At 63.3% G+C, this 227,171-nt stretch carries 209 protein-coding genes, 2 tRNA genes, 3 rRNA genes and 2 pseudogenes (2 of these 216 running past the window's edge); 107 read left to right on the forward strand and 109 right to left on the reverse strand.

The window, feature by feature from the left end:
- The 5 genes from AAGS40_RS21020 to hutC (AAGS40_RS21040) all read left to right on the forward strand — a co-directional run.
- Positions 1-314 carry the 3' end of a transporter substrate-binding domain-containing protein gene (locus AAGS40_RS21020; RefSeq protein WP_345814723.1) on the forward strand. 514 nt of this gene lie to the left of the window's left edge, so 314 of the gene's 828 nt are visible here — the last part of the coding sequence; its start codon lies off the left edge, out of view; its stop codon occupies positions 312-314.
- A 99-nt stretch (positions 315-413) separates the two neighbouring features.
- Positions 414-1,064, forward strand: a complete 651-nt coding sequence (locus tag AAGS40_RS21025; protein ID WP_345814724.1) for an amino acid ABC transporter permease — start codon at positions 414-416, stop codon at positions 1,062-1,064.
- 30 nt (positions 1,065-1,094) lie between these two features.
- Positions 1,095-1,757 (forward strand): amino acid ABC transporter permease, encoded by a 663-nt coding sequence (locus AAGS40_RS21030; protein WP_345814726.1) that lies wholly within the window; start codon positions 1,095-1,097, stop codon positions 1,755-1,757.
- 19 nt (positions 1,758-1,776) lie between these two features.
- Positions 1,777-2,646, forward strand: a complete 870-nt coding sequence (locus AAGS40_RS21035) for an amino acid ABC transporter ATP-binding protein (protein ID WP_345814727.1) — start codon at positions 1,777-1,779, stop codon at positions 2,644-2,646.
- A gap of 53 nt (positions 2,647-2,699) precedes the next feature.
- A complete protein-coding gene (gene hutC / locus AAGS40_RS21040; protein ID WP_345814729.1) occupies positions 2,700-3,533 on the forward strand; it encodes a histidine utilization repressor in 834 nt (277 codons plus the stop codon).
- A 17-nt stretch (positions 3,534-3,550) separates the two neighbouring features.
- Here hutC (AAGS40_RS21040) and hutC (AAGS40_RS21045) read toward each other — a convergent pair whose 3' ends face one another.
- The 6 genes and pseudogenes from hutC (AAGS40_RS21045) to AAGS40_RS21070 form a co-directional block, all read right to left on the reverse strand.
- On the reverse strand, positions 3,551-4,315 hold the full coding sequence (gene hutC, locus AAGS40_RS21045) for a histidine utilization repressor (protein WP_345816531.1): 765 nt from the start codon (positions 4,313-4,315) through the stop codon (positions 3,551-3,553).
- Positions 4,316-4,434: 119 nt separating this feature from the next.
- The gene (gene hutH / locus AAGS40_RS21050; protein WP_345814730.1) at positions 4,435-6,105 is read right to left on the reverse strand and encodes a histidine ammonia-lyase; all 1,671 of its coding nucleotides are present in this window, start codon (positions 6,103-6,105) and stop codon (positions 4,435-4,437) included.
- A 49-nt stretch (positions 6,106-6,154) separates the two neighbouring features.
- The gene (locus AAGS40_RS21055) at positions 6,155-6,946 is read right to left on the reverse strand and encodes an ATP-binding cassette domain-containing protein (RefSeq protein WP_345814731.1); all 792 of its coding nucleotides are present in this window, start codon (positions 6,944-6,946) and stop codon (positions 6,155-6,157) included.
- Positions 6,947-7,142: 196 nt separating this feature from the next.
- Positions 7,143-7,838 (reverse strand): annotated as a pseudogene (locus AAGS40_RS21060) (ABC transporter permease subunit); the annotation flags it as partial.
- A gap of 14 nt (positions 7,839-7,852) precedes the next feature.
- Positions 7,853-8,575, reverse strand: a complete 723-nt coding sequence (locus AAGS40_RS21065; RefSeq protein ID WP_345814733.1) for an ABC transporter permease subunit — start codon at positions 8,573-8,575, stop codon at positions 7,853-7,855.
- 93 nt (positions 8,576-8,668) lie between these two features.
- Positions 8,669-9,529, reverse strand: a complete 861-nt coding sequence (locus AAGS40_RS21070; protein ID WP_345814734.1) for a transporter substrate-binding domain-containing protein — start codon at positions 9,527-9,529, stop codon at positions 8,669-8,671.
- A gap of 844 nt (positions 9,530-10,373) precedes the next feature.
- Here AAGS40_RS21070 and AAGS40_RS21075 point away from each other — a divergent pair.
- Positions 10,374-11,084 carry a Crp/Fnr family transcriptional regulator gene (locus tag AAGS40_RS21075; RefSeq protein WP_345814736.1) on the forward strand — a complete coding sequence of 237 codons (711 nt, stop codon included), beginning with the start codon at positions 10,374-10,376 and terminating at the stop codon, positions 11,082-11,084.
- Here the strand turns inward: AAGS40_RS21075 and AAGS40_RS21080 are convergent.
- From AAGS40_RS21080 to AAGS40_RS21095, 4 genes are read right to left on the reverse strand one after another with little or no spacing between them, the layout of a single operon-like run.
- Entirely contained in the window at positions 11,081-11,740 is a 660-nt protein-coding gene (locus AAGS40_RS21080) for an aspartate/glutamate racemase family protein (RefSeq protein WP_345814737.1), read from the reverse strand. The genes AAGS40_RS21075 and AAGS40_RS21080 overlap by 4 nt on opposite strands.
- A gap of 28 nt (positions 11,741-11,768) precedes the next feature.
- The gene (locus AAGS40_RS21085) at positions 11,769-13,292 is read right to left on the reverse strand and encodes a sugar ABC transporter ATP-binding protein (RefSeq protein WP_345814738.1); all 1,524 of its coding nucleotides are present in this window, start codon (positions 13,290-13,292) and stop codon (positions 11,769-11,771) included.
- Positions 13,289-14,230: a sugar-binding protein gene (locus AAGS40_RS21090; protein ID WP_345814739.1), complete on the reverse strand. Its 942-nt coding sequence runs from the start codon at positions 14,228-14,230 to the stop codon at positions 13,289-13,291. Before AAGS40_RS21090 ends, AAGS40_RS21085 begins: the two co-directional genes overlap by 4 nt.
- 40 nt (positions 14,231-14,270) lie before the next feature.
- Entirely contained in the window at positions 14,271-15,239 is a 969-nt protein-coding gene (locus tag AAGS40_RS21095; RefSeq protein WP_345816533.1) for an ABC transporter permease, read from the reverse strand.
- Between the two features lie 250 nt (positions 15,240-15,489).
- Here AAGS40_RS21095 and AAGS40_RS21100 point away from each other — a divergent pair, with 250 nt between their 5' ends.
- A complete protein-coding gene (locus tag AAGS40_RS21100; protein ID WP_345814740.1) occupies positions 15,490-16,383 on the forward strand; it encodes an NAD(P)-dependent oxidoreductase in 894 nt (297 codons plus the stop codon).
- A 295-nt stretch (positions 16,384-16,678) separates the two neighbouring features.
- Here the strand turns inward: AAGS40_RS21100 and AAGS40_RS21105 are convergent, their stop codons facing one another.
- Entirely contained in the window at positions 16,679-17,515 is an 837-nt protein-coding gene (locus AAGS40_RS21105) for an arylamine N-acetyltransferase (RefSeq protein WP_345814741.1), read from the reverse strand.
- A gap of 312 nt (positions 17,516-17,827) precedes the next feature.
- Positions 17,828-18,514: a hypothetical protein gene (locus tag AAGS40_RS21110; protein WP_345814742.1), complete on the reverse strand. Its 687-nt coding sequence runs from the start codon at positions 18,512-18,514 to the stop codon at positions 17,828-17,830.
- A gap of 326 nt (positions 18,515-18,840) precedes the next feature.
- Here AAGS40_RS21110 and AAGS40_RS21115 point away from each other — a divergent pair, with 326 nt between their 5' ends.
- From AAGS40_RS21115 to AAGS40_RS21140, 6 genes are all read left to right on the forward strand, one after another.
- The gene (locus tag AAGS40_RS21115; protein WP_345814743.1) at positions 18,841-20,358 is read left to right on the forward strand and encodes a carbohydrate porin; all 1,518 of its coding nucleotides are present in this window, start codon (positions 18,841-18,843) and stop codon (positions 20,356-20,358) included.
- 148 nt (positions 20,359-20,506) lie between these two features.
- Complete coding sequence (locus tag AAGS40_RS21120; protein ID WP_345816534.1) at positions 20,507-21,610, forward strand: hypothetical protein; 1,104 nt, start codon at positions 20,507-20,509, stop codon at positions 21,608-21,610.
- Positions 21,611-21,645: 35 nt separating this feature from the next.
- A complete protein-coding gene (gene efeB, locus AAGS40_RS21125) occupies positions 21,646-22,959 on the forward strand; it encodes an iron uptake transporter deferrochelatase/peroxidase subunit (protein ID WP_345814745.1) in 1,314 nt (437 codons plus the stop codon).
- Positions 22,960-23,033: 74 nt separating this feature from the next.
- Positions 23,034-24,065: an iron ABC transporter substrate-binding protein gene (locus AAGS40_RS21130; protein WP_345814746.1), complete on the forward strand. Its 1,032-nt coding sequence runs from the start codon at positions 23,034-23,036 to the stop codon at positions 24,063-24,065.
- The gene (locus tag AAGS40_RS21135; protein ID WP_345814748.1) at positions 24,066-25,673 is read left to right on the forward strand and encodes an iron ABC transporter permease; all 1,608 of its coding nucleotides are present in this window, start codon (positions 24,066-24,068) and stop codon (positions 25,671-25,673) included.
- A 49-nt stretch (positions 25,674-25,722) separates the two neighbouring features.
- Positions 25,723-26,790 (forward strand): ABC transporter ATP-binding protein, encoded by a 1,068-nt coding sequence (locus AAGS40_RS21140; RefSeq protein WP_345814749.1) that lies wholly within the window; start codon positions 25,723-25,725, stop codon positions 26,788-26,790.
- 166 nt (positions 26,791-26,956) lie between these two features.
- Here the strand turns inward: AAGS40_RS21140 and AAGS40_RS21145 are convergent, their stop codons facing one another.
- On the reverse strand, positions 26,957-27,838 hold the full coding sequence (locus AAGS40_RS21145) for a LysR family transcriptional regulator (protein ID WP_345814751.1): 882 nt from the start codon (positions 27,836-27,838) through the stop codon (positions 26,957-26,959).
- A 101-nt stretch (positions 27,839-27,939) separates the two neighbouring features.
- Between AAGS40_RS21145 and AAGS40_RS21150 the strand changes: the two genes are divergently transcribed.
- Positions 27,940-28,866: a DMT family transporter gene (locus AAGS40_RS21150; protein ID WP_345814752.1), complete on the forward strand. Its 927-nt coding sequence runs from the start codon at positions 27,940-27,942 to the stop codon at positions 28,864-28,866.
- 97 nt (positions 28,867-28,963) lie between these two features.
- Here the strand turns inward: AAGS40_RS21150 and AAGS40_RS21155 are convergent, their stop codons facing one another.
- From AAGS40_RS21155 to AAGS40_RS21165, 3 genes are all read right to left on the reverse strand, one after another.
- Complete coding sequence (locus AAGS40_RS21155; RefSeq protein ID WP_345814754.1) at positions 28,964-29,215, reverse strand: Txe/YoeB family addiction module toxin; 252 nt, start codon at positions 29,213-29,215, stop codon at positions 28,964-28,966.
- Positions 29,216-29,225: 10 nt separating this feature from the next.
- Positions 29,226-29,519, reverse strand: a complete 294-nt coding sequence (locus AAGS40_RS21160) for a type II toxin-antitoxin system prevent-host-death family antitoxin (RefSeq protein WP_345814755.1) — start codon at positions 29,517-29,519, stop codon at positions 29,226-29,228.
- Between the two features lie 289 nt (positions 29,520-29,808).
- Complete coding sequence (locus AAGS40_RS21165) at positions 29,809-31,107, reverse strand: MFS transporter (RefSeq protein WP_345816535.1); 1,299 nt, start codon at positions 31,105-31,107, stop codon at positions 29,809-29,811.
- A gap of 199 nt (positions 31,108-31,306) precedes the next feature.
- Here AAGS40_RS21165 and AAGS40_RS21170 point away from each other — a divergent pair, with 199 nt between their 5' ends.
- From AAGS40_RS21170 to mdcH, 8 genes are read left to right on the forward strand one after another with little or no spacing between them, the layout of a single operon-like run.
- The gene (locus tag AAGS40_RS21170; RefSeq protein ID WP_345814756.1) at positions 31,307-32,080 is read left to right on the forward strand and encodes a GntR family transcriptional regulator; all 774 of its coding nucleotides are present in this window, start codon (positions 31,307-31,309) and stop codon (positions 32,078-32,080) included.
- 8 nt (positions 32,081-32,088) lie between these two features.
- The gene (mdcA, locus tag AAGS40_RS21175) at positions 32,089-33,750 is read left to right on the forward strand and encodes a malonate decarboxylase subunit alpha (RefSeq protein WP_345814757.1); all 1,662 of its coding nucleotides are present in this window, start codon (positions 32,089-32,091) and stop codon (positions 33,748-33,750) included.
- On the forward strand, positions 33,751-34,740 hold the full coding sequence (locus AAGS40_RS21180) for a triphosphoribosyl-dephospho-CoA synthase (RefSeq protein WP_345814758.1): 990 nt from the start codon (positions 33,751-33,753) through the stop codon (positions 34,738-34,740).
- A 5-nt stretch (positions 34,741-34,745) separates the two neighbouring features.
- Positions 34,746-35,060, forward strand: a complete 315-nt coding sequence (locus AAGS40_RS21185; RefSeq protein ID WP_345814759.1) for a malonate decarboxylase subunit delta — start codon at positions 34,746-34,748, stop codon at positions 35,058-35,060.
- On the forward strand, positions 35,057-35,923 hold the full coding sequence (locus tag AAGS40_RS21190; RefSeq protein WP_345814760.1) for a biotin-independent malonate decarboxylase subunit beta: 867 nt from the start codon (positions 35,057-35,059) through the stop codon (positions 35,921-35,923). The genes AAGS40_RS21185 and AAGS40_RS21190 overlap by 4 nt, the downstream gene beginning before the upstream one ends.
- On the forward strand, positions 35,920-36,771 hold the full coding sequence (gene mdcE, locus AAGS40_RS21195; protein ID WP_345814761.1) for a biotin-independent malonate decarboxylase subunit gamma: 852 nt from the start codon (positions 35,920-35,922) through the stop codon (positions 36,769-36,771). The genes AAGS40_RS21190 and mdcE overlap by 4 nt, the downstream gene beginning before the upstream one ends.
- Positions 36,771-37,508: a malonate decarboxylase holo-ACP synthase gene (locus tag AAGS40_RS21200; RefSeq protein ID WP_345816536.1), complete on the forward strand. Its 738-nt coding sequence runs from the start codon at positions 36,771-36,773 to the stop codon at positions 37,506-37,508. The genes mdcE and AAGS40_RS21200 overlap by 1 nt, the downstream gene beginning before the upstream one ends.
- The gene (gene mdcH, locus AAGS40_RS21205; RefSeq protein ID WP_345816537.1) at positions 37,508-38,440 is read left to right on the forward strand and encodes a malonate decarboxylase subunit epsilon; all 933 of its coding nucleotides are present in this window, start codon (positions 37,508-37,510) and stop codon (positions 38,438-38,440) included. The genes AAGS40_RS21200 and mdcH overlap by 1 nt, the downstream gene beginning before the upstream one ends.
- Positions 38,441-38,455: 15 nt before the next feature.
- Here the strand turns inward: mdcH and AAGS40_RS21210 are convergent, their stop codons facing one another.
- On the reverse strand, positions 38,456-39,055 hold the full coding sequence (locus AAGS40_RS21210) for an alpha-ketoglutarate-dependent dioxygenase AlkB (protein ID WP_345814762.1): 600 nt from the start codon (positions 39,053-39,055) through the stop codon (positions 38,456-38,458).
- Positions 39,056-39,260: 205 nt separating this feature from the next.
- Between AAGS40_RS21210 and AAGS40_RS21215 the strand changes: the two genes are divergently transcribed.
- Positions 39,261-39,845 (forward strand): malonic semialdehyde reductase, encoded by a 585-nt coding sequence (locus AAGS40_RS21215; protein WP_345814763.1) that lies wholly within the window; start codon positions 39,261-39,263, stop codon positions 39,843-39,845.
- 41 nt (positions 39,846-39,886) lie between these two features.
- Here the strand turns inward: AAGS40_RS21215 and AAGS40_RS21220 are convergent, their stop codons facing one another.
- Complete coding sequence (locus tag AAGS40_RS21220; protein ID WP_345814764.1) at positions 39,887-40,216, reverse strand: hypothetical protein; 330 nt, start codon at positions 40,214-40,216, stop codon at positions 39,887-39,889.
- A 439-nt stretch (positions 40,217-40,655) separates the two neighbouring features.
- On the opposite strand from AAGS40_RS21220, the gene AAGS40_RS21225 reads away from it, so the two are divergent.
- Positions 40,656-41,819 (forward strand): metallophosphoesterase, encoded by a 1,164-nt coding sequence (locus AAGS40_RS21225; protein WP_345814765.1) that lies wholly within the window; start codon positions 40,656-40,658, stop codon positions 41,817-41,819.
- A gap of 143 nt (positions 41,820-41,962) precedes the next feature.
- Here AAGS40_RS21225 and AAGS40_RS21230 read toward each other — a convergent pair whose 3' ends face one another.
- Positions 41,963-42,487, reverse strand: a complete 525-nt coding sequence (locus AAGS40_RS21230) for a hypothetical protein (RefSeq protein WP_345814766.1) — start codon at positions 42,485-42,487, stop codon at positions 41,963-41,965.
- The gene (locus AAGS40_RS21235; RefSeq protein WP_345816635.1) at positions 42,484-42,708 is read right to left on the reverse strand and encodes a hypothetical protein; all 225 of its coding nucleotides are present in this window, start codon (positions 42,706-42,708) and stop codon (positions 42,484-42,486) included. The genes AAGS40_RS21230 and AAGS40_RS21235 overlap by 4 nt, the downstream gene beginning before the upstream one ends.
- Positions 42,709-43,247: 539 nt before the next feature.
- Here AAGS40_RS21235 and AAGS40_RS21240 point away from each other — a divergent pair.
- Positions 43,248-43,502, forward strand: a complete 255-nt coding sequence (locus AAGS40_RS21240) for a GlsB/YeaQ/YmgE family stress response membrane protein (RefSeq protein ID WP_345814767.1) — start codon at positions 43,248-43,250, stop codon at positions 43,500-43,502.
- Positions 43,503-43,567: 65 nt separating this feature from the next.
- On the opposite strand, the gene AAGS40_RS21245 is transcribed toward AAGS40_RS21240, so the two are convergent.
- The 3 genes from AAGS40_RS21245 to AAGS40_RS21255 all read right to left on the reverse strand — a co-directional run bounded on the left by AAGS40_RS21245 (position 43,568) and on the right by AAGS40_RS21255 (position 47,991).
- The gene (locus tag AAGS40_RS21245; RefSeq protein ID WP_345814768.1) at positions 43,568-45,103 is read right to left on the reverse strand and encodes an acetyl-CoA hydrolase/transferase family protein; all 1,536 of its coding nucleotides are present in this window, start codon (positions 45,101-45,103) and stop codon (positions 43,568-43,570) included.
- Between the two features lie 243 nt (positions 45,104-45,346).
- Positions 45,347-45,580, reverse strand: coding sequence for a hypothetical protein (locus AAGS40_RS21250; protein ID WP_345814769.1), 234 nt, complete (start codon positions 45,578-45,580; stop codon positions 45,347-45,349).
- 206 nt (positions 45,581-45,786) lie between these two features.
- Positions 45,787-47,991 (reverse strand): FUSC family protein, encoded by a 2,205-nt coding sequence (locus tag AAGS40_RS21255; RefSeq protein WP_345814770.1) that lies wholly within the window; start codon positions 47,989-47,991, stop codon positions 45,787-45,789.
- A 198-nt stretch (positions 47,992-48,189) separates the two neighbouring features.
- On the opposite strand from AAGS40_RS21255, the gene AAGS40_RS21260 reads away from it, so the two are divergent.
- Positions 48,190-49,182: a LysR family transcriptional regulator gene (locus AAGS40_RS21260; RefSeq protein WP_345814771.1), complete on the forward strand. Its 993-nt coding sequence runs from the start codon at positions 48,190-48,192 to the stop codon at positions 49,180-49,182.
- A gap of 213 nt (positions 49,183-49,395) precedes the next feature.
- On the opposite strand, the gene rrf is transcribed toward AAGS40_RS21260, so the two are convergent.
- From rrf to AAGS40_RS21320, 12 genes are all read right to left on the reverse strand, one after another.
- Positions 49,396-49,509, reverse strand: a 5S ribosomal RNA gene (rrf, locus tag AAGS40_RS21265).
- A gap of 217 nt (positions 49,510-49,726) precedes the next feature.
- Positions 49,727-52,610, reverse strand: a 23S ribosomal RNA gene (locus AAGS40_RS21270).
- 291 nt (positions 52,611-52,901) lie between these two features.
- Positions 52,902-52,977 (reverse strand) — tRNA-Ala (locus AAGS40_RS21275).
- 69 nt (positions 52,978-53,046) lie between these two features.
- Positions 53,047-53,123: transfer RNA gene (locus tag AAGS40_RS21280), tRNA-Ile, on the reverse strand.
- Positions 53,124-53,218: 95 nt separating this feature from the next.
- Positions 53,219-54,751, reverse strand: a 16S ribosomal RNA gene (locus AAGS40_RS21285).
- Together the 16S, 23S and 5S rRNA genes with 2 tRNA genes alongside form the textbook arrangement of a ribosomal RNA operon.
- Positions 54,752-55,353: 602 nt before the next feature.
- On the reverse strand, positions 55,354-55,923 hold the full coding sequence (locus AAGS40_RS21290) for a phosphonate degradation HD-domain oxygenase (RefSeq protein WP_345814772.1): 570 nt from the start codon (positions 55,921-55,923) through the stop codon (positions 55,354-55,356).
- Between the two features lie 727 nt (positions 55,924-56,650).
- Complete coding sequence (locus AAGS40_RS21295; RefSeq protein WP_345814773.1) at positions 56,651-57,352, reverse strand: phosphonate utilization associated transcriptional regulator; 702 nt, start codon at positions 57,350-57,352, stop codon at positions 56,651-56,653.
- Positions 57,353-57,442: 90 nt separating this feature from the next.
- Complete coding sequence (gene phnV, locus AAGS40_RS21300; RefSeq protein WP_345814774.1) at positions 57,443-58,306, reverse strand: 2-aminoethylphosphonate ABC transport system, membrane component PhnV; 864 nt, start codon at positions 58,304-58,306, stop codon at positions 57,443-57,445.
- The gene (locus AAGS40_RS21305; RefSeq protein ID WP_345814775.1) at positions 58,296-59,246 is read right to left on the reverse strand and encodes a 2-aminoethylphosphonate ABC transporter permease subunit; all 951 of its coding nucleotides are present in this window, start codon (positions 59,244-59,246) and stop codon (positions 58,296-58,298) included. The genes phnV and AAGS40_RS21305 overlap by 11 nt, the downstream gene beginning before the upstream one ends.
- Positions 59,224-60,324, reverse strand: a complete 1,101-nt coding sequence (gene phnT / locus AAGS40_RS21310; protein ID WP_345814776.1) for a 2-aminoethylphosphonate ABC transport system ATP-binding subunit PhnT — start codon at positions 60,322-60,324, stop codon at positions 59,224-59,226. The genes AAGS40_RS21305 and phnT overlap by 23 nt, the downstream gene beginning before the upstream one ends.
- Before the next feature lie 131 nt (positions 60,325-60,455).
- Positions 60,456-61,547, reverse strand: a complete 1,092-nt coding sequence (gene phnS, locus AAGS40_RS21315; RefSeq protein WP_345814777.1) for a 2-aminoethylphosphonate ABC transporter substrate-binding protein — start codon at positions 61,545-61,547, stop codon at positions 60,456-60,458.
- 378 nt (positions 61,548-61,925) lie between these two features.
- A complete protein-coding gene (locus tag AAGS40_RS21320; RefSeq protein ID WP_345814779.1) occupies positions 61,926-62,681 on the reverse strand; it encodes a DeoR/GlpR family DNA-binding transcription regulator in 756 nt (251 codons plus the stop codon).
- Between the two features lie 175 nt (positions 62,682-62,856).
- Here AAGS40_RS21320 and AAGS40_RS21325 point away from each other — a divergent pair, with 175 nt between their 5' ends.
- From AAGS40_RS21325 to nadE, 3 genes are all read left to right on the forward strand, one after another.
- Positions 62,857-64,416, forward strand: a complete 1,560-nt coding sequence (locus tag AAGS40_RS21325) for an AarF/UbiB family protein (protein ID WP_345814780.1) — start codon at positions 62,857-62,859, stop codon at positions 64,414-64,416.
- A 132-nt stretch (positions 64,417-64,548) separates the two neighbouring features.
- Positions 64,549-65,427, forward strand: a complete 879-nt coding sequence (locus AAGS40_RS21330; protein WP_345814781.1) for a DMT family transporter — start codon at positions 64,549-64,551, stop codon at positions 65,425-65,427.
- 81 nt (positions 65,428-65,508) lie between these two features.
- Positions 65,509-66,366 carry an ammonia-dependent NAD(+) synthetase gene (gene nadE, locus AAGS40_RS21335; RefSeq protein WP_345814783.1) on the forward strand — a complete coding sequence of 286 codons (858 nt, stop codon included), beginning with the start codon at positions 65,509-65,511 and terminating at the stop codon, positions 66,364-66,366.
- A 6-nt stretch (positions 66,367-66,372) separates the two neighbouring features.
- On the opposite strand, the gene AAGS40_RS21340 is transcribed toward nadE, so the two are convergent.
- The 4 genes from AAGS40_RS21340 to AAGS40_RS21355 all read right to left on the reverse strand — a co-directional run bounded on the left by AAGS40_RS21340 (position 66,373) and on the right by AAGS40_RS21355 (position 71,271).
- Entirely contained in the window at positions 66,373-66,639 is a 267-nt protein-coding gene (locus tag AAGS40_RS21340; protein ID WP_345814784.1) for an RNA-binding protein, read from the reverse strand.
- A 368-nt stretch (positions 66,640-67,007) separates the two neighbouring features.
- Entirely contained in the window at positions 67,008-67,670 is a 663-nt protein-coding gene (locus AAGS40_RS21345; protein ID WP_345814785.1) for a hypothetical protein, read from the reverse strand.
- 267 nt (positions 67,671-67,937) lie between these two features.
- Complete coding sequence (locus AAGS40_RS21350) at positions 67,938-69,599, reverse strand: peptidase S1 (RefSeq protein ID WP_345814786.1); 1,662 nt, start codon at positions 69,597-69,599, stop codon at positions 67,938-67,940.
- A 115-nt stretch (positions 69,600-69,714) separates the two neighbouring features.
- Positions 69,715-71,271 carry a S53 family peptidase gene (locus tag AAGS40_RS21355; RefSeq protein WP_345814788.1) on the reverse strand — a complete coding sequence of 519 codons (1,557 nt, stop codon included), beginning with the start codon at positions 71,269-71,271 and terminating at the stop codon, positions 69,715-69,717.
- Positions 71,272-71,575: 304 nt separating this feature from the next.
- Between AAGS40_RS21355 and AAGS40_RS21360 the strand changes: the two genes are divergently transcribed.
- Positions 71,576-72,085, forward strand: a complete 510-nt coding sequence (locus tag AAGS40_RS21360) for a DUF1993 domain-containing protein (protein WP_345814790.1) — start codon at positions 71,576-71,578, stop codon at positions 72,083-72,085.
- A gap of 9 nt (positions 72,086-72,094) precedes the next feature.
- Here AAGS40_RS21360 and AAGS40_RS21365 read toward each other — a convergent pair whose 3' ends face one another.
- Positions 72,095-72,415 (reverse strand): YnfA family protein, encoded by a 321-nt coding sequence (locus AAGS40_RS21365; protein WP_345814792.1) that lies wholly within the window; start codon positions 72,413-72,415, stop codon positions 72,095-72,097.
- 135 nt (positions 72,416-72,550) lie between these two features.
- On the opposite strand from AAGS40_RS21365, the gene AAGS40_RS21370 reads away from it, so the two are divergent.
- Positions 72,551-72,724, forward strand: coding sequence for a DUF1289 domain-containing protein (locus AAGS40_RS21370; RefSeq protein WP_345814793.1), 174 nt, complete (start codon positions 72,551-72,553; stop codon positions 72,722-72,724).
- A 32-nt stretch (positions 72,725-72,756) separates the two neighbouring features.
- On the opposite strand, the gene AAGS40_RS21375 is transcribed toward AAGS40_RS21370, so the two are convergent.
- Positions 72,757-73,410: a LysE family translocator gene (locus AAGS40_RS21375; protein WP_345814794.1), complete on the reverse strand. Its 654-nt coding sequence runs from the start codon at positions 73,408-73,410 to the stop codon at positions 72,757-72,759.
- 152 nt (positions 73,411-73,562) lie between these two features.
- Between AAGS40_RS21375 and AAGS40_RS21380 the strand changes: the two genes are divergently transcribed.
- Both AAGS40_RS21380 and AAGS40_RS21385 read left to right on the forward strand, forming a co-directional pair.
- A complete protein-coding gene (locus AAGS40_RS21380) occupies positions 73,563-74,030 on the forward strand; it encodes an Lrp/AsnC family transcriptional regulator (RefSeq protein WP_345814795.1) in 468 nt (155 codons plus the stop codon).
- Between the two features lie 72 nt (positions 74,031-74,102).
- Positions 74,103-74,336 carry a hypothetical protein gene (locus tag AAGS40_RS21385; RefSeq protein WP_345816538.1) on the forward strand — a complete coding sequence of 78 codons (234 nt, stop codon included), beginning with the start codon at positions 74,103-74,105 and terminating at the stop codon, positions 74,334-74,336.
- A 266-nt stretch (positions 74,337-74,602) separates the two neighbouring features.
- Here the strand turns inward: AAGS40_RS21385 and AAGS40_RS21390 are convergent, their stop codons facing one another.
- On the reverse strand, positions 74,603-74,977 hold the full coding sequence (locus AAGS40_RS21390; protein ID WP_345814797.1) for a hypothetical protein: 375 nt from the start codon (positions 74,975-74,977) through the stop codon (positions 74,603-74,605).
- Between the two features lie 239 nt (positions 74,978-75,216).
- Between AAGS40_RS21390 and AAGS40_RS21395 the strand changes: the two genes are divergently transcribed.
- On the forward strand, positions 75,217-77,223 hold the full coding sequence (locus AAGS40_RS21395) for a VTT domain-containing protein (RefSeq protein ID WP_345814799.1): 2,007 nt from the start codon (positions 75,217-75,219) through the stop codon (positions 77,221-77,223).
- A gap of 316 nt (positions 77,224-77,539) precedes the next feature.
- Here AAGS40_RS21395 and AAGS40_RS21400 read toward each other — a convergent pair whose 3' ends face one another.
- Both AAGS40_RS21400 and AAGS40_RS21405 read right to left on the reverse strand, forming a co-directional pair.
- Positions 77,540-77,899, reverse strand: coding sequence for a hypothetical protein (locus tag AAGS40_RS21400; protein ID WP_345814801.1), 360 nt, complete (start codon positions 77,897-77,899; stop codon positions 77,540-77,542).
- Positions 77,900-78,013: 114 nt separating this feature from the next.
- Positions 78,014-78,346 (reverse strand): YbjQ family protein, encoded by a 333-nt coding sequence (locus tag AAGS40_RS21405; protein WP_345814802.1) that lies wholly within the window; start codon positions 78,344-78,346, stop codon positions 78,014-78,016.
- 441 nt (positions 78,347-78,787) lie between these two features.
- On the opposite strand from AAGS40_RS21405, the gene AAGS40_RS21410 reads away from it, so the two are divergent.
- Both AAGS40_RS21410 and AAGS40_RS21415 read left to right on the forward strand, forming a co-directional pair.
- Positions 78,788-79,021 (forward strand): hypothetical protein, encoded by a 234-nt coding sequence (locus AAGS40_RS21410; RefSeq protein WP_345814805.1) that lies wholly within the window; start codon positions 78,788-78,790, stop codon positions 79,019-79,021.
- Between the two features lie 108 nt (positions 79,022-79,129).
- Positions 79,130-80,119: a zinc-dependent alcohol dehydrogenase family protein gene (locus tag AAGS40_RS21415; protein ID WP_345814807.1), complete on the forward strand. Its 990-nt coding sequence runs from the start codon at positions 79,130-79,132 to the stop codon at positions 80,117-80,119.
- A gap of 31 nt (positions 80,120-80,150) precedes the next feature.
- On the opposite strand, the gene AAGS40_RS21420 is transcribed toward AAGS40_RS21415, so the two are convergent.
- Entirely contained in the window at positions 80,151-80,804 is a 654-nt protein-coding gene (locus AAGS40_RS21420; protein ID WP_345814809.1) for an FMN-binding negative transcriptional regulator, read from the reverse strand.
- A 337-nt stretch (positions 80,805-81,141) separates the two neighbouring features.
- On the opposite strand from AAGS40_RS21420, the gene AAGS40_RS21425 reads away from it, so the two are divergent.
- Positions 81,142-82,035: an NUDIX domain-containing protein gene (locus AAGS40_RS21425; protein ID WP_345814811.1), complete on the forward strand. Its 894-nt coding sequence runs from the start codon at positions 81,142-81,144 to the stop codon at positions 82,033-82,035.
- Positions 82,036-82,085: 50 nt separating this feature from the next.
- Here AAGS40_RS21425 and ptsP read toward each other — a convergent pair whose 3' ends face one another.
- The 10 genes from ptsP to AAGS40_RS21475 form a co-directional block, all read right to left on the reverse strand.
- A complete protein-coding gene (ptsP, locus tag AAGS40_RS21430) occupies positions 82,086-84,035 on the reverse strand; it encodes a phosphoenolpyruvate--protein phosphotransferase (RefSeq protein ID WP_345814813.1) in 1,950 nt (649 codons plus the stop codon).
- An 88-nt stretch (positions 84,036-84,123) separates the two neighbouring features.
- Positions 84,124-84,501 (reverse strand): PTS glucitol/sorbitol transporter subunit IIA, encoded by a 378-nt coding sequence (locus tag AAGS40_RS21435; protein WP_345814815.1) that lies wholly within the window; start codon positions 84,499-84,501, stop codon positions 84,124-84,126.
- A gap of 61 nt (positions 84,502-84,562) precedes the next feature.
- Positions 84,563-85,579, reverse strand: coding sequence for a PTS glucitol/sorbitol transporter subunit IIB (locus AAGS40_RS21440; RefSeq protein WP_345814817.1), 1,017 nt, complete (start codon positions 85,577-85,579; stop codon positions 84,563-84,565).
- Positions 85,580-85,625: 46 nt separating this feature from the next.
- On the reverse strand, positions 85,626-86,180 hold the full coding sequence (locus tag AAGS40_RS21445) for a PTS glucitol/sorbitol transporter subunit IIC (protein WP_345814819.1): 555 nt from the start codon (positions 86,178-86,180) through the stop codon (positions 85,626-85,628).
- A 114-nt stretch (positions 86,181-86,294) separates the two neighbouring features.
- On the reverse strand, positions 86,295-86,690 hold the full coding sequence (locus AAGS40_RS21450) for a transcriptional regulator GutM (protein ID WP_345814820.1): 396 nt from the start codon (positions 86,688-86,690) through the stop codon (positions 86,295-86,297).
- Positions 86,691-86,903: 213 nt separating this feature from the next.
- Complete coding sequence (locus tag AAGS40_RS21455; RefSeq protein WP_345814822.1) at positions 86,904-88,289, reverse strand: acetoin dehydrogenase dihydrolipoyllysine-residue acetyltransferase subunit; 1,386 nt, start codon at positions 88,287-88,289, stop codon at positions 86,904-86,906.
- 1 nt (position 88,290) lies between these two features.
- Positions 88,291-89,238, reverse strand: coding sequence for an alpha-ketoacid dehydrogenase subunit beta (locus AAGS40_RS21460; protein WP_345816539.1), 948 nt, complete (start codon positions 89,236-89,238; stop codon positions 88,291-88,293).
- A gap of 113 nt (positions 89,239-89,351) precedes the next feature.
- Positions 89,352-90,407, reverse strand: coding sequence for a thiamine pyrophosphate-dependent dehydrogenase E1 component subunit alpha (locus AAGS40_RS21465; protein ID WP_345814823.1), 1,056 nt, complete (start codon positions 90,405-90,407; stop codon positions 89,352-89,354).
- Positions 90,408-90,438: 31 nt separating this feature from the next.
- Entirely contained in the window at positions 90,439-91,770 is a 1,332-nt protein-coding gene (locus AAGS40_RS21470; protein ID WP_345814825.1) for an NAD(P)H-dependent oxidoreductase, read from the reverse strand.
- Between the two features lie 454 nt (positions 91,771-92,224).
- Positions 92,225-93,223: a sugar-binding transcriptional regulator gene (locus AAGS40_RS21475; protein WP_345814826.1), complete on the reverse strand. Its 999-nt coding sequence runs from the start codon at positions 93,221-93,223 to the stop codon at positions 92,225-92,227.
- 95 nt (positions 93,224-93,318) lie between these two features.
- Between AAGS40_RS21475 and AAGS40_RS21480 the strand changes: the two genes are divergently transcribed.
- From AAGS40_RS21480 to AAGS40_RS21495, 4 genes are all read left to right on the forward strand, one after another.
- Positions 93,319-94,179: a hypothetical protein gene (locus AAGS40_RS21480; RefSeq protein ID WP_345814828.1), complete on the forward strand. Its 861-nt coding sequence runs from the start codon at positions 93,319-93,321 to the stop codon at positions 94,177-94,179.
- A gap of 24 nt (positions 94,180-94,203) precedes the next feature.
- Entirely contained in the window at positions 94,204-94,836 is a 633-nt protein-coding gene (locus AAGS40_RS21485) for a hypothetical protein (RefSeq protein WP_345814830.1), read from the forward strand.
- 402 nt (positions 94,837-95,238) lie between these two features.
- A complete protein-coding gene (locus AAGS40_RS21490) occupies positions 95,239-96,180 on the forward strand; it encodes a LysR family transcriptional regulator (protein ID WP_345814832.1) in 942 nt (313 codons plus the stop codon).
- Positions 96,181-96,514: 334 nt separating this feature from the next.
- A complete protein-coding gene (locus tag AAGS40_RS21495) occupies positions 96,515-97,633 on the forward strand; it encodes a porin (RefSeq protein WP_345814834.1) in 1,119 nt (372 codons plus the stop codon).
- A gap of 107 nt (positions 97,634-97,740) precedes the next feature.
- Here AAGS40_RS21495 and gcvA read toward each other — a convergent pair whose 3' ends face one another.
- Positions 97,741-98,748 (reverse strand): transcriptional regulator GcvA, encoded by a 1,008-nt coding sequence (gcvA, locus tag AAGS40_RS21500; protein ID WP_345814836.1) that lies wholly within the window; start codon positions 98,746-98,748, stop codon positions 97,741-97,743.
- Positions 98,749-99,512: 764 nt separating this feature from the next.
- Between gcvA and AAGS40_RS21505 the strand changes: the two genes are divergently transcribed.
- On the forward strand, positions 99,513-100,685 hold the full coding sequence (locus AAGS40_RS21505) for a neprosin family prolyl endopeptidase (RefSeq protein ID WP_345814837.1): 1,173 nt from the start codon (positions 99,513-99,515) through the stop codon (positions 100,683-100,685).
- A 507-nt stretch (positions 100,686-101,192) separates the two neighbouring features.
- Complete coding sequence (locus AAGS40_RS21510) at positions 101,193-101,822, forward strand: carboxymuconolactone decarboxylase family protein (protein ID WP_345814838.1); 630 nt, start codon at positions 101,193-101,195, stop codon at positions 101,820-101,822.
- Positions 101,823-101,859: 37 nt separating this feature from the next.
- Here AAGS40_RS21510 and AAGS40_RS21515 read toward each other — a convergent pair whose 3' ends face one another.
- On the reverse strand, positions 101,860-102,339 hold the full coding sequence (locus tag AAGS40_RS21515) for a ribonuclease (RefSeq protein ID WP_345814839.1): 480 nt from the start codon (positions 102,337-102,339) through the stop codon (positions 101,860-101,862).
- A 356-nt stretch (positions 102,340-102,695) separates the two neighbouring features.
- On the opposite strand from AAGS40_RS21515, the gene AAGS40_RS21520 reads away from it, so the two are divergent.
- Positions 102,696-103,562, forward strand: coding sequence for a PilZ domain-containing protein (locus AAGS40_RS21520; protein ID WP_345814840.1), 867 nt, complete (start codon positions 102,696-102,698; stop codon positions 103,560-103,562).
- Between the two features lie 46 nt (positions 103,563-103,608).
- Here AAGS40_RS21520 and AAGS40_RS21525 read toward each other — a convergent pair whose 3' ends face one another.
- From AAGS40_RS21525 to AAGS40_RS21535, 3 genes are all read right to left on the reverse strand, one after another.
- The gene (locus AAGS40_RS21525) at positions 103,609-104,871 is read right to left on the reverse strand and encodes a sensor domain-containing diguanylate cyclase (protein ID WP_345814842.1); all 1,263 of its coding nucleotides are present in this window, start codon (positions 104,869-104,871) and stop codon (positions 103,609-103,611) included.
- 14 nt (positions 104,872-104,885) lie between these two features.
- The gene (locus AAGS40_RS21530) at positions 104,886-105,275 is read right to left on the reverse strand and encodes a phosphonate transporter (protein ID WP_345814843.1); all 390 of its coding nucleotides are present in this window, start codon (positions 105,273-105,275) and stop codon (positions 104,886-104,888) included.
- Between the two features lie 145 nt (positions 105,276-105,420).
- On the reverse strand, positions 105,421-107,211 hold the full coding sequence (locus AAGS40_RS21535) for a bifunctional diguanylate cyclase/phosphodiesterase (RefSeq protein ID WP_345814844.1): 1,791 nt from the start codon (positions 107,209-107,211) through the stop codon (positions 105,421-105,423).
- Positions 107,212-107,714: 503 nt separating this feature from the next.
- Between AAGS40_RS21535 and AAGS40_RS21540 the strand changes: the two genes are divergently transcribed.
- Both AAGS40_RS21540 and AAGS40_RS21545 read left to right on the forward strand, forming a co-directional pair.
- Positions 107,715-108,032: a helix-turn-helix transcriptional regulator gene (locus AAGS40_RS21540; RefSeq protein WP_345814847.1), complete on the forward strand. Its 318-nt coding sequence runs from the start codon at positions 107,715-107,717 to the stop codon at positions 108,030-108,032.
- Between the two features lie 88 nt (positions 108,033-108,120).
- Positions 108,121-109,182 (forward strand): alkene reductase, encoded by a 1,062-nt coding sequence (locus AAGS40_RS21545; protein WP_345814848.1) that lies wholly within the window; start codon positions 108,121-108,123, stop codon positions 109,180-109,182.
- Between the two features lie 145 nt (positions 109,183-109,327).
- Here the strand turns inward: AAGS40_RS21545 and AAGS40_RS21550 are convergent, their stop codons facing one another.
- Genes AAGS40_RS21550 through AAGS40_RS21560 form a run of 3 tightly spaced genes read right to left on the reverse strand, consistent with a single transcriptional unit; the run spans position 109,328 to position 110,701 of the window.
- Entirely contained in the window at positions 109,328-109,900 is a 573-nt protein-coding gene (locus AAGS40_RS21550) for a GNAT family N-acetyltransferase (protein ID WP_345814850.1), read from the reverse strand.
- On the reverse strand, positions 109,897-110,235 hold the full coding sequence (locus AAGS40_RS21555) for a winged helix-turn-helix domain-containing protein (protein WP_345814851.1): 339 nt from the start codon (positions 110,233-110,235) through the stop codon (positions 109,897-109,899). The genes AAGS40_RS21550 and AAGS40_RS21555 overlap by 4 nt, the downstream gene beginning before the upstream one ends.
- Positions 110,236-110,239: 4 nt before the next feature.
- Positions 110,240-110,701: a VOC family protein gene (locus tag AAGS40_RS21560; RefSeq protein WP_345814852.1), complete on the reverse strand. Its 462-nt coding sequence runs from the start codon at positions 110,699-110,701 to the stop codon at positions 110,240-110,242.
- 205 nt (positions 110,702-110,906) lie between these two features.
- On the opposite strand from AAGS40_RS21560, the gene AAGS40_RS21565 reads away from it, so the two are divergent.
- From AAGS40_RS21565 to AAGS40_RS21575, 3 genes are all read left to right on the forward strand, one after another.
- A complete protein-coding gene (locus AAGS40_RS21565; protein WP_345814853.1) occupies positions 110,907-111,359 on the forward strand; it encodes a MarR family transcriptional regulator in 453 nt (150 codons plus the stop codon).
- 84 nt (positions 111,360-111,443) lie between these two features.
- Entirely contained in the window at positions 111,444-112,004 is a 561-nt protein-coding gene (locus AAGS40_RS21570; protein WP_345814855.1) for an isochorismatase family protein, read from the forward strand.
- 50 nt (positions 112,005-112,054) lie between these two features.
- Positions 112,055-113,398: an MFS transporter gene (locus AAGS40_RS21575; RefSeq protein WP_345814856.1), complete on the forward strand. Its 1,344-nt coding sequence runs from the start codon at positions 112,055-112,057 to the stop codon at positions 113,396-113,398.
- 1 nt (position 113,399) lies between these two features.
- Here the strand turns inward: AAGS40_RS21575 and AAGS40_RS21580 are convergent, their stop codons facing one another.
- Together AAGS40_RS21580 and AAGS40_RS21585 are read right to left on the reverse strand one after the other, a co-directional pair.
- The gene (locus AAGS40_RS21580; RefSeq protein ID WP_345814857.1) at positions 113,400-114,923 is read right to left on the reverse strand and encodes a CoA-acylating methylmalonate-semialdehyde dehydrogenase; all 1,524 of its coding nucleotides are present in this window, start codon (positions 114,921-114,923) and stop codon (positions 113,400-113,402) included.
- 139 nt (positions 114,924-115,062) lie between these two features.
- Positions 115,063-116,160: a hypothetical protein gene (locus tag AAGS40_RS21585; RefSeq protein ID WP_345814859.1), complete on the reverse strand. Its 1,098-nt coding sequence runs from the start codon at positions 116,158-116,160 to the stop codon at positions 115,063-115,065.
- 204 nt (positions 116,161-116,364) lie between these two features.
- Here AAGS40_RS21585 and AAGS40_RS21590 point away from each other — a divergent pair, with 204 nt between their 5' ends.
- The 3 genes from AAGS40_RS21590 (at position 116,365) to AAGS40_RS21600 (ending at position 119,218) form a co-directional block, all read left to right on the forward strand.
- Positions 116,365-117,270, forward strand: coding sequence for a LysR family transcriptional regulator (locus tag AAGS40_RS21590; protein ID WP_345814860.1), 906 nt, complete (start codon positions 116,365-116,367; stop codon positions 117,268-117,270).
- A 129-nt stretch (positions 117,271-117,399) separates the two neighbouring features.
- Complete coding sequence (locus AAGS40_RS21595; RefSeq protein ID WP_345814862.1) at positions 117,400-118,077, forward strand: HAD-IA family hydrolase; 678 nt, start codon at positions 117,400-117,402, stop codon at positions 118,075-118,077.
- A gap of 4 nt (positions 118,078-118,081) precedes the next feature.
- Positions 118,082-119,218 carry a DSD1 family PLP-dependent enzyme gene (locus AAGS40_RS21600; RefSeq protein ID WP_345814863.1) on the forward strand — a complete coding sequence of 379 codons (1,137 nt, stop codon included), beginning with the start codon at positions 118,082-118,084 and terminating at the stop codon, positions 119,216-119,218.
- Positions 119,219-119,260: 42 nt separating this feature from the next.
- On the opposite strand, the gene hpaR is transcribed toward AAGS40_RS21600, so the two are convergent.
- A complete protein-coding gene (hpaR, locus tag AAGS40_RS21605; protein ID WP_345814866.1) occupies positions 119,261-119,668 on the reverse strand; it encodes a homoprotocatechuate degradation operon regulator HpaR in 408 nt (135 codons plus the stop codon).
- Positions 119,669-119,848: 180 nt separating this feature from the next.
- Between hpaR and AAGS40_RS21610 the strand changes: the two genes are divergently transcribed.
- From AAGS40_RS21610 to hpaI, 7 genes are read left to right on the forward strand one after another with little or no spacing between them, the layout of a single operon-like run.
- On the forward strand, positions 119,849-120,622 hold the full coding sequence (locus AAGS40_RS21610; protein ID WP_345814868.1) for a fumarylacetoacetate hydrolase family protein: 774 nt from the start codon (positions 119,849-119,851) through the stop codon (positions 120,620-120,622).
- Entirely contained in the window at positions 120,619-121,377 is a 759-nt protein-coding gene (locus AAGS40_RS21615; RefSeq protein ID WP_345814869.1) for a fumarylacetoacetate hydrolase family protein, read from the forward strand. Before AAGS40_RS21610 ends, AAGS40_RS21615 begins: the two co-directional genes overlap by 4 nt.
- Positions 121,378-121,407: 30 nt before the next feature.
- Positions 121,408-122,865 carry a 5-carboxymethyl-2-hydroxymuconate semialdehyde dehydrogenase gene (gene hpaE / locus AAGS40_RS21620; protein WP_345814871.1) on the forward strand — a complete coding sequence of 486 codons (1,458 nt, stop codon included), beginning with the start codon at positions 121,408-121,410 and terminating at the stop codon, positions 122,863-122,865.
- A gap of 48 nt (positions 122,866-122,913) precedes the next feature.
- A complete protein-coding gene (hpaD, locus tag AAGS40_RS21625) occupies positions 122,914-123,777 on the forward strand; it encodes a 3,4-dihydroxyphenylacetate 2,3-dioxygenase (protein WP_345816540.1) in 864 nt (287 codons plus the stop codon).
- Positions 123,778-123,800: 23 nt separating this feature from the next.
- The gene (locus tag AAGS40_RS21630) at positions 123,801-124,199 is read left to right on the forward strand and encodes a 5-carboxymethyl-2-hydroxymuconate Delta-isomerase (RefSeq protein ID WP_345814873.1); all 399 of its coding nucleotides are present in this window, start codon (positions 123,801-123,803) and stop codon (positions 124,197-124,199) included.
- 37 nt (positions 124,200-124,236) lie between these two features.
- On the forward strand, positions 124,237-125,040 hold the full coding sequence (gene hpaH, locus AAGS40_RS21635) for a 2-oxo-hept-4-ene-1,7-dioate hydratase (RefSeq protein ID WP_345814876.1): 804 nt from the start codon (positions 124,237-124,239) through the stop codon (positions 125,038-125,040).
- Between the two features lie 10 nt (positions 125,041-125,050).
- Positions 125,051-125,863, forward strand: coding sequence for a 4-hydroxy-2-oxoheptanedioate aldolase (hpaI, locus tag AAGS40_RS21640; RefSeq protein ID WP_345814879.1), 813 nt, complete (start codon positions 125,051-125,053; stop codon positions 125,861-125,863).
- Between the two features lie 35 nt (positions 125,864-125,898).
- On the opposite strand, the gene AAGS40_RS21645 is transcribed toward hpaI, so the two are convergent.
- Positions 125,899-128,229: a bifunctional diguanylate cyclase/phosphodiesterase gene (locus AAGS40_RS21645; protein ID WP_345814880.1), complete on the reverse strand. Its 2,331-nt coding sequence runs from the start codon at positions 128,227-128,229 to the stop codon at positions 125,899-125,901.
- A 656-nt stretch (positions 128,230-128,885) separates the two neighbouring features.
- Here AAGS40_RS21645 and bcsD point away from each other — a divergent pair.
- From bcsD to AAGS40_RS21680, 7 genes are all read left to right on the forward strand, one after another.
- The gene (bcsD, locus tag AAGS40_RS21650; RefSeq protein WP_345814882.1) at positions 128,886-129,341 is read left to right on the forward strand and encodes a cellulose biosynthesis protein BcsD; all 456 of its coding nucleotides are present in this window, start codon (positions 128,886-128,888) and stop codon (positions 129,339-129,341) included.
- Between the two features lie 189 nt (positions 129,342-129,530).
- The gene (bcsP, locus tag AAGS40_RS21655) at positions 129,531-130,451 is read left to right on the forward strand and encodes a cellulose biosynthesis protein BcsP (RefSeq protein ID WP_345814884.1); all 921 of its coding nucleotides are present in this window, start codon (positions 129,531-129,533) and stop codon (positions 130,449-130,451) included.
- A complete protein-coding gene (bcsQ, locus tag AAGS40_RS21660) occupies positions 130,448-131,236 on the forward strand; it encodes a cellulose biosynthesis protein BcsQ (protein ID WP_345814886.1) in 789 nt (262 codons plus the stop codon). Before bcsP ends, bcsQ begins: the two co-directional genes overlap by 4 nt.
- Complete coding sequence (bcsA, locus tag AAGS40_RS21665; RefSeq protein ID WP_345814888.1) at positions 131,233-133,434, forward strand: UDP-forming cellulose synthase catalytic subunit; 2,202 nt, start codon at positions 131,233-131,235, stop codon at positions 133,432-133,434. The genes bcsQ and bcsA overlap by 4 nt, the downstream gene beginning before the upstream one ends.
- A gap of 3 nt (positions 133,435-133,437) precedes the next feature.
- Positions 133,438-136,047, forward strand: coding sequence for a cellulose biosynthesis cyclic di-GMP-binding regulatory protein BcsB (bcsB, locus tag AAGS40_RS21670; protein WP_345814889.1), 2,610 nt, complete (start codon positions 133,438-133,440; stop codon positions 136,045-136,047).
- A gap of 10 nt (positions 136,048-136,057) precedes the next feature.
- Positions 136,058-137,251, forward strand: a complete 1,194-nt coding sequence (gene bcsZ / locus AAGS40_RS21675) for a cellulose synthase complex periplasmic endoglucanase BcsZ (RefSeq protein WP_345814891.1) — start codon at positions 136,058-136,060, stop codon at positions 137,249-137,251.
- Positions 137,242-141,990, forward strand: a complete 4,749-nt coding sequence (locus AAGS40_RS21680; RefSeq protein ID WP_345814892.1) for a cellulose synthase subunit BcsC-related outer membrane protein — start codon at positions 137,242-137,244, stop codon at positions 141,988-141,990. The genes bcsZ and AAGS40_RS21680 overlap by 10 nt, the downstream gene beginning before the upstream one ends.
- A gap of 62 nt (positions 141,991-142,052) precedes the next feature.
- On the opposite strand, the gene AAGS40_RS21685 is transcribed toward AAGS40_RS21680, so the two are convergent.
- A complete protein-coding gene (locus AAGS40_RS21685) occupies positions 142,053-143,282 on the reverse strand; it encodes a DUF2252 domain-containing protein (protein WP_345814893.1) in 1,230 nt (409 codons plus the stop codon).
- 314 nt (positions 143,283-143,596) lie between these two features.
- Here AAGS40_RS21685 and AAGS40_RS21690 point away from each other — a divergent pair, with 314 nt between their 5' ends.
- From AAGS40_RS21690 to AAGS40_RS21710, 5 genes are all read left to right on the forward strand, one after another.
- The gene (locus tag AAGS40_RS21690) at positions 143,597-146,137 is read left to right on the forward strand and encodes a response regulator (RefSeq protein WP_345814894.1); all 2,541 of its coding nucleotides are present in this window, start codon (positions 143,597-143,599) and stop codon (positions 146,135-146,137) included.
- 33 nt (positions 146,138-146,170) lie between these two features.
- On the forward strand, positions 146,171-147,097 hold the full coding sequence (locus tag AAGS40_RS21695; protein WP_345814895.1) for a DUF72 domain-containing protein: 927 nt from the start codon (positions 146,171-146,173) through the stop codon (positions 147,095-147,097).
- Between the two features lie 198 nt (positions 147,098-147,295).
- Entirely contained in the window at positions 147,296-147,571 is a 276-nt protein-coding gene (locus tag AAGS40_RS21700) for a hypothetical protein (RefSeq protein ID WP_345814896.1), read from the forward strand.
- Between the two features lie 479 nt (positions 147,572-148,050).
- Entirely contained in the window at positions 148,051-148,287 is a 237-nt protein-coding gene (locus tag AAGS40_RS21705; protein WP_345814897.1) for a DUF2934 domain-containing protein, read from the forward strand.
- A gap of 131 nt (positions 148,288-148,418) precedes the next feature.
- Entirely contained in the window at positions 148,419-148,667 is a 249-nt protein-coding gene (locus AAGS40_RS21710; RefSeq protein ID WP_345814898.1) for a hypothetical protein, read from the forward strand.
- 70 nt (positions 148,668-148,737) lie between these two features.
- On the opposite strand, the gene AAGS40_RS21715 is transcribed toward AAGS40_RS21710, so the two are convergent.
- Positions 148,738-149,988 carry an arsenic transporter gene (locus AAGS40_RS21715; protein WP_345814899.1) on the reverse strand — a complete coding sequence of 417 codons (1,251 nt, stop codon included), beginning with the start codon at positions 149,986-149,988 and terminating at the stop codon, positions 148,738-148,740.
- Positions 149,989-150,351: 363 nt separating this feature from the next.
- On the opposite strand from AAGS40_RS21715, the gene AAGS40_RS21720 reads away from it, so the two are divergent.
- From AAGS40_RS21720 to AAGS40_RS21730, 3 genes are all read left to right on the forward strand, one after another.
- Positions 150,352-150,906, forward strand: coding sequence for a cytochrome b (locus AAGS40_RS21720; protein WP_345814901.1), 555 nt, complete (start codon positions 150,352-150,354; stop codon positions 150,904-150,906).
- A gap of 91 nt (positions 150,907-150,997) precedes the next feature.
- Positions 150,998-151,591 (forward strand): YceI family protein, encoded by a 594-nt coding sequence (locus AAGS40_RS21725; protein ID WP_345814903.1) that lies wholly within the window; start codon positions 150,998-151,000, stop codon positions 151,589-151,591.
- A gap of 60 nt (positions 151,592-151,651) precedes the next feature.
- Positions 151,652-152,230 carry a YceI family protein gene (locus tag AAGS40_RS21730; RefSeq protein WP_345814904.1) on the forward strand — a complete coding sequence of 193 codons (579 nt, stop codon included), beginning with the start codon at positions 151,652-151,654 and terminating at the stop codon, positions 152,228-152,230.
- A 76-nt stretch (positions 152,231-152,306) separates the two neighbouring features.
- Here the strand turns inward: AAGS40_RS21730 and AAGS40_RS21735 are convergent, their stop codons facing one another.
- Positions 152,307-153,293 carry a hypothetical protein gene (locus AAGS40_RS21735; RefSeq protein ID WP_345814905.1) on the reverse strand — a complete coding sequence of 329 codons (987 nt, stop codon included), beginning with the start codon at positions 153,291-153,293 and terminating at the stop codon, positions 152,307-152,309.
- 384 nt (positions 153,294-153,677) lie between these two features.
- Between AAGS40_RS21735 and AAGS40_RS21740 the strand changes: the two genes are divergently transcribed.
- Positions 153,678-154,328 carry a hypothetical protein gene (locus tag AAGS40_RS21740; RefSeq protein WP_345814906.1) on the forward strand — a complete coding sequence of 217 codons (651 nt, stop codon included), beginning with the start codon at positions 153,678-153,680 and terminating at the stop codon, positions 154,326-154,328.
- A 75-nt stretch (positions 154,329-154,403) separates the two neighbouring features.
- Positions 154,404-154,880 carry a PRC-barrel domain-containing protein gene (locus tag AAGS40_RS21745; protein ID WP_345814907.1) on the forward strand — a complete coding sequence of 159 codons (477 nt, stop codon included), beginning with the start codon at positions 154,404-154,406 and terminating at the stop codon, positions 154,878-154,880.
- Between the two features lie 117 nt (positions 154,881-154,997).
- On the opposite strand, the gene AAGS40_RS21750 is transcribed toward AAGS40_RS21745, so the two are convergent.
- The 3 genes from AAGS40_RS21750 to AAGS40_RS21760 all read right to left on the reverse strand — a co-directional run bounded on the left by AAGS40_RS21750 (position 154,998) and on the right by AAGS40_RS21760 (position 157,229).
- The gene (locus tag AAGS40_RS21750; RefSeq protein WP_345814908.1) at positions 154,998-155,516 is read right to left on the reverse strand and encodes a phasin family protein; all 519 of its coding nucleotides are present in this window, start codon (positions 155,514-155,516) and stop codon (positions 154,998-155,000) included.
- Positions 155,517-155,629: 113 nt separating this feature from the next.
- On the reverse strand, positions 155,630-156,514 hold the full coding sequence (locus tag AAGS40_RS21755; RefSeq protein WP_345814909.1) for a manganese catalase family protein: 885 nt from the start codon (positions 156,512-156,514) through the stop codon (positions 155,630-155,632).
- Positions 156,515-156,797: 283 nt separating this feature from the next.
- Positions 156,798-157,229 carry a DUF1810 domain-containing protein gene (locus AAGS40_RS21760; protein ID WP_345814910.1) on the reverse strand — a complete coding sequence of 144 codons (432 nt, stop codon included), beginning with the start codon at positions 157,227-157,229 and terminating at the stop codon, positions 156,798-156,800.
- A 123-nt stretch (positions 157,230-157,352) separates the two neighbouring features.
- Here AAGS40_RS21760 and AAGS40_RS21765 point away from each other — a divergent pair, with 123 nt between their 5' ends.
- Together AAGS40_RS21765 and AAGS40_RS21770 are read left to right on the forward strand one after the other, a co-directional pair.
- Positions 157,353-158,270, forward strand: coding sequence for a YihY/virulence factor BrkB family protein (locus AAGS40_RS21765; RefSeq protein ID WP_345814911.1), 918 nt, complete (start codon positions 157,353-157,355; stop codon positions 158,268-158,270).
- Positions 158,271-158,427: 157 nt separating this feature from the next.
- A complete protein-coding gene (locus AAGS40_RS21770; RefSeq protein ID WP_345814912.1) occupies positions 158,428-158,982 on the forward strand; it encodes a phosphoglycerate mutase family protein in 555 nt (184 codons plus the stop codon).
- Positions 158,983-159,057: 75 nt separating this feature from the next.
- Here AAGS40_RS21770 and AAGS40_RS21775 read toward each other — a convergent pair whose 3' ends face one another.
- Complete coding sequence (locus AAGS40_RS21775; protein ID WP_345814913.1) at positions 159,058-159,762, reverse strand: SDR family NAD(P)-dependent oxidoreductase; 705 nt, start codon at positions 159,760-159,762, stop codon at positions 159,058-159,060.
- 166 nt (positions 159,763-159,928) lie between these two features.
- Between AAGS40_RS21775 and AAGS40_RS21780 the strand changes: the two genes are divergently transcribed.
- Both AAGS40_RS21780 and dinB read left to right on the forward strand, forming a co-directional pair.
- A complete protein-coding gene (locus AAGS40_RS21780; RefSeq protein ID WP_345814914.1) occupies positions 159,929-160,840 on the forward strand; it encodes a LysR family transcriptional regulator in 912 nt (303 codons plus the stop codon).
- A gap of 165 nt (positions 160,841-161,005) precedes the next feature.
- The gene (gene dinB, locus AAGS40_RS21785; RefSeq protein WP_345814915.1) at positions 161,006-162,172 is read left to right on the forward strand and encodes a DNA polymerase IV; all 1,167 of its coding nucleotides are present in this window, start codon (positions 161,006-161,008) and stop codon (positions 162,170-162,172) included.
- Here the strand turns inward: dinB and AAGS40_RS21790 are convergent.
- The 6 genes from AAGS40_RS21790 to AAGS40_RS21815 all read right to left on the reverse strand — a co-directional run bounded on the left by AAGS40_RS21790 (position 162,139) and on the right by AAGS40_RS21815 (position 171,479).
- On the reverse strand, positions 162,139-163,593 hold the full coding sequence (locus tag AAGS40_RS21790) for a heavy metal sensor histidine kinase (protein ID WP_345814916.1): 1,455 nt from the start codon (positions 163,591-163,593) through the stop codon (positions 162,139-162,141). The two genes, dinB and AAGS40_RS21790, sit on opposite strands and share 34 nt — an antisense overlap.
- Entirely contained in the window at positions 163,590-164,276 is a 687-nt protein-coding gene (locus tag AAGS40_RS21795) for a heavy metal response regulator transcription factor (protein WP_345814918.1), read from the reverse strand. Before AAGS40_RS21795 ends, AAGS40_RS21790 begins: the two co-directional genes overlap by 4 nt.
- Positions 164,277-164,369: 93 nt before the next feature.
- On the reverse strand, positions 164,370-166,076 hold the full coding sequence (locus AAGS40_RS21800; protein WP_345814919.1) for an efflux transporter outer membrane subunit: 1,707 nt from the start codon (positions 166,074-166,076) through the stop codon (positions 164,370-164,372).
- Positions 166,077-166,078: 2 nt separating this feature from the next.
- Positions 166,079-167,302: an efflux RND transporter periplasmic adaptor subunit gene (locus AAGS40_RS21805; RefSeq protein ID WP_345814920.1), complete on the reverse strand. Its 1,224-nt coding sequence runs from the start codon at positions 167,300-167,302 to the stop codon at positions 166,079-166,081.
- 69 nt (positions 167,303-167,371) lie between these two features.
- Positions 167,372-170,746, reverse strand: a complete 3,375-nt coding sequence (locus AAGS40_RS21810) for an efflux RND transporter permease subunit (protein ID WP_345814921.1) — start codon at positions 170,744-170,746, stop codon at positions 167,372-167,374.
- Positions 170,747-171,032: 286 nt separating this feature from the next.
- Positions 171,033-171,479 carry a VOC family protein gene (locus AAGS40_RS21815; RefSeq protein ID WP_345814922.1) on the reverse strand — a complete coding sequence of 149 codons (447 nt, stop codon included), beginning with the start codon at positions 171,477-171,479 and terminating at the stop codon, positions 171,033-171,035.
- 112 nt (positions 171,480-171,591) lie between these two features.
- Here AAGS40_RS21815 and AAGS40_RS21820 point away from each other — a divergent pair, with 112 nt between their 5' ends.
- The 3 genes from AAGS40_RS21820 to AAGS40_RS21830 all read left to right on the forward strand — a co-directional run bounded on the left by AAGS40_RS21820 (position 171,592) and on the right by AAGS40_RS21830 (position 173,748).
- Positions 171,592-172,500, forward strand: a complete 909-nt coding sequence (locus AAGS40_RS21820) for a LysR substrate-binding domain-containing protein (RefSeq protein ID WP_345814923.1) — start codon at positions 171,592-171,594, stop codon at positions 172,498-172,500.
- Positions 172,501-172,635: 135 nt separating this feature from the next.
- Positions 172,636-173,274: a LysE family translocator gene (locus AAGS40_RS21825; RefSeq protein ID WP_345814924.1), complete on the forward strand. Its 639-nt coding sequence runs from the start codon at positions 172,636-172,638 to the stop codon at positions 173,272-173,274.
- Between the two features lie 69 nt (positions 173,275-173,343).
- On the forward strand, positions 173,344-173,748 hold the full coding sequence (locus tag AAGS40_RS21830; RefSeq protein WP_345814925.1) for a hypothetical protein: 405 nt from the start codon (positions 173,344-173,346) through the stop codon (positions 173,746-173,748).
- 9 nt (positions 173,749-173,757) lie between these two features.
- Here AAGS40_RS21830 and AAGS40_RS21835 read toward each other — a convergent pair whose 3' ends face one another.
- A complete protein-coding gene (locus AAGS40_RS21835; protein WP_345814927.1) occupies positions 173,758-175,494 on the reverse strand; it encodes a SulP family inorganic anion transporter in 1,737 nt (578 codons plus the stop codon).
- A gap of 740 nt (positions 175,495-176,234) precedes the next feature.
- Between AAGS40_RS21835 and AAGS40_RS21840 the strand changes: the two genes are divergently transcribed.
- Positions 176,235-177,092, forward strand: coding sequence for a PA4780 family RIO1-like protein kinase (locus AAGS40_RS21840; RefSeq protein WP_345814928.1), 858 nt, complete (start codon positions 176,235-176,237; stop codon positions 177,090-177,092).
- Positions 177,093-177,191: 99 nt separating this feature from the next.
- Here AAGS40_RS21840 and AAGS40_RS21845 read toward each other — a convergent pair whose 3' ends face one another.
- The 9 genes from AAGS40_RS21845 to ftrA all read right to left on the reverse strand — a co-directional run bounded on the left by AAGS40_RS21845 (position 177,192) and on the right by ftrA (position 187,775).
- Complete coding sequence (locus AAGS40_RS21845) at positions 177,192-178,235, reverse strand: substrate-binding domain-containing protein (RefSeq protein WP_345814929.1); 1,044 nt, start codon at positions 178,233-178,235, stop codon at positions 177,192-177,194.
- Positions 178,236-178,277: 42 nt separating this feature from the next.
- Positions 178,278-179,456 (reverse strand): ABC transporter ATP-binding protein, encoded by a 1,179-nt coding sequence (locus AAGS40_RS21850; protein ID WP_345814930.1) that lies wholly within the window; start codon positions 179,454-179,456, stop codon positions 178,278-178,280.
- 4 nt (positions 179,457-179,460) lie between these two features.
- Positions 179,461-180,372 (reverse strand): carbohydrate ABC transporter permease, encoded by a 912-nt coding sequence (locus AAGS40_RS21855; RefSeq protein WP_345814931.1) that lies wholly within the window; start codon positions 180,370-180,372, stop codon positions 179,461-179,463.
- Entirely contained in the window at positions 180,372-181,313 is a 942-nt protein-coding gene (locus AAGS40_RS21860; RefSeq protein WP_345814932.1) for a sugar ABC transporter permease, read from the reverse strand. The genes AAGS40_RS21855 and AAGS40_RS21860 overlap by 1 nt, the downstream gene beginning before the upstream one ends.
- Positions 181,314-181,322: 9 nt before the next feature.
- Complete coding sequence (locus AAGS40_RS21865) at positions 181,323-182,561, reverse strand: ABC transporter substrate-binding protein (protein ID WP_345814933.1); 1,239 nt, start codon at positions 182,559-182,561, stop codon at positions 181,323-181,325.
- A complete protein-coding gene (locus AAGS40_RS21870; RefSeq protein WP_345814934.1) occupies positions 182,558-183,970 on the reverse strand; it encodes a GH1 family beta-glucosidase in 1,413 nt (470 codons plus the stop codon). Before AAGS40_RS21870 ends, AAGS40_RS21865 begins: the two co-directional genes overlap by 4 nt.
- Before the next feature lie 149 nt (positions 183,971-184,119).
- On the reverse strand, positions 184,120-185,349 hold the full coding sequence (locus AAGS40_RS21875; RefSeq protein ID WP_345814935.1) for a DUF2252 domain-containing protein: 1,230 nt from the start codon (positions 185,347-185,349) through the stop codon (positions 184,120-184,122).
- A 226-nt stretch (positions 185,350-185,575) separates the two neighbouring features.
- On the reverse strand, positions 185,576-186,565 hold the full coding sequence (locus AAGS40_RS21880; protein WP_345814937.1) for a hypothetical protein: 990 nt from the start codon (positions 186,563-186,565) through the stop codon (positions 185,576-185,578).
- A gap of 244 nt (positions 186,566-186,809) precedes the next feature.
- On the reverse strand, positions 186,810-187,775 hold the full coding sequence (ftrA, locus tag AAGS40_RS21885; protein ID WP_345814938.1) for a transcriptional regulator FtrA: 966 nt from the start codon (positions 187,773-187,775) through the stop codon (positions 186,810-186,812).
- A gap of 135 nt (positions 187,776-187,910) precedes the next feature.
- Between ftrA and AAGS40_RS21890 the strand changes: the two genes are divergently transcribed.
- Positions 187,911-188,327, forward strand: a complete 417-nt coding sequence (locus AAGS40_RS21890) for a rhodanese-like domain-containing protein (RefSeq protein ID WP_345814939.1) — start codon at positions 187,911-187,913, stop codon at positions 188,325-188,327.
- A 100-nt stretch (positions 188,328-188,427) separates the two neighbouring features.
- Entirely contained in the window at positions 188,428-190,497 is a 2,070-nt protein-coding gene (locus AAGS40_RS21895) for an EAL domain-containing protein (protein ID WP_345814940.1), read from the forward strand.
- A gap of 67 nt (positions 190,498-190,564) precedes the next feature.
- On the opposite strand, the gene AAGS40_RS21900 is transcribed toward AAGS40_RS21895, so the two are convergent.
- From AAGS40_RS21900 to AAGS40_RS21910, 3 genes are all read right to left on the reverse strand, one after another.
- A complete protein-coding gene (locus AAGS40_RS21900) occupies positions 190,565-190,999 on the reverse strand; it encodes a polymer-forming cytoskeletal protein (protein WP_345814942.1) in 435 nt (144 codons plus the stop codon).
- A gap of 113 nt (positions 191,000-191,112) precedes the next feature.
- Positions 191,113-191,490: a hypothetical protein gene (locus tag AAGS40_RS21905; protein WP_345814943.1), complete on the reverse strand. Its 378-nt coding sequence runs from the start codon at positions 191,488-191,490 to the stop codon at positions 191,113-191,115.
- The gene (locus AAGS40_RS21910; RefSeq protein WP_345814944.1) at positions 191,483-192,454 is read right to left on the reverse strand and encodes a peptidoglycan DD-metalloendopeptidase family protein; all 972 of its coding nucleotides are present in this window, start codon (positions 192,452-192,454) and stop codon (positions 191,483-191,485) included. Before AAGS40_RS21910 ends, AAGS40_RS21905 begins: the two co-directional genes overlap by 8 nt.
- A gap of 446 nt (positions 192,455-192,900) precedes the next feature.
- Between AAGS40_RS21910 and AAGS40_RS21915 the strand changes: the two genes are divergently transcribed.
- On the forward strand, positions 192,901-194,193 hold the full coding sequence (locus AAGS40_RS21915) for an aspartate carbamoyltransferase (RefSeq protein WP_345814945.1): 1,293 nt from the start codon (positions 192,901-192,903) through the stop codon (positions 194,191-194,193).
- Positions 194,194-194,220: 27 nt separating this feature from the next.
- Here the strand turns inward: AAGS40_RS21915 and AAGS40_RS21920 are convergent, their stop codons facing one another.
- On the reverse strand, positions 194,221-195,084 hold the full coding sequence (locus AAGS40_RS21920; RefSeq protein WP_345814946.1) for an alpha/beta hydrolase family protein: 864 nt from the start codon (positions 195,082-195,084) through the stop codon (positions 194,221-194,223).
- A 194-nt stretch (positions 195,085-195,278) separates the two neighbouring features.
- Positions 195,279-196,160, reverse strand: a complete 882-nt coding sequence (locus tag AAGS40_RS21925) for an aldo/keto reductase family oxidoreductase (RefSeq protein ID WP_345814947.1) — start codon at positions 196,158-196,160, stop codon at positions 195,279-195,281.
- Positions 196,161-196,266: 106 nt separating this feature from the next.
- Between AAGS40_RS21925 and AAGS40_RS21930 the strand changes: the two genes are divergently transcribed.
- The 14 genes from AAGS40_RS21930 to AAGS40_RS21995 all read left to right on the forward strand — a co-directional run bounded on the left by AAGS40_RS21930 (position 196,267) and on the right by AAGS40_RS21995 (position 210,264).
- Positions 196,267-197,193: a LysR family transcriptional regulator gene (locus tag AAGS40_RS21930; protein ID WP_345814948.1), complete on the forward strand. Its 927-nt coding sequence runs from the start codon at positions 196,267-196,269 to the stop codon at positions 197,191-197,193.
- A gap of 500 nt (positions 197,194-197,693) precedes the next feature.
- Positions 197,694-197,870: a Flp family type IVb pilin gene (locus AAGS40_RS21935; RefSeq protein WP_345814949.1), complete on the forward strand. Its 177-nt coding sequence runs from the start codon at positions 197,694-197,696 to the stop codon at positions 197,868-197,870.
- A gap of 53 nt (positions 197,871-197,923) precedes the next feature.
- Positions 197,924-198,502: a prepilin peptidase gene (locus tag AAGS40_RS21940; protein ID WP_345814950.1), complete on the forward strand. Its 579-nt coding sequence runs from the start codon at positions 197,924-197,926 to the stop codon at positions 198,500-198,502.
- Positions 198,503-198,524: 22 nt separating this feature from the next.
- Positions 198,525-199,598 carry a Flp pilus assembly protein CpaB gene (gene cpaB, locus AAGS40_RS21945; protein WP_345814952.1) on the forward strand — a complete coding sequence of 358 codons (1,074 nt, stop codon included), beginning with the start codon at positions 198,525-198,527 and terminating at the stop codon, positions 199,596-199,598.
- 56 nt (positions 199,599-199,654) lie between these two features.
- Positions 199,655-201,118 (forward strand): type II and III secretion system protein family protein, encoded by a 1,464-nt coding sequence (locus AAGS40_RS21950; protein ID WP_345814953.1) that lies wholly within the window; start codon positions 199,655-199,657, stop codon positions 201,116-201,118.
- Between the two features lie 9 nt (positions 201,119-201,127).
- Positions 201,128-201,514 carry a CpaD family pilus assembly lipoprotein gene (locus AAGS40_RS21955; RefSeq protein WP_345814954.1) on the forward strand — a complete coding sequence of 129 codons (387 nt, stop codon included), beginning with the start codon at positions 201,128-201,130 and terminating at the stop codon, positions 201,512-201,514.
- Positions 201,515-201,542: 28 nt separating this feature from the next.
- On the forward strand, positions 201,543-202,760 hold the full coding sequence (locus AAGS40_RS21960) for an AAA family ATPase (protein ID WP_345814955.1): 1,218 nt from the start codon (positions 201,543-201,545) through the stop codon (positions 202,758-202,760).
- Positions 202,757-204,280 (forward strand): ATPase, T2SS/T4P/T4SS family, encoded by a 1,524-nt coding sequence (locus tag AAGS40_RS21965; protein WP_345814956.1) that lies wholly within the window; start codon positions 202,757-202,759, stop codon positions 204,278-204,280. Before AAGS40_RS21960 ends, AAGS40_RS21965 begins: the two co-directional genes overlap by 4 nt.
- Positions 204,277-205,251, forward strand: a complete 975-nt coding sequence (locus AAGS40_RS21970; RefSeq protein ID WP_345814957.1) for a type II secretion system F family protein — start codon at positions 204,277-204,279, stop codon at positions 205,249-205,251. Before AAGS40_RS21965 ends, AAGS40_RS21970 begins: the two co-directional genes overlap by 4 nt.
- A 16-nt stretch (positions 205,252-205,267) precedes the next feature.
- The gene (locus tag AAGS40_RS21975; RefSeq protein WP_345814958.1) at positions 205,268-206,224 is read left to right on the forward strand and encodes a type II secretion system F family protein; all 957 of its coding nucleotides are present in this window, start codon (positions 205,268-205,270) and stop codon (positions 206,222-206,224) included.
- A complete protein-coding gene (locus tag AAGS40_RS21980) occupies positions 206,221-207,084 on the forward strand; it encodes a tetratricopeptide repeat protein (RefSeq protein WP_345814959.1) in 864 nt (287 codons plus the stop codon). Before AAGS40_RS21975 ends, AAGS40_RS21980 begins: the two co-directional genes overlap by 4 nt.
- 17 nt (positions 207,085-207,101) lie before the next feature.
- Positions 207,102-207,722 carry a TadE/TadG family type IV pilus assembly protein gene (locus tag AAGS40_RS21985; protein ID WP_345814960.1) on the forward strand — a complete coding sequence of 207 codons (621 nt, stop codon included), beginning with the start codon at positions 207,102-207,104 and terminating at the stop codon, positions 207,720-207,722.
- A complete protein-coding gene (locus AAGS40_RS21990; RefSeq protein ID WP_345814961.1) occupies positions 207,719-208,393 on the forward strand; it encodes a pilus assembly protein in 675 nt (224 codons plus the stop codon). Before AAGS40_RS21985 ends, AAGS40_RS21990 begins: the two co-directional genes overlap by 4 nt.
- 98 nt (positions 208,394-208,491) lie before the next feature.
- Positions 208,492-210,264, forward strand: coding sequence for a pilus assembly protein TadG-related protein (locus tag AAGS40_RS21995; RefSeq protein WP_345814962.1), 1,773 nt, complete (start codon positions 208,492-208,494; stop codon positions 210,262-210,264).
- A gap of 134 nt (positions 210,265-210,398) precedes the next feature.
- Here the strand turns inward: AAGS40_RS21995 and AAGS40_RS22000 are convergent, their stop codons facing one another.
- Entirely contained in the window at positions 210,399-210,869 is a 471-nt protein-coding gene (locus tag AAGS40_RS22000) for a response regulator (protein ID WP_345816541.1), read from the reverse strand.
- A gap of 228 nt (positions 210,870-211,097) precedes the next feature.
- On the opposite strand from AAGS40_RS22000, the pseudogene AAGS40_RS22005 reads away from it, so the two are divergent.
- Positions 211,098-211,601: pseudogene (locus AAGS40_RS22005) on the forward strand (GNAT family N-acetyltransferase).
- On the opposite strand, the gene AAGS40_RS22010 reads toward AAGS40_RS22005, so the two are convergent.
- The 9 genes from AAGS40_RS22010 to AAGS40_RS22050 form a co-directional block, all read right to left on the reverse strand.
- Positions 211,598-212,053: a lysozyme inhibitor LprI family protein gene (locus AAGS40_RS22010; protein WP_345814963.1), complete on the reverse strand. Its 456-nt coding sequence runs from the start codon at positions 212,051-212,053 to the stop codon at positions 211,598-211,600. The pseudogene AAGS40_RS22005 and the gene AAGS40_RS22010 sit on opposite strands and share 4 nt — an antisense overlap.
- A gap of 25 nt (positions 212,054-212,078) precedes the next feature.
- Entirely contained in the window at positions 212,079-212,663 is a 585-nt protein-coding gene (locus AAGS40_RS22015) for a hypothetical protein (RefSeq protein WP_345816542.1), read from the reverse strand.
- Positions 212,664-212,920: 257 nt separating this feature from the next.
- Positions 212,921-214,123: a 3-oxoadipyl-CoA thiolase gene (gene pcaF / locus AAGS40_RS22020; protein ID WP_345814965.1), complete on the reverse strand. Its 1,203-nt coding sequence runs from the start codon at positions 214,121-214,123 to the stop codon at positions 212,921-212,923.
- Positions 214,124-214,462: 339 nt separating this feature from the next.
- Complete coding sequence (gene denD / locus AAGS40_RS22025; RefSeq protein ID WP_345814967.1) at positions 214,463-215,443, reverse strand: D-erythronate dehydrogenase; 981 nt, start codon at positions 215,441-215,443, stop codon at positions 214,463-214,465.
- A gap of 14 nt (positions 215,444-215,457) precedes the next feature.
- Entirely contained in the window at positions 215,458-216,282 is an 825-nt protein-coding gene (gene otnI, locus AAGS40_RS22030) for a 2-oxo-tetronate isomerase (RefSeq protein ID WP_345814969.1), read from the reverse strand.
- 34 nt (positions 216,283-216,316) lie between these two features.
- On the reverse strand, positions 216,317-216,979 hold the full coding sequence (locus tag AAGS40_RS22035) for an aldolase (RefSeq protein WP_345814970.1): 663 nt from the start codon (positions 216,977-216,979) through the stop codon (positions 216,317-216,319).
- Positions 216,976-218,289: a 3-oxo-tetronate kinase gene (otnK, locus tag AAGS40_RS22040; protein WP_345814971.1), complete on the reverse strand. Its 1,314-nt coding sequence runs from the start codon at positions 218,287-218,289 to the stop codon at positions 216,976-216,978. Before otnK ends, AAGS40_RS22035 begins: the two co-directional genes overlap by 4 nt.
- Complete coding sequence (gene ltnD, locus AAGS40_RS22045) at positions 218,286-219,194, reverse strand: L-threonate dehydrogenase (RefSeq protein ID WP_345814972.1); 909 nt, start codon at positions 219,192-219,194, stop codon at positions 218,286-218,288. Before ltnD ends, otnK begins: the two co-directional genes overlap by 4 nt.
- A 60-nt stretch (positions 219,195-219,254) precedes the next feature.
- Positions 219,255-219,959: a FadR/GntR family transcriptional regulator gene (locus tag AAGS40_RS22050; RefSeq protein ID WP_345814974.1), complete on the reverse strand. Its 705-nt coding sequence runs from the start codon at positions 219,957-219,959 to the stop codon at positions 219,255-219,257.
- Between the two features lie 232 nt (positions 219,960-220,191).
- Here AAGS40_RS22050 and AAGS40_RS22055 point away from each other — a divergent pair, with 232 nt between their 5' ends.
- Positions 220,192-221,013 carry an IclR family transcriptional regulator gene (locus AAGS40_RS22055; RefSeq protein ID WP_345814975.1) on the forward strand — a complete coding sequence of 274 codons (822 nt, stop codon included), beginning with the start codon at positions 220,192-220,194 and terminating at the stop codon, positions 221,011-221,013.
- 174 nt (positions 221,014-221,187) lie between these two features.
- Here the strand turns inward: AAGS40_RS22055 and AAGS40_RS22060 are convergent, their stop codons facing one another.
- The 4 genes from AAGS40_RS22060 to phnF all read right to left on the reverse strand — a co-directional run bounded on the left by AAGS40_RS22060 (position 221,188) and on the right by phnF (position 224,608).
- Entirely contained in the window at positions 221,188-222,378 is a 1,191-nt protein-coding gene (locus tag AAGS40_RS22060; protein ID WP_345814977.1) for a M20 aminoacylase family protein, read from the reverse strand.
- Between the two features lie 159 nt (positions 222,379-222,537).
- Positions 222,538-223,128 carry a phosphonate metabolism protein/1,5-bisphosphokinase (PRPP-forming) PhnN gene (gene phnN / locus AAGS40_RS22065; RefSeq protein WP_345814979.1) on the reverse strand — a complete coding sequence of 197 codons (591 nt, stop codon included), beginning with the start codon at positions 223,126-223,128 and terminating at the stop codon, positions 222,538-222,540.
- 2 nt (positions 223,129-223,130) lie between these two features.
- A complete protein-coding gene (locus AAGS40_RS22070) occupies positions 223,131-223,853 on the reverse strand; it encodes a DUF1045 domain-containing protein (RefSeq protein ID WP_345814980.1) in 723 nt (240 codons plus the stop codon).
- Entirely contained in the window at positions 223,850-224,608 is a 759-nt protein-coding gene (gene phnF, locus AAGS40_RS22075; RefSeq protein WP_345814981.1) for a phosphonate metabolism transcriptional regulator PhnF, read from the reverse strand. The genes AAGS40_RS22070 and phnF overlap by 4 nt, the downstream gene beginning before the upstream one ends.
- Before the next feature lie 181 nt (positions 224,609-224,789).
- On the opposite strand from phnF, the gene phnG reads away from it, so the two are divergent.
- The 4 genes in view from phnG to AAGS40_RS22095 are tightly spaced (each overlapping or abutting the next) and all read left to right on the forward strand, a layout consistent with a single transcriptional unit that may run on beyond the window.
- On the forward strand, positions 224,790-225,287 hold the full coding sequence (gene phnG / locus AAGS40_RS22080) for a phosphonate C-P lyase system protein PhnG (RefSeq protein ID WP_345814982.1): 498 nt from the start codon (positions 224,790-224,792) through the stop codon (positions 225,285-225,287).
- Positions 225,287-225,898 (forward strand): phosphonate C-P lyase system protein PhnH, encoded by a 612-nt coding sequence (gene phnH, locus AAGS40_RS22085; protein ID WP_345814984.1) that lies wholly within the window; start codon positions 225,287-225,289, stop codon positions 225,896-225,898. The genes phnG and phnH overlap by 1 nt, the downstream gene beginning before the upstream one ends.
- The gene (locus AAGS40_RS22090) at positions 225,898-227,046 is read left to right on the forward strand and encodes a carbon-phosphorus lyase complex subunit PhnI (RefSeq protein WP_345814985.1); all 1,149 of its coding nucleotides are present in this window, start codon (positions 225,898-225,900) and stop codon (positions 227,044-227,046) included. Before phnH ends, AAGS40_RS22090 begins: the two co-directional genes overlap by 1 nt.
- Positions 227,043-227,171, forward strand: the 5' portion of a protein-coding gene (locus tag AAGS40_RS22095; protein WP_345814986.1) for an alpha-D-ribose 1-methylphosphonate 5-phosphate C-P-lyase PhnJ. It continues 816 nt past the right edge of the window; 129 of the gene's 945 nt are visible here — the first part of the coding sequence; its start codon is at positions 227,043-227,045; its stop codon lies beyond the right edge, outside the window. Before AAGS40_RS22090 ends, AAGS40_RS22095 begins: the two co-directional genes overlap by 4 nt.

Genomic DNA, 227,171 nt, shown 5'->3' on the forward strand with positions numbered 1-227,171 from the left:
AATACGTCGACAACAATCAGGCCTACGCCGACCTCGCCGCCGGTCGCATCGCAGCAGTGGCGAATTCGATGACCAATATCGCGTACGTCGCCAAGCAGCGCCCGGAAACCTTTGCGGTCGTGCAGCCGCCGTTCGGCGCGAAAGTGTATTTCGCTTACTGTCTGCGTAAGGACGCCGACAGCAAGCCGCTCGCCGACGCATTCGACGCCGCGCTCGTGAAGATGCACAACGACGGGCGTCTGGCCGCGCTGCAAAAGAAATGGTTCGGCGTCGTCATGGACGCACCGAGCACGATGCCCACTCCGAACTATTGATGAGCGACGCACTCACGCAGTTGTCCTGATGAATGCGATGCGGCGCCGTGTGATGTCACGCGCTGCATCGCCCTCCCCGTTCCACCGGGTGTGACGTTTATGTTCAGCACGACAGTCTTCGTTCAGGGTTTACCGCTTCTGCTGCACGCGGCGCTCGCCACCATCGGCATTTCGCTGGCAGGTCTCGTGATCGGCTTCTTCGTCGCGATCGGTGTGTGTTCGGCGCGGCTGTCGGCAAACCGCGCGGCGCGCATGGCCGGCGGCGCCTACGTATTCTTCTTCCGCGGCGTGCCGATGCTCGTGCAACTGCTGCTGGTGTATTACCTGCTGCCGTTCGCCGGCATCAACGTATCGCCGGTGGTGGCCGCCATCAGCGCCGTGTCGCTGTGTTCCGCCTCATACATCGCCGAGATTCTGCGCGGCGGCTTTCTCAGCATTCCTCCGGGCCACATCGAAGCCGCGCGCATGCTCGGCCTCTCGCCATTCGACATGCTGCGGCGCATTCTCGTGCCGCAAGCGTTTCGTCTGACGCTGCCCTCGCTCGTGAACGAGATGGTGCTGCTCATCAAGGCTTCGTCGCTGATCTCGGTAGTGGGCGTTGCGGAGCTGACGCGTACCGCGCAGAACATTGCCGCGAGCACATACCGTCCGCTCGAAGCCTATCTCGCGGCGGGACTGATCTATTTCGTGATCTGCGGCACGCTGGCGCTCGTCGCGCATGCTGCGGAGTACCGGCTACAGCACGCCTGATCCGTCAAAGGCAACGCACGATACTGCGCCATGCAAAAGCTCGATCCCACCGTCATCACGCACAACATCCAGCCGATCGCCGCGGGTCTCGCGACCACGCTCGGCACGTGGGCCGCGGGCGTCGCGATCGGCCTTCTGATCGGCTTTCTGATCGCCGTGCTGCAACTCTTTTGCGGACGCTGGGTGCGCGGCGCGCTGCGCGTGTATATCGAACTGTTTCGCGGCACGCCTTTTCTGGTGCAGCTGTTTCTGCTTTACTACGGCGGCCCTTCGTTCGGCATCACGCTCGAACCCATGACAGCCGGCGTGCTGGGCCTCGGGTTCTATGGCAGCGCGTATTTCGCCGAAGCGTTCCGCTCGGGTTTCCAGTCGGTGCCCGCGGGCCATCTCGAAGCCGCGTCATGTCTCGGTCTCACGCGCTGGCAGGCGGTGCTGCGCATTCAGGTGCCGCAAATGCTGGTGCTGATCGTGCCTGCGCTCACCAACCTCATCATCGTGTTGAGCAAGGAAACGGCGGTGCTCTCGATTGTCACGGTGCCTGAGTTGACGTTCGTGCTGACCGGCATCGGCTCGGCTACGTTTGCTTTCGTCGAAACACTGCTCATGCTTTGCGTGTGCTATCTCGCGCTGGTCGAGCTGACTTCGCGCGCCGGCATGTGGGCCGAAACGCGCATCGCCCGTTTCATGGCATGACCGCCACCCGGACCTTTCTATGAACGCCATCGCCGACATGCCCTCTTCCGCGTCCACCGCCGCCACCGGAACGCCGCCCGGGCCGCCGCTCATCGAAGTGCGTGATCTGCGCAAGCGCTTCGGCGACGTGGAAGTCCTGCGCGGTGTCGATCTGGACATCGCACGCTCCGAGGTGGTGTGCATCATCGGGCCATCAGGCTCGGGCAAGAGCACGCTGCTGCGCTGCCTCGCCGCGCTCGAAACTTACGATCAGGGCGACGTGCGCATCGAAGGCGAACTCCTCGGTTATAGCGAACGCAACGGCAAGCGCGTGCGCGCGTCGCAGGGCGAGATCAACCGCGTGCGGCGCAACGTCGGCATGGTGTTCCAGCAGTTCAATCTGTGGCCGCATATGACAGCGCTTGGCAACGTCATGGAAGCGCTGCTGCGCGTTCGCCACCTGTCGCGCGACGAAGCGCGCCGCCGCGCGAATGCGATGCTCGACACGGTCGGACTCGCGCACAAGGGCGACGCGTACCCCGCGAAACTGTCGGGCGGCCAGCAGCAGCGCGTAGCCATCGCGCGGGCGCTTGCGATGGAGCCGCACATCATGCTGTTCGACGAGCCCACGTCGGCGCTCGATCCCGAACTGGTCGGCGAAGTGCTGCAGGTGATGAAACAGCTCGCTCGCGACGGCATGACGATGGCCGTCGTCACCCATGAGATGGGCTTTGCCGCGCAGGTGGCGGACAAGGTGATGTTCATCGATCAGGGCCGCATCGCCGTGCAAGGCAAACCGCACGATGTGTTTCACGACGCGGGCCAGCCTCGCTTGCGCCAGTTCCTGCAGAACTATTTCGACCGCAACGCGTTCTGGGCGCGCGGCCCCGACGATACGGAGACGCGATGAACCCGCCGCGCCCCCTCCCCGCCGCCCACGGACTGTAACCGCAAGGGCTGCCGATGTCCGCCACGGTCCGCAGCAAATCGCACGACCATGCGTCGCCCGGCGCGGCGCAGAAGCCCGCGCGCACGGCTGCTGGTGCGCCCATTGCGCCGACTGCCGGCGAAGTCGCACCGGCTGCGCGTTATGAGCAGGTCAAGCAGCACATCCGCGAGATCATCGGATCGGGCGCGCGCCAGGCGGGTGACCGTCTGCCTTCGGAGCTCGATCTCGTCGCGACGCTCGGCGTGTCGCGCATGACAGTCAATCGCGCGCTGCGCGAACTCGCCGACGAAGGACTCGTCACGCGCGTGTCCGGTGTTGGTACCTTCGTTGCCCAGACCAAACCGCAATCCACGTTGCTGATGATCGCGCACATCGGCGATGAAATCCGCTCGCGCGGTCACGAATACAGTTGCGACACCGTGCTGTCTCAACGCGAAACCGCGTCGGTCATCGTCTCCAACGCGTTGGGGCTTGCGCCCGGCGCTTCGGTATTTCATGTGATCTGCGTGCACCGTGAGAATGGCGTGCCGGTGCAACTGGAGGACCGCTACGTGAATCCGTCGATCGCGCCGGACTTTCTGCAGCAGGATTTTTCTGCATTGAGGCCGTCGGAATATCTGTTCGAGATCGTACCCGCACATGACGTCGAACACGTGGTCGATGCGGGTCTGCCAACCCGCGCCGAAGCTGAATTGCTGGACATACGCGCCGAAGAACCGTGTTTGACACTGGTGCGCCGCACGTGGACGAGCGGCGTTGCGGTAACGTTCGCGCGTTTCGTGCATCCCGGCTCGCGCTACCGGCTCGGTTGCCGCTTTTCACCGGACACGTCGCAACGGCAGGGCTGACCGCGACGCGAAAAGCTCTACACGTTCCCGGCCAGATGAAAGCGCGTTGCCGGATGCCACAATTGCACCGAGGTCGCGACATCGTCGCCCACCCAGGTGCGACGCCATAACTGCAGGCACGGCTCACCGATATCCATCAGCAGATGCCGCCGCACGTAAGCGTCGGGCTTTTGCGCGTAGATGCGAAATTCCGCGCGCTGGATCGGCGCGAGCCGCACCATGTAGTGATTCGGCGTCTCGACCGTGAAGTCCTGATCGAGATAGTCCGGAAACACTTTCGGATTCACGTAGCGGTCTTCGTACTGGATCGGCTCGCCCTCTTCGCTGTGCACGATGCACGAATGAAAAGCGGGTCCACTCGCGAGGCCAAGTGCTTCGAGCGCGTGCGGGTCGTCGCTCGGTTCGAGCGAAAGCACGCGCGCCGAATGCCGATGACCGCGCGCGGCGATTTCGTCGGCGATATTGCGGATTTCCAGCACCGTCGACTCATAGCGCTGCGGCGCGACGAACGTGCCCGAGCCTTGCACCCTGGTGAGCACACGCTCGGTCGTGAGTTCACGCAGCGCGCGCGACACGGTCATGCGCGCGACGCCGAATTCCTTCACCAGTTCCGTTTCGGATGGAATGAGCCCGCCTGGCTTCCAGTCGCCGGCGCTGATGCGCTGGATCACATAGCGCTTGATCTGTTCATACGCGGGCATCGCTTTGACAGGTGTTTCCTGCTGCCGCGCGAGGCGGTGCTGCGTGTCGGCGTTTTGCGCTGCAGCGCGCGTTTTTGTCATAGCGTTCACGTCGACCTCGTGGGTGGTGCGCGGAAAGGCAAGATGGCTACCGGTGGTGCGCCGGCATGCCCGGGTGGCCGGTGCGCTGACGGATAGACCGCTCACGGCCGTGTCGTCCATCATGCCTGGTGAGCCGCGGCCAGACCGTCGTTCGCGGCGTCGTTGGCGTCGTTGGCGGCGTCGTTGGCGGCGTTGCCCGACGGGCCGGCTGCGGCAACGCTCGCGAGACTCGCGATCGTGGTCAGCCCGATGCCGGCCTCGCGCACCGGCGCGCGGGGCCCGATATTGCCGGGGTTCGGCAGCGGCGGCGGGCTCTGGTCAGCGATCATGCGAAAGGCGACGCTCATGTCATCGGCGAGCGGCCGGTCGTCGCGGAACGTGGGCACGAGTTGCCGCACGCGATGCCAGAGCGCATCCGTGTGCGGCGCGCGCGGCGCGTCGACGTTTTGCAGATCATAGGCCTGCGCCGCGGCCAGCAGTTCGATCGCGACGATTCGCCCGGCGTTGTCGATGATCTCCAGCGCCTTCAGCGCGGCCGGCGTCGCGTGGCACAGGTGATCTTCCTGCAACCCCGACGTAATGCCGCCGTCCAGACTTGCAGGCAGCGCGAGCCGCCGGTTCTGCGCGACGAGCGAAGCCGCCGTGTATTGCGCGATCATGAAGCCGGAACAGGTGCCGCCCGGTTCGGCAAGAAACGCGGGCAAACCGCTGACGAGCGGATTGACGAGGCGGTCGAGCCGACGCTCCGCCATTGCCGCGACCTGCGCGATCGCGGTGGCGAGGCTGTCCATTGCGAGCGCGATCGAAGCCCCCACGGCGTGCGCCTGCGAATACACGCGCGGCTCTTCCGGCGTGCCGGCGACACTCGGGTTATCGGTGATCGACGCAAGTTCGCGGTCGACCACGTCGGCGGTCGCAGCAAGCACGTCGCGGGCGGCGCCATGCACATGCGGAATGGTCCGCATGCTCAGCGGGTCCTGCGTGCGATGCCCGACCACGGCGGCAAGAATGCCGCTGTCGGCAAGCGCAATGCGCATACGTCGGCCGACATGGTTCAATCCGGGTGAGATACGTAGCGCGAGCGAATCTTCGTCGAATGCGGCGAGCTGGCCGCGCAGATTCTCGAAACTCATTGCTGCGACGATATCGGTCCAGTCGAGCAGGCGCTCCGCACGCGCGAGCGCCAGCGCGGCGAGTCCCGTCACGCACGGCGTGCCGTTGATCAGGCTCAAACCTTCTTTCGCTTCCAGCACGAGCGGTTTCAGCCCGAGCCGCTGCAACGCGTCGCGTCCTTTCAGACGCTCGCCACGGTAACGCGCATACCCTTCGCCAATGCACACCAGCGCAATATGCGCCATATGACTCAGATAACCGACCGAACCGAACGCCGGCACTTCAGGCAGGCAATCGGCATTGAGCAGCGCAACCAGTTGATCGACCACTTCGACACGCACGCCGGAATGTCCATGCGCGAAGTTGTTGACGGCCGCCGTCATGATTGCGCGCGTCTCCGCGACATCGAGCGGCGCGCCCACGCCCACCGCGTGACTCATCAGGATATTGCGCGACAGCGTGCGTTGCTCGGCGGGCGACACGATCACGTCGCACAGCGCGCCAACGCCCGTGTTGACACCGTAGGCGCGAATGCCGCGCTCCACGATCTGTTCGACGAGCACGCGCGCCGCCGCGATGCGCGCGCGTGCGCCGGAGGAAAGTTCGAGCGGCTCACCGGCGGCGACGGCGGCCACCTGAACCCAGTCGAGAGAACGATCGGAACGGATCACGGCCATGATGGTGCTTTGCCCGGAAAGAGTGTGCGAGGGTGGCTGCGCGTGCGGCTCAGTTGGCGGTGCGGTCCTGGTGGCTCGACACGAACTGGCGGAAGCGGTCCGACGTGCTGTCGACGAATACTTCGTCTGGCGTGCCGTCCGCTTCCACCTGGCCCTGATGCAGGAACATCACGCGATTCGACACGTGCCGCGCGAAACCCATTTCGTGCGTAACGACCAGCATGGTGCGGCCCTCCTCGGCGAGCGAGCGCATGACGCGCAGTACTTCGCCGACCAGTTCGGGATCGAGCGCGGACGTGGGCTCGTCGAACAGCATCACTTCCGGATGCATGGCCAGCGCGCGCGCAATCGCCACGCGCTGCTGCTGACCGCCTGAAAGATGCGCCGGATAATGCCCGCGCTTTTCCGCGAGCCCCACCTTTGCGAGCAACGCCTCGGCTTCTTCCACCGATTCGGCGCGGCTGCGCTTCTGTACCCGCATCGGTCCTTCGATCAGGTTTTCGAGCACCGTCATGTGCGACCACAGATTGAAGTTCTGAAACACCATGCCGAGTTGCGAACGTATGCGGTCTACCTGACGCCGGTCGCTGGGTTGCAGCTTGCCGTCGCCGCGGCGCTTCATCTTCAGTTCTTCGCCGGCGAGCGCGACCGAGCCGTCGTCCGGTGTTTCGAGCAGATTCAGGCAGCGCAAAAACGTGCTCTTGCCGGAGCCGCTCGCACCGAGAATCGAGATCACGTCGCCCTGATGAGCGTCGAGCGAAATGCCCTTGAGTACGTGATGGTCGCCAAACGACTTGTGGATGTTCTTGACCGACAGTGCGACCGGTGCGTTTGCGTTCATGAGGTTCTCCATGTTCTGCGGGTTCGGCTGGTCAGCGGACGTGTCACGGTGCGGCGCGCGGAGCTTCCGCGTGGGCTTTCGTAACAGTGGACGCCGCGCGTTGCGATGCGGTTGAGGTGGGCGCTGAGGTCGGCCCTGAAGTGGGCGCCGAGGTTGGCACTGACATGGGCGCGGCGGGCGCTGACGCGGGCAGTGAGGTTGGCGCAGCGCGCAAATGACGAGACAGCCGCCACTCGAGCAAACCGAGCATGCGAACGATCACAAAATTGAGGAACAGGTAGATCAACGCGGCGCAGATAAACACTTCAGTCGTGCGATACGTTTGCTGAATGATCTGCTGCGCGACGCCCGTCACTTCCCACACGGTGACGAGACTCGCCAGCGCGGTGGATTTGACGAGCAGCACCGCTTCGGTCGAATAGGCAGGCAAGCACTGGCGCAACGCGATCGGGCCGATTACGCGGCGCAACAACGCGAAGCCCGACAGGCCGATCGAATAGCCTGCCTCGATCTGACCGGCCGGCACCGCCATCAAGCCACCGCGAATGATCTCGGCGGTATAGCCCGCCGTGCACAGCGCGAGCGATAACACCGCGCACAGGTAGGGTTCGCGCAGCACCGGCCACAGGAAGCTCTCGCGAATCACGCCGAACTGACCCATTCCGTAGTACACGAGGAACATCTGGATCAGCAGCGGCGAGCCGCGGAATACGAGGATATAAGCTCGCGCAAAGCGGTTCGGCAGCCAGTGCGGCGACACGCGCATCGTGACGATTACGAGCGAGAGCAGACCGCCCAGAATCAGCGAACAGAAGAATAGCCCGAGCGTGGTTGGCACTGCCGCGAGCAGTTGCCTGAGCGTGTCGAGCAGGAAGTCGAAATCGATAGGCATGGCGGCCGCCCTCGTCAGTTGCGCGCGAAATTGCGCTTGAAGGACCGGCCTACGCGTGCTTCGGCGCGGTTGAACACGCGGTTCGAAATGCTGGTCATGACGAGGTACAGCGCGCCGCCCACCACGAAGAACGTGAAATATTGATGGGTGGAGCCTGCCGCCACCTGGCTCGTGCGCAGCAGTTCGGCGAGCCCGGTAACGGAGATCAGCGCCGAATCCTTCAGGCTCAGTTGCCACACATTGCCGATGCCAGGCAGAGCGAACCGCAGCACTTGCGGAATCAGGATGCGGCGCGCCATGGTAAGCGTAGGCATGCCGATCGAGCGCGCGGCTTCCAGTTCGCCGGGCGACACCGCGAGCACGGCGGCACGGTAGACCTCGGCCTGGTACGCACCGGAAATCATGCCGACTGCAAGTGCACCGATCACGAACGGCGGCACGCCGACGAATCCTTCCGCGCCGAACCATTGGCCGACCGTGGTGACGAGCGTCGAGCCGCCAAAATAGAACAGGTAAATGACCAGCAGCTCAGGCACGCCGCGAAACACGGTGGTGTACACGTCGCCGATCACACGCAGCGTCCGGAAGCGCGACAGCTTGGCCGCCGCGATCAGGCCGCCGAACACTGCACCCACCGCGAGCGCCGCGAGCGTCAGCGCGACCGTCATCAACGCCGCGAGCAACAGTACGCCGCCCCAGCCTTCCGGCCCGAAGCCGAGCATCGTTATCCGAGCCATTCCCTACCCCTCGTTCATGAAGGCGGTTCAAACCGGCAAGCGGGCGGCGATGGAATCGCGCCCGCCGCCGCTGCTACTGAACGTCTGGCGTCATTAAGGCGTGACGTCGGTCTTGAACCACTTGTTCGAGATCTTCTTCACGGTGCCGTCGGCGAGCGCCGCGCCGATCGCCGTGTCGAACTTCGTTTTCAGGTCGGCGTCCTGTTTGCGAAAGGCCAGCCCTTCGCCCGGCCCCCAGATCGGGCCACCGATCTTCGGACCCGCCATGACGATCGACGCCGTTTCCTTCTTGTCGATGTTCGCGGCGTAGTAGGTCACGTCGTCAAACGATGCGTCGATGCGGCCGTTCGCCAGATCGAGGTCACGCTCCGGCGAGGTCTTGTACACGCGGATCGTGGCGATGTCCTTGAAGCCGTCGTTGATGAATTTGGTGTAGACCGTGCCGGACTGGATGCCGATGGTTCTGCCCTTGAGCTGCTTGCGCAATGCGTCGACGGTCGGCTGATCGGATTTCGGATCGCCCGACAGCTTCACGACGCCGGAATTCGGCGCGGCTTTCGGCAGCACCTTGGTGTCGGCGACGGCGAACGTGGCTGGAGTTGCTGCATACGGCCGCGAGAACGCGATGATTTTTTCACGCTCCGGTGTGATGGAGATCGCATCCATCAGGACATCGAACTTTCCTGCCTGCAGACCAGGAATCATGCCGTCCCAATCCTGCGCGACGAGGTTGCATTGCAGCTTGATACGCTCGCACAGGTTGGCGACGAGCTCGGGCTCGAAGCCGCCGAGCTTGCCGCCGGGCAACGTCAGATTCCACGGCGCATAGCCGCCTTCCAGCGCAATCGTGACTGTCTTCCAGTCTTTGGCCTCGACCGGCGCGGCAACAACGGTTGCCGCGCCGAGAATGGCACCCATCAATGCTTTTGCTAACGTCGTCCGCTTCACTTTCACGTTGAAACTCCTGAGATTGAAGAAACCAAGGGGCGTCGTGCCGCGTTACCCGTAACCGGTTGCCGATGCTGCCGCGCGTTCAATTTGTATAGACAAGTCTGCACGAGACAAAAATGCGTCGCAAGTACAAACGTGAAAAATCGGGAGAATCATCGGGTAAGCCCTTAGATGAGCCCGCCTGATAAGGCTTTTCAGGCACTGATGAAGTTTTCAACGCGTAAGGAGAGACACGCGATGGATCGAAAATGAAGGAACTTTGTCTAGACAGGTTGAATGCGTGTGACGTTGCAAGCAGTTGCACCGAACTGCTGTTGACCCGACGGCGGGAGGTGGTCACGACAACCGTCGAGCTGCCGCTGCCGAGATTAACTTAACTCTGAAATCTAGCATCGGCGCGCGCTGTACTTTCCAACGTCCGCGCTCATTCAAGTCTGATCTGCCGGTTCACTTCAGTTTGAACTATACGAGTTTGGGTTTTCTTGTTCGGCGTCGCGACAGAGATGCCATCAGTGGACGATCGCATGGCTACGAGCTACGCGGCGACGCGGCAGACCGCATCGTCCAGGGCTTTCCCGGAGGTGCCTACGTTCTTACCAGTAAGTTTTTCTTACGCGTGCGCAGCAATCTCGTGCATGAATCAGCGCCCATGCCTGCCCGTACGGCGGCCGCAATGCAACAAAGCGGGCGTTTATCGCTCGGGACAACGTGCGGTAAAAGACACTCGCCGTCCATACGCGAAAGAACGTTCGGTGGGTAGAATGAGCGGGTCTTTCGGCAAGGCTCTCCGTGCAATCGGCTGAACCCATGCAAAGAGAGTCGATGAAAAAAATTCAAGGAGACGGCAATGTGGTTTGTCGGCAAGAGCGAACTGCTTTCTCTCATTCAGCGACATTGCCTCGACGAGGTCATGCCCGTCTTCAGCGACCATCGCACGCTGCGCAAGAACAGCATCGTTTATCGTCCGGACGAATCGAGCGAGCATGTCTATCTGCTCAAGAGCGGCAGCGTCAGGCTGTATCGGCTGACCGAGGACGGGCAGGAAATCACCCTCGCTTTCGTCAAGGCAGGCATGATCTTTGGCGATGGCGACGTGCTCAATGAGGCCAATTACTCACATCACGCCCAGACGCTCGCGCCGAGCATGGTCTGCTATATTCGCAAGCAGGACTTCAAGGATCTTCTCAAGCGCTATGAGGTGATCAACCAGTTCGTACTGCGCAACCACTATCTTCGCTGGCAGGAAGCGCAGCAGCTGATCGAGAACCTTTCGCTGCACGACGTGCGCAAGAGGCTCACGAACATCCTCGTCATGTTGTCGGGACAGGTCGGCACCGCGTGCGATTACGCAGAGCATGGCGATGCGATCCTCATCGACTTGCCGATCGCCCAAGACAAGCTCGCGGAATTCATCGGCACGTCGCGCGAATCGGTGAACCGGCATTTCAGCGAGCTTCGGGGCGAGGGTCTCGTCGATATGCGAGAACGCAGGATCGTGCTGACGCCCGCATTCGTCTCGCGTTTCATCGGCAGGATGCAGGCGCTCGCGACCGTTTAGGCGGCGCCCGTCAGCGCACGTCTGACTGCGGCAACGCCGCTCTGCGGACTCGACAAGACCGGGACCGGCAGCGAGCCGAGCGCGGCCACGAGCCGCGCCATCGACACTTGGGCGAGCACGATTACATCGACATGACCGGCGAGTTCGATGATGGCGCGCGTCAGGATGTCGTCGTGCCGAGCCGCGTCGCCTGCGAGCAGCGCGTCAAAGGCGCCCTGCGCGATGCATTCGGTGACGTCGACTTCGCGCCCCTTCTCCGCCGCCTTTCTGCGAATGAGACGAACCGTCGGTTCGAGCGTCGTCGATACCGTCGCCACCACGCCGATACGTGCGCCGAGCGCGCTCGCCGCTTCGGCCATGGCTTCGTCGACCTTCACGATAGGCGTGCCAATGAGTCCGCGTAGAACATCCGTCGCCTCGCCGACGGACGAGCACGCGTTCAGAATGATGTCAGCGCCCATGTCATGCGCGCTCGACATATAGGCATAGAGACGCCGTGTCACTTCGGGCGTCAGGCGTCCGGCAGCGCGCACGTCGGCGAGCAGGCTGTCATCGACGATGTTCACCACACGCGCATCGGGCATCTGCTCCGCGAATTGAGCCTTGAGGGGCTCGACAGTCACGGGCCCGGTATGCACTACGACGATCTTGGTCATGTTTCGCTCGAATGGTCTTCGGTTGGAATCAGGCCGTGGCAAGCGCCATCACTCTCTCTTGCGAGGCTTCCGCGCGGCGCAGCTCGCCGCTGATGCGTCCCTCGCGCACAGTCAAAATACGATCACTGACCGCGAGCACTTCGAGAAGATCGGACGAAATCACGATCACGCCGATGCCCTGCGCCGCCAGTCGCGCGATGAGCGCGTGCACTTCCGCTTTTGCGCCCACGTCGATGCCGCGCGTGGGTTCGTCGACGATCAGCACCTTGGGATGGCGCGCAACCCATTTGGCGATGACGATTTTCTGCTGATTGCCGCCGCTCAGATTCACGACCTTCTGTTCGAGACTGGGCGTCTTGATACCGAGCATGCGCACATATTCCATGCAGCTCGAACGCTCGCGCGCGTGTTGGACGAACTGGAAAGGCGAATAGCGCGAAAGATGCGTGAGGCTGAAGTTCTCGCGCACGCTCATGCCGAGCACGAGGCCCTGTGCTTTGCGATCCTCTGTGACGAAGCCGATGCCAACGCGAATCGCATCGTGCGGGTTGCGAATGGAGACCGGCTTTCCTTCGATCAGGATCGAACCCGTCGATGGACGCATGCCGAAGATCATTTCCATGATCTCGGTGCGCCCCGAGCCCACCAGTCCCGCAATGCCCAGCACTTCGCCGCGATGCAGCGTGAAGCTGATGTCGCAAAGGCGCGCATCGGCCGGCTTCCGTGCCCTGAGCGACAGATTGCGCACGTCGAGCACCGGCTCATCGCTCGCATGCGATTGCGGTTCGCCGTATAGCTCGCTCAGTTCGCGGTCCACCATCTGGCGCACGAGCGTTTCCCGCGTAACCTGTGCAATGGGCATGGTGCTGACGGTGCGGCCATCGCGCAGCACGGTCACGCGGTCCGCCAGCTCGAAAATCTCTTCGAGGCGATGCGAGATGTACACGACCGCGATGCCTCTTTCGCGCAGGCGTTTCACGAGGCTGAGCAGCACGCTCGTCTCGTGATGACTGAGCGATGCGGTCGGCTCGTCCATGACGATGACCTTCGACTGCGCGGACAGCGCCTTGGCGATCTCCATCATCTGCCGCTGGCCGACGCTCAAGTCGCTCACGCGCATCGCAGGATCGACGTCCATGTCGATCATGTGCAGGACGGCCCGTGCTTCGCGGTACATGCGTGCACGATCGATGAGGCCGAAGCGCGAACGCGGCTCTTTCGAGAGGAAGATGTTCTCGCCGACGGTCAGATTTTCGACGACCGCCAGCTCCTGGTAGATGATGTTGATGCCCAGCGCGCGCGCATGATTGCTGTCCGCGATCTCCACTTCGCGGCCTTCGACGATGATGATGCCACCGGGATCCGGCGCATGGACGCCCGTCAGCACCTTCATGAGCGTGCTCTTGCCCGCGCCGTTCTCGCCCGCGAGCGCCAGCACTTCGCCCGGGTAGATGTCGAGGTCGACGCGGTCGAGCGCCTTCACGCCGGGGAACGTCCTCGAGATGCCGCGCATCGTCAGGAAAGGCGTCGCACGATCGGGGGAGGCCGTCATTTCGTGTAGCTGCCGATGTTGTCCTTCGTCACCACCGTCACGCCCGTGTCGATGTCCTTCGGCTGCGTCTCCGTGCCCTGGATTTGCGCGACGAGATGCTGAACCGCAAGCGAGCCCATCGTCACCGGCCGCTGCACCATGATGCCCTGGATATAACCTTCCCTCAGACCTTTCAGCGTATCGGGCAAGTCGTCAAAGGCCAGCACTTCGAGCTTGCCTTTCATCGCGCCGAATTCCTTCGTGTTGAGCACCTTCGCCACCGCCGGCCCGCCTACCTGGCTCACGCCGAAGATGCCGTTGAGATCAGGATGCGCGCGCAGCGTCGTTTCCACGACCGACACGCCTCGCGCCAGGTCGTCATCCGTGCCCTGCGTCTCGACGATCTTGATGCCCGGATACTTCGCGAGGCCCTTCTTGATGCCTGTGATGCGCTCGTTCAGATTAACCGCGCCGAGCTGTCCGGTGATGATCGCCACCTCGCCCTTGCCGTTCAGGGCATGGCCCATCGTGTCGGCCATCGTCTCGCCGGCCTGCACGTTGTTCGTCCCGATGTACATGGAGCGGCCGCTGTTGGGCGAATCGGAGTCATACGTCAGTACCTTCACGCCGCTCTGGGCGGCGCGCTTAATCACGCTTTCGACCGACTTCGGCTCGTTTACCGAAATGGCGATCCCATCCACGTGGCGCGATATCAGATCCTCGATGATCTGTACCTGTGTCGAGCCCTGCGTGTTCTGCGGTACGACCCACTGATACTTGACGCCGGCCTTGTCCGCAGCCGATTGCGCACCCTTGTTGCAGTCGTCGAAGAACGGTACGGCCACCTTGGGTATGACGGCCACCGAGATGTCCTTGACTTCCTTCGCGTTCGCAGCGCTGCCGAGTGCGGCGAATAGCGAAAGCGCTATGCTGGCGATGATTTTCGGTGTGGTTTTCATGCTTCGTCTCCTCGTTGGAATAAACCGGAATGGACGGGAATCAACGTCCCTTACGGCGCACGCGCCAGATGTCGATGCTGACTGCGATCAGAATCACACAGCCGGTGATGGCTTGCTGCGCATAGGTATCGATGTTGAGCAGCACCACGCCGTTCGTGATGATGCCGGCGAGCGCTGCACCGATGATCGCGCCTTCGACGCTGCCCGCGCCGCCCGACAGGCTCGCGCCGCCAATGGCCGCCGCCGCGATCACGTCCAGTTCCGCGCCGAAGCCCGAAGCCGGCTCGGCCGACACGAAGCGCGAGAACGCGATGACGCCCGCCATCGACGCAATGAATCCCGACAGCACGTAGACCGCGAATTTCACACGCGCGGTACGTACGCCCGATAGCCGCGCGGCCACTTCATTGCCGCCCGTCGCGTAGACATGGCGGCCGAAGCGCGTGTGACGCATGACGACGGAGAACACAATGGTCATCGCAAGCAGGATGACGACCGGGAACGGCACGAAACCGATGTAGCCTTGACCGATGAAGGTGAACGCATCGGGCACATCCGGCGTAACCGGCACGCCTTTGGTCATGATGTACATCAGCCCGCGCCCGATGGACAGCGTGCCGAGGGTCGCAATGAAAGGCGGCAATTGAATCCACGTGATCATGAGCGCGTTGAAAGCGCCGGCGGTCACGCCCACCGCGAGCCCCGCCGGAACCGCGACGAGTGCGGACATGCCGTGCTGGAACGCGAGCGCCGTGACGAGCGAAGACAGTCCCATGACGGAGCCGACCGAAAGATCGATGCCGCCCGTGATGATCACGAGCATCATGCCAATGGACATCAGCGCCACGAGCGAGAACGAGCGGAACACGCCCATCAGGTTGTTCGTGGTGAGGAAATACGGCGAGAAGAAGCTGATCATCAGACCGACCAGAATCAGCACCGACAGCACGTTCAGTTCACGGATGCGCAGGCAGGCGCGCAAGAATCTGAAGCCGTGCGACGGCTGCACTGGGGGCTCGCCCGCCCCTTTGTTTGACGCTTTGTTCGACGATAGTGCGCTCACCGTTCCGTCCTCCTGTTCAGGCTGGAACCGATGATAGGCGCGGGGTAAAAGCGAAATCTGTGACGCACGTCATAGTCGGACATCGGGGTTGACCCGCAGTCGAACCCGCACGCCGCTATGACGCGCGTCACAGAAATCGGATGCGAAGCGAGGCTACGATGCGCTCACACACTGTCGAACTTCAAGGAGCCACAGCATGACGAAGCGAGTGATTGTGACCGGCGGCAGCGGGCTGGCCGGTAAATGGGTGGTGGAGGATCTGGTCGCGCACGGCTACGAAGTGCTGAACGTGGACCGCGTGCCGATGGCGAAAGGCACCGCGAGAACGCTGATTACCGACATCACCGATGCAGGGCAGGTCTTCAACGCGCTGGCCTCGAGCACGACGCCCCGCGAGTTCGACGACGACATCGAGCCAAAGCAAATCGATGCCGTCGTGCATTTCGCGGCCATTCCGCGCATTCTCATCACGACGGACAACGAGGTGTTCCGCATCAACGTGATGGGCACCTACAACATACTCGATGCGGCGTCGAAGCTCGGCATACGCAAGGTGATCGTCGCGTCGAGCGAGACGACGTATGGCGTGGTGTTCGCACACCGCCATCGCGATCCGGTGTACTTTCCGCTCGATGAAGAGTACCCCGTCGATCCGATGGACAGCTATGCCACGTCCAAGGTCATCAACGAAGTCACGGCCAAGGCGTTTCATGCGCGCACGGGCGCGGACATCTACTGTTTCCGCATCGGCAACGTGCTCGATCCCGCGGATTATCAGAAATTCTCGACGTGGCTTGCCGACCCCGCTTTGAGAAAACGCATCGCGTGGAGCTATATCGACGGACGCGATCTCGCGACGGCGGCGCGCCTCGCCATCGAGAAGGACGGTCTCGGCTTTCAGGTGATGAACGTCGCGGCCGATGACGTGTCGTCCGATCTGCCCACGGCCGAGCTGCTGCAGCGGTTCTATCCGGATGTGCCGGTCAGGAAACAGTTGGGCGAATTTGAAACGCTGCTCAGCAACGAGAAGCTCAAGCGTTCGCTAGGCTGGCAGCAGGCGTACAGGTGGCGGGAACAAGTGGCGAAGTAGCGCTCGCGCCTCCTTGATAATGCGGCCACGTTCAGCCGCGATCGACGCCACGTCGAGATACGCGGCGAGATCAAAGGCGACGAAGTGGTGATGGCAGTAAGAGCCGAGCGGTCGCCAGATCGCTCGCTCGGGGGTTTAGGGCTTTAATCGCCGCTATTTCAAATGGCGGCTCCCCACTCGTCAGCAGTCGGTCGAGGACCCAGTGCGAAGGGCCGCTTATGGCCGGCGACAGCCTCGTGCGGTCCGCATGCCATGCCGACGCCCATCCAACGCCGCCCCACGCCGCCATACCGTGCTACATGATCGGCGCCGAAGTGCGCACGCGCTCGAAAACGGCAGCGATATCGAGGTCGCCCACCTCCAGTCCGAACTGCTCGCGCAGACAGGCCGCGAGTTCGCCCGCGCTCGCCAGTTGCCGCGTGCGAATCACGTCGCCGTTCGCCGCGCGCACGCTCAGTCGATCGTTGAGCAGCGTGAGCCGTGCGTCGTCCAGAACGCGGCAGACGATCAGGTTGTCGGCAAAAATCGAATCGGGCGACGTGGATGTGTACCAGTTCGAGGTCTCGTAGTCGATCCACTCGACCGGATGCAGATCGAACCGGTAGACGCGCGCCCAGGTGTCGTCGCGCATCTGCACTTCGAGGTGAAGCGCGTCATGGGACGCATCGGCGAGGCGGAACGTGCCGAGTTGCGTCGGTTGCGCAATGCCGGCCGTGATACGCAGCGGTTCGGTCAGCGTCACGCTGCCGAAGCCGACGTCGGCGATCCACGCTTCGCCATCCAGATCGATGCGCAGAACCATGTGCGTACGCGGCGGAACCTCGGTGGACTCGCGGCCCCAGAGCACTCTCGCGAGCAGCGGCGTAACCTGAAAGCCAAGCTGCTCCAGCACGTTGGCGAACAACGCATTCTGCTCGAAGCAATAGCCGCCGCGATGGTGAGTCACGAGCTTCGTCTCGACCGTCTGCAGATCCAGTCTGACCGCGCGACGGGTAAGCGGATCAAGGTTCTCGAACGGTATCGCGCGCGGATGCAAACGGTGAATGGCCCGCAGCACATCGAGCGTAGCCTCGCGCGGGCCTTCGTAACTGATCCGGGCAAAGTAGTCAGGCAGATTCACTGTATGCAGCATTGGCGGATTCCATCAGGTGTCGGGAGCTGAGGCGCTTGCGGCGCTCGACGTGCCACTGCGGCCACGCTGGCCGCGCAAGGAATCATAGCTGCTTTCTTGCGTTCGTCACGCACGCGGCGTTTTGCGCGTTCTGTGCTTTTGCGCGCGCATGAAACCGCATCATGGAGCACGTGACGGCGCGGGTTCGGACGCACGCAACGCTTGCGTAACGGCAGTCTTGGCAACCGCTTCGACGGCCATTCCTCGCGATGACTGTGACCGCTCCAACGGCTGATCAGGCGAGCTTCTAACAGCCGCTTCGACGGCGGACGCCTACTGGCCGCCCTTCAATACGGACGTCGCGATGGACGGCACGCTGATCCCGTGGCTCGACGCGAACTGCACCGCCGAACTGAGCGTCGACATCAGCGATTGCAACTGGCCCGGCGCCGACTGCGCGATATACGACGCGCTTTGCGCTGTCTGCGGGTTCAACCCGGATTGCAGCAGCGACGAGGGGTTCATCTGCCCAACGCTGCCCAGCCCCGATTGCAGGCTCGAGTATTGACTGACGCCCTTTCCCAGTGATGACAGGCCATCGGTAAAGGCCTGCTTGTTCACCGGTGCGGTCGACGCACTGCCGCTCGCGCGATTCGCGAAAGCCTGCGTCAGTGATTGTGAAAGCGATTGCTGCGTGCTGCCGACCTGCGTGAGCTGACTCACAGATGGCGTTCCGCCGCTCAGCAGACCGGCCGCCTGTTGCGCCTGACCCGCGGCGCCCGTCATGCCCATGGCCGACGCCAGACTGGACTGCCCGCTCAATACCTGCTGATTCGCACCCACGTAGGTTTGCAACAACTGCGAGACGCCACCCGACGACGACGCGCCGCCGGCGTTTGCGGAACTATCGCCCCCGCCGCCTATGCCGAACTGCTTCAGATTCAACTGCGCGCTTGCGGTGCCGCCGGCAAGCATGCCGGCGCTCACGAGCAACGAAGTCAGAAGAATACGTTTATTCATATCAACCTCCTCAATGAAGCTTACGGGGTCATGCGTGCCGTTCGACAATCGCTGCGCACCCGCGTTCGCACCGCCAACAGCCTACCGAACCATTACGTTTGCCTTTTGTTTAATTTACGCGCCGGTGTGGGCCCACCGCAATCGCTAACAAGATTAATTACATTTCCGTAATCTTGATGCGAATCGTTCTCATTTAGTTGACGCACTCATCCTGCATGGGTAGCATCTGGCCATCTGTTGCCCCGGTGTCGCGAACCGGAGCAGACATCACAGCCTGTCGGCGGCCGCGATGGTTATCAGTCGATACAACACAAACAAGGATTTCGATGAAGTTCGCCCAAACCAGCGGAACCGCTGTCGCTGCACCTCCGCTTCGCGATATTGCAACCTGCACCGCTCACCGTACGCGTCTGCCGTCAGTGCGACGCGTCGCGCTTTACACGGCGTTCGCGTGGGCTTCGCTCACCACGGGCGTGGCAATGGCCGAAGCCAATCCGGATGCGGCCCCCGAGGCACCTGAAGCCGATCTGAAAATTCAGGCTTCGCCGACCAGTCAATGGACCGGTTTCTGGAACCGTCAGCAGATGCTGGGCGACATCGGCGGATTGCGCCCATGGCTTGGCAAATACGGCGTGACGTTCCAGCTGACGGAAACCAGCGAAGTGCTCGCCAACCTGCGAGGCGGCCTCTCGCGTGGCGCGGACTATGACGGCCTGACGACCGCGACCGTGCAGATGGACACGCAAAAGGCGTTCGGGCTGCCGGGCGGCCTCTTCAACGTCAGCGCGTTGCAGATCCACGGCGCCAACCTGAGCGCGAACAAGCTCGGCACACTGAACACCGCAAGCGGCATCGAAGCGGAAGACACCACGCGCCTGTGGGAGTTGTGGTATCAGCAGTCGTTCCTGAACAAGCGCATCGACGTGAAGATCGGTCAGCAAAGTATCGATCAGGAATTCATCACGAGCACGTACTCGGCGCTTTTCGTGAACACGATGTTCGGCTGGCCGGCGCTGCCTTCATACGACATGCCGAGCGGCGGCCCTGCCTATCCGCTGGCCGATCTCGGCGTGCGTGTGCGCGGCCAGATCACGCCTTCGCTGACCGCGCTGGCCGGCGTGTTCGACGGCGATCCGCTGGGCAACAATCCGAACAACCTCAGCGGCACGAATTTCAACCTGCATAACGGCACGCTTTTCATCGGCGAGTTGCAGTATGCGATCAATCAGCCGGCCGACGGCCAGATGGTCGGCATGGGCAGCAATGGTTTGCCGGGCACATACAAACTCGGTGTCTGGTACAACAACGGCAGCTTTGCCGATCAGCGCACCGACGTGAACGGCCTGTCGCTCGCGAACCCGATCAGCAACGGCACCGCTCAGAATCATCACGGCGACTACAGCTTCTACGCGGTGGCCGATCAGATGATCTGGCGACCGGACCCGGATGAACCGCGCAGCATCGGCGTATTCGCACGCGTGATGGGCGCGCCTGGCGACCGCAATCTGGTGAGCCTCGCGGCGAACCTGGGCATCGTGATGAAAGCGCCGTTCGCCGGCCGCGACAACGACAGCATTGGTCTGGCGGCCACCTATATCAAGGTCGGCAACCACGTGCACGACCTCGATCAGGACAACCTCGCTTTCAGCGGCGGCCCGTACGGCGTGCGCACCAGCGAAACCACGCTCGAAGCAACCTACCAGTACCAGGTCAATCCGTGGTGGCAGCTGCAGGCGGACGCGCAATACACGTTCAATGCCGGGGCCGGTCAGAACCCGAACGATCCGACGCAGCCGCTGCGTAATACGTTCGTTATCGGCCTGCGGACCAACATCACGTTCTGATGGTCCCCGCGCTCATTACCCACGCTCCGGATATGTCGAATTCCATGCTTCCGATCTTCACCGCAACCATCGCATCGTGCGCAGGCAACGAGGCTCAATCATGAACCAACCCACGCGCAGTTTTCCGGCGCGCGCCGCGCGGGCCCTGATGACCACGGCAGCCGGCGCTGCCGCGCTCGTCGCCGCATGCGTCGCGCAGGCCGAGCCGCAAGGTTTTCTCGAAACCATCCGGCACCACACCACGCTGATCAATACCGTGCCGGAAAACGGCGACCAGAACCCCTACGCAGTGGTGGTCGCGCCGGTCACGGCCGGCACGGTCAAGCAAGGCGACGTACTGGTCGGCAACTTCAATAACTCGACGAATCTGCAAGGCACCGGCAGCACGATCATCAACTATCATCCGGACACCAGACAGATGACGGTGTTCGCGACCGTGCCGCGCGACCTGAAGGAATGCCCCGGCGGCATTGGCCTTTCGACCGCAATGACAATGCTGAAGTCCGGCTATGTGATCGTGGGCAGCACGCCGAGCAACGACGGCACCACCGGCACCAAAGGCGCGGGCTGCCTGATCGTGATCGACCCGAATGGCAAGGTCGCGTCGACCATCAGCAGTCCGAACATCAACGACCCGTGGGGCAACATGGCGGTCGTCGACAACGGCACCAGCGCCACGCTGTTCGTCAGCAACGCCGGCTTCGGCGTGGGCGGCGCGGACGGCAATCCGCCGGTTTTCAAGCAGGCCACCGTGCTGCGTCTCGATCTGGACGTGCCGGCCGGCAAGCCGCCGGTCGTGAAGAAAGAAACGGTGATCGGCAGCGGCTTTGGCGCGCAGGCCGACAAGGGCGTATTCCTCGTCGGCCCGACCGGCCTCGCGCTGTCGGGCGATCAGAAACTGCTCTATGTGTCCGACGCGATCGGCAACCGCATCACCGAGATCGACGAACCGATGACGCGCGACACCAGCGCCGGCGTGGGCCGTCAGCTCACCGCCGACGGGCTGCTGCACCGCCCGCTCGCGATGGTCACCGCGCCCAATGGACACCTGCTCGTGACGAATGCGCTGAACGGCCAGATCGTCGAAATCGACCCCGCCAGCGGCAAGCAGATCTACGCGCGCTGGATCGACACGGATAAAGCTCAATCGCCTCCGGGCAACGGCGATCTTTTCGGCCTCGCATTGACGCCCGAAGGCGACGGTTTCTACTACGTGCAGGACGACGTGAACACACTGGTGCTCGCGAAGTAACGCGCGACTCCCTGCCGAATGAAGGTGAAGTAACCATGGCAAAAGAGCAACCCCCGCGGCCCTCACGGCGTGGTTTTCTGAAGAAGGGCGGCGCGGCCGTCGCGGCTGGAGCCAGCCTCGGCGCGGGCCTCGCGAGTTCTCAGGCCGCGCTTGCGAAAGCGCCGTCGCACAGCGTCGCGATTCAGGATCCGACGCTGATGGTCGAGCCGTTCTACGCACCGCACCAGGCCGGCATCGTCACGCCACAGCAAAGCCACACGTATGTCGCCGCACTCGATCTCACCACCGAAAAACGCGACGACGTGATCGCGCTGCTGCGCACGTGGACCGAAACCGCCGCGCGTCTTACGCAGGGCGGCACCGCCGCACCCCTGCCGCAAGGCGACGCGGGCGACAGCAAGCCCGCGCCTGATTCCGGCGACGTGTTGGGCCTCGGTCCATGCGGTCTGACGATCACGTTCGGCTTCGGTCCCGGCCTCTTCACGAAAGACGGCAAGGACCGCTACGGTCTCGCGTCGCGCCGCCCCGCCGCGCTCGTCGATCTGCCGCGCTTTAACGGCGATCAGCTAATTCCGGAAAAAACCGGCGGCGACCTGTTCATACAGGCCTGCGCGAACGACCAGCAGGTGGCGTTTCACGCGGTGCGGCAACTGTCGCGCAACGCGTATGGCGTCGCGACGATGCGCTGGGGCCAGTCCGGTTTCCTGTCGGGGCCGCGCGGTCAGACACCGCGCAATCTGATGGGCTTCAAGGACGGCACCAACAATCCGTCGATCGCGAAGCAGGACCTGATGAAGGAATTCGTGTGGGCTGGCGCAAGCGCCGACGCACCGTGGATGGAAGGCGGCACCTACACCGTGGTGCGGCGAATCCGCATCACGCTGGAGCACTGGGACAACACCGAACTCGGCTTCCAGGAGCAGGTGTTCGGCCGTCACAAGTACAGCGGCGCACCGATCGGCAAGAAGAACGAGTTCGATCCCGTCGACCTGACGGAAGAAGACAAGGACGGCAATCCGGTGATTCCGGAGAACTCGCACGTGCGTCTGTCGAATCAGGCGAGCAACAACGGGGCGCAGATTCTGCGCCGCTCGTACTCGTATAACGACGGCACGAACTTCTACATCGAACGCTGGCCGCCATGGCGCCAGGAAACCGAGTACGACGCGGGACTCATTTTCGTCGCGCATCAGAGCGACCCGCGCACGGGCTTCATTCCGATCAATGACAGGCTTGCGAAGTTCGACATGATGAACCAGTTCACGACGCACGTGGGCAGCGCGATTTTCGCTGTGCCGCCAGGCGCGAAACCGGGTTCGTACATCGGTGCGGGGCTGTTCGAGACCTGAGCGCATTCGGCGCAGCACGCAGGCAGCACGTTAAAGATCAACGACCACATCACTATCAACGGGATTTTTGGATCATGGCTCATTCCTGGTTTGGCACCCGCCTGCGCCTCGTCAGCAGCGCAGCAGCGCTCACGCTCGCGGCATTCGCGACGGTGCCTTCGGCCGCGCACGCGGAGTCGATTACGCTGTATAACGCGCAGCACGAACAGGTCGTCAATGTGCTGGCCAGGGACTTCGAGAAACAGTCCGGCATTTCGGTCAGGATCCGTAACGGCGAAGGCCCGGCAATGGCCGCGCAGATCGTCACGGAAAGCGCGGCGTCCCCGGCGGACGTCTATTTCACGGAGAACTCGCCCGAGCTGATGCTGCTCGAAGAAAAGGGGCTGCTGGCCAAAGTCGACGCGTCGACGCTCGCCGCGGTGCCGGCCCGTTACAGTTCTCCCACCGGCAACTGGGTCGCCGTGACCGCGCGTGAAAACGTGCTGGCCTACAACACCACGAAGGTGCAGGCGTCGCAATTGCCGCAGTCGCTGTTCGATCTCGCGAAGCCCGAGTGGAAAGGCAAGGTCGGCATTGCACCGAGCGACGGCGACTTCCTGCCGCTCGTGTCCGCCGTACTCGCGCTCAAGGGCGAAGCGCAAACGGTGCAGTGGCTCAAGGGCCTGAAAACCAACGCGCAGATTTTCGACGACGACGAAGGGGTGGTCGCGGCAGTCAATCGCGGCGGCGTCGCGACGGGTCTGATCAACAACTACTACTGGGCGCGGTTGCATGCGGAAATTGGCGATTCGAAAACCCGCAGCGCGATTTATCACTTCGGCAACGGCGACGCCGGCGCGCTGGTGAACGTGTCGGGCGCGGCGGTGCTGAAGTCGGCGCACAACGCGAGCGGCGGCCAGAAGTTCCTCGCCTATCTGGTGAGCGAACGCGCGCAGCAGTTGATGGCGAACAGCCACGTGGAGTTCGAATATCCGCTGCACGCGGGTGTTGCACCGGACCCGATTCTCAAACCTTTCGCTGAACTGAGCCCGCCTGCGCTGACCATCGAGCAGCTCGGCGACGACAGCCAGGCCGGCAAGCTGCTGCGTCAGGCAGGTCTGCTGTAAATGAGCGACGCGCTATCAGCGGGAGCGCCGGCTGTCACGGCGACCGCGGCGGTGCGCGCGCGGGCGCGTGCACCGCGCGGCCTCTTCGCGGCAGCAGCAGTCAGCGCTTTGCTGGTGTTGCTGCCGATTGCGTTGACGTTCTGGCGCGCCGCGAGCTTCGGTGTCAACGAGGCGGTCGATCTGATCTTCCGCCCGCTGGTGGGTGAACTGCTCGTCAATACGGTGATGATCACCGTGTCCACCACGCTGGCATCGGCGGTGATCGGCACGGCGGCTGCGTGGTTCGTCGAACGCACGCATCTGCCCGGACGCCGCTGGTGGGCTGTACTGAGCGCCGCACCGCTCGCCATGCCCGCCTTCATTTCGAGCTATGCGTGGGTATCGCTGAGCCTGGATTTGCAGGACTTCGAAGGCGCGCTGCTGGTGCTCACCTGCGGCTATTTCCCGCTTGTCTATCTGCCAGTGGCGGCCGCGCTGCGCAACATGGACCCGGCGCTCGAAGAAAGCGCGCGCGCACTCGGTTGCAACCGCTGGACCTCGTTCATCCGGGTCGTGTTGCCGCAATTGCGGCCGGCGTTGCTCGGCGGCATGCTACTGGTCGCGCTCGGCGTGCTCTCCGAGTTCGGCGCCTTCACGCTGCTGCGCTTTCGCACGTTCACCACGCAGATCTATGCGGAGTTCCGCACGAGTTTCGATGACGGCGGCGCTTCGCTGCTCGCGTGTCTGCTGATCGTGATCTGCCTCGTCGTGCTCGCATTCGAGTTTCGCGTGCGCGGCGCGGCGCGTTATGAGCGCATCGATCGCGGCACACGGCGCGCGGTGCTGCGTTACGATCTCGGCGCGTGGCGCTGGATCGTGGCGGCCGGCTTCGCCGCACTGACGATCACCACGCTCGGCGTGCCGCTCGGCATGATCGGCTACTGGCTCACGCAACCGGGCGCGGCGGCTGTCACGCCGGCCGATGTGTCGCCGGAACTGTTGTTCAACGCTACGCTGTCGTCAGTCGGTTTCGGACTCGCTGCCGCCGCGCTGACCACCCTGCTGGTCGTGCCGCTCGCCTTCCTGCTCGCGCGCTATCCCACGCGATTCGCCACGCTCTTCGAGCGCAGCGTGTTTCTCGCGCAAGGCGTGCCGGGGCTCGTGATTGCGCTCGCGATCGTCTCGCTCGCGGTGCATGCGCTTCAGCCGCTCTATCAGAGCGCGACGCTGCTCGTGGTCGCCTACGCGATACTCTTCATGCCGGTCGCACTGGTGAGCGTGCGCGCCGCATTCGTGCAGGCGCAGCCGCGCCTCGAAGAAACCGCGCGGGCGCTCGGGCTCACGTGGTCACAGACACTCTTCCGTGTCGTGCTGCCGCTTGCAGCTCCGGGCCTTGGCGCTGCCGCGGCGATGGTCTTCATTTCGGTCGTCACCGAACTGAACGCCACGCTGCTGCTTTCTCCAATCGACACACAAACGCTCGCGACCCAGGTCTGGGCCGACACGTCGACCATGGCGTTCGCCGCGGCGGCGCCCTATGCGGCGCTGCTCACCGGTATTTCGCTGTGCGCGTCCGGCCTGCTGTTCGCGCTGCTCGGCAGATCGGCGCTGCGTCGCGAGCGCGGCTGACGCCGCCTCTGACCTACCCCGTTCTGCGCGTCATTACATCCGGATTTTCATGAGCGAACTTCGTATCCGTGGACTGCAAAAAGCGTTCGATGGACAACCCGTGCTGCACGGCATCGATCTTTCCGTCGAGCGTGGCACGCTACTCGCGCTGCTCGGTCCGTCGGGCAGCGGCAAGACCACGTTGCTGCGTCTGCTGTGCGGCTTCGAGCGCGCGGACGGCGGCAGCGTCGACATCGACGGGCGCCGCGTGGTCGGCGAAAACCTCCATGTGCGCACCGAACAGCGCCGCATTGGTTACGTGCCGCAGGAAGGCGCGCTGTTTCCGCATCTATGCGTGGCAGACAACATCGTGTTCGGCCTGCCGCGCACGCAGCGCCGCGCGCGGCATCGCGTTTCGGAATTGCTGGAACTCGTCGGCTTGCCGGCGAGTTATGCCGCGCGCGCGCCGCAGCAACTGTCGGGCGGACAGCAGCAACGTGTCGCGCTGGCGCGCGCGCTGGCGCCGTCGCCGACACTCGTCATGCTCGACGAACCGTTCTCGTCGCTCGACGCCGCGTTGCGCCTTGAAACGCGGCAAGCCGTCGCAAGCGCGCTGGCCGCCGCAGGCGCGACAGCGGTGCTGGTGACGCACGACCAGTCGGAAGCGTTGTCGCTCGGTCACGAAGTGGCGGTACTGTGGAATGGCCGGCTGATCCAGACGGCCACGCCGGAAACGTTGTACCGCAGGCCGGTCACGCGCGAGCTGGCGTCGTTCGTCGGCGAGGCGGTGCTGGTGCCTGGCACGGTCAGCGAGGACCGCGTGCGTTGCGAACTCGGCGACCTGCCTTTGTGCGCGCCCATGGCCCATGCAGGCAATGGCGCCGTCGATGTGATGGTGCGCCCCGAGCAGATCCGTTTGTTGCGCGCCACGGAAACGGTCGGCTCCGGCATGACGGCCTACGACGCCGTGGTCACGGACGTCGTCTTTCAAGGTCAGGATGCGGGCGTCGCGCTGCAATTGCGCTCGGACTCGGGAACGCGCGTGCGTGCACGTGTGCCGGGCTATCTGTCGCCGCGTCCGGGCGATCATGTCCGGCTCGCTGTCGATGGCGAGGTGACGGCGTTTCCGCGCGGCTGAGCGCACCCGGCGGTTGCTGCGGCGTGACTCTGAAGCGAGTGGAAAAGAAGAGTGCGAAAGAAACGCGGAAACAAGCGGACGACTGCCTCAGCGGGCAGGTGCCCCAAGCGCGTGACCCTCCGCGCAAGCACGGAAAGCACGCCACGCTGCACGGCAACGTGACACCCTATCCGCGCGCCGCCGGTGCTGGCGCGCGAAGCGACAGGTCCTGCACCATCTGCGCGGCCAGGTAGTCGCAGGTCGGCCGGTCTGACTTGGCGCTGCGCGCCACGACGATCTCCAGCGGCTCGATCTTCGGCAGACCTTGCGCCTCGCCGAGAATGGCAAGCCGCGACGGCACACTGCAACGCGTGAGCGCGACCACCGACAAGCCCGCATCCACCGTTGCCACCAGACCCATCAGGCTCGCGCTGCTGAACGCGGCGCGATAACGCAGGCGCGCGCCGTCGAGCGCGGCCAGCGTGTGCTGCCGTGCGACGCAACCCGGCTCGTACAGTCCCACCGGCAATGGCGAGGCCGCCAGCACCGGCGTATCCGTCGACGCGCCAACCCACACCATCGGCTCGCTGCGTACGAACTCGCCGCGCAGCTTGCGGTCGCGCGTGACGAAAGCGAGATCGATCCTGTTATCCGCGAGCATTGGCGCGAGCGACGTGCTCTGCGCGCAGACGATCTCGATCTCCACATGCGGGTACAGGTGCGAAAAGCGCCTCAACACGGGCGACAACAACGACGACACGTAATCGTCCGGCGCGCCGAGCACGACTCGCCCGCTCACCTCCGGGCGCACGATCGCCGACCACGCCTCCTCGTGCAGCGCAATCACGCGCCGCGCGTATTCGAGCAGCGTATTGCCCGGCCGCGTTAGCGACAGACTGCGCGTGGTGCGGGTGAAGAGCGTGGCGCCGAGCATGGTTTCGAGCCGCTTGATCTGCATGCTGACCGCCGCCTGTGAGCGGTGCACGGCGGTCGAAGCCTTGGTGAAGCTGCCCGTCTCGACCACGGCGACAAACGTGCGCAGCAAATCGACGTCGAACTCCGGGTGCATGATTTATCAATCCGGCTGATGGAATTGCTCAATTTAATTCGTTTGCCGATGCCGTGCAAGCCGCGCAATACTGCGCCGGTTACGTTCCGGAGCTTGTTCGCATGTCCCCTCTTTCCCTCTCGCAGCGTCAACAGGGCGCGATAACGCTGGCCTGCGGCGGGCTGTTGATGGGCACCATGGGCATCTTCGTGGAAGAAGCACGGCTCGGCGCGCTGACGATGGTGTTTTTCCGCTGCCTGTTCGGCTTTCTGTCGCTCGCGGCGTATTGCTGGTGGAAAGGGTTTTTCACCCGCACGCATTTCACGCGACGCACCGTCGCGCTGGCGCTGGTGTCGGGCGTGCTGATGGTCACGCAGTGGGTCGGCTTCTTCGACGCGATTCACCGCACCAGCATTGCGGTGGCGACCGTGGTGTTTCACGTGCAGCCGTTCTGGGTCGTGCTGATCGGCGCGGCGCTCTTTAACGAACGGCTCGGCGCGGACCGGCTCGGCTGGATCGCGACGGCGTTCGTCGGACTCGTGCTCGCGTCGGGCATCGCGGCGACGGCGAATCTGCAAGGTCACACGAGCTACCTGATCGGAATTGGCGAAGCATTGGCGGGTTCGGTGCTCTATGCGAGCGTGACGTTGATTGCCAAAGGCCTCGGCAGCTTACGTCCCCATCTGCTGACGCTCGTGCAATGCGCAGTCGGCGTGGTATGCCTGCCGTTCATCGCGCCGCTTACCGCTGTGCATATCGGACCGATGCAGTGGTTCTGGCTCATCGGCATGGGGGTGTTCCACACGGGGCTCTCCTACGTGCTGATTTATGGCGCGCTGCCCAGGTTGACGACGCCGATCATCGCCGTGCTGCTGTTCGTTTATCCGCTGACTGCGATCGCGGTGGACGCGATCGTGTATGGACGGGCGCTGTCGGTGTCCCAGCTTGCGGGAATGGCGCTGATCGTTGCCGCGAGTCTTGGCGTAAATCTCGGCTGGCCGCTCTTTTCGTTGTTGCGGCGAGGCGTGCGGAGAAGGCAAGCCGAGTGAAGTTTTTTCGCCTTCGCGTAAGCCGCAATGGTTTTGAACGCGCAACGCGCAACGCACAACAGGCAACAGGCAACAGGCAACAGGCAATAGCTGGCAGCTAGTCGCCGTAATGAAAACGGCAGGCCACCACAAAGACCTTGCCGTCTCGCGGCAGATACACGAGCCGGTCCGCATGTGTGAGTCGGCGCGACCAGAAGCCGCTCAGACTGCCGACCAGCGGCTCCGGTTTCCCCGTACCTCGAAAAGGATCTCGCCGACACTCGTCGAGCAACGCATTGATCTTGCGGACGACCTTGCGATCACTGGCTTGCCAGTACAGATAGTCGTCCCACGCTTCGTCGGTGAACATAAAAATGCTGTCAGCCTTTGCGGCCTCCTCGTTGCGGCTTCTTTGTCGGTTCATCGGTCAGCAGTTCGCGCGCGGTCGCACCGCCGGCATTCAACTGCGCGATGGAACGGGCGAGTCGCTGGGCATTCTTCGATGAACTCAGCAGATACAAGGTCTCCTGCATCGCGTTGAAGTCTTCGAGAGACACCATCACTACGTTCTCGCCACCTTGCCTCGTGATCAGCATGGGAGTGTGATCGCGGCAGACGTCGTCCATCGCTTGCTTAAAGCCGGCACGCGCCTCGCTGTAAGTAAGGACGTTCATTCGTTATCCCGACATGAAGGTTGCCCTCCAGTCGCTCCTGTAAAAATTGGGGGTGATTCGTCGCCACGCAGGTGCCTTGCGCCCGAGTCGCCAACGCGACCGCTACGGCGATCGGCTGACTCGAACTCAGCACATTCAGACACAGGCAGGCACACGCGGGGGCCGGCAATCATTGTACCGATAGCTGTACAAATACGCCAACCCCGTCTGTCGACAGAATTCGCCGCCCAATTCAACGAAAGCATGCGCGTTCGGGAAGCCGCGTGCCACTCGTCCGAACGGCCAACGTTCACTGCGGCAATACTTCGCCCTTCGTCTCTGGCGCAAAAGGAATCACGAACAGGCCGACCACGAACGCGAGCGCCGTCAGCGCAACGGGTATGCCGAGCGTATGCATGTGCAGCACCGCCGCGCCCAGCAGGAAGTTCACGCCCGCGCCGACGAAGCGCCCGAACGACGTGCAGAATGCAAACGCCGTCGCCCTCACACGCGTCTCGAATTGCTCCGGCAGCCACAAGCTGAAGAGTGCGAAATTTCCGCCGAAAAAGCCGAGCACGAAAAGCCATGCGATGAACGGCCCAAGTCCATTCGGCAAATAGAACGCCCAGCCAAAACTGCCGACGATCGCGATGGCCATGCCAAGGAAATAAATCGCCAGCGTTTTCTTCCGGCCGATTTTTTCAGCGAGCGGCGGCAACGCGAGACAGCCGAGAATCGTCGCGATTGACAGCAGCCCGGTCGCGAGCGAAGCCGTTCTGATCGCGTCGTTCTTCGCCATGCCCGCCTTGGTCGCAAGCTGGATCACGGCGCTCGGTTCGTAGACCGCGCCGGCCCACAACCCAATGATCGCGATCGTGAGCAGAATGCACGCAACCCACGTGCGCTGCCGATACGCCGGCCCCATGATTTCGCGCAGCGGTTTGGCGCGCACGGCGCGCGCCTCCGCCTTCTCCCACTTTTCGGACTCCTTCACACGCAGCAGCACGAGGATCGCGACCACCACCGGCACCGCGCCGGTGAGGAACATGGCGCGCCAGCCGTAATGCACGCCGATCGTGTAATTCAGCGCAGCGGCGAGGAAAAATCCCGCGTAGTAACCCGTCTGCAGATAACCCGCTCCCATCTTGCGACGATCTTCCGGCCACGCTTCCGCGACGTAGGTGCCGGCGAGCGCCCACTCGCCGCCAATGCCGACGCCGGCAATGAAGCGATAGATGGCCAGCTCCCACACGTTATGCGAGGTTGCCGAAAGACCCGTGAAGATCGCGAACGTGAAGATGGTGGCGGCCAGCACTTTGGTGCGCCCGAAACGGTCCGCAAGCGGTCCCCAGATGAACGACAATCCCCAGCCCACCAGAAACAGCGCGAACAGGATCGAGCCGGCGAGGCCGACGTTGGCCGGCGTCGCGGCATAGCCCGAGCGCGGCAGCAGTTCGGTGAGGGCCGGCGTCAGCACGAGCGCGTAGATGAACGAGTCCATCCCGTCGAGCGTCCACCCTGCCCATGCGCCCCAGAAACCTGCAATTTGCGAACGATTGAGCGGCGTGCGATGCCGCGCGACCGGCGTGCGGTCTGTGAGTGAATCCATCATGCTCCTCCGACCCTACGGTTGGCGTACGGGTGTACGCATGGATATTCTTGAACGGACGCCGAATCAGCGCGTGCATCCGCCTGTTGTTCTTGACGCGCTCACCGCGCGCATGCGGTGCAACCCTGAAGTGACGCTATGAAAAATTCCGGCGCCGCGGGTTTTAATATGCATCGTTTTATATATAATATTTGAACTTATGAGCGATGCAATAGATGGTTTTCCCCTGGACGCCCCGGCCCGCAACGCGCTGCTGCCCGCTGCCGCGCCGCGTGAGAGCACGTCCCGCGTGATCGCGGAGGCGCTGCGCGAGGCGATTGTGGACGGCACCCTGGCGCCGGGTGCGCCGTTGCGTCAGGACGCCATTGCGCGGCATTTCTCGGTGAGCGCCATTCCCGTGCGCGAAGCGCTGCGCCAGCTTGAAACCGAAGGCTGGGCAAAAGCCGCCGTGCATAAAGGCGCGACGGTCGCGCCGCTGTCGGCGGATGAAGCGCGCGAAATCTACGAGATCCGCTCCGCGCTCGAAAGTCTCGCCATTGGCCTCGCCATTCCGAATCACACCACCGCCACGCTGCGCGAGTCCGCGCGCTTGTGCCGCGCGGCCGAGAAGGAGTCGGACCCGTCGCTGTATGTTGCGCGCAATGTCGCATTTCATATGAGTCTGTATGCGCCCGCGGCCCGCGCACAACTCGAAGACATGATCGGCACGCTGCATTTGCGCGGGGAACGCTATTTACGGTTGAAGTTCGGCTTGCCGTCGTACAAGGGCGCGTCCGACAATGAACATAGCGCGCTGCTCGATGCCGTCGAGCGCCGCGATATTCCCGCCGCGCAGGCGCTCGTCGTCGCGCATCTGCTCGGCACGGGCGACCTGCTGCACCGTTTCCTCACCGAGCGCGCGCAGGCCGAAGCCGCGCTCGCGAATCAACCGAAACCGCGCGGCCGACGCCGGCGCGCCATCACCGGGAGCTGATTGAGCCGATGAACCGACCTGCCGAAACGTCACCGATCGCCCGCTCATGGACCACGCGTCGCGACGAGAAAAACCGTCGCCTCGCGGCCATCGCCCCGTGGCTCGAAGACGGCGTGCTGCCGTCCAACCGTATCGTCGACGCGCTCGAAGCACTCATTTGTCCCGGCGACCGCGTCGCCCTCGAAGGCGACAACCAGAAGCAGGCGGACTTCCTGTCGCGCTCGTTCGCCAAGGTCGATCCGCAGAAGATTCACGACGTGCATCTGCTCATTTCGAGCATTGGGCGTCCTGAACATCTGACGCTGTTCGAGCGCGGCATCGCGCACAAGGTGGACTTTTCATTTGCCGGTCCGCAAAGTTTACGGGTCGCGCAACTGCTCGAAGACGGCCAGCTCGAAATCGGCGCGATCTATACGTATGTCGAGCTGTATGCGCGCATGTTCGTGGACCTCACGCCCCACGTCGCGCTGCTGTGCGCGGACAAGGCCGACCGCCACGGCAACCTGTACACCGGGCCGAATACCGAGGACACGCCCACCATCGCCGAAGCCGCGGCGTTCCGGCATGGCATCGTGATCGTGCAGGTCAACGAGATCGTGGACGAACTGCCCCGCGTGGATATTCCCGGCTCGTGGGTCGATGTCGTCGTGCAGGCGGACCGGCCGTTTGCAGTCGAGCCGCTCTTCACCCGCGATCCGCGCCATATCGGCGATCTGCAGGTGCTGACCGCGATGATGGTGATTCGCGGCATCTACGAGCCGTATGGCGTGACGTCGCTCAATCACGGGATCGGGTTCGACACCGCCGCGATCGAACTGCTGCTGCCCACCTATGGCGAATCGCTCGGGCTGAAGGGCAAGATCTGCCGCAACTGGACGCTCAATCCGCATCCCACGATGATTCCCGCGATCGAGTCCGGCTGGGTCGACAGCATTCATTGCTTCGGCAGCGAGGTCGGCATGGAGCCGTATATCGAAGCGCGTCCCGACGTGTTCTTCACCGGCAACGACGGCACCCTGCGCTCGAATCGTGTGCTGTGCCAGCTGGCCGGGCAATATGGCGTGGATCTGTTCATCGGTTCCACCTTGCAGATCGACGCGGACGCGAACTCCTCCACTGTCACACGCGGGCGTCTTGCCGGTTTCGGCGGTGCGCCGAACATGGGCCACGACCCGCGCGGCCGGCGTCATTCGAGCGAAGCCTGGCTCAAGCTGCTGAAGGACACCGGTCCGGTTTCGCGCGGCCACAAGCTGGTCGTGCAGATGGCGGAAACCTACAAGAAAGGCGGCGAGCCCACTTTCGTCGACGAACTCGACGCGGTCGCCGTCGGCGCGAAGAGCGGCATGCCGATCGCGCCGGTGATGATTTACGGCGATGACGTGAGCCACGTGGTCACCGAAGAAGGCATTGCTTATCTGCACAAGGCAGAAGGCATCGACGAGCGCCGCGCCGCGCTCGCCGCCGTGGCCGGCGTCACGCCGATCGGGTTGCGCGCGAAGCCGGCAAAAACGGACGAATTGCGCCGGCGCGGCATCGTCGCGTATCCGGAAGATCTCGGCATCCGGCGCGGCGAAGCAAAGCGCTCGCTGCTGGCCGCACGCAGCATCGACGACCTGGTCACGTGGTCGGGCGGCCTGTACGCACCGCCGGCCCGCTTCAGGAGCTGGTGAATGGTGGCCGCCGCCTCGCTTGCGCGTGAGGAAGCGTCGCACCCTTACGTCGCGCCCTCGTTCTCCGACTCGCAGCTCGCCAATCTGGCAATCACCGCACTGATCGAGGAAGCCCAGCTCACGCCGAAGCCCGCGCTGGTCGACCGGCGCGGCAGCGGCGCGCATCGCGACCTCGATCTCGCCATCATGCTGCGCTCGGCCCGCTCGCTCGAACCGACCTTCGCGGCGCTTGCGCGTACCGCGCGCCGGCACGACGAACCGTCCGCGTTGCTGCGAACCGAACTGGCGCAGATCGGCCGCGCCGGCGAACTCGACATGCTGGCCGCCACCGGCGGCAGCAATGCACATCGCGGCGCAATCTGGATCGTCGGCTTGCTGGTGGCGAGCGCCGCGATGCCGAACGCGCTCGAGGCCACCGATGCATCACGAGGCGGCCCATTATTCGATCCTCCGTGCGCGTCGGCACTCTGCGCGCGTGCCGCACGGATCGCCTGCTTCCCCGATCGCTTCGCTGCGCCGTCCGACAGCCACGGCGAGCGCGCCCGCCGGCGTTACCAGGTCGGCGGCGCAAGACAGGAAGCGCAGGATGGTTTTCCACACGTGATCGACGTGGGCCTGCCGGCGTTGCGCGCGGCGCGCCGGCGCGGCGTCGGCGAAGATGCGGCGCGCGTCGACGCGCTGCTCGCCATCATGGCGTCGCTGGAGGACACCTGCCTGCTGCACCGCGCCGGCTTGCCCGGCCTGCATGCGGGGCAGCACGGCGCTCAACGCGTGCTCGACGCAGGCGGCAGTTCGACGCCAGAAGGATGCCGCGCGCTGGCCAAACTCGAACATGCGCTGATGACGCTCAACGCATCGCCCGGCGGCGCTGCGGATCTGCTCGCTGCCACCCTCTTTCTCGACAAGCTGGCGAGTCACGACGCCGGCCACCCCTTTCTCGCACGGAACCGGAGTCGCTGCGCGGCGGCCACTCCGGTCGACAGGAGCTGAGCGACATGGAAAATCTGACCTTCGATTACCCGGCGCAACGCGCCGTCACGACCCGCGCGCACGTCGGCGTAGTGGGCTCCGGCGATCTGGAAGTGCTGCTGTCTCCCGCTGACGACACCCACGCGCGCACCGCACACGTGGTGGTGCGCACGAGCGTCGATGGCTACGGGCACATCTGGAAGAGCGTGCTCGACCGCTTCTTCACGCGCTACGACGGCGCCGCGCAGATCGAAATCAACGACTTCGGCGCGACGCCCGGCGTGGTCGCGTTGCGTCTCGCGGAAGCCGTCGAGGCCGCCGAACAGGGAGACGCCGCATGAATACGGTTGCGAGCACACGTCCCGCGCCCATGTTGCGCGAGAGCTTCATCGAGTTGCCCGCGCGTGAGCGCGCCCGCTCGCTGCTGGACCGAGGCACGTTCCGCGAGCTGCTCGGCCCGTTCGACAAGATCGAATCGCCGTGGCTGCCGCTGCAAGGGGTCGTCTGCCAGGCGGACGACGGCTGTGTGATCGCGCGCGGCACGATCGGCGGCGAACCGGCTGTGGTCGCCGCCATCGAGTCCGCGTTTCAGGGCGGCAGCATCGGCGAAGTGTCGGGCAGCAAGATCGCCGCCACGCTGGACCTGGCGTTGCGCGACTGTGAACGCGGCAGGATCGTGCGCCCCGTGGTGCTGTTCGAAACCGGCGGCGTGCGGCTTCAGGAAGCGAATCTCGGCCTCGCGGTGATCGCCGAAATACAGGCCGCGATCGTCGCCCTGCGCCGGTACGTGCCGGTGGTCGGCGTGATTGCCGGAATGGTCGGCTGCTTTGGCGGCATGTCGCTCGCGGCCGCGCTCTGTTCGTATCTGGTCGTGACGAAACAGGGGCGCCTCGGCATGAACGGTCCCGAAGTGATCGAACAGGAAGCCGGCATCGAAGAGCTCGACGCAAGCGACCGCCGCCGCGTCTGGCAACTGATCGGCGGCGAACAGCGCGCGGCCACGTCGCTTGCCGATCAGCTGGTCGAAGACGACGCCGCATCGGTGCGCGACGCCGTGCACGCCGCCTTCGCGCGCGGCGTGCCGGCCGCGCATCGCAGCGAGCAGGTCGACTTGTTCCTCGACCGCCTCGCGCGGATCGATCCCGCCAGCGTCACGCCAGAAAGCATGCGCGACGTGTTCAACGTGTCCGGGGAAAAAGCATGAGCGACGCCCAGCACAACGCTTCGAACGACACTTCGGATATGGGCGCGCTCAGCCGCGGCGCCCGGTGGTTTCACGCGCTCGCCGGCCAGTCGTCGAGCCCCGCGCCGGTGTTCAGCGGCGACGCGCCGCTCGATGGCGAGACCGCGCATTTCATCGCGGTCGTGCCCGATCCGCAGAACCGCTTTCCACGTGCGACCGATAACGTCGTCGGCCTTGAACAGGGGTGGCGGCTGGCGCGCGCGGTGCGCGACGTGATCGGCGAGGACCGGGAGCGAAGCACGCGCCGTCCGATCGTGGCGATCGTCGACGTGAAAAGCCAGGCTTACGGTTACCGCGAGGAGATGCTCGGCATTCACCTCGCCTGCGCGGCGGCAGTCGATGCGTATGCGACAGCGCGCGACGCCGAGCATCCGGTCGTCGCGCTGATCGTGGGTCCGGCCATGTCCGGCGCGTTTCTCGCGCACGGCTACCAGGCCAACCGCATTGTCGCGCTCGACGCGCCCGGCACCATGGTCCATGCCATGGGCAAGGAAGCCGCGGCGCGCGTCACGCGCCGTACCGTGGAGGCGCTCGATCAACTCGGCGAAACCATTGTCCCGATGTCTTACACGATGGCGTCTTTCGCCAAGCTCGGGCTGCTCGATCAACTGATCGAAAGCGTCGACGCCGACGCGCCGGATGCCGCGCAAGTGGAGCGCGTGCGCGCGGTGCTCGCTGAACAGATTCGCAGCGCGCGTGAAGGCAAGCGCGACCTGTCGCATCGACTGGAATCGGAGTCGGCAAAAAAGAATCGTGCGGCGTCGATCGAGGTGCGGCGGCGTCTCGCCGAACAATGGGATGCCGTGTGATGCGCGTGTGCGCGACCGCGCCGTTTGCCGCTGAAGATGTGCTGTTGGAGGCGTCGGCGGCGTTGGAGGCGTCATCGGCGCGCTGGCGGCCGCATGATTTGCTGCGTCTGCGCGAACTGGCTGTATTCGACGGCGAACCGGCGTGGGTACGCAGCGCTTTCGAGCGTGCGCCCTATGCGGTCGTGCGCCGCGCGCTCAGCGCCGATGGCTTCGTCGCGATCGGCGTGCGCGGTGAGCTTCGCTCGCAACGTTACGGCACGTGGTCACGGATCGCCGATATCGACGAGGCGGTGCCGCCCGAAGCGCTTGCGCATCGCGCACCACGGGACGATCGCGGCGCACTGCCGGCTTTCGTGGCGCTCGCCGCGCTTGCCGAACTGGCTGCCGCAGGTAGCCACACCCCCGACTTGCTACGCGGGCTCGCATGGGGACCCGCTGGCAGCGCCGGTTTCGAACTGGCCACGGGAGTGGCGACAGCGACGGCATCGAGCGACCTCGATCTGCTGATTCGCGCACCTCGTACGCTCACGCACGACTTGGCGCGCGCGTTGCTCGACCAGCTGGAGGCCGTTGCCGGACGAGCCGGCGTTCGCATCGACGCCCAGCTCGAAACGCCCGCAGGCGGCGTCGCGCTTGCCGAATGGGCCGCGGCGAGGCCGCGCGTACTGGCGCGGCACGCAAGCGGTCCCCAGCTCGTCGCCGATCCGTGGGCGAGCGCCGCACCAGCGACCCAATGATGCTGGCGCTTATCTTCCCCGGCCAGGGCGCGCAGAGCGACGGCTTTCTGCATCGCCTCGCGGAACACCGAGCCGTGCGCGAAACGCTCGCGCAAGCGTCCTCGGTGCTCGATACCGATGTCCTCTCGCTCGACACAGCCGACGCGCTGCGCTCCACCGTCGCGGTGCAGATCGGCTTGACGGTGGCGGGCGTCGCGACTGCGCGCGCGCTCGCCGCGGAGGGACTCACGCCGGCAATGAGCGCGGGACTTTCGGTCGGCGCTTATCCGGCGGCGGTAAGCAGCGGCGCGATTGCTTTCGACGACGCGTTGAAGATGGTTCGCAAGCGCGCCGAATTGATGGAGTCCGCGTACCCGTCGGGCTACGGCCTCGCGGCGGTGTCGGGGCTGACGGAGCATGAACTCGACACGCTCGCGGCACGGCATGCGCGTGATAGTGGGCAACGGGTCTACATCGGCAATGTGAATGCGCCGCGTCAGATCGTGATGGCCGGTGCGAGCGCCGCGCTCGACACATTCATCGAGCGGGCGCTTGCCGGCGGCGCGCGCAAAGCGACACGCCTCGCGGTCAGCGTGCCGTCGCACTGCGAATTACTCGCGCGGGCCACGGATGAACTGCTCGCGTACGCGCGGCACGTGCCGTTTCACGCGCCGCACAGCACCTACGTCGGCAATCGCGGCGGACGGCCGCTTTACACCGCTGATGCGATCCGCGACGACCTCGCCACCAACATGCGCCACACGGTGCGCTGGTTCGACGCGCTCACCGTCATGCAGGAGATGGGCGCGCGCCTGCTGATCGAAGCGCCGCCCGGCCAGGTGCTCACGGACATCGCGCGCGAGTATTTCCCCGACACGGCCGCGCTGCCTGCGAGCGCGTTGTCGTTCGAACGGCTCGTGGCGACGGCACGCCGACGGCTCGAAGCGGTCTGAGCGAAGCCCGATGAGTTAGCGTCCCGCCGGGCGCGGCGTAATCCAGCGAAACGTCAGGTTGATCCGCTCGCCCGACACGCGCGGCTCCTTCGGCACGCGATGACGCCACTCGGCCTGCGTGTCGCCCTTCATCACGAGCAGGCTGCCGCCTTTCAGCGAATAAGACTGCACGACGCCTGTCCGGTTGTGCCGCAGATCGAAAGTACGCGCGACACCCAGGCTGACTGACGCAATCACCGGCTCTTTGCCGAGTTCGGGTTCGCGATCGGCGTGCCAGCCCATGCTGTCCGTGCCGCTGCGATATCGGTTGATCAGCACGCTGTTAAAGCGCGCGCCCGACGTGGCTTCCGCCGCCGCCTTCAGTTCGGCGACGGCCGGCGTCCACGGCTGCGGCACGTTGCGAATGCCCGAATAGACGTACACCGCGTCCGGCTCACCCTGCCAGGCGGTCAGGCGCGGCAATGGCACGCGGCCGGCGGGCGTGCCCATCACGTCCTGACGCCAGGCGACTTCGTCCGTCAGCCGGGCTAGCGCTTGCGCCGACTGCGCGCGTGAAAGCCATTCGGGATACCAGTCGACGTCGGGCGTCGGCGGGTTATCGAAAAGATCCGTCATGAGAATGCCTGTTGCGAGATGTCCGCACTGCCCGGCAGGAGCCTGGCCGTTGTTACGATCGAGCACGCAAAACGCGGCGCGCCGAGCTACTCTGGCTATTATGGCGGCAAGCGCGACGACGCTCCTTTGCCTGGCTGCGCTTTCATCGTCCGCGCCCGCTGCCGTCGTTTCCCAAACCACTCGATGACCTTCAACGGACCTCATCATGATTCTTTCCGATCAGGCACTCGCCCAACTTTTCCACGACGCACGCACGCACAATGGCTGGCTACCCAAACCGGTCGATGACGCCGTCCTCGAACAACTGACCACGCTGACCCTGCTCGGCCCGACCTCCGCCAATTCGAGCCCGGCACGCTTCGTGTTCATCAAGTCGCCGGAAGCGAGGGAAAAGCTGCGGCCGGCGCTGTCGGCGGGTAATCTGGACAAGACAATGGCTGCGCCGGTTACGGTGATCGTCGGGATGGATATGGCGTTCTACGAACATTTGCCAAAGCTGTTCCCGCATGCCGACGCGCGCAGCTGGTTCGCGGGCAACGACCGCGCGATCGCGGACACGGCGTTTCGCAACTCGACGCTGCAAGGCGGTTATCTGATTCTCGCGGCGCGCGCCCTTGGGCTCGACACGGGGCCGATGTCCGGCTTCGACGCTGCAAAAATCGACGAAGCATTTTTCGCCGGCACCACGGTCAAGACGAACTTTCTGGTCAATCTCGGATATGGCGATGCCACGAAGCTGTTCGAACGCAGCCCGCGCTTTTCGTTCGACGAAGCTGCGCGGATTGTCTGATGCGCGGCGCGCCCGGCTGTGCGGCCTCGCTTGCCGGTCTTTTAACTGAAGACTGCAATGTAGAAGACCACTGCGCCGATCAATGCGCCGACGAAGCAGAAGCCTTCGCCGGCGTCGTCCGTGCTCGAGCGCACCCACCCTCCGACGACGCCAAACAGCCCCGCTATGCCAAGCGCGACACACACCATGACGACATCGAACAGCGCGTCTTTACCCAGTTCCGAGAAGTCGATATCGCGCACGCCGAAGTACAGGCAAAGCGCCATCAACGAAATGACGACTAGCGGCAGCATCACATGACTGCCCTCGTGTCCGACGTGATGCGCATGATGCGCGTGACGTAGCTGATGGCCCGATCTGAGCAGCTTCATGATGTGCCTCCTGCCTCGCCCTCTGCTGGCGATTTGACGAACCGGTGCTGAGCCGTCACCGCTCTGTTGCAAGCCGGTTCATCTTCAGAATAGTTCACTGTGAGAGCAATTCAAAGGCCGTTTAATATCGGGTGCCTGCCGCCGAGGGAAGGTGCTGCTGGCGACGCTGCCTGCCTCGCTGCGTGTGCCGTTGTGGCGTTCTGTAGGCTGCGCGCCGTCCGCTCGGACACAGCGCGATCCGTCTCAATGCTGCTTCGCAATATGGGCGGCTCAGGCCGTGTGACAGACGCGGGCGCGACGTGGCCTACGTAAATTTGACGCCACCGGCACGGCCCCGAACATGCCGGTAGAATGAGGCGCTGCCTGCGTGACCCTGTACTGACCGCCGCCTCTGCCGGACTGTCAGTCGTCCGGCCCCCTTCCCGCCACTATCCTGCCTATGCGCCGCTCATCGTTTCTTACCCGCATCATCCTGATTGGCATTCTGTTGCATATCTATGTCGGCCTGCGGCTGATTCCCGACATGCCAGTCAACGCCACCAGCCGATGGCTGTGCGCACTGTGGCTCGTGTTATCGATTTTCGTCATTCCGCTCGGCATGCTGGCGCGGCAGATCAAAAAGCAACCGCTCGGTGACCGGCTCGCGTGGGTCGGCCTGCTGGCGATGGGTTTCTTTTCGTCGCTGCTCGTCCTCACCTTTGCGCGCGATCTCATTCTTGCGTCGCTTCTCACCGTGGATGCCATCTGGCCGAACACGATCTCCATCGCGCAGTGGCGGACCGGTACCGCTGCGGCCGTGCCTTTGCTTGCGTTGCTGTCGACGCTTGTCGGCCTGTTCAATGCGCGACGCCGGGCGCGCGTTCGGACCATCGAAGTACCCATCGACGATCTGCCCGAAGCGCTCGACGGCTTCACGATCGTTCAGATCAGCGATATTCATGTTGGACCGACCATCAAGCGCCGTTATGTCGACGCGATCGTGGATGCGGTAAACCGTTTAGAGCCCGATCTGATCGCAGTCACCGGCGACGTGGTGGACGGCAGCGTGCCGCAACTGACGAAACACACGCAACCGCTGTCGCGTCTGAGCGCACGCCATGGCGCGTTCCTCGTGACAGGCAACCATGAGTATTACGCCGGCGCCAACGCGTGGATCGATGAATTCCGGCGCCTCGGTCTGAACGTGCTGCTCAACGAGCACGTAATCGTCGACCATGATGGCGCGCGCGCCGTGATTGCCGGCGTGACCGATTACTCGGCGGGCCATCACGACCCGCTGCATCGCAGCGACCCGGCGGCGGCCATTGCCGGCGCACCCGGCGACGTGCTCATCAAGGTGCTGCTCGCCCACCAGCCGCGCTCGGCTGAGGCTGCTGCCGCGGCCGGCTTTACTTTGCAACTTTCAGGTCACACGCACGGCGGCCAGTTTTTCCCGTGGAACTTCTTCGTGCGGTTCCAGCAACCGTTCACAGCGGGCCTCGCGCGTCTGAACGGCCTGTGGGTCTATACGAGTCGCGGCACCGGCTATTGGGGACCGCCCAAGCGTCTTGGCGCGCCCTCGGAAATTACACGTTTGCGACTCGTTCCCGGCGAATCGGATTGACGCCGCGACATGCAGGCGCTTGTGGCACCTGAAAACAGGTTTCAGATGCGCACTCGTCGCAAACGCGCAAAGCGAAGGCCCAAAGCGAAGGCCCAAGACGAAGGCCTCAGACGAAGACCCGAGTGCAACAAGCCATCAGCAAACTATTGTGCCGGTGCAACCGCGACATTAACTTGCGGTGCGAACGCCACCATGACCTGCATTCCGGGCACCACGTTCACGACGCGGACAGGGTCACGGCTCTGAATATGGAACACCGAGCCGTCCGGCCCTTTCAAAGCGATGACACCGGAAGCATGGTCGACCGCTTCGACCACCGCGTTGACGTTCTGAACCGTATTGGCCGGCGCCGCCTGAACCGGCGAGCCCTGTCCGTCTGCGCCGCGCGTGACGCTGATTATCGCGGAGCGCATCATGCGAACGTGGACCTTCCCACCTTGATGGATCTGCGCCAGGTTATGGGGATCCGTAATCGTGAACGACGCCACGCCGCCTTGCGCGTCGAGCACGGTCACCGAATGATTTGCGGGATCGACGGCTTTCACGACACCGTCGGCCTGCAGCGTCGTGCTGGCCTCGAATGGGGCGGGCAAGCCAGCAGCAGCCGACACCAGCGGAGCAGCGGCGATCAATGCGCCAGCAAAGAGGCCAAGAGCTTTAGCTTTCATACATTCCTTGATTGATTGAGCAGCGGCAGACCGGTCGTTCCGGAGAGCCGACCACAGGCGAGCAGGCAAATCACCGACGCAAAAACTGGCGCGATGCAAGGCAGAACGCGCAAGCGGCCTCTGGCAACGAGCGCCGACCGGCCAAAGTGAGCGGTCCATCCCTGCTCATGCGCTGTCAGGTACTCAGACAGTGTGATTTCGGAGATGAGCACGGTCAACATTCGGAGTCCGTATCGATTGGTGGAATATTCCGAGCGCGCGCCTGCCTATTCTTACTGCCCTGGCATGTCGCTCGCGGCGTACGGCCGACGCAGTCAAGCACCGGGCTTAAACTGTCCAACCACACGCCTCCTGTCACGAGACTCTGGTTCCAACGCCGGTATTTCGCGCCGCTCTTTTTCCAGAGTACGACAAGCGAAAATGCAGATGGCGATTCTTGCGACTTTCGCGTGACGGCAACACTGCGATTGCACCCGAAGAATCAGGCGAAGGTCGAACGCATGGCCAGTTAGGCCAAGGTAAGTGAGCTGGGAAAAGCGCGTGTCCAGCGTCAGTTGGACAACGACAGAAGCGAACTAACACGCGAAAAATGCAGCACATGTAACGTGAGACTCGCCCCGTGCGCACGCCTGTGGTCTACACTTGATCTGCAATAGATGCAGACAATGTTAATTCCCTGTCCTGAATATGGACTGTGCCATCACCTTCGACTAAGCTCTGTCACCGTGAATTTTTCACGTCCAACTATGGAGTCTCGAATATGGAACACGGCATCATTGCATGGCTCATCATCGGCGCGGTCGCGGGCTGGCTGGCCGGCGTGCTGGTCAAGGGCGGCGGCTTCGGGCTGATCGTCGACATCATCGTCGGGATCGTCGGTGCGTTCATCGGCGGCTGGCTCGCCGGCGTACTGCATATCTCGCTGGGTGGCGGCTGGATCGGTTCGATCATCACCGCGGTGATCGGCGCGGTCATTCTGCTTTTTCTTGTCCGGCTCGTTCGACGAGGTGTGTGAGCGTCGTACGTGATCTGTCCGGCGCCGGTGGCATAGCCGTCGGCGCCGTTTTCCCCATTACGTTTTCAACATGTTGCGGTTCCGGCAGGCACCAGCTCGTCTACAGACGGCAACATCGAACCCGTGTCGCGCAGGCGCGAATGCCACGCGAAAGCCTGCTCCAGCCGGTGCGGCGTTTGTCCGCCGCCCTTCAATGCGTCCCGATAGTAGTCACGAAGCAGATCGCGATACAACGGATGTGCACAGTGTTCGATGATCAACATCGCGCGCTCTCTCGGCGCGAGTCCGCGCAGATCGGCAAGACCCTGCTCGGTGACCACAACGTCCACGTCGTGTTCGTTGTGATCGCAGTGCGGCACCATCGGCACGACGCTCGAAATGCGTCCATCCTTCGCGATCGATTTGGTTGCAAAGACCGCGCACGACGCGTTGCGCGCGAAGTCGCCCGATCCGCCTATGCCGTTCATCATATGCGTGCCGCCCACGTGTGTTGAGTTGACGTTGCCGTAAATGTCAAACTCGAGCGCGGTGTTCAGCGCAATCAGACCCAGCCGCCGAATGACTTCCGGGTGGTTGCTCACTTCCTGCGGACGCAGCACGAGTCGATCCCGATAGCGTTCGAGTTCACCGAACACCTGCGCCTGGCGCGCGGCTGACAGCGTAATCGACGCGCCGGACGCGAACGTCACCTTGCCGGCATCCAGCAGATCGAAGGTGGAATCCTGCAGCACTTCCGAATAGATCTCGAAAGCCTCGAACGGCGAATCGACGAAGCCCGCGAGGACCGCGTTCGCAATCGTGCCGATGCCGGCCTGCAACGGCGGCAGGCGCTTCGGCATACGCCCGCGCGAAACTTCGTGCTGGAAAAACTCGATCAGATGACCGGCGATCTGCTGCGTGTGCTCATCGGCGGCCAGGACCGTGGATGGGCTGTCGGGCGTGTTCGTGATCACGATCGCCGCAATCTTTTCCGGGGGAATCATGATGGCCGGCGTGCCGACACGGTCCTGCGCACGCACGATCGGCAGCGGTTCGCGGTTCGGCCGGCGCCCCGGAATCCAGATGTCGTGCAGACCTTCGAGCGCCAGTGGCTGTGCCAGATTGATTTCGACGATGACCTTCGCTGCAAGAATCGCAAAGCTCGCCGAATTGCCGACGGACGTGGTCGGCACGATGCCGCCAGTCTCGGTGATCGCGACGGCTTCGATAATCGCGATGTCGAGTTCGCCGAGCTGATTCGCCCGAAGCATTTCGACCGTCTCCGACAGGTGTTGGTCGACGAACATCACCTCACCGCGATTGATGGCGTCGCGCAAGGTCTTGTCGACCTGGAACGGCAAGCGGCGCGCCAATACGTGTGCCTCGGTCAGCACGCGGTCCACGTCGTGACCGAGCGATGCGCCTGTCATCAGCGTGATTTGCAGTGGCTTGCGCTGCTGACGCACCCGTTCCGCGAGCGCGACGGGAACCGCTTTCGCATCGCCCGCGCGTGTGAAGCCGCTGGCGCCGACGCGCATGCCGTCCTCAATCAGAAGCGCCGCGTCAGCGGCCGATGTGATCTTGCCGCGCAGCGCGGCACAACGAATGCGATCTGCGTACATGAACGGGGTCTCTCCATGATTCACTGGCCCGGCTTGCGGGTATTCACGTGTGCCGTGTGTGCTTCGCCCGCTACGGACTGTCGGATCAGCCGTAGCGTCCTGATCATGCAGCGCCTCGGCCAAAAGTGTTCACCACGCCAGAAACGGCACAACCATGTTGCGGAAGTTCATGGCGTCGGCTTCGCGACGTGTGGCTTAGTGGGTGTTGTCCCTCGCGCTACGTCGCTCGAACAACTACGGCAATCAGCTGCCAAAGTAGATGTTGCAGAAGCTCACCGGACCCACGCACTCTTCTGTCTTGTTAGCCGATGCATTCGCGGCGCGGCCCTGGCGGGCGACGTTGTTCGAGCTCGCGGTGTTTGCTTGCGCCACCTGATTGTCCGAGGTCGCGGACGGCGCAGATTGCGCATAGGCAACGGGCGCGGCAATGGCGGCAGACAATGCGCAGCCAAGCAAGGCAATTTTCAACACTTTCATTTTGTTCTCCAGCACTTTCAGTTTTGCCCCGAAGGAATGTCTTGTGGGGCATGCTCGCAGAGCGTTCCATTGAGGATTTGCGAAGCAGTGATCAAACTATATGACTCGCTTTGACGCGGATAAACGTGCTGGCGCGGAAGTGATTCTTCCAGATGACGGAAGGATCGTTTTACTGAACTCGCCAAGGCACTCGCGATAGTTCGCACTCAGCGCGATTTGAATGGCGCATCTTTATCGAGCAAGGCCGTGCGGATAAAGTGCAGGCAACTGAGAATGCGCTGCAGATCGTGACGCCGCTCGCGATCGGCGTGAACAATGTCGAGTAGCTCCTGCGCGGTCCGGCTGGCCGATTGCACCGATATCAGCGCGCGTTCCAGCGTGCGCTTATCCGACCGCGCAAAGAGTTGAGCGAGATCGTCGAGGGTGCATTGCAGAACGCTGCGCCAGTGTGGATGAAGCGCCATCGCATAACTGGCACGCGCCGTTTCGTTGCGTAGATCGATCACCGCGTGCCCGACTTCGATCGTCACCAGCATCCACCGCAACGCATGCCGTCGACGGTGCGAGCGGCGCGTCAATAGCGTGCGCAACTGTGAAGTCAGATCGTGTGTGCTCGACTGGAAGCGCTGATTAAGGCCAGGCAATCCGTCTTTGCATGCCGACACGACCTGTGCTCGCAAATCGTCCATGATCCTGTTCACGAGCCACGGCATGTCGGCCGGAAACAACACAGTGAAGACAAGTGCGGCCAGCAGCATGGAGGCCGTCAGCGCAATGCCATTGTTGATCAGCAGATCAGGCGTGTAGACCACGACGTTGTCCGGGCCGGCCAGCAAACAGAAGAACACGGAAAAGCCTATGCCGTAACCGGCCGCCTTTTTGCGAGTCGCGATGAACGCGCCCAGTGCGAGCACGGGCGCAAGCGTCGTGCAAAGCAAGGGAAATCCGTCGATGTTGGGGTAGACGTAGCACGTGAACAGATAGCCGGTCATCGTGGCGAGTACGGCGCCCACGGCCATCTGCGCCGCCATCTTCGATGGATTCGGCGCGGTGGATGTGAGTGCGCACGCGAGGGCCGCGCCGATCACCGCAAGACCGCCACTCGGCCAGTCGGTTTCAATCCAGAACCAGGCGGCGATTGCCATGACCGCAGCGGAACGGATGAAAGTGAACGCGACGACGAAACCGTTCGTCCTGCTAACGTATCGGCTCGCTTCGCGTGCAGGGTGTGCGTCGGGGACCGGTTTGCGGCGCGTCTGAGGAGTGTGCGGAGTGAGTGAAGCATAGCTCTCCGAGTAGCGGATCCATTCATCCATGAAGCGATACAGCAACTCGGCAGCCGTGTCGAAATCGGCGAGCGCTTCAGCAGGCAATTGCGACGACGCGCTTGCCAACGCTCGCCTCGTCTCGCGTATACGTCCAGGCAATCTGGTCTTTTCGTGGTGCAGAAGCGCAGCCATTCGAAGCGCGTCCACGTTCTGACTCGGGTGCGAAGACAGCAGCGTCGACAGTTCGTCTAAATACGGCTGGATTGCGCTTAGCACAGGCGTGCAACCGTTCGCTCGCAGACGTTTAAGCAGCTGGTGCAAAGCATGCAGACGAGCGCACGCATCCATGAACTCGCCGTTCAGGCGGCCGAGGTGGCGGCTCTGCGAACGCATTGCCGGGTCCTCGAAGGCCGCGAAAGTGCGCGTCGCCTCGAAACCGACAATCTCATCGACGAGGTCCGCAAAACGTCGTTCGAACTGCCCTCGTTCGATGCCCCGGCTCAACACGTCCGCGGCGAACGCAGTAAAATTCATGAACCTGACTTGCAGCACGCGACGCAGTGCGAGGCTGGAACGCTGCGGAATGATCAGCGCGCTGACAGCGCTCGAACAGACGATACCCACCGCCACTTCCGCCGCGCGCGTGAGCGCCGCGAGAAACAGGTCGTGCGGCGTCGTCACGTTTGGGATGCCGATCAGCGCGGCGGTGTAACCCGCCAGCACGAACCCGTACCATCTGAAATGCCGGTAGCGAACCGCCGCACCGATACAGGTGCTGACCCACACGACCAGCCCGAGCATGTACAGCTCGGGCTGCTGGGGAAAAACCGCGCCGAGCGCCAGCGCGGCGACCATGCCGATTGCAGTGCCCAGAATCCGGTAGAAACTTTTCGCGAGTACCATCCCGCTGAACGGCTGCATCAGCACGAACACGGTAGTCATGGCAACGCGCGGTTGCGGCAAGTCCAGCAGCATTGCAATACCGAGCGCGAGCAGACCGGCGGTCACGGTTTTCAGCAGATGCAGCCACGTCAGGCCGTCGGTATTGGCCCAATCACGCAGCACCTGACCGAGCGACTGCAACATGACACTCCACGGGCGGCGGAATGCCGCCGTGGGGTTGATTGCATGTCGGCGTTTCATCGAAAAGCCTGGCGCTCCAGTTGGTCGCGAGGGATTTGCAGGCACGCGCTGAGCATGCCGGCAAGCTAGGCGCCGATTGTAGGAGCCGGCAATGCACGTATTAAGAGGGCGGCTTCGGAACGTCCCTTTCAGAACGAACAACAATAGGCTCACGGGACAGGCGGACAATATGGCTTCTGCCGTGAAATAGAAGGTTCGATGGATACGTTACAAAATATGCGAGTGTTCGTGCGCGTGGTGGAAGCGGGCAGCTTCACAGCCGCAGCGCAGTCGCTTAATTCGACGACTGGCGCGATGTCGCGCGCAGTCTCGGAACTCGAAGCTCATCTGCGCACGCGTCTGCTGAACCGGTCGACGCGGCGCCTTGCCCTGACCACCGCCGGCGAACGTTACCTGAAGCGATGTCAGCAGATACTTGCCGACGTCGATACCGCAGAAGAGGAAGCCAGTTGCGCGCACGAACGGCCGAGCGGCGCACTGCGGATGCACAGCTTCGCGAGCATCGGCCAGCACTACGTGTTGCCGGCGATTTCGCGGTATCGCGCGCTGTATCCCGAGGTGACGGTTGAGCTGACGTTGTCGCAACGCATGCCCGATCTGTTCGAGGGCAGCGCGGACGTTGCCGTGATCAGTGCGTCGACGTTGCCTAACTCGGATCTTGTGTCACTGCCGCTGGGGACCACTTTTAGCATTCTGTGTGCGTCACCGGCCTATGTACGCGCGCACGGCGCACCGCAACGACCCGCAGACCTCGCACATCACGAGTGCCTGATTCTGCACACGCCGGCGTTTCCGCCGCACGAGTGGGTGCTCGAAGGCCCGAACGGCAGCGAAATGATGGAAGTTAATGGGCCCGTGCAGGTGAACATCGCGGAATCATTGATCGTTGCGATTCGCGAAGGCATGGGCGTCGGCATGGTGCCGCTTTACGCTGCGATTTCAGGTTTGCGTGACGGAACGCTGGTGCGGGTGTTGCCGGAATATACGCTGCAGAGGACGAATGTTTATGCGCTGTATCCGTCGCGTAAGTTCATCGATGCAAAGACTCGTACTTGGGTCGAGTTTCTGCGCACGCATCTGCCAAAGGTGATTGCTCGCGATGAAGCGCTGCTTGCTGAAGTCGCGCAACTGGATGGGGTGGGTTCTGGGTTGCCTGTCGATGAGACGGGGAACCGGAGTAGCGATTTGTAAAGTCTGCAGCGGGGAAGGCGTTACCGGCCGTGTGCCTGCGGTCATGTGCCGGTGTGACGGCGGATGGTCTGGCGCGTCGGATTCAGGACCGATGACGCTCTTTTGCGCCTGTGCCCGGGCCTGTTGTACTGCCGTTGTCGGGCGCGGGTTGGTGCGCGCCGTAAACGCAGAAACCCCACCTTTTGGGGGTGGGGTTTCTGACACTGCTGGGGAGCCTGACGATGACCTACTTTCACACGGGTAATCCGCACTATCATCGGCGTGGCGTCGTTTCACGGTCCTGTTCGGGATGGGAAGGGGTGGGACCGACGCACTATGGTCATCAGGCATGACTTGTTGCTGCGCTGTCCTGTGGGGGACAGCCCAACCAATCGGGGAAGAAGTAGTGTCTGGTGAGGCTCACCAGAGAAGTTTTGGGTTGTGCTGTTTCTGGCACAACACTGATCTCAACCGTGTGTGGTCTGCACAAGACCCTGCGCGTGGCGCAGGGTGGGCCTGCCATGAGTGCTTGCGCACTGACGGCTGGCCGTCACACACCTGTTATAGGATCAAGCCTTACGGGCAATTAGTATCAGTTAGCTTAACGCATTACTGCGCTTCCACACCTGACCTATCAACGTCCTGGTCTTGAACGACCCTTCAAGGGGCTCGAAGCCCCGGGGATATCTCATCTTAAGGCGAGTTTCCCGCTTAGATGCTTTCAGCGGTTATCTCTTCCGAACATAGCTACCCGGCGATGCCACTGGCGTGACAACCGGTACACCAGAGGTTCGTCCACTCCGGTCCTCTCGTACTAGGAGCAGCCCCCTTCAAATATCCAGCGCCCACGGCAGATAGGGACCAAACTGTCTCACGACGTTTTAAACCCAGCTCACGTACCTCTTTAAATGGCGAACAGCCATACCCTTGGGACCGGCTACAGCCCCAGGATGAGATGAGCCGACATCGAGGTGCCAAACACCGCCGTCGATATGAACTCTTGGGCGGTATCAGCCTGTTATCCCCAGAGTACCTTTTATCCGTTGAGCGATGGCCCTTCCATACAGAACCACCGGATCACTATGACCTGCTTTCGCACCTGTTCGACTTGTCAGTCTCACAGTCAAGCACGCTTATGCCATTGCACTATCAGCACGATTTCCGACCGTACCTAGCGTACCTTCGTACTCCTCCGTTACACTTTGGGAGGAGACCGCCCCAGTCAAACTGCCTACCATGCACTGTCCCCGGTCCGGATAACGGACCCAGGTTAGAACCTCAAACAGATCAGGGTGGTATTTCAAGGTTGGCTCCACGCAAACTGGCGTTCACGCTTCAAAGCCTCCCACCTATCCTACACAGACCGGTTCAAAGTCCAATGCAAAGCTACAGTAAAGGTTCATGGGGTCTTTCCGTCTAGCCGCGGGGAGATTGCATCATCACAAACACTTCAACTTCGCTGAGTCTCGGGAGGAGACAGTGTGGCCATCGTTACGCCATTCGTGCAGGTCGGAACTTACCCGACAAGGAATTTCGCTACCTTAGGACCGTTATAGTTACGGCCGCCGTTTACCGGGACTTCAATCAGGAGCTTGCACCCCATCATTTAATCTTCCGGCACCGGGCAGGCGTCACACCCTATACGTCCACTTTCGTGTTTGCAGAGTGCTGTGTTTTTATTAAACAGTCGCAGCCACCAGTTTATTGCAACCCCTTCACCCTCTGCCCGCAGGGGCATCAAGCTACAGGGGCGTACCTTATCCCGAAGTTACGGTACCAATTTGCCGAGTTCCTTCTCCCGAGTTCTCTCAAGCGCCTTAGAATACTCATCTCGCCCACCTGTGTCGGTTTGCGGTACGGTCACTGTCAAACTGAAGCTTAGAGGCTTTTCCTGGAACCACTTCCGATTGCTTCTTCACCGAAGTGAATGGCCTCGCACCCTTGAATTCCGCGCCCGGATTTGCCAAAGCGCCTTCTCCAATGCAAGGACCGGGACGTCCAACACCCGGACAACCTTCCGCGATCCGTCCCCCCATCGCATTTGACAATGGTGCAGGAATATTGACCTGCTTCCCATCAGCTACGCATTTCTGCCTCGCCTTAGGGGCCGACTCACCCTACGCCGATGAACGTTGCGTAGGAAACCTTGGGCTTACGGCGAGGGGGCTTTTCACCCCCTTTATCGCTACTCATGTCAGCATTCGCACTTCCGATACCTCCAGCACACTTTCCAGTGCACCTTCGCAGGCTTACGGAACGCTCTCCTACCATGCATATAAATATGCATCCGCAGCTTCGGTATATTGCTTAGCCCCGTTACATCTTCCGCGCAGGACGACTCGATCAGTGAGCTATTACGCTTTCTTTAAAGGATGGCTGCTTCTAAGCCAACCTCCTGACTGTTTTAGCCTTCCCACTTCGTTTCCCACTTAGCAATATTTGGGGACCTTAGCTGGCGGTCTGGGTTGTTTCCCTCTTGACACCGGACGTTAGCACCCGATGTCTGTCTCCCGTGATTGCACTCTTCGGTATTCGGAGTTTGCTATGGCGTAGTAATCCGCAATGGACCCCACAACCATGACAGTGCTCTACCCCCGAAGGTGATACACGAGGCACTACCTAAATAGTTTTCGGAGAGAACCAGCTATTTCCAGGTTTGTTTAGCCTTTCACCCCTATCCACAGCTCATCCCCTAACTTTTCAACGTTAGTGGGTTCGGACCTCCAGTACGTGTTACCGCACCTTCATCCTGGCCATGGATAGATCACCTGGTTTCGGGTCTACACCCAGCGACTGAAATCGCCCTGTTCGGACTCGCTTTCGCTACGCCTGCCCTAATCGGTTAAGCTTGCCACTGAATGTAAGTCGCTGACCCATTATACAAAAGGTACGCCGTCACCCCCTTGCGAAGGCTCCGACTGTTTGTATGCATGCGGTTTCAGGATCTGTTTCACTCCCCTCCCGGGGTTCTTTTCGCCTTTCCCTCACGGTACTGGTTCACTATCGGTCGATCACGAGTATTTAGCCTTGGAGGATGGTCCCCCCATCTTCAGACAGGATTTCACGTGTCCCGCCCTACTTCTCGTACACCCAGTTCTTCCTCGCTGTTTTCGTCTACAGGGCTATCACCTGCTATGGCCGCACTTTCCAGAGCGTTCGACTAACAATGAAGATAAAGAGTACAGGCTGCTCCCATTTCGCTCGCCACTACTCTGGGAATCTCGGTTGATTTCTTTTCCTGCGGCTACTTAGATGTTTCAGTTCGCCGCGTTCGCTTCGCGTAACCTATGTATTCAGTTACGGATGACCCATTCGGGCCGGGTTTCCCCATTCGGACATCTACGGATCAAAGCTCGTTTGCCAGCTCCCCGTAGCTTTTCGCAGGCTACCGCGTCCTTCATCGCCTGTGATCGCCAAGGCATCCACCACATGCACTTGTTCGCTTGACCCTATAACGGGTGCGTCTTCCGACCCACTCGCTACAGGTTGAGTATTCGTGTTGCGCCGTATTCCAAAGCAATCTTTCGATCACTTAAAAATACATCGATACAATCACAACCCTGATTCACCTACTCGATCACCCATCTCTAAGTGATCTTTCGTGAATCTCTTTACTACTTCTTCCTGATTGTTAAAGAACGACAGCCGATAGCGCAGTTACCATCACCACGTATCGCTCTGACTGGCTCAATCGCCAATGCATAACGCTCGGTGAATACCGAACACTAGGCATTGAGGATTGGTGGAGGATGACGGGATCGAACCGACGACCCCCTGCTTGCAAAGCAGGTGCTCTCCCAGCTGAGCTAATCCCCCCGGTCATGCACAGAACAGCATCTGCTTTCCATCCCCGGGGGTCTCACCGGTCAGCCACCGCAGAATCAGTGGTGGGTCTGGATGGATTCGAACCATCGACCCCCGCCTTATCAAGACGGTGCTCTAACCGGCTGAGCTACAGACCCCTGAGTCTGTCTGCGTATGCTGTGCATGTGTGTCTTCAAAGTTCACAGCCGATAAGCGTGAGCGCTTGGTGCGTCGCCTGACGCATAAGCTCTGGAAAGGAGGTGATCCAGCCGCACCTTCCGATACGGCTACCTTGTTACGACTTCACCCCAGTCATGAATCCTACCGTGGTGACCGTCCTCCTTGCGGTTAGACTAGCCACTTCTGGTAAAACCCACTCCCATGGTGTGACGGGCGGTGTGTACAAGACCCGGGAACGTATTCACCGCGGCATGCTGATCCGCGATTACTAGCGATTCCAGCTTCACGCACCCGAGTTGCAGAGTGCGATCCGGACTACGATCGGTTTTCTGGGATTGGCTCCACCTCGCGGCTTGGCAACCCTCTGTTCCGACCATTGTATGACGTGTGAAGCCCTACCCATAAGGGCCATGAGGACTTGACGTCATCCCCACCTTCCTCCGGTTTGTCACCGGCAGTCTCCCTGGAGTGCTCTTGCGTAGCAACTAGGGACAAGGGTTGCGCTCGTTGCGGGACTTAACCCAACATCTCACGACACGAGCTGACGACAGCCATGCAGCACCTGTGTTATGGCTCCCTTTCGGGCACATCCACCTCTCGGCAGACTTCCATACATGTCAAGGGTAGGTAAGGTTTTTCGCGTTGCATCGAATTAATCCACATCATCCACCGCTTGTGCGGGTCCCCGTCAATTCCTTTGAGTTTTAATCTTGCGACCGTACTCCCCAGGCGGTCAACTTCACGCGTTAGCTACGTTACCAAGCCAATGAAGGCCCGACAACCAGTTGACATCGTTTAGGGCGTGGACTACCAGGGTATCTAATCCTGTTTGCTCCCCACGCTTTCGTGCATGAGCGTCAGTATTGGCCCAGGGGGCTGCCTTCGCCATCGGTATTCCTCCACATCTCTACGCATTTCACTGCTACACGTGGAATTCTACCCCCCTCTGCCATACTCTAGCCCGCCAGTCACAAATGCAGTTCCCAGGTTAAGCCCGGGGATTTCACATCTGTCTTAGCGAACCGCCTGCGCACGCTTTACGCCCAGTAATTCCGATTAACGCTTGCACCCTACGTATTACCGCGGCTGCTGGCACGTAGTTAGCCGGTGCTTATTCTTCCGGTACCGTCATCCGCCACAGGTATTAACCACAGCGTTTTCTTTCCGGACAAAAGTGCTTTACAACCCGAAGGCCTTCTTCACACACGCGGCATTGCTGGATCAGGCTTGCGCCCATTGTCCAAAATTCCCCACTGCTGCCTCCCGTAGGAGTCTGGGCCGTGTCTCAGTCCCAGTGTGGCTGGTCGTCCTCTCAGACCAGCTACAGATCGTCGCCTTGGTAGGCCTTTACCCCACCAACTAGCTAATCTGCCATCGGCCGCCCCTGTAGCACGAGGTCCCGAAGGATCCCCCGCTTTCCTCCGCAGAGCGTATGCGGTATTAATCCGGCTTTCGCCGGGCTATCCCCCACTACAGGACACGTTCCGATGTATTACTCACCCGTTCGCCACTCGCCACCAGGGTTGCCCCCGTGCTGCCGTTCGACTTGCATGTGTAAGGCATGCCGCCAGCGTTCAATCTGAGCCAGGATCAAACTCTTCAGTTCAAACCTGTTACTGTTTCTCGGGCTCTCTCGAACCCGGTCGCTCACTCAACGTACTGACGAATGATCCTTCCATCTCTCGACAGAAAAACCTTCCTTTCATTACTGTGTGAGACCTGATACTTTCGCTTCACCCGGCCCCGTAAGACCCGGTGTGCGCCAGCGCATCAAGCGCCCACACTTATCGGCTGTTAGTTTTTAAAGATCAGTTACGCTTCCACGAGCGCGCTGCACCGGATGACTACCTTCGCCACCCCCTGCACCGCTTCGTTTCTGCGCCCGCTGCATCAGCAGCAGAGAAACGAGATTATGAAGAACTTTCGTGTCGCCGTCAACAGTTTTCAGCAACTTCCTGAACCTGCCCACCGCGCCGAAAGCCTCGCCAGCCAAGGCTCTCCCGCTTCCCGTGCCCCGGCGTCCGGAGCACGAAAGAGCGAGATTCTAGCGAGCCCCACCCCGCCTGGCAAGCGTTATTTTGACAGGCGTATTAACGATGCGCGTCGCGCCCGTTCACCTGCACAGATGGCACGACACAAGCGCTCAAAACCCCTGAGCGCGTATCAGCGGACATCGGCAAAATCAGCAGACACCGGCAACACAAACACTCAAACGACAGAGCGCCCCGCGTGCTGCTGCATGACCCGCTGCACGACACCCATGTAGTGATCGAGATCCGGCGTCGCACGGTTCGCTTCCTTCGCGCGATCGTCCCATCTGCGCAGACGCAGCGCGTCTTCGGCATAGGGTCTCTGCAGGAACGCTTCAGCCTCGTCCCGGCTGAAAACACCCCCCTGCAATTCCAGACTGCGCACTGAGTCGGCGGAAAGCTGGCCGAAATAGGCGTCGTCGATCGCGCAGAGGCAGCGCTTGGCGTCGACGTGCAGCCGGATCGGCTCAAGCACCGCGTCGCCGAACACCGGCCGCAAGAAAGGCAGCGCAAAGTATTGATGCAGATCGTCGATGCCCCGCTCCGTCGGCGTCTCGCCCTGCAGATTCAGCAGATGTCCGAGGTCATGCAGAAACGCCGCGGCCACCAGCGACTCGTCAGCGCTCGCCTCTTCCGCCAGCGCGCCGCTTTGCAGCGCATGTTCCAACTGCGTCACCGGCTCGCCGCTATAAGCGAGGTTGCCGTATCGCTCATACAACGAGTGGATGTCGTTCAAGCTCAGTGCCACGTTCCTACTCCCAAAGTAACGAAAGGTCTTCAGACGACTGACGGTTTCATCGCTTCCTGAGCGCCTTTCTCATAGCCAGGCCGCCTCCTCGATGCCGCCAAGCGGCATCAGCCCGGTCCGAGCCTCCGGCATTTCCCACACGTCGACCAGCCCCCCGCGCGCAACTCGCAAATCACACGCGTAGGGCCGCTTCGTGCACATGCCCGGCGGCAACCCAAAGCCCTCCGACCGCCCTTTCGACGATGCAACTCAGCGCGAAATCGAAGCCCAAAGCATCGCCGGCTCGCTCACGCGACAAGCCGGGCAGGCACTCGGAACTCTGCGACCGTTCATAACGCGTGAGCCTCACCTCTCACCTCTCACCTCTCACCTCTCACCTCTCACCTCTCACCTCTCACCTCTCACCTCTCACCTCTCACCTCTCACCTCTCACCTCTCACCTCTCACCTCTCACTCTCACCCATACCCAGCGGCGTCTTTGAACACAGCGCGTCTACCGTCGACGTTCGCCGGCAAAACCATCCCAATCTTCCTGCCCGTACAAAGATGGAACACATAACGAACACATAGAGCACATCGAGTGCATGCCATACATGACGGCGGCACGCCGCGTACGATCACCAGACGACGAGGTTCGTAACCGGCGGCACCACGCAGTCGCCCTTGATCGCCGCCTCACCTCCAGCATCTTGCCGATGAACAGCGCAACGCCAGCAACAGCCGCCGCTTAGAGGTAGCCAAACTCACATCCGTCGACGCACACCGCCACCTTCGGCTGGGACGTATGCGTCCGCATTAACGCCGCCGCCCGCTCGCCATCGCGCGATGCAAGCGCTGTCAGCATTGCGCGATGCCCGGCGAGCGAGCGCGCCATCGCATCCGCATGCGCTACCGGCGCAGCGCGTCGAAAAAGACTCATTTCGCCGACAAGCCTCCGATACGTCTCATACAGCTTCCGGTTTCCCGCCGCAACCACCAGCGCGTCGTGAAACGCAAGCCTCGCGCGCGCATAGGCGTCGTGATCGGCAGCATCGGACGCCGCGCGCATGGCATCGAGCCATTCGCGCAATCCAGCAAGCTTGCGCGCGTCGATTTGGACCGCGAGCATCCGGCAGGCCGCTTCCTCGAGCACCGCGCGCACCGCGTCGATCTCGTCGGCTTCCGCGAGCGACAGCGTCCGCACAAACACGCCACGATTTTTTTCAGTGCGCACGAGACCCGCCTGCTCCAGCGCACGAAACGCTTCGCGCACCGGCCCGCGCGATACGTGCAGACGCGCGGCCCAGTCGGCTTCGTTCAGTTTGTCGCCGGGCGCGAGCTCACCTTCGACGATGTGCCGTTCAATCTCGTCGCGCACCAGCGTAGTCAGCGAATGCCGGCGCACGATATCGATTGGATCGATAGCAGCGTTTTGCATATTTTCGGTCATTTTGACAACTTTCGCCACACCGATATACGACGATCTGCCGGCGTGCCATGCGCCCGGCAGCTTCATCACACGGATACGAAGAGTTACGCGTCAGTCGACCCGACGGCGCGGCACACGCGCGGCGATCAGCAATAGAGCGGCGAGCGACACCATCAGCAGGATCAGCGAAAGCGCGGAGGCAGGCAGGTAATAGCCGCGCTCAACCTGCCCGACCACGACGATCGGCACCGTCGCAAAGCCCGGCGGATACACCGTGAGCGTCGCCCCGAGTTCGCCGAGCGAGAGCGCAAAACCGAGCGCGAGACTCGCGCGTATCGCCGGCACGAGTTGCGGCAGCACGACGCGGCGCAACACCATCGACGGCGGCGCCCCGAGGCTTGCGGCCGCCTCGCGCAGAATCGTCAGCTCGGGGCGCAGCGCGGCGGCGGCGCAGCGGTAGCAGAACGGCAGCACCAGCGCGAGCTGCACGAACACGACGATCGCCGCCGAACTGGACAGATCGACAGGCCGTTTGTGATACGCGATCAGCACCGCGAGGCCGAGCACTACGCTCGGCACGCCGTTGGGCATCATCGCGATGGTGTCGACGACTGCGCCCAGGCCGCGGCGGTCGCGCCCTTCCAGTGCGAGCGCGAGCCACAGACCGAGAATCGTACCGAGCACCGCGACGCCCATGCCGATTTCGAGGCTCGTGGTCAGCGCGTCGAAGTCGCTCGAACCGAGCCGCTCGAACCAGCGCATGCTGAAGCCGTCGGGCAGGATCGTGCCCGACCAGTGAGCGGCCACGCTAGACAATGCAACCACCAGCACCGGCAACACGAACAGCCAGAAACACAGCAGAGCCGCAAAGCCGAGAAAGAGGCTGCCCAGCACGCGCGCGGCCAGACTGCGGCGCACCGGCCGCGCTTTGCCGTGCATGACCGGCAGCACGGTCGGATCGAGTTCAACGGCCATGGCCCGCTCCTTTCACGTTGCGACGGTTGACCTGGCGGTACAACGCGTACAGCGACAAGGACATGATCAGCATCACCACGGCGCCGGCGGCGGCCGTCGGCAGATCGAGGTCGACCGTCGCGGAACTATAGATCGCCACTGGCAGCGTGATCAGATGCGCGCTGCCGAGCACGAGCAGAATGCCGAACTCGTTGAGCGTCAGCAGGAAACACAGGATCGTGCCCGCGGCGATGCCCGGCCATGCGAGCGGCAAAATGACCTTGAACGCGACCATCGAGCCGTTCGCGCCGAGACTGCGCGCCGCTTCGATCAGGCGCATGTCGAGCGTGGCGAACGAAGCGAGTGTCGGCCGCACGACGAACGGCGCGTAGAACACCACTTCCGCGAGAATCACGCCGCCCACGCCGAACAGGAAATTCAGCGGCGGCGCCTGCAAGTGGAACAACTGCTGCAAGCCGATGCTGACCGAGCCTTGCGAGCCATACAGAAAGATCAGCGTGAACGCGACCAGAAACGACGGGAACGCGACGAACAGCTCCAGAAAGCGCGTGACCATCCGCGCGCCCGGAAACGGCTTGAAGAACAGCAGCGAAGCCAGCGCGATCCCGAGCAGCGACGCAAGTCCCGCACTCGCGAACAGAATCCACAGTGTCGTGCCGATCACGCCGCTCGTTTCCGGATTGCCAAAGAATGCCGAATACGCGTGCAGACTCAACCCATGCGGTCCCGTCAAACTCAGCAACACGAGGCGCACGAGCGGATAAATCACGAGCGGGCCGAGCACGACCACGGCGAGAAACAGCAGGTGCCATTGCGCCGCGCGTTCGCGGCGCTTCACTGCCGCCGCATGGGACGCCGCGCTTGCGCTGCGGCGCGCGTCGGCGGCCGCGCCGGCCGCAGCCAGCGAATCCTGCGTATCAGGGCTTGATAAGGACGACATCGTCAGCCTCGTAATGCAGGGAAACGCGCGCGCCCTTCTCCGGCATCATGCCGTGGCCACGTTGCATATGAACCAGCACGGGCTCGCTGGGCATCGCGTCGAGCGCGACGGACACCGACAACACCGCGCCGTACCATTCGACCGACGTGATCGCGCCGTGCAACTGCCCTTCACCGAGCGGCACGATCCGCAGCGCTTCCGGACGCAGACAGGCCACGCGGCCGCGCTCGTTGTAGCGGGCGTCGTTCATCCCGAACGCGACTTGCGGCGGCAGCAGATTGGCCGCACCGAGATAGCGCGCGACGAAGCCGTCGGCCGGCGTGTCGTACAACTGCTGCGGCGTGCCGAGCTGTGCGATGCGGCCTTCGCGCATCAGCAGCGTGCGGTCGGACAGCACCAGTGCGTCGTCCTGGTCGTGCGTGACGCAGACGATCGTCAGATTGGGCAGGCGCTCGTGCAATGCCTTGAGTTCGGAGCGCACCGACGCGCGCAGGTTGGCGTCGAGTGCGGAAAGCGGTTCGTCGAGCAGCAGCACGTCGGGCTCGATCACCAGCGCACGGGCGAGCGCCACGCGCTGCTGCATGCCGCCTGACAACTGTGCGGGCATCACATGGCCGGCATCGCCGAGTTGCACGAGCTTGAGCGCATCGGCCACGCGGCGTGCGACGTCTTTCGAAGGCGTACGGCGCGCGCGCAGACCGAACGCCACGTTGTCGTACACCGACAGATGCGGAAACAGCGCATAACTCTGGAACAGCAGACCGAGATTGCGCTTGTGCGGCGGCACGTGCGTGAGATCGTGACCGGCCACCGTCAGCGTGCCGGAAAGGCCGTCCGCCTCGATGAAGCCCGCGATGAAGCGCAGCAACGTGGTCTTGCCGCAGCCGCTACGTCCGAGCACAGTGAGCAACTCGCCGCGCTGGATCGTCAGGGAGAGATCGTCGAGCACCGTGCGCGATCCAAAGCGCACCGTCAGGTGATCGATCTGCACGCCGCCGGGCGTGGCCGAACGCGCGGCATCCAGCGCGTCCGGTGAAGCGCCGAGCGCGTCGGGGTGAGCGAGACTGGCCGTATTCACCGGGTTCATCCTCCAACGGGGTTAAAGCCGACAGGCCTCGCGCGAAACGCGAGGCGCCGTCTGTATTGCAGTTGCAGCAGCGCGAGCACGTGACCGACGCGCTCACGTGCTCAGCAACGAGGCATGACTGCTTACTTCGGTTTGACCACTTCGATCTGCTTGCCCGACGAACCGATCACGTCGTTTTTCCAGCGCGTGGTCCAGTCGGCCTTCTTCGTCATGACCTGATTCCAGTCCACCGGAATCAGCTTCACGCCCGAGATCGCCTGCTTGACGGCTTCGCCGTTCTTGCCGGCGAGCGGCACGTCGGTGCGGCCCGGAATGCCGAAGATGTCCGGCACCTTCGCCTGCACTTCCGTCGACATCAGGTAGTCGATCAGTTTCTTGCCCTCGGCCTGGTTCGGGCCGCCTTTGATCAGACCGATCGCGTACGGCAACTGGAACGTGGTCGGCTGGCCGCCGGGCGTCGCCGACAGGAACACCGGCTTGAGCGACAGGCCGCCGTTCGCGGCGTCGTCGAGATCCATTTGCAGGTCGCCGTTGGCGACGGCGATTTCATTGCGCGACAGCAGCACGTCGAGATAGCCCGTGCCCTTGGTGTGGAACTTGGCGCTCTGCTCAAGCTTCTTCAGATAGTCGAACGCCTTGTCTTCACCCATCAGCGAAGACGTCAGGATAATGACGGCCATTCCGTCGCCCGCCGTGGCCGGGTTCGAATAAGCGACCTTGCCGCTGAAGTCCGGCTGCAGCAGATCGGCGAAGGTCTTCGGCTGGTTCTTCGTGACGTCCGGGTTGATCGCGAACGAGAAGTAGTTGTTCACGAACGTTGCCCACGCGCCGTTCGACGCCTTGGCAATCGCGGGCACGTTCTTGTAATTGGCGCTCTGATAAGCCTGCAGCAGACCGGACTGATCGGCTTGCTGGATGAACGGCGGCAACGTGACGAGCACGTCGGCCTTCGGCTGGTCCTTTTCGATCGTTGCGCGGTTCACCACTTCGCCGCTACCCGCCGTCACGATGTTGACCTTCACGCCTTCCTTCTTTTCGAAGGCCGGCAGCACATCCTTGTACAGATTTTCGAGGCCGTCGGCGGTGTACAGCACCACTGCGTCGGCCGCATGAGCCTGCATCGCCACGCCGCCGAACGCCGCGGCGGCAACCAGAGCCGGCAGCAGTTTGCGCGCGAGGCGAGCCGTCGCGTGAAGGGAATTCGTCTTTGTCATGTTGCTATCTCCGAAAGGCAAAAAACCAGACGGTCGGGATACCCCGATACCTGTTGTCATTGAACGGCGGTAGCGCGCGCCGCTTGCGGGTGGCCCCGCAGCCAGTCGTCGTGCGCATTCGTATGGGACGGCCCGCTGGCGCGAACCGTGGAATTGCAGATTGCCGACAACTTCGCTGCATCTCTTCAGCGTGACTTGCAGCTTACCTGTGACTGTGTCGCCGCTGGTCATGCCTGAATTGGGCGAGGCAAGGATCACAGTTTTCGATGACAACGCCGTGACGATTCTGGCAAATTCCAAAAAAAGCCACAATTCGCCAATATTGGCCAATCCCGCTTTCTTCGTCGCCGGGCTCGGTCACCATCAACCGCCTTACTTTTATGCGATCAGGATTTCCGGACCATGTGAGGTGATCGCCTTGCCGATCGCTTTTTCCGGCGCAAGCTCGGTGACCAGATAACGTGCCGATTCGATGCCGTTGATGCGCACCGGCGTGGCGCGGCCGAATTTCGAATGGTCGGCGACCACGATCACCATGTCGGCCGCCGCGATCATCCGGCTGCGCACCTCGGCGGCCATGCGGCTGTAGTCGGTCAGATAGCCGTCCGGCGAAATGCCGCCCGCGCCGATGAACGCAAAGTCCGCGTGATACTGGGTAAGTTGCGCAACGGTGTCGAGGCCGAACGTTGCGTCTTCGATATCGGACAATTCGCCGCCGAGCAGCGTAATGCGATTGTCATTGCGGCGGCCGAGCAGCAGCGCGATGCGCCAGTCGTTCGTGTACACCACCAGCCGATGCCGGTCGAGCAGCGCGCGCGCCACCGCCTGCGTGGTGCTGCCCGAATCGATGATGAGCGACGCGCCGTCCGGCACGAACCCGGCTGCACGTTCGCCGATTGCCTGCTTCGCGCCGGCGTTCGCCGCTTCACGCGTGTCGAGGTCGGGCTCGCGCCGGTCGCTGGATAGCGCGCCGCCGTGCGTGGTGACCAGTAGCCCGCGTCCGGCCAATGCGTTCAGGTCGCGGCGGATCGTTTCGCGCGACACATTCAGTTCGCGGACCAGCTCGGCCACGGAGAGCGCGCCCGTTTTGGCGACTTGCGCCAGGATGTATTGGTGACGTTGTTCTGCAAGCATCTGTTGTGGGCCGGGAGCCGGCACGCCTCGGTTTCGCCGTGGTTCAGGAAGGCCGGCGTATTGTATTACGCACGACGCGCGAATGTGCCCGACGGCGCCCTTACCTGCTAACCTGAACGCCCTGCCGCGCAACCGACTTTCATCGAGCTTGCGCGGTGCATCGACATGACTGCTAATGCCGCCACTGTTTCGCCGACTATCACTGCTGTTCCACGCGTTGCGCTACGGTGCACGCCTGATCTGGCTGGCCGCGCCGGCCGATCACAAATTGCACTGGATGATCGAACTGATCGGCCGGGTGCACGCATCCGGCCGTAGCGGCGACAGTCTGCACGATCTGCTGCCGGCGCTGGGCCCGCTTGCGACCCGCTTTGCCCAAACGCTCGCGCAACGTCCGGAGCTCGCGAGCGCAACGCTACACGACGCGATCGACGCGATCGACCACATGGAAGCGCCGCTGTCGCCGGCCGAGTCCGAGCAGGCGTTGCAGCGCGCTTTCGGCCGACCGCTCGGCACGCTGTTCAGCGCGCTGGATCTGGTGCCGGTACGCAGCGGATTTGCCGAGCAGACGCACTTTGCACGGCTTCTGGAGCCGGTCAACGGGCATCGCGACGTGGCTGTCAAACTGGTGCGCGTCGCCCAGCTTCAGCAGATCGGCGACGAACTCGCGCTGTTGCGCTGGGTTGCGCGCTGGCTGGAAAAGTTTTCGCGCACCGCGCGCCGCCTGCAACTGCGCACGCTCGCCCAATCGTTCACCGACGACGTGCTGCGCCGTTTCGATCTGCGCGCCGAAGCCGCGAACCTGAGTCAGACCGGCCATCACTTCGACGGCGACAAACGCATCGTCATCCCGGATGTGATCTGGGATCTGTGCACGAACCACACGCTGACCATGCAGCGCATCAGCACCTTGCCGGCAAACGACCTGCCTGCCCTGCACGCGCATCACGTCCGGCTCGCGCCGCTCGCCGCGCACATCGTCGAAGTGGTGACCGAGCAGGCTTTCGAGCACGGGTTCTTCCACGCGACGCTCGATGCGCGCCGCGTGCGCGTGAGCATCGAGCCCGACACGTTGGGGCGTCTCGTGCTGGCGGAATTTTCGATCATGTCGAGTTTGTCGACGGGCGAGCGGGAGTTCTTCGTGCACGGCGCCACCGCGCTGTTCGACCAGGATTACGGACGACTCGCCGAGATGCATCGCGCCGCCGGCCACGTGCCGCACGACACGCGCGCGGAAATTCTCGAGGCCGAGCTTCGCACGCGCGCCGAAGCACATTTCGCGGCCGAGCCGGAGGACCGCTCGGCAGGTTCGCTGTTTCATCATCTGCTGCATGCGGTGCATCCTTTCGAGGGCGCGGTGCCGGGGCGCCTCGCCACTGCTCAGCGCTCGTTCCATCAGGCGGAGATGCTGGCGCGCGCGCTGCATCCCGGCGTCGATACCTGGACTATCACGCGTGGCGTGCTAGCCGGCATCGCACAACGCGACGTCAACCATCGCGGCTGGATCAAGCGCATTTCACGTGAACTGCCGCATCTCGCGCACATGCTGCCGCGTGTACCGCAACTCGCGGTCCGTTACCTGCAGCAGGAACACGATCGCGCACGCACGCCGCGCCAGAACGCGCAAATGCTCGCGGACATCGGCCGCGAATACCGCCGCACACGCGTGCTGCTCTGGGCTTGCGCAGTGTGCGGGGGGCTGCTCGGCGCAGGGACGGTGCTGCTCATCTGGTAGGCGGGCTGCCCAGCGCAGGGACGGCCGCTGGCCGCGCGGATCGCTACTTGCTTCCCGCCGGTGCAGCTTCGAACAAGACGCGCCACGCCACCGTCGACAAGATGACGGTTTTTCAACCGCCCGACGCACCCCATGCTCGCCTTCTTCATTGCCGCCGTATTCGTCGTCTTATGGTCAACCGGATTTGTCGTCGCCCGCGCGATCACGCCTTATGCCGACCCCAACCTGTTCCTGCTCGCGCGCTTCGCCGGCACCGCACTGATATTCGCGCTGGCGGCGTTGGCTGCGCGCGCCGCATGGCCGCGCGGCCGCGCGTTGGGCCTGCATCTGCTGGCAGGCGCGCTGTTGCAGGGCATCTACCTCGGCGCCGGCTACTGGGCCGTCGCGCAGGGGCTGAGCGCGGGCGTGATGGCGCTGCTCGGCGCGCTGCAACCCCTTGCCACTGCCGCCGTCGCAGCGCCGTTCTTCGGCGAGCGGCTGTCACGGCGCGGCTGGGCGGGCATGGCGCTCGGCCTCGCGGGCGTCGTGCTGGTACTCGAACCCAAGCTCACGTCGACGGCTGCGCCGGTCGCACATGGCAACGCGCCCGGCTGGCTCGTCGTGACGATCTCGCTTGTGGCGGTCGGCGCAATCACCGCCGGCACGTTGCTGCAGAAGACGTCGCTGGCAAACGCGGACCTGCGCAGCGCGAGCGCCGTACAGAACTTCGGCGCGGCGCTCGTCGCGGCGGTCCTCGCGCTCGCGCTCGCGCTCGGCGAACATCGCTGGATTGCCTCGGCGACGCTGTGGGCTTCGCTCGCATGGGGAATCGTGATGTTGTCGGGCGCGAGCGTGACGCTGCTCGTGTGGATGGTCCGGCGCGGCGATGCGGCGCGCGCTACCGCGCTGATGTTCCTCGCGCCGCCGTTTGCCGCTGTGGAAGGGTTCGTGGGGTTCGGCGAGACCCTATTGCCGGTGCAGATCGCGGGCTTCATAGTTGCGCTGGCCGGCGTGGTGCTGGCACGCTCGTGAGCGTGCAGGCAAAGCTGTCGCGTGCCCGTGCCAATCATTTCATCTTGAAACTGCGCAATGCCCAAGGAGCGAAAATCAATCATGACGCAACCGGACTCAATCGCACGCCAGTCCAGCATCGCGGCGGAAATGCATGTGGGCGCCGACTTCAGCGCTGAGCGCGAAATCGAGCGCCGGGTAGATTTTCTGGCGAACTACTTACGCAGCAGTGGGCTGAAAACGTATGTGCTTGGCATTAGCGGCGGTATCGATTCGACAACCGCCGGGCGCCTCGCGCAACTTGCGGTCGAACGTCTGCGCGCCGCTCAGTACGATGCGCGTTTCGTCGCAATACGCCTGCCCTATGGCATTCAGAAAGACGAAGCAGACGCTCAGGAAGCGCTGCGCTTTATTCGCGCGGACGAAAATCTTGTCATTGATGTCAAACCCGCCGCGGATGCAATGCTCGCAGCATTGGATAAAAGCGGCCTGCTGTTTTCCGACGACTCGCAACAGGATTTCGTTCACGGCAATATCAAGGCGCGCCAGCGAATGATTGCGCAGTATGCCGTGGCGAGTGCGCGGGCCGGCGTCGTGATCGGCACGGACCATGCGGCTGAGTCGGTAATGGGCTTTTTTACGAAATTCGGCGACGGTGGCGCGGACATCCTGCCGCTTGCCGGCCTGAACAAACGGCGCGTGCGTGCTGTGGGACAGCAGTTGGGCGCGCCTGAAGCACTGGTGCACAAAGTGCCGACCGCCGACCTCGAAATGTTGCGCCCGCAACGTCCGGATGAAGACGCCTACGGTGTCCCGTACGAGGCGATCGACGACTTTCTGGAAGGCAAGCCCGTGAGCGATGCAGCGCACGAAGTCATCATGCGCTACTACGAAGTGACGCGCCACAAGCGCGCGTTGCCCTACACGCCGTTCGACTGGCCAGACACACGAACGCCCTGACTGCACTCAGTGCGCTGGCGGCGGCTCGTCGCTGAAAAGATCCGCGCTTGCTTCGAGCGCTGAGCCGCCCAGATGCTTGCCGTTGATCTGCCGCGCAATGATATCGCCTACATAGGGCACATTGGCGTCGAGTTCGACCGTGGCATAGGCGCCGGGTTTGCCGGCATTCGCCACGTCGATGCTCTTTGCGTAATGTCCAAGCTCATTATGTAGGAAATCGCGGATTTCCTGCTCGCTGCACGACTCGCCAATATTGCGCACGATCAGGTTCATACGACCTACCCGCGCATTTCGCGACGGTTTGCTTTGCCTGAACCGACCCGCACGCGTGCGGCGCGCTGCCGTGCCCGAGCCGCCGCCATTTCGTGGATGAGTGCGGCACCCGCGGCGCCCAATGCAGCCAATGACAGATAGAAAGCGATCATTCAAATCTCCCCTTCGAATTTCGTCCTGTCTTCAAAGCCGCGAGCGGCCAGGAAACGATGCGGCACAGTGACGTCAGATACGGAACTGAAAGCTCCGTTAATGCACTCTACCTGAATAAGCGGGGTAAAAAATAGCTAAAAGTACTTCGGGGGGAATTCACTCGCCACTTGCGTTCGCCGTGCTGCCGGGCGCTTTGGCGCTCAGACAGGCGGATCTCACGGCGCGCCATCGTGGTCGCCGCTGCGGTCATGGCGGTCGCCGTCTTCACCGGTTGCGACATCGAGCCGGCCAATGTCGCACGACGTCTGGCCAAAACCCGAATAAACGACTGACCAGTTGCCGACGATTGCCGCCTGCGCGTCGGCGAGACTCAACTTGCCTTCACACACGCAGCGCCTGAGCATGACAGCTGCGCGTGCCTTGCGGCGTTCGCCCTGCTTGCCCGCCCACGGCAGCAGACCTAAATTCGCCGACGCATCCGGCGCGCCGCCGAGAACGATCGGCACGCGCCGGTCGAGTGCGAAATCGGCCGCCTCGTCCGCGTCGATACCGCGCGCCGCCAGCATGCGGTCCTTTTGCGCCATCACATGGCTGAAGGGCGGCGCAACCGAATCCGCATAACCCGACCGACAAATCGTCTCGCTAACCGATTGCTGTGTGACGCGCTTATCGAGCATACCGGCGCTTTGCGCACAGGCGGCCGTTGCATATGCCGCGAACAATGCGCCAAGACCGAGCAGACAGGCGAGACGCGCGCTTAGCAAACGCCGCGCGCGGCGACACCGGCCGGCGCCTACTCGCATGAAAGTGTTGACCCTACTGCTGGTTGCGTCGCTTGAAGGTTGGAAGCGACGCTCTTCTGCAATGCCTGCGTTCATTCGTCGGCGCGCCGGCGGGGCGCGCAATAGTCTTATTCGCAAGACAATTAAAACACATCCAAAATGCGGAGGCGTGAAAAGGCGACATCCTATGCATGGGCTCAGCGCAGGCGTACGCCTGCGCGTGTTTGACATGGCCGATCGCGGCGCTTGCCTCACGTGCTAGCGCACGACCTGCCCGCCTGTTGGCCCTGCGCTGCATCGGACGAGCCGCGCCGGTTGCCCGACGCGCCCTTGCGCGTAATACCGCTTCTGCGCACTCCGCGCTTACCTCTTCTCCACCGTGCGCGCCTGCAACGCCCGAATCCGCCCAAGCGCCTGCGTATTCGACACCGTGGTGTCGTACATCTTCGCCAGATCTGCCTTCAACGCGGTGCGCGACCCCGCGTCAAGATAGACCATGTGTCCCGACGGATAGAAGCGTGCCGACAGGTTCTCACGGACTTGCTGGCTCACGAGCGGCATTTGCTGCAGATCGATCACGGTCTGGTAAAACGGCGTCACGTAGTCGAAAAAACCGTTTGCCGACAGCACCTTGAGATCCGGATTGAGTGCCATCACGGCGGCCAGGTCGCCGGCGGTGTAAAGAATGACATTGCCCTTGCTGTCGACGCCCTTCTGCGCCCCCGTCGGATCGATATGGCTGAAATCCCAATACTGGAAGGCCTGATCGTTCAGATCCGTGAACGAGGAATTGGAGGTGTACTTCAGCTGCTCGTTCAGGTACACGTTCCACATTGTCGTGTAGACACCCGTCACCGCTGTCATGGTCGGATCGTTGCCGCCGGAATTCGGGTCGATCTTGCCTGCGATGCCGGTGCCGATGGCCGTCACCCGTCCGTCATACTCGCCGAGCGCCAGCCCTTGCGACTTGAGCAGCGTGGTCAGAAAAAGCGAATTGCCGCGGCTGTCGTAAGACGTAATGTCCAGGCTCCATGCAATCAGCGTGGCCTTGTCGATTCCCGTGTATTCGCTCAGCTTTTCGACCGTAGCGTCATCGGTGGCGGGGAATTTGCGCAGCGCCGCCAGATAGTCGGTGCGGGCAAACTGCGCCACTTCCTCGGCGAACGTTCCGAGGTCGGTCGGCCGCGGCGCAATGCCGAGCTTCTTGTGGTACCACGCGTCCGCGGCGGCGGTAGGCAGCGCGCCCACCGGGTTGCCCGCCTGCGTATAGTCGAGAATCGACGACTGCAGCGTGACGCCGTTCAGATCCACGCCGTCTTCGTGCAACCGGTACGCCAGCACGCAGCTGCGTGCCGTGCCGTACGATTCCCCATAAAGATACTTCGGCGAATTCCAGCGATTGTTCTTCGTCAGAAAACGCTTGATGAATTGTTTGAGCGAATCGGCGTCCTGGTCCACTCCCCAGAAATTGCGGTTCGTTTTCGGCGCGATCGCCGCCGAATAGCCGGTGCCGACCGGGTTGATGAACACGAGGTCGCTCTTGTCGAGCAGACTGTCCGGATTGTCTTCCATCGCGTACGGCGCGGGGGGCGTGAAGCCGGGCATCGAGGTCTTGATCCGGCGCGGCGCGAACGAACCGAGCAGCACGAACACGGACGACGACCCCGGGCCGCCGTTATAGAAGAACGTCACGGGCCGCGTTTCCTCTTTCTGCTTGTCCTGCGTGAACGCGACATAAAACATTCGCGCTTCCGGCTGCGAACTGCTCGGGTCGACGATCACCAAATGGCCCGCCGTCGCGGTGTAGTCGATCTTGTGACCGCCGATCGTGATCGAATGATGCGTGATCGCTGCAGTTTCGTCGATTGCCGTGACGGAGTCGTCCGGGCCGTTGCCGTACGCAACCGGATCGAAGAACGGCTGGTCGCCGGATTGATGCGCGGCGCTCGCGGCTGCCTGCGTGGCCGTGGCGTGAGAATTGTGCGGCGACTGCGGAGTAACGGAAGCTGACTCGGTATTCGTCATGATCGCTCCATGGGTTCGTTCTCGTTGTACGTTTCTTGCGCGTCTCTTGTACGGCTCTTGTACGTCTGTGCGCCGCCTCCCCGAGACGATGCGGCTCGGGGGTGCGAGTGAGTGACTATAGTGCGGCGGCCACTTTCTGACCATTGGGACTGCCGAGCCCCGTGCACGCATCCCAGCCGGTTGCCGCCGCGTAAGCCCCGTTGTTGCCCTGCGTGATGTCGTTGCAGGCGCCCGGTGCCTTGTACAGCTTCGGATTGATAAACCCGGCGGGCTGACCGGCTGTCGCGTTGATCCGCGCAATCAGCGCCGCCCACAGCGGCGCGACCGCGCTGGTGCCGCCCACCACCGTCTGTGAACCGTCGATCAGCACGCTATAGCCGGTAAGCGGCGATGCGTCGCCCGCGACATCGGGCACGCCGCGCCCGGTCAACGCGGTCTTCGCCCCCTTCGTCGACGCGGCCGACAAGCCGTTCTGCCACGCCGGCACGGGAAACGCGCGGCTTACGCCACCGCCGCCCGCGCCGCCTTGCGCGCCGTCGTTCCACACGACTTCATGGGCAATGGACGTGCCCGACGCCGTGAGGTTGGTGCCGCCGCAGGCAAGCACGTACGGGCTCGACGCCGGGAAATCGACCTCGCTGCCGCTCGTGCCGTCGCTCGAGCCGCTGTCGCCCGAGGCCACGCAGACCGTCACACCCAGTGTAGCGGCCGACTGCAGCACGCTGTTGAACGCGTTCAGCGACTGGCTCGTCCAGCTCGACTCCGGGCCGCCCCAGCTGATCGAGATGACCGACGGCTTGTTGATGGTGTCGTGCACCGCGCGGCTCACCGCGTCGATGAAGCCGGCGTCGCTGTTCTGCGTGAAATACACCGCGATGGTCGCGGCCGGCACGATCGCGCCGACAATTTCGACGTCGAGCGTCACTTCGCCGTCCGGCCCGTTCGGGTCTCCGCTTGGCTGGTTGCTGCCCTGATCGACGCCGACCGACTTCACCGTGGGCGACGGCACGCCGAGACTTCCGAAATAGGTTTTCAGATCGGACGCGTTATAACCGCCGCCCAGCTCGATGATCCCGACGCACTGCCCACTGCCGTCGCCCTGCGGAAACTGGTAAAGCGACGCGAGCTGCAGCGGCGTGAAAGATGTCTGCTGGCCTTTGGCCGGCTGGAACGGCGGACGGATGCGAAAATGTGGCCGCGCCTGCGGACGATTGTCGAGCCCCATCACGGCTTCAACGACCCCGTTCAGGTCGTCCGGCACGCTGATCGTGCCCGTACGGCCACGGAACTGCCCGACGCTATGGTGCTCGTAGTGTTCCAGCTTGACGCTGAAGGCAGCCTGGAACTGTGCGATCGTGCCGCCCAGCACGACGGAGCGCGCCGCCGCGTCCTCGCGAACCACCGTCAAGCCGTGCGCCGTGGCGAACGCCTTCACCTTCGCGAGGTCAGCCGGGTCCGCGCCGTACTCGCTTGCGAGCGCCTCGCGCGACAGCGGTTTGACGCTCGGGTCGCCTGCTTCGATCCGGCCCATCAACGCGTTGAACTGCGCCTGCTTCTGCCGGCGCAGCAACACGAACACCTCGATCCGTTCCGTGGGATCGCATTGCCCAACGACCTTCGAACCTTGTTCTACCGTACGCTCGCTTCCCGGCAGCGGATGCTTATTGACCATGGTTTCGACTCTCCTGTTGGCGTGACGGCGCGGGCCGCGGGAGGGACCCAAAACGCAGCACGCATCTGCCCGACCGTTGTCTGGCAACCGGCGGCAGGTTGCTGTTTCAAGCGCTTCGTCAATGCGTCCGACCCATGCATTCGACCACAGTTCCGGCACGCGCGGCAGTTGTCCGAATGGCTAATCCGGCGTCGCATCCATGCGCACCGCGCGCAGCAAGCGCTATGATGCTGCAGCGGCAATCCAGCCGTTGCATTGCCTTGCGCGCCCTCCGCGCGCGCGATCAAAGCATTAGAGGAACCCCATGCCCATTTCCATGTATCAAGCATCTCTGCCCGTGTTGATTCGCGGCTTGACGAATCTGCAGGCCATCCTTGGCAAGGCCCAGGCCCACGCTGCGGAGAAACAGATCGATCCGTCCGTGTTCACCCAGGCGAGGCTCGCGCCCGACATGTTGCCGCTCGTGCGCCAGGTCTATATCGCAAGCGACACCGCCAAAGGTTGCGCCGCGCGTCTGGCCGGCGTCGAAGCGCCGAAATTCGACGACGTCGAACAGACTTTCGACGAACTGCATGCCCGCCTTCAAAAGACGATTGATTATCTGAAAGAATTTAACGCGCAACAGATCGACGGACAGGAAGAGCGCCAGATCACGCTCAAAATGCGCACCGGTCCGATCGAGTTCACGGGCATGTCCTATCTGTTCGGTTTCGTGCTGCCGAATTTCTATTTTCACATCACGACGGCGTACGACATTCTCCGTCACAACGGCGTGGAACTCGGCAAACTCGATTATCTGGGTACGGTGAAGTAACCCCGGCAATCACACGCGAGGCTGGAACGCAATGATCGCCATGCCGGCGAGCGTAAGGGCCGCGCCAGCCGCGTCCCATAGCGTGGGCCGCACCTTGTCCACGCACCACAGCCACGCAATGGCGACAGCCACATACACACCGCCGTAGGCCGCATAAACACGGCCAGCGGCGGTTCCATGCAATGTCAGCAGCCACGCGAACAGCGCAAGACTCAGCGCGCCCGGCACCAGTAGCCAGGCCGAACCACCTTCCTTGAGCCAGCGCCACGGCAAATAGCAGCCCACGATTTCAGCGACGGCGGTAATCGCATAAAGCAGGAATGTTTTCATTGGCCCCGATGCGAGACAGAGAGGCGGCCGTGGCTTGCGCACGGCGCGCTATCGCCTTTATTAACACAATCACTTGGCGCGTGGGCATGGCGCGTGCGACAGTTTTTTGTATTGTCTTTTCCACTGTCACCCGTCATGAGCATTGATTCACCTTGTATCGACATCTGCAAGTTCGATAGCAAAACTGGCTTCTGCATTGGCTGTCTGCGCACGCGCGACGAGTGCAAGAGCTGGAAGAAGATGAAGGACAAACATCGCCGCAAGATTATCGAAGACCGGCCGCGCCGCGAGCACAAGCTCAAGAAGTAGCCGGACGCGGCAGCGTCATTGCGCCGCTCGCGTCATTCCAGCGAGAGCCTGAGTGCGAAACCGATCAGCGCCGCCGAAAAAGTCCAGCGCTGTAGCGTCTGGGCCAACGGATGAGCGCGCAACCATCCGGCTATGCGCGCGGCGCCTGTCGCAAACAACGTGTCGAAGCACGCGCCGATTGCGAGCAATACCGCGCCCAGTTCAACCATCTGCCAGCCGACAGGACCCGCTTCGGGTCGCACGAACTGCGGCAGCAGCACCGAACAGAAGAGCAGCGCTTTAGGATTAAGCAGGCTGGTCAATAGGCCTTTAACGAACGCAGCGCGCAGCGGCTGCTTGTGGTTTGGTCCTGTCGGGTGCGACGTTGGCTGTGACGCGCCGCCCGCCGGCAACGCAAACACTGGCGAACGAAATATCTGTACGCCCACCCACGCCAGATAGACCGCGCCGCCGTAGCGCACCACGTCGTAAAGCCACGGTGCGTTGCGCAGCAGTGCCGCCACACCGCAGGCCGACAGCGTGACGTGTGTCGCGCGCGCAATGCCGAGCCCACCGGCCGCGGCCAGACCACTACGAATGCCCCGGCCAATACTGATTTGCAGCACGAGTGCCATGTCAGGCCCGGGCACGGCATAAACGACGAATAACGCAGCGATAAAAAGAGCCAGCACATGCGCGGAAATCATGAAATCCTCCTGTTTCAGCGCTCTATCTTGCCGCTAGCCACGGAGTGTTTGCTGGCGTAATTCCCGGCTCGGACTTATCAAATTGGAGCAATGCGCTAAGATTCGCCTCTGTTCGCAGGTTTTCCGCCAAAACCACATCAACGCTCACTATCATGACAGCCGAACTCGATAAAACCGACCGGGCGATCCTCGCCGCGCTTCAGCATGACGGGCGCATGTCGAATGCTCGCCTTGCCGAAACAGTCGGGCTCAGCGAGACGCCGTGCGCGCGCCGTCTCAAGCGGCTCGAAAACGACGGCTTCATCGACGGCTACCGGGCCATGCTGTCCCGCTCCGCGCTAGGCCTGGGCGTGATCGCGTTCGTCTATGTGCGCTTTGCCGTGCACGACCGTGCGGTGGCCACGCGCTTCGAGCGCGAGGTGCAGGCAATCCCGCGCATTCTGGCGTGCCACAACGTGTCGGGCAGCGCCGACTACATCCTGCAAGTGGTCGCGCGCGACCTGGACGACTACGGCAGCTTCATGCGCGACCAGATGCGCAGCCTGCCGGGCGTGACGTCGGTGGAATCGGCACTGTCGCTGCGCGAGGTGAAAGCGAACGGCGCGTTGCCGCTGTCCTGAGCCGGACGTGGCATAGTCCCACTTTTAATCAGGCGCGAGCCGACACACGATCACGGAGTTTTCATGGATCACATCGATCACGACAAGGCGCGAGCCGAAGAAGCGGCAGCAATGGAACGCGTGCTGAGCGCCACGCAACGTGTCAAGGCAGCGTTCACTTCTCTGCAGTCGCAGTTCCCGCCGGCCGGCAGCGGCAAGCCCTCGCAGTTCGCGCTGCAAACTTTCGACGCCGCGCTTCAGGAACTCGAAGACGCGCAAGCCGCTTTTGACGAAATGCTGGGCGACCTGCTCGACGGCAACCGCTGAGCGTCGCTGACGCGTCACTCCGGGCGGCTGGTCAGGCGGCGGATCGGACAGCCGACGCAAACCGCTTCGCCGTTGATCCTCGTCCGCACCTGCAACTGCACCTGCGCCTAATCTCTGCCCCGCGACTTCCAGAACGCCAGCTAGTAGCGCGAAGCCAAGCGTCGTCCGCAGCACACAAACAATTTACTTCGTTTAACGAAGCATGTTGACGGCGCCACGGCTGCGCGCCGGGGCTGCCGCATCAACAGCAGCCGCGCGTTGAAGCACTAACGCGCAGGCGCCGGCCTTCCGGTCACATTGGGCGCTCGCGGATCGGGGTTCATGTTAAGACTCGTGCCGTTGGCGCGCATATCGCCGAGCGCCGGGGCTGCCCGTGCACCACCGGGCAAACCCGACACTGCCGGCACCCCGGTCCCGGCAGAACCGCCCGCAGCGCCTCGCGCCGCGCCCGGCACCGTACCCGGTGCGGCGGTCACGCCCGCGCCCAATCCCGTCGAGACGCCAGGCGCGTTCACCGCACCAGCCTCGCCTCCGGTCACCGAGCCGGTCCCTCCACCGACATTGCCGGTCTGCGCCCATCCCACTGACGCGACTCCCAGCATGAATGCCGCGCCTACGATTTTGCCTGTGACGATCTTCATAGTCCGCTCCTTCACCCTCTAGCCGCCCGCCGCGTGACGCACGGGACACGCCAGGGTCAATCAGTAAGACCCGCGCAAGCGCCGTTCCTCCACGGCCAACCTGTCACGGCGCGATCGGCGTCGCGCCGCGAGCCGCAGGCCACATCGCAAAACGCGGGCACGGGCGACATACAAAACAGATGAAGAGCGTGATCGCGCGTTATGATCAACCGTCACGGCACAATGGCTGATCGCCCACGATGGAGCACGCCTACATCCACCTGTTGCATCAACTGGCTGGTCATCCGGCGTGGACACTGACGGTCGTCTTCCTCGCGGCCTTTCTCGAAGCGATTGCCGTGATCGGCACCTTCATTCCCGGCAGCACCGCCATGTTTCTTGCGGGCGCTCTGGCGGGCACCGGCTCGCTGAGCCTCGGCTGGGTCGTCGTCTGGGCGATCGTGGGTGCCATTGCCGGCGACGGACTGAGCTTCTGGCTCGGCAGTCGCTACAAGGATCGCATCGTCCAGCTTTGGCCGTTCTGCAAACACCCCGAAGTACTCGGCACCGGCAAGCGGTTCTTCAAGAAACACGGCGCGAAAAGCGTGGTGCTCGCCCGCTTCGTCGGACCTTTGCGGGCGATCGTGCCGGTCGTCGCCGGCATGCTCGCCATGCCGCCCACGCGTTTTTACGCGATGAATGTGCTGTCGGCGCTGCTGTGGGCGCCCGCGCACATCCTGCCAGGCGTGGTGTTCGGTGCCTCGGTGCTGCTCGCGGGCGCGGTGTCGTTCCGCCTCGTCGTCATCATTGCGATGCTGCTGGCCATTATCTGGGTCAGCTATCGCGCGATGCGCTTTCTGCTTTCGCATGCAAACGCGTGGTCGAGCGCCGCAGGGCGCAATCTCGGCAGTTGGGCGTGCCGGCATCCGGGGCCGCTCGGCCGCCTCGCGCGCAAACTGCTCGATCCGGCGACGCCTGACGCCAGCACGATCCTCTTCACCACGCTCATCGTGCTGGTCGCCGGCGCGCTGTTCTTTGGCGTGTTGCAGGACGTGGTGAGCGGCGATCCGCTGACCCAGGTCGATCTGTCCGTCTATCACTTTCTGCAATCCGTGCGCACGCCGTGGGGCGACAGCGTGCTTGCGGGACTGGCGACGCTCGGCAGCGTCGTCACGCTGACGGCGCTGGTCGTGACGGTCGTCGTCTGGATGTCGCTCGAACGGCGCTGGCGCACGGTCGGCTACTGGCTTGCCGCGGTCGTGTTCTCCCAGTTGCTGATCTTCGCGCTGCAGTTCGCGATGCGCCGTGCCGCGCCCGACGAGATGATGGCCGGCGCTTACGTGTTCCCGAGCGACCACGTTGCCGCAGCCGTCGTCGTGTACGGTTTTCTGGCCTTTCTGCTCGCGCGGCGGGTGGGACGCGTGGAGGGCATGCTGGTGGCAACGGCGAGTACGGTGATCGTGATCATCATCGCGCTCGCGGGGCTGTATTTCGGCCGCTACTGGGTGTCCGACGCGATCGGCGGCGCCGCGCTCGCCTATATCTGGGTCGCGCTCGTGTCGCTGTCCGCGATCTGGCGGCATCCGGAAACGCCGCCCGCACGCACGCTGATGCCTGCCGTCGTGCTCGTGGTCGTGCTGGTCAGCGTGGCCGTTCAGCTCGGCGTGCAGGACCCCGCGCCGCCGGCGGGCAGCGCGCGAAAGCCGCCGACCGTGCTGGTTTCGCAATCACAATGGACGCTCTCGACGTGGAAGCATCTGCCGTGTTATCGCTCCGACATGGACGGGGACAGCAAGGAGCCGCTGACGTTGCAGTGGGTGTCGAATGCCGATTCGATCAAGGGGCAACTCCGCGCGCAAGGCTGGGTCGAGGGCACGGACGTGTCCGCGCACAGCCTGCTCTCGCTCGCTTCACCGAACGTCGCGGCGGTGTCGCTGCCCGTGTTGCCGAAGCTGAACAACGGTGTGCCTTCGTCGCTCGTCTTCATGCGGCCAGGCGACACGCGCGACGAACGCGACGTGCTGCGCTTCTGGCCGAGCGGTTACGCAGTGGGCGACGGTGTATCGGCCGAGCCGTTGTGGGTCGGCGCGTTTGCGCATGAACGGCTGTCGCGCCCATCGTGGCCCATCAATATTCTGCGGGTGGACAAGACTGTGACGCTAGCCGGTGCGAGCGGACAGTCGAAAGGCGAACTCGGCGCGGCGCTGATTGAGCGGGTGAGTTGCCACGGTGTGCCGGTTTCGCTGCTGACGTCGCCGGTGGAGTGAGCGGGTTTTGCACTGTTGGCCGACGCGCCGGACGTAGGCCGCGTGAACGGCATGCTGGCGAACAAATCGCCTTGCGCTCAATCAGTTGGCGCGATTGACCGGGAGTTGTCCACAGGGATGTGAACATTTTCTGTGGATAAGCGGGCTCGTGCTGGAAGCCCGCCGCCGGCAGGCCCTTCGCAATCAGACAGGCCACCCCGTCGCGCAGTCTTCAGCGGGTCAGCGTGGCCACGCTCACCACCGCCCATCAAGCACCTTCAACCGGTGACTGACGACGACCGTCCACTGTATTGCTTGCATAACGTCCCGGCCCACTTCATCGCGGCCAACGTGCGCCGCCCGCTTCGCGTTGCCTCGCCGCACGACAGATTCGAGCATCCCAGCACGCTGAAAAAATGCGATCGACGTGCCGCGTCCACCGCCTTTTCGCGTATGCGGTTTCCGCCTGCATGAGCACGTCGTGGAATTCGGTCGGGAACCGTACGCGCACCGATTCGATGCCCTGCAACAGCCGGCGCGCCCGTGAGATCTCCGCGCCGCTGACCGGGCCGGCGTCGGGGGATGCGTCCATGCCTGGCGCCTGCGCGCGTGCGCCGTCGTTCACCGGCAAGAAGCCGAAGATGTTGCGCAGGCGCCTGAACCTCGCGCTCGGCGAGTGACTGACTGACAGGATCATGGTCATCTCCATTCGTTCCGGTCTGCGATGAAGGTCATCGTGCGCGTCATGCACGTAGATTTCGCGCTTGGCCCGCGCGATGTCTCCTGACGCTACCGCTCAGGCGCCCACCGTCTAGCCACGAATTGCCTGCACAGCCGTGCCGTAGCACAGCACTTCGGTGATGCCGCGTGCGATTTCCGTCGCGTCGTAGCGCATGCCGATAATGGCGTTCGCGCCGAGGGCATCCGCTTCGCGCAGCATGCGCTCGAACGCATCCTGCCGCGCGCGTTCGCATAGCGATGTGTACAGCGTGATATTGCCGCCAAAGATTGTTTGCAGTGAAGCGCCAATCGAGCCGACCACCGAGCGCGACCGAACGATGATGCCCCGAGCGACGCCGAGTGAACGTTCCGCGCGATAACCCGGAAGTTCAAAGGCGGTTGTCACCATGCTGCGATCAATCATCGATACCTCGGCTTAAAGGGACATGTTCGCCGATGATAAGCCAACGCGCGCACCCAATGCGACGCGGCAACGTGATCGTCGAGTGGCGCGCGCGTCTTTTACGGCTTTAGCGTCGGAGCGCAGATCGCGATACATGCCTCGCATGCATACGCGCCCGCCTATCAAGGCGCTTTTCGTTTATCCCGTCGCCGCCAGCTTGCCCCCCACACCGCGACGTGACGACACTCTGCGCATCGAAGCGGTTTCCGGCTCCGCCCCAGGTCATGCTTCCAACCTGAATCGGCCCGCGCCTACCTCGATATCATTAAAGCAGCGAAAGATCATGGCCACGTTGATCCCGGTCTGGGGCGCAAGGCGCGTCGGCGTGCGCATCTCGCCGTCGGGCGAATGGGACGGCACTTCCGACACCCACCCGAAAGCCACTTGCAGCTACGTGGCTAAGTGCTGCATAGCGATGGTCTGGCGTATCTTCCCGTAATCGAACCGCGTATCAAAGGCGACGATACGCTGCATGAAGGACACTCGCCGGTTGTGGCGACCTATCCGCGTCCACACTTTTCCGGCCCTATCATCGCAGCAGGCGGATTGGACGGTGATACGGCGCAGGCGCTCGTCGCATCGGGCGACGCGAACCTGGTTGCGTCTGGACGCCACCTCTCGTCGAATCCGGATTAGCCGTATTGTCTGCATCACACCGACTTCCCGCATACCCGTCCGAAGCACCAACCGAGTGGACAATGTCAGTCGTTTAGCCTCGGCCCTGAATCAACGCAGGAGATCCGCATGTCACGCACCATCAGGTTCAACCAGGCCGGTGGGCCGGAAGTACTCGAATTCGTCGAGACGACCGTGCCGCAGCCGGGCCCGAACGAAATCCGCATTCACGTCAAAGCGATCGGACTCAACCGCGCGGAGTCGATGTGGCGCAAGGACATCTATATCGAGCCGGTCAAATTCCCCGCCGGCCTCGGCTATGAAGCCGCGGGAACAGTGGATGCAGTCGGGAGCAGCGTCAGCGGGTTCGCGCCCGGCGACGTGGTCAGCGTCATTCCGTCCTTTTCGATGAATCAGTACGGCACCTACGGCGAAGTGATCGTCGTGCCGGACTACGCCGTCGTCAAACATCCGTCGTCACTGTCGTTCACGGAAGCGGCGTCGGTATGGATGATGTTCGTCACGGCCTATGGCGCACTGATCGAAGATGCGAAAGTGACCCAGGGCGACTTCGTGATCGTGCCGGCGGCCTCCAGCAGCGTCGGGCTCGCTGCCATCCAGCTTGCGAACTATGCCGGCGCGACCTCGATTGCGCTCACGCGCACCGCCGCCAAAAAGCAGCCATTGCTCGACGCGGGCGCCGCCCACGTGGTGGTCACGGACGAAGCCGATCTCGTCGACGAAGTGATGCGGATCACCGGAGGCAACGGCGCTCGCGTCGCCTTCGATCCGGTTGGCGGCCCGAACTTCGCCAAGCTGCTGGCTACGCTGTCGTTTCAGGGCATTGCGTATATCTACGGCGCGCTCAGCGACGAAGTCACGCCGCTACCCGTGCTGGAGATGATCGGCAAGATGCTCACGGTCAAGGCGCACAACATCTGGCTCACGAGCGGCGATGAAACACGCCGCAAGGCGGCGGTCGACTACATACTCAAGGGACTCGAAAGCGGCGCGCTCAAACCGGTGATAGACCGTACGTTCAGTTTCGACCAGATGGTGGACGCGCACCGTTATCTGGAAACCAACGGCCAGTTCGGCAAGATCGTGGTGACGGTCTGACGGGACGTTGGTTGGCGGGTTCGTTTCCTGACTAGTTGCCTGCTTCCTTTGCACGCTTTTGCCCGGCACGTTCGAGCATGGCCTCGCTGATGACGCGCTCGCCTCGTTCGGCGAGCGCACTGCCGGCGCCGGCCATATCCCGCACCTCCTTGTTCTGACTCAGTTTCAGCTTGCCCACCAGCCGTGTAATGTCGATCTCCACACCGACGATCGCCTTAAGCAGCGTATCGATGAACTCGGCGGGGCTGTCCGTCATCTTCCACGGCGTGGGCAGCGACGCTTCGTGCGTGCGCGTGAGACGGGCGACCAGCCCACGCACATAGCGCTCGTCGTCGCGGATGGTCACGCGCCCGTGCGCATGCACGACCTGGTAGTTCCAGGTGGGCACCTGCCTGTGCGTCTCCTGCTTGGTCGGATACCAGGTCGGCGACACATACGCATCGCCCGCACGAAACACGACCAGCACTTCGTCTCCATTCGCTACGTCCTGCCAGACCGGATTCGCGCGCGCCACGTGTGCGTGGAGAACGCCACGCGGTCCTTCGTCCGCTTTCAGTTCGAACGGAATGTGGTTGGCGTCGAGGCCGTTGCTGCCGTGCGTGACCAGCATGCCCAGGGGATTTTCCGCGATCAATGCATGCAGCACGGCGGTATCGGGTTCGTCGAAATGAGCGGGTATGTACATGAAAACTCCGTAACAGGTGCGGCCACGCCTCTCCGTTCGTTCCGGTCGACGCCCAGCGCGTCGTCAACTCGGCACCCAAGGTTCGCTGGCATGCGAAGCATTGTGACGGGAAACCGGTTTATATTGTAGAACCAGTCTGGATCATTTCCTTTGGACCAGGGAACGTGGCTCGCCATCCCGAAGCGGTGGAAGTTCCGTCAATTGCTGAACTGAACCAGGCCGTCGACCTCGGGGTTCAGGCGGCACGGCATGACACTGCGTAACGAAATGGCCGCCGTCCGGTTCGCGACACACAGTCTCGGTCATCCGGGCGAAGCGGGACAGCGAAGGAGCAAAGATGGGTTTATTCAAACTCGGCGGCGCACAGATCGAAGCGAGTCTGGCAGCGGCTACGCGCCAGTACCTCGCAGGCGGCATGTCCGAGCCGCAGTTGCTCGCCGCCATTCACGACGACACTCTTGACATCGGCATCTCGAACTATCCGTCGGCGGCTTTTGAATCCGCGCGCCGGGAGACGTCTGCAAGACAGTATGGCTACGTACTGGGCGGCATGACGGAGTGCCGGGATCTCGACAGCGGCGACGTTCACCGTTTCGTCGCAGGCGACTTCTACATGATCGAAGCCGGCACGCCGTACATTCAGCGATTCAAGCAGGCCACGCGGATTCTGTTCATCAGATGTCCGGCAGCTGAGCGCGCGGAAACGCCGGACGTACCCTGCGAAATCGCGGAATGGGCCGAAACACCGTTGCTCGCCAGACGGCTCGACCTGCGCGCCGCGCAGTGTGCGCCACGGCCGAATTCACTCAAGCCCGCAGTCTCGGTCGCCGTGTTGGATTCTTTGCAACGGCTGATACTCGTCAAACGAACCGACAGCGGCTACTGGAGCATGCCGGGCGGTACGATGGAACTCGACGAATCGGTCGAGACCTGCGCGCACCGCGAAGTGCTGGAGGAAACAGGCGCGCTTATCGCCGTCAATGGCATTGTCGGCGTGTATTCCGATCCGCAAACGTTGATCGCCTATAGCGACGGAGAAGTGCGGCGCGAATTCTCAGTGCTGTTATCCGCGACCAGCTCGACGGAAACCTTGCGTCACGACGAAGAATCCACCCAGATTGCCCGGGTTCCATTGAATGAACTGGACCAATACCCCATGGTCCCCTCGCAAAGCAGAAGAATGGCGGACGTGCTCGCTTATCTGCAACGCGGACAGATTTCACTGCGTTGATGCTCGACCGCGCAAACGCGTGTCAAGGCGGTACGCGTTTCCGCCGGCTGTCAAAGCTCGCTGACAATCTGCTTTGCCCGCAATATCGAGGACGGGCTCATGCTCAACTCGGTCACGCCGAGATTGATCAGCACAGGAATCATCTCGGGCCTCGCCGCTGCCTCGCCGCACACTGCCACGCCGATGTTCGCCTTCCTGGCGGCCTCGCAGACCATGCCGATGGCCCGCAACACGGCAGGATGATCCGTGCGGTACAGCGAGGCGAGACCTGGATTCATGCGGTCCACCGCCATGACGTACTGCGTGAGGTCGTTCGTGCCGATCGAGAAGAAATCGACCTCGGGCGCGAGCAGATCGGCGGTCAGCGCGGCAGCAGGCGTCTCGATCATGATGCCCAGCTTCGGCAAAGCATGCGCTACGCCTTCGCTGGACAAAGCCTGCGCGCATTGCGCGATCAGCGCCTTGACGCGGCGCACTTCGTCGACGTCGTCGACCATCGGCACCATCACCTGCACGTTGCCTTTGACCGACGCACGCAGCAGCGCACGCAATTGCGGAACGAAAACGTCCGGCCGATCCAGACACATGCGCACACCGCGCCAACCCAGAAACGGATTGTCTTCCTTTGGAAATTCGATGCCGGGCACAGGCTTGTCGCCACCGACATCGAGCGTACGAATGACGACGGGCCGCGGATAGAAGGCTTCTGCCAGACGCGAATAGATCCCGAACTGCTCGTCTTCGTCCGGCAGCACGCGCTGGTCCATGAACAGCAGTTCAGTGCGAAACAGACCCACGCCCATTGCACCCGCTTCGATTGCCGCGTCGATTTCCGATAACGCGCCCAGGTTCGCCGCGACTTCGATTCGCCGGCCGTCGCGCGTCACGGGTTCGACGTCGCGAAACACCTGTAAGGCCGCGCGCCGGCTTTTGTCCTGCGCGATATGGACCGCGAATTCCGCTTCGCGCTCGGCCGACGGATCGAACCACACGTCGCCCCGCGCGCCGTCGAGTGCCACCCGCCTGACTGCGCGCAACTCGTCCTCTGCCACCGGCAGGCCAAGCACGGCGGGAATGCCTTGCGAGCGCGCCATGATGGCGAGGTGCGAGGTCGCGCTTCCCTTCGTGCACACCAGTCCCACGATGTTGGCGAGATTCGCGCGTGCAAAATCGAGTGCCGTCAGTTCGGCAGCCAGCACGATGCACGGCTTCGACAGACACGCAAGGCTCACGTCCTCACGATCGAGGAGCCGCAGCACGACCTGGCGCGTGACACCCCTGATGTCGTCGGCGCGGCTGCGCAGGTATTCGTCCTCCATCGCAAGGAACGAAGCGGCGAGTTCCTCGCCCACCTGCAACGTCGCGGCAGCCGCGTCCCATCCCGCGACGATCCGCTGTTTGACCGCACCGGAAAATTCGTCGCTCTGCGCAACGTCGGCCAATGCTTCGACGATGTCCTTGTGGCACTGCATCGACGCGAACTGCTGGCTCATGACGGCAATCGCGCCGTTGAACGCCGTCGCGAACCGGTCGAGTTCCTCCGCGACCTCGTGCGGCTCGATGAACTGCCGCGTCGCGCGCAACGCTTCCGGCAGATAGGCAATTGCATCCCCGCATGCAAAACCTTCGCTGGCGGGCACGCCGCGCACGGCCGTCGCTGGACCGGCCGGTAGCGCGGCAGTCGCTTTTTCACTCAACCGGATTACTTCGGCCTCCTTCTCTTTATGCACCACCATTACGCCGGCAGACGGTTCGGACAGGAACTGCATCAGGCGCGGCAGCGCGACAGTCTCGTCAAGACCGTCGGCACGCAGAAGAATCTGGTCGTCCTGCTTGACGCCGAGCAGCATCAGCTTCACCGCGCTCTTTGCGTCGGCACTCGCCGTGCCCCTAAAGACCTGAAGCGAACACGAGAACTCCTTCGCGAGTTTGGCGAATTGCGTTGCCGGCCGGGCATGCAGACCTTCGTCCACCTTTACGATAACTGCGGTTTCCAACATGACGGATTCCTTGCGTTCAGACGACCCTGCATATGCCGGTCCGCACCGCGCGTCGCGCGGTTCACGGCGCAGCGCGCTTCACAAGCCTTCACCGATCGGCGATTTCGATCACCACGCCGCTGTGCATGCATGCGAGCAGCGCCGCGGGATCGACCGACTGCGCGCAAATCTCGCCGGGCCGCTCCGCGACCGCGGACCCATTGAAATTGATGACCACGTGCCCCAGTTCGTTGACCTTGTGCCACGCGGTCGGCCCTACGGCTGTCACCACTGCGCCGATCTCGCCGATACGCAATTGCGTACCGACTTCCGGCGCATCGGCCCGCGCCGCTTCTACGCGATGCAGCACCGACACCTCCGCGAGTTCCGGCGGCGCGCCGTCCGCGTACAGAATCAGCACGCCGCCTTCGAGCAGATCGGCTACTTCCGGACCCACCTCGGTGATGACCGTCTTGTAGTAATTCATCGTCGCATCCACACTTGAAAAAGGGAGTAATTCCGAACGTCCGATCGTCGCAGCGCGCGCATTACAGCGCAAAGCTCGCCGCCCACGCGATCAGTACTGAAATGGGTCCCATGATCTGACGGCTGATCAGCACGGCCGGCACGCCGATCCGGATCGTCTCCGGTTTGGCTTCGCCAAGCGCCATGCCGACCGGCACGAAATCGCAGCCTACCTGGGTGTCGTACGCGAACAGCGCGGGCAGCGCCATCTGCGGCGGTATCGTGCCATTGCCGATGGCGGGACCAATGATCGCCGCGCCGATCACCTGCGCGATCACCGCACCGGGCCCCAGCACGGGCGACAGAAACGGCAGTCCGCAGATCGCCGACAGCACGATCAGGCCAATAATGTTGCCGGCGAGCGGCGAAAGCAGATGCGCGAGACCGGTGCCGATGCCCGTCGAATTGATCACGCCAATCAGCATCGTGACGAAGGCCATGAACGGCAGCACGTTGCGAATGACCGTGTCGATCGCTTTGCGGCCGCTGTTGAACAGTACGTTGACCACGCCGCCCATGCCGCGGCCGATCGCGGTAATGAAGCCGATCATGCCGCGCGATGATTCGCCGGCCGCGGGCGCCGCCGCTGCCGATGCCGCCGGTGCGCTTACGGTTGCCGGCGAAACCACACCGACGCTGGCAAACGAAGCCGGCTCGCCATCCTCGACGGCGGACAGACTTTCAGATGTCACACCCGATACATAGGTGTCCTCGGTAATGAATTGAGCAAGCGGTCCGGATTGCCCGACCGACGTGAGATTGATCGTCGGGATCTTCTTGCGCGGGTATACGCCGCAGCGCGCGGTGCCGCCGCAATCGATAACCACCGCCGCCATTTCCGATTCGAGCGGCGGATTGCGGAAGCCGTCGACCAGAATGCCGCCCGTCAGCTCGGCGAGCCGTCTGGCGACCTCCGGCATGCTGCCGCCCGTCACCGCGACGATCTTATTGCGCTCCGCCGTCGGTTGAATGATCAGCGGGCCGCCCCATCCGTCCGGACCCCGCACTACTTTCACGGCTCTGTATGCTCTCGTGTCCATTTCAGGTGCCTCTATGTCTATGATGGATAGCCGGTGACAACCGTGCTCACAACTCGATTTTTTCGCGGTGAGCCAGCAGGCGGGTCAACGCTTCGGTGAGAATGCCCTTGAGCAGGTTCACGAACAGGCCGACAACGAGATAGAACAGCGCCAGTTTAGGGATCGAAAACGTGGCCGCGTGGTTTTCGGCCAGCTTGGTGATGCCGGCTGCGACGCCGAGCCACACAAACAGTTCGCCGGGATTGCAGTGCGGGAAGAGTCCGGTAATCGGATGACACAACGACACGGCCGAATCGTAGAACGCGGGCTTGTGCTTCTCTTCGAGAAAGACGCCGAAGGTGTAAGCCATCGGGTTCGTCAGGAAGAACATTGCGAGCAGAGGCAATAACGTATAGCGGGTGATCACGTTTTTCGAAAAGAAGCGCGCGAGTCCCTGCACGCGGTGCTCACCTATCAGCGCGATGATCGTGTACACGGCGGTCAGCAGCACGATCAGCGTAGGCAGGATGCCGGTAACGAATCCAATGAATGTTTTGCCACCCGCGTTGAAAATGCCAATGAACCCTTCAGCGAGATGCGTAAGCCAATCGAGCATGAACATGGCGAATCTCCAAGACCAACCAATACGATCGAGCGATCGAGAAAAGCTTCACCCGGCGCGGGCCGAACGGAGCCGGACACACAGAGCAGATGTGCTGCTTGAGAAAACGGGAAGTCAGGCTGGGGCTTCGGCGGCGTGCCGCGCCCGGTCGAGTGCATCGGTTGCGGCTCGCACGATCGCGCGTCGCAGTCGCGTGCCGGTGAGTTGCGCGGCAAACTCGTCGATGGAAAGACCCGCGTAGCCTTCGTGCGGATGGAACCGTGAGAAGACGGTCAGGCCGGACATGCTCAGGAACTGGCAGATGCGCATGTCCGCGGACAGCACGACAATGGCAATCGCGCCTCGTCCAAATTTGACCTTACAGGAACCGACGCCGAGAAAACCGCCTTTCCAGCGGCTTGCCGTATCGCGAACGGCATCGCCATAGCGGCGCATCTGATACCACGAACCGATTACCTGCATCGCCCAGAACACGGCTAAGGCGAGCAAAGCACCACGCACATAGTCCATCGTCGTCTCCTGATTATGTGGGACTACCGCGACGCCGTCGGCGCAGCGCAGTCGTCCGTCTCTCTCCATCTTTTCTGTTTGAACTTTTTTAATCTCTAATCTTACAAGTGTTCAATCCCGCCTCGACTAGGGAGAAACGCGAAGCCTCGCATTCCGCCGCCGGCCGCACTTCGTCGCCGCGCGCAAACCGGAGTTGCCGCGCGCAACCCTGCGTCATCCTACCGCTGCCTGCGGCCGGCTGCTCCCGGGTTGCGCGCTTCTCATGTTTTCGGCGACGATCATGGCCACTTCCTGCTGTGCTTCCATCTGCGGCAAATGCCCAGCCTGCGCAAAACGATGCACGCCGATCCGGCCCGGCAAACCCTCGGCGTGACGTGCCGGAATGATGCGATCCTGCAGTCCCCACACGACTCTTGCCGGCATGTCGATGCGGTCCAGCGCGCCACGCAGATCGAGGCTTTGGACGCCGTCCGGAAAGAAAATCTCCGCCAGCGACGCAAGCCGCTCGCGAACTTCCGCGCTCGCAAGCTGTTGTTCTGCTGTGGCGATGAACGCATCGTCGAGCCGCGACGGATCGGCGAACAGTTGCCTGAGCCACGCAACGAGGCTCGCGCGGCGTGCCGCCCGTGTGATTCCCGTGATGAACGCGCCGTTGCATTCCGCGCCCAGCCCCGCCGGCGCGAGCAGGGTCAGCGAGCGGACCCCGCCGCGCGGCAAAGCCGCCGCCGTTGCGAGCGCGACGGCGCCGCCGAGCGAATGGCCGACCAGATGAAACTCATCGACGCCCTCGGCCGCGAGCGTACGTTCGATCGCTGCGACGATGTCGCCGATCGAGCTCGCGGCGACCTGCGACGACTTTCCGTGACACGGCAGATCGATGCCGAGCATGCCGACATTCGCCTCGGCGGCACGGTCCAGCGCGTGCGTGAACGGCCGCCAGCTATTCGACTCGGCCGCGAATCCGTGCAACATCACGAGCGGCGCGGCCGGACCCTTGCGCAGCCACACGGCATGCAGTCGATCGGCCGCGGGAAGCGGACCGCTCGCGGTTCGCACAGCGTCCGTGTGCGCGCGCAACACGTCCTGCTCGCCAATGCGCCCGTTTGGACCCGAGCCCGCGACACTCGCAAGCCGCAGCCCGCGTTCACGGGCAACACGCCGCGCGGCAGGCGTTGCCCTGAGCGGCTGCGGCGCTTGACCGCCGGATTCCGGATCTGCGATGGCCGCCCCGGTGTGGGACGAAGCTTCGTCGCAAGCCGTTTCCGGTTGCACGGATCGCGCAGATGGCGAAGAAGGCGCAGCTTCGTGTTGCGCTGATTGTGCTGATGGTGCTGTTGCAGCCTGCTCCTGCAACGCTTCGCCACTCGCGTAAATCCACGCGACGGCTGTCCCCACCGGCACCGTCTTGCCGACCGGCGCGCTAATCTGCCGGATCACACCGCTCGCGGGCGCGTCGATCTCCATCGTCGCCTTGCTGGTTTCGATCTCGAAGATCAGCGTCCCTTCGCGCACTTCATCGCCTTCGTTCACATGCCATGCCGCGATCATTCCCTCGGTCATGTCCATATCGACGCGCGGCAGGATCACTTCGGTCGGCATATCACTGTCTCCCGCCGACGATCCGGCGAGCCGCCGCTACGATGTCGTCGACCTGCGGCACCGCCGCTTTCTCGAGTTGCGGGTTATACGGCAACGGACAATCCGCGCCGCCCAGACGAATCACCGGCGCGTCGAGATAGTCGAAAGCCTCGGTTTCGCACGCAATCGCGGCAATTTCCGCACCCACGCCCAACTGCTGCACGCCCTCGTACACGCAGATGAGCCGCGACGTTTTGCGGATGCTCGCAATGATTGCGACACGGTCGATTGGCCGCACGCTGCGCAAATCGATCACTTCTGCGTCGATGCGTTCCTGTTCGAGTATCGCGGCTGCTTCGAGCGAGCGGATCGCCATGATCGACGTGGCGACGATCGTTACGTCGGCACCAGCGCGACGGATCGCAGCCTTGCCGATCGGTTCGGTGTAATAGCCCTCGGGCACCGGCCCCTTGCTCTTGTACAACAGCTTGTGCTCGAAAATCATCACCGGGTCCGGGTCTTCCAGCGCGGCCAGCAGCAGGCCTTTCGCGTCATGCGGTGTGCTCGGCTGGATCACCTTGAGTCCCGGCACGTGGGCGAACCACGCTTCCAGGCTCTGGCTATGCTGCGCCGCCGCACCGGTTCCGGAACCCGCGGGAAAACGCATGACGAGCGGCACGGACACCTCGCCGCCCAGCATGAAGCGCATTTTTGCGGCCTGATTGACGATCTGCTCCATCGCGAGCGTCGCGAAATCGGAGAACTGGAATTCGTAGATCGGCCGCAGTCCGGTCATTGCCGCCCCGACTGCGATTCCCGCCCCGCCCAGTTCCGAGATCGGCGTATCCATCACACGGTCTGCGCCGAAACGTTCGACCAGATCGCCCGTCACCTGAAACGCGCCGCCATACACGCCGATGTCCTCGCCCATCAGGAACACGCGCTCATCGCGTTCCATTGCGATCGCCATGCCTTCCTGAATGGCCTGCGCATAGGTGAGCTCGCGTGGTCGAACCGCGGCCGTCGTCGTCGCCGCCGTCGTCGCCGTCGCGGCAGGCGCTTTAGCGGTTGTCATTGTTTCCATCATTTGACGTCTCCGGCGAATGGACCCGACGCAATGGATTCGCTGTACACGTAGCGTGTCAGGTCGGCGGGCGCAGGCGATGCACTCGCCTGCGCGAATGCGATGCCTTCCTCGATCTGGGCTTCGACCTCGTCGCGCATCGCGGCGAGCGCGGCTTCGTCGAGCAATCCGTAGTGCAGCAGCACCTGCTCGAATCGCACGATCGGGTCGCGCCCGCTCCACTCCTCGATTTCGTCACGCGTGCGGTAGCGGTTCCGGTCGCTCTTCGAGTGGCCGCGCAGACGGTACGTCTCGCATTCGACAAGCGTCGGCCCTTCACCTTTGCGGGCTCGTGCGATAGCCTGTTCGCTCGCGTCGAGGACATCCACGAAGCTGTTGCCGTCGACGGTCACGCCCGGCATGTCGTAAGCAACCGCGCGTTGCGCGACGTGCGCGACGGCCGTGGACCGCTCGACGGACATCGACATGCCGTACCGGTTGTTCTCACACACGAAGATCACCGGCAGCTTCCAGATCGCCGCAAAGTTCAGCGATTCGTGAAACGCGCCTTCGTTGTTCGCGCCGTCGCCGAAGAAGCACATGACGACCGAATCCTTTTTCTGACGCTTGACCGATAGCGCCGCGCCGACCGCGATCGGCATGCCGCCGCCGACAATCCCGTTCGCGCCGAGATTGCCACGCCTGACGTCGGCGATATGCATCGAGCCGCCACGCCCACGGCAATAGCCGGTCTCCTTGCCGAAGAACTCCGCGAACATCCGTTTCGGATCCGCGCCTTTGCCGATGCAGTGGCCGTGTCCGCGATGGGTCGAGGTAATGTAGTCGGCATCGGTCAACGCGAACGTGGCGCCGATCGCGCTGGCTTCCTGGCCGATCGAAAGGTGCATGGTGCCGTGTATGAATCCGCGCATATAGGCCTGCTCGGCACTTTCCTCGAAACGGCGCACCAGAATCATCTTGCGCAACGCCTCGCGCAGTGTCGCGGGCTCATGCCGGCCAAGGACAGCCGGCAAAGCAGCCGGCAAACTGACGGACGGCTCGACGACTTCATTCATGTTTGTCTCTCCGATACAGCACGATTGAGCGTCACGCGGCAACGGCCGCTTGGCCATACACCATTTCATCCTGACGACGGCGCAACTCGACGATCGGCGACGTGGCGTCCACCGCACAGTTCCGATAGGTGAGCAGTTCGCCTTTGCGGATGGGCTGTGTGACACGGCCGTTTTCAATGAGCCCGCACGGCACCGCGCCTTGCGCGCGTGCATCGCCGACGCTCATCGCCCACGCGCGGTACGTGTATTCGCCGATCGCATCGAGCCGCTCGCCGGGCTGCAGATCTTTCTTGGCGACCGCGCAGACCTCGACGACCGGCACGGGCAGCGGCTCCATGTCCGCGCGGCGATACAACACCGAGCGCGCGCACGTGAGCGGCACTTCGAGACTTGTCAGGTGATACGGGCGATAGAACGTGTAGTACGGACCTTTGCCGAGCTTCAGGTCTTCCATGCGCTCGCGCAAGCGGGGGTGTGCCATTTCGGCGACCACGAATACGCCCGGCGCGACGCCTTTGCCGATCGTGTAATCGACCACGCCCTTGCGCGAAAGAATGCCGCCGTCTTCGACGGGACACAGCACGTCGTGCAGTTCATCGAGCGTCGCACTCGGGCCATGCATGCCGGGCACATCCGGCGTCAGCCCGGTCGCGTTGCCGATTGCCGCCATTTCGACCGCTGTCTTCGACCCGTCGACGAACTCCACCAGCATGCGCGGGTTCATATTGCGCCGCGTGGCTTCTTCCATGTAGAGCTCGGGCGTGGCGTCGATGTTCAGCGGATTGTTCTTGCCCTTGCCCGCCGCGACGATCGGGTAACCGAGCGCGCTCACGAACTGGATCAGTTCGATCGTGGAACTCGGTTCGTCGCCGGCGCCGAGCGAATACACCACGCCCAGCCGCTCGGCCTCGCGCCGCAAATAGGCGCCGATCGTCACGTCGGCCTCGACGTTCATCATCACCAGATGCTTGCCGTGCTCCATCGCCATCAGGCCGATCTGCGCGCCGACGGCGGGCTTGCCGGTCGCGTCGATCACCACGTCGATCTGCTCGCTCGTGCATACCGCGTCGACGTCCTGCGTGATCGCGATCTGGCCCGCGTCGATAGCCTGCGACAGACCGGACGCGCTTTCGACGATGCGATAGCCCGAGTCCGCACCGTTCGCGACCTTGACGGCGGCGCAGGCGGCCTCTGTCCGCAATTCAGCGATCGCGCCGATTTCCAGCCCATGCATCTGCCTGACCTGCGTGACGATGTCCGTGCCCATCTCGCCGCTGCCAATCAGTCCGATACGGATCGGACGGCCCGTTGCGGCGCGCTTTTCGAGGTCGGCCGCGAGGCCGCTCGGGGTGATGTTATGCATGTGCATGTCTCCACGAATACCGCGCATTCAGCGCGACAAATGAACGAGGGCGGCAAACCCAATCGCGGCCCGAGATGAGAACTTATGTTTTTCAGATTAGCACTATGTTCACCAAAAACCCAAGACCGGTTTCGCAGAAACGGCCGTTTTTTCGGGTAAGGAATACCCTTGGTGGCAAGTGCTTAAACGCTGCTTCAGGAGCGGCAATGCGGCACGGGAAGGCGAACGGCGTGCCGGATTCCGGTGCAGGGAGCGTGCGGAGGAAGGATCTGGCAGGTCAGGCTGCCGGCGTGTGTCGCGGCAAGCGGAGGCGCATCGGCGGGAGGGTGTGCAGGCTGAGAGAAACGCTGCGCGCGCGGCTTCTCAGGTTTGTAACGGCGTCAGGGTAAGGGCCACACGTCGGGCCACACGTGGGGCCAGACGCTCGGCCACACTTCGCCCCCGCGCTGCGGATTCACACTGCCTGCGGCGCGCCCGCCAGCTTGAGGACGTCTTTCGCGGTGTATTCGTCGGTGATCAGCACGGTCGGGCGGAGCAGCTTCAGCGCACCGGCAAGTGCGTGAACCTTGCTTGCGCCACCCGCCGCCAGTACGCGCACCGGCACCTTGCTGACGATGTCGAGCGGCACCGACATCACACGCTGGTTGATCGGATGGTCGATCAACTCGCCGTGCGCGTCGAAGAAATTGAACAGCACGTCGCCGACCGCGCCGGCCTTGATGACGGACGCGCGGTCGGCGTTGCTGATGAATTTCGACTGATGCGACGTCGCGTCCGCGCCCATGCCGGCCGCGCTCATCACGACCGCGTCCAGCGACTTGGCCAGTTCGAAAATATCGCCGAGGCCGCAGCGCTCGATCAGCGTACGGCGCGTTTCCTCGCTGTCGACGACGAGCGGCGCGGTCATCAGATAGCAATCCGCCTGAAACAGCGACGCAAAGCGCCACGCGAATTCCGCTGGATTGAAGCGGCGTGCTTTCATGATGCCGCCGAGGAGCGACACGACCGACACGTCATCCACGGTTCGCTCGTTCATGAACGCGAGGGAGCTGACGAGCGTGCGGCCCCAGCCCACACCGATCCGCATGCCAGGGCGGACCAGCTGCGACACATACGCGCCCGTCGCCGCGCTGATCGGGCCGGTCGCGTCGGCACCGCGCGCGGACAGCGGCACGACGATCGCCTCGCTGATTCCAAAGCGGCGCTCGAGTAGACGCTCCGCTTCCACGCATTCCGCCAGCCGGTCTCCGATCGAAATCTTGACCTCGCTGCGCTCACGCGCGGCAGCCAGCAAACGCACGACCGTCACGCGTCCAATCCCCAGTTTCTGGGCGATTTCGTTCTGCGTCATCTCTTCGACGAAATACATCCACGCGGCGCGCAAGCGCAATCGCCGCGCCGGATTCTGCTCATCATTGTCGACGCTCTCGGTCGCCACACTCGCTTTGGGCAAGCTACGCTCCTATCATGGGAAAAGCGGTTTGAGACGGTCGGTTCACTGAACACTTGTGCTATCTTAACTTCAAATGTTTCGTTAAAGAGACGTCGATGAAACCCAAAACGCCCTCGCCTCAACATCTGAGCCGCGACATCAGCCAGTTGGGACTTGCGCTGCGCGATTGTGCCCGTCAGATACGTTACGCGGCTCGCAACGTGCCGGGGCAGGTGAAGCCGGACCGTCCACCCAACGCGCGAACGCCGCTCGCACAACGGGCCAGACCGAGCGGGCGGCTGTCACTCGAATCGGTCGCGCATTTTGCGGATGACCTGATCGAAACTGCCGAGACTTTCGCTGGTCACGCGATGCCGCCGCTGCAGGACCACTGGAAATCCCCCGTTCCACTCGAGTCGCTGACCACCTATCTTTTTCCGCCCGAGGGCGCTTCCAGAAACACGCGCATTTTCGCGACCGGCTATTACGCCGCCGCGAAGCGCATGATCATGCAATGCGGCGCGACCGATGTGTTGATCTTCGAGCATCTGATCAGCCGCGCGTTCGAAGAAGTCGAATCGGCGTTGGCCGCACCGGGCGCGGCGCGCAGCAGCGGCGTCGGCGCGGACAGTTCGCAATGGCGTCACGCGCTCTGCCAGGCCTGCGCGCGGCTCGTGCTGGCGCTGATCGACGCGCAACCTATCCGCAGCACGCGCTTCGATGCGCTGCCGGACGCAAGCGCGCCGTGGTGGCTCATCACGGAACCCAACGCGTATGTGTTTCTGACGTTATCCGTCGCGGCGCTCGCGCGGAACATTTTCACGAGCGGCATGGTCACCGAACCGGACGCGGCCGTGCGTTTTTTCGCCGACGTGATCGGCGCACGCGAAGAGGCATTGCGCCGGGCATTGAAGGACCGTGATGCATTGCGGGCTTTGACCGCCGAAATCGAACATGTCGTCTCGCATCTCTGCTGAAAAACGCGACCCACGGAGTGACGAATGAGCCACGTGCTTTGCGGAGTCACCAATACCAGAATGGGAATCTGGGATCAGGTGCAGAAACTGACGCCCTGCCGGAACCTGTTGCAGCAATGTTGCGACGAGTACCTGTCGCGTTACCGTGTGCGGCTTGAAATCGACGACCGCAACTTCACCACGGCCTTTTTCGCGTGGCTCGACGTTCTCCTCAGCAATCGCGACTATCGCGACTGGAACGAACCGGACTACTTCCAGTTTTCGTTCGGCGCGCTGTTGCGCGAATTGCTGCACAGGCGTGTGGTGCATGTGGCCACGGACGCGTCGGCGGGATCGTCGGCTCTCTCGTCGGCCCTCTCGCTCGCTTCTGTCTCGCCGGACAATACCCCCGTATGGTGGCCCGCCGGCTACATGCTCACGCATTTCTGTTTCGAACTTTTAAAGCAGACGCTGCGGCAGAAATGCGGAATCGAGCTGAAGCTCGACGAGGTCAATGCGCAACCGGCGCTCTGGAAATCGTTTCGCGAGAACCTGCTGGAAGAACCCAGCCTCGCCATTGCGTACTTCGACAAGTTCGTTGGACTCGAACCGAACTGGCGAGAACCCAGCATGGTGGTCAATCGGCCGAATGCGGGAAGGTTTGGCAAAGGCGCGTAACGCGCGAGGCCGCTTCCCGGGCGGTATCCATGCAACCGCGCGTGCAGGTGTCAGCCAGCCATCTGCATGCGACACTGCGCTTTCTTCGAGAACGCATTTTCCCGGGACTGCGAGCGCCGGTCAGTAGTTCGAATCGATTCTTCCCGCACGTCCCTCACGTTCTCTCCCGCTTTTTGAATCTCCCCCGCTCAAGCGCATTCGAAGCCCGCGGATCAAACGTCCGCGGCGTTGCTGCACTCCGACATTGAACATGCCGCGTAGCCCGATGCCGCCATGCGAAACGAGCGGACTGCATCAAGGGTGGCGCTTGCCGCTCATCGCGCGCGGCTGCGGTTTGTGCCTATTTGAGTTGGTCGGCCGTGATGGTACAAGTGCAATCTCATTCCGGAGACGTTGCAATAGATGCATGAGATCAATTCACGCAGGCTAGGCCATCTGATCGCGCTAGCTGAAGAGGGCAGCTTCGCCCGCGCGGCGGAGCGCGTCCACCTGAGTCAACCGGCGTTGAGCCGCAGTATTCAGGCACTCGAAAAAGAACTGGAAACGAAGCTCTTCGATCGCGCGGCACGCGGCGTGGCCGTGACCGCAGCGGGCAGGATGCTCGTCGAACGGGCGCGGCGCGTGCTGTTCGAAACACGCTGCTTTTTTCGCGACGTCGAATTGCTGAAAGCCCATGAACTCGGCGAGGTTACGATCGGGCTCGGGCCTTACGCCGCAGTGGTTCTGCTGCCCGAACTGCTCGTCGAGATATCGAACCGCTTTCCAAAGATCAAGGTATCAGTCGAACTCGGCGACGGCGAAGCGTTGCTCGCAAAGCTGCGCGCCGAGCAGATCGATTTTCTCGTGACCGACCGACGGGTAGCACCCGTCACGCCGGACGTCACCCTCAGACGGCTACCGCGTCATGGCGGGTGCTGGTTCGCGCGCCCCGGGCACCCTTTGCTCGCGCGCGGCTCCGTGCCGCTTGCCGCGCTGCGCGAATTTCCGCTCGTCTCCGTGACATTGCCCCCGTTCATGAAAGACGCGCTGCATCGGCTGCTCAAAATCCGTTCTCACGAAGAGATCGCGCTGCAGGTCGAATGCAATGACGTGAACGTGCTCAAGGAGGTCGTGGCGCGCACGGACGCGGTGCTCTTCGCCACCGCTTCCGCGATCAGACACGACCTCGAGGCAGCGCGGCTTGCCCCTATCAAACTCACGAATCCGCAGCGGCTCGGTCTCGAATTCGCGCTCTTCTATCTCGCGGACCGCACACATTCACCCGCGGCGAGCTCCGCCCTCGCGCTGGCCGAACGGGTGCTCAACGACGCGAACGAGGCGGCTCAAGGCATTCTGCACACGTAGTAGACCGCGCCGCGGTTGCTCCCGCTGCCCTCGCGATCGACACGCTCGGGCTCGAACGTCGCACGCGTGAACGGGGCGTGCTTTTTTACGCCTGTTGCGATTAGGCTTTCCAAAGGATGCCGGCGCTTGCCTGCGAGCGCGGCGACCGTTTCTGTGCCGCCCGCGTAGACATGCACTATGTGCAACGTTGCGATACGAACATTGCAATGGCTTTAACCATGCAGATGCCGTCAAATCAGTGTGTCAACCCGGCCTTGGGTGGACATGACTGAGCCATTCGATCCGTCGTCGGAGGACGAGACGGACGATAAGGACGATAAAAGAGGAGACATGCATGCGTTTTATCAGTCAGGGAATGTGTGGCGCCACGCTGATTCTGGCCGCAAGCGGCGCGGCGGCGGCCGATTCAAGCGTGACGCTGTATGGTGTCGCAGACACATTTGTTCAATATCTTGACAACGGCGGCAGTCATTCGTATTCCGGACGCAGCGGCGGCTCGACAGGATCGCTGTTCGGACTGAAGGGCGACGAAGATCTGGGCGGCGGCCTTAAAGCCCAGTTCGACGTCGAGAGCGGCTTCAATCTGAATAACGGTACTTTCTTTGCCGATACCGCTGCCCTTTTCTATCGGCAGGCGTGGGTCGGTTTGAGTCACGATCAATACGGCTCGCTGACATTCGGCCGTCAGTACGAGCCGAGTTTCCGCATCGCCTATCCGGTCGATCCGTTCCGCGCGAACGAAGTGCTGTCGCCCTTTTCCGCGGATGTTCTTGCGGTCGATCGCAATACCTTGTCGACGCAATACGACTCCGGGCGTGCGAGCAATTCGGTTCTTTATAAGTCGCCGAACTATCGCGGCCTGCAGTTTTTCGGCATGTACGCGTTCTCGGCGACGGTAACCCAGCCCGTCCCTGCAACCAGCGGCAACATGCTGAATGTCGGCGCGAGTTATTCGGGCTACGGTCTGTATGCCGGTTTCGCTTATGTGAATCAACATGCGGGGCGCGAGACGGTTGCAACACTGCCCGCGCCCCTTGCCTTGCTCGGCACCGAACACTTCATTGCGGCGCTCGCTTACCAGATCGGCATCGTTAACTTCCAGCTGAATTATTCGTATCAACGCGCGTCGGACGCGCCGTCCAGGTCGCTGGCAGCGCTGCTCGGTACCGGACACTCACTCAGCATCGCCGAACTCGGCGCCACAATTCAGGCGACGCCTGCGGACGTCATCGAAGTCGCCGCCATTCAGCGCGACGTTCGTGGCGTGCATGACAACACGCCCGGCTTTCAGCTCGGTGCGGACCATTCGTTGTCCAAACGGACGAGCCTGTATGTTCGCGCGGGCTATATGAAGAACAACGGCAGTGCGACCGTCAGCTGGCCCGGTGTCACCGTAACCGAACCTGGAACGAAGCAGATTCTGGTGGCGCTGGGGATGACACACCGGTTTTGAGTGTCTGCGGCGACACCTCGCGAGCGGGCCACCGTGCCTGTCATCCGGCGAAGTGTAGGATTGACGATTGCGATCACGCTTGAACCTGCGCTTGCCTGCGCATGCAATCAGGAATGGCTTTTCGGTCGCTTCCCGCGTGCCGTCATCCGACCGACCTTGCGCGCAGGCTCGCTTCGGGCAGGCTCTACCGGATGTTGCGCGGCCATTGCGATGATCCACTGTCTGAATGCCATAACGGCGTTGTCGTCCGCGCGCTCGGCATTGACGACCAGCGTGTAATCGGGCCCGCGCCACGCGGGCTCCGGCAACGGACACACAAGACGGCCAGTGGCGATCTCGCGCTCGATGAGCGGCAATGACGCCAATGTCACGCCAAGGCCTTCGGCGGCTGCGGAGAGTTGAAGAAAGACATGATCGAAGTTGAGATCGCGCGCGCTTCGCAGACCTGGCGCACCCGCCTGCCGTAGCCAGTCGGACCACGCCGTACGTGTACTCGTCGAGTGAAGAAACGTATGACTGCGCAAATCGGCGACCGTCCTGATCGGACTGCGCTGCAGCAGCACCGGACTGCAAGCGGGCACGCGCACGTCGGGCATCAGCGTCGTGGACATCAGTCCGGCCGCATCCTCCGGTCCTGAACGCACGCCGACGTCGAAGGCATCGCCGACATAACGCAACCGGCGCGAGGTGGTGGAGAGCCGTATATCGATGTCCGGATAGCGAGCCTGGAAATCGGCGAGGCGCGGGATCAGCCAGCACAACGCGAAGCTCGCCAGCGCATTCACGCGGACGACACTGGAGATACGACGTGTCACGGATTCGCGGCGCAGCCTGGTGACCGAACTGCTCAGGCGCGCAAACGCGCCGTTGACATCATTGAGCAGCGCAGCGCCTTCGTCGGTTGGAACGACGCCGCGTGAGCGGCGCTCGAAAAGCGGAACGCCGAACCAGTCCTCCAGCAACCGGATCTGCTTGCCGACTGCCCAGTGCGTAACGTGCAGGTCGCTCGCCGCTGCCGCGAAACTTCCCAGCCGTGCCACCGCCTCGAAATGCCGCAGCGCGTTCAGCGGTGGCAACCTGTCCGCGTCTTTTTCCATGTACCCGTCTGAAACCATGACCGTTGCCCGTGAAGTGACTTTTTCTCCCGTAAGATTCAATTTTACGTCAGGTATAGGCTGTGGCGGGCCAACCTGGACTATGAAAGGCCGGTAACAGCTCCTTCACCCAGCGCAAGTCACGGCACTCGTCCGTAACACTGCCTCGCTTGAGCATCACACTCGCCCTCTCGGGCTTCGGCTCGAGCGCGCAATATTGGCCTCCCCTCGGGCGCAGTGTCGCGCATTGATGGAGGCAACGCCCGCGGACCGCTTAGCATCGAAAACTTTTCCGGCGACCTCGGGATGTCTGCGATTCCTGCTGCAATCTCTCTGCTGATAACGATCATGCCGTGGCGTTACGCGCTCTGGGCCATGTCGGCCGTGGGCATGACGGTCGCGGTCGTGGCTGCACTTTTTCTCCCATCGGTCTGATCTGACCTTTCTGCCCATCTCCTGAAAAACGAAAGGCATCTCCCAACCGATGATGGCGACGGCGCCGGCCGTTGAATCACGGCGCTCACCTTCGGCACGACGGCGTCGCCGCGCACCTCCGTACGCGCAGCTTGAAAACGGCGCTCGCGCATTCGTCTTGCTGATGACAAACAGAAGAAACGATGCAAGGGTTCGACACGAAACCCTCCGAATGCAAGCATCGGTATCCGTTAATGCGCACGCTTTGCCTCGTCGGAGTACGTATGGGGGCTTGTCCTGCCGGCGCTGCTGCCAGCAGGGTTCGCAATCGCCCTTCACCAATCCGCCCATCTCTCGATCAGGGGTATGACATGCAGCAAAAAGTCTTTCATCCGCAACTGAGCCAATGGCTTGAAACGCGTCAACGTTCGCTGAAGATCACAACCACGACCACCACTGAGCATGGCATGACGATTGATTGGGTGCCGATCGAAAGTCAAACCTCGGAAAAGATTGCGCAACCGCCGCCGCCTGTCGAGGCCGAACGCGGTCTCGATGCTCAGCGGCGCACTCATCCTGCGTCGCTCGATACCGGACCCGCAGGGCCGGCGGGACATGTGCCCATCCTGAGGCCAAATCTCGACAAGGTGCCACACGGCATGACGCTCGAACGGTATCTTTCGAAAAAAGGCGGCTTGCTGGTCAACATGAACCGCGCGAACAGACAGCCGACCGACCCGAATCCGGCCGGCTACTTCCACGCCACCAGTTCGAGCACGATCAACAACTACGGCTGCGACGCATGGCTGAATGTGTGGGATCCCGCGGTGGACCTACCCTCGTCGCCCGGTGACGATCATTCGATTTCGCAGACATGGCTGCAAAACTATCAGGCCACACATACCCATTCGATCGAAGCCGGGTTGACCGTGGATCGCACGTTGAACGGCGATTCGGCCAACCATCTGTTCACGTACTACACCACCAACGGCTATAGCGCGGACGGCAACAATATCGGCGGCTACAACCGGCTGGACGGCGGCTGGGTCCAATACCACGCAAGCATTTTTCCAGGCATTCGCATCAATGGCAGCAGCACGCAGGGCGCGCCGTCGCAGCTGGAAATCGGCATCAAATTCCAGCTGTTTCAGGGTAACTGGTGGTTCGGCTTCAACAACAACGAGTCCGGGCCTTGGATTTGGCTTGGCTATTATCCTGCTTCGCTGTTTCCAAATGGACTGGCTAACCTCGCGCAATGGGTGAGCTTTGGCGGTGAGGTCTATAGCGCGCTCGCCGATCCCTGCACAACGCAGGATCAGATGGGCAGCGGCCGGCAAGCGGCCGAAGGCTTCAGCCGTGCGGCGTTTCAACGGTTGCTGCATGTGCAGACCGGCACCGACGGAACCCTCGCAAACCTTAACGGCACACCGGAAACGGATGCGGCCTCCAGCACCTGCACGGTGGACCCCTACACGATCGCGACCTTCATGAATAGCGGCAGTTCGTGGGGCAGCTACCAGTATTTTGGAGGACCGACGGCTTGATGCAGTGGCAACAGCGGTCAGCCGGCGATTGAAAATCACGCCGGCGCGATGTGGTTGCGCGCGCAACTGCATCGCGCCGAATGGATAGTTGCTTTCAATGCGATGCGAGGCGGTCATCGTGGACGCCGCGATCCGACTACTCGTTCAAATCGACACACCCTTATAAGCCTGCCTGATCAACGGGATCGAGGGCGAGACCGCGCGCAGCAAACCGATTCATGAATACCGGCGAAGAGCCCTTGCAGTCTGCCGGTATGTATTCGCGGCCAGCGCACGAGTAGCATGATGTCGGGCGGCGGCCACCCATCACACCGCACGATCCGAAGGCGACGCCTGCACTGATCGATGCGATTCGCCCTATGCATTAGAAGGCGGCACATGGCGGTCGATAACTTCCAGCGCCAACGCACGCTCGTGGGACTTCTATCGGGGCTGATCGCAATGACATTCGCATCGATGAGCGCTGCCGACACCCCATCCATAGAAACAACACAGGATCACGAAACAATGACTCGCGAAGAGACACTTTCCACGCAACAACAAGCGATCGCACCCATTGCCGCCTTTGCAGCGGCGGGCGACCTGCCCCGTCTCGATGACGCGCTGAATCTAGGACTGGACGCCGGTCTGGCAATTGGCGAAATCAAAGAAATGCTTGTACAGCTTTATGCGTACGCCGGATTTCCCAGAAGTCTTAACGCGCTCGGTCAACTGATGAAAGTGACCGACGCGCGTCGCGACCGGGGGATTCACGATGCGACCGGCAGCGATCCGCGGCGCGCAATTCCGCAAGGCGATGCGCTGCTCGCTGCCGGCACCGCGAATCAGACGAAACTGGCCGGCGCGCCGGTAAGCGGGCCGCTATTCGACTTTGCGCCGGCGATCGACACGTTCTTGAAGACTCATCTTTTTGGCGACATTTTCGAGCGCGACAACCTCGACTGGAAAAGCCGCGAACTGGCCACGGTCGGGGCGCTCGCTGCACTGTCCGGTGTCGGGTCACAATTGCAGGCGCACATCCGGATCAGCCTGAACGTCGGCCTGAGCACATCACAATTGCATCAGATGGCTGAGGTGCTGCAGCAGCGCGGCGACGCCAGCGCCGCCGCACGCCTGCGCACAGCGCTGGAGAAGTGATGGGCACTGACAGTGGTTGTGGAGACAACTGACCGCGTTACTCTGCAATGCGCCTGAAACTGGCGTAATAGTCCTCGGTGTAATAGCAGTCGCCGGTCTGTTTGCGCAGCCCGCCGCATACAATGCGTCGCTGCCCACGATCCGTCGTGCCCGGCGTGCGAACGGTGTAGGCATGGTAGTAGCCACGCGCATGCTCCGGCAGCAATCCCGCGCTGTTGCGAAACAGCACACCGTCCTCGCCGAATGGGAAAGGACCGCCCGCCTTGATCAGACGCAATGTCTCGGTTGCCTCTGCCGGCAACTGCGCCCTGGGAATGGCAACGAGCACGCCGCGCGCCTGCGAACCCGATGCACCTGAGACGCCCGCTGCTCCGCTCGCGGGCATTCCGGGCGGTTCCGACGCCGCACTCGCAGAGGCACCGGACTCCGGCGCGGCGGTTCGGGAACCGTCCTTGCCGCATCCTCCAAGAACAGCGCACAGGGCGAAGATGCAAGAGAAAGTCCACGCTTGCTTCACGAAAGGGTTCTCCCCGGGTTGAGCAGCGTTCGACGACGATGAACGGTTTCAGGGTAGCGCTAAAGGCAGAGCGAATCAACGTTGGACGCAGCGCGCGCGAACGCGATGGCCATCGACAACCGGGAAGTTGTACCGTCGGAAAGAAAAGGAAAGAAAGGGTTTCCGAACTTTCGCCAATGATGCACCACCTGCGATAAAGACATTTCATTGACACGAAAACGTTTGCCCTTCTATTCAAATCTTTTAAAAGTTCGCATACTGCCGCCAACTTAGTTCAGACCACACCGCACTCCCGTTCGAGTGCGATTCCGTGAGCGCATGGTTCTAACCGGCGGCGAAAAATGGCTTTGGTGCGCGTGTCCCAACACGAAATATCGCTCGACAATCCGCTTGCGTTTCCGGTGTATTCGGCCGCGGGAAAGCTTTTGCTCGGCAAGGGGCAAGTCATTCAGACTTCCTCGCAACTCGCTCGTCTGTTCGATGTAGGCGCTTTTCGCGAGGATGTTTCCCGCGAGAGCCGGTCGACGCAGGAGGGTCAGCAACCCGTTCTCATCTCCACCAGCAACCGTGAACCGGTGCGCAAGCCTGCCGCGAGCGGTGGCGCGTTTCCCGCCATCTGGTCGCAGCCGGAAAATTTTCTGCTCACGCCTGTGAACGGGCAGGCGCCCCTGTCCGTGCATTACGTCGGCATGGTCAAGGATGAAAGCCTGCTGGTGCGGCTGCCGGAGGGTCATGAGCCACTGCAGCAAGGCACCGAACTGGATGCCAAGCTGCTGATCGGCCGTAATTTGTACACGTTCAGAACGACTGTCGCGAGTAGCACGCAGACACCGTTCGAGATCACTTTCCTGCACTATCCTGAAGCCGTCACCAAACACGTCGTGCGGCAGCACTTCCGCGTCGCGGTCGACATGCCGGCTCGGCTGTTGCGAAACGATGCGCTCACGGCGGGATTCTCGGCGACAGTGAACAATCTGAGCCTGAACGGTGTCGGTGTCGAGCTCGAGGATTGCACGCTCGAACAAGGGGAGCACTTCAAGCTTTCCCTTCGTTTCGGTCTTGGTGGACGAGCGCATGCGATTCTGTTGAACTGCGTCGCGCGCAACGTCAGGACCTCTAATGGAAAGATCATGGTGGGTGCGCAATTCAGCGGCATTGCGGACGACGCACGGCGGTTGGTCAAAGACTTCGTGTTCGAAGCCGCGACCGGCAGCAGCCTGTAAGCGATAGCAATTGACAGGCTAGCGGAGCTGGACTCGCTAGCTCCGCTCAGATGGCCTTCACGCAGTTGCGACCGGATGACTTCGCCTCATAGAGCGCCTTGTCCGCCCATCCTATCAAGTCGTTGAGCGAGTCGCCCGGGCTCGTCAGAGACGCTATACCCGCGCTCACGGTTACCTTCACCTGTGCATCGAAAACGTCCTGGCAAGTGTTCTCAATGGCCTGACGAACCCGGTCGGCGATGACGAACGCCTCTTCGGCGGATGTACCCGGAAGCATCAAACAGAATTCCTCGCCGCCAAGGCGCGCCAGAACGTCGATCGACCGAAGTCCGGCTCGGGCTACCTGTACGATCCGCGTCAGAACACGATCTCCCGCCTGATGCCCCGCTGTGTCATTGATCTGCTTGAAGTGGTCGGCGTCGATCATCACAAAGGACAGCGGCTTCGCGAAGCGTTTTGCTCGCTGGACTTCCTTTTCTGCAAGCTTGAAAAAGTGCGCGCGATTGACAGCGCCCGTCAGGTGATCCGTCGTCAGGAGGCGCGTCAGTTCATCGCTTGAAATCTTGCGTTCCGACACGTCGCGCAAAACGACCGAATACCCCGCACATTCGCCATCCTCTTCGCGCAACACAGCGACCAGAATCTGCGCAGCATAGCGCCTGCCGCTTTTGCTCTGGCACCAGCACTCCTGAATGTGCCAGCCTTCCTCGCGGCTCAATGCGATGTGCTCCGGGCAGCGATGAGGATCGGCCTCGTCCGATGCATAGAACCGGTCAAGCGTCTGACCGAGCACCTCGTCAGCAGCATAGCCGGTGAGTTCCTCGATCGAACTGTTCCAGCTGTCGACCCTGCCGGCGGCATCCAGCGTAAAGAAGGTGAAGTCGTTGACGCTCGTGTAGATACCAGCCAGCCATGACTCGTGCTGTCTGGCGCGGCGCTCGGCCTCGACCTGGCGGGTGATGTCGGTGAGCGTGGTCATCAAGGTGTCGCTGTTGAGCTTGATGACGTTGCAGGACAGCACCGTCGAGCGCTCGCCAACCGGCGTCAGCTGTATCCGGTGACCTTCGCAGACCGGCCCTCTTTCTGCCTTGAAACTCGAGACGAGGTTGCGGAGTTCGGGCGCAACGCTACTCAAACTTTCGAAGAGGTTGCCGACCCCGCGTGATCCAGAAATCGGCATCAGCAGTTGCACGGCGAGCGGATTCAGCATGTCTACCGTGCCGGACACGTCGCTGCGAATGATCCCGATTGGCGACAGATACACGAACGACAGCAATGCTTCATGTTCCGCCTCGAGCGAAAAATCCACACCACCCGGGGAGGTCACTTGCCGTCCTTTCGCTCGACCAGCAGAAATCGGGTGTCGCTGCGGCTGGACTTGAGCAGTCTCAGTTGTACCGGCGTGGGCCGCATGCGTAGCGTCAGAACATAGGGCACCACCTGGTCGAGTTCAGATTCGTCCTCGAAGCGTTGCGCGACCATGAAATTGTTCATGCACGGCGCCACCTCCTCGAACAGATGCCTGCCGATGACGTGGGCTTTTCTAAGGCCTGCGCTTGTCGACTCGACCGCGTTGTAGTGCGTGACAATGTAAGCCGGGTCGAAACCAATGACCCCGAAAGTAAGGCTATCCAGCGTGCCCTCGTCCGCCGCCGACAGTTGATCAAACGAAACCGAACCGAACGATTCGGTCTGAATTGCTTCCTGGTTCATTTAGTATCTCCGATGTGCAACACGGTTATTTGTTCTTTCTTATAACGGCAGGCGTCACGATAACTTGATCGGCCGCTCACACCAGCGGTCATCCGGCTTCGTGCTCCACTTTGCATGTTGCCGACATGATCTCTCTGGCGTCAGTTCACTGATCTGAATTGCTCAACCACGCAGCAAGATCTTCGGCGCGAAGTGGTTTGCTGAACAGATACCCCTGACCTTTCTCGCAGCCCAGGGAGCGGACGACGTTTGCCTGCGCGTCGGTCTCCACGCCTTCGGCGACAGTTCCCATGCTCAGGCTGGCTGCCACTCGTACGGTCGCTTCAATAAGCACCCGGTGATGCGGGCTCGTCACCGCCTCGCAGACGAATGAACGATCGATCTTGACGGTGTCGACTGGCAGCTGATGCAGACTGGAAAGCGAAGAGTATCCGGTGCCGAAGTCATCGAGCGCCAGTGTGATGCCCAGTGCTTTCAGCTCCCGCAGTTTCGCCCTGACGGATTCGTCCTGCGCAGCGAGGCTCTCGGTCACTTCGAGCTGCAGCTGGCGCGGCGGCATCCCGCTCTGCTTGAGCAAGCGGGATACCATCGCGACGAAACCATCATCGTTCAATTGAGCCCGCGACAGATTGACCGCAAGCAGGCGCGGCGCCGTGCGTCCCAATTCGGTTTGCCAGGCGACGAACTGGTGACACGCGGTAGACAGGACGAATTCCCCCAGTGCGCCGATAGCGCCGCATTCTTCCGCGACGCCGACGAATTCGACGGGCGGCACGACGCCCCTGACCGGATGGTGCCACCGCACCAGCGCCTCGACCCCTGCGCTGTACGGCGGCCGACAGGCCTCGTCGCCGGCCTGTTGAAGCGCCACGACCGGCTGATAGACCACGAAAAATTGTCGCTCGACGATGGCACGGTGCAGATCGTTTTCCAGCTCGCCTCGACGGGCCGCGCGTTCGTGCATGGAGGGCTCGAAACGCACGAAACGCGCGCCGCCGCTGCGCTTGGCCTCTACCATGGCGATACTGGCTTCCTGCAGTACCGTATCGGCGTCCTGATTCGAAGCCGCAACGAGGACAATGCCCATGCTGACGCTCAGTCGCGACTCCCGATCCTGAACGCGATACGGCAGACTCAACGCGTCGAGAATGTTCTGTGCGACAGCGCAGACGCCCGACTCCGAGTTCGCATCGCATAGCACGACGACGAACTCATCACTGCCCAGGCGCCCGGCCATTCTCTCACTGCCGCGGCCGAAGTCTTCGCCGTCAGACGGATGCACGATGGTCTGCAACCGCCGGGCAATCTGTGCGAGCACCTGATCGCCAGCCGCATGACCGAGTGAATCGTTTATCTGCCTGAAACGATCGCAGTTCATGAATAGCACTGAGAACTGGCGACTGGGGTCCTCACCCTGGCGCTCGATCGCGCGCTCGACAAACTCCCGTAGCGAAGTGCGGTTCGGCATCCTGGTGACTTTGTCGAGGCGTGCTGCCTCCCCTAGCCTGGCGTTCAACACCGACTGTTCACGCAGCGCCTCGCTCGTGACGTCGTTGACCATTGCCATCAGCCGGCTTTCGTCCAGCTTGAGCAGGCTTACCGAGAGAACCTGCAAAGGCCGGTTGTCGTCACCCGACGCGGGCGTTTCCACGCGCATCGCGTCGCATATCGAACCCGAGGCTTCGTTGAATGCAAGTACCATCTGCCGGAGTTGCGGCGCGACTGTCCCAAGGACATCGAACAGATTGTCCAGACTGCCGTTCGACGACAGCGGCATGAGCAGCCTTGCCGACATCGGATTGATCATCTCGATCACTCCGTCGGCCTGGATCTGGAGCAGGCCTATTGGGGCACGATACAGAAACTGCATCAATGCCTCGTTGGGGTCCAGCTGACCACCCGCCGTCGAACCGGGCGTTTGCTCGGTAACCGTCACTGCGGCGCTGCCCCCACCCTGGTCGTTTGTCGATACCAACGACAAATGTACGGCCGGGTCCTCAAGCGCTGCACAATCGAATCCTTTTCTAGTCGGTGCCATCCGTCAGACCTTGCATATCCGTTCGAATTCAGATGATGAACGTGGGTGTTAGACGGTCATCGTAAAAGTTGCCGTCGGCTGCGGGGTCGCACTTTCCATTGCTCATTTCGGAAGACACGTGCCGGTTCGTACCGTCTGACAGCGCGTGCTTATGTCGTCGCTAATCAGTCCCCGTCTAACCGGCGTGCCCGCTGACAGGTTTACGGCGTCCCAGTGAAAATCTGAATGGCCCCCTGACTGTAACAACATAAGCTAAAACCTGCCTCGCACGCCATAACCCATTCCCCCAGGCCCAGTAGTGCCATCGTGCATATCGTTAAACTACGATATATGATTCGCTCTGTAGCGATGCACGCATTTGCGCACCATCCGGCGCGCGAACTTGCATGTTGTTGACGACCATGAAACACACCGCAAAGACGATCGATATCGACGCGATCCACAAAGCCCTTGCCAACCCGGTACGCCGGGACATTCTCGGGTGGCTGCGCGAGCCCGGCGCGCATTTCGCCGACCAGGAGCTGCCGCTGGATTACGGCGTATGCGCAGGCAGGATCGACGCACGCTGCGGTCTGTCCCAGTCCACCGTGTCGGCGCATCTCGCGGCGTTGCAGCGCGCGGGACTTGTCACGTCGAAACGCGTCGGTCAATGGGTGTTTTTCAAGCGCAACGAGCCAGTGATCCAGGCGTTCCTGGATCACATGAATGCGAGGCTTTGAGCGATCCGTTGCATCGCCGCGTTTCTTTCGCCATTTCTTCGTGCTGTTTATCAGGCCGGGCCAAGCCCGCGGCCAAAGGTGAATCTTTATGCCGACTCTTTTCGACCCACTGCAAATCGGTGACATCACACTGTCGAACCGCATCATCATGGCGCCGCTCACGCGTCAACGCGCCGGCGAAATCCGCGTGCCGAACGCGTTAATGGCGCGTTATTACGCCGAGCGCGCAACCGCCGGCCTCATTATCAGTGAAGCGACTTCCGTTACGCCGCAAGGTGTCGGCTATGCGGATACGCCGGGTATCTGGTCACAGGAACAGGTGGAGGGATGGAAGCTCGTGACCAAGGCTGTGCACGAAGCGGGCGGCAAAATTTTCCTGCAGCTGTGGCACGTCGGCCGGATTTCCGACCCGATCTTCCTCAACGGCGAATTGCCGGTCGCCCCGAGCGCCATTGCCGCAAAGGGTCATGTGAGCCTCGTGCGTCCGGAACGCGAATACGTGACGCCGCGCGCGCTCGAACTCAATGAAATCGCCGACGTGGTCGAAGCCTTCCGCAAAGGCGCGGAAAACGCAAAGGCTGCCGGTTTCGACGGCGTCGAAGTGCACGGCGCCAACGGCTATCTGCTCGACCAGTTCCTGCAGGACAGCACCAATCAGCGTACGGACGCTTATGGCGGCCCGATCGAAAACCGTGCACGTCTGATGCTCGAAGTCACGGACGCATGCATTGGCGTGTGGGGTGCAAGCCGCGTCGGTGTGCATCTCGCGCCGCGTCGCGATGCGCACACCATGGGCGATTCGGACCCGGCCGGCACGTTCGGCTATGTGGCCCGCGAACTGGGCAAGCGCAAGATCGCGTTCATCGCCGCGCGCGAGGCGCTGGGCGACGATCGCCTCGGTCCGCAGCTCAAGGAGGCTTTCGGCGGCCCGTACATCGCGAACGAAAAATTCACGAAGGAAACCGCACAGCAGGTACTCGACGCGGGCGAAGCGGATGCAGTGGCCTGGGGTCAACTGTTCATCGCTAACCCGGATCTCGTGCGTCGTTTCGAAACGAACGCACCGTTGAACAAACCGAATCCGGCCACGTTTTACGCACGCGGCGAAACGGGTTACGTCGATTACCCGACGCTGGAAACAGTGGAATAAACGCGCGCAGCGGAGGTTAGGCGGCCTGATGAATGATGGCCGTCCCGTCTGGATAGCAAAAATAACGCGGCGGAAATGGTTGGACCCGGTCCGGCCAGGTCCGCCGCGTTTTTTATCTCCGTGTGCAACACTGGAATTAGCGGCGTCAATCATCCCTCGCCTGGACGAGATCGCGTTGCATGAAAACGCGTCTGGATTCGTCGAGGCCACGTGCAATATGTGCATCGCGCAGCGCGATCAATGCCGCGTCGAATTCGCTTTCCGCCATATCGCGGAAGCCAAGGCGCCGATAGTAAGGCGCATTCCACGGCACATCGCGAAACGTCGACAATCTCAGTCGCATCTTCTTTCGTTCGCGCGCGAGTTGCGCGACCTGCTCGATCAGCGCCGCGCCGATACGCCGGCCTGCATGCGAGGTCAGCACGTCGAGTTCCTGCACGTAAAAACACGCCGGTTGCGCTTCGAACATTACGAAGCCAGCACACGTTGCGTTCACATCTATCGCAAGCAGGATTTCGCACGCTTGAATCTTGCGATTGACGAAGTCAAGGTCCATTGGCGCGGCGTCCGCGATACCCGCGAGGCCGACGCTGAGAAAGCGCTGCCCCGCTTCGAATTCGATCGCGCGAATGGCCTGCGCGTCGTCCGGTGTAGCAAGCCGGAAAGTAACGGCAGCAAGAGTGCCGGCTTGCACCGAGACCTGCACACGCGCGCTCACGCCCGGCTCTCCACGTGCGCGTTGAACGCGAGCAACTGGCTCGACCACAGTACTTCGGTTTCTTCCAGCCATGCCCTGAGTTCGCTCGTCGGTAAAGCGCGCAGCACGTATGGGCGCACCCGTGCATCCACGCTGTCATGCGATTCTTCGATCAGGTGACTCGAGCGCAAGACGCGAAGACGTCGGCTCATCGCCTGAGGCGATAAACCGGTGGCCTGCGCGAGTTCGCCGGCACGCACCGGGTGACGGCCCAGCCGATCGACCACCTGCCGCCGGTTCGGGTCAGCGGGCGCGGCAAGTGTGCGATCGAGCGATGCGCGAGTCGCCAGCGCCATGCGGCTATACCCACCCTTCGATGTTCAAGCCGCTTGCGCGCTGCGCCTCTTCACGCGATACCTCGCGCACAGTCTGACCGAAGCTCCACACATGTCCCTCCGGATCGCGCGCCGCATAGACGCGGTCGCCGTAGAACTGGTCCGCCAGTTCGCGCGTAATGACAGCACCCGCCGCACGAGCACGGGCATAGTGTTCGTCGATGCCGTCACGCAACTGCACATGAACCGACTGCGTGTTCCTGCCGCCCAGCGCCGCCGGGCTTGCCCGATCTTCAAAGCTGGCGCGGCAGATCATGACGTAGCTGTCTCCGAAGCGCATTTCCGAGTGCCCCAGTTGACCTTCGTCATCCGTAATCACCATTTTCCGCTCGAAACCAAATGCGGCTTCGAGCCAGTCAAGCGCTGCGAACGGTTCGTCGTAATAGACAGCCGCGCCCAGCGACGGTCGACGGAACGGCTCACTCATGATCGCCTCCCTTTTCCAAGACGGTGATATTCGACACTATAGTTAAGCACTACCGGAACGCAAGAGGTCTGAAAGGCACGGCACGCGTGATTGATGGACTGGATCGCATCGTCGATGCCGACATGCGGCGTGATTGATCCCGGTATCTTGACTGCGAAACGATGCAAAGGTAACCTTTGAAGGTAACCTTCTTATCTGGTTCAGCATGAGCAAGAACGATTCCCCGGTGGAAGTCGATGCATTGCACGCCGTGGCGGAAGACTTGCGCGTGGTAATCGGCAAGTTGCGCCGGCGCTTGCGCGAAGAGTCGCACGTCGGCGACTTCACGCCGTCGCAAACGCAGGTTCTCGGCCTGCTGGAACGCGAGGGGCCTGCCACGGTCACCGCATTGGCGCGCGCGCACGGCGTGCGGCCACAGTCAATGGGCGAGACGCTGTCGGTTCTGAAAGCAGCCGGACTGGTCAGCGGCACGCCCGATCCGACCGACGGCCGGCAAACCGTTCTGTCGCTTACACCAGCCTTTCGCAAGAAGATCAAGGCAAGCCGCGCCGCACGTCAAGACTGGCTGTTCAGAACCATGCAGACGCGTTTTTCCGCCACCGAGCAGCAACAACTCGCCAAAGGCATCGCGTTGCTGAAACGCCTCGTCGACTCGTAAGCGCTCAATGTCCGCTGCCGGGACCCGGTCGTGACCCGGGCCGCCGTTTCCTCACTCATGCACCGTCACCTACAGGAGCACACCATGCCAATCACTACGCTCGACCCCAAAACCGCACTGGTGGTCATCGATCTGCAAAAAGGCATTGTTGCGCTGCCCACCGCGCACCCTACCACTGACGTGGTCCAGCGTTCGGCACAATTGGCCGACGCGTTTCGCCGTCACAAGCTGCCCGTCGTACTGGTGAACGTCGCGGGCGGCGCGCCGGGTCGCGCAGACCAGGCGCGCGGCGGCGAGTTTCCGCCGGGTTTCACCGATCTCGTGCCTGAACTCAATCGGCAACCGTCGGATCATCTCGTCACGAAACGCACATGGGGCGCGTTCACGAATACGGACCTCCACGCGTATCTGAAGGGCGAAGGCGTCACGCAGATCGTGCTCGTGGGCGTCGCCACCAGCATCGGCGTCGAATCCACCGCGCGTCATGCGCACGAACTCGGCCTGAATGTCACGCTCGTGACCGACGCCATGACCGACCTGCACAACGACGCGCATCACAACAGCATCACGCGCATCTTCCCGCGTCTCGGCGAAACCGGCATGACGCAAGACGTGCTCGAACTGCTCGACAGGTCGCGCGCATGAAGGCGCGTGCGAGCTTGCGCGCCGTGTCACGTTGCTGAGGTCGACATCCCTTGCTAACCGGTACATTCCGTTCGCTGCGCATCTTCAACTACCGCGTCTGGGCGAGTGGCGCGATCGTCTCGAACGTGGGTACGTGGATGCAACGCACGGCGCAAGACTGGCTCGTGCTCACGGAGCTGACGCATCACAACGCGACCTCCGTGGGTATCGTCATGTCGCTGCAGTTCGGTCCGCAAATGCTGCTGCTGCCGCTAACCGGCTATGCGGCGGATCATTTCGACCGCCGCAAGCTGTTGTTCGGCACACAGGCGGCAATGGGCGCGCTGGCGCTTTGCCTGGGCCTCCTGAGCGTCACCGGGCTCGTGAAACTGTGGCATGTCTACCTGTTTGCCGGCCTGCTTGGCTGCGTGACCGCGTTCGACTCACCTGCGCGTCAGACTTTCGTTTCCGATCTCGTCGGCGAGGACGATCTGTCGAATGCGGTCGGACTGAACTCCACTTCGTTTAACGCCGCTCGCATGATCGGGCCGGCCGTCGCCGGGCTATTGATTGCATCCGTGGGTACCGGGTGGGTGTTTCTGATCAACGCGCTGTCGTTCGTCGCGGTGCTGTGTTCTTTACGACTACTGCGACTGAACGAATTGCATTTGAAGCCGCGCGCGGTGCGTACGCGCGGCAGCTTCGTGGAGGGGTTCAAATATGTATGGAAGCGCCCCGATCTCAAAGCGGCGCTGCTAATGCTCTTTCTGATCGGCACATTCGGTCTGAATTTCCCGATCTTCATTTCGACCATGTCCGTCACCGCGTTCCATGCGGGCGCAAGCGAGTACGGCATGCTGAGTTCGACCATGGCAATCGGCTCGGTCACCGGCGCACTGCTCGCCGCTCGCAGAGCGAAGCCGCGCATGGCGCTGCTGCTGGGCGCCGCCGCATTGTTCGGGGTCGGCTGCACGGTCGCCGCGCTCATGCCGAATTACGTGCTGTTCGGCCTCGTGCTCGTGGTGATCGGCGTGTCGACGCAAACCTTCACCACCTCCACGAACAGTCTCGTTCAACTCACCACTGAGCCCGCCATGCGCGGCCGTGTCATTGCGATCCTGCTCGCCATTGCGTTGGGCGGCACGCCGCTTGGCGCGCCTGTCGTCGGCTGGGTCGCCGATCATTTCGGTCCGCGCTGGGCGCTTGGCGTGGGCGCCGCATCCGGCATCGCGGCGGCGCTGGTCGGCGTGCTGTACCTCGTCAGATACCGGCAACTGCGCGTGTATGTCGAAGGCGGACGGCTGCGCTACAGCATCGACGATCCGCGCCAGGCCCCGCCTCATGTCAGCCCGGCCGCGGCCGTCCAGGCCGCGGTGCTGAGCGAGGCGGAAGAAGACGCGTCGTCCGGGGTCTGACTTACTTTGCCACCGGCATCGTGAATTCTGCGCCCTTCGCAATGCTGTCCGGCCAGCGCTGCATGATGCTCTTATAACGCGTGTAGAAACGCACGCCCTCTTCGCCGTACGCATGGTGGTCGCCAAACAGCGATCGCTTCCAGCCGCCGAACGAATGCCAAGCCATCGGCACGGGAATCGGCACGTTGATGCCGACCATGCCCACCTGGATCTGTCGTCCGAAAGCACGCGCCACGCCGCCGTCCGACGTGAACAGCGACACGCCATTGCCGAATTCGTGTGCGTTGATCAACGCCACGGCGCTCGCAAAGTCGGGCACGCGCACCACGGCCAGCACAGGGCCGAAGATCTCTTCCTTATAGATCTTCATATCGGTGCCCACATGATCGAACAGCGTGCCGCCGACGAAGAAGCCTTCTTCGCCCGCGACCGGATGCGCGCGGCCATCGACGATCAGCTTCGCGCCTTCCGCCACGCCCACGTCGATATAGCCAACGACCTTCGCCTTATGTTCGGCCGTTACCAACGGTCCCATTTCGGCGTCGAGGTGCTCGCCGTTTTTGATCACTAGCGATTCGACGCGCGGCACCAGCCTCTCGATCAGCGCGTCCGCCACGTTGCCGACCGCCACCGCCACGGAAATCGCCATACAACGTTCGCCAGCCGAGCCGTACGCGGCGCCAATCAGCGCGTCGACCGCCTGGTCCAGATCGGCGTCCGGCATTACCACCAGATGGTTCTTCGCGCCGCCGAGCGCCTGCACGCGCTTGCCGCGCTTCGACGCTTCGGTGTGAATGTATGCGGCAATCGGCGTGGAGCCGACAAACGACAGCGCCGCCACATCCGGATGATCGATCAGCGCATCTACGGCAATCTTGTCGCCGTTCACGACGTTGAACACGCCATCGGGCAGACCTGCTTCCTTCAACAGTTCAGCCAGCCGCAGCGACGCCGACGGATCGCGCTCCGACGGCTTGAGCACGAACGTGTTGCCGCATGCGAGCGCGACCGGAAACATCCACATCGGCACCATGACCGGGAAATTGAACGGCGTGATGCCCGCGACCACGCCCAGCGCCTGCCGCAGATTCCAGTTGTCGATGCCGCCGCCGATCTGGTCGGTGAAGTCGGTCTTGAGCAGCTGGGGAATGCCACACGCGAATTCGACCACCTCGATGCCGCGCACCACTTCGCCTTGCGCGTCGGTGAACACCTTGCCGTGTTCGCGCGTGATCAGCATGGCGAGTTCGTCGTGATGCTGGTTCAACAACTCCTTGAACCGGAACAGAATGCGTGCGCGCTTGATTGGCGCCGTTTCGCTCCACGCCGGGAACGCCGCCCTGGCGGCCTGCACAGCCGCATTCACTTCATCGACGGACGCAAGTGCAACCGAGCCAGTCACCTTACCGGTAGCGGGATTGAATACGTCCTTGAAACGGCCGCTTTGCGGCGCGACCGGCGCGCCGCCAATATAGTGGCCTAGCTGTTTCACCGATAGGTTCGCCTGTTCGTTCACTGCGTTCATCGTCATACCTCGTGTTCGGAAATTGCGCGGTCGGGATGCGCAAACTGTAACGACGGCATCGCGCCTGTGCCCGATACAGCGGGGTAAAAGCACGCCACACTGTACTGTTTTCCATGGTTGAACTGTATTGGAAGGCGAGTCAACGCCACGCGTCGGTCAACTCGTTCGCCAGCACCATTTTTTCGCGGACGAGTTCAGCAAAGCTCGCATCGACACCGTTCTGCGCCTTGAGAAACCTGAGCGCCGCGGAATGTACTGCGCGCATTGCTCGCCCGTCGATGCCGGTCATACGAGACGCGCTTCGCCGCGTTTCGTCGACCAGATCGCGCGCACTGCTCAGGTCGGGCGACACGCCGCTTTGCGCAGCGAAAGCCGCGCTGACGGTCGTGGCGTAGTCGCGCGACTGCCCGAGCCGGTCAATATCGATCAACAGATCGACGCCCTGCGACATACGCAGCGCGCTGAGAATCCAAAGCGCGAGGAAAGCGCGGTACGCGTTGTTGCCTTCCGCCGTGCGCGCGTACTGTTCACACGCCATGGCATAGGCATCTTCCGACGTGACGGGAACCGGCGGCAATTTGACGTCACAGATGCCGATTGCCTCTCTAACCAATGGCTCCGCCTGATTCAGACCGAGCACGCGAAACGGCGCGGCGACGAAGAACGGATTACTCCATTGCTGACTGAGGAGCCAACCCGATGCGAACTGCGATGCCGGATTGCGCAGCACCGCCGCATGCAGTGCGTGCGGGAATGCGTCGCGCAACCAGGGCAAGCGTCCTGACGAGCGGCAGAACTTGAATGCGGGCATGCTGCCCTGCGACGCCGCGTGCTGACACAGAGTGCTCAGATAGGCCTGTAATGCAGGGAATTCCCTGTCCGGTATGCTGCCAAAACGATCCGTGCTGAAGCGCCTGTCGTAGCCTGCTACGCCGCGCGAGCCGTCGTGAAGAAACGGCCGGTACTCGTCGAAATAGGGTTTGGCAAGCGGTGGGTGGCCCGAAGTGAGCGTGGGACGCGACGCGCCAACGTCGGCGCTGCTCAGCTCAGCAAGCACGTTGCTCAGCGGTTCGTAAAACCCTGTCACCTGATCGAGCGCTCGCAGGCGCGACCAGATCCACGTGCCCGCACTGCGCCAGCCCGCGTGCAGGAATATCGCCTGTTTCAACGCATCCTGTCGTTCGGCGTGATCCGTTGCGTTCGACGGATCATTCAACGGTCCAGATAACGGTGGCATTGGACATTCTCTTCAATTAATAGCAATACGAAAGGGGAAACAAACGACGGGCATGCTGCCGGCTGCCATGCCGCAGCATGGCACAGGCATCACTTTACCTCCTGCCTGAATGGCGCAGACAACGCACGCGCCGGGCGACGCGCAGTGGAACCCGTTGCGCAAACGCATTAAGCTGCCATTTCTTCGCACCACAACGCAGCGCACATGAACGATTCCGCCGATATTCGCTTCCTGCTGACCATTCGCGACAGCGGCAGCCTGCTCGCCGCCGCGCGCAAGCTCGGGCTGTCGCCATCGGCGGTCACCCAGCGGCTCCAGCAACTCGAAAAGAAACTGGGCACGCAACTGGTGACCAGGACCGCGCGCCGTTTGCGCTTCACGGAAGAAGGCACGTTGCTGTGCGAGCGCGGCGCGGAACTCGTGCAGCAGTTCGACTCGCTGTTCGAGGACTTGCAGGCGCGTCGCGGCGGCCTAGTCGGCACGCTGAAAATCAATGCGCCGCTTGGTTTTGGCCGGCGTCACCTTGCCCCCGTGATTGCCGCGTTCCAGCAACACAATCCCGATATCGACGTGGCGCTCACGTTATCGGACCAGCCGTTGACCGAGGCGATGGAGCGTTTCGATATTGTCGTGCATATCGGCGAGTTGCCGGTGTCGAACCTGGTCGGCTATGCGATCGCACCGAACGGGCGTTTCGTGTGCGCGTCGCCTGCGCTGATCAAACGCGTGGGGACACCTGCGTCGCCCGACGCTTTAAGCGGCTTGCCATGCATCGTGCTGCGCGAGAACGGCGAAGACGTGTCGCTCTGGCAGTTCAGCAAGGGCCGCACGCGCCGCAGCGTGCGCGTCGCGCCCCATCTCAGCTGCAACGACGGCGACGTGATCCGCCAGTGGGCATGCGAAGGGCGTGGCATCATCCTGCGCTCCGAATGGGACGTCGCCGACGATCTCGCCAGAGGAAAACTCGTGCGCCTGCTGCCGGACTGGAAAGCGCCAGACGCCGATGTGATTGCACTGACCCATCGGCGCACCGGACTGCCGGCGCGAACGCGCCAGTTCATGCACTATCTGCAAAGCAGTTTCAGACCGCAGCCGCCGTGGCGGAAATGACGACACTCAATGTTTCGCCGTACGCGCGCATGCTTGTTTCAGTGCCGCTGAATATATGAATCAGACCAACTGAACAATAGGCGGTCAGCGAGACTTTATAATCGTTTCACCGTCAAAGCCTTTCAGATCATGACTAGCGCCTGCACATCTTCCGCCTTTCCGAAGGCCGTCCTCTTCGACCTGCTGACCGCGCTGCTCGATTCGTGGACATCATGGAATCGCGCGGCCGGCTCCGAGCAGACCGGCCGCGCATGGCGCGCCGCCTATCTGCGAAAAACTTACGGATGCGGCCGCTACATTGCGTACGAGCAACTGGTTCGCGAGGCCGCGACGGAAGTGGGCCTGCCGGAATCCGCCGCGCTCGCGCTCGAAGCCGACTGGCCTGGTCTGACACCCTGGAGCGGCGCGCTCGACGCTCTTCAGGCGCTCGCGCCGCACTGCAAACTGGCGATCGTGACCAACTGCTCGGCGCGCCTTGGCGCACAGGCGGCGCAACGCTTTCCGGTCCGGTGGGACGCTATCGTCACGGCCGAGGAAGCGGGCGTCTACAAACCCGACCCGCTGCCCTACCGGCTTGCACTCGACAAACTCGGCGTAGCGGCACGCCACGCGGCATTCGTCGCCGGCTCCAGTTACGACATGTTCGGCACGGCCGCGGTCGGCTTGCGGACTTACTGGCATAACCGCATTGGCCTGCCGCCCGTGGCGGGCGCGCAGCGGCCCGAGGTCGAAGCGCGCACACTGGACGATCTGGTCCCGTGGCTCAGCCGCTTTGGCCTTCACGAGCCTCATCTCATTCCCCGGTGAAAGCATGAAACTCGAACAGATCGACACCCCGGCCGCGTTAATCGACGTCGCCCGGATGCAGAGGAACATCGCACGCATGCAGGCGCACATGAACACGCTTGGCGTCGCGTTCCGTCCGCATGTGAAAACCACCAAATGTCTCGACGTGGTCCGCGCGCAGATCGCTGCGGGCGCACGCGGGATCACTGTTTCCACGCTGAAGGAAGCGGAGGCGTTTTTCGCCGCCGGAGTGGACGATATTCTGTACGCGGTGAGCATCGCGCCATCCAAACTGCCGCGTGCGCTCGCGCTGCGCCGCCAGGGCTGCAAGCTGAAGCTCGTCGTCGACAATCCGGCCGCCGCCGCCGCGATCGCCGCATTCGGCGACCAGCATGGCGAAACCTTCGAGGTGTGGATCGAGGTCGATACGGACGGTCACCGCTCCGGCATCACGCCGGAGCAGCACACGCTGCTCGAAGTCGGGCGCATCCTGCACGAGAACGGCGTAACCGTGGGCGGCGTGATGACTCACGCCGGATCGAGCTACGAACTGAACACGCCCGATGCGCTCGCCGCCCTCGCCGAACAGGAGCGCGCAGGCTGTGTGCGGGCGGCGCAGCGTTTGCGCGACGCGGGCATTGCGTGTCCGGCCGTCAGCGTCGGCTCGACCCCCACCGCGCTCGCCGCCACGCAACTCGAAGGCGTGACCGAGGTGCGCGCGGGCGTCTATGTGCTGTTCGATCTGGTGATGCACAACGTGGGCGTCTGCGCGCTCGACGACATTGCGCTGAGCGTACTGGCCACCGTAATCGGGCATCAGCCGGAAAAAGGCTGGGCCATACTCGACGCGGGCTGGATGGCGATGAGCCGCGATCGTGGCACGTCGAAACAGTCGCACGACTACGGCTATGGCGTGCCATGCCTGCTGAACGGCACGCCGCTGACCGGCTATCTGCTCAGCGGTGCAAATCAGGAGCACGGCATTCTGTCGCCCATCGACGAAAGCGCGCCAACGGAAGACGTCACGCAGCACTTCCCGTTAGGCATGAAGTTACGCATTCTGCCGAACCATGCGTGCGCCACCGGCGCGCAATTTCCCGAGTATCACGCGGTGTCGCCGGATGGCGCAAGCGTCGAGTGGCGCCGCTTTCACGGCTGGTGACACGCGCATCACGAACGCGACGAACGCGGCCCGAGTGACCGCTTACCCCTCTTCGTCTTCGAGTCCGGCGATCAGATCGTCCACCGCGCGATAGACGCGTTCGACGATCTCCGGTCCCACCTTGCGCTCCAACGCACGGTAATGCGCTTCGAGATCCTTCGAAATCACGCGCACCAGTTCGACGCTCGTCGGTGTCAGCGACACGAGCACGCGGCGCTGGTCTTCCGCAAAACGCTCCTTCGTCACCAGTTCCATGCTCTCCATGCGCGCGAGCACGCCCGCCATGCTCGGGCTCGAAATCGTGCAGATATCGGAAATGTGACGGGGTTCCATCGGCCCATGCTCGTCGAGCGCGCGGATCACGCGCCACTGCTGTTCCGTCAGACCGTGCGCGGTAATCAGCGGACGAAAACGCTCCATCATTTTTTCCCTGGCGCGCAGCAGCAACATGGGCAGGTTGCGGTGCAAAACTCGTGTGGAAGCGGTTGCAGACATAGTTGAAGGTTGGATGAATACACCTGTCGAAAACTTAAGGGAAAACCCGCGATCAGCCGACAGACTATTGACCCCGGATCATATCAAGCGCAATACTACTAACATGTTAGTGTTTTCTCCCGGAGACAGCCAGTCATGTTTGCACTTGCCGATCATCTGCTGCATCCCGCCGGCGACGCATTGCCGCGCGATGTCGACAGAGCCACGGCTGCGGCGCTCCTCGCCGGCGGCGTTGCCTGCCGGGCGCCCGTGAGCGGCGCAGTCTACGGCGTGTTGCTGAACGACCGCGCGGCGCTCGCAGCGCTCGGCGACGCGATGAATGCCGCGCCATACAAGGCGCCGCCCAAGGCGCCGGTGCTGTATCTGAAGCCACGTAATACGCTTGCCGGACACCGCTCGCGTGTTGTCGTGCCCGACGACGCGCTGGGCGTGGAAGTCGGGGCGTCGCTAGGCATCGTGATAGGCCGCACTGCAACACGCGTCGGCGTGGAGCATGCGCATGACTACGTTGCCGGCTATACGCTGGTCGCCGATCTGAGCGTGCCGCACGCGAGCGTGTACCGGCCGTCAGTGCGCTTTCGGGCGCGCGACAATTTTTGCGCCGTCGGTCCGGCCGTGGTTGCAGCGCGTCATATTCAATCGCCAGACGATCTGGAGATTCGCGTGCAGATCGGTACGCAGCCAACATTCAGCGCGAGCACTGCGTCGTCGGTGCGCAACGTTGCACAACTTCTCGCGGACGTGACGGACTTCATGACGCTTGTCGCCGGTGACGTCCTTACGTTGGGCGTGCCTTTCGGCTCGCCGGTCGCCCATATCGGCGACACCGCCGTGCTGTCGATCGGCGCGCTGCCGCCGCTCGAAGTTTCGTTTGCCGGGGCTGAGCATCGCAATGGAGAACAGCCATGATGCGCGCCCGTGTTGCGTATGCCGGCGCGATTCACGAAGCCTATCCTGATGCGAACGGTGTCCGTCTCGCGGACGGCCGCGTGCGTCGTGAGGACGAAGTGGTATGGCTCGCGCCAATCGAAGTCGGCACGATCTTCGCACTCGGTCTGAACTACGCTGAACATGCGAAGGAATTGCAGTTCAACAAGCAGGAAGAACCGCTCGTGTTCCTGAAGGGACCGGGCACGGTCATCGGCCATCGCGGCTTCACACGCCGCCCTGCCGGTGTCGCCTTCATGCACTACGAGTGCGAACTTGCCGTGGTGATCGGGCAGACTGCGCAGAACGTCAAGCGTAAACATGCGATGCAGCACGTCGCGGGCTACATGATCGCGAACGACTACGCCATTCGCGATTACCTCGAAAACTACTACCGTCCCAACCTGCGCGTGAAGAATCGCGACGGCGGCACGGTGCTCGGCCCCTGGTTCGTCGACGCGGCCGACGTGCAGGACGTTACGCAGCTCGAACTGCGTACGTTCGTGAACGGCACGCGCCAGCAGCATGGCAATACGCGCGATCTCGTCACGGACATTCCGGCGCTGATCGAATACCTGAGCAGCTTCATGACGCTCGCGCCCGGCGACGTGATCCTGACCGGCACACCGGAAGGCATCGTCAACGTCAATGCGGGCGACGAAGTGGTTTGCGAGATCGACGGCCTGGGCCGTCTCGTCAACACGATTGCATCGGACGCGGACTTCAACCGCGACTGATCGGCGGCCCTACATGGGAAGGACAATGCAATGCGAATCGACCATCTGATCAACGGCAAGGCAGCCGCGGCCCACGACTATTTCGAAACGGTGAATCCGGCCACGCAGGACGTGCTCGCCGAAGTGGCGCGCGGTGGCGCGGAGCAAGTGGACGCGGCGGTGCGCGCGGCGAAGGACGCGTTTCCCGCGTGGGCCGCGAGACCCGCCGCCGAGCGTGCGAAGCTGATCCGAAAGCTCGGCGAGTTGATCGCGAAGAACGTGCCTGAAATTTCGGAAAACGAAACGAAGGACACAGGCCAGACGATCTCGCAAACGCGCAAGCAGCTCGTGCCGCGCGCCGCCGACAACTTCAGCTACTTCGCCGAGATGTGTACGCGTGTGGACGGCCACACGTATCCCACCGATACGCATCTGAACTACACGCTGTTCCATCCGGTCGGCGTGTGCGCGCTGATCTCGCCGTGGAACGTGCCGTTCATGACGGCGACCTGGAAGGTCGCGCCCTGCCTCGCATTCGGCAACACCGCCGTGCTCAAGATGAGCGAACTGTCGCCCGTGACGGCGTCGATGCTGGGCAACCTTGCACTGGAAGCCGGCATTCCGGCGGGCGTGCTGAACGTCGTGCACGGCTTCGGCAAGGAAACCGGCGAACCGCTGGTCGCGCATCCGGACGTTCACGCGGTGTCGTTCACGGGGTCCACGGCCACGGGCAACCGCATCGTGCAAACCGCCGGGCTGAAAAAGTTTTCAATGGAACTCGGCGGCAAATCGCCGTTCGTGATTTTCGACGACGCCGACTTCGAGCGCGCGCTCGACGCCGCCGTTTTCATGATCTTCTCGAACAATGGCGAGCGCTGCACCGCGGGTTCGCGAATTCTCGTGCAACGCTCGATTTACGCGCGTTTTGCCGAGCGTTTCATCGAGCGCGCGAAGCGTCTGACGGTGGGCGACCCGCTCGCCGACAAGACGATCGTCGGCCCAATGATCAGCCAGGGCCACCTCGCGAAGGTGCGCAGTTACATCGAGCTCGGTCCGAAAGAAGGCGCGACGCTCGCGTGCGGCGGCCTCGACACGCCGGAACTGTCCGACGCCATGCGCAAAGGCAATTTCGTGCAACCCACCGTGTTCGTCGACGTGGACAATCGCATGCGCATTGCGCAGGAAGAGATTTTCGGCCCCGTAGCGTGCCTGATTCCATTCGACGACGAAGCCGATGCGATCAGGCTCGCCAACGACATCTGCTACGGTCTGTCGAGCTATATCTGGACTGAAAGCAGCGGTCGCGCATTGCGCGTGGCGGCAGCCGTTGAAGCCGGCATGTGTTTCGTGAACAGCCAGAACGTACGTGATCTGCGGCAACCGTTCGGCGGCACGAAGGCATCGGGCGTCGGCCGTGAAGGCGGCACGTGGAGCTACGAAGTGTTCCTCGAACCGAAGAACGTGTGCGTGTCGCTCGGCTCGCACCACATTCCGCGCTGGGGCGTTTGAACCATCGGTGCCGGCGCGATGCGCGCGTGGCACAAACTGGAGACCATGATGGGCAAGCTCGCGCTGGCAGCAAAAGTCACACACGTGCCCTCGCTGTATTTATCCGAACTCGACGGCCCGCATAAAGGCTGCCGACAACCGGCCATCGACGGGCATCACGAAATCGGCCGCCGCTGCCGTGAACTCGGCGTGGATACAATCGTCGTGTTCGACGTGCACTGGCTCGTGAATAGCGAATATCACATCAACTGCGCGCCGAAATTCGAGGGTGTCTACACCAGCAACGAACTGCCGCATTTCATCAGGAACATGCCGTACGCGTACCCCGGCAACGTTGGGCTCGGCAACCTGATCGCGGAAGTCGCCAACGAAATGGGCGTAAAGACCCGCGCGCACAGCGAGACCACGCTGGAAATGGAGTACGGCACACTCGTGCCGATGCGCTACATGAACGGCGACCAGCACTTCAAAACCGTGTCGATCGCGGGCTGGTGCATGTGGCACGACCTCGAAACGAGCGCGCGCTTCGGCCTCGCCGTGCGCAAGGCGATCGAAGAGCGCTATGACGGGACCGTTGCGATTCTTGCAAGCGGGTCGCTCAGCCACCACTTTGCGAACAACGGCACCGCCGAGCAGTTCATGCACAAGGTATGGAGCCCCTTTCTCGAACAGATGGACCGCAAGGTGGTCGACCTGTGGGAAGCCGGCGACTGGAAAACCTTCTGCGGCATGCTGCCGCTCTACAACGAGAAATGCTGGGGCGAAGGCGGCATGCACGACACCGCCATGCTGCTCGGCGCGCTCGGCTGGGATCGTTACGACGGCAAGGTTGAAGTCATCACACCTTATTTCGGCAGCTCGGGCACCGGGCAGATCAACGCAATCTTCCCGGTCACGCCGCTGCCTGTCTAAGCGTCCAGTCGAAGGAGTTCACCGTGCCGCATCTCACCCTGGAATACAGCGCGAACCTCGCCACCGGCGAGAGCATCGGGCAATTGTGCCAAACACTCGCGCAATGCCTCGACGCACAACGCGAAAACGAGGAGCGCGTCTACCCGCTCGGCGGGATTCGCGTGCGCGCGCTGCGCTGTGAAGCGTACAGCATCGCCGACGGCCGCCCCGACGCGGCATTCGTGCACGCCAATCTGAAGATTGGCGCGGGCCGCTCCGAGGCCGCGAAGAAAGCCACCGGCGACGCGTTGTTCGACGCGATCAAACAACACTTTGCGCGGGAATTCGAGCAGCACGGTCTCGCGTTATCGCTGGAAATCAATGAATTCAGTGAAGCGGGCACGTGGAAGCACAACAACCTGCACGCGCGCCTCAAAGCCTGAGCGCGTTGCCCGAGCGAGCGCTCATCGGAACCACGCCATGCTAGACGAACAGACTATCCGCGAACTCGCGGCGCGACTCGATCACGCCGAGAAAACACGCACGCCATTGCGGCACTTCTCCGCGGCCTATCCGCAGATGACCGTTCAGGATGGCTATGCAATCCAGCGCGAATGGGTAAAGCTCAAACTTGCCGAAGGCCACGTGATCAAAGGCCGCAAGATCGGGCTGACGTCGCGTGCGATGCAGCGCTCGTCGCAGATCGACGAACCCGACTACGCGCCGTTGCTCGACAGCATGTTCATCGAAAACGGGCAGGACATTCGTATCGACCGATTCATCGCGCCGCGCGTGGAAGTGGAACTCGCGTTCGTGCTGGCAAAGCCGCTGAAAGGTCCCGGTGTCACGCTATTCGACGTGCTCGATGCAACGGCTTACGTCACGCCCGCCGTCGAGATCATCGACGCGCGCATCGAGCAGTTCGACCGCGAAACGAAAGCGCCGCGCAAAGTGTATGACACGATCTCGGACTTCGCCGCGAATGCCGGCATCGTGCTGGGCGGCCGCCCCGTGCGTCCGCTGGATGTCGATCTACGCTGGGTGGGCGCACTGCTCTACAGGAACGGCGCGGTGGAAGAAAGCGGACTGGCGGCCGCCGTCCTGAACCATCCGGCAACCGGCGTCGCGTGGCTTGCCAACAAGATTGCTCCGTACGACGAAATTTTGAACGCAAACGACGTGATTCTGAGCGGCTCGTTTACGAGCCCCATTCCCGCGCGCGCCGGCGACACGTTTCATGTCGACTATGGTCCGCTCGGCGGCATCGGTCTGCATTTTATCTAGGCGAGTGGACATGTCCTTACCGCACAACCCATTCAAACGCGCGATCGCTGACGGCAAGCAGCAGTTCGGCCTATGGGCCGCGCTGGCCGATGCATACGTGACCGAACTGCTGGCCACGGCCGGCTTCGACTGGCTGCTGATCGACAACGAACACGCGCCAAACGACGTGCGCAGCACGCTCGCGCAGTTGCAGGCGGTGGCCGCCTACCCTTCGCATCCGGTCGTGCGCCCGGTGCGCAGCGACAGCGCGTTGATCAAGCAACTGCTCGATATCGGCGCGCAAACGCTGCTGCTGCCGATGATCGACACCGCCGCACAGGCGGCGGACGCCGTTGCAGCCACCCGTTACCCACCGCACGGCATGCGCGGCGTGGGCAGCGCATTGGCGCGCGCGTCGCGCTGGAACTGCGTACCGGATTATCTGAACCGGGCGTCTGAAGAACTGTGTGTGCTGGTGCAGGTGGAAACCATGCAGGGGATGCAGAACCTGCCTGAGATTGCCGCCGTCGACGGCATCGACGGCGTCTTTTTCGGCCCCTCGGACCTGAGCGCGTCGATGGGGCTGCTCGGCCAACCGGGCGACGCGAGCGTGCGCGAAGCGATTCGCCACGGCATCGACACGGTGCGCGAGGCCGGCAAGGCAGCGGGCGTGCTCGCGCCGGACCCCGGCATCGCCGCCGACTATCTCGCGGCGGGCGCGACCTTCGTGGCGGTTGGAACGGATACGGGCTTACTCAGCCGTGCAGCGGCGGATCTGGCGGCGTCGTATAAAAATTCGGCGGCGGCAGGCGCGACCATCGCGGCAGTCAGGGGCGGCTATTGAACGACAGCACACCCGCCGCGCAATGCGAAATTGGCTCATTCCACCGCGGGCCAAGGCAACCCTGACGACGACCAGTCCAGTTCCACGCCGATCACCGCCCGCTCGTCGCCCAACTGGATCGCCAGCGTCACGGCAATACAAGGACGCCCGCTCGCCAGCGACAGATACGGATTGCACGCCACCGGCACGTCGGGCAGCAACACCGCCTTGCGGAAATACGGACGATGATCCCACCGCGCGCCGCGCGGATTCGCCACCGGATGCAGTGACGCACCCTCGTTGCTCCATGCGGGCCCCGGCACTTCATGGCCGATCTGCCTGCCAGTGTCGTCGAGAATGAAACAGCTGATGCAGCGCTCCAGCGCGGCGAGCGGCGCAAACGCCGGTTCCATCGGCACGCCTGCTAGCAATGCGTCGGCGGCGTGCTGCAAGCCGGTGCGATACGGCGCCACCTCGGATTCAAACAACGTGTGCCGATGCGCGCGGCCGCGCGCGATCACGTCGAACGCATCGTCGATCCGGTGGCCCACCGACTCCGGCGGCGCAACGCCGGCGGAAGGCCGCCCGAGCAGAAAGCCCTGCGCAAAGTCCACGTTCGATTCCACCGCCAGAATCAGTTCGTCGGTGGTTTCGACACCCTCGACCACCACCAGCATGCCCGCGCCATGGAGCAGCGAAACGAGCTTCGGCAGAATCGGCTGCGCGCTGCTGTGCCCGGTCGCGCGTATCAGTTCGCCGTCGAGCTTGACGAGGTCCGGACGAATCCGGAACAGACGGTCGAGATTCGACTGGCCCGCACCGAAATCGTCGACGGCGATCAGGAAGCCATGCGCGCGATACGACTGCGCCGCCCGCGACATCTCGTCGACACTGCCGCCGTGCGATTCCAGGATTTCGAGAATCACCCGTGCCGGTTCGAGGCCGGCCGAGCGCGCGATCGCGGCAAGCTGATCGGCGTAACCGTCGGCTATGAACGTGGCCGGCAGAATGTTGAGAAAGAGCCACGCGTCGGCGGGCAGCGCCGCGCTCGCCCGCGTCAGATGCACGACATGGCTGGCGCGGTCGAGCGCCCCTTCGTCGCTCGCAGGCTGCGGCGCGAACAGCACAGCGGGCGGCACCAGCGTGCCGTCGTCCTGTTCGCCGCGCAGCAGCGCTTCGAACCCGACCTGCTTCTGATGCGACAGGCTGTACAACGGCTGGAAGTGCGACGTCAGCGAATAGTCGCCCCAACGAAACTGCGGCGCACTGCCCGCGCCTTGCCCTTCTTCGCTCAGCAGCCGACGCGCCTCGAACGGCAGCGCGCGCTCGGCGCACACGCGATTGCGCCCCGAGTGCTTGGCGCGCAGCAGCGCTTCGTCCGCGCGATCGAGCAGCACCATGATGCTTTCGCCGCGCCGGTGCTCGGCCACGCCGAAGCTGGCGGTCAGAAAGCCGTCGGGCCGCTCGATTGCGGCAATCGCGCCGCGCAGGCGCTCCGCCAATTCCAGCGCGCCCTTCAGACTGCCGCCCGACAGCACGGCAAATTCCTCGCCGCCGATACGGCTCACGCTGTCGCCGGCCGAGGTTTCTCCGATCAACACCTGCGCGACCTCGTAGAGTGCCTGGTCGCCGGTCGCGTGGCCGAAGCGGTCGTTCAGCGATTTGAAACTGTCGATGTCGAGAAAGATCGCGCTGACCCGCGCGTCGGCCGCGAGGTTGTCGAGTTGACGTTCGCAATGTTTGACGAACGACCGGCGGTTTTGCAGGCCGGTCAGCGGATCGGTGGCGGCGAGCTGCGAGAGCTGACTCTCCAGCATGAAATGATTGCGGCGGAAGCGGTAGAAGCCGACGTGAAACACCGCCGAAGTAGGCATGCCGATCACGACGATCCACATCCACGCAACAGTGGCGGCATCGTGAGGGAGCGGCTTGCCCATCAGCAGCAGCGCGAACGCCGCCGTATAGAAGAGCGCGCTGCCGGTCATGAAATGGGCGGGTGTCAGCCACAGCGGCGCGGCGCAGACCGGGATCACGACCATGGCGGGCAACAACCAGATGAGCGGCTGCGCTACGTTTTCGATGTTCAGTGCCAATCCCGCCACCAGCACCTGCAGATACGCGACGCCGATCAGCCCGAAGAGCAGCGTGGACCGCGCACGCGGAATCATCAGCACGAGCAGCGCAAGCACGAACGCGCACAGCAGCCGCCACAGTAGCGGAGTGGCCGGACCGCCGACCAGCTGGCGCGCGACACTCAGGCACAGAAAGGCGACGATGGTGAAGGCCATCGTCATGGTGGAAAGTGGACGTTGATGCTCCAGTGAGCGCAGGTGAAAGCGCTCGCGAAAACCGGAGTCAGACGTTTGCCGCATCGAAATGGAAAGCATATTGATAGAAATCAGGCTGGTTCCGGGCAATCTGCCAATGTCTTATCGGCAAACGTCTGATAATTATTTAAGGCTTTCCGTAATCGTTTTCCGCGGCGGCGGCACCCGGGCGACGGCAAGCTGCAAACCGTGCGCGATTCGTCGTGCGCGAAGTGCAGCTCTGCGCGCGACCCGGATAAACCCGTGAGTCTAGCCGGCCGAAAGAAAGTTGGGGACGCAACAAAATCAATGAGCCGCCGCATGATAGTCCACGAACAGCTCGCTCAAATTAGTTGAACGGACAAGCAAACGTTGCATTTACCACGAAACGCTTAGGCTAAAAAATTGGCAAAAGATACCGTTATCCTAGTCAGCGCTGCTGCGATTGCGTCAGAGACAGGTAATAGCCGTAAGGCTCTGGCGCGGTATCGCGTTGCACATGACCGGAATGGGTGTTTGCGCGAGACGCGCGCGCACGTTGGCGCGGACGATCGGAAAGTGGCTAAAAGTTAATGTCTTAAGTAGACTGCTCCGAAGTGTGTCGGAGCGAACAGACAGCTCGGTAAAAGTAACCTGAGCCGCGTGCAACGCGCGATTATCCGATTCACTGATTTGCGCACGGCTGTTCGAAAAGCGTCTTACTGGCGTTCGCATGGAACAGCCCATTCCCGGAAAACATGGTCCCAATTCTCGATTACCTGATGGAACGTCAGATCTCGCCACAGTGGAGCGGCATGCTAGGTGCATTGGCCGCTGAGTTCGAAGCGCAACTCGGACATGACGAACTGCGACAGCTCATGCATCGCGTCGGGACTCGCTTTGCGCACACGCATCCGCTGCCGGACTGCGGCTCGACCAGCGCGCTGCAGGAAACGTTGAATCAGGTCTGGCAGCAGATGGACTGGGGCTTTGTCGAACTCGCGGACGAAGCGCAATCGCTGTGCATTCTTCACTACTGCGCGCCGTTGCAGGCGTTCGGTAAGACGGCTTTAACCTGGACGCCCGCTTTTCTCGAGGGCGCGTATCAGACCTGGTTGAGCGCACTCGGCGCGCAGGGTTTGTCGGTTGTGCAGACGAGCGGTATAGGCGAAGACACCGCCATCGAGTTCCGTCTGGGCCGGCATCCGCGCTGATCCGGCCGACGTCGGCCGCAAAGGAACACAAAGCAGGACCCGAAGCAGAAGGACCGTAAGAGGCACGACAGCAGTCACGCAGTAGAGGAACGCGCCTGACCGGTGCGCGTGAAGCAGTATGGATGGTTGAGCGCCGCGAGCACATGCAGGATCGGGGCAAGGCAAGACACGAACAAAGACGGCGGCATAATGAGTTCATCGAGCGACATCGAAAAACTTTTCGATCACTTTGGCGGTGACGCCAGCGCGTACCAGGAGATCGGCCGCGAGAACGAAGCGCGTTCCGCGCGCACGCGTTGGCCGCTGCTGGTCACGCTTGATCTGACCCAGCCTGAGATTCCCGCAATCGGACAACGGCGCGAAGCCCGCCGTGAGCCGGTCACGGAAGCGCCCGTCGCCGTCGACCGTCAGGACACCACCTCGAAAGACGCCGCCTCGGTAACGCGCGCGAAGGCGCCGCTTTTCACCCGCTCACATCGACGGGATATTCCACCGGTCGCGGTGCCGGTCGCGAGGCCCGCCGAGATACAAGGTGCATCGCGATTCGGCAAGGTCGACATGGACGAGGCCGATGCCCCGGTGAAACTCGCGCAGCCTGCCCAGGCGGCGCATGCGCCCGTTAGTACACCCGTGCATGCGCCCATTAATGCGCCTGCTTTTACGCCTGCTTTTACGCCTGCTCATACGCCTGCTCATACGCCTGCTCATACGCCTGCTCATACGCCGGCTTATGCGCCGGCTTATGCGCCTGTTGGTGCGCCCGTCTATGCATCGGTCAATGCGCCGTCTCGCGACACCGCGGCAGCGCCCCGCGCCACCCCGGCATGGGCGCAAGCCGCCACGCCGTCCCACTCGCGCGTCACCGCACCTGCTGCACCTGCCACACCCGCACACTCACTCGCACTTCAGCCGGCTTCGATCCTCGGCAAGCTGTTCGCGAACACGGCCGAAGCCGCGCCCGCGCCGGCCGCTCCGAAAAGCGGCGAATCCGCGCCACTGCGGTCGGTTTTCGACCGGCTGCGCGGCGTCCCCGCTCAACCGGCCGCCACGGCCGCCGCCGCGCCCGCTCCATCTCACTCGTGGCTCGTCGACGGCCCGCATCGCTCATGAAAGTCATCGCCGTGGTGTCTGCCAAAGGCGGCGTCGGCAAGACCACGCTGGCCGCCAACCTCGCGTCCGTGCTGGCTGCCGGCGGCCGGCGCGTGATCGCTCTCGACCTGGACCCGCAGAACGCGCTGCGTCTGCATTTCGGCGTGCCGCTGGATAGCGTCGACGGCCTGTCGCGCGCCACGCTGACCGGCGACCCCTGGCAAACCGTGATGTTCGACGGCGTGGACGGCGTGACCGTGTTGCCCTACGGCGCCGTGCTCGAAGACGACCGCCGCCGCTTCGAAGCGTATATCGACCAGGACCCGCGCTGGCTCGCGCAATCGCTGCAGAACCTGCGGCTCGACCCGTCGGACATCGTCGTGATCGACACGCCGCCGGGTTCGTCCACGTACGTGCGCACCGCACTGACGGCGGCCACTTTCGCGCTGAACGTCGTGCTCGCCGACGCCGCCTCTTACGCGGCCATTCCGCAAATGGAGCGGCTGATCGCCACTTACGCCGCGCCGCGTCCCGAGTTCGGCGGCGAAGGCTACGTGATCAACCAGATCGACCAGTCGCGCCAACTCACGAAAGACGTGCTCAAGGTGCTGCGCCAGATGCTCGGCGGCAGGATGTTCCCGGGCGTCATCCATCTCGATGAAGGCGTGAGCGAAGCGCTTGCGTGCGACACCACGCTGATTCACTACGATCCGCTCAGCCAGGCCGCCAGCGATTTCCGCGTATGCGGCGACTGGCTGATGGCGGCGATCGACGCACTCACCGTTTCCCCGAGGAACGTGGCATGAGCACGCAATCGCAAGAACTCGACGGCGCGGAGTCGTCGCGCCTCGAACGTTTCGTCAACGCGCACTTCTGGAACAGCCGCATCGTCACCGGCATCGTTACGCTGTTCGCGCTGGTGATGCTGTACTTCGTGTTCACGGTGCCGCTCGCGTTCTACGAGCAACTGCTCTTCGCGACCTGCTGTTTCATCACCGCGTTATGGTTTCGCCGGCTGCCCGGCCGGTATCCGACGATGGTGATGATCATGCTCTCCATTGTCATGTCGGGCCGCTACATGTTCTGGCGGCTCACGGCCACCACGTACTGGGAGCATCCGCTCGACGCGGCGTGGGGTCTGCTGCTCGTCTCCGCCGAAGTCTATTCGACCATCGTGCTGCTGCTCGGCTACTTCCAGACCGCATGGCCGCTCAAGCGCCGGCCCATGCCGCTGCCCGCGTCGCGCGCCGAATGGCCGACCGTCGACGTCTTCATTCCCACGTACAACGAACCGTTGTCGGTCGTGAAGCCGACCATTTTCGCGGCGCTCGCGCTCGACTATCCGGCCGAGAAAATCTCGATCCACGTGCTCGACGATGGCCGTCGCCCCGAGTTCAAGGCGTTCTGCGAAGAAGTCGGCGTCAACTGGACGATCCGCACGCACAACCGCCACGCGAAAGCCGGCAACATCAACGAAGCGCTGAAGATCACGCAGGGCGAATACCTCGCGATCTTCGACTGCGATCACATTCCGACCCGCTCGTTCCTGCAGATCGGCCTCGGCTGGTTTTTACGCGACAAGCTGCTGTCGATGCTGCAAACGCCTCACCACTTCTTTTCCGCCGACCCGTTCGAGCGCAATCTCGGCACGTTCCGCAAAGTGCCGAACGAAGGCGAACTGTTTTACGGTCTCGTGCAGGACGGCAACGACCTGTGGAACGCCACGTTCTTCTGCGGTTCGTGCGCGCTGCTGCGCCGGACCATGGTCGAGGAGATCGGCGGCATCGCGGTGGAAACCGTGACCGAAGACGCGCACACCGCGCTCAAGCTGCACCGCCTCGGCTACACCACCGCGTATCTGGCGATCCCGCAGGCAGCCGGTCTCGCGACGGAAAGCCTGTCCGGCCACATCGGCCAGCGCATTCGCTGGGCGCGCGGCATGACGCAGATTTTCCGGATCGACAATCCGCTCACCGGCAAGGGCCTGAAAATCGGCCAGCGGCTGTGTTACCTGAACGCGATGATGCACTTCTTCTACGGCATCCCGCGTCTCGTGTTTCTCACCGCGCCGCTGTCGTATCTGTTCTTCAACGCGCACGTGATCGAGGCCGCGGCCAGCACGATTGCGATCTACGCGCTGCCGCACATGATGCACGCGAGCATCACCAACTCGCGGATGCAGCGCTCGTTTCGCCATTCGTTCTGGGCGGAAGTCTATGAGTCGGTACTGGCGTCGTACATCACCGCGCCGACTCTGCTCGCGCTGATAAACCCGAAGCTCGGCAAGTTCAACGTGACGGCCAAGGGCGGCCAGATCGAGAAGAACTATTTCGACTGGGCGATCTCGCGGCCGTATCTGTTTTTGCTGTTGCTGAACCTGATCGGCTTCTGCGTGGGCATCGTGCACATCTATCTGAACTGGCACGTGCGCAGCATCGTGAACACTACGGTGCTGAATCTCGGCTGGACCGTCTACAACATGCTGATCCTCGGCGCGAGCGTGGCGGCGGCAAGCGAGCGCCGGCAGATTCGCGCGGTGCACCGCGTGGCGATGAAAATGCCGGTCATGCTGAAGTTCTCGACCGGGCGCACGCTCGCGTGCGAAACCATCGACTACTCGGAAGGCGGCGTGGGCGTCGCGCTGCCCGCGAAGATCGAGGTGCCGATGCACGAACGCGTGACCGTGTCGCTCTTTCGCGGCGACGAGGAATACGCGTTCCCCGCCACTGTCGGCTTTACCGCGCCGGGTCGCGTGGGTCTGCGTTTCTCGGCGATGACCCGCGAACAGGAGTACGAGTTCGTCAAGACCACGTTTGCCCGCGCCGACGCCTGGACCGGCTGGGCTGAAGGCCGTCAGCAGGACACGCCGCTGCGCGGACTGTCGCACGTGTTGACGGTCGGCGCGCGCGGCATTGTCGGGTTGTTCGAGCATCTGTACGCCGACATTCGCACTTCTCTGCAAAGCCGTCCTGTGGACGTCAAGACGTTAAAAACCAAAGACTGATCAATGGGCAACAGGATGGCGAAGGGAAACGTTGAACGCTCGTCGGACGAGCGCAAAGGGACCGGATTGCGTGCGCGCCTGTCCGGGCGGTCCGGCTCGCCGCGGCTGATGCGCGGTGTGGCCTGCTGGCTTGCGCTGCAAACTGCGCTGGCGACGCCGTTTGCCTCGGCAGCTGCGGCCGCGCAGGCGGACGTCACGGCTTCGGGCGCCGCCGGCGTCACGACGACGGCCGCGCCGGCCTTATCGGCGACCGCGGCGACCTCGGCGACCCCGCCGAACGCGGCCGCCGGTGGCGCCCCGGCGCGCGTCGCCACCGGCGTGGGCAACGTGCCCGCGCCGAGCCCCGCCGTGCCGTACGACCCGAACACGATCGCGCAGGCGCAACTCGCCACGCCGACACCCGCGCTTGCCGCGTCGTCGGTGAAAGCGCTGGGCATCAGAACCCCTACTACCGCCGAACCAGGCACCCTGGTGCCGGGCGGGCGCCGTCAGACGCTCACGTTCGCCGACCTCGGCGCGCTGGACCCGCTGCAATTGCGCGGCACCGACGGCCAGAACGGCGTCGCGTTCTCGGTGCGCGGCGACGAAGTGGTGACGGGCGCCATCCTGCATCTGGTGTACAGCTACTCGCCCGCGCTGCTTTCGAATCTCTCGCAACTGAAAGTGCTGGTGAACGGCGAGGTGGCGGCGACGCTTCCCGTGCCGCACGAACAGGCCGGCATCCTGGTGGCGCGCGACGTGTCGATCGATCCGCGCTTCATCACCGAATTCAATCACCTGAACGTGCAGCTGATCGGCCATTACACGACAAGCTGCGAAGACCCGGCGAACTCCGCGCTGTGGGCCACGGTCAGCAACGCGAGTTCGCTCGATCTGACCTACGCGTCGCTCGCGAGCAAACCGGATCTGGCCGCGCTGCCGCAACCGTTCTTCGACCGCCGCGACGTGCGGCGTCTGGAACTGCCGTTCGTGTTCCCGCAGAAGCCCGGTCCCGGCACGCTGGAAGCCGGCGGTATCGTCGCTTCGTGGTTCGGCGCGCTCGCCGGCTATCGCGGCGCGCTGTTCCCCGCGCAGCTGGATAACGCGCCGCTGTCGGGCAACGCCGTGGTGTTCGCGACCGACGACCAGCGCCCCGCCGGCGTCACGATTCCGGCCATCTCAGGCCCGACCATCGCCGTGGTGGACCGTGAAGCGCCCGCGCGCGGCAAGCTGCTGCTCGTGCTGGGCCGCACCGAGGCGGAACTGAAGACCGCCGCGAAATCGCTCGGCATCGGGCAGAACACGCTGACCGGTCCGAGCGCGACGATCACCCGCCTGAACGAACTCGCGCCGCGCGCGCCGTACGACGCGCCGAACTGGCTGCCGACCAATCGCGCCGTGCGTTTCGGCGAGCTGGCCGATGCGCGCGACCTGACCGTCTCCGGTTATGACGCCGACGCTGTCCACGTGAACCTGCGCGTGCCGCCCGATCTGTTCATGTGGCACACCAAAGGCGCGCCCATCGATCTGCGCTACCGTTACACCGTGCGTCCGAAGACGGACCGCTCGTCGCTCAATATCAGCGTGAACAATGGCTTTGTCGGCGCGATGCCGATTCCGGCGGAGACGGCTTCCGTGTTCGAACTGAGCCATTACTTCGCGCACGTATTGCCGGACAAAACCGCCGAAGCGAGCCGCATGGTCTACATTCCGCCGCTGCTGCTCACGCCGCGCACGCAGCTTCGCCTGCACTTCTTCTACGACATTCCGAACACCGGCGAATGCCACGGGCGTCTGCTGCAGAACGTAGTGGGCGCAATCGATCCGAATTCGACGATCGACCTCTCGTCGTTCCCGCACTACATGGCGCTGCCCGATCTGGCGGCGTTCGCCAACAGCGGCTTTCCGTTCACGCGCATGGCGGACCTCTCCGAGACCGCCGTGATCCTGCCGAACGACGCCGATTCGAGTGACTACAGCCTGTATCTGCTGACCATGGGCCGCATGGGCGCGTCCACGGGTTATCCGGCGACCGGCGTGACCGTCGGCACTGCCGACGACGCCGACAGGTACGCCAGCAAGGACCTGCTGATTCTCGGCGCGCCGGGCAAGCAGCCGTTGCTGCAACGCTGGTCCGCGTCCATGCCGTTTTCGAGCGACGGCGACTCCCGCACGTTCCAGGTGTCGGACATCGTGTTCAAGCTCGAAGACTGGTGGCACGGCGAACGCGGTGTCGAACGCACGCCCGCGCGGGCGGACCTGACGCTCGTGAGTTCGAACGGCGACGCGCTGCTGACCGGCTTCGAATCGCCGTTGCAGAAGAACCGCAGCGCGGTGGCGCTGGTGAGCGCGGCCGGCCAGTCCGACGCGGACCTTTCCGCCGCTTTGCTCGACGCCGACGTGCTGCCGCAGATTCAAGGCGCGATGGCGGTGATTCACGGCCGCACCGTCACCATCACGTCGAACGGCGAAGCGTATTACGTCGGCCATCTGTCGCCGCAAGAGTATCTGCGCTGGGCGCTGTCGTCGCATCCGCTGCTGCTGATGCTGGGCGGCGTGCTCGCGGCGCTGATCATCGCGGGCCTGTTCTACCGGACGCTGCGCTCGATTGCCGCGCGTCGCCTGAGGGACTAATAGGATCGATATGCGGGTTCGAATCAACCGGAACATCACCAGAAAAACAGCCGTGGCGCTGATGCTGGGACTGCTGGCTTCCACGGGTTTCGCAAGCGTCATGAAAGTCGCGCAGAGTGGCGCCGCAGCCGGCGCATGCGGCGAATGGAGCGGCTATCGCACGTTCGTCGAACGCTTCGTCCAGGCCGACGGCCGCGTGATCGATTACTCGACGCCGACCCAGCAAACCACGTCCGAAGGCCAGTCGTACGGCCTCTTCTTCGCGCTCGTCGCGAACGATCGCGCCACGTTCGACCGGCTGCTGAACTGGACCCGCACCAATCTCGCGGGCAACCAGTTCGATACGCAAAACCTGCGCTTGCCGTCATGGCAATGGGGCAGAAAGCCGGACGGCTCGTTTGGCGTGCTCGACCCGAACTCCGCGTCCGACTCCGATCTGTGGATTGCCTACGACCTGCTGCAGGCGGGCCGTCTGTGGCACGAAGCCAGTTATACGCAACTCGGCGAGGCGCTCGCCGCGCAGATCGCACGCCAGGAAACGACTACGCTGCCAGGCGTGGGCCCGATGCTGCTGCCCGGACCGCAAGGCTTCAGGGAAGGCAGCGTCACGCGGCTGAACCCGAGCTATCTGCCGCTGCCGGTGCTGCGCTCGCTCGCGCACGAAGCGCCGGGCGGACCGTGGGCGAAGCTTGCCGACAGCGCGTACAGGCTGATCAAAACCACCGCGCCGCAAGGTTTCTCGCCTGACTGGGCCGCATTCCAGAACGGCCAGTTCGTGGTCGATCCGAAGAACGGCGACGTGGGCAGTTACGACGCCATTCGCGTGTATCTGTGGGCCGGCCTGACGTCGGCCGCCGATCCGCTCGCCAGACCGTGGCTCGCGTCGCTCGGCGGCATGCGCGCGAGGGTCGCGCAGACCGGCGTTCCGCCCGAGAAAGTCTCCTCCACGTCGGGCTCGGCAAGCGGCGAGGGTCCGTTGAGCTACTGGGGCGCGCTCGCGCCGTACTTCAAGTCGCTCGGCGACGAACACGGCCTCGGTCTCGCGCGCACGCATCTCGCCGCGCTCGACGCCAATGTGCCGGGCCGCGAACCGGTTTATTACGATCGTGTGCTGGGCCTGTTCGGCACGGGTTTCATCGACGGCCGCTATCGTTTCGACGAAGCAGGCCGCCTCGTGCCGAGCTGGAGGAATGCATGCGACTGAACGCTCTTGCGTTGTCCCTGCGCTTCGCGCTGAGCGTCACCGCCGCGTGCTGCGTCGCGACGGTGTCGCCGGATGCGCTTGCGCAGGCTTCGAAAGATCCGCTGAACGTGCTGATCGATCAGGGCAAGTACTGGCAGTCGCACCAGCGCGGCGACCTCGCCGAACAGGCGTGGCTCAAGGTGCTGCGTATCGATCCGAAGCAGCCCGACGCGCTATTCGGCATGGGCATGGTGCTCGCCGACCGCAAGGACGGTGCGGGCGCGCAGCAGTATCTGGCGCGCCTGAAGGCGGCCGCGCCGAACTATCCGAATATGGATGAACTCGGCCGCCGTCTCGGCGAATCGAGCGAGCGCGACCAGACCGTGAACGACGCGCGGCGGCTTGCACAAAGCGGCCAGAGCGCGAGCGCGGTGCAGGAATATCAGCGCGCGCTCGTCGGCAAGCCGGCCACGCCGGAATTGCAGCTCGAATACTACCAGGCGCTCTCCGCGACGCCGCAAGGCTGGGATCAGGCGCGCCGCGGACTCGAACAGCTGGCGCGTGACAATCCCGACGACCCGCGCTATGCGCTGGCTTACGCACAGCATCTGACGTATCGCGATGTGACGCGGCGCGACGGCATCGCGCGTCTGCAAAAGCTGGCGGGCGACAGCAACGTGGGCGCGTCCGCGAAGAAAAGCTGGCGTCAGGCGTTGTTGTGGCTCGACGCGCGGCCTTCGGACAACGCGCTTTACCAGGCCTATCTGCAGACCGCGCCGGACGACGCCGCGGTGAAAGCGCGCTTCGACTCGATGGTGCAGCAGGACGCGGCGGCACGCGAGCGTGCGCAGCAGAACTCGGCGGTCGACGCGCGCGGCCGGGTGATCGCGGACGGCTTCGCAGCGCTCGATCGCAACGACAGCGCCACCGCGCGCGCGAAGTTTGCGTCCGTGCTCGCCAACAGTCCGAACGACGCCGATGCGCTCGGCGGCATGGGTATCGCCGCGTTGAAGCAGGAGCATTTCGCCGAAGCCCGCAACTATCTGGAACGCGCGTCGCGCAACGGCAATCCGGCACGCTGGAAAACCGCGCTGGATAGCGCGACCTACTGGACCTACACGAGCGACGCGATCGGCGCGCGCAGCAATGGTGAATTCGCGAAAGCAAAGTCGCTATTCGAACGCGCGATCGCGCTGAATCCGTCCGACGTCACCGCGCAGGTGCTGCTCGGCGAAATGCTGCTGTCCAGTAACGACCCGGTCGGCGCCGAGCAGGCGTACCGGATGGCGCTGCGCCGCCAGGCCGACAACCCCGATGCGATTCGCGGGCTCGTCGGCGCGCTTGCCGCGCAAGGCCGCGGCGACGAAGCATTGCAGTTCGCCAATCAGCTGAACACCGAACAGCAGTCGAAGGCTGGCGGCATCAACCGTCTGCGAGGCGAGGCACAGGCCGCGCAGGCGCGCGCCGCCGAGGCGCGCGGCGATCTCGGCAGCGCGCGCAGTCTTTTCGAGGACGCGCTGCTCAACACGCCGGACGACCCGTGGCTGCGGCTGGACCTCGCGCGCATTTACGTGCGGCAGGGCGCGGTCGCGAATGCGCGCAGCATGATGGACGGCCTGCTCGCCGCGCATCCCGACATGACCGACGCGTTGTATGCGAGCGCGTTGCTGTCGGCGGAAACGCAGGACTGGGGCGCGGGTCTGGCCCAACTCGACCGGATTCCCGTCGCGCAGCGCACCGACGCGATGACCGTCTTGCAGCATCGTCTGTGGGTACATCAGCAAGCTGATCTCGCCACGCGCATGGCGAAGGCCGGGCAGCCGCAGCAGGCGCTCGCCACGCTGCACGCCGCCGAACCGGTGGCCGGCACGAGCCCCGAACTGATCGGCGTGCTCGCCGCCGCTTACCAGCAGGCCGGCGACCCGACCCGCGCGCTCGGTCTCGTGCGCAGCGCGATGAATGCCGCGCCGGGCAACACCGACCTGCTGCTGCAATACGCGGGTATCCTGTCCGCCACGCAACAGGAAACCGAACTCGGCATGGTGATGCGCCGGCTCGCGTCGATGCCACTGACGCCGCAACAGCGCACCGACTTCGGCAACCTGAATCTCGGCATCGTCATCAAGCAGTGCGACGTAGTGCGTCAACGCGGCGACCTGGCCAGCGCTTACGACGTGATCGCGCCGTGGCTCGCGGCGATGCCCGACAATCCCGATCTGCAAGCCGCGCTCGGCCGCCTCTACTCGAGCGCCGGCGACGACCGCAATGCGCTCGTCAGCTACCGCACGGCGCTGCAACGCAAGCCCGACGACCTGGCGCTGATCCAGGCGGCGATTCCCGCCGCCGTCGGCGCCAAACAGTTCGGCTATGCGGAGACGCTCGCGAAACAGGCGCTCGCTGCCGCACCCGGCGATCCGGGCGTGCTCGCCACGGTGGGCCGCATGTATCGCGCCGAGGGCAAGCTGTCGCTCGCGGCGACCTATCTGCAGCGCTCGCTCGTTGCGGCCAATACGCCGCTGATGGCCAATGCGCAGCGCAGCGGCTCCGCGAGCAACGTGCCGCGCGGCTGGGAAGCGGCGATGAGCCGGATCGGCGCGACGCCGCTGCCGGGCACCAACCCCTTCGAAGGCAAAACCGCTACCGTCACGGCAACCGACGCCGACAACGCCGCATTCGCCGGCGGCAGTTCCAACGCCGCGCGCGCTTCGCTTCCGTATTCGCAATCCTCCTTGCCGTCACAGACCGTGCCGAACTTTCCGCCGCCCTCGCAGCCCGCGCCTTACGTCGCTCCGTACAGCGCGCCCGCGCAGCCTTACTCGCCGAGCGGCGCACCGTCCGCGATGCCGTACAACGCGGCGCCTGCCGTCAATACCGGCGGCTATGGGCAGGAGAGCTATGGTTCCAGCCAGTCGGGCGCGCCGCTGCAGCCTTATCCGGGGCAAAGGCAGGCGCAATATCAGCAGCCGATGCAACAGGCGCCGCAACAGGCTTATTACGCGGCCGGTCCGCAGCAGGGCCAGTATCCGCAGCAGGCGCCTTATCCTCAGCAGCAGCCGTATCAGCAACCCTACGGCGCTCCGGATGGCTACGCGGCGACGCCGTGGCCAATGTCGCCTGCTGCGCGCGAAGCGCAGGCCAACGCCGGTTCCATGCAGCCCTACGCCACGTCGGAATCGGCCGCGCGGCGCGCCAGTAGCAAGAAGTCAGGCACGTCGAAGAACACCTCAGGTTCGCGGACTTACACGCAGCAGCCCTACCCTCAGCAGCAACAGCAGCAACAGCAGCCGCGCTACGCGCAGCAGCAGCCATATCAACCGTATCCGCAGCAGCAGCCGTATGCAAATCAGGGCTATGCGCAACAGCCTTATCAGCCGTACCCGCCGCAGCAGCCGTACGCGAATCAGGGCTATGCCGGCCAGCAGCAACAGCAGCCTTACATCCCTCAACCGCCTGCCGGTTACGCGCAGGCGTATTACCCGCAGACGCCCGGTGCTAACGGCGGCGGCAACTATGCGCAAGCCAACGTGGCGAATGCGCAAACACTTGGCGTGGCGGAAGAACTGGCGCAGGTCAATCGCGAGCAATCGAGCACCGTGTCGGGCGGCGTGGTATTCCGCAACCGTTCGGGCGAAGACGGCCTGTCGTCCGTCACCGATATCGAAGCGCCGATCCAGGGGCGCATCAAGGCGGGCAATGGTCACGTGATCGTGACGGCCACGCCGGTCACGCTCGACGCCGGCAGCGCGGCTGGCAACGTATCGACGCTCGCGCGTTTCGGCGCGGGGCTGTCTAACGCCGCATCGGCGCAGGCAGCGAAAGCGGGCACCAACAACTATGGCAGCCAGACCGCGAACGGCGTCGGCCTGTCGGTCGGCTATGAAGGACGCGGACTAAGCGCTGATGTCGGCGTGACGCCGATCGGCTTTCGCCAAACGAACATTGTCGGCGGCGCACAGTACAACGGCGCGATCACCGACAAGGTGTCGTACTCGCTGGCGGTTGCACGCCGCGCGGTGACGGACAGCCTGCTTTCCTATGCGGGTGCCCGCGACGCGGCGTCCGGCCTCGAGTGGGGCGGCGTGACGTCCAACGGCGGGCTGGGCAGCCTCGCCTGGGACGACGGCACGAACGGTCTGTACGTCAACGCCGCCTATCAGCACTACATGGGCACGAACGTCCAGAGCAACGACGCGTTCAAAGGCGGCGGCGGTGTCTATACGCGCCTGCTGAAGGACGCCGACCAGACGCTCACGGTCGGCGTGAACACCACGTGGATGCATTACACGGACAACCTGTCGTACTTCACGTACGGCCAGGGCGGCTACTTCAGTCCACAACAGTATGTGATCCTGAATCTGCCGGTCGAATGGTCGGGCCGCAACGGCGCGTTCACGTATGACGTGAAGGCCTCGATCGGCGTGCAGCATTACCGTCAGGATTCATCTAACTACTTTCCGCGCGACCCCGGCCTGCAAAGTGCGGCGGCATTTCAGGCCAGTTCCGTCGGCAACGGGGTGGACAGCAACGCGGTATACCCGGGCCAGAGCAAGACCGGCGTGTCGTATTCGATCAGCGCAGTCGGCGAATACCAGCTTGCGCCGCAACTTGCGTTCGGGGCGACGGCTTCGCTCGGCAATGCTTACGAATATCGTGAATGGCTCGCTGCCGTGTACCTGCGCTACAGTTTCACCAAACAGACCGGCGCGCAGCCGTTCCCGCCCGCGCCGCTCAGTTCGCCGTATCTGTCGTTGTCGAATTGATCGACGCTCTCCCGTGCACCGGCGGCGTCTGACCTTCACGCCGCCGGACGATCAGTCAAGCATCACGCTGCAGCCCGCTCCGTCGCATACCGGCGGCAGTGCTCCAGATAGCCCGCCTCGTGGCTGCTCACCAGTTCCACGATACTTTTCCAGAGCCAGCCAGGCGCATCGAGCGTCTTCGAACGATTCTTGCGCAACTCGGACAGCCACGCCTTGCGCCCTGCTCCGTCCATCTGCCGCGCATGCGCCTTGCCCACCACCAGCGCGAGAAAGCGCGCGGCCTTCATTGCTTCTTCCGGGGTCAGTTGCTCGATCGTCAGTTTCATGTCCTGCGGCAGCAGTTCACGGATGACCACTGCACGATCGTCGAGGCGGGCCGCGCGCATCCGGTCGCCGAGCGACGGCGACAGATGCCGCGCGCCTTCCACCACGCGCTCCGCGTTATCGCGCGGCATCCGCACACCCGCGTAACGCGGTGCGGCGGCCTGCACCGCCTCCTTGATATCCATCAGACACAGGTCGTCGCCATCCAGCGCGGCTCCGTCGACATCGAGCAGCACCGCATATCTCAGCCGTCCGAGCGAACTGCAACCCTTCACCCAGTAGGCGGCGTCAATAACATCGACGTGCGCATCGTCGCCCGCGCCGCGCAGCATCGTCGCGAGGCGCGCGAGCGACCCCTTCTCGAACAGCGTCTCGATCTCGCGCCGCTCGCTTTTCGCGAGCGGCCAGAAACGCGCGCCGAGCGGAATACTCGGCTTGATGTCCTCGATGCGCTCCTCCGCGAGATGCCGCCATGAACGGCGCACGGCCTCCTTCATCACGAGGCGCACGACCTCGGGCTTTTCCGCGTGAATATCGGCGTCGCCGGCGGATTCGTCGAATGCGCGTTCGTAGCCATCCGACAGCGCTTCCATCATCCGCACGGTCATCACACCTGGCAGATCGGAGCCCCGTGCCGCGACGGCGAGCGACAGACCGAGACGGATCAGGTCGTGCGCGGGATTGCCGATCACGGTCTGATCCAGATCGCGAATCTGGATTTCGACGCGCCCATGCGCGTCCGCAACCGGGCCGAGGTTGCCGGTATGGCAGTCGCCGCAAATCCAGATTGCCGGCCCTTCAGGCAACGCGTGGCTCTCCATCCCGTCGAGCCACTCATAGAACTTGCTGGTATTGCCGCGCACATACGCATGCGCGGAGCGCGCCATGCGTGCATTGCGGCGCGAGATCAGGTACGACTGGCGCGCGTCGGGTTTGGGGAGCTTGCTGATCGAATTCTTCTTGGGCATGTCGGCTTTCTTTATGGTTTGTGCGAGTGCAGCACGACTAGCATGAACCGCGCCTGGCCCACCGGATCAATAGGTTATCAGCCGGATAAACTTCCGAGCCAGCGCTTCGCGATCTTCGAGGAAACCCGCATGCCTGCGCGCGCCCCGTCATTGGAGCGCTCCGGTGGCCTACAATTGTCGCTGCCGCGCGTGCTCGAGTGCCGACCCGCGGCACACGGCTGATGCCTCGTCCCGCCTCCTGCTGATCGTTTCTGCGTTCGCGCGCGCCGGCAGAGTAGGGACATTTTCATTGACGTGATCTCCTGGAGCGCAACATGCCCTTTCCGGCACAAGATCATGGCTGCCCCGGCTGGCGCGGCGAGATGGCGCAGCGCATCAGCACGTTCGACTGGGCCGCCACGAGCCTCGGCGCGGTCGAACACTGGCCACGCAGTCTGACCGCCACCGTGCAGATGATGCTGGCTTCGCCCGTGCCGCTCGTGCTGCTGTGGGACACACCCGGCTACATGATCTATAACGACGCCTATTCGGTCTTCGCCGGCGGGCGTCATCCCTTTCTGCTCGGACGCCCCGTGGAAAGCGGCTGGCCGGAGGTGGCCGACTTCAATCGCCACGTCATGACCACGTGCCTTGCGGGCGGCACGCTGTCGTATCGCGACAAGGAACTGGTGCTGCTGCGTGAAGGCCGCCCCGAAGACGTGTGGATGGACCTCTACTACAGCCCCGTGCCGGATGACAGCGGCGCGCCCGCCGGCGTGATCGCAATGGTCGTGGAAACCACGGCGCGCGTCCTCACCGAGCGCTGGCGGCAACGGGCGGAGGCCGAATTGCAGGAAACCAACGAGCGTCTGCAACTCGCGCTGAACACCGGCGCGGTGCTGGGCACGTGGGTGCTGGACGTGCGTACCGGGCGCGTCAGCGGCGACGAGCGTTTTGCGCGCACCTTTTCCTTTGCGGTCGAGGAGGCCGCGAAAGGTGTCGACCGGAACGACGCCGTGCAGATGGTCCATCCGGACGACCGGGCGCTCAACGAGGAGCGCACCGTCGAAGCGATGCGCACTGGTCAGCCGTTTCGCGCCGAATACCGGATTCGCCGGCCCGACGGCGAATATCTGTGGGTACAGGCCAACGGCCGCTGCGAGTTCGACGAACATGGCGAGCCAACCCGCTTTCCCGGCGTGCTGATCGACGTGCACGAACGCAAGATGGCCGAGCAGTCGCTCAGACAGTTGACGGAAACGCTCGAACAGCGGGTCGCCGATGCACTCGCCGCACGCGCGTTCGCCGAAGAGCAGTTGCGCCAGGCGCAGAAAATGGAAGCGATCGGCAGCCTGACGGGCGGCGTTGCGCATGACTTCAACAACGTGCTGCAGGTCATCAACGGCAATCTGCAGATGCTCGCCGCCGACGCCGGCGACAGTCCGGCCACGCTGCGCCGCCTGTCCGCCGCCACCGACGCCGTCAAACGCGGCGCGAAACTCGCCGCGCATCTGCTTGCGTTCGCGCGCCGCCAGCCGCTTTCGCCGACCGTGCTCAATCCCCGCCGGCTTCTGGCCGGCATGAGCGAGATGCTGCGTCGTGCGCTCGGCGAAACCATCCGGATCGACACGCTGCTCAGCGACGATCTGTGGAACGTGCAGGCCGACCGCAACCAGTTGGAGAACGCGCTCCTCAATCTCGCGATCAACGCGCGCGACGCCATGCAGGCCGACGGCACGCTCACCGTGCGCGCCGGAAACCGCGTGCTCGACGCAGCGTTCTGCCATGACAAGCCCGAACTGTCGCCCGGCGCATACGTCGTGTTCTCGGTGACGGACACCGGCACCGGCATGGCGCCGGACGTGCTGCGACGCGTGTTCGAACCGTTCTTCACGACGAAGCCCGACGGCCACGGCACCGGCCTTGGTCTGAGCATGGTGTTCGGCTTCGCGCGGCAAAGCGGCGGCCACACCGTAATCGAGAGCGAGCCGGGGCGCGGCACGACCGTCTCGCTGTTCTTCCCGCGCTGCGACGAGCCGGAAACCCCCGAGGCGATGGACGACACCGCCGCGCCCGCGGGCGGCGGGGAAACGGTCCTCGTGGTCGAAGACGACGCAGACGTGCGGCTGACCGCTGTCGAAATGCTCGCGCAACTCGGCTACCGCATATTGACCGCATCGAGCGGCGATGCGGCAATCGAGTTCATCGACAGCGACGTGCCGATCGACCTGCTGTTTACCGATGTCGTCATGCCGGGCAAGATCAAGAGCGTCGAACTCGCGCGGCGCGCTGCCGCACGTACGCCGCCAGTGCCGACGCTTTTTACGTCCGGCTATACGCGCGACGAAATCGTTCACCACGGCAAGCTCGACGCGGGCATCACGTTGCTGTCGAAGCCATATCGTCGCGACGATCTCGCGCGCAAGGTGCGGGGCGTGCTGCGCACGGGCGTGGTCGATGTGAGCGGGAAAGACGGCGGTGCGAATGCACAGACTGCCGCCTGCGCGCCGGCTCGCGTGCTGCTGGTCGAAGACGATCCCGATTCGCGCGACGCGTTTAACGACCTGCTGGGCGCGCTCGGTCTCGACTGCACCGCTGTCGCAAGCGCGGAAGCCGCGCTGCCGCTTCTGCCCGCGCATCGCTACGACATCCTCTTTACGGATCTCACGCTGCCCGGCATGTCGGGCGACCAACTGGCGCGCGCCGCACTGCGCGAGCAACCGTCGATCCGCGTGTTGCTGGTCTCCGGCTACGGTCGCGGCGCGCAACTCGGCGCGTCGATTCCCAACGTGCGCGTGCTCGGCAAGCCGCTCGACATCGCCCAGTTGCGCAGCGAACTCGCACCGTGGATCGACCAGACCGAGGCCGCGTCCTGACGCGGCGTGCGCCGACCACCCCACGCAAAACTCATGGATATCCGCTGCGGCACCGCTGGCTGGACCGACAAGACACTGATTGCATGCAAGCGCTTCTATCCGCGCGGCTGCAGCAGCGCGGAGGCGCGGCTGCGCCATTACGCGTCGCAGTTTCCGCTAGTGGAGGTCGATTCGTCGTACTACGCGATGCCGTCAGCGAGCAACGCTCAGCTATGGACCGAGCGCACGCCCGCCGGCTTCACGTTCAACTTCAAGGCGTTTCGCCTGTTCACCGGGCATCAGACATCGCCGCAGGCATTGCCGCCCGACATCGCGATGGCGTTGCCGCAGGGCATGACCGGTCCGCGCAAGAAGAATGTGTATTACCGCGACATGCCCGGCGAGATTCGCGACGAGCTATGGCGGCGCTATCTCGAAGCGCTCGAACCGCTACGCGCGAGTGGCCGGCTTGGCGCGGTGCTGTTCCAGTTCGCGCCGTGGATCATGCGCGCGCCGGACGGCCTCGCGCTCGTCGAAGAATGCCGGGCGCGCATGGTGGGCTATCTGATCGCCGCGGAGTTTCGCAACCAGTCCTGGTTCGCCGAAGAACACGCCGCCTGGACGCTCGCCTTCCTGCGCGAGCACCGGATCGTGCATGTGATCGTCGACGCGCCGCCGGACGTGACCCGTCGCGTTCACACCGTGTGGGAAGCGACGCATCCGGAACTGGCGCTCGTGCGCCTGCACGGCCGCAATACCCAGACGTGGAATGCGACCGGCGCGGCGAGCGCCGCAGAACGCTTCGATTACGACTACAACGACGCCGAGCTGACCGAACTCGCTGAACCGATACGTGCGATTGCAACGCGCGTGGGCCGCACTCATGTGATCTTCAACAACTGCTTCGAGGATCAGGGGCAGCGCAACGCGCGCAGTTTGATCAGCATCCTGGAAGCGGGAGCCGCACCGCTTCTTTTTTAACCTGGCAGGCGGATGCAATGCCTGCTGGCCATACGGCACCCTCTTTTCCTGCCGCCGGCGCTAATGCGGCTTATATTGGTGTTACGGTTGCGCTCCCGCGGTGCGGGCACGCCCTGGTATGATGCTGATCGCGGTTTGCGCAGTGTGCGCACCGTTCGCTGTGTCATTCACGCAGTCATTTTTCATCGCGAGACCATCATGTCTGCCCCACACGACGACGTCCCTACACCCAGTGCCACCGATGCTGCCGCGGGCAAGGCGAAACGCAAGGTCATGCCGATTTCAGTGCGCAATCTGCTGATGGTTGCGGTCGGCGTCATCGTGTTCGCGATCGTGTCGTTCGTGGTGCTCTACAAACCTATTACGTATGGCGACGAAATCCCGAACTTCGGCATCATCCTGATGCTGACGGTGCCGGTGATCGCGGGCGTGGCGTTTCGCGTGGGACTGGACGCCTGGTTTGAGCGAGGCTGAACATTGCGCAGCCCTCGTCGCGCAAGAAGGCTGAGGATTGCCCGTTGTGCTGACGAATACTGGTCAACCCTGAGGAACGGATTGCACGAGCCAATCCGCTTTTGCATCATTGGACAACCGGCGATGCGGCACACGTCTACTCGTCCACTCCATTTCATGTGGCGCAGACGGCGTCTGCATGCGGCGACCCGGGATCGGCGGGAAGAACCAGGCGGCTATCGAGGCTAACAACGAGGCAAACATCGAGGCAAACATCGAGCCGCGCCGGTCAACCGCGGCGCGCTTGTTCAAGTCCGAATCGGCCGGTACATCACGTGGAATTGTCATCGGATAGTTACCATCGCGCGGAATGATGCTTGCTGAACAGCAAGAACACATGCTGGCGCCACAGCGCGCGCCGTATCCGGAGACACTCCGACACGCGCAGTCCAGCCGCCGGCCGACCGCCGCAAGGCGAGATCAATTCAAGGAGCCGAACCATGAACGAGGACCTGGAAGCCAGGATTCGCACGCGCGCTTACCACCTTTGGGAAAACGACGCCTCGCCGGATGGCCGTGCAGACGAATACTGGGAAAAGGCCAGACGGCAGCTGGAAGCCGAGGGCGACCCCGATCTGAACGCGCCCGCACCTGCTGTCGAACAATCGGATCAATACAACGCGATCGGCATGCGGGCGGAAGAGAGCGACAAATCCGAAGACATAGCGGACACTTGAGTGGTAGCGTTCGCGACCGTTCGCATCAGGCGAACCTGACCCGGAAATAGCGTCGGCCACGCGTCACAGCGCGAGCTGAAAAGCGGTGTGGCGACGCCCGGTTTGCCCCGTATTGTTATCGGACAAGTGCCATGAGTTATCACGATCTGGATCGGGAGATTGCCCACCTCGAACTTGTGTTCCGGCAGATTTCCACAAGCGATCGCATACCCCTCTCCTACTGGCGCGGCCGCTTGCGAATGCTGTCCTGCCATTCGCTGATGCCCGCGCAGCGGGCTCGCATCGAGCGGCTGGAAGCACAGTTGCATGCGCTGGAAGAACGCGAGGAAACCTTGCATGCGAGGCCGCGCACACGGGCGCAACAGGCAGCGCCGCGATGACCCTCTAGCCGCCTCGATATCCGCGCGACGTCTTTCACCCGGGCTTAAAAGACGTCGCGCGCCGCCGCTGTCAGCCGGTGAGAAGCCGCGCGCCCAAGGCCAGCACCAACGCCGGCACCATCACGATCACGCCCACCTTCAGAAACTTCATGAAGCTCACGTCCTCGCCTTCGCGGCGGATGGCGTTGAGCCACAGGATGGTCGCGAGCGAACCGGTGATCGACATGTTCGGGCCGAGATCGACGCCGATCAGCAGCGCGTCGATCACACGCTCCGGACTGTGCGCCTGCATCACCGTCGAGCTCGCGATCAGGCCGGCCGGCAGGTTGTTCATCAGATTGCTGACGAGCGCGATCGCGCCGCCCGCCCATGCCGCGCTCGCCACTTCGTCGTGCTGCGCGCCGTGTCGGGCGAGTGTGGCGAGCATGTTGATGACGCCGGTGTGATCGAGCATTTCCACCAGCACGAACAGCGCCGCAACGAGCGGCAGCACGCTCCACGAGATTTCGCGGATCATCGGCAGCGGCGACTTGCGCTCGAGGATCAACACCACCAGTGCGGTCACGAGGCCCAGTATCGCGGTCGGCAAGCCCAGTGCAATATCGAACGCGGACACGGTCAACAGGACGATCGCGGTCACACCGATACCGGCCAGCGCGACGCGTCCGCTTGACGACAGCGCGGTCGTTTCGAGATTCGCTTCACAGGTTCCCGTCAGCGCGCCGCGCTGGGTCCAGCGCAACAACACGTAAGTCGCGACGATCGACAGAATGGACGGCAGCGTGAAGCGCATCAGCCACGCGCCGAGCGCGGGCGTGTGATTGCCGTACAGCACGATGTTGGCGGGGTTCGAGATCGGCAGCACGAAACTCGCGGCATTGGCGATCAGCGCACAGACGAACAGCAGCGGCAACGGCGGCGTCCTGGCCTTTCTGGCTGCGGCGAACACGGCGGGCGTGAGTACGACCGCGGTGGCGTCGTTGGAAAGAAAGGCCGTGATGACGACCCCGACCAGATAGACCAGCAGAAACAGCCGGCGCGGCGAGCCCTGTGCGTGGTTGACCGCCAGCACCGCGACCCAGTCGAACAGGCCTTCGCGACGGCCCACTTCCGAGAGCAGCATCATCCCAAACAGGAACAGATAGACATCGGCGCCCTTGCCGATCGCCTCGAATGCGAGCCCGACGGGCAACAGCCCGAACAGGACCAGCAGAAGCGCGCCGGCCACCGCCCACACTGCCTCGGGCCATTTGAACGGACGGGTAATGACGCCGGCCGTCGCGGCCGCGGCAATACCCCAGGAGATAAAAGTGGAATTCACAGGAAGCGTCCAGGATTGGTTCAGTGGCGCGCCCGCTCGGCCAGTCGATGCATGGCTGCCCGGACGCAGCGCCGGTGTGCAGCATACCCGATCGATCACATGGCGCCGGCGCTGAATGGGCAAGTTGCATGCCCGATGGCCGCCTGCGCATCGACGTCGAACCTCCTGCTTCGCCTTCTTGCATTGCGCTTTTACGTTACCCTTCGATCTTCCTTCGCAACGAGTACGGATTCATTAGCATCACCGCTACAACAATCTGTTCCCGTCCACCCGGCTATTCAGCTTCTACTCGCATCCCTACTATCCGCACTTACCGGCGCAAGACCACGCACCCACCCAGAACACGAACACGAGTACGACTGAATGGATTCCCGTCTCCCCGTTCATCACCGCTATGGCGGCCCCGCGATCGCACTGCACTGGCTGATTGCGCTGCTGATCGTCGCTGGCTTCTATCTCGGTTGGATCATGACCGACATTCCCGGCTTCACGCCGACCAAACTCAAGTATTTCTCGTGGCACAAGTGGATCGGCGTGACGGTCTTCGCGCTCGCCGTGATCCGCGTGTTGTGGCGCGCCACCCATCGCGCGCCCGCGCTCGCCAGCGCAACGCCCATGTGGCAGAAGGCTGCGGCCCATCTCGTCCACGGCTTGCTGTATCTGCTGATGCTGGCGATCCCGCTGTCCGGCTACTTCTACAGTTCCGCGGCCGGCATTCAGGTGGTCTATCTCGGCGTCGTGCCGCTGCCCACGATCATCGGCCCGGATCAGGCACTCAAGGCCACGCTGCGCACGGTCCACGTGCTGCTCAATTACACGCTGCTCGTGCTGGTCGCACTGCATGTGCTCGCCGCGCTCAAGCATCAGTTCGTCGATCGCGACGGCCTGCTTGCGCGCATGGTGCCGTTCCTCAAATGACGCGAGCGCACGATTGGCTACAGCCTGTTGGCAATGAAATTCTCCGCAGTGCGCAATCAACGCACACGGGTTAGATAGGATGCGTACCACGATGAAAACGAACCCCTACTCCCTCGCCCGGCGCCTGGCCAGGTCCACCGTGGCCACCCTCGCCGCCTCGGCCGCCCTGGCGCTGGTTGGCGCCAGCCTCGCCCACGCCGATGTCGATACGTCGAAGAGCAGCGTCGTTGCGACGACGAAGCAGATGAACGTGCCGGTCGACGGCAAATTCAGGAAGTTCTCGGCGCAACTGAACTTCGATCCGGCCAGGCCGACTGCCGGCAGCGCCAATGTGTCGATCGACACTGCCAGCTACGACCTTGGCGCCGACGACTACAACAAGCAGGCCCAAGGCAAGGAATGGTTCGACAGCGCGACCTATCCGGCTGCGACGTTCGTCTCGAGCGCGATTGCGCCTGCGGGCGGCAACCAGTACAGGATCACCGGCAAGCTGACCATCAAGGGCAAATCGCAGACAGTGGTGGTGCCGGTCACGATCGCGAGCCAGGGCAATGCGCAAACCTTCGACGGTTCACTGCCGATCAAACGCTCGCAGTTCGACGTGGGCACCGGCGAATGGAAAGACACGTCGGTCGTGGCCGACGAGGTCGTCATCAAATTTCACATCGTCGCAACGAAGAAGTAATACGGCGAGCCTGCCGTACATCGAAGCGATGTCGCACTTTTGGAAAACCTGGAGAACATCTTGAAGAAATCGTTTTTGCTCGCCGCCGGCGCAATGGCTGCTGCACTGTCGTTCAACGCCATGGCCGCCGACACCTATCAGCTCGATCCGACTCACACGTACCCGAGCTTCGAAACGGATCACTTCGGCGGCATCTCGGTGTGGCGCGGCAAGTTCAAGAAGAGCAGCGGCACGGTGGTGCTGGATCGCGCCGCAAAGACCGGTACGGTCGACGTGACGATCGACATGAATTCGGTGGATATCGGCAATGACAAGCTCGACGCGGAACTCGTCACCGACAAGTTCTTCGACGCCGCCAAGTATCCGACCGCGACGTACAAGGGCACGCAGATCCGCTTCGACGGCGACAAGCCGGTGGAAGTCATCGGTACGCTGACCATGCACGGTATCACCCGCCCGCTCAATCTGAAGATCGAATCGTTCAAGTGCTTTACGAACCCGATGCTCAAGCGCGAAGTGTGCGGCACGGAATCGACCGCGACGTTCAACCGCGACGATTTCGGCGTGGACTTCGGCAAGACTTATGGCTTCAAGATGCAGACCACGCTGCATATTCAGGCTGAAGGCATCAAGCAGTAAGCTATGACGCCGGCGCGCGGTGCGTGTGGCGCGCGCCGCCTTTCATCCTTCTCGCGCACGCCACCTGTTCAAACGCCTAGCCGCCCGCAAGCGAACGGAAGTCATCCACGCTTTCCGTGTACGTTCCCGTCTGGCCGTTCGAAGTCACCGTGATATTGACCGTCGACGTATTCGACGCCGTGATGGTCTCGACGGTGTCGCTCGTCGACAGCTGAATCACGCCTTGCTGCACATTGCCGCCGCTGATCGTCACCGGCGTGGGCGTCGCGACGTTGAACGCCAGCACAGCATCCGCCGCGCTCACGCTGATATTTCCGCTGGTCGCGAGCGTGTCGGTCGACGGGTCGACGCCGTGCACGCGCGAGTAGGTCAGCGACGTGATCGTGATGTCTCCGCTGATACTCCCTGAAGCCGCCTGCTGCGTGCGGTTGAGCGTTACCGTCGGCGCGCTTGCGGTCGTCGTCGTGACGCCCGTCTTCGCGTTATAGCTCATCGTAAAACTGACCGTGCCGTTCACGACGGTCGTGCCGTTGGACGAGGTGAGCGTCAAAGCGTTGGCGGTTTCGACGGCGCTGTACGACCAGTCGTTCGCCGTGCTGCCCACCACACCCTGCGCACTCTGGATCTGCACGCTGACCGTGCCGGTCACCGATGCGTCGGACGCCACGCCAGGCGCTTTCACCTGACCCGTACACTGATTGAAGCCGACCGTCGCGGTCTCGCCGGCCTGAATGCCGGACACGCCTGCGTTCGACGTGACGACGCCGACGGTCCCGCTGGAGGGGCAGGCGGTCGTGGTGCTGGCGGTGCCGGCGCTCACGCCGCTCACGAACGACTGGACGACCGAAGTGTAAATAGCCGCGACGCCGGGCCCGGACAGCATGCCGAACGCGCCGGCATAACGTGCAACGTGTTCGCTTTGTACCGCCGACGAGAGTTTCAGCACGCTGGGTCCGGCGCTCGCGCTGCTACCGCCCGAACCGCCGCCGCACGCGCCAAGCAGAACCGTTGCGGCCGCAACCATTGCGGCGAACATCGGTCGTGAAGTTTGAAACAAAAGCATAAACGCTCCAAATCCAGAAAGCCGGTCGAGCAGAAGCCCGACACGTAGACACAAAGCGCAGCGCGCTTCCATTGATCGAGGGATCCGTCGTTCCGTTGCAGCGTGGCGTGCATGTCGGCCGGTCGGTCCATCACGACCATTATCAACAGGCTTTTAAAAGTGCAATTGAGCGATTAGCCGTTCAAAAGAAGCCTAATCTGGCCGATATCGAATGTTGAATCGACTGTTTTGCAGGAGTTACCGGGTCATACATTCCGCTTGTGCTGCGCATGAAAACTTGAACGCGAAGAGTCGCCATAAGCGGGCTCTATTTATCGATTTGAACTGAGTGCTTACACCGTAAAGTCGCCGACACGGAAACAATCCTTGTCGGGAGATGGAGCGGTGACTCAGGTAAAAAATGCGGCCCTGGCCGCTGTAGTACTGTTGTTGGCGGGAGCCGTGCAGGCTCAGGAAGTTTATGTGCATGGGGGAACGCTGGGCGCAGGTGTCGGCGCGGCACTGCCGTTGACATCGTGGGCAGGCGTGCATGCGGAAATCGAAGGGCTGGGGTTTTCGCACTCGGTCAATGTGGACGATAACCAGTACGACGGACATCTGAAGCTCTTGCAGGGCGGCCTGTATGTCGATCTGTTCCCATTCAGTTCGAGCGGCTTTCGCGTAACGGCGGGCGCGCTGATCAACGACGACGAACTGACGGCCCACGCGGTACCGAACGCACAAGGCAACTACAAGATCGGCGATGACTTCGTTCCGGCGGTGGGAGCCGCACCTTCTGCGACAGCGACGCTGCCGCGTGTGATGCCCTATCTCGGGATCGGCTACGGGCACAAGCCGGTATCGAAGGGTTTTGGATTGACGGTCGATCTGGGCGTCGCGTATGGCCGCCCGCACACGTCGTATAACGTGCCGGCCATTTACTCGCTCTTTACCACCCAGGCCAACATCGACGACGAAGAACAGAAAATCAGCGACAAGGTCGAGCGATACAAACTTTACCCGGTCGTGCAGATCGGCGTGTCGTACCGCTTCTGATCACTGCACGTGCCCGCTCCATGCAGGTACGCCCCTTGCGCGTCATCCGGTGCACCATTTTTCAAGGAGGCAGTGATGGGCTCAATCAATCCTCAGGGTGACAATCAAAGCGGCGCAAAGGTAGTGGGCAGTGGCGTGGGCGACGGTCCGGGGCCGGACGTCATGGCCGCGGCCACGTTGAGCGGCAATGAAGTGTATTCATCGGACGGCGAACACGTCGGCAAGATCTCGGACATCATGCTCGACGTACGCAGCGGAAAAATTGCTTACGCGGTGCTGTCCGAAGGCGGGTTCCTCGGAATGGGCGCGACGCTTCATGCGATTCCGTGGAGCGCGCTGACACTCGACACGGATCAGAAGTGCTTCCATGTCGACCTTACCGCGCAACGGCTGAAAGACGATCCCGGCTTCGACAAGGATCACTGGCCGTCGATGGCCGACGCTCAATGGGGCACGTCGACGCACAGTTATTACAACCGTCAGCCGTACTGGGTCGCCACGCAGGAAGTGGTAGAAATGGATCCGGACGTGCAACCACGGATCGAGCACTAGACTGACCGGGCGATCTTGCTTCGCGTTAAAGCGTGACGCGATCGCCCGCACAACTGAGAATGCCGCCCGCGTAGTGACGACACTCGCGGGCGGCATTTTTGTTGTTCCGACTGCGGGTCAGTGCAGGTCGCCCCGCACGTCATCGGATGAAACGACATTGCCTGCGCTATCGACGATCGCGACGGTATTGGCTGTTGCCTGTGCCGATACGTCGTCCGCCGCGACCAGCAGGCGCTCGGTGTTCGCGTTCGCCTGATTGGCAAACGACCCGCTCGCGGCGTCGACCATTTCAGCGAACGTGCGCAGCGAGTTCTGGAAGCGCTCCTGCATCGCCGAAAAAAGACCGAGCCGGGTTTCCACGGCAATTTCCTCGACGTGGCGCCAGTAGGCGAAAGTCTTCTTGATCGTGGCCGGAAATTGTTGCGATTGAAGGTCAATCGCTTCGCTCATCGACCGGGCAGAGAGTGCCGCATGGGCGAGCGCCTGCTGCTCGGACAGCGAAGTCTTGACGGTCTGCAGGTTCAGTTCGATCACTTTTTCAATGCCTGACATGGCTTCCGCAGTGCAATCGAATGTGCCTTCCACCGCACTGTTTCGTTGACGCGATGAGATCTGGTTCAGGGTGTCAGCGTACATAGAAGCTCCGATGTGATGAGGCGCAAGACGCCAGAAAAAAAGTTATGCGATAGATGCCGACCGGCGGCGCAGCAGCGAAACTAACCAGCCACTGCAACCGCCGGTGGATACAGTTACTTCGTGACCGCCGCATCCTGACCGGCGCCCAGATCGGCACCCGTGACGGGATCGCTTTCCGTCGCGGAGGCCGTGCGTGATGCCAACGCGCTCAGCACTTCCATATCCTTCTCCGTCACCTGAACGCTGGCGAGACCGTCGCCGCCGTCCACTGCCGGCTGTGGCGTCTCGACGAACTCCCATTCCGGACCCTGATTCCACGGGCCGCGCGGCGAATCATCGCCATCGGACATGTTGTAATAGACGTTCGTGAACTCAGGCACGCCGGGAATCTTGCCCTGCGGGAAATTCGGCTGGATCGAATGCAGCGCTTTCTCGAACGACTTCTGGTGCGCGATCTCGCGTGTCATCAGGAAGCCGAGCGTGTCGCGGATGCCAGCATCGTCGGTGACATTGATCAGTCGCTCGTAGACAATCTTTGCGCGCGCCTCGGCCGCAATGTTCGAGCGCAGATCCGCGGTCGGCTCGCCGATCGTGTCGATATACGCTGCGCTCCACGGCACCCCGGCCGAGTTGGTCAACGCCGGGCCGCCGCCATACAGCAGTGCCGTCACGTGTGAGTCATTACCGCCGCCCGTGAGCGAACGGTAAAGCTCCGCCTGCTCTTCCACGGCTTCGGCAAGTTGGCCTTTCGCACCCTTGTTGAGCATAGCCACAATCGACCCAATGATTTCGAGGTGACTGAGTTCTTCCGTTGCAATATCAAACAGCATGTCGCGCCGGCCCGGATCGTCTTCGCTGACCGCCTGAGTGAAATAACGACACGCTGCGGCCAGTTCTCCTTGCGGGCCGCCGAACTGCTCGAGAAGCAGGTTCGCGAGACCGGGGTTCGGCGCTGCTACACGGACGGTATATTGAAGTCGCTTGTTGTGCACAAACATCGCATTTCTCCAGAAATAGATTGTGGGTTCCGTCAGGGATGTGGCCCGCGCATGGCACAGCCCGTCTCTGACAGACGCCGCTCAGTTGGAAACCGGCTAGGCGGGCAAGGACGATCGCACCTGCGGAATGTCCTCGACCCTGGTCTCAGAGCGGATGCTCTGGCGTGATGTGCGCGCAGGAACGCAAAGAAATGGCCTGCGCCAACCACTCCGCACGGGGCATGCCTGCGAACCCGGAAAAATTCAGGGGCAGGTCCATGCGCTTGGCGGTGGCCCCGGGCGGCTATAGCAGACGCAGGGTGTCGGGGTCGGGCTCGCCGTCGAAATATTTCCGCAGCGCTTTGGTAAATACGTCGTTCTCTGGGGTCGCGCGTTCGAAGAGCGTCATCGAGGAACGGAATTTCAGGTAATCCGGGTAGCCGAAGATGTCTTCAATGGACCGGCCGGATACCGCGTTGACGAGCTGCGTGGTTTCCTGCAAGCGTGCGCGAAGCACTGGATGCTGCATGTAGGCGCTAGCCTCCGCGAGCGACGCAATGGCGAAGCGCTGCGCCATCGAACTCGATCCCAGGCCGCGAAGCTGCGGAAACACGAACCACATCCAGTGGCTGCGTTTGCGGCCGCTGCGCAATTCCTCGCACACGTCGGCGTAAAGCGGATCTTGCGCAACGACAAAACGCTGGAGTGTGTATGGGTCGTCCCTATCCGTACTCATTTTTGTACTCCTTGCAGGCTTGTGCAGATTCAGTCTGCGCAGCATGTCGCATACCCCCCGGCGCGACGCGCGCAAGGCTCGCTTTTTGCTCCACACCAAAACACGTCAGGCGAGCACATCATCATGGACATCCTGCACCGCAAAGCGAGCGTCCCGCCCTCTCAGCCCATCAAGCTGACGACGATCGCGAAAGAAGCGATTGAGCGTTTCTCATCCGATCGATGCGCAATGATGGGCGCGAGCATCGGCTTCTACTCGGCTTTTTCACTCGCGCCGACGCTGCTGATCGTGCTGGCGATCGCTGGCTGGTTTTTCGGCGCCGATGCCGCACAAGGTCAGTTCTTCGCGCAGATCCGGCAAATTCTCGGACCCGACGCGGCGAGCGCCATGCAGGGCGTTGTTCAGCATGCGCATCGTTCCAGCGGTAGCGGCCTGGCCGCGGCGTTTTCCGTCGTGTTGCTGCTGGTCGGTGCATCGGCTACGTTTTCCAGTCTGAACACGGCGCTCGACGTGGTCTTCGCAGCCAGGTCTCCGAAAGGGCTCGCGGGCCTCGCGTTGATCGTGCGAGCACGCCTCGTGTCGCTGGGTTTATTGATGGGGCTCAGCTTTTTGCTGGTGGTGTCGCTGGTGCTCGACGCGGCCATCCAGACCGCCGGCAGTGCAGTCTTCGGTAGCTCGACGCTGAGTGTGATTGCTGACGTCACGCAGTCGATCTTCGGCCTCGTGGTTCTTGCTTTCGGCCTCGGCGCGCTGATCAAATGGCTGCCCGATACCCGCGTGAGCTTTCGTCCGGCGCTGGTAGGCGGTGCAGTGGCTGCGGTGCTTTTTACCGTGGGCCGGCATCTGTTCGGCTTCTATCTCGCGCACGCCGGCACCGCGGGTGCGTTTGGCGCGGCCGGATCGCTTGCGGTGCTGATGATGTGGCTATATTTCTGCGCCATTGTTTTTCTGTTTGGCGCCGAGGTCGCGTCGGCCATGTCGCAAAAGCCGAAGGAGAGCGACCCCGCCGACGTCAAGGCACGTCTAAGCGTCTCGCATTGATCGCCGTCGCGAGCGCGACCGCACGTCGAACGAAGTCGCGCCCATCACACCGGCACGAGTCGATACCCGTGCCGGAGGAGGCGCTGAAAAACAGGCAGACGCAGCGAACGCCCGGAGTCGTCTACGCTCGGCGCTTGAACGTCACATGGAGGCACTCATGGCACCGCATCGAATCATGTTCATCCGGCACGCGGAGAAGCCCGACGCGAGCAGCGGAACCGGCATCGACGCAGACGGCAAACCCGATGAAGAAAGCCTCGCGGTACGCGGCTGGCAGCGCGCCGGCGCACTGGTGCGTTTCTTCTGCCCGGCCGAGGACTCCCACGCCACGCAGCGGCGGCCGGGCACCGTGTTTGCGCCCGGCACCGGTCCCGCCAGCGAGAGCAGGCGCGCCATGCAAACCGTTACCCCACTCGTCGCGAAGGTGCGAGAAACGTCGAAGGTGGAGTTCATCACGACTTACCTGAAAGACGATGGCGAAGCGCTGATGAAAGACGTGCTCACGCGTGCGGGCGTCGTGCTGATTTCATGGGAACACAAGGTGCTGCCGACGCTGATCGGACACATGCCCGGTGCGCCGGCCGTGCCGTCGAAGTGGCCGGACAAGCGCTTCGACATGGTGTGGGTGCTAGATCGCGATGACGACACATGGTCGTTCTCGCAACTTCCGCAACTGCTGCTCGCGGGAGATTCGGACGAGCCGATCCGATAGCATGTGGCGCGATGCGCGATCGACACGCACTCGGGCACGCAATCGGGCACGCAATCGGCGCGCACTGACCTCCGTTCACCAGGGCACCACGCGCCCGAGGTAATCCACATAATGCAGCCCGCTGCGTCCCGCATGGGTGTCGATCGTGCTGACCAGATTCGGAATGCTCTCTTCAATGGTCAAACGCGCCTGCGGGCCGCCCATATCCGTCTTCACCCATCCGGGCGCCATTAACAGGAGGGTCCGCGGATCGTCCGGGTGGCGCGCCGCGAAGCTGCGCATGAACATGTTGAGCGCCGCCTTGCTGCCGCGATAGACCTCGTAATGGCCGTTGGTGTTGTTCGCAACGCTGCCTTGGCCCGACGACATCACACCAATCGTTCCGTATGGCCGCACGAGGTCCTGAAACGCCTCGATGACCCGCATTGGACTCAAAGAATTGGTCACCATCACGCGCACGAATTCGTCGGTCGAGACATCGGCAATCGTTTCCCGATCGTCGTTTTTCACGCCGGCGTTCACGAACAGCAAGTCCAGCTCGCGACCCGCGAGACGCGCATGGAGCGCGGCAACCTGCTCGGGCATCGTCACATCGACAGTCTCGACTTCCAGCGCGCGGTGCGCGCCTGCCGACAGTTCGCGCAATCGCGCTGTCGAGCCTTCGCGGCCGGTGGCGATAACGCGCCAGCCGCGTTTCAGATATTCCTCGACCATCGCCAGTCCAAGCCCGCGCGATGCGCCGATCAGAAGGACGGTTTTTTGCGCAGAGACGTCCTGCATGGTTGCTCCTTATGAGTGAGGCCGCCTTGCAACGCACTCGTCAGCGGTTCGATCGCGGCCGGTACATTCAATATATCGACGGCGAGGCCACGGCGGAAGACGCGGCATCTGCACGTATAAGCTGCACGGGACGCCATGTCCGGATCGCCCATGCTACGATCGGCGCATGCCTGAACCCGACCTGAATCTGCTCGTTGCACTCGACGTCCTGCTTGCCGACGGCAGCGTCGCGGGTGCCGCTCGCCGGCTAGGTCTGAGTGCTTCCGCGATGAGCCGGACGTTGACGCGGCTTCGCGACGCGACCGGCGATCCACTGCTCGTGCGCGCGGGGCGGCGCATGGTGCTGACACCTCATGCGCAGGCGTTGCGCCAACGCGCGCAGAACGCCGTACACGAGGCGCGCGCCGTTCTACGTCCGTCGGTCGCGGAGCCGGATTTTTCGACGTTGCAGCGCACCTTCACCGTTCGCGCCAATGAAGGCTTCGTGGCGGCGCTCGGCGGCCCGCTGATCGCCGCCACGCGTGCCGTCGCGCCGCATGTGCGCCTGCGCTTTGCGTCCAAGCCCGAGAAGAGCGCGGCGCACTTACGCGATGGCTCTGCCGATCTTGAGATCGGCGTGCTGGGTAAGATGGGTCCGGAAGTCCGGGTGCAGGCGTTGTTTCGGGATCGATTCGTCGGCGCGGTCAGAGCGGGACATCCGCTTTCGCATCTGCGTGATGTGACCACCGCGCAATACATCGCGTTCGGCCATGTCGTCGCATCGAGAAGCGGCCGCACACACGGACCGGTCGACGATGCGCTCGGCGCGCTCGGCATGGAGCGCACGATCGTCGCCGTGGTGCCGAGCTTTCTTGCCGCGCTTGCGGTGGCGCAGGCTTCCGATCTGATCGCCCTCGTGCCCGCGTCTCTGATGCGCGCCCAACCCGCGTCCGCCGGCGTGCATGTTTTCGAACTCCCGACGGCGACCGGCGAAATTACCGTCTCCCAGATGTGGCATCCGCGCGTCAAGGTGGACGCCGTGCACCGCTGGCTTCGTCAATTGACGCTAACTGTTTGTCGCGAACGACTGGGGACATGACGCACGGGGATTTAGCGAAAGCCTGCGGGCACTTCATCTGCGCAGCCAAGGTACTGTTACGCTTTGGCGTGCCGCCTGCCACCAGAACTGCCATCAGAATTGCCGCCAGCCTGCCGCATGCCTGCTGTCTCTGCCCTGCCTTCCATCCATCTGTTTCAGTGATCCATGAGTTCTGTCAGCCGACGCATTGCGCACCTCGACATGGACGCGTTCTACGCGTCCGTCGAACTCCTTCGCTATCCTGAACTGCGCGGCAAGGCGGTCGTGATCGGCGGCGGCCGCAGCGGCACACCGGAGCTACTGGAAGACGGCACGCGCCGCTTCGCGCGACTGCGCGATTACGCGGGACGCGGCGTCGTCACCACGTCCACGTATGAGGCCCGCGCGCTTGGCGTGTTTTCGGCGATGGGCATGATGAAAGCGGCCATGCTCGCGCCGGACGCGATCCTTCTGCCGACGGATTTCGACTCGTATCGACACTACTCGCGGCTCTTCAAGGCGGCCGTCGCCACCTTCACGGATCAGATCGAAGATCGCGGCATTGACGAGATCTATATCGACCTGACCGACGTGCCGGGCGAGCCGCACGAGATCGGCGCGCGCATCAAGCAGGCGGTCAATCAGGCAACCGGTCTCACGTGTTCTATTTGCGTGGCGCCGAACAAGCTGCTCGCCAAGATCGGCTCCGAACTCGACAAGCCCGACGGCCTGACCATCCTCACACCCGCCGACGTGCCGCTGCGCGTGTGGCCCTTGCCGGTGCGCAAGGTGAACGGCATCGGGCCGAAGGCGGCGGAGAAGCTGACGGCGCTGGGCATCGCCACGGTCGGCGATCTCGCGGCGGCGGACGCGGCGCGCCTGCAGAACAACTTCGGCCGCAGCTATTCAGCGTGGCTGCTGGAAGTCGCGCAAGGGCACGACGAGCGGCCGGTGGTGGTCGGATCGGAACCCAAGTCGATGAGCCGCGAGACGACCTTCGAACGCGATCTGCATCCGCGCCATGATCGTCCGGCGCTGTCGAGTGCATTTACCGGCTTATGCGTGCGCGTGGCGGAAGATCTCGTGCGCAAGGGCTATGTGGGCCGGACCGTGGGCATCAAGCTGCGCTACGACGATTTCCGTACGGTCACGCGCGATCTCACACTCGACGAACCCACCGCCGACGCGGCCGAGATCCGCCGCGCGGCGACCGAATGTCTGCGGCGCGTGGAATTGAATCGCAAGCTGCGCTTGCTAGGCGTGCGGGTGAGCGCATTGACGCCGGCCAACGCGCAACCGCTCAGGCAGCGCCGGCCGGTTCAGGCCGATTTGCCCTTCACGAGCGACGAGTAAGCGGGCGTGCCCGCCGTAACCGCCGGCGAGGAACGCAGCGTGGCGCCGTCGGCCCCGGCCTGAGACGCCGCCACGGAAAACGCGAACGTATTGATCCCGTTTTCACTTCTCACCGACACCCCGCCGCGGTGCATCTCCGCAATCGCCTTGACGATCGCAAGGCCGAGGCCGTGGTTTTCTCGGCTATTGGTGCGCGACGCCTCCGCGCGATAAAAACGGTCGAACAGATGTTCCAGCACATCGGGCGCAATGGGCCGGCCCGGGTTTGCGACTTCCACACGCACCTGGTCTTCATCGCGCAGGATCGTCACCGTGATGCGCGCGCCCGGTTCGCAATGCTGGATCGCGTTCATCAGCAGGTTCGTGCATGCGCGGCCGAACAGCGAACGGTTCACGCGCGACAGCGCGTCGCCATGCAATTGCGCGTGAACCCGCGCTTCTTCGAGCGGAATCTCCAGAAACTCCAGGGTGTGCGCCACTTCCGCGGCGAGCGACACTTCCACCAGACCCGTTGCGCGTTCGCCCTGATCGGCACGCGCGAGGAACAGCATGTCGTTGATGATCGCGCGCATCCGCTCGAATTCTTCGAGATTCGATTGCAGCGTATGGCGCAGATCGTCGACGGAACGATTGCGCGTCAACGCCACCTCGGTCTGGCCGATCAGGATCGTGACCGGTGTGCGCAGCTCGTGCGCGACGTCCGCGTTAAACGATTCGAGACGCCCATACGCGCCATCCAGCCGTTCGAGCGCCCCGTTGAACGAGTTCGCCAGGTCATTCAGTTCGAGCGGAAGAGAGGCCGTATTCAGACGCTGTGAGCGGTTGTTTGGACTGACGGCGGACGCGTCGCGCGTGAGACGCGTGAGCGGCGCGAGACCGAGCCGCGTCACCGAATAGCTGAGCAGCAGCACGGCCAGGCTGCCGAGCGCGGACAACGCGGCAAGTGCCGAGCCGAACACGCGCATGGTGCGCACGTTGGGCGAATAGCTCGCTGCCACCTGCAACTGCACGGGCGGCCGCGCACCGTTGGCGGGGATCGTCGCCGTGGCGGTGAGCATGTCCTGTCCGCCGCCCGCCGGCGTGACGCGCGTATAGCCGCCTGGCCAGCTCGTTACCACGTTGCCGTCCACCGGCTTGCCGTAATGAAAATAGGGATCCGCGCCCGACACCGAATATGTGGTGCTGTTGTCGTGCGGCGTCATGTCCGTGAGCTTTTCACGCGCCATGCGCCACTTCTCGGGCGTCACGGCGTGATAGACGATGATGCGCGCGATCTGCGCGCGATCGTCGAGCGATTCACGCAGATGGTGTTCGAGCTGCGTGCGCAGCACCAGAAAGAGACCCGTGCCGACCAGCGTAAAGACGGACAACGCGACGAGCGCGAACATCAGCGCCAGCCGGCGGGCGATGGATCGGTTCATGATTGCTCCGCCTCTTCACGCACTTCGAGAACGTAGCCCATGCCGCGCACCGTATGCAGGAGCTTGGACGGAAACGGGCCGTCGAGCTTCGCGCGCAGACGTTTGATCGCGGTTTCCACGACGTTCGTGTGGCTGTCGAAGTTGACGTCCCAGACGAGTTCGGTAATCGCGGTTTTCGACAGAATGTCCCCCTGCCGGCGCGCGAGCACGCTCAGCAACTGGAACTCCTTGGCGGTTAGATCGAGCCGTACGCCGTCGCGGGTCGCGCGCCGTCCAATCAGATCGACGAACAGATCGCCGACCGAAATCAGCGTGGACTCCTGTGAGCGGGTGCGGCGTGCGAGCGCATGCAAGCGCTCGACCAGTTCGAGGAACGAAAAGGGTTTGGTGAGGTAGTCGTCGGCGCCTTCGCGCAGGCCGCGCACGCGATCGTTCACGTGGTCGCGCGCGGTGAGCATGATGACCGGCGTGGACTTGCGCATGCGCAGCGCCTTGAGCACGCTGAAGCCGTCGCGCCTCGGCAGCATCACGTCGAGCACGATCACGTCATAGTCGAATTCGGTGGCCAGATGCATGCCCTCCTCGCCGTCGAGCGCGACGTCCACGACCCAGCCCTGCTCTGTCAAACCGGAACGTAGGTAATCCACCACCTTCAGTTCGTCTTCAACGATCAGCAATTTCATGCGCGTCCCCTTGTATGTGAATTATACGAAACGCCTTGCAGGCTTTCCCTGCATGCCGCGCTGGGCGCTGCTGTGTCATGGGCCGCCATCGGCTCACTCGGCATGAGCGATCGCCTCGCTCTGCTCCTTTCCGTCTGGTCGCAGGTTGCGCGGCGAAACGTTGGCCTCGGGCGCGCTGCCTTGAGACGCATTGTCGTGTGGCATGTTGCCTTCGGGCATGTCGCCTTGACGCGCATTGCCTTGAGGCGTATTGCCTTGAGGTGTATTGCCTTGGGTCGCGCTGCCTTGACGCGCATTGCCTTCAGGCGCATTGCCTTCAGGCGCATTGCGCTGCGGGGCAATGCTGGTGCCGGAGAGCGCCATGTCCGCATCGGTCCATCCCCCGCCCAGCGCCTTCACGAGCGACACCGACAGCGTCATCTGCTGACCGTGAATCTGCACGTCCTGGCGCTCGCTCGTGAGCAGCGACTGCTGTGCGGTGATGACGTCGAGGAAAGCGACGAGGCCGCCCGAATAACGGTCGTTCGCGAGCGACAACAGCCGCTGCGAATCAGCAACCGCGGCATGCGACTGCTGCGACGCGTTATCGAGCACCGAAAGCCCCGTGATGCCATCCTGCACCTGCTGGAACGCATTGAGCACGGTTTGCCGGTAGTTGGCCTCGGTGGCCTTATAACCTTCACTCGCATACTGCACGTTGGCGGCGCGGCGGCCGCCGTCGAAGAGCACCTGGCCGACGGCCGCGCCAAGCGTCCACATCAGCGTGGGCGCGCTCAGCAGGCTCGCGAACTGCGTCGCCTCCCAGCCGATACTCGGCGTGAGCGTGAGACTCGGGAAGAAGGCCGCCTTGGCGACGCCGATCTGCGCGTTTGCCGCCGCCATCGCCCGCTCGGCCGACGCAATGTCCGGCCGACGCTGCAACACGTCGCTCGGCAGTCCCAGCGGAATGGCCGGCACCTGAAGGTTGACCACTTTCGGATCGATCGAGAACTGCGGCGCCGGCACGCCGACCAGCGCAGCAATCGCATGCTCGTATTGCGCACGCTGGTTGAGTAACAGTTGCGCCTGCAAACGGGTGGAGTCGAGCAGCGATTGCTGCTGCAACACGTCGAGCCCGGAGACCGAGCCGAGATCGTGTTCGGTGGTCACATAGTCGAGAGCCTTCTTCTGCAGGACCACTGACTGGTTCAGCACGTCGATCTCGGCATCGAGCTCACGCAGCGAGAAGTAATCGGTGGCGAGGTCGGTGGTCAGGACGAGGCGCGCGTTGGCGAGGTCGTCGCCGGACTGCTGCGCGGAGGCGACGGCGCCCTCCACTTCGCGCCGTATCCGGCCGAACAGGTCGGTGTCGTAGTCGATCGTGGGGCCGAGCTGGAAATTGTTCTGCACGGTCGACGTAGTCGGCGTCGCGTAATTGGTGAGCGGGCGGCTCTGCGAAATCCGAAAGCGCGAGCCGGCCGCGGCGAGATCCACTTCAGGCACCTGTAGCGCCCGCGTATTGGCAAGCGTCGCTCTGGCCTGCGCATAGTGTGCGCTCGCCGCAGCGAGCGTCTGATTCTGCGCGAGCGCCTGGGTTTCCAGCGTGGCGAGCGTGACGTCGCCGAACGCGCTCCACCACTCGGGCGAGATCGGCGCGTGCGACGGCTGCGCGAGACGCCAATACGAGTCGGTTTGCCACGCGGGCGGCACCGCGGCCTCGGGGCGCCTGTAGTCGGGCCCGACGGTGCATGCGCCCAGCAGCGCTACGGCCGCCGTCGCGGCAAGCGTGACGATAGCCCGGCGCAGAGCGGTCTGCCGCACGATCACGACGCCCCCTTGCCGTTTTTCTTCGGCTGCTCGATCTGCACGTGATCGCCATCTGCAATCGAATCGCTCGGGTTGATGACGACCTTGTCGGTTGCCTCGATACCACTCTCGATCTCAAGCGACTGCCCGAGGTCCTGCGCAATCACGATCTTGTGCAACTGCACGTTGCCGTGGCTGTCGACCACCGCGAGGCGCGGGCCTTCCGCGCGAAACAGCAGCGCGTTGCCGGGCACCATCAGTTTCGCGTGGGCCACCGCGGGCACGGCGACCTGTACGTAGGCGCCAGGCCGCAGTTTGCCGTCGGGATTGGGCAGCGTCACTTCGACCTGCAACGAACGTGTGGGCACATCGATCGCGCCAGCAATGTGCGTGATCATGCCGTGGAACTGCTGCGTCGGCAGCTCGGCCTGCGTGACCACCACGTACTGTCCGACCGACACGTTCTGCGCATAAGCCTGCGGCAACTGGACATACACGCGCAGCGGATCGGACTGTGCGAGCGCGAACAGCGCGCGGCTCGTGCCGCTGCCCGCGTCGATCAGGTCGCCCACGTCGACGTTGCGCTGCGTGATCACGCCCGTAAACGGCGCGACGATCCGCTTGAACGATTCGAGCTGCTGGAGACGCTTCACGTTGGCGTCGGCGGCGGCGAGATTGGCGAGATCCTGCGAATAGGTGCTTTGACGCTCGTCGAGTTCCTGCTGCGAGACGGCATCGCGTTGACGCAATTGCTGCCAGCGATCCAGCGAGCTTTTCGCGAGCCCCAGGCTGGAGCTGGTTTGCTGACGCTGCGCGAGCGCCTGCGCGAGTTCCTGGTCGATTTCCGGCGTATCCAGCACGGCAAGCAACTGGCCCTGCTTCACATGGGCGCCGATATCGGCGTACCAGTGCAGCAGATAACCCGTGGCGCGCGCATAGATCGGCGACTCGACATTGCCGCGCAACGTACCCGGCAGCAGCGTGTTGCCGCCGCCTTCCGTTTGCGTGGGCGTCACCACGTTCACGTACTGCACGGCGTTCTGCTTCGTCGTGGCCGCAACCGAACGGCTTTGCAGCAGATCGGCGATCACCGTGCGCAATGCGCCTGCAGCGAGGAGCGCCAGCACGATCCACACGGCGAGTTTGGCGCGCTTCCACTCACGGTGGCGCGGCGGCAGTGCGTGTCCGCCTTCGGTTTCTCGCGAGGGAATCGCTAGCGATGCATGGGTCTTTTCGGTCATCTCGTTCAACCACCTAATTTCAGCCAGTTCAGTCGGCCGCGCACATGCGGCGGGCGTTCGTCGTTCGGGTTACGCGGGCTGGCCCGCGCCTTCGTGATCGGGCGCGGGACCGTCACTGCCATCGTGACTGCCCTGACCGTCGCGCTCGCGCGCGTCACGGCCCGGGTCGCCGTCTCGCCGTGCGCCGCGCTCGCCGCCGCGCTTGCCGCCGCGCCCGTCGTCGGCGCCGCCGCTGCCGCCGCCATTGCCGCCGTCATTGCCATTGCCGCCCCCATTGCCGCCATTGCCATTTTCGCCGTCGTTGCGGTGGCGGCGAGCGAGGCGTGTGTGAATGCCTGCAAACAGCAGCGGCACGAAGAACAGCGTGGACACGGTCGCGAACAGCAATCCGCCGATCACCGCACGGCCGAGCGGCGCATTCTGCTCGGCGCCTTCGCCCAAACCGAGCGCCATTGGAATCATCCCGATGATCATCGCGAACGCCGTCATCAGCACCGGCCTGATCCGGCTCGCGCCGGCCTCGAGCGCGGCGGTGAGGGGCGGTGCGCCGGCGGAGAGCCGCTGGCGCGCGAACGCCACCATCAGGATACTGTTGGCCGTGGCGACGCCCATCGTCATGATCGCGCCCGTCAACGCCGGCACGCTCAGATGCGTGCCCGTCAGAAACAGCATCCACACGATGCCGGCAAGCGCCGCGGGCAACGCGCTGATGATGATGAGCGGATCGATCCACGACTGGAAATTCACGACGATCAGCAGATACACGAGGACAATCGCCATCGCCACGCCGAGCCCGAGTCCGAAGAAGGAACTGCGCATCGTCTGTACCTGGCCGCGCACCGTGATCTGACTGCCGCGCGGCAACGCCTTGCGCGCGTTGTCGACGAGCTTGTCGACCTGATTCGCGACGCTGCCCAGATCGCGGTTTTCAACGCTCACATACAGATCGATCACCGGCTTGATGTTGTAGTGCGTGACCTCGGCGAACTGGCTTTGCGGCGCGACCCGCACGAGGTTGCCGAGCAGTTGCGTCGGGCCCGTGGTCGAGCTGGAGACCGGCGTGCGCAGCAATTCGTCGATCGACGAAATCTGATACTGCGGCGTCTGCACCGCAACGTTGTATTCCACGCCGTTGCGGTTGTTGAACCAGAAACCCGGCGACGTCTGCGAGCTGCCCGACAGCGAAATCAACACGTTCTGCGCCACATTGTTCGCGTTCAGATTCAACTGCTGCAAGCGCGTGCGATCCATCTGCAGATTGATGACCGGTTCATCCAGTTTCTGCTGGATGTGCGTGTCCACCGTGCCGGGAATCATCCGCACTTCCTTTAGCAGCTTGCGCGCGACGTCGAAGTTGCCCTGCTGGTTCGCGCCGGAAATCTGCACGTCCACCGCGGCCGGCAAGCCGAAGTTGAGAATCTGCGTGACGATATCGGCCGGCTGGAAAAAGAATTCCGTACCCGGAAAACGTTGTGGCAACAACGCGCGCAGCTTGTCCATATAGATCTGGCTCGGCTTGTGGTCTTCGCTCAGCGCGACCTGAATTTCGCCGTCGAGCGTGCCGATCGTGCCCGCGTTGCTGTACGAGAGATTGATACCGCTGTACGGCAAGCCAAGGTTGTCGAGAATCGTGCCGAGTTCCTTTTGCGGCACCACCTCGCGGATCACTTTTTCGACCTGGTCCGCAAGGCGCGCGGTTTCCTCGATCCGGGTCCCGGTCGGCGCGCGCATATGCAGCCGGATGTCACCCGCGTCGACGTTCGGGAAAAAGTCTTCGCCCAGCACGAAGACGAGGCCCATCGAAATCACGCAGAAGCCGAGAAACACGGTGCCGAATGTCGCGCGACGCACCAGAAGGCTGCTGAGAATCATGATGTAACCGGCGCGCATGCGCTCGAAGCCGCGGTCGAAACGCTGGTACAGACGCTGGAACAGATTCGGCTGGGCGTCGCCTTTGGCTTTGTGCGCGTGGCCCATCAGCAGCATCGCGAGGGTCGGCACGAGCGTACGCGAAAGCACGTACGAGGCCAGCATTGCGAACACCACCGCTTCGGCGAGCGGCACGAACAGATACTTCGCGACGCCAGTGAGGAAAAACATCGGCACGAACACGATACAGATACACAGCGTCGACACCAGTGCAGGGACCGCGATTTCGCCCGCGCCTTCCAGAATCGCTTCGTGCAGATCCGTGCCCATATGCAAGTGCCGTTCGATGTTTTCGATCGTCACCGTGGCGTCGTCCACCAGAATACCGACCGCGAGCGCGAGGCCGCCGAGCGTCATGATGTTGATGGTCTGCCCGAGCGCGTGCAGCGCGATCAACGAGGACAGAATGGACAGAGGAATCGAGATGGCGATAATGCAGGTGCTGCGCCAGTTGCCGAGAAAGAGCAGGATCATCGCCGCGGTCAGCGCGGCGGCGACCAGTGCTTCGCGCACCACCCCCTGCACGGCCGCCTTGACGAACACCGACTGATCGAACAGCGCCGAAATGTTCAGATCGGGCGGCAGCGAGGAACGCGCCGACGGCAACAGACCTTTTAACGTGTTGACGATCGACAACGTGGACGCGCTGCCGTTTTTCAGCACGGACATCAGCACGCCGCGATGCCCGTCCTGCCGCACGATATTGGTCTGCGGAGAGTAACCGTCGCGCACGTGGGCGACTTCGCGCAGATACGTGGTCGCGCCATTCAGCGTGCGCACCGGGATATCGTTGAGCCCCTCCACCGTGGCGGGCGAGCCGTTCATGTTGATCGTGTATTCCTTCGGCCCGATCTTGGCCGTACCGGTCGGCAGAATCAGGTTTTGCGCGTTGAATGCGCTCACCACGTCGGATGGCGTCAGCCCTTTGGCAAGCAACGCGCGCGTGTCGAGGTCGACCGAAATCAGCCGGGATTTGCCGCCGTACGGATACGGCACCGCCGCACCCGGAATCGTGACGAGCTGCGGGCGCAGGAAATTCAATGCGGTGTCGTTCAGATCCTGCTCCGAAAGCTTCGGACTCGACAGCCCGAGCTGGATCACCGGAATACTGGAGGCCGAATAGCTGAGCACGAGCGGCGGCGTCGCCCCTTGCGGCATCTGCTTGAGCTGCGCCTGTTCGACGGCAACGGTTTGCGCAATTGCCGTCTGAATGTTTGCGGTCGGCTGCAAAAACACTTTCAGGACCGTGATACCGGCAAGCGACTGCGACTCGATGTGCTCGATGTCGTTGACGGTGGTCGTCAGACTGCGCTCGTTGACCGACGTAATCCGATTCGCCATGTCTTCGGCGGACAGGCCCGTGTACGTCCAGATAATGCTGACGACCGGGATGTTGATTTCCGGCAGCACGTCAACGGGCGTGGTGAACAGCACGAAGGGCGTCGCCAGCAGGATCAGAATGGCCATCACGATGAACGTGTAAGGCCGTTTAAGCGCTACGTTAACAATCCACATGAAACGCGCCCGAGAAGATGCAGGTAGGGAATGGGTAAGTCAGCGCTATGCTAGATCGGTGGCACCAACGCCTGCATGGCGCGAAAATGGCCGGTTTGTCAGGAAGGTTAGTGTAAGAATGAATGATCGTCCAACGGCCATGGGACTCGCCGGAAGCGAACGCGCGATCGCCCAGGTGAAGCGAGCTTAACGCGCCGTTTGTCGCGGTGGAAGCGATGTCTCGCAACGAACGCCGCGAGACATGCGTTTAGACAGACGGATGAAAAGTACGGCGGATTACCGAGCCCTACTTTGCGAATAGCGACGACATATCCGCAAACGCCTTGAATTCCAGCGCATTACCCGACGGGTCCAGGAAAAACATGGTTGCCTGCTCGCCGACTTCGCCCTTGAAACGCACGTGCGGTTCGATGATGAACTCGATCCCCGCGGCGGTCAGCTTGTCCGCGGCCGCCTGCCATTGTTCCATTGATAGCACCGCGCCGAAGTGACGGACCGGCACGGCGTCGCCATCCACCTTGCTGGTTTGGCGGTGGCCAATCTCTTCCGGCGCGAGATGCGCGACGATCTGGTGGCCGTAAAAATTGAAATCGACCCACGTGTCCGAACTGCGGCCTTCCGGGCAGCCAAGCAGTTCGCCGTAGAACGCGCGCGCCGCCGCAATGCTGTGAACAGGAAACGCAAGATGGAACGGCGGTACGGCGGATTGGGCAGCACTAGGGGGAACAGTCATGGGATCACTCGCTCGTTGCAGGAATAAATATCCACGAGTTTAACCATGAATAAAAGTGGTCGAAAACGATATATATTTGACCTGACCATCATCAGAATCGATCAATCTACCCATGCTCAACGAACTCAGAACGCTTATCGCCGTGAGCCAGAACGGCACGTTCTCCGGCGCGGGCGCACGCATTGGCCTCACCCAATCCGCGGTGAGCGCGCAGATGCAGCGGCTCGAAGCAGAACTCGGGTTCGTACTGTTCGATCGGACCGGACGCTCGGCCACGCTGAACGAAGCCGGCCGCGAAACGCTCGCCCTCGCCGAGGAAATCATGACGCTCTATGCGCGGCTGTCGGAACGCGGCGCGGCCGCAGCCGAGAGCGGCTTGCTGCGCATAGGAGCGATTGCGTCGGCGCAGACCACGTTTCTTGCAGACGCATTAGCGCGTTTTCACGTGGAGCGGCCGGGTTGGCGAATCCGCGTGGTGCCGGGCGTCTCGCTCGGCTTGCTTGGCCAGGTGGATTCCGGCGAACTGGATCTTGCCGTCGTCATCAAACCGCCGTTTGCGCTGCCGTCCGAGCTCGAATGGCGCGCACTCGTCAACGAACCGTTCATGCTGCTGGCTCCCAAAACGCTTTTGCGCCACAAGGGCAAGACTGCTGGAAATGGCCACGGCGAACAGCCGGGCTGGCGCGATCTGCTGCGCAGCAAGCCGTTTATCCGCTATGACCGGACGTCGTTCGGCGGACGGCTGGTCGATCGGTTTCTCAGGCGAGCGCGACTGAACGTCCAGGACGTGATCGAACTCGACGAGTTGCAGGGCATCGTCGAGCTGGTTGCGCGTGGCGTCGGCGTGGCGCTGATCCCGGCCAGCGCCGCGCTTGGCAAATGGCCGGCCAGTGTCGTGGCGCTCGACCTCGGCGACGCCGCGTTTCACCGGGAAATCGGTCTGGTGCAGCGGCGGGAGCGCAGCCGGCAGCCGGTGGCGGGCGCGCTCGCCGACTGCATCGGTAAGGCGGCCGGTGGCTGATTGTTACGCCGCGCGCGGCGTCAACTGTCTCTGTGAGAACTGAAGCGAGGCAGGCAGACTCGTCGTTCAAGCGTCGAATGATCCGCGCGAAGGAGCGCGCATTCCGCTGACCAATTCCCGTCCGAGGTTTAATCCATGACGCCCAGCAGCTTCCTCACCGCCGACGTTCTGATCGCCTACGGCGCCTACTTCGTCGGCACGGCGAGCCCGGGACCGAGCAATCTCGCGATCATGTCGCTTGCGATGAGTTCAGGCCGGCGCGCCGCGCTGACGTTCGCGCTTGGCGTGGTGTCGGGCTCGTTCTTCTGGGCGCTGCTCGCGCTGCTGGGTTTGTCGGCGGTACTCGCCGCTTATTCGCCATGCCTCGTGGCAATCAGGATGGCGGGCGGCCTCTATCTGCTGTGGCTCGGCTTTAAATCCGCGCGCTCCGCGTTCAGCAACGACACGCTGCCCGCAGGCACGACCCGACTGGACGAGCCACTCAGACGCCTCTACCTGCGTGGGGTGGTGCTGCATCTGACCAATCCGAAAGCGATTCTCGTGTGGACGTCGATCGTCTCGCTGGCCGTTTCGTCCGCGGGCGGCGCGTCGCACATGGCACCAGTCGTGCTCGGCTGCATGTGCATTGGCGTCTCGGTGTTCAGCAGCTACGCGATGCTGTTCTCGACCGCCTCTGCACGGCGCACGTATGCGGCGATCCGGCACTGGCTCGACGGCTCGCTGGCGATCATGTTCGGTGTGGCCGGCCTGAAGATGCTGACGTCGAAAAGCTAGGCACGCCGGCGCGGTTCGCCTGCTCTGCGATACTGTGGCCTCGACAGACAGCACGAGCCCACGAACACAATGAGCGGTCGCCTTATTCCACATTTCGGCAGCAGCCACTCGCCGCTGCAAAAGCGGCTTTACCTCGCCGGTGTGATCGCGCTACTCGGCGGCCTGATCGCGGCGGTCGTCATCTATATCGCGGCGCCCGCGCCGGACAGCGCCGTCTCCCTCTACAGCATCGCCGATCCGCGCTATCAGATCGAATTGCAGCGAATCGGCGGCAACGCCGCGGTGCTGATGGCGCAGTTTCACCAATGGTTCAATGGATTGTGGCACGGCACCGCACTCGCTTTTACTGTGGCCGTACTGGGCATGGCGATCGCGGGCTTGTGCTTTTTCACCGGTTACTTCTTCGCCTACCCCGACTCCGATACCGTTGCCGACAGCGACCGCCCCCGCCACGACGACACACCGCAGCGCTAGCGCCCTTCATCATGGCGCCGCGCCGTTTGCGCCCTGCACGAGGTCGGCCTCGCGTGCACCCGGCTCTTTCACGCCGGCCGAGTGCAGCGCTTCATGCAACGTGCCAAAAATATGGTCGGGCTCGACGATCGGGGTAATTCCGTGCCGGTCCATATCGGCTCGCAGGTAGCGATTCACGCGCGCGAACAGCACGTTGATGCCGCTGCGCTTGAGCGTCTCGCACAACTCGCCGACCGAACGCGCCGCCGAGTAATCGAGGTCGGTGATCGCGCTTGCGTCGACCACGAAACACTGCACCGCGTTTGGCGCCTGGTCGATCAGGCGCCGGGTATCGTCGACGAAAAAATGGTCGTTCGCGTAAAACAGGTCGGCGCCGAAGCGGTAGACGATCAATCCAGGCGCCGTCTGCAAACCCGGCGTGGCGGGCACCGGCACCCAGATGCCGTTATCGCCCGGCGCGAGGATCATCGTGTGGGGCCGGTAACTGTGGCGTACATGACGCAGCAGCGACAATGCGACTGCCACGAGAATCCCGTGTTCGACACCGATCAGCACCACCGCCGCTGCAGTGAACACCGCAAGCGTGAACTCGCCGGGACTTTCGCTGCGGATCGCCAGCAGCGTTTTCCAGTCGATGAGCCCGATCGCGATCGTGAAGACGATGCTTGCCAGGATACAGTGCGGCAGATACTGCAGAAAGCGGCTAAAAAACAGCAGCACGACCACCACGACGACCGCGAAGGCGAGCTGGGCGAACTGGCTGCGCGCGCCGGCGAGATCGGCCATCGCGGTCTGCGTGGGGCTGCCGTTGACCACGAATGCGCCGGAAAACGCCGCCGCCGCGTTGGCTGCGGCGATGCCGAGCAGATCGGCGTTGGTATCGACTGATTCCTGATGGCGCTCGGCGAACACACGGCTCGCGGCGGCGCTCTGCGCAACGATCATCACGAAACACGATGCCGCTACCGGCAACAGATCGAGCGTCTGTTCCCACGTGACCGACGGCACCCGCAGCGGCGGCAACCCGCCCGCCACGGGGCCAAGCACGGCAATGCCGCGCGCGGCGAATCCACCCAGGTCGCTTGCGGCGATACCGGCGACCACGGCGATCAGCGGCGCGGGCACTCGCGGCAGATATCGCTTGCAAACGAGAACGGTGGTGACAACAAGCAGTGAAATCGCCAGCGTCCACGGTTGGATGCGGGCCGCCTCACGCACCACGAGCAGGAGCTGATCAACGCTGCGACTGGCATGCGCTGCAATGCCCAGCATGTCGCCCAGCATCGCAATGCCCACCTGCACGCCCACACCCGCGAGAAAGCCCACCAGCACCGTGCGCGACAGAAAGTCCGCCAGAAAGCCGAGTTTGAAGACTCGCGCGATCAGGAGCAACACGGCCGTCAGCAACGCGACCATTGCGGCAAGGGACGCGTATTCGACGCTCGACGCCGGCGCCATGCTCGACAGGCGGCTCGCGAAGATGGTCGCGGTGGCGGAGTCGGCAGCCACGACGAGATGCCGCGACGCGCCGAAGAACGCAAACGCAATGAGCGGCAGAAAGACGGTGTACAGCCCGGTCACGGCCGGCATGCCGGCGATGCGTGCATAACCGAGCACCTGCGGTATATCCATTGATGCGAGTTGCACACCGGCAAGCGCGTCGCGCGCCGCCGACAAGCGAGTCAGCGGCAGCAGGCCTTTCAGCAGGCCCAGGCGCGCTTTGATGTCCAACAAGAATTGCCGCATACGCGATACCGCCTGAGTTCCGGGTTATCGCACATCGTGCCCTGATCGGGCACATGACGGCAAGTGAAGACAAGCGAAGATGCGTTAAGACAAGTTAAGACAGGCGCAGACAGAAGGAGATGCGGGAGCACGCGAGGGCACGTGATCGTGGAGACGCGGTGAAGCCGGGGCAAAGCGTACAAAGAGACGACTCAGCGCCTGAAGTGACCCGTAAGCGGATCGACGTGCCGTGCAAAGCCAAACAGCGCCGCAATGCAGATCGGGAAGACAAACAGAAAAACGGCCAGCATCCCTCACCCCGTAACATAGTGTTGCGGGCAAGTTTAAGCGATACGCAAGCCGTGTGAATGAGGAGAAACCGCAAAGCACTATTGACTCCGGTCACGACATGCCCGTGCGCGGCGGCCTGCCAGGTGCCGGCACGCGCGCACCGAACAACGGTCACTCAGTGCGCAAACGTGTGACGTTGCGTGCCGCGCAAAGGCAAACATTTGCGCATTTGTCATCTGGTCAATCGCTTTGGCACGCGGGATGGGCGATGCGGTGATCGGCCGCGGGTAGACGACTTCCTCTATGAGTTTTGCTGTATGTCCCGGCGCGTTCATGGCGGGCGCTTTCACGCCGGCGCGCCCGTGCCCGCGCCGCCCCGTATAATCGGGCATGACCCAAATCTCACATTCTCCACGTCCGCAGTTCGCCGCGCACGGTCGCCGCGCGTCCCGTCGCCGTCTGGCGGCCGTATGAAAACGCCTAAGCGCCTCGTTCCACTCGTCGAAGAAGGTTTGATCGACGAAGTCATTTCACAGCTGATGAGCGGTAAGGAAGCGACCGTCTATGTCGTGCGTAGCGGCGACGCCACGCGTTGCGCAAAAGTCTACAAGGACGCGAAACAGCGCAGTTTCCGCCAGGCCGCCTCGTACCGCGAGGGACGCAAGGTCAAGAACAGCCGCGAACAGCGCGCAATGGAAAAAGGCAGCCGCTACGGCCGCGAAGTGCAGGAACAGGCGTGGCAGAACGCCGAAGTCGACGCGCTGTTCCAGCTCGCCAACGCCGGCGTGCGCGTGCCGCAGCCCTTTATCTGCACCGACGGCGTGCTGCTGATGGAACTCGTGACCGACGCGCACGGCAATGTCGCGCCGCGTCTGAACGACGTTGAAATGAGCGAGGCGCGCGCGCTCGAACTGCATGCGCGACTACTCAACGAAGTGGTGCGGATGCTCTGCGCAGGGATGATCCACGGCGATCTGTCCGAATACAACATTCTGCTGGCCGAAGACGGCCCGGTCATCATCGATCTGCCGCAAGCCGTGAACGCGGCCGGCAATCTCGAAGCGCCTGCCATGCTGGAGCGTGACGTCGACAACCTCGCCGCGTATTTTGGCCGCTTCGCGCCCGCACTTCTCGAAGCCAGCTACGGCAAGGAAATCTGGGCGCTGTACGAGGCCGGCGCATTGCACGTAGATACGCCACTGACCGGCCGTGTCGAACAGGACACGACTCCGGTAGACCTGGAAGCCGTGTTGCAGGAACTCGAAGACACACGTCTCGAAGAAGAAGCGCGACAACGCCACGAGCAATCGCTGCGCAGCGACGCTTGAACCGTGGCGTTGTTTGGCCCTTGTTTGGGCTGGGCTAACGCGATTGGCCTGATTTAACGCGAGCTCGGTGCACTGCGCCGTGCCGCCGCCACAGGCGTATCACACCACCGCTTTGACCGGCGCCGCAGCCGTAACACCCGGTGCCGGCCCGACCGAGCCGCGCATTGTCACCGTCACCGGGAACTCGCGGAAAATGTCCCATGTGGTGCGATAACACTGATTGACGAGCCAGCGCACCGCGTTCTGCGTCAATTCCGCCGTGGGAATGTGGACCGAGGTCAGCCCGGGCGCGGCGTAGGCGGCGGAATAGTCGTCGTCGTAACCGATCACCGACACCTGGGACGGCACCGCAATCCCCGCCTGGTGAAAACGCGCTAGCACGCTCACCGCCATGGTGTCGTTCGCGCAGAAAAGACCGGTGAAAGGCCGCTTCGAATCGAGCAGTTGCTGCGCGGCCGCGTAGCCGCCTTCCGGCGAGAAGTCCGACTCGATCAGCGTGACATCCTGCTGCGATATTTTCTCGCGCGCCAGTTCCGCAAAGAAACCGCCGAGCCGGGCCTGATTGTCCGACGAGGTCGCGGGCCCGGAAATCACCGCGATCTCGCGATGCCCATGATCGAGCAGCGTGCGCGCCGCCAGTTCGCCGCCGCGCCAGTGGTCGGCGCAGAACGAAGCGTCCGGCAACTGTTCGAATGCGCGGTTCAGGAACACCATTTTTGGGTGCATCCGGTGCAGCATGATCAGATCCTCGTCGTGCAGATCATGGCTGATCACCACCACGCCGTCGCAATCGCGTTCAATCAGGAAGCGCACGGCCTCGATGGCCTGCTCGCGCGGCGACGCCTCTCCGCAGCCGGTGGCAACCACCACGTGACGGCCCACCGCGCGCAATTCGGTGTCGGTCTGCTTGAGGATCGTGCCGTAGTACGAGCCGAAAAACGTCGGCACGAAAATGCCGACCAGCCCGAGCGACTGCGTGGCCATCGCGCGCCCGATCGACGACGGCCGGAAATTCAACTGTTCGATTGCGGCTTTCACGCGCGCCGCGGCGTCGGCGGAAATCGGCCCTTTGCCGGAAATGGCTCGCGACGCCGTGGACATGCCCACGCCGGCCAATTCGGCGACATCTTTCAGTGTAGCCACGCGGTTCTCCGTCAAGCCGTTGCGGTTGTTCCGGTGCGAAAGCTACAGGCGCCCTCCGCTCGCTTCGTCGAACAGCGAGATATGCCGGCTGTCGAAAGAAAACGCCGCAGTGTCGCCCACATTCACCGGAATTCTGGTCTGGTCGATCGAAGCGATCTGTACGCCATGATAATCGAGCCAGATAACCTGGTGGTTGCCCATCGGCTCCACGAGCGCCACTTTGGCCAATCCGTTCGCGCCGGCCTCCTCGCCGGTTGCCACATCTTCCGCGCGCACACCGAGCACGCACGGCAGACCATCGGCAGGCGCGGCCTTGAACGCGTAATCGGACACGTTCAATCGCAGATGCGGCATGCAGAAGCAGCGCACGCCGTCGCGCGATTCCAGCGTCCCTTTCAGCAGGTTCATGGCGGGCGAACCGAGGAACGTCGCGACGAACAGATTGTCGGGCCGCGCATAAACCTCGGCCGGCGTGCCGAACTGCTGGATCACGCCGCCGCGCATCACCGCCATGCGCGTGGCGAGCGTCATGGCCTCGACCTGATCGTGCGTGACGTAGATCATGGTCGCGCCGAGACGCTGGTGCAGCTGCTTCAGCTCACGGCGCAGTTCGGTGCGCAGTTTGGCGTCGAGGTTGGACAGCGGTTCGTCGAACAGGAACACGTCGGCTTCACGCACGATCGCGCGGCCGATCGCCACACGCTGCCGCTGTCCGCCCGACAGTTGCGAAGGCTTGCGCTTGAGCAGCGGCCCGAGTTGCAGCATGTCCGACGCGCGCGCCACCCGCCGCGCGATTTCCGCCTTCGGCGTACCGTTGATGCGCAATGCGAACGACAGGTTTCGCTCCACGCTCATCGTCGGATAGAGCGCATAGGACTGGAAAACGAGCGCGATGCGACGGTCTTTCGGATCGGCCCACGTCATGTCTTCGCCGCCGATCTCGATGCTGCCCTCGCTTACGTCGATAAGACCCGCGATGCTGTGCAGCAACGTGGATTTGCCGCAGCCGGACGGCCCGAGCAGCACGACGAATTCGCCCGCGTGCACGTCGAGGTCGAGGTTGCGGATCACCGTGTTCGCGCCGAGCCGGATCGTCAGGTCGCGGATCGCCACATTGGCCGGCTGCGTGAGACCGGCGGCGTCCGCCGCGGCCGGGTTCTGTGCGGCGCGCTGCACGTTTTCCGCGTCTGTCGTGATCGCCATGTTTGCCAGGTTCGTCATCGCCTTATCCCTTGACCGCGCCGGACGCAATGCCGCGCACGAACCAGCGGCCCGAAATGAAGTACACCGCGAGCGGCACCATGGAGGTCAGGATCGTCGCCGCCATGTTGACGTTGTAAAGCCGCTCGCCCGTGGTCGTGTTGATGATGTTGTTCAGCTGCACGGTCATCGGCAGATTTTTCGTGCCGGCGAACACGAGGCCGAGAATGAAGTCGTTCCAGATGCCCGTCACCTGCATGATGATCGCGACGACGATGATCGGCACCGACATCGGCAACATCAGTTGCAGAAAGATACGCCAGAAACCACCGCCGTCGATGCGCGCCGCCTTGAACAGCTCCTCGGGAATCGACGCATAGTAGTTGCGGAACAGCAGCGTCATCACCGGCATGCCGAAAATCGTGTGAATCACCACGATGCCCGGCAGCGAACTGAACAGATGTACGCTCGCCAGCGCGCGCACGAGCGGATAGACCATCACCTGCACGGGAATGAACGCCCCCATCAGCAGCACGCCGAACAGCAGGCCCGCGCCGCGCGGCCGCCAGAACGACAACGCATAGCCATTGATCGCGCCCACCATGATCGACAGCACGGTGCTCGGCACGACAATGCGCACCGAGTTCCAGAAGCCGACGCGAATGCCGTTGCAATCGAGCCCGGTGCACGCGGATCGCCACGCGGCGCTCCACGCGTCGAGTGTGAAATGCGCGGGAAGCGCGAGCAGACTGCCGAGCCGGATCTCGCTCATCGGCTTGACCGACGTGACGAGCATCACGTAGAGCGGCAACAGAAAAAAGAGCGCAGCGGTGAGCAGAAACGCGTAGACGCCGACACGCGCGGGCGTGACCGCGCGCCGGCGGCGACGCGCGGCGTGGGCCGCTGCATGTTCGTGCGGTGTACTGAGCGTGTTCATCAGACCTCCTTGCGCAACGCCGCGCGGCTGCGCGCATAGAAGAACGGCGCGAGAATCGCCAGCACGGTCGCGAGCAGAACGATCGACGCCGCCGATGCAAGGCCGAGATTCGCGCGCCCGAACAGGTAATCCATGATGAACTTGGCAGGCACTTCGCTCGCGGTGCCAGGACCGCCTTGCGTCATCGCCACCACCGCGTCGTAAAGCTTCACGACCATCACGAACAGCAGCACGAACGCGGTGGAAACAGACGGCCCGAGCATCGGCACGACAATGCTCGCGTAGACGCGCCAGCGCGGAATGCCGTCGACGCGCGCCGCTTTCCACAGTTCGTCGTCTATACCGCGCAAGCCTGCGAGCAGCAGCGCCATCACGAGACCGGACGCCTGCCACACCGTCGCGATCACGATGGTGTAGATCACCCAGTCCTGATCGACGATCCAGTCGAAACGCGCATGCACGAATCCCATTTTATGCAGCACGGCCTGCGCTCCGAGTTGCGGATTCAGAATCCACTGCCACACGAGACCCGTTGCAACGAACGACATCGAATACGGGTACAGAAACACCGTGCGTAGCACGCCTTCGCCCATCACCCGCTGGTCGATGAAGATGGCGAGCAGCAGTCCGATTACCATGCACGCGACGATGAAGCACGCGCCGTAAATCACGATGTTCTGCAGCGACAGCAGCCAGCGGTCGTTATGGAAAAGCCGCGTGTATTGCGTCACGCCGGCAAAACCGCCGGACGGAAAGGTGCGCGAGTTGCTGAGCGACACGCGCGCGGTCCACACCATCGTGCCGAGATAGGCGAACACGACGGTCAGCACCATCGGCAGCAGCGCGATCCATGCTGCAATCGGCCAGCGCTTTTTTAACGGCTTTTTCGAGCGCGCGTTGCGCGCGTTCGAGTCCGCCGCAGCCACTTTCAGCGCGTGCATGGCAGGCACCTAGCTCTGCAACGCGCTGGCGAACGCTTTCTGCGCGTCGTCGACCGACTGGTTCCTGTTCCAGAAGTTAGTAATTACGTCGATCAACGCGCCCTGCGTGTCGGGCGACAACAGCATTTCTGGATTCGGCAACTGACGCGATTTGTCTTTCATGATCGCGATGCCCTCCTTCGCGCAGATGTCGAGACTGCTTGCGTCCACGTCGGGACGAATCGGAATGGAGCCTTTCTTCGCGCTGAACGCAACCTGCGCGGCCGGCGACGTCATCACCGTGGCGAGCAGGTTCTGCGCCTTGATCGTCGTCGGGTTGTCGGTCTTCGGGAAGACGAAGACGTCGCCCGCCACCAGATACGGCGAATGCGGACCGAAGCCGGGGAAGCAGCCGAAGTCTTTGCCCGCGCTCTGGTTGGCCGCGGAAAACTCGCCCTTCGCCCAGTCGCCCATGATCTGCACGCCCGCCTTGCCGGAAATCACGAGTGCGGTGGCGTCGTTCCAGTTGCGCCCCGGCGAACCGGCGTCGACGAAATCATGCAGCTTCTTGAACGCGGCCAGCACTTTTTTGAACGCATCCGACTTCACCGCGTTCGCGTCGTGATCGCGATAGACCTTCAGGTACAGGTCGGGGCCGCCGACGTCGGCGAACACCGCGTCGAACGTGATCTTTTCCTGCCACGGCTGGCCGCCCAGCGCGAGCGGAATCACGCCCGCGGCTTTGAGCTTGCCGAGATCCGCGAGGAACTCGTCGTAGCTCTTCGGCTCGCCGGTGATGCCGGCTTTCTGGAACACCGGCTTCGAGTAGAAAAACCAGGCCGGCATATGGATATCGACGGGCGCCGCGTAGTAATGCCCTTTCACGCGGATGCTGTCGAGAATCGACGGTGGAAAAACGCTGTTCCAGTTTTCTTTCGCGGCGACGTCATCGACATTGTTCAGCAGGCCCTGGTCGATCAGGTCGTGAAACTGTTTGGACGTGTTGAACTGCGCGGCCGTGGGTGGATCGCCGCCGACGATCCGGTTGATCGCCGTGGAGCGCGCCTGATCGGCACCGGCCACCGCATTGTCGACCCACTGCCCGCCGGCCTTGTTGTACGCGTCGGCAAACTGGCGAATTGCAGCGGATTCGCCACCCGAGGTCCACCAGTGGATCACGTTCGCTTTCAATGGCTCTGCATGGGCGATGACACCATACAACGCCAATGCCGCGGCCATGCCACGCAAGACCCATCCTGTACGCTTCATGTTGTCTCCTTGGTCCGACGCTCCTCCAGAAACTTCGCCACGAGCTCCGCGCTGCGCTTGATGGTGCGCTGCTGCGTACTGTAATCGACATGGACGATACCGAAGCGGCGCTCATACCCGAACGCCCACTCGAAGTTGTCCATCAGCGACCACAGGAAATAGCCGCGAATATCCACGCCTGCCTTGATCGCCTGGTCGACCGCGGCGAGGTGCCGCTTGAGAAATGCAATGCGCTGCGTGTCGTCGACGCGGCCGTCGATCACCTTGTCGTCCGACGCCATGCCGTTTTCCGTGATGTAGACCGGCGGCAGATTCGCGTAAGTGTGCCTGAAGCCGATCAGCAGATCGCGCAGCCCATCGGGGAACACCTCCCAGCCCATCTGCGTGCGCTCCACGCCTTCGAGCAGCACTTCACGAAAGCCATGGGCGCCGTCGCTCTCTACTTGGGTGCGGAAGTAATAGTTGATGCCAAGGAAATCCAGCGGCGCTGCAATAGTTTGCATATCGCCTTCGAGCACGAGTGGCTCGGTGCCCGGCCACAGTTCCCACAGGTCTTGCGGATACGCGCCCTTGAGCAGCGGATCGAGAATCCAGGCGTTGTGCTGCACTTCGAACAGATGCGCGGCGCGCCGGTCGGCGGCGCTGTCGCTATTCGCCGTGCCGCGCCCGATGTTCGCGACAATGCCTTTGCGCGACGCCGGGTCGTTGGTGCGCAGCACCGGCATCGCGAGACCATGCGCGAGCAGCAGATGGTGCATGGCCTGAGTGGCATAGCGACCGTCGGCAAGGCCCGGCGCGTGGTGTCCGTTGCCATAGCCCAGATACGCGGAGCACCACGGCTCGTTGAGCGTCGCCCAGGCATCGACGAGCCCCGACAACTCGCGGCTCACGAGGCCGGCGTAATCGGCGAAACGGTACGCGGTTTCGCGGTTGAGCCAGCCGCCGCGAGCTTCGAGATGCTGCGGCAGATCCCAGTGATACAGCGTCACGAAGGTGGCGATGCCCTTTTCTTTCAGACGTGTGAGCAGACGCCTGTAAAAGTCGAGCCCCTTGCGGTTCGGGCTGCCCGCTTCGTCCATCACGCGCGGCCACGCGATCGACAGCCGGTAGCCTTCGAGGCCGAGCCCGGCGAGCATGTCCACGTCCTGTTCCCAGCGATGATAGTGGTCGCATGCCACCGCCCCGGTGTCGCCTGCGAGCACCTTGCCGGGTAGGGCCGAGAACGTGTCCCAGATGGACGGCAGGCGGCCGTCCTCGTCGACTGCGCCCTCGATCTGGTAGGCCGCGGTCGCAGCGCCGAGCAGGAAGTCGCGGCGCCAGAGCGCGGAGTCGGCCGGCGGCGTGAAGGGGTCAGCGGGTGAAACGTGTGGGGGAAGTGCGTCGGATACGGCGGAAGCGTCGTTTGCCACGGATTCTCCTGCACTGAGGTCGATGAACCGGGTACGGTGAAGCGCGTCTGCCGACTTGCACGCCCTCTGATGAGACAGAAGATCGTGCAGGTGGAAGCGCTTCCACATAAGACCAGCGAACGATATCAGCGCCGGATTCGGCGCAGCAATCAGGGTTTGTCTGGAGCGCGACTGGCATGCGGGTCGAGCACGCCACGGTCGTAAGCATTGCAATAGGTTTGCCAGTCCTGTTCCACCTGCACCGCGCACTGCATTGCGAGATCGACGAGCGGCAGTTGCCAGTCGCGGCGATTGCCGAACGCGATCAGATCATCGGCGATCGACGATTTCTGCCGGCCGCCGCTGCGCAGATGCGCCCACGCGCTCAGTTCCGCCATGCTGTTGATCACTTCTTCGAGACGCGGCAGCTTGTTATCCCAGTCGCTCAGTGCGACGCGATCTTCGGAGGGTTGCAGGCTGCGCAATACGTAGGAACGCTGATTGAACTCGACGGCATGCAGAAAGGCCTGCGACACCGCCTGGTTACGCCGCTGCACTTCCACCACACGTTGCGCTTCGGTCTGCCACGGCGGTTGCGGCGTGCTCACATGCGGCGCCACCGACGACGGCAGCGCTTCTTTCAGATCGATCAGATAATTGCCGTCCGGTGAGCCCTTGCCTTCGACCAGAATCACATATCGGTCTACGCCAAGACTACCCGTACCGGCAATGCGCCGCGCGACATCGAGAATGCGGAAAAAATCGGGATTGGGCGCGCTCGCCGCGAACTGCGCCATGAACGCCGTGACCGCTGCGCGCTGTTTGTCCGTGACAGGCAGCGCTTTTTTTCCGTCGACTTTCAGCACGCGGGCTTTGCCCTTGAGCACCGTGCGCTTGTCGAGATGTGCGACACGTGAACGCGCGGCGAGCGCAGCGAACAGATCGCGCACCATGCCCACCGCCGTTTCCGCTTCGATCCAGCGCGCCTTGCCATAGGCGAGCGCGCTGCCATACGCTTCCAGCGCCGTGTGACACAACGACAAGGCCTGCGCGCGACTGAGCTTCAGGTCGCCCGCGCCGGCCAGCACACTGGTCAGAAGCCGCACGAGCTCGTAGAGGCTCGGTGCGAGGCAGGCTTCGTCGAAGTCATTGTTGTCGAAATAGATCAGCCCGTTGTCAGCCTTGTAGCTGCCGAAATTCTCCATGTGCATGTCGCCGCAGATCCATACTGGCGGTGCTTCATCGAGCAGCGTGTCGTGCGGTAAGCGTTCATAGAAGAGATGACAGGTGCCGCGCAGGAACACGAACGGCGAACTGCGCATAGCTTTGTATTTCATGGCAAGCCGCTCAGGATCGCGGCCGGCGTTAAAACTGCTGATGATCTGCACAACATCGGGCATGTGTTTCCCCTTCCTGCAGCTGGGTGCGCTTTCGATGTGTGAAGTGTAGTGTGCGCCGCGATGCTCCGCGAGCACCGGTTGGTTGAACGGCTTGATCCGCATCACGCGCCGCGCACTGGCTGTCGCGGTCAGTGTCGAGCCTCGCTGTCGACCCTGTTGTCGACCCTGCTCTCAGCCCTGCGGTCAACCTTGCTGTCAACCCTGACGGTCGCCCGGGCGGCGGCCGTCAGGAGCCGGTCACGAGGTAGTACCGCCCGTCCGCGCTGACGTTGAACCCGAAGCCGCAATGTGTGACCGAGCCATGTGTCGTCACGTCGAGCGTTTCCGGCGCGCTCAGCCGGAATTCGAGCAGGCATCTGTCGTCATGCCCGTCGTATTGCGCGAGGCTGGGCATTTTTGCGGTGGCGTCGAGCGGCGCGTCGCCCAGGGTGTCAGGCACCGGCACGCGTGCCACGCCGTCGTGAAAGCGCACGTAAGCGGACAGGCTGCCCGTATTGGCACTCGGCTCGCCGTCCGGGCCCACGGTCGGATAGACGAAGTCTCCTTCGATCCGGTAGACCCCATGCCGCCCTGTCACCGGCTTCACGTTGATCGTGTTCCACGCGCCAAAAAACAGGTAGTGGGTAAAACGCGCGCCGTCAGGCGGCATGCCGTCCACCACGTCCTTGTCGGCAATCGCGTCCAGACGCTCGCGCGCTGCCGCTACCGCGCGGCCGAGCAGCGCGTCGTTCGGATAGTCGCCGCCGCGGCTCACCGCCGTCCTGTAATAGGCGCGCGCATCCGGCAACGCGCCGAGCTTCAGTTGCACATCACCCTGATGCACGAGCGCCATCACCATGCGAGCCCGCGCGGAACGGGTTGCTTTCGGCGAATTCTCCTCGGCAGCCTGCATGGCGGTGGCCTCGGCGAGCGCCGCTTCCATGGCGACCAGCGTTTGCGCCTGGCGGATCTGCCCGGCTTCGAGCGCGGCGACACCGAGCGCCGCACAGGACGCATTGGTGCGGCACGGCACGTCACGCCCGGCCAGCAGGTTGCGTCGATACAGTTCGGAGCGCGAATCGGTGCGCGGCTGACTCTGAGCAAGCGCTATGCCGGGGGCGAGCAATTCCGAAGCGACAACGGCGAGCCCCCCGAGCGCAACCGAAGCGGTCGTGGCAACGGTGGCGGCAGTAGCAACGGCTGCAATGGTAGCGGCGACGGCGGTCTGCAAAGTCATGAGCGAAAGAAGTGAGGGGCTACCATGTCGATAAATACGTTCGCACGACGCGATCTGGATGCACGCGCTTCAAACGCAATGCCTATGTGCGTGCCCGAAAGACCCAGCGGCGCGCATCTGGCCGTGATGCTGACAGACATTTGCCGGCTGGGCGAACCACTACGTTAAAACGCATCAGCGCGGCTGACACGTCAACTAAAGCGAGCGGAAAGTTCGAGCAACGCGGCACGGAGTGCCGCCTCGCCTATTCGACCGCCTGGGCGCCGAACTTCTTCCGGTACGCGCCCGGACTGGTCAACGCAATGCGCCGGAAATGACGCCGCAGCGATTCCTCGGAGCCAAAACCGGCCAGTTCGGCGACGCGGGCCATCGGCAACGGCGTGGGCGCTTCGAGCAGCTCCCGCGCAATCGCCACACGTTCACGCACGAGCCATGCGTACGGCGCCATCCCGGTCGCGTCGTGAAACTGCCGCTGCAACGTACGCGGGCTCATCGTCGCACGCTGCGCGAGCGAGTCGAGCGTATGCGGCAAGCCTGGATGAGTGCGCACGAAGTCCATCAGGCGGGCGATCCGCCCGCTGTCGTCCTGCGGCATGGGGCGAGGCACGAACTGCGCCTGGCCGCCTTCGCGATGCGGCGGCACCACGAGCCGTTGCGCGACGCGATTCGCGACCGCGCCGCCATGATCGCGGCGCACGAGATGCAGCAGCATGTCCAGCCCCGCCGCCGATCCGGCCGAGGTGATGATCTGTCCTTCGTCGACGTACAGCGCGTCGGGCTGCACCGTGAGTGGCGGATACCGCTCCTGCAACTTCGCCGCGTAACGCCAGTGCGTCGTGACGGTCTTGCCGTCGAGCACGCCGGCGGCCGCGAGCACGAACACGCCCGAGCAGATCGAACAGAGCCGTGCTCCACGTTCGTAGGCGGCGCGGATTTTCTTCAGCAGCGCGGCGGGCGGCAGTTCGTCGGCATCACGCCAGCCGGGGATGACGATTGTGTCGGCCCGGTCGAGCAGCCTGAGCGTATGAGGCGCGGACACGGTGATGCCGCCCGCGGCGCGGATCGGCCCCGGCTCGCTCGCGCAGACCGCGAAGCGATACCAGTCCACCTCGAGTTCGGGGCGCTCGAGCGCGAACAGTTCGGTCACGCAGCCGAATTCGAAAGTGCAGAGCCGGTCATAGGCCAGCGCGACGACGAGATGATTGAGCATGGCGTGATGTTACCGGAGATTGACGATTACGCCACTTACCCCGTGCATCGTGTGTCGCCACAATGAAGTCTGAACTGCAGCCCGCGAGCCAGCCAGACAGGCAGCCGTCCTTATGACCTTTTCCTGGATTTCCTCATGCCGACCCTGAACGCCGTCACCACCATTCCTGCCGCCGACAGCGCCGCCGCACTCGCTCATTTCGCGGCGTCGTTCGGATTCGAGACGGATTGCGCCGACGTCGCCGCCGCCCTGGCGAGCGATACGCCCGGCTTCGTGCTGCTCGACGTGCGCAGCCCGGCGCTGTTTGCGCAAGGCCATGTGCCGGGCGCGGTCAATCTGCCGCACGGCAAGATCGTCGCGTCCAGGCTTGCGGACTATCCGCTGGAAACGCTGTTCGTCACCTATTGCGCCGGTCCACATTGCAATGGCGCGGCGCGCGGCGCACTGCGGCTCGCGCAATTGGGGCGGCCCGTCAAACTGATGATCGGCGGCGTGACCGGGTGGCAGGATGAGGGTTTTACACTTGTTCGCGCGGAACCGGCCGGTCACTGATTCCGAGTCAATGAACAGCATATGTAGAATCAATTAAACAAACGCGCTGCCATGTCGATATAAAGTTCAGCCGCTCATCCCGTTAGCGGTTGGAACTCACATGCAAAGCTCATACAACATCTGGCTCGTCGGCATCTCGTTTGCCGTGGCCACGCTTGCATCGTACACAGCGCTGGATCTCACCGGCCGCATCTCTTTGCAGATGTCGGCCCGGCTGCGCCATGCATGGAGACTGTGCGGTGCGGCGGCGCTCGGCGTCGGCGTCTGGTCGATGCACTTCATCGCGATGCTGGCGTTCTCGCTGCCGATTCCGCTCGGCTATGACTTTGCGCTGACGTCCCTTTCGCTCGGTCTCGCGATCGGCGCTTCGTACCTCGCGCTGTATCTGACCACCCGTGCGCGGCTCACGCCGGCGCGGCTCCTCGGTGGCGGCGCGATCATGGGCATCGGCATCGCCGGCATGCATTACACCGGCATGGCCGCGCTGCGGATGAAGCCGGGCATCCACTATCAGCCGGCGTGGTTCGTGGGGTCGATCGCGATCGCAATGGGCGCGTCGAGCGCCGCGTTGTGGATGGCGCGGGCGCTGAGCAACGACGACGAGCGCCATGTCGTGCGCAAGCGCCTCCTCGCCGCGCTCGTGATGGGCGTCGCGATCAGCGGCATGCACTATTCCGGCATGGCGGCTGCAGATTTCCTGCCTGGCGCGATATGTGGCGCGGCGAGAGGGGTGAACGCGACGTGGCTCGCCACCACCGTGATCCTGTTCACGTTCGCCATCCTGGCCGCCACGCTGATGGTGTCGCGTTTCGATGCGCGCACGAGCTTCCTCGTGGGCGCGGTGTCGAAACTGAACGGCCAGATCGTGCGGCTTGCCACGCTCGATACGCTCACCGGCCTGCCGAATCGCAGCACCCTGACCGACCGCATCGAACGCGCGCTGCAGAATTCGCGGCGTCAGCGCTCGGGCTTCGCGATCCTCTTCATGGATCTGGACGGCTTCAAGACCATCAACGATTCGCTCGGCCACTCGGTCGGCGACGAAGTGCTGTCCGCGTTCGCCCAGCGCCTTCTGCTCTGCGTGCGTTCGACCGACACGGTGGCGCGGCTGGGCGGCGACGAATTCGTGGTGCTGGCCGAAAGCCTTTCTTCGCGGGAAGACGCGAGTGCGCTGGCCGAAAGCGTACTCGACCGGATGCGCCGCGGAATGTGGAGCGATTCGCAGCCGCTGCAGGTCATGCCGAGCATCGGCATTGCACTTTATCCGGAGGATGGCGACACGGTCGACACGCTGCTCAAGCACGCGGACGCCGCCATGTACGAAGCGAAGCGCGCGGGGCGCAGCACCTATCGTTTCTTCGAGCGCAGCATGAACGAGGCCGCCACGCGCACGCTGAAAATCCAGCACGCACTGCATGACGCACTCGGCGCGGGTTATTTTTCGCTGCACTTCCAGCCGAAGTTTCATGGCAATGGCGACGCGCTGGCAGGCGCGGAAGCGCTGATCCGGCTGAACCACCCGCAACTCGGCACGCTCGCGCCGCTCGAATTCATTCCTATTGCCGAGCGCTCGGGGCAGATCGTGCAGATCGGTTACTGGGTCCTTCGCGAGGCCTGCCGGCAAATCCGTCGTTGGATCGATCAAGGCTTGCCGCCGCTGAAGGTGGCGATCAACCTGTCGCCGCGCCAGTTATTGCAGCCGAGCCTCGTGTCGACCATGCTCGAAATCGTCACGGCCGAAGGCGTGCGCTGCGAGCAGATCATGTTCGAGATCACGGAATCCGTCGCCATGCAGGACGCGCCGAAGACCATCGAAATGATCCGGGAATTCCAGGCGAGCGGCTTCGAAATTGCCATCGACGATTTCGGCACCGGTTATTCGAGCCTCGCCTATCTGCAGCGCTTTCGCGTGAAGCAGTTGAAGATCGACCGCTTCTTCACGAATGGACTCGACGAACACGGCGCCGAAGGCAGCGCGATCGTGTCGGCGATCATCGCGCTTGCTCATTCGCTCGAAATGGACGTGGTGGCCGAGGGCGTCGAAACCGAAACGCAACTGGACATGCTCAAGGCCATGATGTGTGACGAGATGCAAGGTTTTCTGCTCGGCAAGCCGCTCAGCGCCGACGACTTCAGCGAATTGCTGAGGGAAAGAATGGCAACGGCGTAACCGGGTCCGGCCATGCCGGGCACCACGAGACGGCGCGCCGGATCGCACTGCCTCCGGCCGCCGTGCGTTAGCCGGCTTGCCGGGTGGACGCCGTCGCATCTTCCACAGCGGAACGAAGCGGCGCTTCCGCATGCGGCGACTCGCGCCGCGTCAGCTTGCCATCCACCGATGCGCCGCAATCCATCCGCAACTGCTGGTAGTAGATGTTCCCCGTCACGTGCGCATTGATCTGCAGTTCAACGAAGTGGTCGGCGATCACATCGCCGACGATCGTGCCGTTGACCACCACGTCGTAGCCGTGAACGTTGCCTTCGATCGAGCCGCGGTCGCTCAGCACGAGCAGCGTCTGACCGCCCGGCTGACCACTCACGTTGCCCTGCACGTGACCGTCGAGGCGCAGGCCGTCGCTGAATTGCAGATCACCGACGATTCGCACGTCATGCGCGATCAGTGTCGCGAGCTTGGTCTGCTGGATGCCCGGGGACTTTTTCTTGCTGAACATAATGGTCTCTGAAATAGGAAAGACGTTCGTCGCAGGGATTTTCATTGCGGCGAACCGCGACGAGGCCGCGCCGGTAAGCATGTTGTTCGGGTGTCTGCCCGGGATAGGTCCGCCTACCGGCGGACTGACGCCGCATTGCTTTGACCGCGCAGGAACTGCAGTTGCGCATTGAGCCGCGCGACCTCGGCGTTCGCGCTGTCCGCCGTCTTCTGCACGGCTGCGCGCGCCGCCGACTCCTGCGCGAGCGCCAGTTTTGTACGAACCAGTTCGGTCTGCTTCGCATCCTCGTCGACGGGCGCGACGGCACAGGGCAAAGGTGCGTCCCCGTTATTCAGACGCCACGCCGTGAGTGCCGCCGCGCCGGCGCCTGCGCTGAGCAGGCAGACGATTGCCCACGCGATCACGCGGTAAGCGAGCGGGCGCGCGGGACGCAGCGTGTACGTGCGGTGCGTCAGTGCAGTGGCGTCGCGCGTAGCGTGCCGTTCAGCCATGAGGAGGCGGCGCAAACAGCGCGAGGTAAGCAGCGGGATTGACGGGCGCGCCGTTGACCAGCACTTCGAAATGCAGATGCGGACCAGTCGAACGCCCGGTCGAACCGACATCGGCGATATGTTGGCGAGGCAGCACCAGATCGCCAACATGAACCACGATGCGCGACGCGTGGCCGTAGCGCGTGATCAGGCCATTGCCGTGATCGATCTCGACGGCGTTGCCATATCCGGATTTCTCGCCGGCGAACACCACGCGGCCGCCGGCTGCGGCGAGTATCGGCGTCCCCGTTTGAGCGACCAGATCGAGACCCGGATGGAAGCTCAACCGATGCGTGAACGGATCGATCCGGTTGCCGAACGGCGAGCCGAAGCGCGCGCCGTCGGCCGGCATGCGACCGGGGAACGCGGTGTACGCCATCGCGTGTTCGGCGGTTTGCTGTTCGAGCGCGGAGAGCGTCGCCGACAGGCAGTCCAGCTGTTCGCGCGTGTGTGCCTCGTCGGCGCGAGGGGGCGAAGCGGCCGCGTTATCCGCACAACGGCGCGGCGGCAGCGACGGACCGCCCTCGCCTTCGCTGTCGCCGGGATCGGCTTCGGACGCACCGCCCGGCGCAGCCTGAAGCGCCGGTGCATGGGGCGCACGCCGCGGCGTATTCAGGCGCGCTTCGAAGTCCTGCAGTGCGCCGACCTGTGCGGCCAGACGTTCGATACGCGGCTCGATCTGCGAGACGGACGCGTTCAGTTTGCCGAGTTGATCGATCGCGTAGTCGTGCTCGACGCGGTTCACAGCCTGCCCGTTGTTACTGACCGGCGCCGGCAGATGCCTGCCGATCACGACACCCGCCGCCAGCGAGAGAACCGCCGCGCCGCCTGCCGCGCCGGCTGCGAGACTCCACGCGGTACGGCGCGTGACGAAGCCGACCGAGCCGCTGGAAAGGCGATTGCCGGCGCGAAAGACGAAGGTCATCGGTGGCTCCCCGTTTGCAACGTGCACGGAGCGCGCGATGGGTGAGACACGCGAGACAGGTGCGTGATGGATGCCAGAGCGGCGGAGAGGACTGACTGCATACGACAGATCCGCCGATACAGGCTGGCGGCGATCATCAACAAAGGGCATTGATTATCACCCGTCGCTACGAAGTGCCATCTCAAATACAAGGCGCGGTTTCGCGGGTGACATCGCGTGGCGTGTGATGGGCTAGCACGTGCGATCGCATAGCGCGGTATGCGTGAGCACAATCCGTCTGCGCGAGCCGCCCGGCGAGCGAGCCTGCGGATGGAATGCTCCGTTCGCTCAGCTCAAATGCCCCGCGCGAGACGAATCCTTTCCAAAATGACTTGACTTTCGGTCCCAAAAAACTAATATACGCACCGCGTACATTTCCCGCGATTCATTTTCCAGAAGGTGTCTCCATGAGCGTTCCGCAGCAAGCCTTCCTACGCGATGCGATGCGTCGCCTGAACATGACCCGCGACACGTTCGCGAGCCGCATTGGCGTATCGCGGCGGGCGCTCGACACGTGGCTTCTGCCCGACGATTCGCAGGAATCGCGCGCCATGCCGGAGATCGTGGAGCGCTTCGTGTCGGAGATCGTCGTGCAGGGCGAGTCGGCGCAAACCTATACGCAGAGCGTAGACTCTCACTCTCTGGCCAGCCAGATGCTGTTCGAGGGCAAACCGCAGTTGCTGTCGGTCGATCAGTTCTCCCGGGAGTCGGTGGAAGCGCTCTTTCGCGTGGCGGACATCATGCAGCCCATCGCGCGCCGCCGGAAAATCTCCCGCGTGCTGGAAGGCGCGGTGCTCGGCAATCTGTTCTTCGAGGCCAGCACGCGCACGCGCGTGAGCTTCGGCGCGGCGTTCTGCCGGCTGGGCGGCTCGGTGTGCGACACAACCGGCTTCACGTTCTCGTCGATGGCGAAAGGCGAATCGATCTACGACACCAGCCGCGTGATGAGCGGCTATGTCGATGCGCTCGTGATCCGCCATCCGGAGCAGGGGTCGGTGGCCGAATTCGCGCGCGCGACCAACGTGCCGGTCATCAACGGCGGCGACGGTCCCGGCGAGCATCCGAGCCAGGCACTGCTCGATCTGTACACGATCCAGCGTGAGTTCTCGCGCCTCGGCAAGATCGTCGACGGCGCGCATATTGCGCTCGTCGGCGACCTCAAGTACGGGCGCACGGTCCATTCGCTCGTCAAATTGCTGGCGCTGTATCGCGGCATCAAGTTCACGCTGATTTCGCCGCCCATGCTCGACATGCCGGCTTATATCATCGAGCAGATTTCGCGCAACGGGCACGTGATCGAGCAGACGAACGATCTGGCGAGCGGCCTGCGCGGCGCCGACGTGGTGTACGCCACGCGCATCCAGAAAGAGCGCTTCACCGACGAGTCGTTCGAAGGCTATACGCCGGACTTCCAGATCAATCAGGCGCTCGTGGACAGCGTATGCGGCGCGGACACGTTGATCATGCATCCGTTGCCGCGCGACAGCCGGCCGGGCGCGAACGATCTGAGCGTGGATCTGAATCACGATTCGCGGCTTGCCATTTTTCGCCAGACCGACAACGGCATTCCGGTGCGAATGGCGATTTTCGCGGTATTGCTGGGCGTGGAAAAACTGGTTCAACATTCGATGCGCGACGCCGCGTGGCGACCGCCCGCCTATCTCGGCCCGGACGACGCCGTGTTTCATGGCATCGACTGAAATCAGCAGTGCAGAAAGCGGCGAGGCTCAGCCTGCGGCGCCGCCTGAGCCGATCGTGGCGCTGACCGCGTAGTGTCTGAACGCGCCAGCGAAGAACAGCACCTGATACCGCACCGCGTTCGACCAGTACGCCCACGTATGGCCGCCCGGACGCTCCGCGTAATCATGCGGCACGCCGAGTTCGACGAGCCTTTCGTGCAGCGTGCGATTCGATCCGACGAGCGAGTCGTCCACACCGCAATCGATCGTCAACGCGATATGCGCATCGCCGAAGCTCCTCGCGTTTGCGACGATCGCCTCGTTGTTCCAGAAATCCGCATGACGGGTCGGGTCGCCGAACACGTCGTCGATGCCCGGTTCATCTTCGCAGCCGCGCGGGTCCACCGCGCCGCTGATACTGCCCGCCGCGCCGAACTCGTCGGGCCGGTCCAGTGCAATATGCAATGCGCCGAATCCACCCATGCTCAGGCCCGTGATCGCGCGCGCCTGCCGCGCCGCGATCGTGCGGAAATGCGCGTCCACATAACGCACGACTTCGGTGCCGACATAGGTTTCGTAGAGGCTGCGGGGATCGACCGGACTGTCGATATACCAGCTTTCATGGCCGCCGTCGGGCATCACGAGGATCATGTGATAGCGGTCCGCCAGCTTGCCAATAGGCGAATTCGAGGTCCAGTCGGTATAGTCGCCGCCCGACCCGTGCAGCAGATAGACGACCGGGAAACGCTTGTCCGCCGGACCGCCCACATACACATCGGGCAGCACGACCGTCGCCTCGAACGACTTGTGCATCGCCATGCTGGGAATGGTGACCACGCGCGTCTGGTAAGCCCAAGCGGGCGCGGCGGTGAGAAGCGTCAGAATGAGCCAGAACGCACGCGCCAGATTCATAGTGTCGCTCTCCCCTTTCCGTGGCTGAAGCAAACCGCGTCGCACCCGGCGGCAAATTTCAGCGAACGACTCTAGCAACAGGGACTTACAACCATATTTCAGCCCAGCATACGATCCGTCAGGCTGTTAAGGCCGACGCTCGCCCGTTCCATGTGAGCCGCAAAACTGGTCTACGTCGCGACCCGTGCGGCCGCTCATGCATGCTGGCCGGCACCGCCGATCGCATCCAGCTTCGCGCGCACTTCCGCGCTCAGATCGAGATGCGCCGCCTGCAGGTTCTCGCGCAGATGCTGGACCGACGACGTGCCAGGAATCAGCAGCACATTCGGTGCGCGATGCAAAAGCCAGTTGAGCGCAAGCTGCATGGGTGTCGCGTTGACGGACTGCGCAAGCTCGGAGAGCTCCGACGACTGGATCGGCGTAAAGCCGCCCAGCGGAAAAAACGGCACATAAGCAATGCCTTGCGCGGCGAGGTTGTCGATCAACCCATCGTCATGCCGATGCACGAGGTTGTAGTGGTTCTGCACGCAGACAATCTTTGCGATCCGCTGCGCTTCTTCGATTTGCGTGGGTGTGACATTGCTCAGGCCGATATGGCGAATCAGGCCGCGTTGCTGGAGTTTGGCAAGCACGGTGATTTCCTTTTCGATCGACCCTTCGGACGGCGCATGAATGTCGCCCATGATCCGCATATTGACGATTTCCAGCACATCCAGACCGAGATTGCGCAGGTTGTCGTGAACGCCGCGCTTCAGATCCTCCGGTGAAATTGCCGGCAACCAGCCGCCCTGACTGTCACGCACCGCGCCGAGTTTGGTCACGAGCACGAGATCGTCCGGATAAGGATGCAGCGCTTCGCGGATCAGCTGATTGGTGACGTGCGGGCCGTAGAAGTCGCTGGTATCGATGTGATTGACGCCCGCCGCGACTGCTTCGCGCAGCACGGCGAGTGCTGCGTCGTGGTCCTTCGGCGGCCCGAACACGCTTGGGCCCGCCAGCTGCATTGCGCCATAACCCATGCGCCGAACCGTGCGTCCGGCCAGCTCGAATGTGTCGGAATAAGTGGCATTTGCCATCACGCTCTCCTTGATAAGTGGCTGACGCCGAGTATGGACCGGATTGCGGTGTTCAATAAACAGGGCTAACGTGCACGGGTTGTTCAATCTTTTGCACAAAGACCTGATGGAACTCAACGATCTTGCTGCCTTCGTTTCTGTTGCGCGTGCCGGCGGCTTTCGGGACGCCGCGCGCGTGAGCGGCGTGTCCGCGTCGAGCCTGAGCATCGCCGTACGGCGGCTCGAAACCAGGCTCGGCCTGCGGCTGCTCAACCGCACGACGCGCAGCGTCGCGCCGACCGAGGCGGGGATGCGTCTGCTCGAAAAGTTGACGCCGTTATTCAGCGAGATGGAAGCCGCGCTGGACGTGCTCAACGGCTTTCGGGACAAACCCAGCGGCACGCTGAAGCTGAACGTGCCCTCGAGCGCCGCGCGCATCGTGTTGCCGGGCATCATTGCGCCGTTCCTGAAAACTTACCCGGATATTCGGGTGGAAGTGGTGGTGGAGGATGGTTTCGTCGACGTACTGTCGGTTGGGTGCGACGCGGGGATTCGCTACGACGAGCGGCTCGAGCAGGACATGATCGCGATACCGGTCGGCCCGCGCATTCAACGCTTCGCAACAGCCGCGGCGCCCGCTTATCTCGACGCGCATGGGCGCCCGGACCATCCGCGCGAGTTACTCGATCATGCTTGCCTGCGCGGCCAGTTCTCAGGCGGCGCCATGCCGACGTGGTTCTTCGAGCGCGACGGCGAAGTGCTTGCGTTAAATCCTGCGGGCCCGTTACTGGTTCGGCCAGGCGCTGCGATCGATCTTGCCGTCAGCGCGGCGGTGGCGGGCGTCGGCGTCGTCCATCTGTTCGAAGACATGCTGCGCGTGCATCTCGACAGCGGCGCGCTCGAACCGATTCTCGTGCCGTGGTGGCAGACATTTTCGGGTCCATTTCTCTATTACCCTGGGCGGCGGCATTTACCCGCGCCGTTGCGTGCCTTTGTCGATTTCTTGAAGGAAAGCAATTCGGCCAGTGAGTCCAAAAGTTCTCTCTTCAATTAGTTGCGGATACAACTTGGTAATAAATACGGCCTTCCGGAGAACGCTTCTCTTTTTGCTATGCAGGCTCTCCGCTAATGGCCGTTGTTGAGGCAGAATAGCGTCGCTGTCAGCTTGATCAGGGTTCGTCCTAAGTTTCACATCACACAGGCAGGTGTTGCGCAAACGTTTGGTGTGATGCAAGATGAAACGCAAGCGCAGGCCGATCTTTCATTGGCTTTGCAGTAAATTCTTCCCAGTCGCTTCCGCGTTTTTCCTCTCCGCTTTCCCCGCTCTGAAATAAGCACTTTTCTCTCTATCAAGGGGGAGCAAAGCTGCGACGTCTTTCGGCAATTCCAATAAAAACTTTAGCCCGAATTGAGCCATGTTTCGGGTCGTATTTAAGTAAATTCTTTTTGCCCTTTCTGGCTACGATTGGCCTCACTTCCCTGGATGTCGTGCAATCGCATCATCGAAGAGGAAGCCTTCAACATGGAAAAGGGGTTAATCAAATGCGTCAACTGATGAAGCGCTTTGCAAAGGACGAACGTGGCGTCAGCGCCATTGAGTATGCAATTCTCGCGGCATTGATCGTCGGTGCGGTAACGGCCGGCGCAATCACGATGAAGGGCAACATCACCACGCTGTTCGCCACGAGCAACACAAAGATCACGAGCGCAAACACTGCTGCTGCCCGGTAAGTGTGAGCACGGCGGTGCTGTTGCATCGCACCGCCGCCACTTGAGTCCAATTCGTGTCCACTCTCATCCGTCTTCTCGCCAGCGTCGCGCTCTGCGCGCTCGCGGCTCATGACATCCGCCATCGCCGGCTGCCGACGCGGCTCGTCGCCGTGGTGGGCGCGCTTTATTTCGTCGACGCGTTAATCGCGGGCGACTCGCTTCACCTCATTCTTTCGCATGGCGCGGTCGCACTCGCCGTGTTCGCCATCGGCTTCGTGCTGTTCGCGCTGCGCTGGATCGGCGGCGGCGACGTCAAGCTGGCCGCTGCGATTTTTGTGTGGACCGGCACTGCGCTCGCGTGGCCCGTCCTGCTGCTGATTTCTGTTGCAGGCCTGCCGCTGGCCGCCTGCAGCCTCGTCGCAACCCGCCTTACTCGCCGACGCGAGCGCGCCAACGCGGCAGCTTTCGCCGCTTCGGCCGCCGTGGGCACTGCCGCTGCCACCGACCGGCAACCACTCAGGCCGCGCAGCGCCGGCGACAAACTCGCCTACTGGCTCTCCGCAAAGCGCGGCGTGCCATATGGCGTTGCACTTGCGTTGGGCGGTACCGCTGGTTTGTGGTTGCCCGTGATTTTCCGTTTGCCTCGTTTCTAAGCTTCCAGCCCCGGCCGCCGTCATGTCCAATACATTCAAACTCCTGTTGCTGGTCGTGGCTGCAGGCATTTTTGCGGTTCTTGCCCGCACGCTGTTTCTGAACGCGTCGAGCAACACGCCCGCGCCGGTCGAGTCGAGCAAGATGATTCGCGTCGCGGGCGCGGATCTGCCCGAAGGCCTGTTGCTGCGTGACAGCGATTTCGGCTGGCGCAGCGTCGAGAACGGCGATGTGCCGAGCGGCGCGATCGTCAAGGGGGCGGAGGGCACGGAACTGAAAGGCGCACTGTTGCGCCATCCCATTACGAAAGGCACGGTGATCGTGAGCGCGGACGTGATTCCCGCGAATGACCCGGGTTTCCTCGCCGCAACGCTGAAACCGGACATGCGCGCCGTCTCCGTGGCAATCGACGACGTGTCGGGCAACGCCGGTCTGATCCAGCCAGGCGATTACGTCGATCTGTTGATGACCCAGCAACTGGATCGGCAGGACGCGTCGCGCGATATGTCGATCACGAGCGAAACCGTCGCCCAGCGGGTGCGCGTGCTCGCGGTGGGGTCGCAATTCCAGCGCCCCAAGGGCAACACCTCCGATGTGGATTCGCACGGCACCGCGCGCACCGTCACGCTCGAAGTCACGCCGCACCGCGCCGAAGTGATCGCCGTGGCCGCCAAACTCGGCAGCCTCTCGCTCGCGCTGCGCAGTTTTGCGCGCACGGCGGTGGTGAACGCGGCCAGCGATGCGATCGAAGACGCGCCGCCGCCGGTGTACGCCGGTGACATCACGCACGCCGCGCGCGTACAGCGCGCGAGCGCACCCGCGACGCAACCCGAGGCCGTACGCGCCGTGCCAGTCGATGCTCCGGTGCAGGTGTTCCGCGGTTCGGACAAGAGCGCGGTCGGCAGCGAGTCGGGCGGTGCGTGGAGTTCGGGCACGCCGCCGCTGCCGCCCATTCCGTCCGGCATGGCGCTGCCCGGCGCCGTCAAGCAGACACCGTCCGGGCAGCCGGCGAAGAGTAACAGCGGCAATGGCGGCAATGGCGGCGGCATCAAGCCCATCGCGCAACAGTTTGTCGACGGCGTTCCGGTGGCGCAATGAGCCCCATCATGATTGCACGTCGCTTCGAATCGAATGCTTCACCGGAACTACCTGTCATGTCTGTTTCGCACAAGTCGCTCTGCGCCGCCGTTCTGCTGTCGTTCACTGCGTCGCTCGCGTGCGCGGCAGGCCACGCGGCTGTCCTCGAAGCGCCCCATTCGCCGGCTCGCACGCCGATCGTCGCGCACGCCGCTGCGTCATCGCAGCAGTCCGCGGCCGCAGGCAACGAAGCGCAACTGACCGTGGCTGCCGGGAAAGGTGAGATGGTCCGCCTGACGGAGCCCGCCACTGCCGTGTTCGTGGCCGATCCCGAAATCGCCGACGTGAACGTGCCGAATCCGCGCGCGGTGTTCGTGCTCGGCAAGAAAGCCGGCACGACGACGCTGTATGTACTCGGCGCCAACAACAAGCAGGTGTTGCGGCAGACCATCGTGGTGAGCCAGGACGTGACCACGCTCGATTCGATCCTGCGCGCCCGCTTCCCTGCCCTGCATCTGCAACTGATCAGCGCGCCAGGCTCGCTGATGATTTCCGGTGACGTGGACAACGCCGCCGAAGCCGACGCGATCGTCCAGACGCTCACACCGTATCTGAAAGAAAAGGAACAGCTGATCAACCGGCTGTCAATTCCGCGTCCGCTGCAGGTTCAGTTGCGCGTGCGGATCACGGAGATCGATCGCAACGTCACGCAGCAGCTCGGCATCAACTGGAACACGATCAGCAACTTTGCCGGCAACTTTTCGACCGGCGTGTTCAGCGGCCGCCAGATCCTGAACCTGAACACCACGCCGACCACGATCAACCTGCCGAGCAACAACAACTTTTCGTTCCTCGGCGGTTTCAGCACGGGGCATAGCTCGATCCAGGCGCTGATCGACGCGCTGAACCAGGAGGGCCTCATCTCCGTGCTGGCGGAGCCGAATCTGGTCGCGCTCTCGGGCCAGACCGCGAGCTTTCTCGCAGGCGGCGAGTTTCCGATTCCGATCCAGCAGCAGGACAACGCAATCACGGTCGAATTCAAGCAGTTCGGCGTGAAGCTCGATTTCACGCCCACCGTGCTGGCCGATAACCATATCAGCCTGAAAGTGCGGCCCGAAGTCAGCCAGCTCGATTCGACCGCGAGCATCACGACCGGCGGCATTACGATTCCGGGGCTGTCGGTGCGCCGCCTCGATACCACCGTCGAGTTGTCCAGCGGGCAGAGCTTCGCGATTGGCGGCCTGTTGCAGGCCAACACCAACGACGTGATCTCGCAGGTGCCCGGACTCGGTTCGCTGCCGGTGCTCGGCAAACTGTTCACGTCGACGAACTATCAGAACAACAAGACCGAACTGGTCGTCATCGTGACCCCGTACATCGTGCAGCCGGTCGATCCGGGCCGGCTGCGCACGCCGACGGATTCGATGGCGGTGCTCAGCCCGAGCAGCGACGTCGAGTACACCTATCAGAAGAAGATCGGACTGGATCCGCTGTCCGCTCACACGCCTCGCCTCGTCGGCGCGGCCGGCTTCATTTACTGAGCCCGCACCATGAATGCCACTCGCTCACTGATCTGCGCCGCGCTCGGCGTGGCCGCCTGCACGCTGCTCGGCGGCTGCTTCACCAAGCCGTCGATCGGCATGCCGGACGCGTCCACGCTGTCGTATGACGGCCACTCGGTCATCGGTCCGGACTGCGCCGAACTGGAACGCAAGTCGCTCGTCTCGAACGCGGGTTTTCGCCGTCCGAGCATCGCGTTCGGCTGCGCGACCTATAGCAACCTGGCCGCACAGATCGCGCGCCCGGCCGACATCGTGACGCCGCTGCCGCTCGGCCCCGCGGACGGCGCGGTCGCCGCCGCCGGCGTGCGCCGCTACCAGACGGACCAGGTTACGCCGCTCGACGCGACCACCACGCGTCAACAGGAAAAGCCGTGATGACCCCGATCCTTCGCAGGAACGCAATATGAGTCTCATCAGCCTGATCAAACCCGGCGCCGCGCAAGCCACCAAGTCGTGCGAATTTCTCGCCTTCGTGGCCGATCGCGACAGCGAAGGCGCGGTCCGCCGCTACGTGCTCGACCACATGCTGCCGCATGCGCACGTGGCAGTGGGCGACATCGACGCGGCAATCGAATTTCTCAAAAGCGCCGAACGCTCGCCGTCGCGGCTGCTCGTGGACATCACGGGCTCGTCGATGCCCGTGTCCGATCTCGCGCGGCTCGCGCAGGTATGCGAACCGTCGGTCAAGGTGTTCGTGCTCGGCGATCGCAACGACGTCGGCCTGTTCCGCAACCTGCTGCAACTCGGCGTGACCGACTACATGGTCAAGCCGATCGCGCTCGAACTGCTGCAGCGCACGCTCGACGGCGACACCAGCGCCACGATCAGCTCGGGGCGCGCCGGCAAGGTGGTGAGCTTCATCGGCACGCGCGGCGGTGTGGGCGTGACCACACTCGCACTCTCGATCGGTCAGCATCTCGCCACGGACACGCACCGCCGGGTCGCCTATATCGACGTGAATCTGCGCGGCGGCGCGGTGCACTCGCTGCTCGGTCTCGAAAGCAACAACGGACTTGCAGACGCGCTCACCAACGTGCACCGGCTTGACCCCCAGTATCTGGAGCGCACGCTGCTCTCCAAGGGCAACCGCTTCTTCGTGCTGTCGGCCGAACTCGATTACGGTGCGGATTTCACGCCGCCGCCAGGGGGCCTCGCCGCGCTGATCGGCGTGCTGAAAAACAGCTTCCACTATGTCGTGCTCGACGTGCCGAACGTGCAGTCCGCCATCGCCGAAGAGGCCATCTCGGCTTCACGCCGCGTGTTCGTGGTCGGCGACCACTCGGTGCATTCCGCGCGGCATGCACCGCGCCTGTTCCGCTATATCGAGAGCCGCTCGGGCACGCCGGCCGCTTCGCTGGTTCTGAACAATCCTGCGCCTGCCATCGCCGCCCAGGTCAAAACCAACGACTTCATGCAGGCGGTAGGCCGCGTGGTTCAGGCCGAAGTGCCTTACGACGGGCGCGCCGTGCAAACCGCCGAGAACCTCGGCGACGCCGGCCGCGTCGCGTCCTCGTCGGCGTTCGGCGCCGCGATCGAACAGCTGAGCGCCGAGCTGACCGGACAGCCGGTACTCGCGCAGTCAGGCTGGCTCTCGCGCCGCCTCAAACGCAGGAGCGCATGATGTTCGGACAGAAAGGCGATACGCTCGACACCGCGTCGCAATCCAGCGCGCTGGACGCGCTCAACGCAATCGACCGCGCCGCGTCACTGCCGTCGAACAAGGCGGAAGCGGGTGCGCCTGCCCATCACGGCAGCCACGCGCCGCACGCTTCGCACACTCCACACACTTCGCACGCGCCGGCCAGCAGTGCGCCGGCCGCTGTCTCCGGCATCGCGGGTCTTGGCGCGGCGAGCTTCACGAGCAACGAAGGCAACGAAGCGCTGATCCGCTCCGAAAACTTCCGGATCATCCGCACGGCCGTGTATGCCGGGATGAACGTGTCGGCAGTGGTCGCGCAATCGCGTCCGCAGGTTCGCAAGGGCATCGAACAGATCGGTGCGCAGATCGTCGAACGCGATCGCCTGAATGTGACGCAGGTCGAACTGAACCAGATCGTCGACGAGATCCTGAACGACATGTTCGGCGTCGGCCCGATCGAACCGCTGCTCGCCGACGATACCGTCACCGACATTCTGGTGAACGGCTCCGACCAGGTGTACGTGGAACGTCACGGAAGGCTGGAGTTGACGCCGCTGAAGTTCCGCGACAACGCGCACGTGGTGAACGTCGCGCAGCGCATCGCCGCGGCGGTCGGGCGGCGCGTGGACGAGAGCAGTCCGATGGTCGACGCGCGTCTGGCCGACGGCAGCCGCGTCAACGTGGTACTGCCGCCGCTCGCGTTGCGCGGCGCATGTATCGCGATCCGGAAGTTCAGCAAGCGCAACATCACGCTCGCGCGGATGGCGCAGCAGGGCAATCTGTCCGAACCCATGATGCGCGTGCTCAAGATCGCGAGCGCCTGCCGTCTGAATACGATCATTTCGGGCGGCACGGGCTCCGGCAAAACCACGCTGCTCAACGCGATGTCGCACTTCATCGACGCGCGCGAACGCATTCTCACCATCGAAGACGCCGCCGAACTGCAGCTGCAGCAGCCCCACGTGGTAAGCCTCGAAACGCGCCCGGACAATACCGAGGGCTTTGGCGGCGTGAACCAGCGCGATCTCGTGAAGAACGCGCTGCGGATGCGGCCTGACCGGATCATCCTCGGTGAAACGCGCGGCGCGGAAGCATTCGACGTGCTGCAGGCAATGAATACCGGCCACGACGGCTCGATGACCACGGTCCACGCGAACACGCCGCGCGACGCGCTCACGCGGATCGAAAGCATGGTGATGATGGCCAACGGCAATCTGCCGCTGCTGTCGATCCGCCGCCAGATCGCGAGCGCGGTGAACCTGATCCTGCAGATCGAGCGGATGCGCGACGGTATGCGCCGCATTACGCGCGTCACCGAAGTGGCCGGCATGGAAGGCGACGTGATCATCACGCAGGACCTGTTCACTTTCCGCTACGACGCAAGCTCTTTCAACGAGGAAGTCAAGGGCACGTTCGAAGTGTCGTCGGTGCGGCCCGCGTTTTCGGCGCGCGCTGCCTATTACGGCCTTGAAGAAGCGCTTCAGGAAGCGATGCAGTCATGAGCCCGGTCGATATCGTCACCGCCTCGGTCTTCGTCGGCTCGCTGCTGGTGGGCCTGATCGTGCGCATTCTGATCGGCTCGGCGCGCTCGAGCGCGCCCGCGCTCATCAAGGCGCGCCTCGCCGTGATCGCGCAGCACCACGGCGCACGCGACAGCATCGCCGGCGAACGCGCGGCAAGCGGATTTCGCGCGCAGGTGAGCAACCACCCGGCCAAGGCGTGGCTCGACGCGCGTCTGGACCGGCTGAAGATCGTCGCAGGACCGCGCGGCGTCGTGATCGTGGCGAGCGCCGCGGTGACGATGTACTCCGCCAGCGTCGCCGCGCTGCATTACTCGCCGCTGCCCGGCTGGGGCACGCCGCTCGCGGCGCTCGCGATCATGGTGTTCCTGACGGTGCGTCTGTATCAGAAGCTCGTCGCGCATTATCAACTGCGCTTCATCAACGCGTTTCCCGACACGCTCGACCTCATCATCCGCGCGGTGCGCGCGGGCGTGCCCGTCGCCCAGGCCATCGTCGCGGCGGGCAACGAGGGCGCCGAGCCGGTGCGCTCCGAATTCAACACGATGGGTAACTCGCTGAAGGTCGGCATCGGCGTGGACGAGGTGCTCGAAGTGGCCGTGAAGCGCATCCAGATTCCCGATTTCTCGTTCTTCTCCGTATGCCTACTGCTGCAACGCGAGACAGGCGGCCAGCTGGGAGAAACGCTCGAGAACCTCTCCGCGATCATTCGCGCGCGCCGCGATCTGCGGCTCAAAACCCGCGCGCTGACCGGCGAAACCCGCGTGGCCAGCAAGATCATCGCCGCGGTGCCGTTCGTGATTCTGGGGATTCTTTATCTGGTCAGCCGCGATTACGTGATGCTGCTGTTCTCCGAACCGTCCGGGCACACCATTCTGGTGACGGCAGCGGGACTACTCGCCACGGGCCTGTTCGTGATCGCGAAGATGTCCAATCTCGACGGCGCCCGCTGAACGCTCAGGACCGACCATGCCCTTCTCCGCCAGAAACCTGCTCGATCTCGGCCTGTGCGCGCTGCTGTTGACGCTCGCGTACGTCTATTACCGCGTGCGCAGCGGCCCTGCGGAGCGCGTGGCCGATCGCGTGCGCATGCTGAACGCGCTGAAAATCACCACCACGAGTGAGATCGAAGAGACCGACGACACGCTGACAAAGCGCCTCCTCAGGCGCATTGCCGACCTCGGCGAGCGTTTGCCGCTGCTTGACGCGAAGCGCCGCGCGGCGCTCACCCGAACCCTCGTGCGCGCGGGTTTTCGCAGCCGCCGTGCCACCGCGCTGCTGGTCGCGACCAAGTTCTTCGCGGGCCTCGCGTTCGCGATTCCTGCATTCATCGTCTTTGCCGATGTGCCGAATTTCGGCGAGTACTTCATCATGCGCGCGTTCGCCTTTCTGGGCGGCTTCATGATCGGCATGATCGTTCCCGAGTATGCGCTCGCGTGGTACTCGCGGCGCCGTCGCAACGAGATTTCTCTCTATCTGCCTGACGCGCTCGACCTGCTCGTGATCTGCACGAACGCCGGCAACAGTCTGAGCGTGGCGATCCGGCGCGTGTCGTCCGAAATCGCGCTGATGGCGCCGGCGCTCGCGCAGGAGCTCACCTTCACCGCGAACGAACTGCAACTCGGCGGCGACAGTACCGCTGTACTGCGCAACTTCGCGGAACGTGTCGATCTGCCCTCGGCGCGCAGCCTCGTTTCCACGCTCATTCAATCGATGCAATACGGCACGCCGATCACCCAGGCGCTGCGGGTGCTCTCACGCAGCGAACGCGCCGCGCGCCTGATGGCCATGGAAGAAAAAGCCGCCAAGCTACCCCCGAAGATCACGCTGCCCATGATGATCTTCATCCTGCCGACGGTCGTCATGATCGCGTGCGGCCCCGCAATCCTGACGCTGGGGTCGGTATTCAAAGACCTGCTCAAATGAACTCAACACTCGTCGCCCGCGCCGCGCTGTGCGCCTCCGCCCTGCTCGCCGCCACGCTGCTCGCAGCCTGCGGTTCATCCGCGCCGCGCGCGCAGATTCCCATGCCACGGCCCACGGTGCTCAACACGTCGCCCAGCACGGCAAGCGAGTTGCACATCGCGAACACCGCGCTGCAAGGCGGCAACGTGCAGATGGCCGCGTCCATCTACGAGCGCGAGCTGGCCGCGCACCCGGATTCGACCGAGGCGCTGCTTGGTCTCGCCGAAGCGAACTATATCGAGGGCGACATGAGCCACGCGCGCGCGCTCTACGAACGCGCCGGGCAGATCGCGAAGGGCGCGCGCGGCCCGCGTCTCGGCCTCGCGCGTGTCGCGATCCGCGAGCGCCGCTTCGCCGATGCGATCCTGCTGTATCAGCCGCTCGTCGCCGCCAATCCGGCGGACGCGGTCGCATATGCGGGTCTCGGCACCGCGTACGACATGAGCGGGCGGCATAGCGACGCGCAGTCGGTGTATCGCAAGGGTCTCGTCGCCACGCCGGGCGACGTCGCGCTGCGCACGAATCTCGGACTCTCACTGGTGCTCGATGGCCAGCCGCGCGAAGGTGCGAACCTGCTGCTCGACGTCGCGAACAGCCCGAGCGCACCGCCGCAGGCGCGTCAGAATCTCGCGCTCGCCTACGGCGTGCTCGGCAACGACGACGCGGCCGGCCGGATCCTGTCGGTCGATCTGCCGAAAGGGTCGGTCAACGACGATCTGCGCTATTACGACGCCGTCCGTGCATTGCTGGCGAAGCAGCCCGCGTCCGACGCGCCGCCCGTGCGTGGCCCGGCCGCGACCGACACCGGCATCGCGCCCTAGACTGACCAAGGCTACCCGTGCACGCTCGCTTCCGCACACTGTTCAGGCCGGGCCGCGCCCTCGGGCGTGCGCTGCACCGCGTCGTCCGGCGACTGCGCACGGACGACCGCGCGGTGACCGCGGTCGAATTCGCACTCGTGTCGCCGGTAGTCGTGTTCCTGTTGCTGGGACTCGTGGAAACCGGCCTCGACCTGTGGGTCGATGCGACGGTCGAAACCGCAGTGCAACGCGCGTCGCGCCTGGGCATCACCACGCTGCCGCCCACCGGCGAGGCCAACATGCAGGACGCGGTCAACGACAGCATCAAGAACACGATGTCCGTCTGGCTGCCGCGTGCGTTGACGTTCAACATCACCAGCAAGGTCTATCCGTCTTACGACGGCTCGGCGGGCGCGGAGCCTTATACGGACGTCGGCCATGTCGGCCACTACGTGCAAGGCGACCCTTTCGTCGACGTGAACAAGAACGGTGTCTGGGACGCCGATCTCGGCGTGAACGGCACGGGTAATTACGACGACGTGGTGAGCTACACGGTGACGATCACCATGTCCAGTTTCACCGGCATTCCCGAATTGTTTGGCATTCCTCAACTGGTATTTTCACGCACGTTCATCGTGCAGAACGAACCTTCATCATGATGCGCTCACTGATTCGCCGCTGCCGTCAGCGCGCCGGACGCTCCGGCGTCAAACGCTTCTGGCTCTCCGATCACGGCGTGGCCGGGATCGAAACGGCCGTCCTGGTGCCGCTCATTCTGCTGATGATGCTCGGCTTCACCGAACTGTATCTGTATTTGCGCACCATCTCGGCTGCCGAGCGCGTGGCCTTCACGCTCGCGGACACCATCGGGCAGAAACCGAGCATCGCCAACGTGAACAACACGGCAAGCGCGAACAACATCGGCACGTACTGGTATGCAGCGGACGCGATCGCCAGGCCGCTCGATTTCGCCAACCGCGGCGAGGTGATCATCACGTCGATCTGCGATTCGGTATCAAACAACTGCACCGATCCGGACGCACTCGGCAAAGTAGGCGATAAAGGTGTGCCGGCGAAACTCTGGCGAGTCGTCTCGCCGAAGGCCGGGGCGAACAGCCCCAATCAGAAATCGCGGCTGCCGGCAGGCTTCACGCCCCCGGCGTGGCCTTTCTATAGCGGTGACTCGGCGATCGCGGTGGAGGTCTTCTACCAGTTCAATCCCTATCTGATGACCTCTGCGTTCTGGGCCGATGCGCCAGGCGTCGTCACGGTCTACGAGGTGGTGTACGCACGGCCGCGCAAGACGGTGGTTCAACTCACTTCATCATGAGCGCCCTCCCGCCACCGTCCCGGACAGTCATGCCATCCACGTCATCCCCGCTGGCCACCTTGCCGACGCCGCGTGCGGTTCGCGGCGTCGCGTCACTCATGACACGCATTTCACGAGCACTGCGTGCATGCTGCTCTGCACGCTCGCGAATTGGCGAGCGCGGCGCGGTCACGCCGGTCTTTGCCGTCTGCACCGGGCTGATCCTGATGTGCCTGCTCGGCGGAATCGATCTGATGCGCACGCACCTGATGCAGTCGAGGCTGCAGAACGCGCTCGACGCCGCGACGATCGCGGCCAGCGTGAACCTGAGCCTCTATCCGACCTTGCAAGGCAGCGAGTTGACCGCGTGGAAGACCAATGCGTACAACTATCTGATGGGCAACATACCGGACGGCTACGTCGGCGGAACGGTTGATCCAGATAGCTTCACGGCGAGTGTCAGCGGCTCGCTAGGCGCCGGGCAGATCGTTTCCGTGCAGGTCAACGCCACCGTGCCGCTGTGGTCTGCCGGCCTGCTGTCGATTGCGTCGAACACGGTCACCGCGTCGAATCAGGCGATGCGTCGCAACGAAACCAATCTCGAACTGGTGATGGCGCTCGACAACACCGGCTCGATGGGCAACAGCGCGACGGGCAACGGCGGCGCGAGCAAGATCCAGGGCTTGCGCGACGCCGCCTCCACGCTCGTTACGCTGATGCTCGGCGACGGCAGCACGCCGCCTCCCGGCAACGCGGTGATCGGTCTCGTGCCGTTCGCGAGTACCGTGAACGTCAAAAGCATTGCCAGCGCCAGCAACTGGTTCGGGCCGCTGCCTTCGTTCAACACGAATGGCGTTAGCGAAAGCAACTGGTCGGGCTGCGTGATCGAACCGCGCCTGAACAGCAGCGGACAGCCCGATGAACAGAACGGCGTGCTGGATATACAGACCTATAAGCCCGGGGCAAAACTCTTCAAGAAGTACTACTACAACGCGCCGTCCACGGGAATGCAGGTGCAGACCTGTGCGAGCGGCTCATTTCAGACCTGCGAGTCCAATTCGTCCTCGCCGGACACCACCGTGAACAGCGTGCCGTTCGCGATCAACTCGAACGGCAAACCCAATCCGAATGGCGAGCCCGGCAACATTTACGCAACGGACCCCTACTCGGGTCTCACACGGGTCTGGGCGCAGCGCAGCGCCACCACCAACTCCACGTACACGCAAAACGCCGACTGCATCTCGCAGAAGGTGGTCTTCCTGAGTTCGGATCAGTCCGCCCTCAGCACCGCCATTAAAGGCATGAACGCGGCCGGCTCGACGATCATTCCGCTTGGCATCCTGTGGAGTTGGCGCATGCTTTCGCCCGACTGGGCCGGACCCACGGGTTGGGGCAGCCCGACTCTGCCCTATCCGACCGACAAGCTGGGACTCAAGCGCGTGCTGATCGTACTCACCGACGGCCAGAATCAGGTGAGCGGTACCGGCACCTTCCCGAACGCGATCTATTTCAACGGACTGAGCGGCGTGGGCAACGCGACGCTACCCGTGCCGAGCGTCACGCGCAGCGACAGTACGTCGTTGGCCAATGGGCGCATCGACTCGGCGGAATTACATAACAATAGTCCGACCGACCCAAGCGCCGGAAATGCGGGCTATGTCGACGATCTGAATACGTTCCAGCTCGCGCTATGCACCAAAATGAAGGCCGAGGGCATCATCATCTATGCGATTACGTTCGGCGCGGATTCGGCGAGCAGCGAGGCGCAGAAGTCGATGCTCGCCTGCGCGACCGACGCGAATCACTATTTTCACGCGCCGGATAACGCGACGCTGCAGCAAACGTTCGGACAGATCGCTGGCGGTTTGAGCGAGCTGCGGCTCGTGAAGTGAAGCCGGGGCGGCCCGGCGGTCGAACGGTACGGTGCAATGCGCGCGGCACACCTGCGAAGCACGCTGGCGCAGACGGTCACGCCTTGATCGCGAGCGCCGCCGCGCCGCTCCGCCGCTGCGCCACGCGCGACGGATCATCTGCGCCGGCTGCACAGCTGCCCGACCGTGGTCAGAAAAAGCTCCGCGCCGACGGGTTTGCGCAGACAGACGTCCCAATCACGCACCTCGATCATCGGCGGCGGCACCGCCGTATGAATCAGGATCGGCACGTTGGCTATCGCCGGCATTGTTCTCAGGCGGCGGCATAGCTCGGCGCCGTCCATCAAAGGCATCATCCAGTCGGTAATAATCAGGTCAGGGACACCGGCGGTCACACGCTCGACCGCCTCGACGCCGTTGCTCGCGCATTGCACCTCATAACCTTCGTTTTCAAGTATTAGCCGCCACGCCGCGAGAATCTCCGGCTCGTCGTCCACTAGCAGAATTGAATGCATCACGGGCCGCCGAGTTAAAACGTTATTGTCATCGCCCGCAGCAGTTGCAAGACCTGTTCCACGCAGGCCGATCGAGGTGATAATGACGCCAACCGCCACCGCTCGCGACATTTTTTCCACGTGAGACAAGAGTCCGGCCCGTTCTGCTGCGGGAATTAACAGAGACGCGGGTCTCCTCCTGATCGCGCATAGGGTCGAACGAGCACGGACGGTGTGAATCGAGCCGGATTCGTTGTAGAAACTTCACTTCAACACGTCACGACGGACGCGCAATTCCTTTGCGCTCTCCGGTTTCCGGACATCCCGACCCATTTCACCCCCTATTACGGAGACGATTGCATGCTGGAGATTCGGGCCGCCCGCTTTCCCGATGAGACCGATGCCGTGCGCGCGATTTTTCGCGAATATGGACAGAGCCTGAACATCGATCTGAGCTTTCAGGATTTTGAAACGGAACTGGCCGACCTGCCCGGCAAGTTCGCCGCACCGCGCGGCTAGGTTTTGCTCGCGCAGGAGGCGGGCGAGATTCTCGGCTGCGTTGCGCTGCGGCCGTTGGAGGGCACGCTCTGCGAAATGAAGCGGCTGTATGTGCGGCCTTCCGGCCGCGGCCGACAAGTGGGACGGCGGCTGGCTACGCTGATCTGCCAGCTAGCGAAAGACGCGGGTTACACGCATATTCGTCTCGATACGCTTTCGGACATGCAGTCAGCGCGACAGCTTTATGCGTCTCTTGGATTCCAGCCAATCGCGCCGTATGTGTTCAACCCGATTCCAGGCGCGTTGTTTCTCGAGTGCGATCTCACGGCCGCGCGCGGATCTGCAGCCAATAGCGATCAGGCTTAGAACGGCCCACGGCTCGCGAGTTGTGCGTACTCGTCCTTGAGCGTCTTGATGCGTTCCTGATAGACGGTCTGCAAACACGCGCGGTTGGCGCCGCAGGCGTGGCGTTGCTTCAACCACGCCTGCTGGGCTTCCCCCATGTCGCCACGCGTGCCCATGGCGACGAGGCCGGTGATCATCTGAAACCGCACGGACATTTCCACGTCCATTTCACTGAGCGATCGCGAAGCGCAGATAGCTTTCTCGTCGGGCTGCCGCGCGCGCGTACAGTCGAAGCTGGCAGCGAACGCTGGCAGCGATGTGGTCGCCAACGCTAGCAGCATCGCCACGCGTGATGCGCGCCTGGTATGGCGACCGGGCTTTATCGTCATTGAGATTCCTCGCGTGAAAGACGGGCAGAAAGAACGGCGCACGAAGTGACATGGGAGCGCGCCCGATACGCGCTCAGCTCGCATGCTTCAACCTGCGATGGCCCAGTGCCTACTGTGTGGCCACTTGCGGCGTGACCTGCACAGCCGCTGCCGACACGAACACCGCATGCACCGTGTCGCCGACCTTGAGTTCTTCCAGATCCACGTCGGGTCCGACTTGCAGCGTTTGCGTTTGATAAGGACCACGCAGCGTGACGAGGCGCTTCTTGTGGTCGATCTTCTGGACAGTGGCGAGCACCTCGATCTGACGTGCCGCTTCAAAGCCGCCCGACGCCGGCGTATAGGCCTGCGTATCGACCCGCTTGCGAATGCCTTTGTCCTTGCCAGTGACTTTTTCGGCCTTGACGAGTAACGCGTTCTTGTAAAGCGCGTCGACGCGATCGCCGACTTTCAATTGATCAAAGCCTTCTACCTGCTGGCCCACCAGCACGACCACCGCGTTACCGTTCGGCCCCTTCAACGTGAGCGTGCGACTGCCCGGATCGATGCCGACGATCTCCGCCTTGATGTGCACAGGCTCGACGCCACTCACTATGCTCTGCGCGGCGCTCGCCATCGCATCCTGCGCCGACGCCGGTTGGGCTGCGGTGAAAGCCGCGGCCATGAGCACTGCCCCAAACGTCGCTGCCTTGATCATCATGTGCTCCCTGAAAGAATAAAAAGATTGTAAGTGCCGGGCAATGCGCTCCATTTATTGAAAATGTGATTTGCAAGCCGTGCTCATCAGTACTAGTGCATGAGACAGGAAACAACAACGTTTTTTTCACCGGCTTTCAGGCTCACGGCATACCACGCAGCCAAACAAAAAGCCCCGTCGCGCGAACGACGGGGCTGTCTGGTCAGGCTGGGCGATTCGAGCGGCGGGTTGCAACCGCTAACCCATCACACTGCTCAAACACGCTCAATGGCAATGGCAATACCCTGCCCGACGCCAATGCACATCGTGCACAGCGCAAAGCGTCCGTGCGTGCGATGCAGTTGATACATGGCAGTCGTCACGAGGCGCGCGCCGCTCATGCCAAGCGGATGGCCAAGCGCAATTGCGCCGCCGTTCGCATTCACGCGCGCGTCGTCATCGTCCACGCCGAGCGCGCGCAGCACCGCAAGACCCTGCGACGCGAATGCTTCGTTCAACTCGATGACATCGAACTGGTCGATTGTCATGTCAAGACGTGCGAGTAACTTCTGAGTGGCAGGCGCGGGCCCGATGCCCATTACGCGCGGCGCGACGCCCGCTGTTGCCATACCGAGCACACGTGCACGCGGCGTGAGGCCGAAGCGCTTCGCGGTCTCTTCATTCGCGAGCAGCAGCGCCGCTGCGCCATCATTCACGCCGGACGCGTTGCCGGCCGTAACCGTGCCGTCCGGGCGGACCACGCCCTTCAGTTTCGCCAGCGCTTCGAGGCTCGTTTCACGCGGATGTTCGTCCTGCAACACCGTGATCGGATCGCCCTTTTTCTGCGCGATCGTCACGCCGACGATCTCCTGCGCAAGCGTGCCATCGCGTTGCGCGCGCGCGGCCTTCTGCTGGCTGCGCAGCGCGAACGCGTCCTGATCGGCACGACTGATGTTGTAGTCGGTCGCGACGTTCTCGCCGGTTTCCGGCATCGAATCTACGCCGTAGAGTTTTTTCATCAGCGGGTTGACGAAACGCCAGCCGATCGTCGTGTCGTAGATTTCGGCCTGGCGCGAAAACGCACTCGTCGCCTTGCCCATGACGAACGGCGCGCGGCTCATGCTCTCGACGCCGCCCGCCACCATCAACGCGGCTTCGCCCGACTTAATAGCGCGCGCGGCGATGGCAACCGCGTCCATACCCGAGCCGCACAGGCGGTTGACCGTGGAGCCGGGCACCTCGAGCGGCAGACCCGCCAGCAGCAGCGACATGCGCGCGACATTGCGGTTGTCTTCGCCGGCCTGATTCGCGCAGCCGTAGATCACGTCGTCGACCGCTTTCCAGTCGACGTCCTTGTTGCGCTCCATCAGCGCCTTTAGCGGGACCGCGCCGAGATCGTCGGCTCGAACCGACGACAGCGAACCCGCATAGCGGCCGATAGGGGTGCGAATTGCGTCGCACAGGAATGCTTCGGTCATGTGATGTCTCCAGTTGACAGGCGGCGCGCCCGGCGCTGCCTACGGATGGCGGCCGGCCAAGGGCAAACGCGTGGTGCCGAAGCCGGGGTGGGCTCGGCGCAAGCCGGCTGCGTGCGCGCCCGATGCCGACTCGGTCTTGCGCAGGCTGACCGGCGACGAGCGTGAACCTCGGCGGCTTTTGTTCTATATACGAACATACGGTCATATATCGAACAACGAGTCTCGATGATAGGCGCGTCGCGGAAAGGGTGTCAAGCAAAGCCGGAACGGCATCAGGGAATACGCGCTGCCGCGGCCCTCGCCCGCGGCAGCGCGCAACAGGCCGAATGAACCGGTTGACTAGCGGATTTCGATGCCTTCGTCCGCGATATAGCTGCGGATCACGTCCGCAAAACTGCGCTCGCCGGCGAGTCCGAGCCGCTCGGCACGCGCCGTGTCCCACCGCCCAGGCCAGCTTCCGACGATCTTTTCGATGCGCGCATCCGGCTCCCATACGATGCGCTTCGCGACCTCGTCACCCGCCACTTCGCGCAGCGCCGCCACCATTTCATCGACGCTCACCGAAATGCCCGGCAGATTCAGCACGCGCTGGTTGCCAAGCGCGGCGGCGTCCAGTTCGAGACCGGCGATCAGGCTCTCGACCGCCTTGCGCGGCGACAGCAGCCACAGACGCGTCGATCCGGCGACCGGACACACCGCGGCCTCGCCGTTCAGCGGCTCGCGAATGATGCCGCTCGCGAACGACGACGCCGCCGCATTGGGTCGTCCTGGTCGCACGCTGATGGTCGGCAACCGCAGCACGCGTCCGTCGACGAAACCGCGCCGCGTGTAATCGTTGAGCAGCAGTTCAGCAATCGCCTTCTGCGCGCCATACGACGACTGCGGATTGAGCGCCGTGTCGTTCTGCACGACGTCCGGCAGATCACCGCCATACACCGCGACCGAACTCGTGAACACCACGCGCGGCACGTGCGCGCGCCGCCGGCAGGTGTCGAGCAGCAAGCGCGATGCATCCATGTTGATGCGCATGCCGAGATCGAAGTCCGCCTCCGCCTGGCCGCTTACGATTGCGGCCAGGTGAAAGATGGCCTGCGTTTGCGCGTCGATTACACGATCCAGCACGTTCGGCTCGGCAATGTCGCCCACTTCCACCCGGACACGGTTGTCGCCGAAATCATCGGCCGCCACCACGTCGAGCAGGACGAGTTCAGTAAGCTCTTGCGGCGTGCCGTGCGCATCTTTCAGCGATCCACGCGCCAGCAGTTCGCGCGCAAGACGCTGGCCGAGAAAACCCGCGCCGCCGGTGATCAGTGCTTTCATGGAGTTGCCCTTTATTAGCGATTCGCGTTCGGACTGGCGTCCGGTCTGGCGTCAGGATTGGCGTCGAGATACGGCTCGAGCCAGCCGAGTCCCGCCGACGTGGCCGCGCGCGGCCGGTATTCACAGCCGATATAGCCGTCGTAGCCGAGCGAGTCGATCAGATCGAACAGATACGGATAATTGACTTCGCCGATGGAGGGTTCATGCCGCTCCGGCACGCCCGCAATCTGGATATGACCAATGCCGGCGAAATCGCGCCTGAGCTTGCTCGCGAGATCGCCTTCGACGATCTGGCAGTGATAACAGTCGAACTGCACTTTCAGATTCGGCGCGCCGACTTCCGCGCAGATTGCCTGCGCGTCGTCCTGGCGGTTCAGGAAGAAACCCGGAATGTCGCGCGTATTGATCGGTTCGATCACTACGGTCATGTCTTCGGCCTGCGCAACCTGCGCCGCGTGCGCGAGATTCTTCAGATAGACGTCGCGATGCTTCTCACGCGATTGAGTCGGCGCGATCAGCCCCGCCATTACGTGCAGCTTGCGGTTGCCGAGCACGCGCGCATAGTCGAGCGCCGTGTCCACGCTGCGGCGAAACTCGTCCTCGCGGCCCGGCAGCGACGCGATCCCGCGCTCGCCTGCGGCCCAGTCGCCAGGTGGCGCGTTAAAGAGCGCCTGCGTCAAGCCCTGCGCGTCGAGCCGCGCCTTGATTTCGTTCGCGCGGAAGTCGTACGGAAACAGAAATTCCACCGCTTTGAAGCCATCCCGGGCCGCCGCGGCGAACCGGTCGAGAAAAGCGTGCTCGGTGTACATCATCGTCAGATTCGCGGCGAAGCGAGGCATGAAGGTCTCCCAGAAAATGAGCGGGTGGACGCGCCTACCAGCGCGCGCCGAACTGATTGCGTAATTCGTCGAGCGCGGCGGCGTCGAGCGGCGCCGGGCGCGGGTTCGTCATCAGCCACAGGCGCGCGGTTTCCTCCAGTTCTTCGAGCGCGTAGGCCGCCTGCGACACCGAGCGCTCCCACACCACTGGCCCCAGGCGTTCGAGCAGTACCGCGCGCACCGACGCGGCGAGCGCGGCGATCTGTTGCGCGACCTGCGGATCACCCGGGCGGCTGTACCGGATCAACGGGACATGGCCAACTTTCATCACGTAGTAAGGGGTGATCGGCGGCAGCACGTCGTGCTCGTTCCAGACGCCCGCAAGCGTCAGCGCGACCAGATGCGTCGAATGCGTGTGCACGATGCCGCGCGCCTCGCTGTTGTGCGCATAGATGCCGCGATGTAGAGCGAGCGTTTTCGAGGGCCGGCCGCCGGACACCGCGTGGCCGTCGACATCCACTTTCGCGATATCGGCGGGGTCGAGCCGGCCGAGACAAGCATCGGTGGGTGTGATGAGCCAGCCGTCGTCGAGCCGAGCGCTGATGTTGCCCGCGCTGCCCGTGGTGTAGCCGCGCTGATAAAGGCTCGCACCGATGACGCAGATTTCTTCGCGGATGCGTGTCTCATCAGCGGCATGAAGGGCGGGCGCGACGCTCATGACGCGGCCCCTTCCAGATGACGCAGGGCTTTGCCGAAAAAGTCGGGCGAGCCAAAATTGCCGGACTTCAACGCGAGCGCGAGCGGATCAGCGCCCGTGGTTGCGGTGGCCGGCACGCCTGGCTCGATCTGGGCGCCGATGCGCAGCGTGCGCACGTCCAGCGCCTGCACGACGGCGCCCGAGGTTTCGCCGCCCGCCACCACGAAGCGGCGTACGCCGCGCGCGTGCAAGCCGCGCGCGATCTCAGCCAGCGTGTGTTCGACCAGATGCCCCGCTTCGTTCACGCCGAGCCGGCGCTGCACGTCCTTCACTTCTTCCGGCGTGGCGCTCGCATAGATCAGCACCGGCTCCGCGTTGTCGAGATACGTCTGCGCAAACGCCAGGGCCTCGTCGATCACTGGCTCGCCGCGCGCCGCCGCGAGCGGATCGATCCGAAACGCGGGCCGCGATTCTCGCCACGCGGCGACCTGCGCAAGCGTCGCCCGGGAGGCGCTCCCCGCTAGAACCGCCGACAGACCTTCGACGCGCGGCACATACGCCGCATCGGTCGCTTCCATCAGCAAACCCGCGCGCCGGAAGTTGCCCGGCAGGCCGAGTGCAATGCCCGAGCCGCCGGTAATGAGCGTGAGATCGGCGCAGGCTTCGCCGAGCACGTACAGGTCCGCATCGGAGACCGCGTCGGCAATCGCCATGCGCACGCCATCGTCGCGCAACGCGTCAAAGGCATCGCGCACGGCAGCGACACCCCCGGCCACGCTGCTATCACGCACGAGACCGACTTTCGAGCGCGTCTGCCGTTGCAGCACACGCACGAGGTTCGCGTCGCGCATCGGCGTGAGCGGATGGTTTTCCATGCCCGACTCGTTGAGCAGCACATCGCCTACGAACAGATGCCCGCGATAGATCGTGCGACCGTTCTCCGGGAACGCCGGACACGCGATCGTGAACGCCGCCTTCGCATCGCGCTCGCCGGTCAGCGCATCGAGCAGTGCATCGGCAACGGGGCCGATGTTGCCGGCGTCGGTCGAATCGAACGTCGAGCAGTATTTGAAGAAGAACTGGCGGCAACCTTGCGCGCGCAACCAGTCGAGCGCGGCGAGCGACTGGGCGACCGCGTCGGCGGCGGGTATCGTGCGCGACTTCAACGCGACCACCAGCGCGTCGGCATCCACGATGTCGTTTGACGCCGGCACGCCAATGCTTTGCACCGTGCGCATGCCGCCACGTACGAGCATGTTGGCGAGATCGGTCGCGCCGGTGAAGTCGTCCGCGATGCAACCCAGCAGCGCGCGTTGTGTAGCTGACGTCATTGGGGCTCCTCTGCCTGCTTCGAGACCGGCAGATCGATGCCGGGGAAAATCCTGATCACCGCGGAGTCGTCTTCGCCGCCGTGCCCGGCCGTCGACGCCATCATGAACATCTGATGCGCGGCCGCAGAAAGCGGCAGCGGGAATGTCGAGGCGCGCGCGGTATCGAGCACGAGGCCGAGATCCTTCACGAAGATATCGACCGCCGATAACGGCGTGTAGTCGCCCTTCAGGATATGCGGCACGCGGTTTTCGAACATCCACGAATTGCCGGCGCTGTGCGTGATGACCTCGTAGAGCGCTTCGGGATCGACGCCTTCGCGCAAGCCGAGCGCCATGGCCTCGGCGGCCGCCGCGATATGCACGCCTGCAAGTAGCTGATTGATGACCTTCACTTTCGACCCCGCGCCGTGCTCCGCGCCCAGCCGGTAGACCTTGCCGGCCATCGCCGCCAGCACGTCCTCGCACGCGGCGTACGCGGCGGCGGGACCGGATGTCATCATCGTCATCTCGCCCGAGGCGGCGCGCGCCGCGCCACCGGATAGCGGCGCGTCGAGCATCTGCAAGCCCGCCGCTTCGACGCGCCGGCCCAACTCTGTTGCGACAGCCGGCGCGACGGTCGCGCTCGCGATCACCACGCCGCCCGGTTTCATCGACGCGACCGCGCCCTGTTCGCCGAACAGCACGGCCTCGGTCTGCGCCGCGTTGACGACCACCGTGATGACCACGTCGCACTGTGCGCCGAGTTCCGCGGGCGACGAACAGCCGACGCCGCCCGCCTCAGCGAAGGCCCGCAGGACGTCACTGCGCACGTCGCACGCATGAACCCGGAAGCCCGCGCGCAACAGCGAGCGCGCGACGCCCATGCCCATCGCTCCAAGACCGATCACACCGACGTTTCTGGACATGCAAGACCTCCTGCGATTGATTGAACCGGAGCGCGCGGCACCCCGCGCGGCGCCGTGGAACTAGCCAATGCCTGCCTGCGCGAGCCGCCGCGCCGCGTTGTTCATATGCGAAGTGGCGGCGGTGCGCGCCGCGGCGGCATCGCCTGCGCGGATCGCGGCGACGATTTCCGCATGCTCATCGCGCACCTGGCGCGAGAAATCTTCGCGCAGCGCTTCGTTGCGACGGGTAATGACCGTGCCGGCTTCGAGGTACTGGTTCAGGAAAATGAGCGTCTTGAGGAAATACGGATTGCCGGTGGCCACGGCAATGGCGCGGTGAAACGCGACGTCCTCGGCGACACCGTCGTCGCCTTCGAGCACGGCGGCGTCGATCCGGGCAAGCGCGGCGTCGATCGACGCCATGTCGGCCTCGCTACGGCGCAGCGCGGCTTCGGACGCCACTTCCGCTTCGATCGCCCGGCGCAGCGCGAGAATCTGCAGCACCGAACCGGCTTCGGCCGCTTCGGCAGAGTCGATTCGCAGCGGTCTGAGCGTCCCAAGCCCGCCGACGAACACGCCGCTGCCCTGGCGGGGTTCCACTACGCCTTCGTTCTTCAGCCGGGAGATCGCCTCGCGTATCACCGTGCGGCTCACGCCGAACTGCTGCGCCAGCACGGCTTCGGTCGGCAGCTTGCCCCCGCGGGCGAACGTGCCTTTATCGATCTGCTCGAGCAGCTGCTGGGCGACGGTGTCGCTCAGCGCGCGCGTCGGGATTTTTTCGAACATGCAAGCCTTCATGGGCGATGTTGTCGGGTCATCATACAAATTTGCAGCGCGCACCGCATCCATGCAAACCCGTAGTTCGTCGCGCCTTGCCGCCTCTGCTTCCCGCGCTCCAATTTGGCGAATTAAAAGGCTTAAGCTATCGTCACGGCTTTGCGCAGCATGGTGGCCGGCCGACATGGGCGGCGGCTGTCTGCGCACCGTCCGCGCTTTTCGAACGCATCGATCAAGGTCCATGAGCAAAGTCCTGCCGTCTTCCGCCGTTCCCGCCAGCGCCGAACCGGCCCCGGACAAACCGGGCGATTCGTATGTGCAATCGTTCGCGCGCGGCCTTGCCGTCATTCGCGCATTCGACGCAACGCGCCCCGAACAGACGCTCACCGACGTCGCCGCCGCCACGGGTCTCACGCGCGCAGGCGCGCGCCGCATTCTGCTGACGCTGCAAACACTCGGCTACGTGGAAGCCGAAGGCCGCCTGTTCCGCCTCACCCCCAAGATTCTCGATCTGGGCTTCGCCTATCTGACCTCCATGCCGTTCTGGAATCTCGCGGAGCCGGTCATGGAGCAACTATCCGCACAGGTTCACGAGAGCTGTTCAGCGGCGGTGCTCGACCGCACTGAGATCGTGTATGTGCTGCGCGTGCCGACGCACAAGATCATGACGATCAACCTGTCGATCGGCAGCCGGTTGCCGGCGTACTGCACGTCGATGGGCCGCGTGCTCCTCGCCGCGCTCGACGACGACGCGCTCGAGGCGACGCTCAGCTCGGCGCCGCTTTACGCGCACACGCCGCGCACGGTCACGGACAAGGACGAGTTGAAGAGGCTGATCGCGCAGGTCGGCCGCCAGGGGTGGGCAATCGTCGATCAGGAACTGGAGGGCGGACTGATTTCGCTATCCGCACCGATCCGCAACCGCCAGGGGCGCGTGATCGCCGCGATGAACATCAGCGGCAATGCGCAGCGCAATTCGGCGAAACAGATGGTGAAGGCGTTTCTGGAACCGCTGCAGCAAGCCGCGCAGACCGTGTCGGAGATGGTCGCGCGACGCGGATAACGGATTGACCCGCTGTGCAGCGGGCGGTCCGGTTCAGCGTGTACGACGCCGACGGGCGCAACGGGGCCGACGCGCGCGCTGCGCATACCGTGCGGATCGGCATGGCGCCGCGTAATGGAGACGCCAGCGGCGGTCTACGTTGCGCGGACCGGCGTATGCGGCGCCTCGCGCCTCTCACTGCGCCAGATAACGCTCCACGAGGCGCGTCCAGAACGCGGCGCCCACCGGCAGATTGCGGTCGTTGAAATCGTAGTGCGGGTTGTGCACCATGCAGCCGTCCTCGCCTGCGCCGTTGCCGATGCGCAGGAACGTACCGGGCCGCTTTTGAAGCATGAACGCAAAGTCCTCGCTGCCCATCAGGATGTCGGTCTGCGCGACCACTTTGTCCTCGCCGACGAGTTCGCGCGCCACCTCCACCGCGAAATCGGTTTCGGCATCCGAATTGATGACGACCGGATAGCCTTCGATATAGTCGACCACTGCCTTGCCGCCATAGCTGGCCGCCTGCGATTCGGCCAGCTCGGTAATGCGCTTTTTCAGCAACGCGCGCACGTCGGGGCTGAACGAGCGCACGCTCAGTTCCAGTTTCGCGCCGCTGGAAATCACATTGTTTGCGGTGCCCGCATGCATCGATCCCACCGTCACCACCGCCGGTTGCGACGGATCGACGTTGCGCGCAACGATCGTCTGCAACGCCATCACGATGCTCGCTGCGATCACCACCGGATCGACCGTCAAATGCGGCCGCGCCGCGTGGCCGCCCACGCCTTCAATCGTGATGATTGCCTTGTCACCCGCCGACATGAAGGGGCCCTTGCGAAACAGCAGCACGCCGGGTTCCTCGCCGGGATGGTTGTGCAGACCGAAGACCGCGTCGCACGGGAACCGCTCGAAGAGGCCGTCGTTAATCATTTTCATCGCGCCGCTGTCGATGCCGCTTTCTTCGGCCGGCTGGAAATACAGATGAACCGTGCCGGAAAAGTTGCGCGTGGCGGCAAGGCGCTGCGCCGCACCGAGCAGCATGGTGGTGTGGCCGTCGTGGCCGCATGCATGCATCTTGCCGTGCGTGCCGCTCGCATACGGCAGCCCGGTCTGCTCGATGATCGGCAACGCGTCCATGTCCGCGCGAATGCCGATGCTGCGCTTGCCGTCGCCCACCTTCAACGTGCCCACCACGCCGGTTCTGCCGACTTCGCGCGTGACCTGCCAGCCCCATTCCTCCAGCTTGCGCGCGACCAGTGCCGCGGTCTGCACTTCCTCGTAGGCCAGTTCCGGATGGTGGTGAATGTGATGCCGGATCTCGCGCAGGCTTTCGGCGGCAGGCGCCAGGTCGGACACTTCAGTAAAACGTGCGGCTTCGCTCATCTCTCGGGCTCCATGGACACCGCCGCATCGAACGCGGCGAACAGACAGCCACTATAGCAACGCCGGTTGTTGCCGTGACGCGGGCGGGCAGATGCTGCCTCGCGATCACCGCTCGCCGCGATCTCCGTTGGCGCGTTCGGGGCTCCACGTCGGGCGGCCTCACCGCGGCGCTGAACCCGTCCGGCTCTCCGGCGCCTCGCCGCTTGCGACCTCCTTCATCATGAAGCCCACCAGCGCTTCGCCCGCCGCTTCGAGCGAGCCGGAGTTGTCGATCGTCGTGCACCGCACGCCGTCAGGCAATGAAAACGGCGCGCGGCGCGCGAGTCGTGCCGCCACCTGCTCCGCCGACTCCCGGGCGCGCGCGCCGAGGCGTGCTTCGAGAATGTGCGGCGCGGCGTCTACGTGTACGACCTCAGTATGCGGATAGCGCTGCAACGTATGCTGCAAATGCTGCCGCGAGCCATTGACCACCACCGTGCAGCCGCGTGCGAGCCACGCGTCGAGCTCAATGCCGATGCCGTAGTGCAGTGCATGGCTCGACCATTCGAGCGCGAACAGGCCGAGCGCCGACCGGACTGCGAATTCCTCGACGGTGAGCGCGACGTGCTCCTCGCCATTGCCGCTCGGCCGCGTGATGTAGCGATGCGCGAACAGCACCGGTTCGCCCAGCAGCCGTTTGCGCGCATAGCCCAGCAGCGAGTCCTTGCCCGCGCCGGACGGCCCCATGACGTATATGAATCGACCTGCCATTGTTATTTCACCTCGCGGGTCTGAAACGGCACGCGCTGCCACAGCACGAACGGCTCGCCCGGAGCCGGCTCGACAAAGAGCGCGGCCTGATCGATTTCGAGCGCCCCAAGTGCGGGGATTCGCGCACGCCACCATGCGACGAGCGACGCGCGCTCGGCGGCGTCGGCGAGCGAACTGGACAGCGTCATGTGAAAACGGAATTCCTCGAAGACGTACGGATAACCCCACTCGGTCAGCAACGCGCGCTGCCGTTCGCTCAGCGGCGCGGCAAGCCGGCGTGCGAGATCGGCAGCCGATGGTTTCGCACGCAACGCATTCAGCGTCTGCAATGCGCTCGCCGCGACGGCACGCAGCTTCGCCTCGCCTTCGGGTTCAGCTGGACGCAGCGCCACGAAATCGCCGAGCGTGGCCGCTTCGACCGGCACCGTGAACGCGCTTTGCGTAAGCGCCCATTCGCGCGTGGCCTCCAGGACGTCGTGCTGCGTGATGCCCGCGGCCAACCCGAACGGCGCGACCAGCGTGCCATGCCAGCCGTAACGCCGTGGCGCGCCTGTCAGCTCCGCAAGCGGACGTGCAAGGTCGTCTGGCTGCGGCGCGGTGCAGAGCATGCCGCTTTGCGCATCGCGTCCGAGCCACGCGCAACCGGCTTGCCACCACGCGGACTCGCGCGAAGGCGCGTAGTACACCGCAAAACGCGCATCGCGAGGCCACACCGCGCCGCTCATACGTCGTGCTCCACCATGAGTTGCACGCGGTCCGCGGCGAAATGCGTGAAGCCGTATTTGACCGGCGTGCCCTGCAGATCCACGTCCACGTTTTCGACCCACAGCACCGGCTGTTGCCGGTTGATATTCAGGCGCCGCGCCACTTCGGGCTCGGGCAGCACGCTGCCGATGCGGCTCCACTTGCGCAGATAATCGGTCACGCCGAATTCGGCGAACGCCTTCGTGATGCCGCCCGTGCGCTCGATCGCCTGCGGCAGGTCGGCGAAACGCGCCGCCGGATACCAGTTGCGCGCGAACGTGAGCGGTACGCCGTCGGACTCGTGCAGCGTTTCGATCCGGTAGACCTGCGCGCCGGCGCGCAGGCCCAACGCCTTCGCCACGTTCGGCTCCGCCTTCACTCGCGCGGCGGACAGCATCGTACCGGCCGCCGCGTGATGCTGCTGGCGCAGGTTCTCGGTAAAGCGGGTGCGCTTGCCGATCGTATAGTCGATGGCACCGGGCTGCACGAATGTGCCCCGGCCCTGTTCGACGCTGACAAGGCCGAGCGCGGCGAGCCCGAGCATCGCGCGGCGTACGGTATGGCGGTTCACGTCGAAGCGCCTGGCCAGTTCCCCTTCGCTCGGCAGACGGCCTTCTTCGCCAAAACCGCTGGCGGCGATTTCCGCCGCGAGAATCTGCTCGATCTGCCGCCAGACGGCAACGCCCGCGCCGCGTTCGAGCAGCGTGCCCGGCGTCGCGTTGTCGTTCGATGTCATGGTGCTGTCATTCCCCTGAGTTCAAATATCCGGCAAGAAGAGCATTGTAGTGCGCCAGCCGTGATGAAAATATGAAACATCCGCCCGGCGCGACAACGCTCTGCAAGTGTACGCTTAAACGTCTAGACGTTTAGATGAATAGATGGTCAAATGTTCATACGCTGGATCAACAGGAACTCCAATGAGCGCCTCTCACGCCACCTCTTGCACCCCGCCGTCCTCGACCTTGCGACGCGCATGGATGGCCGTGCTGGCCCGCACGCCGCGCGCCGAACTCGAAGCCGCGCTGAACCACGCGCTGCAACGTATGCCGCGTCCTGCTTACGACTGGCTGCGTCCGCCGGAGATCGGCCTCGCGATGGTGCGCGGCCGCGTCGGCGGCAGTGGCGATCCGTTCAATCTGGGCGAGGCCACGGTCACGCGCGCAACCTTGCGTTTGCGGGCAACAGAAGGCGCGGAGGCGGCTGTCGGTGTCGCGTGTCATCTGGGCCGTGACCGCCGTCGCGCGGAACTCGCCGCGCTCGCTGATGCGCTGCTGCAAACGCCCGAGCATCACGCTGTGCTGCATCGAGAACTGATCGAGCCGTTCGCGGCGCAACAGGCCGCGCAACGCGCCGCGCGTCGTCAGGACGCGGCGGCTACGCGCGTCGAATTCTTCACCATGGTTCGGGGCGACTGATGGAAAACTCGCACATTGCATTGTCCACGTTGACGCCGGGTTTCGCCGACCCGGTTCACGACACGCAGCGGGTGTTCCGCACGCTGCTCGACGCGCTGTCGCGGCCAGGCACGATTGGTATTGTCGACAACGTGCTGCCCGAGGTGCGCGCAAGCCGTGCGGCGCGCGCCGCGTTTGCCGCGCTGCTCACGTTATGCGACTACGCAACGCCCGTGTGGCTCGCGCAAGCGGACACGGCGCTGGGCTCGGCGTTGCGCTTTCACACCGGCGCGCCGCTCGTCGACGAACCGCAAGACGCCGTGTTTGCGTATATCCATGATGCGTCGGCGCTGCCTGCGCTGGAAAGCTTCGCGCTCGGCGCGGCCGAATCGCCCGAGCAGGCGGCTACCGTACTGATTCGCGTCGACGCGCTCAACGGCGGCGCGCCCATCGTGCTGAGCGGTCCCGGCATACAGCACAGCGCGACGATTGCGCCGCTCGGCCTGCCCGAGCATTTCTGGCGCGAACGCGCCGCGCTCGCGCCGCTTTTTCCGTGCGGCATCGATTGTTATCTGGTTTGCGGCTATGAACTGCTCGGTCTGCCGCGCACCACTCAAGCAAAGGTGAACTGATGTACGTTGCCGTCAAAGGTGGAGAACGGGCTATCGAGGCGTCGTGGCGGCTGCTCGACAAGGCGCGCCGCGGCGACACGCGGCTTGCCGAAATCAGCGTCGCGCAGATTCGCGAGCAACTGCGCCTTGCCGTTTCACGCGTGATGACCGAAGGCTCGGTGTATGACGAAGAACTCGCCGCGCTGGCGATCAAGCAGGCGGCGGGCGATCTGGTCGAGGCGATCTTTCTGCTGCGCGCCTATCGCACGACACTGCCGCGCTTCGGCTACACACACCCTGTGGACACCGAAACAATGCAGGTCGAACGGCGCATCTCGGCCACGTTCAAGGATGTGCCCGGCGGCCAGTTGCTCGGCGCGACTTACGATTACACGCAGCGTCTGCTGGATTTCGCGCTGCTCGCCGAAGGCGAAGAACATCACGAGTCCGCGCCGCCCGACAGACATTCAGCGCCGTCAGCGCCTTCAGCACAGACCGCAACGGAGCCGATGCCGCGCGTCGTCAGCCTGCTCGACAAGGAAGGGCTGATCGAGCAGGAGCGTCCGACGCCCGGCGCACCGGAGCCCGGCGACCTGTCGCGCGAGCCGCTTGCGTTTCCCGCGAGCCGGGCCACGCGCCTGCAAAATCTCGCGCGTGGCGATGAAGGTTTTCTGCTCGCCATGGGTTACGCCACGCAGCGCGGCTATGCGAACTCGCATCCGTTCGCGGGCGAGATCCGCTTCGGTACGATTGCCGTCGAAATGGAACTGGACGAGTTGGGCGAAGCCGTCGATATCGGCGAGCTCGATATCACCGAGTGCCAGATGATCAATCAGTTTTCCGGCAGCGGCGACGTGCCGCCCACCTTCACGCAAGGCTACGGGCTGGCGTTCGGCCACTCGGAGCGCAAGGCCATGGCTATGGCGCTGGTGGACCGCGCGTTACGCGCGGAAGAACTCGGCGAGACGATCGCCTCGCCGACACAGGACATCGAATTCATGCTTTCGCATAGCGACAGCGTCGAGGCATCCGGTTTCGTGCAGCATCTGAAACTGCCGCACTACGTCGACTTCCAGTCCGAACTCGAACTCGTGCGGCGGTTGCGCGCGCAACACACCGCTGACAATGGCAGGCAAGCGAACCCGCACGACAAGGAGCACGCCGCATGAATGCGCCCGACACCTCTCTCGTCACCGAGTCATACGACCGCGCGGCCGAGGGTTACAACTTCGCGTATCTCGATGAGCAAACCAAGCGCATGCTGCGTCGCGCGCTGCTGAAAGCGGTGGCCGTG

The organism is Paraburkholderia sp. PREW-6R (genome assembly GCF_039621805.1).
Lineage (GTDB): Bacteria > Pseudomonadota > Gammaproteobacteria > Burkholderiales > Burkholderiaceae > Paraburkholderia.

Excerpts from the sequence above, each read along its gene's own strand:
- AAGS40_RS21915 (WP_345814945.1), top strand. The coding sequence starts at position 192,901 with ATGAGCGTTCCGCAGCAAGCCTTCCTACGCGATGCGATGCGTCGCCTG.
- AAGS40_RS21760 (WP_345814910.1), bottom strand. The coding sequence starts at position 157,229 with ATGAGTACGGATAGGGACGACCCATACACACTCCAGCGTTTTGTCGTT.
- AAGS40_RS21080 (WP_345814737.1), bottom strand. The coding sequence starts at position 11,740 with ATGACCAAGATCGTCGTAGTGCATACCGGGCCCGTGACTGTCGAGCCC.
- AAGS40_RS21395 (WP_345814799.1), top strand. The coding sequence starts at position 75,217 with ATGGAGCACGCCTACATCCACCTGTTGCATCAACTGGCTGGTCATCCG.
- AAGS40_RS21935 (WP_345814949.1), top strand. The coding sequence starts at position 197,694 with ATGAAGCGCTTTGCAAAGGACGAACGTGGCGTCAGCGCCATTGAGTAT.
- AAGS40_RS21880 (WP_345814937.1), bottom strand. The coding sequence starts at position 186,565 with ATGACTTTGCAGACCGCCGTCGCCGCTACCATTGCAGCCGTTGCTACT.
- hpaH (WP_345814876.1), top strand. The coding sequence starts at position 124,237 with ATGCTAGACGAACAGACTATCCGCGAACTCGCGGCGCGACTCGATCAC.
- hutC (WP_345816531.1), bottom strand. The coding sequence starts at position 4,315 with ATGACAAAAACGCGCGCTGCAGCGCAAAACGCCGACACGCAGCACCGC.
- AAGS40_RS21645 (WP_345814880.1), bottom strand. The coding sequence starts at position 128,229 with ATGCTTTCCATTTCGATGCGGCAAACGTCTGACTCCGGTTTTCGCGAG.
- AAGS40_RS21320 (WP_345814779.1), bottom strand. The coding sequence starts at position 62,681 with ATGCTTGCAGAACAACGTCACCAATACATCCTGGCGCAAGTCGCCAAA.
- AAGS40_RS21365 (WP_345814792.1), bottom strand. The coding sequence starts at position 72,415 with ATGAAAACATTCCTGCTTTATGCGATTACCGCCGTCGCTGAAATCGTG.
- AAGS40_RS21405 (WP_345814802.1), bottom strand. The coding sequence starts at position 78,346 with ATGATTGATCGCAGCATGGTGACAACCGCCTTTGAACTTCCGGGTTAT.
- AAGS40_RS21240 (WP_345814767.1), top strand. The coding sequence starts at position 43,248 with ATGGAACACGGCATCATTGCATGGCTCATCATCGGCGCGGTCGCGGGC.
- AAGS40_RS21350 (WP_345814786.1), bottom strand. The coding sequence starts at position 69,599 with ATGACGAATACCGAGTCAGCTTCCGTTACTCCGCAGTCGCCGCACAAT.
- denD (WP_345814967.1), bottom strand. The coding sequence starts at position 215,443 with ATGAAAGCACTGATCACCGGCGGCGCGGGTTTTCTCGGCCAGCGTCTT.
- AAGS40_RS21155 (WP_345814754.1), bottom strand. The coding sequence starts at position 29,215 with ATGTTCACCGACGAAGCGTGGGACGACTATCTGTACTGGCAAGCCAGT.
- AAGS40_RS21055 (WP_345814731.1), bottom strand. The coding sequence starts at position 6,946 with ATGAACGCAAACGCACCGGTCGCACTGTCGGTCAAGAACATCCACAAG.
- AAGS40_RS21745 (WP_345814907.1), top strand. The coding sequence starts at position 154,404 with ATGGGCTCAATCAATCCTCAGGGTGACAATCAAAGCGGCGCAAAGGTA.
- AAGS40_RS21225 (WP_345814765.1), top strand. The coding sequence starts at position 40,656 with ATGCGCCGCTCATCGTTTCTTACCCGCATCATCCTGATTGGCATTCTG.
- AAGS40_RS21490 (WP_345814832.1), top strand. The coding sequence starts at position 95,239 with ATGCATGAGATCAATTCACGCAGGCTAGGCCATCTGATCGCGCTAGCT.
- AAGS40_RS21955 (WP_345814954.1), top strand. The coding sequence starts at position 201,128 with ATGAATGCCACTCGCTCACTGATCTGCGCCGCGCTCGGCGTGGCCGCC.
- ftrA (WP_345814938.1), bottom strand. The coding sequence starts at position 187,775 with ATGCTCAATCATCTCGTCGTCGCGCTGGCCTATGACCGGCTCTGCACT.
- AAGS40_RS21440 (WP_345814817.1), bottom strand. The coding sequence starts at position 85,579 with ATGGACACGAGAGCATACAGAGCCGTGAAAGTAGTGCGGGGTCCGGAC.
- AAGS40_RS21570 (WP_345814855.1), top strand. The coding sequence starts at position 111,444 with ATGCCAATCACTACGCTCGACCCCAAAACCGCACTGGTGGTCATCGAT.
- AAGS40_RS21780 (WP_345814914.1), top strand. The coding sequence starts at position 159,929 with ATGCCTGAACCCGACCTGAATCTGCTCGTTGCACTCGACGTCCTGCTT.
- mdcA (WP_345814757.1), top strand. The coding sequence starts at position 32,089 with ATGAACCGACCTGCCGAAACGTCACCGATCGCCCGCTCATGGACCACG.
- AAGS40_RS21065 (WP_345814733.1), bottom strand. The coding sequence starts at position 8,575 with ATGGCTCGGATAACGATGCTCGGCTTCGGGCCGGAAGGCTGGGGCGGC.
- pcaF (WP_345814965.1), bottom strand. The coding sequence starts at position 214,123 with ATGACCGAAGCATTCCTGTGCGACGCAATTCGCACCCCTATCGGCCGC.
- ptsP (WP_345814813.1), bottom strand. The coding sequence starts at position 84,035 with ATGTTGGAAACCGCAGTTATCGTAAAGGTGGACGAAGGTCTGCATGCC.
- AAGS40_RS21595 (WP_345814862.1), top strand. The coding sequence starts at position 117,400 with ATGACTAGCGCCTGCACATCTTCCGCCTTTCCGAAGGCCGTCCTCTTC.
- AAGS40_RS21100 (WP_345814740.1), top strand. The coding sequence starts at position 15,490 with ATGACGAAGCGAGTGATTGTGACCGGCGGCAGCGGGCTGGCCGGTAAA.
- AAGS40_RS21145 (WP_345814751.1), bottom strand. The coding sequence starts at position 27,838 with ATGCACCCGGAGTTCGACGTCGATTTGCTGCGCACGTTTGTCGCCGTG.
- phnF (WP_345814981.1), bottom strand. The coding sequence starts at position 224,608 with ATGACATCGAACGACAACGCGACGCCGGGCACGCTGCTCGAACGCGGC.
- AAGS40_RS21855 (WP_345814931.1), bottom strand. The coding sequence starts at position 180,372 with ATGAACACGCTCAGTACACCGCACGAACATGCAGCGGCCCACGCCGCG.
- AAGS40_RS21165 (WP_345816535.1), bottom strand. The coding sequence starts at position 31,107 with ATGGATTCACTCACAGACCGCACGCCGGTCGCGCGGCATCGCACGCCG.
- AAGS40_RS21555 (WP_345814851.1), bottom strand. The coding sequence starts at position 110,235 with ATGGCGCTGGCGACTCGCGCATCGCTCGATCGCACACTTGCCGCGCCC.
- AAGS40_RS21590 (WP_345814860.1), top strand. The coding sequence starts at position 116,365 with ATGAACGATTCCGCCGATATTCGCTTCCTGCTGACCATTCGCGACAGC.
- AAGS40_RS22010 (WP_345814963.1), bottom strand. The coding sequence starts at position 212,053 with ATGCGAGCTGAGCGCGTATCGGGCGCGCTCCCATGTCACTTCGTGCGC.
- AAGS40_RS21115 (WP_345814743.1), top strand. The coding sequence starts at position 18,841 with ATGAAGTTCGCCCAAACCAGCGGAACCGCTGTCGCTGCACCTCCGCTT.
- AAGS40_RS22060 (WP_345814977.1), bottom strand. The coding sequence starts at position 222,378 with ATGAGCGAAGCCGCACGTTTTACTGAAGTGTCCGACCTGGCGCCTGCC.
- otnK (WP_345814971.1), bottom strand. The coding sequence starts at position 218,289 with ATGACGTCAGCTACACAACGCGCGCTGCTGGGTTGCATCGCGGACGAC.
- AAGS40_RS21865 (WP_345814933.1), bottom strand. The coding sequence starts at position 182,561 with ATGAAGCGTACAGGATGGGTCTTGCGTGGCATGGCCGCGGCATTGGCG.
- mdcE (WP_345814761.1), top strand. The coding sequence starts at position 35,920 with ATGAGCGACGCCCAGCACAACGCTTCGAACGACACTTCGGATATGGGC.
- AAGS40_RS21610 (WP_345814868.1), top strand. The coding sequence starts at position 119,849 with ATGTTTGCACTTGCCGATCATCTGCTGCATCCCGCCGGCGACGCATTG.
- AAGS40_RS21180 (WP_345814758.1), top strand. The coding sequence starts at position 33,751 with ATGGTGGCCGCCGCCTCGCTTGCGCGTGAGGAAGCGTCGCACCCTTAC.
- AAGS40_RS21105 (WP_345814741.1), bottom strand. The coding sequence starts at position 17,515 with ATGCTGCATACAGTGAATCTGCCTGACTACTTTGCCCGGATCAGTTAC.
- dinB (WP_345814915.1), top strand. The coding sequence starts at position 161,006 with ATGAGTTCTGTCAGCCGACGCATTGCGCACCTCGACATGGACGCGTTC.
- AAGS40_RS21135 (WP_345814748.1), top strand. The coding sequence starts at position 24,066 with ATGAGCGACGCGCTATCAGCGGGAGCGCCGGCTGTCACGGCGACCGCG.
- cpaB (WP_345814952.1), top strand. The coding sequence starts at position 198,525 with ATGTCCAATACATTCAAACTCCTGTTGCTGGTCGTGGCTGCAGGCATT.
- phnS (WP_345814777.1), bottom strand. The coding sequence starts at position 61,547 with ATGACAAAGACGAATTCCCTTCACGCGACGGCTCGCCTCGCGCGCAAA.
- AAGS40_RS21340 (WP_345814784.1), bottom strand. The coding sequence starts at position 66,639 with ATGAACCTGATCGTGCGCAATATTGGCGAGTCGTGCAGCGAGCAGGAA.
- bcsP (WP_345814884.1), top strand. The coding sequence starts at position 129,531 with ATGAGTTCATCGAGCGACATCGAAAAACTTTTCGATCACTTTGGCGGT.
- AAGS40_RS21465 (WP_345814823.1), bottom strand. The coding sequence starts at position 90,407 with ATGAATGAAGTCGTCGAGCCGTCCGTCAGTTTGCCGGCTGCTTTGCCG.
- AAGS40_RS21445 (WP_345814819.1), bottom strand. The coding sequence starts at position 86,180 with ATGTTCATGCTCGATTGGCTTACGCATCTCGCTGAAGGGTTCATTGGC.
- AAGS40_RS21295 (WP_345814773.1), bottom strand. The coding sequence starts at position 57,352 with ATGACCGAAAATATGCAAAACGCTGCTATCGATCCAATCGATATCGTG.
- hpaE (WP_345814871.1), top strand. The coding sequence starts at position 121,408 with ATGCGAATCGACCATCTGATCAACGGCAAGGCAGCCGCGGCCCACGAC.
- AAGS40_RS21160 (WP_345814755.1), bottom strand. The coding sequence starts at position 29,519 with ATGAACGTCCTTACTTACAGCGAGGCGCGTGCCGGCTTTAAGCAAGCG.
- AAGS40_RS21400 (WP_345814801.1), bottom strand. The coding sequence starts at position 77,899 with ATGATCCTGTCAGTCAGTCACTCGCCGAGCGCGAGGTTCAGGCGCCTG.
- bcsD (WP_345814882.1), top strand. The coding sequence starts at position 128,886 with ATGGTCCCAATTCTCGATTACCTGATGGAACGTCAGATCTCGCCACAG.
- AAGS40_RS21705 (WP_345814897.1), top strand. The coding sequence starts at position 148,051 with ATGAACGAGGACCTGGAAGCCAGGATTCGCACGCGCGCTTACCACCTT.
- AAGS40_RS21220 (WP_345814764.1), bottom strand. The coding sequence starts at position 40,216 with ATGAAGCTGCTCAGATCGGGCCATCAGCTACGTCACGCGCATCATGCG.
- AAGS40_RS21415 (WP_345814807.1), top strand. The coding sequence starts at position 79,130 with ATGTCACGCACCATCAGGTTCAACCAGGCCGGTGGGCCGGAAGTACTC.
- AAGS40_RS21190 (WP_345814760.1), top strand. The coding sequence starts at position 35,057 with ATGAATACGGTTGCGAGCACACGTCCCGCGCCCATGTTGCGCGAGAGC.
- AAGS40_RS21255 (WP_345814770.1), bottom strand. The coding sequence starts at position 47,991 with ATGAAACGCCGACATGCAATCAACCCCACGGCGGCATTCCGCCGCCCG.
- AAGS40_RS21120 (WP_345816534.1), top strand. The coding sequence starts at position 20,507 with ATGACCACGGCAGCCGGCGCTGCCGCGCTCGTCGCCGCATGCGTCGCG.
- AAGS40_RS21215 (WP_345814763.1), top strand. The coding sequence starts at position 39,261 with ATGATTCTTTCCGATCAGGCACTCGCCCAACTTTTCCACGACGCACGC.
- hutH (WP_345814730.1), bottom strand. The coding sequence starts at position 6,105 with ATGGCCGTGATCCGTTCCGATCGTTCTCTCGACTGGGTTCAGGTGGCC.
- AAGS40_RS21085 (WP_345814738.1), bottom strand. The coding sequence starts at position 13,292 with ATGACGGCCTCCCCCGATCGTGCGACGCCTTTCCTGACGATGCGCGGC.
- AAGS40_RS21140 (WP_345814749.1), top strand. The coding sequence starts at position 25,723 with ATGAGCGAACTTCGTATCCGTGGACTGCAAAAAGCGTTCGATGGACAA.
- hpaD (WP_345816540.1), top strand. The coding sequence starts at position 122,914 with ATGGGCAAGCTCGCGCTGGCAGCAAAAGTCACACACGTGCCCTCGCTG.
- AAGS40_RS21505 (WP_345814837.1), top strand. The coding sequence starts at position 99,513 with ATGCAGCAAAAAGTCTTTCATCCGCAACTGAGCCAATGGCTTGAAACG.
- AAGS40_RS22000 (WP_345816541.1), bottom strand. The coding sequence starts at position 210,869 with ATGTCGCGAGCGGTGGCGGTTGGCGTCATTATCACCTCGATCGGCCTG.
- AAGS40_RS22070 (WP_345814980.1), bottom strand. The coding sequence starts at position 223,853 with ATGAGCGGCGCGGTGTGGCCTCGCGATGCGCGTTTTGCGGTGTACTAC.
- AAGS40_RS21950 (WP_345814953.1), top strand. The coding sequence starts at position 199,655 with ATGTCTGTTTCGCACAAGTCGCTCTGCGCCGCCGTTCTGCTGTCGTTC.
- AAGS40_RS21250 (WP_345814769.1), bottom strand. The coding sequence starts at position 45,580 with ATGAAAGTGTTGAAAATTGCCTTGCTTGGCTGCGCATTGTCTGCCGCC.
- mdcH (WP_345816537.1), top strand. The coding sequence starts at position 37,508 with ATGCTGGCGCTTATCTTCCCCGGCCAGGGCGCGCAGAGCGACGGCTTT.
- AAGS40_RS21480 (WP_345814828.1), top strand. The coding sequence starts at position 93,319 with ATGAAACCCAAAACGCCCTCGCCTCAACATCTGAGCCGCGACATCAGC.
- bcsQ (WP_345814886.1), top strand. The coding sequence starts at position 130,448 with ATGAAAGTCATCGCCGTGGTGTCTGCCAAAGGCGGCGTCGGCAAGACC.
- gcvA (WP_345814836.1), bottom strand. The coding sequence starts at position 98,748 with ATGGTTTCAGACGGGTACATGGAAAAAGACGCGGACAGGTTGCCACCG.
- AAGS40_RS21770 (WP_345814912.1), top strand. The coding sequence starts at position 158,428 with ATGGCACCGCATCGAATCATGTTCATCCGGCACGCGGAGAAGCCCGAC.
- AAGS40_RS21835 (WP_345814927.1), bottom strand. The coding sequence starts at position 175,494 with ATGCGGCAATTCTTGTTGGACATCAAAGCGCGCCTGGGCCTGCTGAAA.
- AAGS40_RS21690 (WP_345814894.1), top strand. The coding sequence starts at position 143,597 with ATGCCCTTTCCGGCACAAGATCATGGCTGCCCCGGCTGGCGCGGCGAG.
- AAGS40_RS21110 (WP_345814742.1), bottom strand. The coding sequence starts at position 18,514 with ATGAATAAACGTATTCTTCTGACTTCGTTGCTCGTGAGCGCCGGCATG.
- AAGS40_RS21860 (WP_345814932.1), bottom strand. The coding sequence starts at position 181,313 with ATGCACGCGCTGAAAGTGGCTGCGGCGGACTCGAACGCGCGCAACGCG.
- AAGS40_RS21390 (WP_345814797.1), bottom strand. The coding sequence starts at position 74,977 with ATGAAGATCGTCACAGGCAAAATCGTAGGCGCGGCATTCATGCTGGGA.
- AAGS40_RS21035 (WP_345814727.1), top strand. The coding sequence starts at position 1,777 with ATGAACGCCATCGCCGACATGCCCTCTTCCGCGTCCACCGCCGCCACC.
- bcsA (WP_345814888.1), top strand. The coding sequence starts at position 131,233 with ATGAGCACGCAATCGCAAGAACTCGACGGCGCGGAGTCGTCGCGCCTC.
- AAGS40_RS21130 (WP_345814746.1), top strand. The coding sequence starts at position 23,034 with ATGGCTCATTCCTGGTTTGGCACCCGCCTGCGCCTCGTCAGCAGCGCA.
- AAGS40_RS21720 (WP_345814901.1), top strand. The coding sequence starts at position 150,352 with ATGGATTCCCGTCTCCCCGTTCATCACCGCTATGGCGGCCCCGCGATC.
- AAGS40_RS21030 (WP_345814726.1), top strand. The coding sequence starts at position 1,095 with ATGCAAAAGCTCGATCCCACCGTCATCACGCACAACATCCAGCCGATC.
- bcsZ (WP_345814891.1), top strand. The coding sequence starts at position 136,058 with ATGCGGGTTCGAATCAACCGGAACATCACCAGAAAAACAGCCGTGGCG.
- AAGS40_RS21680 (WP_345814892.1), top strand. The coding sequence starts at position 137,242 with ATGCGACTGAACGCTCTTGCGTTGTCCCTGCGCTTCGCGCTGAGCGTC.
- AAGS40_RS21420 (WP_345814809.1), bottom strand. The coding sequence starts at position 80,804 with ATGTACATACCCGCTCATTTCGACGAACCCGATACCGCCGTGCTGCAT.
- AAGS40_RS21170 (WP_345814756.1), top strand. The coding sequence starts at position 31,307 with ATGAGCGATGCAATAGATGGTTTTCCCCTGGACGCCCCGGCCCGCAAC.
- AAGS40_RS21750 (WP_345814908.1), bottom strand. The coding sequence starts at position 155,516 with ATGTACGCTGACACCCTGAACCAGATCTCATCGCGTCAACGAAACAGT.
- AAGS40_RS21370 (WP_345814793.1), top strand. The coding sequence starts at position 72,551 with ATGAGCATTGATTCACCTTGTATCGACATCTGCAAGTTCGATAGCAAA.
- hpaR (WP_345814866.1), bottom strand. The coding sequence starts at position 119,668 with ATGTTGCTGCTGCGCGCCAGGGAAAAAATGATGGAGCGTTTTCGTCCG.
- AAGS40_RS21615 (WP_345814869.1), top strand. The coding sequence starts at position 120,619 with ATGATGCGCGCCCGTGTTGCGTATGCCGGCGCGATTCACGAAGCCTAT.
- AAGS40_RS21565 (WP_345814853.1), top strand. The coding sequence starts at position 110,907 with ATGAGCAAGAACGATTCCCCGGTGGAAGTCGATGCATTGCACGCCGTG.
- ltnD (WP_345814972.1), bottom strand. The coding sequence starts at position 219,194 with ATGTCCAGAAACGTCGGTGTGATCGGTCTTGGAGCGATGGGCATGGGC.
- AAGS40_RS21840 (WP_345814928.1), top strand. The coding sequence starts at position 176,235 with ATGAAAACGCCTAAGCGCCTCGTTCCACTCGTCGAAGAAGGTTTGATC.
- AAGS40_RS21900 (WP_345814942.1), bottom strand. The coding sequence starts at position 190,999 with ATGTTCAGCAAGAAAAAGTCCCCGGGCATCCAGCAGACCAAGCTCGCG.
- AAGS40_RS21990 (WP_345814961.1), top strand. The coding sequence starts at position 207,719 with ATGATGCGCTCACTGATTCGCCGCTGCCGTCAGCGCGCCGGACGCTCC.
- AAGS40_RS21700 (WP_345814896.1), top strand. The coding sequence starts at position 147,296 with ATGTCTGCCCCACACGACGACGTCCCTACACCCAGTGCCACCGATGCT.
- AAGS40_RS21330 (WP_345814781.1), top strand. The coding sequence starts at position 64,549 with ATGCTCGCCTTCTTCATTGCCGCCGTATTCGTCGTCTTATGGTCAACC.
- hutC (WP_345814729.1), top strand. The coding sequence starts at position 2,700 with ATGTCCGCCACGGTCCGCAGCAAATCGCACGACCATGCGTCGCCCGGC.
- AAGS40_RS21470 (WP_345814825.1), bottom strand. The coding sequence starts at position 91,770 with ATGCATAACATCACCCCGAGCGGCCTCGCGGCCGACCTCGAAAAGCGC.
- AAGS40_RS21455 (WP_345814822.1), bottom strand. The coding sequence starts at position 88,289 with ATGCCGACCGAAGTGATCCTGCCGCGCGTCGATATGGACATGACCGAG.
- AAGS40_RS21795 (WP_345814918.1), bottom strand. The coding sequence starts at position 164,276 with ATGAAATTGCTGATCGTTGAAGACGAACTGAAGGTGGTGGATTACCTA.
- AAGS40_RS21805 (WP_345814920.1), bottom strand. The coding sequence starts at position 167,302 with ATGACCGAAAAGACCCATGCATCGCTAGCGATTCCCTCGCGAGAAACC.
- AAGS40_RS21375 (WP_345814794.1), bottom strand. The coding sequence starts at position 73,410 with ATGATTTCCGCGCATGTGCTGGCTCTTTTTATCGCTGCGTTATTCGTC.
- AAGS40_RS21230 (WP_345814766.1), bottom strand. The coding sequence starts at position 42,487 with ATGAAAGCTAAAGCTCTTGGCCTCTTTGCTGGCGCATTGATCGCCGCT.
- AAGS40_RS21025 (WP_345814724.1), top strand. The coding sequence starts at position 414 with ATGTTCAGCACGACAGTCTTCGTTCAGGGTTTACCGCTTCTGCTGCAC.
- AAGS40_RS22050 (WP_345814974.1), bottom strand. The coding sequence starts at position 219,959 with ATGTTCGAAAAAATCCCGACGCGCGCGCTGAGCGACACCGTCGCCCAG.
- phnG (WP_345814982.1), top strand. The coding sequence starts at position 224,790 with ATGAGCGCCTCTCACGCCACCTCTTGCACCCCGCCGTCCTCGACCTTG.
- AAGS40_RS21260 (WP_345814771.1), top strand. The coding sequence starts at position 48,190 with ATGGATACGTTACAAAATATGCGAGTGTTCGTGCGCGTGGTGGAAGCG.
- hpaI (WP_345814879.1), top strand. The coding sequence starts at position 125,051 with ATGTCCTTACCGCACAACCCATTCAAACGCGCGATCGCTGACGGCAAG.
- efeB (WP_345814745.1), top strand. The coding sequence starts at position 21,646 with ATGGCAAAAGAGCAACCCCCGCGGCCCTCACGGCGTGGTTTTCTGAAG.
- AAGS40_RS21425 (WP_345814811.1), top strand. The coding sequence starts at position 81,142 with ATGGGTTTATTCAAACTCGGCGGCGCACAGATCGAAGCGAGTCTGGCA.
- AAGS40_RS22035 (WP_345814970.1), bottom strand. The coding sequence starts at position 216,979 with ATGAGCGTCGCGCCCGCCCTTCATGCCGCTGATGAGACACGCATCCGC.
- AAGS40_RS21345 (WP_345814785.1), bottom strand. The coding sequence starts at position 67,670 with ATGAACGCAGGCATTGCAGAAGAGCGTCGCTTCCAACCTTCAAGCGAC.
- AAGS40_RS21325 (WP_345814780.1), top strand. The coding sequence starts at position 62,857 with ATGCCGCCACTGTTTCGCCGACTATCACTGCTGTTCCACGCGTTGCGC.
- AAGS40_RS21960 (WP_345814955.1), top strand. The coding sequence starts at position 201,543 with ATGAGTCTCATCAGCCTGATCAAACCCGGCGCCGCGCAAGCCACCAAG.
- AAGS40_RS22090 (WP_345814985.1), top strand. The coding sequence starts at position 225,898 with ATGTACGTTGCCGTCAAAGGTGGAGAACGGGCTATCGAGGCGTCGTGG.
- AAGS40_RS21185 (WP_345814759.1), top strand. The coding sequence starts at position 34,746 with ATGGAAAATCTGACCTTCGATTACCCGGCGCAACGCGCCGTCACGACC.
- AAGS40_RS21235 (WP_345816635.1), bottom strand. The coding sequence starts at position 42,708 with ATGTTGACCGTGCTCATCTCCGAAATCACACTGTCTGAGTACCTGACA.
- AAGS40_RS21580 (WP_345814857.1), bottom strand. The coding sequence starts at position 114,923 with ATGAACGCAGTGAACGAACAGGCGAACCTATCGGTGAAACAGCTAGGC.
- AAGS40_RS21600 (WP_345814863.1), top strand. The coding sequence starts at position 118,082 with ATGAAACTCGAACAGATCGACACCCCGGCCGCGTTAATCGACGTCGCC.
- AAGS40_RS21975 (WP_345814958.1), top strand. The coding sequence starts at position 205,268 with ATGCCCTTCTCCGCCAGAAACCTGCTCGATCTCGGCCTGTGCGCGCTG.
- AAGS40_RS21970 (WP_345814957.1), top strand. The coding sequence starts at position 204,277 with ATGAGCCCGGTCGATATCGTCACCGCCTCGGTCTTCGTCGGCTCGCTG.
- AAGS40_RS21890 (WP_345814939.1), top strand. The coding sequence starts at position 187,911 with ATGCCGACCCTGAACGCCGTCACCACCATTCCTGCCGCCGACAGCGCC.
- phnV (WP_345814774.1), bottom strand. The coding sequence starts at position 58,306 with ATGGCCGTTGAACTCGATCCGACCGTGCTGCCGGTCATGCACGGCAAA.
- AAGS40_RS21075 (WP_345814736.1), top strand. The coding sequence starts at position 10,374 with ATGTGGTTTGTCGGCAAGAGCGAACTGCTTTCTCTCATTCAGCGACAT.
- AAGS40_RS21930 (WP_345814948.1), top strand. The coding sequence starts at position 196,267 with ATGGAACTCAACGATCTTGCTGCCTTCGTTTCTGTTGCGCGTGCCGGC.
- AAGS40_RS21685 (WP_345814893.1), bottom strand. The coding sequence starts at position 143,282 with ATGCCCAAGAAGAATTCGATCAGCAAGCTCCCCAAACCCGACGCGCGC.
- AAGS40_RS21355 (WP_345814788.1), bottom strand. The coding sequence starts at position 71,271 with ATGGTCAATAAGCATCCGCTGCCGGGAAGCGAGCGTACGGTAGAACAA.
- AAGS40_RS21920 (WP_345814946.1), bottom strand. The coding sequence starts at position 195,084 with ATGAATCTGGCGCGTGCGTTCTGGCTCATTCTGACGCTTCTCACCGCC.
- AAGS40_RS21850 (WP_345814930.1), bottom strand. The coding sequence starts at position 179,456 with ATGACGAACCTGGCAAACATGGCGATCACGACAGACGCGGAAAACGTG.
- phnN (WP_345814979.1), bottom strand. The coding sequence starts at position 223,128 with ATGGCAGGTCGATTCATATACGTCATGGGGCCGTCCGGCGCGGGCAAG.
- AAGS40_RS21980 (WP_345814959.1), top strand. The coding sequence starts at position 206,221 with ATGAACTCAACACTCGTCGCCCGCGCCGCGCTGTGCGCCTCCGCCCTG.
- bcsB (WP_345814889.1), top strand. The coding sequence starts at position 133,438 with ATGGGCAACAGGATGGCGAAGGGAAACGTTGAACGCTCGTCGGACGAG.
- AAGS40_RS21200 (WP_345816536.1), top strand. The coding sequence starts at position 36,771 with ATGCGCGTGTGCGCGACCGCGCCGTTTGCCGCTGAAGATGTGCTGTTG.
- AAGS40_RS21495 (WP_345814834.1), top strand. The coding sequence starts at position 96,515 with ATGCGTTTTATCAGTCAGGGAATGTGTGGCGCCACGCTGATTCTGGCC.
- AAGS40_RS22055 (WP_345814975.1), top strand. The coding sequence starts at position 220,192 with ATGAGCAAAGTCCTGCCGTCTTCCGCCGTTCCCGCCAGCGCCGAACCG.
- AAGS40_RS21460 (WP_345816539.1), bottom strand. The coding sequence starts at position 89,238 with ATGGCGATCGCAATGGAACGCGATGAGCGCGTGTTCCTGATGGGCGAG.
- AAGS40_RS21585 (WP_345814859.1), bottom strand. The coding sequence starts at position 116,160 with ATGCCACCGTTATCTGGACCGTTGAATGATCCGTCGAACGCAACGGAT.
- AAGS40_RS21820 (WP_345814923.1), top strand. The coding sequence starts at position 171,592 with ATGCTCAACGAACTCAGAACGCTTATCGCCGTGAGCCAGAACGGCACG.
- AAGS40_RS21150 (WP_345814752.1), top strand. The coding sequence starts at position 27,940 with ATGTCCCCTCTTTCCCTCTCGCAGCGTCAACAGGGCGCGATAACGCTG.
- AAGS40_RS21910 (WP_345814944.1), bottom strand. The coding sequence starts at position 192,454 with ATGACCTTCGTCTTTCGCGCCGGCAATCGCCTTTCCAGCGGCTCGGTC.
- AAGS40_RS21725 (WP_345814903.1), top strand. The coding sequence starts at position 150,998 with ATGAAAACGAACCCCTACTCCCTCGCCCGGCGCCTGGCCAGGTCCACC.
- AAGS40_RS21210 (WP_345814762.1), bottom strand. The coding sequence starts at position 39,055 with ATGACGGATCTTTTCGATAACCCGCCGACGCCCGACGTCGACTGGTAT.
- AAGS40_RS21925 (WP_345814947.1), bottom strand. The coding sequence starts at position 196,160 with ATGGCAAATGCCACTTATTCCGACACATTCGAGCTGGCCGGACGCACG.
- nadE (WP_345814783.1), top strand. The coding sequence starts at position 65,509 with ATGACGCAACCGGACTCAATCGCACGCCAGTCCAGCATCGCGGCGGAA.
- AAGS40_RS21545 (WP_345814848.1), top strand. The coding sequence starts at position 108,121 with ATGCCGACTCTTTTCGACCCACTGCAAATCGGTGACATCACACTGTCG.
- AAGS40_RS21710 (WP_345814898.1), top strand. The coding sequence starts at position 148,419 with ATGAGTTATCACGATCTGGATCGGGAGATTGCCCACCTCGAACTTGTG.
- AAGS40_RS21695 (WP_345814895.1), top strand. The coding sequence starts at position 146,171 with ATGGATATCCGCTGCGGCACCGCTGGCTGGACCGACAAGACACTGATT.
- otnI (WP_345814969.1), bottom strand. The coding sequence starts at position 216,282 with ATGCCTCGCTTCGCCGCGAATCTGACGATGATGTACACCGAGCACGCT.
- AAGS40_RS21810 (WP_345814921.1), bottom strand. The coding sequence starts at position 170,746 with ATGTGGATTGTTAACGTAGCGCTTAAACGGCCTTACACGTTCATCGTG.
- AAGS40_RS21830 (WP_345814925.1), top strand. The coding sequence starts at position 173,344 with ATGAGCGGTCGCCTTATTCCACATTTCGGCAGCAGCCACTCGCCGCTG.
- AAGS40_RS21735 (WP_345814905.1), bottom strand. The coding sequence starts at position 153,293 with ATGCTTTTGTTTCAAACTTCACGACCGATGTTCGCCGCAATGGTTGCG.
- AAGS40_RS21875 (WP_345814935.1), bottom strand. The coding sequence starts at position 185,349 with ATGCCCGATGTTGTGCAGATCATCAGCAGTTTTAACGCCGGCCGCGAT.
- AAGS40_RS21755 (WP_345814909.1), bottom strand. The coding sequence starts at position 156,514 with ATGTTTGTGCACAACAAGCGACTTCAATATACCGTCCGTGTAGCAGCG.
- AAGS40_RS21895 (WP_345814940.1), top strand. The coding sequence starts at position 188,428 with ATGCAAAGCTCATACAACATCTGGCTCGTCGGCATCTCGTTTGCCGTG.
- AAGS40_RS21245 (WP_345814768.1), bottom strand. The coding sequence starts at position 45,103 with ATGTACGCAGATCGCATTCGTTGTGCCGCGCTGCGCGGCAAGATCACA.
- AAGS40_RS21360 (WP_345814790.1), top strand. The coding sequence starts at position 71,576 with ATGCCCATTTCCATGTATCAAGCATCTCTGCCCGTGTTGATTCGCGGC.
- AAGS40_RS21090 (WP_345814739.1), bottom strand. The coding sequence starts at position 14,230 with ATGAAAACCACACCGAAAATCATCGCCAGCATAGCGCTTTCGCTATTC.
- AAGS40_RS21510 (WP_345814838.1), top strand. The coding sequence starts at position 101,193 with ATGACTCGCGAAGAGACACTTTCCACGCAACAACAAGCGATCGCACCC.
- AAGS40_RS21765 (WP_345814911.1), top strand. The coding sequence starts at position 157,353 with ATGGACATCCTGCACCGCAAAGCGAGCGTCCCGCCCTCTCAGCCCATC.
- AAGS40_RS21815 (WP_345814922.1), bottom strand. The coding sequence starts at position 171,479 with ATGACTGTTCCCCCTAGTGCTGCCCAATCCGCCGTACCGCCGTTCCAT.
- AAGS40_RS21380 (WP_345814795.1), top strand. The coding sequence starts at position 73,563 with ATGACAGCCGAACTCGATAAAACCGACCGGGCGATCCTCGCCGCGCTT.
- AAGS40_RS21965 (WP_345814956.1), top strand. The coding sequence starts at position 202,757 with ATGATGTTCGGACAGAAAGGCGATACGCTCGACACCGCGTCGCAATCC.
- AAGS40_RS21450 (WP_345814820.1), bottom strand. The coding sequence starts at position 86,690 with ATGGACTATGTGCGTGGTGCTTTGCTCGCCTTAGCCGTGTTCTGGGCG.
- AAGS40_RS21825 (WP_345814924.1), top strand. The coding sequence starts at position 172,636 with ATGACGCCCAGCAGCTTCCTCACCGCCGACGTTCTGATCGCCTACGGC.
- AAGS40_RS21995 (WP_345814962.1), top strand. The coding sequence starts at position 208,492 with ATGACACGCATTTCACGAGCACTGCGTGCATGCTGCTCTGCACGCTCG.
- AAGS40_RS21775 (WP_345814913.1), bottom strand. The coding sequence starts at position 159,762 with ATGCAGGACGTCTCTGCGCAAAAAACCGTCCTTCTGATCGGCGCATCG.
- AAGS40_RS21530 (WP_345814843.1), bottom strand. The coding sequence starts at position 105,275 with ATGAACCAGGAAGCAATTCAGACCGAATCGTTCGGTTCGGTTTCGTTT.
- AAGS40_RS21435 (WP_345814815.1), bottom strand. The coding sequence starts at position 84,501 with ATGAATTACTACAAGACGGTCATCACCGAGGTGGGTCCGGAAGTAGCC.
- AAGS40_RS21560 (WP_345814852.1), bottom strand. The coding sequence starts at position 110,701 with ATGAGTGAGCCGTTCCGTCGACCGTCGCTGGGCGCGGCTGTCTATTAC.
- phnH (WP_345814984.1), top strand. The coding sequence starts at position 225,287 with ATGGAAAACTCGCACATTGCATTGTCCACGTTGACGCCGGGTTTCGCC.
- AAGS40_RS21905 (WP_345814943.1), bottom strand. The coding sequence starts at position 191,490 with ATGGCTGAACGGCACGCTACGCGCGACGCCACTGCACTGACGCACCGC.
- AAGS40_RS21485 (WP_345814830.1), top strand. The coding sequence starts at position 94,204 with ATGAGCCACGTGCTTTGCGGAGTCACCAATACCAGAATGGGAATCTGG.
- AAGS40_RS21540 (WP_345814847.1), top strand. The coding sequence starts at position 107,715 with ATGAAACACACCGCAAAGACGATCGATATCGACGCGATCCACAAAGCC.
- AAGS40_RS21305 (WP_345814775.1), bottom strand. The coding sequence starts at position 59,246 with ATGTCGTCCTTATCAAGCCCTGATACGCAGGATTCGCTGGCTGCGGCC.
- AAGS40_RS21790 (WP_345814916.1), bottom strand. The coding sequence starts at position 163,593 with ATGAACCGATCCATCGCCCGCCGGCTGGCGCTGATGTTCGCGCTCGTC.